General features: G+C 64.4%; 170 protein-coding genes, 1 other RNA gene, 1 pseudogene and 1 riboswitch. Of the genes and pseudogenes, 88 read left to right on the top strand and 84 right to left on the bottom strand.

The genetic code is table 11. From position 1 onward, the window contains the following. Nucleotides 1-115: 115 nt before the first annotated feature. Both ASD80_RS16785 and ASD80_RS16790 read right to left on the bottom strand, forming a co-directional pair. On the bottom strand, nt 116-2,194 hold the full coding sequence (locus ASD80_RS16785) for a vWA domain-containing protein (RefSeq protein ID WP_244489033.1): 2,079 nt from the start codon (nt 2,192-2,194) through the stop codon (nt 116-118). Continuing rightward, on the bottom strand, nt 2,191-2,745 hold the full coding sequence (locus ASD80_RS16790) for an RNA polymerase sigma factor (protein ID WP_056235457.1): 555 nt from the start codon (nt 2,743-2,745) through the stop codon (nt 2,191-2,193). The genes ASD80_RS16785 and ASD80_RS16790 overlap by 4 nt, the downstream gene beginning before the upstream one ends. A gap of 107 nt (nt 2,746-2,852) precedes the next feature. On the opposite strand from ASD80_RS16790, the gene ASD80_RS18860 reads away from it, so the two are divergent. Next, on the top strand, nt 2,853-3,026 hold the full coding sequence (locus ASD80_RS18860; RefSeq protein WP_156460520.1) for a hypothetical protein: 174 nt from the start codon (nt 2,853-2,855) through the stop codon (nt 3,024-3,026). A gap of 64 nt (nt 3,027-3,090) precedes the next feature. Here the strand turns inward: ASD80_RS18860 and mnmA are convergent, their stop codons facing one another. Continuing rightward, nucleotides 3,091-4,242 carry a tRNA 2-thiouridine(34) synthase MnmA gene (mnmA, locus tag ASD80_RS16795; protein ID WP_056235459.1) on the bottom strand — a complete coding sequence of 384 codons (1,152 nt, stop codon included), beginning with the start codon at nt 4,240-4,242 and terminating at the stop codon, nt 3,091-3,093. A 306-nt stretch (nt 4,243-4,548) separates the two neighbouring features. On the opposite strand from mnmA, the gene ASD80_RS16800 reads away from it, so the two are divergent. From ASD80_RS16800 to ASD80_RS16810, 3 genes are all read left to right on the top strand, one after another. Continuing rightward, nucleotides 4,549-6,105: a flagellar hook-length control protein FliK gene (locus ASD80_RS16800; protein ID WP_056235462.1), complete on the top strand. Its 1,557-nt coding sequence runs from the start codon at nt 4,549-4,551 to the stop codon at nt 6,103-6,105. A gap of 12 nt (nt 6,106-6,117) precedes the next feature. Continuing rightward, nucleotides 6,118-6,843, top strand: coding sequence for a flagellar hook assembly protein FlgD (locus tag ASD80_RS16805; RefSeq protein WP_056235465.1), 726 nt, complete (start codon nt 6,118-6,120; stop codon nt 6,841-6,843). 176 nt (nt 6,844-7,019) lie between these two features. Further along, nucleotides 7,020-7,298 (top strand): DUF1153 domain-containing protein, encoded by a 279-nt coding sequence (locus ASD80_RS16810; protein ID WP_035102845.1) that lies wholly within the window; start codon nt 7,020-7,022, stop codon nt 7,296-7,298. Nucleotides 7,299-7,506: 208 nt separating this feature from the next. Here the strand turns inward: ASD80_RS16810 and ASD80_RS16815 are convergent, their stop codons facing one another. Beyond that, nucleotides 7,507-8,124 (bottom strand): glutathione S-transferase family protein, encoded by a 618-nt coding sequence (locus ASD80_RS16815; protein WP_056235468.1) that lies wholly within the window; start codon nt 8,122-8,124, stop codon nt 7,507-7,509. A 157-nt stretch (nt 8,125-8,281) separates the two neighbouring features. On the opposite strand from ASD80_RS16815, the gene fliF reads away from it, so the two are divergent. The 7 genes from fliF (at nt 8,282) to ASD80_RS16850 (ending at nt 16,643) form a co-directional block, all read left to right on the top strand. Then, a complete protein-coding gene (gene fliF, locus ASD80_RS16820) occupies nt 8,282-9,913 on the top strand; it encodes a flagellar basal-body MS-ring/collar protein FliF (RefSeq protein ID WP_056235856.1) in 1,632 nt (543 codons plus the stop codon). Between the two features lie 5 nt (nt 9,914-9,918). Then, nucleotides 9,919-11,007: a flagellar motor switch protein FliG gene (gene fliG / locus ASD80_RS16825; RefSeq protein WP_056235471.1), complete on the top strand. Its 1,089-nt coding sequence runs from the start codon at nt 9,919-9,921 to the stop codon at nt 11,005-11,007. 3 nt (nt 11,008-11,010) lie between these two features. Then, nucleotides 11,011-11,664: a FliH/SctL family protein gene (locus ASD80_RS16830; protein ID WP_056235474.1), complete on the top strand. Its 654-nt coding sequence runs from the start codon at nt 11,011-11,013 to the stop codon at nt 11,662-11,664. A gap of 62 nt (nt 11,665-11,726) precedes the next feature. Further along, nucleotides 11,727-12,017, top strand: a complete 291-nt coding sequence (fliN, locus tag ASD80_RS16835; RefSeq protein ID WP_244489036.1) for a flagellar motor switch protein FliN — start codon at nt 11,727-11,729, stop codon at nt 12,015-12,017. Nucleotides 12,018-12,028: 11 nt separating this feature from the next. Then, on the top strand, nt 12,029-13,396 hold the full coding sequence (locus ASD80_RS16840; protein WP_056235481.1) for a sigma-54-dependent transcriptional regulator: 1,368 nt from the start codon (nt 12,029-12,031) through the stop codon (nt 13,394-13,396). Between the two features lie 165 nt (nt 13,397-13,561). Further along, nucleotides 13,562-15,700, top strand: coding sequence for a flagellar biosynthesis protein FlhA (gene flhA / locus ASD80_RS16845; protein WP_056235484.1), 2,139 nt, complete (start codon nt 13,562-13,564; stop codon nt 15,698-15,700). Between the two features lies 1 nt (nt 15,701). Continuing rightward, nucleotides 15,702-16,643 (top strand): aminoglycoside phosphotransferase family protein, encoded by a 942-nt coding sequence (locus ASD80_RS16850; protein ID WP_056235487.1) that lies wholly within the window; start codon nt 15,702-15,704, stop codon nt 16,641-16,643. A gap of 137 nt (nt 16,644-16,780) precedes the next feature. On the opposite strand, the gene ASD80_RS16855 is transcribed toward ASD80_RS16850, so the two are convergent. Then, a complete protein-coding gene (locus tag ASD80_RS16855; RefSeq protein WP_056235489.1) occupies nt 16,781-17,482 on the bottom strand; it encodes a glutathione S-transferase N-terminal domain-containing protein in 702 nt (233 codons plus the stop codon). Between the two features lie 205 nt (nt 17,483-17,687). Here ASD80_RS16855 and ASD80_RS16860 point away from each other — a divergent pair, with 205 nt between their 5' ends. From ASD80_RS16860 to ASD80_RS16870, 3 genes are all read left to right on the top strand, one after another. Continuing rightward, a complete protein-coding gene (locus ASD80_RS16860) occupies nt 17,688-18,143 on the top strand; it encodes a GNAT family N-acetyltransferase (RefSeq protein ID WP_056235492.1) in 456 nt (151 codons plus the stop codon). Between the two features lie 301 nt (nt 18,144-18,444). Then, on the top strand, nt 18,445-19,140 hold the full coding sequence (locus ASD80_RS16865) for a PRC-barrel domain-containing protein (RefSeq protein WP_056235494.1): 696 nt from the start codon (nt 18,445-18,447) through the stop codon (nt 19,138-19,140). Nucleotides 19,141-19,208: 68 nt separating this feature from the next. Next, the gene (locus tag ASD80_RS16870) at nt 19,209-20,132 is read left to right on the top strand and encodes a PRC-barrel domain-containing protein (RefSeq protein ID WP_056235497.1); all 924 of its coding nucleotides are present in this window, start codon (nt 19,209-19,211) and stop codon (nt 20,130-20,132) included. A gap of 48 nt (nt 20,133-20,180) precedes the next feature. On the opposite strand, the gene fliJ is transcribed toward ASD80_RS16870, so the two are convergent. Both fliJ and fliI read right to left on the bottom strand, forming a co-directional pair. Further along, nucleotides 20,181-20,594, bottom strand: a complete 414-nt coding sequence (fliJ, locus tag ASD80_RS16875; protein ID WP_056235500.1) for a flagellar export protein FliJ — start codon at nt 20,592-20,594, stop codon at nt 20,181-20,183. 52 nt (nt 20,595-20,646) lie between these two features. Beyond that, nucleotides 20,647-21,975, bottom strand: coding sequence for a flagellar protein export ATPase FliI (gene fliI, locus ASD80_RS16880; protein WP_056235502.1), 1,329 nt, complete (start codon nt 21,973-21,975; stop codon nt 20,647-20,649). A 429-nt stretch (nt 21,976-22,404) separates the two neighbouring features. On the opposite strand from fliI, the gene ctrA reads away from it, so the two are divergent. The 3 genes from ctrA (at nt 22,405) to ASD80_RS16895 (ending at nt 25,598) form a co-directional block, all read left to right on the top strand. Continuing rightward, the gene (gene ctrA / locus ASD80_RS16885; protein WP_056235506.1) at nt 22,405-23,112 is read left to right on the top strand and encodes a response regulator transcription factor CtrA; all 708 of its coding nucleotides are present in this window, start codon (nt 22,405-22,407) and stop codon (nt 23,110-23,112) included. A 322-nt stretch (nt 23,113-23,434) separates the two neighbouring features. Continuing rightward, the gene (locus tag ASD80_RS16890) at nt 23,435-24,295 is read left to right on the top strand and encodes an alpha/beta fold hydrolase (protein ID WP_056235509.1); all 861 of its coding nucleotides are present in this window, start codon (nt 23,435-23,437) and stop codon (nt 24,293-24,295) included. A 40-nt stretch (nt 24,296-24,335) separates the two neighbouring features. After that, nucleotides 24,336-25,598 (top strand): RNA polymerase sigma factor, encoded by a 1,263-nt coding sequence (locus ASD80_RS16895; protein ID WP_056235512.1) that lies wholly within the window; start codon nt 24,336-24,338, stop codon nt 25,596-25,598. A gap of 147 nt (nt 25,599-25,745) precedes the next feature. Here the strand turns inward: ASD80_RS16895 and ASD80_RS16900 are convergent, their stop codons facing one another. The 3 genes from ASD80_RS16900 to ASD80_RS16910 form a co-directional block, all read right to left on the bottom strand. After that, nucleotides 25,746-26,117, bottom strand: a complete 372-nt coding sequence (locus ASD80_RS16900; RefSeq protein ID WP_056235515.1) for a response regulator — start codon at nt 26,115-26,117, stop codon at nt 25,746-25,748. Nucleotides 26,118-26,220: 103 nt separating this feature from the next. Next, nucleotides 26,221-26,889 (bottom strand): histidine phosphotransferase ChpT, encoded by a 669-nt coding sequence (gene chpT, locus ASD80_RS16905; RefSeq protein WP_082555391.1) that lies wholly within the window; start codon nt 26,887-26,889, stop codon nt 26,221-26,223. A 76-nt stretch (nt 26,890-26,965) separates the two neighbouring features. After that, nucleotides 26,966-27,433, bottom strand: coding sequence for a YHS domain-containing (seleno)protein (locus ASD80_RS16910; protein ID WP_056235521.1), 468 nt, complete (start codon nt 27,431-27,433; stop codon nt 26,966-26,968). A gap of 150 nt (nt 27,434-27,583) precedes the next feature. Between ASD80_RS16910 and ASD80_RS16915 the strand changes: the two genes are divergently transcribed. Both ASD80_RS16915 and ASD80_RS16920 read left to right on the top strand, forming a co-directional pair. Further along, nucleotides 27,584-28,153 (top strand): DUF1134 domain-containing protein, encoded by a 570-nt coding sequence (locus ASD80_RS16915; protein ID WP_056235524.1) that lies wholly within the window; start codon nt 27,584-27,586, stop codon nt 28,151-28,153. Between the two features lie 363 nt (nt 28,154-28,516). Next, complete coding sequence (locus ASD80_RS16920) at nt 28,517-29,695, top strand: hypothetical protein (RefSeq protein ID WP_056235526.1); 1,179 nt, start codon at nt 28,517-28,519, stop codon at nt 29,693-29,695. 145 nt (nt 29,696-29,840) lie between these two features. On the opposite strand, the gene ASD80_RS16925 is transcribed toward ASD80_RS16920, so the two are convergent. Continuing rightward, nucleotides 29,841-30,182 carry a DUF6476 family protein gene (locus tag ASD80_RS16925; RefSeq protein ID WP_056235529.1) on the bottom strand — a complete coding sequence of 114 codons (342 nt, stop codon included), beginning with the start codon at nt 30,180-30,182 and terminating at the stop codon, nt 29,841-29,843. Between ASD80_RS16925 and ASD80_RS16930 the strand changes: the two genes are divergently transcribed. Then, nucleotides 30,181-31,221 carry an RluA family pseudouridine synthase gene (locus ASD80_RS16930; RefSeq protein WP_082555392.1) on the top strand — a complete coding sequence of 347 codons (1,041 nt, stop codon included), beginning with the start codon at nt 30,181-30,183 and terminating at the stop codon, nt 31,219-31,221. The genes ASD80_RS16925 and ASD80_RS16930 overlap by 2 nt on opposite strands. A 344-nt stretch (nt 31,222-31,565) precedes the next feature. After that, a complete protein-coding gene (rpoH, locus tag ASD80_RS16935) occupies nt 31,566-32,435 on the top strand; it encodes an RNA polymerase sigma factor RpoH (RefSeq protein WP_056235532.1) in 870 nt (289 codons plus the stop codon). 218 nt (nt 32,436-32,653) lie between these two features. On the opposite strand, the gene ASD80_RS16940 is transcribed toward rpoH, so the two are convergent. After that, nucleotides 32,654-33,286: a thiamine diphosphokinase gene (locus ASD80_RS16940; RefSeq protein WP_056235535.1), complete on the bottom strand. Its 633-nt coding sequence runs from the start codon at nt 33,284-33,286 to the stop codon at nt 32,654-32,656. Between the two features lie 83 nt (nt 33,287-33,369). Further along, nucleotides 33,370-33,469: riboswitch (TPP riboswitch) on the top strand. Nucleotides 33,470-33,535: 66 nt separating this feature from the next. Between ASD80_RS16940 and thiB the strand changes: the two genes are divergently transcribed. The 3 genes from thiB to ASD80_RS16955 all read left to right on the top strand — a co-directional run bounded on the left by thiB (nt 33,536) and on the right by ASD80_RS16955 (nt 36,931). Further along, nucleotides 33,536-34,540, top strand: coding sequence for a thiamine ABC transporter substrate binding subunit (gene thiB / locus ASD80_RS16945; RefSeq protein WP_056235538.1), 1,005 nt, complete (start codon nt 33,536-33,538; stop codon nt 34,538-34,540). Between the two features lie 173 nt (nt 34,541-34,713). Continuing rightward, entirely contained in the window at nt 34,714-36,306 is a 1,593-nt protein-coding gene (locus ASD80_RS16950) for a hypothetical protein (RefSeq protein WP_056235540.1), read from the top strand. Further along, a complete protein-coding gene (locus ASD80_RS16955) occupies nt 36,293-36,931 on the top strand; it encodes an ATP-binding cassette domain-containing protein (protein ID WP_056235541.1) in 639 nt (212 codons plus the stop codon). Before ASD80_RS16950 ends, ASD80_RS16955 begins: the two co-directional genes overlap by 14 nt. 205 nt (nt 36,932-37,136) lie before the next feature. Here ASD80_RS16955 and ASD80_RS16960 read toward each other — a convergent pair whose 3' ends face one another. Continuing rightward, nucleotides 37,137-39,101 (bottom strand): hypothetical protein, encoded by a 1,965-nt coding sequence (locus tag ASD80_RS16960; protein ID WP_056235544.1) that lies wholly within the window; start codon nt 39,099-39,101, stop codon nt 37,137-37,139. A 47-nt stretch (nt 39,102-39,148) separates the two neighbouring features. Next, complete coding sequence (locus ASD80_RS16965; protein ID WP_056235547.1) at nt 39,149-40,438, bottom strand: adenylosuccinate synthase; 1,290 nt, start codon at nt 40,436-40,438, stop codon at nt 39,149-39,151. Between the two features lie 162 nt (nt 40,439-40,600). On the opposite strand from ASD80_RS16965, the gene ASD80_RS16970 reads away from it, so the two are divergent. After that, nucleotides 40,601-41,545: a DMT family transporter gene (locus ASD80_RS16970; RefSeq protein WP_056235550.1), complete on the top strand. Its 945-nt coding sequence runs from the start codon at nt 40,601-40,603 to the stop codon at nt 41,543-41,545. A 98-nt stretch (nt 41,546-41,643) separates the two neighbouring features. On the opposite strand, the gene serA is transcribed toward ASD80_RS16970, so the two are convergent. The 13 genes from serA to tolQ form a co-directional block, all read right to left on the bottom strand. Further along, nucleotides 41,644-43,227 (bottom strand): phosphoglycerate dehydrogenase, encoded by a 1,584-nt coding sequence (gene serA / locus ASD80_RS16975; RefSeq protein WP_056235553.1) that lies wholly within the window; start codon nt 43,225-43,227, stop codon nt 41,644-41,646. A gap of 167 nt (nt 43,228-43,394) precedes the next feature. Next, the gene (locus tag ASD80_RS16980) at nt 43,395-44,570 is read right to left on the bottom strand and encodes a phosphoserine transaminase (protein ID WP_056235556.1); all 1,176 of its coding nucleotides are present in this window, start codon (nt 44,568-44,570) and stop codon (nt 43,395-43,397) included. Nucleotides 44,571-44,851: 281 nt separating this feature from the next. Beyond that, nucleotides 44,852-45,835 (bottom strand): D-erythronate dehydrogenase, encoded by a 984-nt coding sequence (gene denD, locus ASD80_RS16985; protein ID WP_056235557.1) that lies wholly within the window; start codon nt 45,833-45,835, stop codon nt 44,852-44,854. A gap of 135 nt (nt 45,836-45,970) precedes the next feature. Next, nucleotides 45,971-46,702 carry a hypothetical protein gene (locus ASD80_RS16990; protein ID WP_056235559.1) on the bottom strand — a complete coding sequence of 244 codons (732 nt, stop codon included), beginning with the start codon at nt 46,700-46,702 and terminating at the stop codon, nt 45,971-45,973. A 144-nt stretch (nt 46,703-46,846) separates the two neighbouring features. Continuing rightward, a complete protein-coding gene (gene glmM / locus ASD80_RS16995) occupies nt 46,847-48,190 on the bottom strand; it encodes a phosphoglucosamine mutase (RefSeq protein WP_056235562.1) in 1,344 nt (447 codons plus the stop codon). A gap of 124 nt (nt 48,191-48,314) precedes the next feature. Then, complete coding sequence (ftsH, locus tag ASD80_RS17000) at nt 48,315-50,243, bottom strand: ATP-dependent zinc metalloprotease FtsH (RefSeq protein WP_056235565.1); 1,929 nt, start codon at nt 50,241-50,243, stop codon at nt 48,315-48,317. 446 nt (nt 50,244-50,689) lie between these two features. After that, nucleotides 50,690-51,952: a tRNA lysidine(34) synthetase TilS gene (gene tilS / locus ASD80_RS17005; protein ID WP_056235567.1), complete on the bottom strand. Its 1,263-nt coding sequence runs from the start codon at nt 51,950-51,952 to the stop codon at nt 50,690-50,692. Then, entirely contained in the window at nt 51,949-52,995 is a 1,047-nt protein-coding gene (locus ASD80_RS17010) for a tetratricopeptide repeat protein (RefSeq protein ID WP_056235570.1), read from the bottom strand. The genes tilS and ASD80_RS17010 overlap by 4 nt, the downstream gene beginning before the upstream one ends. Nucleotides 52,996-53,162: 167 nt before the next feature. Next, complete coding sequence (pal, locus tag ASD80_RS17015) at nt 53,163-53,657, bottom strand: peptidoglycan-associated lipoprotein Pal (protein WP_413813387.1); 495 nt, start codon at nt 53,655-53,657, stop codon at nt 53,163-53,165. 325 nt (nt 53,658-53,982) lie between these two features. Further along, nucleotides 53,983-55,293 carry a Tol-Pal system beta propeller repeat protein TolB gene (gene tolB / locus ASD80_RS17020; protein ID WP_056235575.1) on the bottom strand — a complete coding sequence of 437 codons (1,311 nt, stop codon included), beginning with the start codon at nt 55,291-55,293 and terminating at the stop codon, nt 53,983-53,985. Between the two features lie 61 nt (nt 55,294-55,354). Beyond that, nucleotides 55,355-56,455: a hypothetical protein gene (locus ASD80_RS17025; RefSeq protein WP_056235576.1), complete on the bottom strand. Its 1,101-nt coding sequence runs from the start codon at nt 56,453-56,455 to the stop codon at nt 55,355-55,357. Nucleotides 56,456-56,459: 4 nt separating this feature from the next. Further along, nucleotides 56,460-56,900: a protein TolR gene (gene tolR, locus ASD80_RS17030; RefSeq protein ID WP_413813390.1), complete on the bottom strand. Its 441-nt coding sequence runs from the start codon at nt 56,898-56,900 to the stop codon at nt 56,460-56,462. A 7-nt stretch (nt 56,901-56,907) separates the two neighbouring features. Then, the gene (gene tolQ, locus ASD80_RS17035) at nt 56,908-57,609 is read right to left on the bottom strand and encodes a protein TolQ (RefSeq protein WP_056235862.1); all 702 of its coding nucleotides are present in this window, start codon (nt 57,607-57,609) and stop codon (nt 56,908-56,910) included. A 261-nt stretch (nt 57,610-57,870) separates the two neighbouring features. On the opposite strand from tolQ, the gene ASD80_RS17040 reads away from it, so the two are divergent. Then, the gene (locus ASD80_RS17040; protein WP_056235581.1) at nt 57,871-58,401 is read left to right on the top strand and encodes a dihydrofolate reductase family protein; all 531 of its coding nucleotides are present in this window, start codon (nt 57,871-57,873) and stop codon (nt 58,399-58,401) included. A gap of 154 nt (nt 58,402-58,555) precedes the next feature. Here ASD80_RS17040 and ybgC read toward each other — a convergent pair whose 3' ends face one another. The 6 genes from ybgC to ruvC form a co-directional block, all read right to left on the bottom strand. After that, complete coding sequence (ybgC, locus tag ASD80_RS17045; protein ID WP_056235584.1) at nt 58,556-58,954, bottom strand: tol-pal system-associated acyl-CoA thioesterase; 399 nt, start codon at nt 58,952-58,954, stop codon at nt 58,556-58,558. Continuing rightward, nucleotides 58,951-59,457 (bottom strand): NUDIX hydrolase, encoded by a 507-nt coding sequence (locus ASD80_RS19150; protein WP_056235587.1) that lies wholly within the window; start codon nt 59,455-59,457, stop codon nt 58,951-58,953. The genes ybgC and ASD80_RS19150 overlap by 4 nt, the downstream gene beginning before the upstream one ends. Then, on the bottom strand, nt 59,454-60,494 hold the full coding sequence (gene ruvB / locus ASD80_RS17055) for a Holliday junction branch migration DNA helicase RuvB (protein ID WP_056235590.1): 1,041 nt from the start codon (nt 60,492-60,494) through the stop codon (nt 59,454-59,456). Before ruvB ends, ASD80_RS19150 begins: the two co-directional genes overlap by 4 nt. Continuing rightward, nucleotides 60,491-60,826 (bottom strand): hypothetical protein, encoded by a 336-nt coding sequence (locus ASD80_RS17060; protein ID WP_056235593.1) that lies wholly within the window; start codon nt 60,824-60,826, stop codon nt 60,491-60,493. Before ASD80_RS17060 ends, ruvB begins: the two co-directional genes overlap by 4 nt. A 143-nt stretch (nt 60,827-60,969) precedes the next feature. Then, a complete protein-coding gene (gene ruvA, locus ASD80_RS17065) occupies nt 60,970-61,587 on the bottom strand; it encodes a Holliday junction branch migration protein RuvA (RefSeq protein ID WP_056235596.1) in 618 nt (205 codons plus the stop codon). Then, complete coding sequence (gene ruvC / locus ASD80_RS17070) at nt 61,584-62,090, bottom strand: crossover junction endodeoxyribonuclease RuvC (protein WP_056235865.1); 507 nt, start codon at nt 62,088-62,090, stop codon at nt 61,584-61,586. The genes ruvA and ruvC overlap by 4 nt, the downstream gene beginning before the upstream one ends. A gap of 164 nt (nt 62,091-62,254) precedes the next feature. Between ruvC and ASD80_RS18865 the strand changes: the two genes are divergently transcribed. Next, nucleotides 62,255-63,007, top strand: coding sequence for a GGDEF domain-containing protein (locus ASD80_RS18865; RefSeq protein WP_162247389.1), 753 nt, complete (start codon nt 62,255-62,257; stop codon nt 63,005-63,007). 106 nt (nt 63,008-63,113) lie between these two features. After that, nucleotides 63,114-63,896: a GGDEF domain-containing protein gene (locus ASD80_RS17080; RefSeq protein WP_156460523.1), complete on the top strand. Its 783-nt coding sequence runs from the start codon at nt 63,114-63,116 to the stop codon at nt 63,894-63,896. A 71-nt stretch (nt 63,897-63,967) separates the two neighbouring features. Here the strand turns inward: ASD80_RS17080 and ASD80_RS17085 are convergent, their stop codons facing one another. The 6 genes from ASD80_RS17085 to ASD80_RS17100 all read right to left on the bottom strand — a co-directional run bounded on the left by ASD80_RS17085 (nt 63,968) and on the right by ASD80_RS17100 (nt 66,884). Continuing rightward, nucleotides 63,968-64,714: a YebC/PmpR family DNA-binding transcriptional regulator gene (locus ASD80_RS17085; RefSeq protein WP_056235598.1), complete on the bottom strand. Its 747-nt coding sequence runs from the start codon at nt 64,712-64,714 to the stop codon at nt 63,968-63,970. A gap of 77 nt (nt 64,715-64,791) precedes the next feature. Then, the gene (locus ASD80_RS17090; protein ID WP_056235600.1) at nt 64,792-65,607 is read right to left on the bottom strand and encodes a TIGR00282 family metallophosphoesterase; all 816 of its coding nucleotides are present in this window, start codon (nt 65,605-65,607) and stop codon (nt 64,792-64,794) included. Further along, nucleotides 65,604-66,191: a 5-formyltetrahydrofolate cyclo-ligase gene (locus ASD80_RS17095; protein WP_056235604.1), complete on the bottom strand. Its 588-nt coding sequence runs from the start codon at nt 66,189-66,191 to the stop codon at nt 65,604-65,606. The genes ASD80_RS17090 and ASD80_RS17095 overlap by 4 nt, the downstream gene beginning before the upstream one ends. A 24-nt stretch (nt 66,192-66,215) precedes the next feature. Then, a non-coding RNA gene (gene ssrS, locus ASD80_RS18630) (6S RNA) lies at nt 66,216-66,374 on the bottom strand. Between the two features lie 37 nt (nt 66,375-66,411). Next, on the bottom strand, nt 66,412-66,603 hold the full coding sequence (locus ASD80_RS19315; protein WP_162247390.1) for a type II toxin-antitoxin system RelE/ParE family toxin: 192 nt from the start codon (nt 66,601-66,603) through the stop codon (nt 66,412-66,414). Between the two features lie 23 nt (nt 66,604-66,626). Further along, entirely contained in the window at nt 66,627-66,884 is a 258-nt protein-coding gene (locus ASD80_RS17100; protein WP_156460524.1) for a type II toxin-antitoxin system ParD family antitoxin, read from the bottom strand. 109 nt (nt 66,885-66,993) lie between these two features. On the opposite strand from ASD80_RS17100, the gene ASD80_RS17105 reads away from it, so the two are divergent. The 5 genes from ASD80_RS17105 (at nt 66,994) to ASD80_RS17125 (ending at nt 72,407) form a co-directional block, all read left to right on the top strand. After that, the gene (locus tag ASD80_RS17105) at nt 66,994-68,622 is read left to right on the top strand and encodes a cation:proton antiporter (protein ID WP_056235609.1); all 1,629 of its coding nucleotides are present in this window, start codon (nt 66,994-66,996) and stop codon (nt 68,620-68,622) included. A gap of 92 nt (nt 68,623-68,714) precedes the next feature. After that, complete coding sequence (locus ASD80_RS17110) at nt 68,715-69,632, top strand: ABC transporter substrate-binding protein (protein WP_056235611.1); 918 nt, start codon at nt 68,715-68,717, stop codon at nt 69,630-69,632. A gap of 41 nt (nt 69,633-69,673) precedes the next feature. Then, nucleotides 69,674-70,621, top strand: coding sequence for a FecCD family ABC transporter permease (locus tag ASD80_RS17115; protein ID WP_200950349.1), 948 nt, complete (start codon nt 69,674-69,676; stop codon nt 70,619-70,621). Continuing rightward, the gene (locus ASD80_RS17120; protein ID WP_056235617.1) at nt 70,618-71,640 is read left to right on the top strand and encodes a FecCD family ABC transporter permease; all 1,023 of its coding nucleotides are present in this window, start codon (nt 70,618-70,620) and stop codon (nt 71,638-71,640) included. Before ASD80_RS17115 ends, ASD80_RS17120 begins: the two co-directional genes overlap by 4 nt. Next, nucleotides 71,637-72,407, top strand: a complete 771-nt coding sequence (locus ASD80_RS17125; RefSeq protein WP_056235620.1) for an ABC transporter ATP-binding protein — start codon at nt 71,637-71,639, stop codon at nt 72,405-72,407. The genes ASD80_RS17120 and ASD80_RS17125 overlap by 4 nt, the downstream gene beginning before the upstream one ends. Nucleotides 72,408-72,504: 97 nt before the next feature. On the opposite strand, the gene ASD80_RS19230 is transcribed toward ASD80_RS17125, so the two are convergent. Next, on the bottom strand, nt 72,505-72,879 hold the full coding sequence (locus ASD80_RS19230) for a cell division protein ZapA (RefSeq protein ID WP_056235623.1): 375 nt from the start codon (nt 72,877-72,879) through the stop codon (nt 72,505-72,507). A 4-nt stretch (nt 72,880-72,883) separates the two neighbouring features. Continuing rightward, nucleotides 72,884-73,171, bottom strand: coding sequence for a DUF4164 family protein (locus tag ASD80_RS17135; RefSeq protein WP_056235625.1), 288 nt, complete (start codon nt 73,169-73,171; stop codon nt 72,884-72,886). 206 nt (nt 73,172-73,377) lie between these two features. On the opposite strand from ASD80_RS17135, the gene tkt reads away from it, so the two are divergent. The 18 genes from tkt (at nt 73,378) to ASD80_RS19260 (ending at nt 88,139) form a co-directional block, all read left to right on the top strand. Next, a complete protein-coding gene (gene tkt, locus ASD80_RS17140; RefSeq protein ID WP_056235628.1) occupies nt 73,378-75,351 on the top strand; it encodes a transketolase in 1,974 nt (657 codons plus the stop codon). A gap of 48 nt (nt 75,352-75,399) precedes the next feature. After that, nucleotides 75,400-76,407: a type I glyceraldehyde-3-phosphate dehydrogenase gene (gap, locus tag ASD80_RS17145; protein WP_056235631.1), complete on the top strand. Its 1,008-nt coding sequence runs from the start codon at nt 75,400-75,402 to the stop codon at nt 76,405-76,407. Nucleotides 76,408-76,581: 174 nt separating this feature from the next. After that, the gene (locus ASD80_RS17150) at nt 76,582-77,184 is read left to right on the top strand and encodes a GyrI-like domain-containing protein (RefSeq protein WP_056235633.1); all 603 of its coding nucleotides are present in this window, start codon (nt 76,582-76,584) and stop codon (nt 77,182-77,184) included. Nucleotides 77,185-77,271: 87 nt separating this feature from the next. After that, entirely contained in the window at nt 77,272-77,832 is a 561-nt protein-coding gene (locus tag ASD80_RS17155; protein ID WP_156460525.1) for a hypothetical protein, read from the top strand. Continuing rightward, complete coding sequence (locus tag ASD80_RS17160; protein WP_056235639.1) at nt 77,829-78,365, top strand: putative glycolipid-binding domain-containing protein; 537 nt, start codon at nt 77,829-77,831, stop codon at nt 78,363-78,365. The genes ASD80_RS17155 and ASD80_RS17160 overlap by 4 nt, the downstream gene beginning before the upstream one ends. Before the next feature lie 91 nt (nt 78,366-78,456). Then, a complete protein-coding gene (locus tag ASD80_RS17165; RefSeq protein ID WP_056235644.1) occupies nt 78,457-79,659 on the top strand; it encodes a phosphoglycerate kinase in 1,203 nt (400 codons plus the stop codon). A 61-nt stretch (nt 79,660-79,720) separates the two neighbouring features. Further along, on the top strand, nt 79,721-80,026 hold the full coding sequence (locus ASD80_RS17170; RefSeq protein ID WP_056235647.1) for a type II toxin-antitoxin system RelB/DinJ family antitoxin: 306 nt from the start codon (nt 79,721-79,723) through the stop codon (nt 80,024-80,026). Beyond that, the gene (locus ASD80_RS17175) at nt 80,023-80,301 is read left to right on the top strand and encodes a type II toxin-antitoxin system RelE/ParE family toxin (protein WP_056235650.1); all 279 of its coding nucleotides are present in this window, start codon (nt 80,023-80,025) and stop codon (nt 80,299-80,301) included. The genes ASD80_RS17170 and ASD80_RS17175 overlap by 4 nt, the downstream gene beginning before the upstream one ends. A gap of 94 nt (nt 80,302-80,395) precedes the next feature. Beyond that, complete coding sequence (locus ASD80_RS17180) at nt 80,396-81,424, top strand: class I fructose-bisphosphate aldolase (RefSeq protein WP_056235655.1); 1,029 nt, start codon at nt 80,396-80,398, stop codon at nt 81,422-81,424. Between the two features lie 161 nt (nt 81,425-81,585). After that, nucleotides 81,586-82,188: a thiamine phosphate synthase gene (locus ASD80_RS17185; RefSeq protein WP_056235661.1), complete on the top strand. Its 603-nt coding sequence runs from the start codon at nt 81,586-81,588 to the stop codon at nt 82,186-82,188. Further along, a complete protein-coding gene (locus ASD80_RS17190; protein ID WP_056235665.1) occupies nt 82,185-83,276 on the top strand; it encodes a tetratricopeptide repeat protein in 1,092 nt (363 codons plus the stop codon). The genes ASD80_RS17185 and ASD80_RS17190 overlap by 4 nt, the downstream gene beginning before the upstream one ends. A gap of 117 nt (nt 83,277-83,393) precedes the next feature. Beyond that, nucleotides 83,394-83,960, top strand: a complete 567-nt coding sequence (gene efp / locus ASD80_RS17195; RefSeq protein WP_056235668.1) for an elongation factor P — start codon at nt 83,394-83,396, stop codon at nt 83,958-83,960. 3 nt (nt 83,961-83,963) lie between these two features. Continuing rightward, entirely contained in the window at nt 83,964-84,758 is a 795-nt protein-coding gene (locus ASD80_RS17200) for an inositol monophosphatase family protein (protein ID WP_056235671.1), read from the top strand. A 99-nt stretch (nt 84,759-84,857) separates the two neighbouring features. Then, a complete protein-coding gene (locus ASD80_RS17205) occupies nt 84,858-85,154 on the top strand; it encodes a type II toxin-antitoxin system prevent-host-death family antitoxin (RefSeq protein ID WP_056235673.1) in 297 nt (98 codons plus the stop codon). Nucleotides 85,155-85,157: 3 nt separating this feature from the next. After that, nucleotides 85,158-85,610 carry a plasmid maintenance toxin (PemK-like) gene (locus ASD80_RS18875; RefSeq protein WP_156460526.1) on the top strand — a complete coding sequence of 151 codons (453 nt, stop codon included), beginning with the start codon at nt 85,158-85,160 and terminating at the stop codon, nt 85,608-85,610. 163 nt (nt 85,611-85,773) lie between these two features. Further along, the gene (locus tag ASD80_RS17215; protein ID WP_056235679.1) at nt 85,774-86,760 is read left to right on the top strand and encodes a hypothetical protein; all 987 of its coding nucleotides are present in this window, start codon (nt 85,774-85,776) and stop codon (nt 86,758-86,760) included. Nucleotides 86,761-86,763: 3 nt separating this feature from the next. Continuing rightward, the gene (locus tag ASD80_RS17220) at nt 86,764-87,789 is read left to right on the top strand and encodes a peptidoglycan -binding protein (RefSeq protein WP_056235682.1); all 1,026 of its coding nucleotides are present in this window, start codon (nt 86,764-86,766) and stop codon (nt 87,787-87,789) included. Further along, a complete protein-coding gene (locus ASD80_RS19260) occupies nt 87,786-88,139 on the top strand; it encodes a GIY-YIG nuclease family protein (RefSeq protein WP_320410362.1) in 354 nt (117 codons plus the stop codon). Before ASD80_RS17220 ends, ASD80_RS19260 begins: the two co-directional genes overlap by 4 nt. Nucleotides 88,140-88,259: 120 nt before the next feature. Here ASD80_RS19260 and ASD80_RS17230 read toward each other — a convergent pair whose 3' ends face one another. Next, nucleotides 88,260-90,023, bottom strand: a complete 1,764-nt coding sequence (locus ASD80_RS17230; protein WP_056235875.1) for an ABC transporter transmembrane domain-containing protein — start codon at nt 90,021-90,023, stop codon at nt 88,260-88,262. 269 nt (nt 90,024-90,292) lie between these two features. Here ASD80_RS17230 and rpmE point away from each other — a divergent pair, with 269 nt between their 5' ends. Next, nucleotides 90,293-90,514 carry a 50S ribosomal protein L31 gene (gene rpmE / locus ASD80_RS17235; RefSeq protein WP_056235684.1) on the top strand — a complete coding sequence of 74 codons (222 nt, stop codon included), beginning with the start codon at nt 90,293-90,295 and terminating at the stop codon, nt 90,512-90,514. A gap of 105 nt (nt 90,515-90,619) precedes the next feature. On the opposite strand, the gene ASD80_RS17240 is transcribed toward rpmE, so the two are convergent. Further along, nucleotides 90,620-91,141, bottom strand: coding sequence for a DUF1465 family protein (locus ASD80_RS17240; protein WP_413813388.1), 522 nt, complete (start codon nt 91,139-91,141; stop codon nt 90,620-90,622). Nucleotides 91,142-91,448: 307 nt separating this feature from the next. Continuing rightward, nucleotides 91,449-91,655 (bottom strand): hypothetical protein, encoded by a 207-nt coding sequence (locus ASD80_RS17245; protein ID WP_056235687.1) that lies wholly within the window; start codon nt 91,653-91,655, stop codon nt 91,449-91,451. Nucleotides 91,656-91,841: 186 nt separating this feature from the next. Between ASD80_RS17245 and ASD80_RS17250 the strand changes: the two genes are divergently transcribed. Beyond that, nucleotides 91,842-92,108, top strand: coding sequence for a hypothetical protein (locus tag ASD80_RS17250; RefSeq protein ID WP_156460527.1), 267 nt, complete (start codon nt 91,842-91,844; stop codon nt 92,106-92,108). 3 nt (nt 92,109-92,111) lie between these two features. Here ASD80_RS17250 and ASD80_RS17255 read toward each other — a convergent pair whose 3' ends face one another. After that, nucleotides 92,112-92,294: a DUF1192 domain-containing protein gene (locus ASD80_RS17255; RefSeq protein WP_056235692.1), complete on the bottom strand. Its 183-nt coding sequence runs from the start codon at nt 92,292-92,294 to the stop codon at nt 92,112-92,114. 82 nt (nt 92,295-92,376) lie between these two features. Here ASD80_RS17255 and ASD80_RS17260 point away from each other — a divergent pair, with 82 nt between their 5' ends. The 4 genes from ASD80_RS17260 to ASD80_RS17275 all read left to right on the top strand — a co-directional run bounded on the left by ASD80_RS17260 (nt 92,377) and on the right by ASD80_RS17275 (nt 97,047). Next, complete coding sequence (locus tag ASD80_RS17260) at nt 92,377-93,393, top strand: NAD(P)H-quinone oxidoreductase (protein ID WP_200950350.1); 1,017 nt, start codon at nt 92,377-92,379, stop codon at nt 93,391-93,393. A gap of 134 nt (nt 93,394-93,527) precedes the next feature. Then, nucleotides 93,528-94,256, top strand: a complete 729-nt coding sequence (locus tag ASD80_RS17265) for a DUF1013 domain-containing protein (protein WP_056235696.1) — start codon at nt 93,528-93,530, stop codon at nt 94,254-94,256. Nucleotides 94,257-94,405: 149 nt separating this feature from the next. Further along, a complete protein-coding gene (locus ASD80_RS17270; RefSeq protein WP_056235699.1) occupies nt 94,406-96,256 on the top strand; it encodes a monovalent cation:proton antiporter-2 (CPA2) family protein in 1,851 nt (616 codons plus the stop codon). Between the two features lie 23 nt (nt 96,257-96,279). Next, nucleotides 96,280-97,047, top strand: coding sequence for a sulfite exporter TauE/SafE family protein (locus tag ASD80_RS17275; protein ID WP_056235703.1), 768 nt, complete (start codon nt 96,280-96,282; stop codon nt 97,045-97,047). A 253-nt stretch (nt 97,048-97,300) separates the two neighbouring features. Here the strand turns inward: ASD80_RS17275 and ASD80_RS18635 are convergent, their stop codons facing one another. Continuing rightward, nucleotides 97,301-97,474: a YdcH family protein gene (locus ASD80_RS18635; RefSeq protein ID WP_082531089.1), complete on the bottom strand. Its 174-nt coding sequence runs from the start codon at nt 97,472-97,474 to the stop codon at nt 97,301-97,303. A 155-nt stretch (nt 97,475-97,629) separates the two neighbouring features. Between ASD80_RS18635 and ASD80_RS17280 the strand changes: the two genes are divergently transcribed. From ASD80_RS17280 to ASD80_RS17290, 3 genes are all read left to right on the top strand, one after another. Beyond that, nucleotides 97,630-97,845: a YdcH family protein gene (locus ASD80_RS17280; RefSeq protein ID WP_056235705.1), complete on the top strand. Its 216-nt coding sequence runs from the start codon at nt 97,630-97,632 to the stop codon at nt 97,843-97,845. 72 nt (nt 97,846-97,917) lie between these two features. Further along, nucleotides 97,918-98,412, top strand: a complete 495-nt coding sequence (purE, locus tag ASD80_RS17285; protein WP_056235707.1) for a 5-(carboxyamino)imidazole ribonucleotide mutase — start codon at nt 97,918-97,920, stop codon at nt 98,410-98,412. A 3-nt stretch (nt 98,413-98,415) separates the two neighbouring features. Further along, complete coding sequence (locus ASD80_RS17290; protein WP_200950351.1) at nt 98,416-99,501, top strand: 5-(carboxyamino)imidazole ribonucleotide synthase; 1,086 nt, start codon at nt 98,416-98,418, stop codon at nt 99,499-99,501. Nucleotides 99,502-99,635: 134 nt separating this feature from the next. Here ASD80_RS17290 and ASD80_RS17295 read toward each other — a convergent pair whose 3' ends face one another. Continuing rightward, nucleotides 99,636-100,322, bottom strand: a complete 687-nt coding sequence (locus tag ASD80_RS17295; RefSeq protein ID WP_056235708.1) for an alpha/beta fold hydrolase — start codon at nt 100,320-100,322, stop codon at nt 99,636-99,638. Nucleotides 100,323-100,555: 233 nt separating this feature from the next. Here ASD80_RS17295 and rpsU point away from each other — a divergent pair, with 233 nt between their 5' ends. Beyond that, the gene (rpsU, locus tag ASD80_RS17300) at nt 100,556-100,828 is read left to right on the top strand and encodes a 30S ribosomal protein S21 (RefSeq protein ID WP_056235711.1); all 273 of its coding nucleotides are present in this window, start codon (nt 100,556-100,558) and stop codon (nt 100,826-100,828) included. Between the two features lie 121 nt (nt 100,829-100,949). Here the strand turns inward: rpsU and ASD80_RS17305 are convergent, their stop codons facing one another. The 3 genes from ASD80_RS17305 to ASD80_RS17315 all read right to left on the bottom strand — a co-directional run bounded on the left by ASD80_RS17305 (nt 100,950) and on the right by ASD80_RS17315 (nt 103,193). Then, nucleotides 100,950-101,759, bottom strand: a complete 810-nt coding sequence (locus tag ASD80_RS17305) for an alpha/beta hydrolase (RefSeq protein WP_156460528.1) — start codon at nt 101,757-101,759, stop codon at nt 100,950-100,952. Nucleotides 101,760-101,873: 114 nt separating this feature from the next. Then, nucleotides 101,874-102,512: a DsbA family oxidoreductase gene (locus ASD80_RS17310; RefSeq protein ID WP_056235716.1), complete on the bottom strand. Its 639-nt coding sequence runs from the start codon at nt 102,510-102,512 to the stop codon at nt 101,874-101,876. A gap of 171 nt (nt 102,513-102,683) precedes the next feature. Beyond that, complete coding sequence (locus ASD80_RS17315) at nt 102,684-103,193, bottom strand: tryptophan-rich sensory protein (protein ID WP_056235719.1); 510 nt, start codon at nt 103,191-103,193, stop codon at nt 102,684-102,686. Between the two features lie 166 nt (nt 103,194-103,359). On the opposite strand from ASD80_RS17315, the gene ASD80_RS17320 reads away from it, so the two are divergent. Beyond that, nucleotides 103,360-103,575 (top strand): SlyX family protein, encoded by a 216-nt coding sequence (locus tag ASD80_RS17320; RefSeq protein WP_056235721.1) that lies wholly within the window; start codon nt 103,360-103,362, stop codon nt 103,573-103,575. A gap of 141 nt (nt 103,576-103,716) precedes the next feature. Here the strand turns inward: ASD80_RS17320 and ASD80_RS17325 are convergent, their stop codons facing one another. From ASD80_RS17325 to ASD80_RS17355, 8 genes and pseudogenes are all read right to left on the bottom strand, one after another. Continuing rightward, on the bottom strand, nt 103,717-104,259 hold the full coding sequence (locus ASD80_RS17325; protein WP_156460530.1) for a hypothetical protein: 543 nt from the start codon (nt 104,257-104,259) through the stop codon (nt 103,717-103,719). Between the two features lie 55 nt (nt 104,260-104,314). Further along, complete coding sequence (locus ASD80_RS17330) at nt 104,315-105,721, bottom strand: NAD(P)(+) transhydrogenase (Re/Si-specific) subunit beta (protein WP_413813389.1); 1,407 nt, start codon at nt 105,719-105,721, stop codon at nt 104,315-104,317. 4 nt (nt 105,722-105,725) lie between these two features. Further along, nucleotides 105,726-106,088, bottom strand: coding sequence for a proton-translocating transhydrogenase family protein (locus tag ASD80_RS17335; RefSeq protein ID WP_056235726.1), 363 nt, complete (start codon nt 106,086-106,088; stop codon nt 105,726-105,728). 255 nt (nt 106,089-106,343) lie between these two features. Then, nucleotides 106,344-107,606 (bottom strand): annotated as a pseudogene (locus ASD80_RS17340) (Re/Si-specific NAD(P)(+) transhydrogenase subunit alpha); the annotation flags it as partial. 64 nt (nt 107,607-107,670) lie between these two features. After that, nucleotides 107,671-107,838: an aa3-type cytochrome c oxidase subunit IV gene (locus tag ASD80_RS18640; protein WP_082531207.1), complete on the bottom strand. Its 168-nt coding sequence runs from the start codon at nt 107,836-107,838 to the stop codon at nt 107,671-107,673. Nucleotides 107,839-107,888: 50 nt separating this feature from the next. Then, nucleotides 107,889-109,691 carry a M3 family oligoendopeptidase gene (locus ASD80_RS17345; RefSeq protein WP_056235730.1) on the bottom strand — a complete coding sequence of 601 codons (1,803 nt, stop codon included), beginning with the start codon at nt 109,689-109,691 and terminating at the stop codon, nt 107,889-107,891. A 78-nt stretch (nt 109,692-109,769) separates the two neighbouring features. Beyond that, nucleotides 109,770-110,753 carry an ABC transporter substrate-binding protein gene (locus ASD80_RS17350; protein WP_162247391.1) on the bottom strand — a complete coding sequence of 328 codons (984 nt, stop codon included), beginning with the start codon at nt 110,751-110,753 and terminating at the stop codon, nt 109,770-109,772. Between the two features lie 133 nt (nt 110,754-110,886). After that, nucleotides 110,887-111,069: a hypothetical protein gene (locus ASD80_RS17355; RefSeq protein WP_056235735.1), complete on the bottom strand. Its 183-nt coding sequence runs from the start codon at nt 111,067-111,069 to the stop codon at nt 110,887-110,889. A 168-nt stretch (nt 111,070-111,237) separates the two neighbouring features. On the opposite strand from ASD80_RS17355, the gene ASD80_RS17360 reads away from it, so the two are divergent. From ASD80_RS17360 to dxs, 8 genes are all read left to right on the top strand, one after another. Beyond that, a complete protein-coding gene (locus ASD80_RS17360) occupies nt 111,238-112,722 on the top strand; it encodes a sigma-54-dependent transcriptional regulator (RefSeq protein WP_056235737.1) in 1,485 nt (494 codons plus the stop codon). Between the two features lie 51 nt (nt 112,723-112,773). Continuing rightward, nucleotides 112,774-113,778: an ATP-binding cassette domain-containing protein gene (locus ASD80_RS17365; RefSeq protein WP_056235740.1), complete on the top strand. Its 1,005-nt coding sequence runs from the start codon at nt 112,774-112,776 to the stop codon at nt 113,776-113,778. Next, nucleotides 113,775-114,569 carry an ABC transporter permease gene (locus ASD80_RS17370; protein WP_056235743.1) on the top strand — a complete coding sequence of 265 codons (795 nt, stop codon included), beginning with the start codon at nt 113,775-113,777 and terminating at the stop codon, nt 114,567-114,569. Before ASD80_RS17365 ends, ASD80_RS17370 begins: the two co-directional genes overlap by 4 nt. Before the next feature lie 3 nt (nt 114,570-114,572). Beyond that, complete coding sequence (locus ASD80_RS17375; RefSeq protein ID WP_056235745.1) at nt 114,573-115,373, top strand: ABC transporter permease; 801 nt, start codon at nt 114,573-114,575, stop codon at nt 115,371-115,373. 109 nt (nt 115,374-115,482) lie between these two features. Next, nucleotides 115,483-115,734, top strand: coding sequence for a hypothetical protein (locus ASD80_RS17380; protein WP_056235750.1), 252 nt, complete (start codon nt 115,483-115,485; stop codon nt 115,732-115,734). A 169-nt stretch (nt 115,735-115,903) separates the two neighbouring features. Then, nucleotides 115,904-117,604: a L,D-transpeptidase family protein gene (locus tag ASD80_RS17385; protein WP_056235752.1), complete on the top strand. Its 1,701-nt coding sequence runs from the start codon at nt 115,904-115,906 to the stop codon at nt 117,602-117,604. A 526-nt stretch (nt 117,605-118,130) separates the two neighbouring features. Then, entirely contained in the window at nt 118,131-119,732 is a 1,602-nt protein-coding gene (locus ASD80_RS17390) for a DUF882 domain-containing protein (RefSeq protein ID WP_056235755.1), read from the top strand. A gap of 300 nt (nt 119,733-120,032) precedes the next feature. Then, nucleotides 120,033-121,964 (top strand): 1-deoxy-D-xylulose-5-phosphate synthase, encoded by a 1,932-nt coding sequence (gene dxs, locus ASD80_RS17395; RefSeq protein ID WP_082555399.1) that lies wholly within the window; start codon nt 120,033-120,035, stop codon nt 121,962-121,964. 91 nt (nt 121,965-122,055) lie between these two features. Here dxs and ASD80_RS17400 read toward each other — a convergent pair whose 3' ends face one another. Then, nucleotides 122,056-122,520, bottom strand: a complete 465-nt coding sequence (locus ASD80_RS17400; RefSeq protein ID WP_056235888.1) for an Lrp/AsnC family transcriptional regulator — start codon at nt 122,518-122,520, stop codon at nt 122,056-122,058. Nucleotides 122,521-122,678: 158 nt separating this feature from the next. On the opposite strand from ASD80_RS17400, the gene ASD80_RS17405 reads away from it, so the two are divergent. Beyond that, nucleotides 122,679-123,389, top strand: coding sequence for an aspartate/glutamate racemase family protein (locus ASD80_RS17405; protein ID WP_056235757.1), 711 nt, complete (start codon nt 122,679-122,681; stop codon nt 123,387-123,389). Between the two features lies 1 nt (nt 123,390). Next, complete coding sequence (locus ASD80_RS17410; RefSeq protein WP_056235760.1) at nt 123,391-124,161, top strand: class II glutamine amidotransferase; 771 nt, start codon at nt 123,391-123,393, stop codon at nt 124,159-124,161. A 140-nt stretch (nt 124,162-124,301) separates the two neighbouring features. On the opposite strand, the gene ASD80_RS17415 is transcribed toward ASD80_RS17410, so the two are convergent. Next, entirely contained in the window at nt 124,302-124,565 is a 264-nt protein-coding gene (locus ASD80_RS17415; protein ID WP_056235764.1) for a DUF2312 domain-containing protein, read from the bottom strand. Nucleotides 124,566-124,796: 231 nt separating this feature from the next. Between ASD80_RS17415 and ASD80_RS17420 the strand changes: the two genes are divergently transcribed. The 3 genes from ASD80_RS17420 (at nt 124,797) to ASD80_RS17430 (ending at nt 127,274) form a co-directional block, all read left to right on the top strand. Beyond that, entirely contained in the window at nt 124,797-125,309 is a 513-nt protein-coding gene (locus tag ASD80_RS17420; RefSeq protein WP_082555409.1) for a DUF1036 domain-containing protein, read from the top strand. Next, entirely contained in the window at nt 125,306-126,745 is a 1,440-nt protein-coding gene (gene pyk, locus ASD80_RS17425; protein ID WP_056235766.1) for a pyruvate kinase, read from the top strand. The genes ASD80_RS17420 and pyk overlap by 4 nt, the downstream gene beginning before the upstream one ends. A gap of 121 nt (nt 126,746-126,866) precedes the next feature. Further along, nucleotides 126,867-127,274 (top strand): GFA family protein, encoded by a 408-nt coding sequence (locus ASD80_RS17430; RefSeq protein ID WP_056235770.1) that lies wholly within the window; start codon nt 126,867-126,869, stop codon nt 127,272-127,274. Between the two features lie 16 nt (nt 127,275-127,290). On the opposite strand, the gene ASD80_RS17435 is transcribed toward ASD80_RS17430, so the two are convergent. Beyond that, complete coding sequence (locus ASD80_RS17435) at nt 127,291-127,764, bottom strand: MarR family winged helix-turn-helix transcriptional regulator (RefSeq protein WP_056235892.1); 474 nt, start codon at nt 127,762-127,764, stop codon at nt 127,291-127,293. Between the two features lie 58 nt (nt 127,765-127,822). Between ASD80_RS17435 and ASD80_RS17440 the strand changes: the two genes are divergently transcribed. Continuing rightward, nucleotides 127,823-128,770, top strand: coding sequence for a quinone oxidoreductase family protein (locus ASD80_RS17440; protein ID WP_056235773.1), 948 nt, complete (start codon nt 127,823-127,825; stop codon nt 128,768-128,770). A 101-nt stretch (nt 128,771-128,871) separates the two neighbouring features. On the opposite strand, the gene ASD80_RS17445 is transcribed toward ASD80_RS17440, so the two are convergent. The 3 genes from ASD80_RS17445 to ykgO all read right to left on the bottom strand — a co-directional run bounded on the left by ASD80_RS17445 (nt 128,872) and on the right by ykgO (nt 129,979). After that, nucleotides 128,872-129,273: an SRPBCC family protein gene (locus tag ASD80_RS17445; RefSeq protein ID WP_056235776.1), complete on the bottom strand. Its 402-nt coding sequence runs from the start codon at nt 129,271-129,273 to the stop codon at nt 128,872-128,874. Between the two features lie 85 nt (nt 129,274-129,358). Continuing rightward, nucleotides 129,359-129,766: a hypothetical protein gene (locus tag ASD80_RS17450; protein ID WP_056235778.1), complete on the bottom strand. Its 408-nt coding sequence runs from the start codon at nt 129,764-129,766 to the stop codon at nt 129,359-129,361. Nucleotides 129,767-129,853: 87 nt separating this feature from the next. Further along, entirely contained in the window at nt 129,854-129,979 is a 126-nt protein-coding gene (gene ykgO / locus ASD80_RS17455; protein ID WP_046139985.1) for a type B 50S ribosomal protein L36, read from the bottom strand. 225 nt (nt 129,980-130,204) lie between these two features. Between ykgO and ASD80_RS17460 the strand changes: the two genes are divergently transcribed. Next, nucleotides 130,205-130,699: a response regulator gene (locus ASD80_RS17460; protein ID WP_056235781.1), complete on the top strand. Its 495-nt coding sequence runs from the start codon at nt 130,205-130,207 to the stop codon at nt 130,697-130,699. Nucleotides 130,700-131,003: 304 nt separating this feature from the next. On the opposite strand, the gene ASD80_RS17465 is transcribed toward ASD80_RS17460, so the two are convergent. The 10 genes from ASD80_RS17465 to ASD80_RS17505 all read right to left on the bottom strand — a co-directional run bounded on the left by ASD80_RS17465 (nt 131,004) and on the right by ASD80_RS17505 (nt 143,644). Then, entirely contained in the window at nt 131,004-132,023 is a 1,020-nt protein-coding gene (locus tag ASD80_RS17465) for an ABC transporter ATP-binding protein (protein ID WP_056235784.1), read from the bottom strand. Further along, nucleotides 132,023-133,006: an ABC transporter ATP-binding protein gene (locus ASD80_RS17470; RefSeq protein WP_056235785.1), complete on the bottom strand. Its 984-nt coding sequence runs from the start codon at nt 133,004-133,006 to the stop codon at nt 132,023-132,025. Before ASD80_RS17470 ends, ASD80_RS17465 begins: the two co-directional genes overlap by 1 nt. Before the next feature lies 1 nt (nt 133,007). Further along, nucleotides 133,008-133,928, bottom strand: a complete 921-nt coding sequence (locus ASD80_RS17475; RefSeq protein ID WP_056235788.1) for an ABC transporter permease — start codon at nt 133,926-133,928, stop codon at nt 133,008-133,010. Beyond that, nucleotides 133,928-134,851 (bottom strand): ABC transporter permease subunit, encoded by a 924-nt coding sequence (locus ASD80_RS17480; protein ID WP_056235791.1) that lies wholly within the window; start codon nt 134,849-134,851, stop codon nt 133,928-133,930. The genes ASD80_RS17475 and ASD80_RS17480 overlap by 1 nt, the downstream gene beginning before the upstream one ends. Nucleotides 134,852-134,956: 105 nt before the next feature. Then, nucleotides 134,957-136,573: a peptide ABC transporter substrate-binding protein gene (locus ASD80_RS17485; RefSeq protein ID WP_056235793.1), complete on the bottom strand. Its 1,617-nt coding sequence runs from the start codon at nt 136,571-136,573 to the stop codon at nt 134,957-134,959. A gap of 321 nt (nt 136,574-136,894) precedes the next feature. Further along, nucleotides 136,895-137,368, bottom strand: coding sequence for a hypothetical protein (locus ASD80_RS17490; RefSeq protein ID WP_156460533.1), 474 nt, complete (start codon nt 137,366-137,368; stop codon nt 136,895-136,897). A 56-nt stretch (nt 137,369-137,424) separates the two neighbouring features. After that, the gene (locus tag ASD80_RS18880) at nt 137,425-137,580 is read right to left on the bottom strand and encodes a hypothetical protein (RefSeq protein WP_156460534.1); all 156 of its coding nucleotides are present in this window, start codon (nt 137,578-137,580) and stop codon (nt 137,425-137,427) included. Further along, the gene (locus ASD80_RS17495; protein ID WP_056235799.1) at nt 137,577-138,860 is read right to left on the bottom strand and encodes an acetyl-CoA C-acetyltransferase; all 1,284 of its coding nucleotides are present in this window, start codon (nt 138,858-138,860) and stop codon (nt 137,577-137,579) included. Before ASD80_RS17495 ends, ASD80_RS18880 begins: the two co-directional genes overlap by 4 nt. 162 nt (nt 138,861-139,022) lie before the next feature. Beyond that, nucleotides 139,023-140,984, bottom strand: a complete 1,962-nt coding sequence (locus tag ASD80_RS17500) for a 3-hydroxyacyl-CoA dehydrogenase NAD-binding domain-containing protein (RefSeq protein WP_056235801.1) — start codon at nt 140,982-140,984, stop codon at nt 139,023-139,025. 200 nt (nt 140,985-141,184) lie between these two features. After that, nucleotides 141,185-143,644 (bottom strand): acyl-CoA dehydrogenase, encoded by a 2,460-nt coding sequence (locus tag ASD80_RS17505; RefSeq protein ID WP_056235804.1) that lies wholly within the window; start codon nt 143,642-143,644, stop codon nt 141,185-141,187. 450 nt (nt 143,645-144,094) lie between these two features. Here ASD80_RS17505 and ASD80_RS17510 point away from each other — a divergent pair, with 450 nt between their 5' ends. After that, the gene (locus ASD80_RS17510) at nt 144,095-145,807 is read left to right on the top strand and encodes a long-chain-fatty-acid--CoA ligase (protein ID WP_082555401.1); all 1,713 of its coding nucleotides are present in this window, start codon (nt 144,095-144,097) and stop codon (nt 145,805-145,807) included. Next, nucleotides 145,804-146,196, top strand: coding sequence for a MerR family DNA-binding protein (locus tag ASD80_RS17515; RefSeq protein ID WP_056235807.1), 393 nt, complete (start codon nt 145,804-145,806; stop codon nt 146,194-146,196). The genes ASD80_RS17510 and ASD80_RS17515 overlap by 4 nt, the downstream gene beginning before the upstream one ends. A 143-nt stretch (nt 146,197-146,339) precedes the next feature. Here ASD80_RS17515 and ASD80_RS17520 read toward each other — a convergent pair whose 3' ends face one another. The 3 genes from ASD80_RS17520 to ASD80_RS17530 form a co-directional block, all read right to left on the bottom strand. Continuing rightward, complete coding sequence (locus ASD80_RS17520; protein WP_082555402.1) at nt 146,340-146,624, bottom strand: UvrB/UvrC motif-containing protein; 285 nt, start codon at nt 146,622-146,624, stop codon at nt 146,340-146,342. Nucleotides 146,625-146,810: 186 nt separating this feature from the next. Then, nucleotides 146,811-148,382, bottom strand: a complete 1,572-nt coding sequence (locus ASD80_RS17525) for a cisplatin damage response ATP-dependent DNA ligase (protein WP_056235811.1) — start codon at nt 148,380-148,382, stop codon at nt 146,811-146,813. After that, entirely contained in the window at nt 148,379-149,386 is a 1,008-nt protein-coding gene (locus tag ASD80_RS17530) for a ligase-associated DNA damage response exonuclease (RefSeq protein WP_056235813.1), read from the bottom strand. The genes ASD80_RS17525 and ASD80_RS17530 overlap by 4 nt, the downstream gene beginning before the upstream one ends. 216 nt (nt 149,387-149,602) lie before the next feature. Between ASD80_RS17530 and ASD80_RS17535 the strand changes: the two genes are divergently transcribed. Beyond that, a complete protein-coding gene (locus ASD80_RS17535) occupies nt 149,603-149,902 on the top strand; it encodes a hypothetical protein (RefSeq protein ID WP_156460535.1) in 300 nt (99 codons plus the stop codon). A 73-nt stretch (nt 149,903-149,975) separates the two neighbouring features. Here the strand turns inward: ASD80_RS17535 and ASD80_RS17540 are convergent, their stop codons facing one another. The 7 genes from ASD80_RS17540 to ASD80_RS17570 form a co-directional block, all read right to left on the bottom strand. Then, nucleotides 149,976-150,269, bottom strand: a complete 294-nt coding sequence (locus ASD80_RS17540) for a GIY-YIG nuclease family protein (RefSeq protein WP_056235821.1) — start codon at nt 150,267-150,269, stop codon at nt 149,976-149,978. A gap of 124 nt (nt 150,270-150,393) precedes the next feature. After that, complete coding sequence (locus ASD80_RS17545; RefSeq protein ID WP_156460536.1) at nt 150,394-153,300, bottom strand: insulinase family protein; 2,907 nt, start codon at nt 153,298-153,300, stop codon at nt 150,394-150,396. A 201-nt stretch (nt 153,301-153,501) separates the two neighbouring features. Next, nucleotides 153,502-154,476 (bottom strand): aldo/keto reductase, encoded by a 975-nt coding sequence (locus ASD80_RS17550; protein WP_056235828.1) that lies wholly within the window; start codon nt 154,474-154,476, stop codon nt 153,502-153,504. Further along, nucleotides 154,442-156,163: an ABC transporter ATP-binding protein gene (locus tag ASD80_RS17555; protein WP_082555403.1), complete on the bottom strand. Its 1,722-nt coding sequence runs from the start codon at nt 156,161-156,163 to the stop codon at nt 154,442-154,444. The genes ASD80_RS17550 and ASD80_RS17555 overlap by 35 nt, the downstream gene beginning before the upstream one ends. A gap of 324 nt (nt 156,164-156,487) precedes the next feature. Continuing rightward, on the bottom strand, nt 156,488-157,159 hold the full coding sequence (locus tag ASD80_RS17560; RefSeq protein WP_056235832.1) for a GntR family transcriptional regulator: 672 nt from the start codon (nt 157,157-157,159) through the stop codon (nt 156,488-156,490). Between the two features lie 150 nt (nt 157,160-157,309). Continuing rightward, complete coding sequence (locus ASD80_RS17565; RefSeq protein WP_082555404.1) at nt 157,310-158,620, bottom strand: Gfo/Idh/MocA family protein; 1,311 nt, start codon at nt 158,618-158,620, stop codon at nt 157,310-157,312. A gap of 324 nt (nt 158,621-158,944) precedes the next feature. Beyond that, the gene (locus ASD80_RS17570; RefSeq protein ID WP_162247392.1) at nt 158,945-159,463 is read right to left on the bottom strand and encodes a heme-binding beta-barrel domain-containing protein; all 519 of its coding nucleotides are present in this window, start codon (nt 159,461-159,463) and stop codon (nt 158,945-158,947) included. Between the two features lie 193 nt (nt 159,464-159,656). On the opposite strand from ASD80_RS17570, the gene ASD80_RS17575 reads away from it, so the two are divergent. The 8 genes from ASD80_RS17575 to ASD80_RS17610 all read left to right on the top strand — a co-directional run bounded on the left by ASD80_RS17575 (nt 159,657) and on the right by ASD80_RS17610 (nt 170,678). Further along, a complete protein-coding gene (locus tag ASD80_RS17575; RefSeq protein WP_200950352.1) occupies nt 159,657-160,361 on the top strand; it encodes an ABC transporter ATP-binding protein in 705 nt (234 codons plus the stop codon). Then, nucleotides 160,361-162,907 carry an ABC transporter permease gene (locus tag ASD80_RS17580; RefSeq protein ID WP_156460537.1) on the top strand — a complete coding sequence of 849 codons (2,547 nt, stop codon included), beginning with the start codon at nt 160,361-160,363 and terminating at the stop codon, nt 162,905-162,907. Before ASD80_RS17575 ends, ASD80_RS17580 begins: the two co-directional genes overlap by 1 nt. Nucleotides 162,908-163,341: 434 nt before the next feature. Further along, nucleotides 163,342-164,184: a phytanoyl-CoA dioxygenase family protein gene (locus ASD80_RS17585; protein ID WP_056235840.1), complete on the top strand. Its 843-nt coding sequence runs from the start codon at nt 163,342-163,344 to the stop codon at nt 164,182-164,184. 176 nt (nt 164,185-164,360) lie between these two features. Continuing rightward, nucleotides 164,361-165,662 (top strand): ABC transporter substrate-binding protein, encoded by a 1,302-nt coding sequence (locus ASD80_RS17590; RefSeq protein WP_082555407.1) that lies wholly within the window; start codon nt 164,361-164,363, stop codon nt 165,660-165,662. A gap of 52 nt (nt 165,663-165,714) precedes the next feature. Continuing rightward, entirely contained in the window at nt 165,715-166,608 is an 894-nt protein-coding gene (locus ASD80_RS17595; protein WP_056235845.1) for a carbohydrate ABC transporter permease, read from the top strand. Between the two features lie 161 nt (nt 166,609-166,769). Further along, nucleotides 166,770-167,666 (top strand): carbohydrate ABC transporter permease, encoded by an 897-nt coding sequence (locus tag ASD80_RS17600; protein ID WP_056235848.1) that lies wholly within the window; start codon nt 166,770-166,772, stop codon nt 167,664-167,666. Between the two features lie 128 nt (nt 167,667-167,794). Next, nucleotides 167,795-168,922, top strand: a complete 1,128-nt coding sequence (locus ASD80_RS17605) for an ABC transporter ATP-binding protein (protein WP_056235851.1) — start codon at nt 167,795-167,797, stop codon at nt 168,920-168,922. 121 nt (nt 168,923-169,043) lie between these two features. Continuing rightward, a complete protein-coding gene (locus ASD80_RS17610) occupies nt 169,044-170,678 on the top strand; it encodes an MGH1-like glycoside hydrolase domain-containing protein (RefSeq protein WP_056235854.1) in 1,635 nt (544 codons plus the stop codon). Nucleotides 170,679-170,788 lie beyond the last annotated feature (110 nt).

Consider the following 170,788-nt stretch of genomic DNA (forward strand, 5'->3'; position numbering starts at 1 on the left):
ATAAGGCCTGCCCGAGGACGGTCGATGTCTGCCCGGGAGCGCGGGTGCGACCGCCTCCCGGGACATCTTAATCAGATTTCGTCGATACAAGCCCGAGGGTGACGATCTGTGGGTATTACTCGCACACCGCGCCACTCGCGCTCACATCGCACGGATCGCTATCCGTATCCGGTTTCAACAGGCTGGCTGTCTGCACCAGTTGGATGAATTCGGCGCGATAACCGCTCTCGTCCTCGCCCTTGCCCGAGCGCGCCAGCGCTTCGATCTGGTCCCAGCCCATCGCTGAGCCGTAATTGGACCCTTTGAGCTTCTGGCCGAAGGCCGCCACCGCCGCGGCGAAGCGCATATCGTCGCCGACTTCACCGATATCGCCATAGACCACATCCGGCGTCACCTTCTGCTCGATCAACTGGCTGACATCGCTCTGGGGCAGCTTGTAGCGCATCTTGAGATAAGCGATTTCATCGCCGCTCCCCGTAGCGCTTTCCGGTCCGTAGCGCAGCGGATCGATCATCTCGGCTCCCGAGCCGACCGGGGTGATTTCATAGATCGCCGTCACCGTATGGCCCGCGCCGATATCGCCGGCATCGACCGCGTCATTGTTGAAATCCTCGCGGTTGAGAGCGCGGGTCTCATAGCCGATCAGCCGATATTCGCTGACCACGGCCGGGTTGAACTCGATCTGGATTTTCACGTCCTTGGCGATCATGTCGAGCGTGCCGCCCATCTCCTCGACCAGCACCTTCTGCGCCTCGCGGAAGCTCGAAATATAGCTGGCATTGCCATTGCCGTTCTGCGCCAGCGCCTGCATCGTCGCGTCATCGAGATTGCCGCGGCCGAAGCCCAGCACGGACAGGGTCGTGCCGCTGTCGCGCTTGGCCTTGATGAAGGTCTCGAGATCGTCCGGATCGTCGATGCCGACATTGAAATCGCCATCGGTGGCCAGGATCACCCGGTTGATACCGCCCGCGACCCGGGCCTCTTCCGCCAGCCGATAGGCCAGTTCGATCCCCGCGGCGCCGGCCGTGCTCCCGCCGGCGGCAAGCTGGTCCAGTGCCCCGAGGATTTTCGCCTTCTCGGTCGCCACGGTCGGCTCCAGCACCACGCCGGCCGAGCCGGCATAGACCACGATGGACACTGTATCATTGGCCGAAAGCTGGTCGACCAGCAGGCCGAAGGCGCGCTTGAGCAGCGGCAGCTTGTCCGGCGCGTCCATCGATCCGGAGGTGTCGATCAGGAAGACAAGGTTGCTAGGCTTGTCCTCGCCGGCCGGAGGCACATAGCCCTTGATGCCGATCTGCAGCAGCTGCGTCTTCGGATTCCACGGCGTCGGATAGACCGCCATTGTCGGTTTGAACGGCACGGCGGCACTATCGGCGGCCGGGTAGTCGTAAGGGAAATAGTTGATCAGCTCCTCGATACGCACGGCATCGGGCTCGGGCACATAGCCATCCTCCAACTGGCGCCGCACATAGGAATAGCTGGCGGTATCGACATCGATCGAGAAGGTCGAAACCGGCTCGTCCGCTACCGCCTTGAGCCGCTGCTCGTCGAAGCTGGTGAAGGTGTCGCCGACCGGCTGGGCCGGCAGGACCACCATCGAGGGCATCGGCGCGGGCGACGGCATGTAGAACGCCTCGCTTTCCGCAGTTCCAACGGCCGGGGCGCCCGCCGACATCTGCTGCTTGGGAGCGCTGCGGACAATGCCGCCAAGCTGGAGCGCCACCGCATCGCGCACCACGTCGCTCTCGGCAAGAGTGCCATTCGGCGGCGCCGGCTCCGGCGCGGCGGCAACTGTGCTAGTCGCCGGCGTCTCGGCCCGCTCTTCTGCTACGGCCGTCTCGACCGGCGGCTGTTCGACCTGCACCGGCTGTTGCACGGCGACATCGGCCGGCGTCATCGAGGTCGTCGTATAGAGCTGGTAGCCGAGCGGCAGCACCAGGAGGACGATGGCGGCGGTGCCGATAGGGAGACGCATGTCCATGATCGATTTCCCTTTCGAGGAATGGATGATGGACGTGAGACGCTGGGCCCAGATGTTTCCTTGGGGGCGTGTTTCGATTTTTTTCTGCGCGACCTCGAAGGCCGCCATGCCGGCCGCAAGCGCGCGCTTCTTCGCCTCGGCGCGCGGATCGGGCGCCGCAGCGTCATTCAGCCTGTTCAGTGGATCGTCGTGCATGTCGTCACCGCTCATAGCAGCCCCCTCAGGGTCTTGCGCGCCTCGTGGACATGAAAGGAAACCGTAGCCTCCTTGATGCCCATGATTTCGGCCGCCGCCGCATGGCTCAATTCCTCCGCATAGACCAGCAGCACCGCGTCGCGCTGCTTTTCCGGCAGGGCCCGCACCGCCGCCCAGAGCTGCCGGCTGGTGGCCGCCGCTTCCTGCTCGGCCGGTTGGTCCTCGGGCGAAATTTCGGCATAGGCTTCGGCATATCGCCCGCGCCGCTTGCCGGCCCGCTGCATGTCGCGCACCGCATTGAGCGTGATGCGATAGACCCAGCTCGAAAAGGCGCTGCGGCCATCGAAGCCGGCGATGGCCCCCCCCAGCTTCACGCAGACGTCCTGGGCCACATCCTCGGCATCAGCCCGGTTGCCACACCATTTCCAGGCCGTGCGATGGATCAGATCATAGTGATCCTCTATCAGCGCGGCGAAGGCCTCGGCATCGCCATGCTGCGCGCGCACCACCAGCGCCCGCGTTACCGCCTGCGCTGCCTCGATCGGAGCTGCGGCAGTCAGTCCCATCACCAAGCCATGCACCCATGCCTACCTTTGGCGCTATTGTAATGGTAAGACGGCGCCCGAAACGCGATCCTTGGGTCGTATGCGCAGATTTATTTTGAGGCCTTCCCATGGACGAACCCAAGCTAAGCCCCTTCGCGCTGACCCGCAGCCGCATCGTCCTGCTGGTGCTTGGCGCGCTGCTGGTGCTGATCGCCATCTCGACCGCCATGGGCGGGCTGTCATCCTATCAGGAACTCAAGGAAGCCAGCACCGCAGCGCAGGCAGAGACAGCGGCACAATAGCGCCACGCCCTCGTGGTTCGAGGCGCTGAAGAAGCGCACCTCACCACGAGGGCGTGGGCATAGGCTAAGCCGCAAACACCTGTGGCACCGCCTCGGCGATAAACCCGCCGCCCCACACCTCCGAAGTCGCGGTATCGTCAGCGTAAAATACGCAGGCCTGGCCCGGCGAAATTCCATACTCGCCCGACACCAGCGTCACATACACGCTGTCGCCCTGCATCTGGATCACCGCCGGCTGCGGCCCGCGAGTGGACCGCACCTTGACCTCGACCGGAGCACCATTGCCGGCTGAAAGCTCTGCCAAGGGCGTGGCGCCCAGCCAGTTCACGTCGCGCAACCGCACCGTATGCGTCTTCAGCGCCTCGCGCGGCCCGACGATCACCCGCCCGGTCTTGTGCTCCAGCTTGATCACATAAAGCGGCTCGCCCGCCGCCACGCCCAGCCCCTTGCGCTGACCCACCGTGTAATTGACGATCCCCTCATGCGTACCCAGCACGCGGCCGTCCAAATGCACGATCTCGCCCTGTGCCACGGCCTCCGGGTGCATCTTGCGGATGATATCGGCATATTTGCCCTGCGGCACGAAGCAGATGTCCTGGCTGTCATGCTTGTCGGCGATTTCGAGCCCCATGTCGCGCGCCAGCGCGCGGACCTCGGCCTTGCCCATGCCGCCGAGCGGGAAGCGCAGGAAATCGAGCTGGGCCTGCGTCGTCGCAAACAGGAAATAGGTCTGGTCGCGCTCGGCATCGACCGGGCGGAACAACTGCCGGCGGCCATCGTCACCCAGCTTGCTCTGCACATAATGGCCAGTGGCCAGCACATCGGCGCCCAGGTCGCGCGCCACCTCCATCAGGTCGACGAACTTGACCGACTGGTTGCAGGCAATGCACGGCACCGGCGTCTCGCCCTGCTGATAGGCATTGGCGAAGGGCGCGATCACCGACCGCTTGAAGCGCTCTTCATAGTCCAGCACATAATGGGGAATGCCCAGAGTCGCCGCCACCCGGCGCGCATCGTGGATATCCTGCCCGGCGCAGCAGGCACCCTTGCGATGGGTGGCTTCGCCATGATCGTAGAGCTGGAGGGTGACGCCGACGACGTCATAGCCCTGGCGGGCCAGGAGGCCCGCAACGACCGAGGAATCAACGCCCCCAGACATCGCGACGACGACGCGCGTGTCTTCGGGACGCTTGGCAATATCAAGCGAGTTCAACATCTTTCCAGTATCCGGTTGGGTTCAAGGGCCAGCGGACGAATTTCGTGAGGCTCAATACGCCTTTCGACATTAGCAAGCAACACTGCCAACCCGGCTCAGGCCGGGATCCATCCCGACGAGTGACACCGTGGCTGGGTGAACAGCTCGGCAAGAAATGCCGCCCCAGCACAGTTCTTGCCTCATGGCGTCGCCGCCCAATCCACCCCGACATCATCTAACCCCTTGTCTCCAAAACATCTTCCAAGTTGGCACCGCGCTTGCATCGTCCTGCTCGGATTAGTCTCATTCGTTTACGGGGCCGCTTTCGTGGCATCACACCTGACCGTTACCACCACCACTGCCGGCACCAGCACCAGCAAGGGCCTCAACGCGTCCTCGGGTGCCGAAGCCGAGGCCGGCCCGCTCGACGTTTTCGCTGCGCTGCTCGGCACCGCCACGCCCCCGGCAGCCGGTGATACTGCCAAGTCGTCGACGGCCAGCCTGGACCTCAACCTCGGCAACCTCGTCAACCTGTCGCTCGGCTTCGGTGAAGGCGAGACCCAGGAAAACGACGATCCCGAGGCCATTGCCGCCGCGATCGATGCCATCGTGCCGATCCAGGACACGATGGAAGCCGTTCCGGTCATCACCGACATTGCCGATACGCTGGCCGACCTCAAGGCCAGGCTCGATGCCGGCGAACCGCTCGATCCCGAGACGCTGAAGCATCTCGACGCCGCACTGACCGACCTGGCTGCGGCATTGGACATCGACCTGAGCGCCCTGCCCTCGCTCGATGATCTCACCGCGCTGGTCACCGACATCCAGCCCGACGACACCAGCTTCGCCGCCCGTCTCACGGCGGCCTTCGGTCCCCTGGCCGAGACCCTGTTCAACGGCTCGGCAGCGCCCCAGGCCGATGCCGGCGTGGAACTCTCCACCCTGGTCAAATCGATCGGCGACAAGCTCGCCGCCCTGCTCGCCGCGCTCAACAATGGCGAGGTCGAGCCCGATCAACTGGCCCAGCTCGAACTGGCGGCCCAGGCCGATGCCGATCTCGATGCCGCCCTGGCGCGCCTGCTCAAGCCCACCGTCACCGTCGACGCCAGCGCCGCTGCGCCGGCTTTGGCCAACCCGCAGCTTAAGCTCACCGAGCCGGCTTTGACCGGCAAGGCCAATGCCGAAGCCCCCACCGCTGACGCCGCTAAGCCCAGCGACACACCCGATGCACCGCCGGTACAGGCCGCGGCCGATGCCGGCGACAGTGCCACCGATCGGGGCAGCGACGCTGCGCCCAATGACAAGAAGCCGGTGGAACACCGCCCGGCCCCGCTTGCCGCAGCCATCGACAAGCAGCCCGACCCGCAGAGCCCCGCACAACCCAACCAGGCCGCCCGCGCCGATATCGTGGCCGCCCCGCGCGTCGTGCAGGCCGGCTACCAGACCAGCCAGCAGCAGCTCAACCTGCCCCAGCTCGCCTTCGAAATGGTCCGCCAGGTCAATGACGGCAATACCCGCTTCCAGATCCGCCTCGATCCGCCCGAACTGGGCCGTATCGACGTCAAGCTCGATATCGACAAATCCGGCCAGGTCAACGCCCGGCTGACGGTGGAAAAATCCGAGACGCTGGACCTCATGCAGCGCGACCAGCGCGGGCTGGAACGCGCCCTGCAGCAGGCCGGTCTCGATGGCGCCAAGACCAATCTCGAATTCTCGCTCAAGCAGAATCCGTTCAGCGGCGGGCAGCAGGGCCAGAGCGGCAGTGGTGGACAGGGTCCGCTCTTTGCCGATGACGTCTCCGGCGAGGCCGACGACACGCCGCCCCCCACGGTCAACCTCTACCGCGGCAGCCTCAGCGCCAGCGGTGTCAACATCATTGCGTAAGGAGTAGGTGTCATGGCAGTCGACAGCGTTTCGGGAAATTCGAACACCAGCCAGGTGGCAAATTCGCGGGCAACTATCGCGGACAATTTCGACACGTTCCTCAATATCCTCACCACCCAGCTCAAGAACCAGAATCCGCTGGACCCGCTGGACACCAATCAGTTCACCCAGCAACTGGTGCAGTTCAGCGGCGTCGAGCAGCAGCTCAAGACCAATGAGTTCCTCGAAACGCTGATGCTGTCGAGCCAGAACACCGCCAAGTCCGACGCCGTCTCCTATATCGGCAAGGAAGTGACCTCCTCCGGCAAGACGGGCGAACTGACCAACGACAGTGCCGTCTTCTGGGCCTACAGTGCCAACGCCAACGCCGCCAATGCCACCGTCACCATCAAGGACGCGAACGGACAGGTGGTCTATACCGAGACCGGCCCCCTCCAGGCCGGCCCCGGCACCTTCCGCTGGGACGGCATGGGCAGCGACGGCAATCTGAAGCCCAACGGCATCTATACCGTCGATATCCAGGGCAAGGATGCCAATGGCAAGGACGTCAAGATCAGCACCGCCTCCATCGGCCTCGTCACCGCCGTCGATTTCACCGGCGATGTTCCCGTGTTGACCGTGGGCACCCGCCGCGTCGCCATCACCGACGTAACCGACGTCCGCATTCCCGACGTGACGGCGCCTCCCGCCGATACGGACACCGATACCGACGACGAAACCGATACGGCGGCCGCCTGATTGCCGGCGCACGATGTTGCAACGGGCCGGGCTGCAAAGTCCGGCCCGTTTGCCGTTCAAATCAATGCCTTGAAATCCAAGACCATTCTTAACCTGTTGTAAGTTTCCCCTTAGTCGAATTTTAAGGCCGTTGGCCTACTCTCTTCCTCATATGGTCAGGTTGAGTAGAGAGTAAAATGACCGTACAGATGCGACCTCGCGTTAAGTACGTTATCGGACCGGACGGCAGTCCGCTCACGATTGCAGACCTTCCCCCCGCCAATACGCGGAGGTGGGTCATCCGCCGCAAAGCCGAAGTCGTCGCAGCAGTGCGCGGTGGATTGCTCAGCCTTGAAGAGGCCTGCGACCGCTATACGCTGAGCGTCGACGAATTCCTCAACTGGCAGGCCGCCATCGACAAGCATGGCCTTGCCGGATTGCGGACCACCTGGATCCAGCACTACCGAGAGGGGTGAGGGGGCGGCCCAGTACAATTTCAAAGCCCGCCGGGGAAACTCGGCGGGCTTTGTGTTTTGGCATACACAGGTCGTCACCCTCGGGCTTGACCCGAGGGCGTTGCACTTGCTCAGCGCTCCGAAAGTATAGAGCCCTCGGGTCAAGCCCGAGGGTGACGCGCGGTGGGTGGGATGGGTATGGCAGGTGGCGCTATATCTCAAACATAATTCACGGCGTTTCCGGCCCCATCCACCTTGCGCCGGCTTCCCGGCTCATCAGCCGCTCGTAGTATTCCGCCACCGCCAGAAATTCCTTCTTTTCGGCCGATATCGACATCCAGCGATGCACCGATAGGCCCAGCGCGATATCCGCAATAGAGAAGCCCGCGCCGATATAGCCGGTGCTCGCCCCCGCCAGCGCCGCTTCCAGTATCTCCATCTTGGCCGACCACCGCGCCATCGAATCCGCCACCCGCGCCGGATCGTCATAGCCCGGCGTCTTGCGGATCAGCGCATTGGCGGCATAGCCCCATTGTGGATTGAGCTCGCTCGCCTGCCAGCCCAGCCATTGCAGCGCCAGCGCCCGCAATTCGAGCTGTTCGGGCAGCAACTGCCCCTCGCGCTCGGCCAGGTAGATCAGGATGGCGTTGCTTTCCCACAATACGAACTCGCCCTCGATGACCACGGGCACCTGCGCGTTCGGGTTTAGCGCCAGGAATTCGGGCACTTTCGGATCGCGCAGGGGCAGGCCCCAGTCCTCGCGTTCATAGCCAAGGCCCAACTCGTCCAGTGCCCACAGCACCTTGCGCACATTGATGGACGTGACCCGCCCCAGCACTCTCAACATCGATTCATCCTTCTTTTACCGCGCCCGGCATTTTCTGCCCGAATTCGCAAACTGCAACCGGGAGTTAAGACAATCTTTACCATCCGCTAGGTAATTTTTGCCCAGCGGCCTCCACGCGCGTTGCGTCGGCATGGTCACCCTACAATCGAGTGCCGGCGTGGATAGCTTTACCCAGTTGATCAACCGCATAGGCCTGCCGCGACTGGCCGCGATGGCGGTCGTCGCCATGCTCATGCTCGGCTTCTTCGGCTTCCTCATCATGCGGGCGCAGACCCCGAATCTGTCGCCGCTCTATACCGGTCTCAGCCTCGAAGACTCCTCGGCAATTGTGACCGAACTGCAGACGCTCAACATTCCCTACGAATTGCGCGGCGACGGCGACACCATTCTCATCCCGCGCGACCAGATCACCACCACCCGCATGACCCTGGCCGGCTCCGGCTTGCCGCAGCGCGGCCAGGTCGGCTACGAGATCTTCGACGAGCAGTCGACCCTGGGCGCGACCAGCTTCGTGCAGAACCTCAACAATGTGCGCGCCCTCGAGGGCGAGCTGGCCCGCACCATCGCCTCGCTGACCCGCATCAAGTCGGCGCGTGTCCACCTGGTGCTGCCGGAGCGCGAACTGTTCCGGCGCGAGCGGACCGATCCGTCCGCCTCCATCGTGCTGGCCGTGCGCGGCGAACTGGCCAGCGGCGAAATCCGTGCCATCCAACACCTGGTGGCCTCGGCCATCGAGGGGCTGACACCAACCCGCGTCTCCATTGTCGACGACCAGGGGAACCTGCTGGCTTCCGGCACGGGCGACGACGCCGAAGGCGCCCTTGCCGGCGATGCCGCCGAGCGCACGCTGAGCTTCGAGAACCGCCTGCGCACCCGCGTCGAGGACATGCTGGCCAATGTGGTCGGCGCCGGCCGGGCCCGCGTCGAGGTCAGCGCCGAAATCGACTTCAACCGCTCGACCACCACTCATGAGACCTTCGACCCCGAAAGCCAGGTCGTCCGCTCCAGCCAGATTCGCGAGACCGAGAACCTGTCGGCCGGCGCCAATGGCCAGGTCACGGTGGCCAACGAACTCCCCGGCGCCAGCCAGAACAATGGCGCCGCCGGCCCGACCGAACAGGGCACGTCGAGCGAGGAAGTCACCAACTACGAAATTTCCAAAACCACCCAGACGGCAGTCACCGAAGCCGGCGCCATCAAGCGCCTGTCGGTTGCCGTCGTGGTCGATGGCGTCTATACCGCCGATCCCAACGGCGACCCGGTCTATGCGCCGCGCAGCGCCGACGAGGTCGCCCAGATTCTGACGCTGGTGCGCTCGGCCGTCGGCTATTCCGAGGCCCGCGGCGACAGCGTCGAAGTCGTCAACATGCAGTTCGCCGAGCGCCCCGAACTCGCGGTGCCGGGCACGGACGGCAATGGCGGCCTGCTCGACTTCACCCGCGACGATCTGATGAACGGCGCCGAAATGGCCGTCACCCTGCTCATCGCCCTGGCCCTGGTCTTCTTCGTCATGCGCCCGCTGCTCAAGAAGGTCCTGACCCCCGAAACCCAGGCCCTGGCCCTGCCCTCGGGCGCGGAACTGGGCCATCACGGCGTACTCAGCGCCGATGGCAACGTCATCGCCGACGACATCGAAGAGCCTCGCGACAAGACGCCAGCCTGGGTCGCCAGCGCCAAGTCGATGGGCGAGACCCAGCTTCAAACCCTCAAGACCGTCGGCACCCTCGTCGAAGAAAACCCCAAGCAGGCCGCGCTGATCGTGCGCGACTGGCTGGGTAGCGCAGCGTAACCGCCATGGCCCTCGTTTCCCAATCCGCTGAAAACCCCGACCTGCCGACCCAGGTGGCCGCCGGCAAGCAACTTGTCGTCGGTGATGCCGCCAGCCAGCGCGTGCTCAAGGGCGACGAAAAGGCTGCAGCGCTGCTGCTGGCGCTGGGGCCCGACTATGGCCGGCCGATCTTCGATGAGCTCGACGAACTCGAGGTCAAGCAGCTCAGCCGCGCCATGGTGCGGCTCGGGCCGATCACCCAGGAAATGCTCGACGACCTGATGATCGAATTCGTCACCACCATTTCGTCCAACGGCTCGCTCTCGGGCAATACCGACTCCACCGAGCGCCTGCTGCTCAGCTTCCTGTCGGCGGACAAGGTCGACGCCATCATGGAAGAAATCCGTGGTCCGGCCGGCCGCAACATGTGGGAAAAACTCTCCAACGTGCAGGCCGACGTGCTCGCCGCCTATCTCAAGAACGAATATCCCCAGACCATCGCCGTGGTGCTGTCCAAGATCGCCACCGACCATGCTTCCAAGGTTCTCGCCGTACTGCCCGAGGAACTGGCAATGGACGTGGTGCAGCGCATGCTGGGGCTCGACCCGGTGCAGAAGGAAATCCTCGAAAAGATCGAGACCACCCTGCGCACCGAATTCATGTCGACGCTCAATCACTCCAAGCGCCGCGACAGCCACGAGCAGATGGCCGAAATCTTCAACAGCTTCGACCGTCAGACCGAAGCCCGCTTCATCACCACGCTCGAAGAGCACAGCCGCGACGATGCCGAACGCATCAAGTCGCTCATGTTCACCTTCGAGGATTTGGCCAAGCTCGAGTCCTCGGCCATCCAGACCCTGCTCACCAAGATGGACAAGAAGGAGCTGGCCATGGCGCTCAAGGGCGCCAACGAACAGGTCAAGGAAACCTTCTTCAAGAACATGTCGGGCCGTACCGCCAAACTGCTCAAGGACGACATGGAAGTCATGGGTCCGGTGCGCCTCAAGGATGTCGACGAAGCGCAGGGCCGCATGGTCTCGACCGCCAAGGATCTCGCAGCTAAGGGCGAAATCCTGATCATGAAGTCCAAGGCAGACGACCAGATGGTGGCGTAACCCATGGCACAACCCGCCCGCTTCACCTTCGATCTGGACCTCGGCAAGCGCACCAAGCCTACGGCGCCGCCCGAGCCGACCATGCCCGAGCGGCTGGTCGCCGAACTGCTCGCCCAGGCGCGCGAGCAGGCGTATGCCGAGGGCGTGGCGGCCGGTGAGCGCAATGCCACTTCCGTTGCCGCCCAGACGCTGGCCGCGGCCGCCGGCACGCTCGCCACCCAGAGTGCCGAAATGGCCGCCGCCCTCGATGATGCCACCAGCCAGGCCCAGCGCGAGGCGGTCGAACTGGCCGCCAGCATCGGCCGCAAGCTGGCGCTGCACCTGCTGGCGCGCTACCCGACGGTCGAACTCGATGCACTCATCGCCGAATGTATGCAGAGCCTTGGTGGCGTGCCGCACCTGGTCGTGCGCTGCCATCCCAACATTGCCGACGCCATCCGCGACATCGCCACCGCCCATATGCACACATCAGGCTTCTCCGGCCGGCTGGTGGTGATGGGCGACCCCGATTTGCGGCTGGGCGACGGCCGGCTCGAATGGGTCGATGGCGGGCTGGTGCGCGACATCGGCGCCATTGCCAAGGATATCGACCTCAAGATTTCGGCCTATCTCGCCGCCCGGGGCGCAGAGGCCAAGCAACAGGAGAGCGACCAATGAGCGCTTCCGAACCCGGCGAAGACGACGACATCACCACCCAGGACAGCATCTCCTTCGAGGAAATGCTGGCGCCCGATCGCGACGAGGGGCCCGAGGCCCATATCGAGCGCAACGCCGCCGACCTCGAAGCGGTGTTCGACGTTCCCGTCCGCATCTCGGTCGTGCTCGGCCGCACCAAGATGCCGGTCAGCGAACTGCTCCGCCTCGACACCGGCACCGTGATCGAACTCGACCGCCAGGTCGGTGAAGCCGTCGAGATTTTCATCAATGAACGCCTCGTTGCCCGCGGCGAAATCGTGCTGGTGGAAAGCAAGCTCGGCGTCACCATGACCGAAATCATCAAACCACAGTAAGGGAGGCCAGGATGCGTCTGCTCATCATCGGAGCCCTCGAGGGCCAGCTCAGCGAAGCCACCAAGATGGCCATGAATGGCGGTGCCAAGGTGGCGCATGCCCCCTCGGTCGAAATCGCACTTGCCGCCCTGCGCGCCGGCCGCGGCGCCGACCTGCTGCTGGTCGATGTGGTCATGGACATTGCCGGCCTCATCGCCGGACTCGAAGCCGAGCGTATCGCCATTCCGGTGGTTGCCTGCGGCGTCGAGGCCAATGCCGCCGCCGCCGTCAACGCCATCCGCGCCGGGGCCAAGGAATATATCCCCCTGCCCCCCGATGCCGAGCTGATCGCGGCGGTGATCGCCGCCGTGGCCCGCGACAGCTCCGAATTCCTGTTCCGCGACCCGGCCATGGAGCGCGTCGTCCGCATGGCCGACCAGATCGCCGGCTCCGACGCCTCCATCCTCATCACCGGCGAGAGCGGCACCGGCAAGGAAGTCATCGCCAAATACGTCCACGCCCGCAGCAAGCGCGCCAACAGGCCCTTCATCTCGGTCAATTGCGCCGCCATTCCCGAAGCCCTGCTCGAATCCGAGCTGTTCGGCCATGAAAAGGGTGCCTTCACCGGCGCCATCGCCCGCCGCATCGGCAAGTTCGAGGAAGCCTCGGGCGGCACGCTGCTGCTCGACGAAATCAGCGAAATGGACGTGCGCCTGCAGGCCAAGCTGCTGCGCGCCATCCAGGAGCGCCTGATCGACCGCGTCGGCGGCGGCAAGCCGGTGCCGGTCGATATCCGCATCCTCGCCACCTCCAACCGCAACCTGGGCGACGCCGTGCGCGAAGGCAGCTTCCGCGAGGACCTGCTGTTCCGCCTCAACGTGGTCAATTTGAAGCTCCCCGCCTTGCGCGACCGCCCCGGCGACATCGCCGCTTTGTCCGAACACTTCGTCGCCAAATATGCCAAGGCCAACGGCCTGCCGCCGCGGGAGCTGTCGGCCGATGCCCGCGCCGCCTTGCTCAAGGCCCCCTGGCCCGGCAACGTGCGCGAGCTGGAAAACACCCTGCACCGCGCCGTGCTGCTGTCCTCCGGCGACATTATCGGCCCCGAGGCCATCGTGCTGCCGGACGGCATGGGCCTTACCGAAGCCGCCGCGGCCAATTCGCTCTCGGCCCAGCTCGCCCAGACCGCGCAGACCATGTCCGCCGCCCTGGTCGGCCGCACCGTGGCCGACGTGGAACGCGACCTGATCCTCGACACGCTCGACCACACGCTGGGCAACCGTACCCACGCGGCCAATATCCTGGGCATCTCGATCCGCACCCTGCGCAACAAGCTCAATCAGTATGCCGATGAGGGTACGCATGTGCCCGAGCCTGGCGAACGCCGAAGCGTGGCATGATGGGTTGTCGGGAGGGCACAATCGGAGAGGCTCTTGCCCTCCCCTCCCCCTTGAGGGGAGGGGCCGGGGGTGGGGGTCGCCTTGTGCTCACCCGATCGACCCCCACCCTCATTCCTCCCCTCAAGGGGGAGGGATGCGCATGTCCAACGCCGGTAACCAGACGCCATGACCGATCTCCCCACCGGCTCAGTGCGCCCGGCCTTCAAGGTCCCCTCCGCCGCCTCGGTGGTCGATCTCCTGCGCTCGGGCGATATCGCCCTGGCGGCGGGCGTCATGGGCCTCATCGTCATCCTCATCGTGCCGATGCCGGCTTTGCTGGTGGATGGTCTGCTGGCCATCTCCATCGTCTTCTCGGTGATGATCCTGATGACGGCCCTGTTCATCCAGAAGCCGCTCGAATTCTCGTCCTTCCCCACGGTATTGCTGATCGCCACCATGTTGCGGCTGGGCCTCAACCTGGCCACCACGCGCCTCATCCTCAGTGAAGGCCACACCGGCACATCCGCCGCTGGCCATGTCATCGAAGCCTTCGGCAACTTCGTTACCCGCGGCAATTTCGTCATCGGGCTGGTCATCTTCATCATCCTGGTGATCGTCAACTTCGTCGTCATCACCAAGGGCTCCGGCCGCATCGCCGAAGTCGCCGCCCGCTTCAGCCTCGACGCCATGCCCGGCAAGCAGATGGCCATCGACGCCGACCTCAGCGCCGGCCTGATCGACGAGGACACCGCCAAGCGCCGCAGGGCCGAGCTGGAAGGCGAAAGCGCCTTCTTCGGCAACATGGACGGTGCGTCCAAGTTCGTGCGCGGCGACGCCATTGCCGGCCTCATCATCACCTTCATCAACGTGTCGGCCGGCATGCTGATCGGCATGATGCAGGAAGGCCTCTCCATCCAGGAAGCCGGCAACGTCTACACGCTGCTGACCATCGGCGATGGCCTGGTCTCCCAGATTCCAGCGCTCATCGTCTCGACCGCCGCCGGTATTCTGGTTTCCAAGTCCGGCGTTACCGGCTCGGCCGACAAGGCCCTCTCGGCCCAGTTCACCGGCTATCCGCGCGCCCTGGGCATGTCTTCGGCCGTCATGGGAGCTCTTGCCTTCCTGCCCGGCATGCCCATGCTGCCCTTCCTGGCTTTGGCTGGCGGGGTCGGTTATGTCGCCTGGCGGGCGGCCGGTTCCAAGGACATGCGGACGGCCGATGCCGCAACAAAGACCGCGCTCGATGCCGTCGCTTCCGGCCAGCCCAATGCCGCCGCCATGGCCGAGGCGCCAATCACCGACAGCCTCAAGATCGACGAGCTCAAGCTCGAACTCGGCTATGGCCTGCTGAGCCTGGTCAAGGAAGACGAGAACGGCAGCGACCGCCTCACCGAGCAGATCAAGGCCCTGCGCCGCCAGCTCGCCATCGAGCTCGGCTTCGTCATGCCGCCGGTGCGCATCCTCGACAACATGCAACTCGAGCCCAATGTCTACAAGGTTCGCATCAAGGAGGTCGAAGCCGGCACCGGCGAGATTTACGCCAACCAGCTCATGGTCATGGACCCCTATGGCAGCCAGATCGACCTGCCGGGCACCCACACCACCGAACCCACTTTCGGCCTGCCCGCCACCTGGATCGAGCCCGCCTTGCGCGACGAGGCCGAACTGCGCGGTCTCTCCATCATCGATCCCTCGACCGTCATCTCGACGCACCTGACCGAAGTGCTCAAGGCCAATGTCGCGGACCTCTTGAGCTATTCCAACGTCCAGACGCTGCTCTCGGGCCTGCCCAAGGACCAGCAGAAGCTGGTGGAAGATATCGTTCCCGGCCTTATCTCGGTCTCGGGCGTGCAGCGCGTGCTGCAGACCCTGCTCAACGAGCGCATTTCCATCCGCGACCTGTCGACCATCCTCGAAGGCATCGCCGAAATCGCCGGCCCCGGCCGCTCGGTGCAGACCATTGCCGAACACGTCCGCAGCCGCCTGGCCCGCCAGCTCTGCGCCGCCAATCTGGGTCCCGACGGCAACCTGCCGCTGCTGACCCTCGGGCCCCAATGGGAGCGCGACTTCGCCGAAGCCATGGTTGGCGATGGCGACAACAGGCACCTGGCCATGGCGCCCAGCCGGTTGCAGCAGTTCATCGGCGCCATCCAGTCTGCCTATGAGCGCGCCGCCCAGCAGGGCGAACTGCCTGTTCTCATCACCTCGCCTTCGATCCGCCCGCATGTCCGCTCCATCATCGAGCGTTTCCGCCCGCAGACCGTGGTGATGAGCCAGAACGAGGTCCATCCGCGCATCCGCCTCAAGACCGTCGGCAGCGTGTGACATGGCTGGCAGTGCCCGGTTTCCCGTCCCCGATATCGTCCGCCGCCGGGCCGAGTCCGAAGGCCAGGTGGGCAATGACTGGCTGGCCTCGCTGGACGAGAATCTGTTCGAGCTCGAGCATGATTGGGGCCTGACCATCGGCCAGGCCATTTCGGGAGGCAGCACGGCCTTCGTCGCCGAAGCCACCGACACGGCAGGCAAGAGCTTCGTCATCAAGCTGCCCACGCCGGGCAGCCTCATCGGACGGCAGGAAGTCACCGTCCTCGCCATCGCGCGCGGCAAGGGCTATGTCCGGCTGATCCGCCAGGATACCGCGCGCCACGCCATGCTGCTCGAACATCTCGGCACGAGCCTCGACCAGCACGACATGCCCTACCGGAACAAGATCGACATCCTGTGCTCCACCCTGCTCGATGCCTGGATACCGGTTCCGGCAGGCGGCGCCTTCACCAACGGCGCGGAAAAGGCCAACGGCCTGGCCATGGCCATTCTCGAAAAATGGCAGGAGCTCGGCCGCCCCTGCTCACAGGCGGTTCTCGACACGGCCCTGATGTATTGCCGCGACCGCGCCGCGGCCTGGCGCCCCGAAAATGCCGTGCTCGCCCACGGCGACCCGCATCCGGCCAATATCCTCGAAGTGCCCGAAACCGGGGGACGGCAGTGGAAGTTCATCGATCCCGACGGCCTGGCCATCGAACCCGCTTATGATCTGGGCGTACTGCTGCGCGCCTGGCACGAAGGCATTGCCGGTCGTCACGCCCATGACATTGCCCGCAGCCATGCCCGGCACCTGACCAGCCGCACCCAGGTTCCCGCCGAGGCCATCTGGCAATGGGGCTATATCGAGCGCGTCTCCACCGGCCTGCACCTGATGGAGCTGGGCGAGATGGACAAAGGCCGCCTTTTCCTTGCAGCGGCCGACGCAATCCAGGCTTCGAGCTGAGGCTCGCTTGGCGCATCGCCAGCTCATTCCGCCATCGTCATCACCCGGCTTGTCCGGGTGATCCATTCGTCAGCGCGTACGGAGCCATGGATTGCCCGGACAAGCCAGGCAAGCGGAGGGATCGGCAAGTGGATCGCTTATCCACGCGCCGGAATTTCCAGCCCGCGCTGCACTGCCGGCCGTGCCAGCCCGCGTTCGAGCCAGGCCGGCACGTTGCTGAGGCTGGCATAGTCCACCACTTCGGCCGCGCCGTAGAAACCGATCAGGTTGCGGACCCAGCCCAGCGTGGCGATATCGGCGATGGAATAGTCGTCCATCAGCCAGTCGCGGCCCGCCAGGCGCGTCTCCAGCACGCCGAGCAGGCGCTTGGACTCCGCCGCATAGCGGTCGCGCGGCCGCTTGTCCTCATAGGCCGCGCCGGCGAACTTGTGGAAAAAGCCGAGCTGCCCGAACATCGGCCCGATGGCCGCCATCTGGAACATCACCCATTGGATGGTTTCGTAGCGCGTCGCCGGATCGGCGGAGAGGAACTTGCCGCTCTTTTCCGCCAGATAGATCAGGATGGCACCCGACTCGAACAGCGCCAACGGCTTACCACCCGGCCCGTTGGGATCGATGATCGCAGGAATCTTGCCGTTCGGATTGAGCGCCAGGTATTCCGGCCCCCAGGTCTGGTTCTTGGTGATGTCCACCAGATGCGGCTCATAGGCGAGCCCGGTTTCTTCGAGCATGATGGAAGCCTTCACCCCATTTGGCGTCGGCAGGGAATAGAGCTGAATCACGTCGGGATTGGCCGCCGGCCATAGCTTGGTGATGGGGAAATCCGAGAGGTCGGCCATGGGTCTATCGCTCCGTCAAGGCTGGTTTGGCGCCGAGCAGCACGCAGGCGCCGGCAAGTACGACGCATCCATAGCACGCTGGCGGGCCTGGAGGATCACATGGCGGCGTGTCGCTGCAGTGAACAGTCCGTATGCTGCAACCATCACAAAAGTCGACCGCCGGTGCCGGGATGACACCGCGATCGGGACTGGCTATTTTACGTCCATGCCCATCACCATCCTCATCGTCCCACCCTTTTCCACCCTCTGCAACGCCGCCTTCTCCCTGCGCCGCGAGGTCTTCGTCTGGGAGCAGAAGGTGCCCGAAGACGAGGAAAACGACGCCGACGACCTCACCGCCACCCACTTCGTGGCCATTGCCGAGGGCGAGGTGGTCGGCACGCTCCGGCTCATCGACAGGCCGGACCATGTCAAGATCGGCCGCGTGGCCGTTCGGCAATCCTTCCGCGGCCATGGCATCGCCAAGCAGATGATGCTGGCTTCCATGGAACATGCCCGTTCCCTGGGCCGCGATCGCTTCTACCTCACTGCCCAATCCGACAAGCTGGGCATGTATGAAAAGCTGGGTTTCGCCGCCTTTGGCCCCGAATTCCAGGATGGCGGCATGCCCCATCGCGCCATGCGCAATTACGACCGTGAGACGGCGCAGTTAACCAGTTAGCAGCCTCTTAAGCCTGTTGCCCGTCGATAGGTCCCCTGCCCCGCCAATTGCGCTATTATCGGCGATGTCGGGAGGCCTGCGCACCATGTTGCGCGGCGCCCAGCACAATACCGCCAGGGAGGCGGAGAAGGCCGGCCTCGCTGCGAGAGCCGGCCTTTTCAATTCCACCGCGACAAATCGGCCCGGAACGTCTGCGCTTGTCGCTGCGTTGTCGACACATCATGGGCCGCACGGTGCTCCACCGGCAAAGTTTTGCATCGCACGGCCCGTTCACCTCAACGATGAACCTATGGAGCCTACTATGATCCGCACCCTTCTGGCCACTACGGCCCTCGCTGCGTTGCTCGCCACCGGTGCCATCGCCCAGGACGCCGCGCCCGCCGATCCGGCTGCGCCGCCTGCTACCGAAGCCCCGGCCGATCCGGCAGCGCCCGCCGCTGACGATGCGATGGCCCCGGCCGACGACGCCATGGCCCCGGCTGCACCTGCGGCTGACGCCGCTGCCCCCGCTGCCGGCGCCGATGTCGAATCCGGCGCCATGGAAGACACTGACGTCATGGAACCCTGGGACATGTCGGCCGGCTACACCGTCGCTGATACCGACAATCTGGGTTCGCGCCTGATCGGCCAGCCGGTCTATTCCACGGCTGGTGACGATGCCGAGGAGATCGGCTCGATTTCCGACCTGGTCTTCAATGAAGATGGCCAGATCACGGCCGTCGTCATCGGCGTTGGCGGCTTCCTCGGCATTGGCGAAAAGGCCGTTGCGGTGGACTTCCAGTCGCTCGAATTCACCCTGGCGGCCGACAATACCGAGCGCTGGGTGCTGCCAACGACCGCTGACGCCCTGACCGCCGCTCCGGACTTCGTCTGGGAAGAAGATGAGCCGGTCGACGTGACCAGCGATCCGGCCATGGCGCCCGCTGATCCGGCCGCTCCTGCCGCCGACCCGGCAATGGCCCCGGCCGATCCGGCTGCCGCCCCGGCAACCAACTGATCCCTCGCGGATTATCCCTTGGATGGGCCGGCCTTCGGGCCGGCCCATCTGCGTCACAGGAGATTTCAATGCTGCGCTCGTTCATCACCGCCCCGGCCCTGGCAATGCTGCTGGCCGCTCCGGCCCTTGGCCAGGCACCCGCCCCGACGGCGCCCACCGAACTCGAGCAGAGCGGGCTGACCCCGCCCACCGTGCTTTCCGAAGGCTACGCGACGGGCGGCGAGGACGTGCTGGTCACCAGCCTGCTGGGTGAAACCGTCTATGCCTCGATCGAGGACAATGCCGAGGAAGTCGGCACTATTACCGACATGGTCGTCACGTCCGGATTGGGTATTTCGGCCGTGGTCATCAGCGTAGGCGGCTTCCTGGGTGTGGGCGACAAGGATGTCGCGGTCGATTTCGCCCAGCTCGAATGGGCGGCACGTGACGATGGCTCCCGTCGCTGGGTGCTGGCGACCACCGCCCAGGCCCTGGCTGCCGCCCCGGCCTTCATCTGGGCCGACAGCGAGGAGGCCACCGGCCAACCGGCCCTCACCACCCAGCAGGAAGAAGACCAGTTGGTGGAGGGTGACCCCAACGATATCGGCATCGATCCGGACCTGACCACCGACGCGCCGGAGCGCCAGACCATCACCACGCCCCTCGATCGCAGCGGTTTCTCGCCGTTCGATGAAACCGGCCTCACGGCCGAAGACCTGCGCGGCATCGCCGTCTATGGCATCAATGACGAGCAGATCGGCGCCATCGGCGATATCATCAGCAATCCCGACGGGAGCTTCGATGCCGTCATCGTCGATGTCGGTGGTTTCCTGGGGCTGGGTGCCAAGCCGGTCGCCGTTGGGTTCGACAATCTGGTGTTCTCTGCCGACACTTTCGGCAATCGCTACCTGTTTCTCAACACCACGCGCCAGCAGCTCGAAAACCAGCCGGCCTACGACCCAGCCACCTATGCCGGCGAGCGCGAAAGCCAGCGCATGATCATCGCGCCATAAACAAAAGGCCCGCATCTGCGGGCCTTTTCAAAAATCTCACGCCGAAGGTCAGCGCTGCGAAAACCGCAGCCGGCCAATCTCGTCATATTCGGCCTGCTCCACCTTGAGCTGTTCTGCCGCCTCGCGCTGATGCTCGCGCTGGTCGAGCAGCTCGACCTTCTTGAGATCTTCGAGCGCTTCGGCCAGGGCATCCTGGGCCGCTTCGAGCTTGCTCTTCATGTCATTGGCGGAATTGAGCAGGTTGTCGCGCCGCGTCAGCGCCGCCTTGGCAAAGGTCGAATAGGCGAAGTGCGCCACATCGGAAATGCCGGTCTTGGTGTGCTCGATTTCGATCTGCTGGTCGAGTTCGGACGCCATGCGCTCGAAATCGGCAATCATCATCTCGATCTGCGCAACCTGACGGCGCTTCTCGTCCACCTGGAACTTCTTGAGCCGAATGAGGCTCTCGCTGCGCGATTTCAAGACCTGTACTCCTTACACATCAAGTCAGTTCCGGGACCAATACACGGTCCCATCAGTCTGCCGCACCCGCCTCGGCCACGATCGCTTCGAGCATCTGATAGCCCTCGGCGATATTGGTCGTCTCTTCCCGCTCCTGCCCCAGAAAGGCCTCCAGCGCGGGATAGATGGCGATCGCGCGGTCCACTTTCGGATCTGACCCTTTCCGGTAAGCCCCCAGCCGGATCAGTTCCTCCATGTCCGAATAGATGGACATGAGCTCTCGCGCCTTTTGCAGGACCGGCCGGACATCGGCCGGAACACACCCTGGCATGGTGCGCGAAATGGACCGGAGCACGTTGACGGCGGGGTAGCGTCCCCGCTCGGCAATGCCGCGCTCCATTACGATGTGCCCATCAAGAATGCCGCGCACGGCATCCGCAATAGGCTCATTGTGATCATCACCTTCCACCAAAACGGTAAATAGTCCGGTAATGGAACCGGTCGTCGGTGTTCCAGGCCCGGCGCGTTCCAGCAGGCGCGGCAATTCGGTGAAGACGGTGGGCGGATAGCCCTTGGCGGTCGGCGGCTCGCCGATGGCCAGGCCGATCTCGCGCTGCGCCATGGCAAAACGGGTGAGACTATCCATCATGCACAGCACCCGCATGCCCTGGTCGCGGAAATATTCCGACAGCGCCAGGCTCATATAGGCGGCCTGCCGCCGCATCAGCGCCGCCTCGTCCGATGTGGCCACCACCACCACGGCGCGCTTCAGCCCCTCCTCGCCCAGATATTCCTGGATGAATTCATGCACCTCGCGCCCGCGCTCGCCGATGAGGCCGATGACCGCTACGTCCACATTGGTATTGCGCGCCAGCATGGACATGAGCACCGATTTGCCGACGCCCGATCCGGCAAAGATGCCCAGCCGCTGCCCCTCGCAGACCGTGGTGAAGGTATTGAGGCACCGCACCCCCAGGTCGAGCGGATCGCCCACCCGCACGCGGTCATGCGCCAGCAATGGATTTTGCCGCAGTGGATAAGGCGTCGCCCCACGCGCCAGCGGGCCCTTGCCGTCGATCGGTTCGCCATCGGCATTGATGACGCGGCCCAGCCAGGCTTCGGAGGGAAAGGCCGCCCCGTCATGGCGTTGGAACACCGCCTTGCAGCCCAGCCGCACCCCCGAGAGCTGGCCGAAGGGCAGGCACAGCGCGTGGCCGTCCTTGAAGCCGATGATTTCGGCGGCCAGCAATTCGCCATTGACCGTCTCGATCTGCACGCGCCCGCCGACGCGCAATTCCCGAACCGGCCCGACGATTTCGACGAGCAGCCCCTGCACCGATTTGACGCGGCCGAACACCTCGATGTCGTCGATCGCCTCGATTGCCGAGATCAGCGCTTTCATGCCGCTAGTTATCCCCAGGGCGGAACCGGACTATGGTTTCCGTGTCAGTCGAATCGCGTCTGACCACGAATCACACAGTAACCGATCGTTAAGCAAAAGGCGCTATTTGAGGGGTTGGTCCGGCCTGTCCGCAGCTTTGCGTCGACTCCCCGCCAAACCCCTGACATAGCTCCAATTGCTTGAGTCGAAAGAGTCGGTTGAAATGGCTTCTTAAACCATTTTCTTAAGAAAAATTGATAAGATTAACCCTTAAATTTCAATGAGTTAGACTAAATTCATCCTAACGCCGTTTGCGTATTGCCGAACCGAATTAAACTTTGTTAACTATTTGGGCTTAGGGTTCAGTCATATCCAGTAGGGTTGGAGTGAGAAGGCCGTTCCGGTCGCTCCTCACGGGTTCCAGCAGGAACGAATGACAAGGGGAATATAATGCGGGTACTCCTTATTGAGGACGACAGCGCGACAGCGCAGAGCATCGAGTTGATGCTGAAGTCCGAAAGTTTCAACGTCTACACCACCGATCTGGGTGAGGAAGGCGTCGATCTCGGCAAGCTCTATGACTACGACATCATCCTTCTCGATCTGAACCTGCCCGACATGAGCGGTTATGAGGTGCTCCGCACCCTGCGCGTCGCCAAGGTTCAGACCCCGATCCTCATTCTATCCGGTCTCGCCGGCATCGAGGATAAGGTTCGTGGCCTCGGCTTCGGCGCCGACGACTACATGACCAAGCCTTTCCACAAGGACGAACTCGTGGCCCGCATCCACGCCATCGTCCGCCGCTCCAAGGGCCATGCCCAGTCGGTCATCCAGACCGGCGACCTCACGGTGAACCTGGATACCAAGACCGTCGAAGTGCAGACCCAGCGGGTGCACCTCACCGGCAAGGAATACCAGATGCTCGAGCTGCTCTCCCTCCGCAAGGGGACCACGCTCACCAAGGAAATGTTCCTCAACCACCTCTATGGCGGCATGGACGAACCCGAACTCAAGATCATCGACGTGTTCATCTGCAAGCTCCGCAAGAAGCTCAGCGTGGCCACCGGTGGCAAGAATTACATCGAGACCGTCTGGGGCCGCGGCTACGTGCTGCGCGAGCCCGACGAGAGCGAAGTCTACAACGAAAACGTCGCCTGATCCGTCAGGCTCCACCGTCACAAAACCCCGCGACATCGTCGCGGGGTTTTTGTTTGGCTCATGGGACTTCCGTGGCTCTCGTCACCCCACCCTCAATCCCTCCCCATCAGGGGGAGGGAGGCGCACGACCAACGTCAGTGGTCCAATATTGCATCGTCCGCCGGGCAGGCTTCCCCCCTGTGGGAAGGGAATGAGGGTGGGGGGAAGCCACAAGCGCGAACGCACGAAAAATCCTCCATCGATTTGTCGAAGTCGTCTCGCCTCGTTCGTCGTCAGGTCAGAGGCCCAGTTCGATACTGCGCCCCACCCCGAGGAGACGACGATGATCCGCGCCGCCATCATTGCAGGAGCCATGCTCATGACTACCACTGCTTTCGCCCAGTCCGAACCCGTCGGCCAGACCGTGCCGGTCAACGGAATGGAGCTTTATTATGAAGTCAGCGGCGAGGGCGATCCGCTCGTCGTGCTGCACGGGGCCTATATGAATATCCCGGCCATGGGCGGGATCATTCCGAAGCTGGCCGAGACCCACAAGGTCTATGCCCTTGAGTTTCAGGGCCATGGCCGCACCGGGGACATCGACCGCCCCATCACCTATCCCAACCTTGCCAATGATGTGGCCACCTTCATGGACGCGATCGGCCTCGAGAAGGCCGACGTGCTGGGTTATTCCATGGGAGCGGCGGCGGCACTTCGGCTGGCCATCGACTTTCCCGAAAAGGTGGACCAGCTCGTCGTCGCCTCCGTTTCTTACGACATGGCGGGGTCGCAGCCCGAATTTCTGGCCATGATCCCCACCATGTCCCCCGAAATGTTTATCGGCTCACCCATGGAGGATGCCTGGAAGCAGTTTGCTCCCAACCCTGACGGCTTCCGGCCTTTCGTCGAGCGCATGATCGCCCTGGAGCATGAGCAGCTTGCCTGGGAAGAAGAGGTTCGTACCCTCAAGACCCCGATGCTGATCATTGCCGGCGACGCCGACATGATGACGCTCGAGCATGTGGTGAGCCTGTTCCGCCTGATGGGCGGCGGTGCACCCGGCGACATGGGCAAGCCGCTTGCCGCCTCGCGGCTCGCCATCCTGCCGGCAACATCGCATACCGCCGTAATCGATCAGGTCGATCTGCTCCATGGTTTCATCGAGCCGTTCCTCCGGGGCGAAACGCCAAAGGGCATGTTCTAGGGCTGGAGCGAAGGGCGCGATGTGTCGTAGCTTCGCGCCCATGACCACCGAAACCGAAACCCATCGCGCCATCAATTCCGTCTGGAAAATCGAGCAATCCCGCCTGATCGCGGGATTGACGCGCATGGTCCGCGACATCTCGCTGGCCGAGGAACTGGCCCAGGACGCGCTGGTCATCGCGCTCAGGACCTGGCCGGAATCCGGCGTGCCGCGCAATCCGGGCGCCTGGCTGATGCAGACGGCCAAGCGCCGCGCCATCGACTATTTCCGCCACCGCAAGATGGCCGCCACCAAGCTCGAAGAGGTCGGCCGCACTCTCGAGGACGATGCGCCCGACCATGAAGCCGACATCGTCGAAGCGATGGATGACGAGGTCGGCGACGATCTGCTGCGGCTGATCTTCACCTCCTGCCACCCGATTTTACCTGCAGAATCAAGGGTCGCACTAACCCTGCGCCTGCTGGGCGGCCTGACCACCGAGGAAATCGCCCGCGCTTTCCTCGCCGCTGAACCCACCATCGGCCAGCGCATCGTGCGGGCCAAGAAGACCATCGCCGATGCCGGCATTCCCTTCGAGGTGCCGCGCGGTGAGGAACGCACGGAACGGCTGAGTTCCGTGCTGGGGGTGCTCTACCTCATCTTCAACGAAGGCTATTCGGCAACCGCCGGCGACGACCTGATCCGCCCCCAGCTCTGCGAGGAGGCGATGCGCCTCGGCCGCACCCTGGCCCGGCTATCGCCCGACGATTCCGAGGTCCATGCCCTTGTGGCGCTTATGGAAATCCAGGCCTCGCGCACCGCCGCCCGCACCAACAAGCAGGGCGAGCCGGTGCTGCTGCTCGATCAGGATCGCTCGCGTTGGGACCAGTTGTTGATCCGCCGGGGCCTCGCCGCGCTCGACCGCGCCATCGCGCTGGGCGGAGCGCGTTTGCCCTATGCCCTGCAGGCCGCCATCGCCGCCTGTCACGCCCGCGCGCGCAAGGGCGCCGACACGGATTGGTCAAGGATTTCAGAGCTTTACGCGGTTCTGGCCCAGGTCACGCCATCACCGGTGATCGAGCTTAATCGCGCCGTCGCCGTGTCGATGTCCGACGGACCGGCTGCGGCCCTGGTGCTGATCGACGCGATCAAGGACAATCCGGCGCTCAGGAACTACCACCTGCTCTATGGCGTGCGCGGCGACCTGCTCAGCAAGCTGGGCCGGCAGACCGAGGCCATGCTCGAATTCCGCCGTGCGGCGGAGCTGACCCGCAACGAGCGGGAAAAGGCCTATCTGCTTGGTCGAGCTGAGGAAACCGCCTAGCTCCTTCACCTCTCCCTCGGGGGAGAGGTCGGCGGCGTAGCCGACGGGTGAGGGGGCCTTTTCTGGGTGCGGTGCGTGGGGAAGGCCCCCTCACCCGACCCGAAGACGGGTCGACCTCTCCCCCAGAGGGAGAGGTGAGAAAGCCTTCTATGCGGCGAGCGAGGCGCCGGTGTCGAACTTGGCTTCGAGGATGGTGCGGTCGAACGGCTTCATCATGTAGTCGCTGGCCCCGGCCTTGAGGGCCAGGGCAATGGCGCCGATGTCGTTCTCGACCGTGCAATAGACGATATGCGGCTTGTCGCCGCCGACGTAAGCCCTTAGCAGCTTTAGGAATTCCAACCCGCTCATGATCGGCATGTTCCAATCGAGCAGGATCGCGTCCGGCATTTCCTGGCGGCATTTGTCGAAGGCGTCCTGGCCGTCTTCCGCTTCCTCGACGATGTAGTCCATGTCTTCGAGAATGCGGCGCGCGACTTTGCGCACCACGCTCGAATCATCGACGATCAGGCAGGATTTCATCCCGAAAAGGCTCCGCAGGGGCAAACGCTCGCCCCGATTATGCGGTCGCACTTCCTAGCAATTGGTTAGCAGACTGCTAGCATTGACGCGCTTAAAGTGTGAATCAGGCGGCGGCCAGCCTGGGGGTCGCGGTAAGGAAGAACATGTCGCTCTCGAGCCCGATATCGACGTCCATGTCGGTCATGCGGGCCAGCAGGCCGGTGTAGAAAGGCTGGATGCCCCGCGCATCGACAAACCCCTCCTCGGGCGTGCCGGCAAGCAGCCCGGCCGAACCGGAGGGCACCAGCGTCTTCTGGCGCTTCTCGGGATCGCTTTTCGACGTGAACTCGAACTTTTCACTGCCGGCGTCGCCGGTGATTGAGGCGGTCACCACCCCGCCGCGCGGCACCGACATGGCGGCGATCAGCAGCAGATTCATGAACAGCTTGGCCTTGTGCTTGGGCAGGAGGATCAGCGGCACATTCCATTCGAGGTCGGCCTTTTCGATCTCGAACAGGATGCGGGCCACGCGCTCGCATTCGCGCGTGTCGATATCGGTGCCCGAGGTCGAGGAGGCGCCATAGGCGAGGCGCGCGAACTCGAGCTTGGCGCGGCTCTGCCGGGCGGCGCTGGCGATGAGGTCGCGCGCGCCTTCGGCCATTTCGGCCTGGTTGGGATCGTCCAGGACTTCGAGCCCGTTGCCGATCGCCCCGATGGGATTGATCAGGTCATGGCAGACCCTGGAGCACAGCATGGCCGCCAGGTCCGTTGCCTTGAGCTCGATGATGTCCATCCCTGCAGTCTCCGTAAGAATCAGTTGTGCCGACATTAGATGGTGATCGGCAGAAGTGGACAGATGATTTACGCGGCTAGTTGATCGACAGGCCCTTCGACAGGCCCGGCCAGTTGGCTTCGGCCTCGATGGCTGCTTCATCCGGGGAAAGGATGAACGCCTCCCGGTTGGCGGCGGAATAGAACAGGTAGAGCCGCTGCTTGAAGACGAAATACATGGCCGGGTCGCTGTCGGACACATAACCGCGCGCCACCCCCATGGCCCCATGCCCGCCAAACTGCGGCGCGTAAATCTCGGGCGCAGTTTTGAAGATATCGCGATTGGCTGCGGTGGCGAAATTCCAGGGCACGTTGTTCCAGATGAACTCGAAATCTCCGCGCCCCTGCAGCGGTTCGGGCTCGGTGAAATAGCTCACCGGATCCATGCCGTATATGCCGATGCCGGTCAGCGGATCGGTGACGATCAGCGTCACCACCGACTGCGCCCGCGCTGGCTGGGCGACGAGGCAAACCATGCCCAATAGCGGCAGAACAAAGGCAAGCATGGTTAAGATTTGTTTAGAGGTTTGCTTCATCATTGACCCAATGATCGGCATGCCGGCGACCCGCCAGCCAAAACTACGGTTCAAGCCTTAACGACTCCGTAACCGCCAGCCTGCCTTCGCCCCCAGCCTGCCTCGCCCAGGGAGAATTCGATGTTCAAGCGCCTTGCCCTCCTTGTTGCCCTGCTGTCCGCCCTCATGGCGCCAATACCATCGGCCTTCGCCCAGGGCTCGCTCAGCGACACCTATGAGGGCGAAGACCTGATCGACAGCGGCAAGGCCTTCTTCGGCTCGGCCAGCCAGGGGCTGGCCTCATTGGTCGAGCAGGCGGTCAGCCAGTTCGGCCTGCCCAATGGCTATATCCTGGGCGAGGATGCTGGCGGGGCGCTGTTTGCCGGCGCCCGCTATGGCGAGGGCGTGCTCTATACGCGCAATGCCGGTGAGTACAACGTCTATTGGCAGGGCCCCTCGGTCGGCTTCGACGTGGGCGGCGACGGGTCCAAGGTGATGATGCTGGTCTACAATCTCAACCAGATCCAGGACGTGCTGGGGCGCTTTGTCGGTGTCGACGGTTCGGCCTATATCGTGGGCGGCTTCGGCATGACGGTGATCAAGCGCTCCAATATCGTGATCGTGCCGATCCGCTCGGGCGTGGGCGCAAGGCTCGGCATCAATATCGGCTATCTCAAATTCACCAACCAGCCGACCTGGAACCCGTTCTGAGGCTGAGGGGCCTTCCGGCAAGCCGGCCACGCCCGTTATTGCCCGGCTCGTCCAGGCAATCCATGGCGCCGCATGCGCTGAGAGGTGGATCACCCGGACAAGCCGGGTGATGAGGATAGGGGATGGCGCAGAGGGATTGGCCTTCCAGCACCGCGCGTTTCCGCCAACAGTGGTTCCCGATTGCGCAGGAATGACTCCGAGAGATGCCGGTCCATCAAACCTGCAATCCGTCCCGCCACCGGGCCGTGACGGGCCTCCACAAACCCGTTAGGGTTAATCGCTGGCAAATGTGGCGGCGGCGCTGCCTCTGCCGGATAAGGGATTGCCCGTATTGCGTGCCGATGCGGTTCCGGAGTCTGACCGATGGTCATCGAGAACATCATGTATTTCGCGTTAGGCCTGCTGGCGGCCGGCCTGATCTCGCTGATCATCCTGCCGGCCGTGTGGAAGCGCGCCGTGCGCCTGACCAAGCGCCGCATCGAGGCCGCCACGCCCATCACCATGGCCGAATTCCGCGCCGACAAGGACCAGTTGCGCGCCGAATTCGCCCTGTCGACGCGGCGCCTGGAAATGAATGTCGAGACCCTGCGCAAGCGGCTGGCCGAACAGTTGGGCGACGTCAACCAGAAGCGCAGCGATCTCGGCCTGCTCAAGGCCGAGCGCGACCAGCACCTGCTGGTGGTCAAGGAACTGGAGCAGCGCGAGGAAGAATTGCGCGCCCGCGTCGCCGAACTGGAGCGCGAGGGCACCGACCTGGCGCAGCGCCTGCGCATGCGCGACCGCGAGCTGGAAACGCGCAGCGACGAACTGGGCGCCCTGCGCGACACGGTGCGCGGCGGCCTGCCGCGGGGCACCGATCTGCATGGACGGCCGCTGAGTGGCGACTATGACGAGGACGTGGACCGGCTGACCACCGCACTCGCCATCGAGCGCAAGCGCGCCAGCTTCCTCGAAGACCAGGCCAAGAGCCTGATCACCCGGCTCGAAAGCTCCGACCGCCGCAGCGCCGAGGCTACCGCAGCCATTGCCCAGATGCGCGAGGCCCTGGCTGGCCGCGACGACAGGAAGGCGGCCGATGCCGAAAACCTGGTCGCCGCCGAGGCGCGCATCGCCAGCGCCGAGAACCGCCTCAATGCGCTGCTGGCCGAAACCAGCCAGGTGGTTGAGCAATCCGAAGGCCGGGCCGAACAATTGCTGGCCGACAAGCTCACGCTTGAAGCCGAAGTGGAGGCATTGCGCAAGCAGGTGGGCAATGTCGAATCCACCATTCTCGCCGACTGGGACAGCGAACGCATCGAGGAAGCCTATCTGCGCGAAAAGCTCAACGACATCGCCGCCAGCGTCAGCCGGCTGGTCTATGCCGTGGACAATGAAGCCCCGGTGGCCAGCGGCGCCGAGGAGAGTCTGTTCGACCGCGTGCAGCGCTTTGCCGACGATGGCGAGGGCGTGGACGCCCTGCCGGTCAAGCCGGCCAAGGGCGAGCGCAAGGGCGGCTCGGTGACGGACCGGATGGCGGCGCTGCGGGAGATTCAGGGGCGGTAGGCACTCCCTGCCACGCCCTCGTGGTTCGAGGCGCTGAAGAAGCGCACCTCACCATGAGGGCTACTGGGACACAGAGCTAAAAGTAGCTCTCATGGTGAGGCGGGAGCGTAGCGACCCTCGAACCACGAGGGCGTGGCACCAGCCCTTACTCCCCGATCACCACTTCCCGCGTCATCTCACCCGTCGCCTGATCGAACAGCGCCAGGGTGGTCACACCGCCCACGCCATAGGTCACGTTGATCGCGCCATCGCTGACCAAGGCCGAAACCACCTCGGCCCCGGCGGGCAAAACCACGCTTTCGATCATGGCCGGCGGCGGGGTGTCGCGCATGGCGCGATAGACAAGGGCGAAGCCAATCGCCATAAAGCCCAGCAACAGCACGCCGATCGAAATCGCGAAGGAACGGCGGGCCTTCCCCAATATGGCAAGGGCTTCGGGCGTCAGGGGCGCATCGGCCTTCTGTCCAGTCTGATCAGGATCGCTCATGGTCGAAAATTCCGCTGCAGAGTTCGAGGGCGAGGAAGGCGAAGTCCAGGTCGTGGTCGTCGTCGATGCCGACATGGCCGGCGGGCGGCTCGATGCCACGCTGGCCAGAGTTCACACCGTACTGAGCCGCAGCCGCATCAAGGACCTGATCCTGGGCGGCGCCGCCAGCATTGACGGCAAACCCGTCAGCGAGCCCAAATACCGGCTAATGGCGGGCGAGACAATCACCCTTCTTGCCCCACCTCCAGAAGATGCCGAGCCGCTGCCGCAGGATATCCCGCTCGACATTCTCTATGAGGATGACCAGCTCATCGTGGTCAACAAGCCCGTCGGCATGGTGGTCCACCCTGCCCCCGGTTCGCCCGATGGCACGCTGGTCAATGCCCTGTTGTTCCATTGCGGCGACAGCCTGGTGGGCATCGGCGGGGTCAAGCGCCCCGGCATCGTCCATCGGCTCGACCGCGATACGTCCGGCGTCATGGTCGCCGCCAAGACCGAGACGGCGCACAAGCACCTCTCCGAGCAATTCGCCGACCATGGCCGCACCGGGCCGCTTCATCGCGCCTATATCGCCTTCGTCTGGGGCTCGACCGAAACCGCCAAGGGCACGGTGGACGCGCCGCTGGGCCGCGACCAGAACAACCGGCTGAAACAGGCGGTGCGCAGGGACGGGCGCGAGGCCATCACCCACTATTTCGTCGAGGCGCGCTTCGGCGACGAGGGCTGGGACATGACCCGCGTGCAATGCCACCTCGAAACCGGCCGCACCCACCAGATCCGCGTGCATATGGCCCATATCGGCCATCCGCTGGTGGCCGACGCGGTCTATGCCTCGGGCTATGCTACCAAGATCAACCGGCTGCCGGCCGATGTGGCGGCACCGGTCCAGGCGCTGGGAAGGCAGGCTCTGCATGCGGCGGAACTGGGTTTCGAGCATCCGGTGACCGGCGAGGAAATGCTGTTCGAGGCGCCGCTGCCGGATGATTTGCAGGCGCTCGAGGACGCGCTGGAAGGTTACGACAAGGCCTTTGCGCGGTAGCTTTTCTTGCACGACCTCACCACGTCCACCGCACGGCTCCTCCCCCTTTGACGGGGGAGGCTGGGAGGGGGTGGCGGTTAGCCCCGATATCGGGGCTAAACATCCCCCACCCTTGATCCCTCCCCGCAAGGGGGAGGGAGTCGACTGAGATATTTGCGATAGCACCCCCGAAGGGAGAGGTAAGGACGGAACCTTCCGCAGAATTGCGCATTTGTAATCTTTTGGTGCCCTTACAATCGCCAAATTGCGGCCTATATATCCATCGTAGTCTGCCGATGGGCCGAATGGTCATCGCGGACTCGTCTCCGCCCGCGCCATGTGGGGGAAAAAGAAAGGGGTGCGCCATGGCCCAGACCAATCTTCCTGTCCTCTCCGCCGAAGGGGGCCTCAGCCGTTATCTTCAGGAAATCCGCAAGTTCCCCATGCTGGAACCGGATGAAGAATACATGCTGGCCAAACGCTACAAGGAACATCAGGATCCCGGCTCGGCGCAGAAGCTGATCACCAGCCATCTGCGCCTCGTAGCCAAGATCGCCATGGGCTATCGCGGCTATGGCCTGCCCATTTCCGAAGTGATTTCGGAAGGCAATGTGGGCCTGATGCATGCGGTGAAGCGCTTCGAGCCCGAAAAGGGCTTCCGGCTGGCGACCTATGCCATGTGGTGGATCCGCGCCGCCATCCAGGAATATGTGCTGCGCAGCTGGAGCCTGGTCAAGATCGGCACCACCGCCGCCCAGAAGCGCCTGTTCTTCAACCTGCGCAAGGTGAAGGGCCAGATCGCCGCGCTGGACGATGGCTCGCTGCATCCCGACCAGATCAAGCAGATCGCCACCACCCTCAAGGTGAGCGAAGACGACGTGGTGTCCATGAATGCACGCCTGTCGGGCGATGCTTCGCTCAATTCGCCCATGCGGGCCGATGAAGGCAGCTCCGAATGGCAGGACTGGCTGGTGGACGACACCCCGAGCCAGGAAACGGCCCTCGGCGAAAGCGAGGAATTTTCCGAGCGCATGGGGCTGTTGAACAGTGCCATGGATGTGCTGAACGAACGCGAACGCGCCATCTTCCAGGCCCGCCGCCTGCAGGACAATCCGTCCACGCTCGAGGAACTGGCCCAGCAATATGACGTCAGCCGCGAGCGCATCCGCCAGATCGAGGTTCGCGCCTTCGAGAAGGTGCAGGACGCCGTGAAGGAAGCGGCGCGGGCGCATTGAGACGAGTAGAAAGAATGCGGAAGGCGGGCTTGGGCCCGCCTTTTTTGTTGCGAGCATTAGCTCGGCAGTCGTCTCCCTCCCCCTTGCGGGGAGGGATCGAGGGTGGGGGGTGTTTGGCCCAAATATCGGGGCTCTCGCACCCCCACCCTAGCTCTGCTAAGGCCCGTTGGGCCTAGCGACGCTACCCTCCCCGCAAGGGGGAGGGTGGCCCCCGCACCTTATTGGCTAGCTGCAACCAGATCCCACAGCCGCTCCTTGCCCAGGATGAGCAGCCACGGCGTATCATCTTCCGGCACCACTTCTACCGGCCCGCCGGTGCCCTCGTTGGAGGTACCGATCAGCCCGCCCGGCGCCAGGGTTAGCCCGTCCATGGGATAGAACAGTCCTGTCGAGCGAGTGAAGCTGATCGGCAGCAGTGGGTGAATGGACACCCGCTCGCGCAGACCCGCCGCGAAGGTGATGGACCCCACCACAGCCAGCGCCACATCGACTTCGTCCACCAGCAGCAGTTTTCGCGATGGGGCGTATTGCAGCACGGCACTCAATGCCGCCAGCGTGTGGTCGAGCCTTTTGCCGGTCATGCCCAGGGCCAGCGTCACAGGCGCCTGGGTGGAATAGAGCGCCTTCTGGAAATCGGTGGTGACCTGCTCGGGGATGTGGAGGACGCGGGTGCGCCCCTCCCATGCTGCGCGGTCGCGCAGCGAATCGAGATCGCCGATAATGGCTGATGGGGTGAGGCCGGCATCGCCGATGGCATCGGCGCCGCCATCGGCCCCGACCAGTGCCACGCCGCGGCCGGCCAATTCCACCAGCAGGGCCGGATCGACGGCGCCACCGCCGACAATGGCCATGGGAGTGTCGAATACGACCAAGGGCCTACCGGCCTTCGGCGCCGAAGTGTCTTGCACTGTCACAAAGCTCTCATTAAGTGTTGGGCGTCTCGCTGGGGTGTTCCGGTCAAACCGGAGCTGAGAGTTACCCATTGAACCTGAACCAGGTCATGCTGGCGGAGGAAGTTCGAGATGGCAAGGGCATCTCGACACCCTTCCATTGACACACATCCCTTCACTCATGGCCGCAACCAATGAAGGGAATGACCCATGGTCAAATCCACCCGTCTGGCGCTTGCGGTCCTTGTTGGACTGTTCGCTGCACCGGCATTCGCCGAAGACGTGCCGACCCTGACGATCTACACTTATGACGGCTTTGCCGCCGAGTGGGGCCCCGGCCCCGGCCTCAAGGCAGGCTTCGAGGCCACCTGCGGCTGCGTGGTCGAATGGGTCGCCGCCGACAGCTCCATCGGCACATTGCGCCGCGTACAGCTCGAAGGTGACACGACCGAAGCCGATATCATTGTCGGCCTCGATACGGCCATTGCCGGGGAAGCCCGCGCCACGGGGCTGTTTGCCGATCATGGGCTCGATCTTTCCGGGCTCAAGCTGCCCGAAACATGGACCGACGCGCAATTCGTGCCCTTCGACTATGCCCATTTCGCCTTCGTCTATGACACCGATACGGTGACCACGCCGCCCAAGAGCTTCGAGGAGCTGATCGCCCTGCCCGACGATTTCAAGATCGTGGTGCAAGACCCGCGCTCGGCCACGCCGGGGCTGGGCCTGGTGCTGTGGATCGCCGCCGCCTACGGCGACCGCGCGCCCGAAATCTGGGCCGGCCTCAAGCCGCATATTTTGACGGTGACGCGGGAATGGAGCGAAAGCTACAACCTGTTCCTCGAAGGAGAGGCCGACATGGCGCTGAGCTATTCGACCTCGCCGGCCTATCACATCATCGCCGAGGGCGACGACACGATCCATGCCGCCATGTTCGAGGAAGGCCACCTGGCCCAAACCGAAGTGGCGGGCATCCTCAAGTCGTCGGAGCACCAGGAGCTGGCGCGGCAATTCCTCGCCTATCTGGCTTCAGCGGATGGGCAGAAGGTGATCCCGAGCACCAACTGGATGTTCCCGGTGGTGGATCTCGGCGCCGATATCGACCCGGCTTTCGCCACTTTGCCGCAGCCGGAAAAGACGCTGGTGCTCAGCGATGACGAGCTCGCGGCCAACAGCCAGCGCTGGATCGACGAGATGCTGGCGGCAGTGCAGTAGGGCATTGCGAGCGTGAGAACCCCCACCCTCATTCCCTCCCCACAAGGGGGAGGGAAGCCTGCCCGGTGCAAGAACGCAATTCGGGCCACAATGGTTGGCCTTGCGTCTCCCTCCCCCTTGTGGGGAGGGACCAAGGGTGGGGGTTGTTTGGCCACAGGCCGGTGGGTGGGGCCATGCTGACCCTGCCCCATCGCCCGGCGCGCATTGCCACCGCCATTGCCCTTGCCACCGCCATTGCCTTGCTCATCGCGCTTGTGCTGTGGGCCATCCTCGCCGCTGCGACCGGCGGCGAGGGCAGCGCCTCGCGCATCGATATCCCGCATCTGCTGCGCATGACCTCGATCCAGGCCGGGCTGACCACCGTGCTCTCCATTGCCGTCGGCATGGCGCTGGCGTGGGCGCTCAACCGGCTGCGCTTTCCCGGGCGCGACCTGGTGGTGGGGCTCTTCGCCTCGGCCATCGTGACGCCCGGCATGGTGGTGGCGTTCGGCCTGCTCTCCATCTGGGGCCGCAATGGCTGGATCAATCAGGCGAGCGAAAAGCTGTTCGGCCTGTCCATCGGCAATCCTGCCTTCGGGCTGTCAGGCATTCTCCTGGCCCATGTCGTGCTCGATGGCGCCTTTGCCGCGCGCATCATGCTGGCCAGGCTCGACGCCATTCCATCGACCCGGCTCAAAACCGGGCAGTCGCTGGGGCTCACACCCTGGCGGCGTTTCACCATCATCGACTGGCCCGCCCTGCGCGGCACCGTACCGGGGCTGGCGGCGATCATTTTCCTCCTCGCCTTCACCAGCTTCCCCATCGTGCTGCTGCTGGGCGGCGGGCCGGCCAACCAGACGCTGGAAGTGGCTATCTATGCCGCGGTGCGGCAGGATTTCGACCTGGCCGGCGCGGTGCGGCTGGCGGCGACGCAGATCGCCGTCTGCTCGCTGGTCATCATGGCCGCCTCGGCGCTGGCGCCCATCCCCACCAGTTTCGGCGCTTCCACCGCGCCGCGCTGGCGGGACCGGGGTTTTGCGCGAATGCTGCAAATGCTGGTGCTGGCGCTTTGCACCATCGGCTTCGTGCTGCCGCTGCTTTCGGTGCTGATCGATGGCCTGGGCGCCGGGGTCGGGCGGGTGGTGGCGCAGCCAGCCTTCTGGTGGGCCACGGCAAGCAGCCTCGTCATCGGCACGGCTTCGGCCCTGCTGACGCTGTTGCTGGCACTGGCGCTGGCATTGGGGCGCGGTGCGACCGGCAATGGCGTGCTGCGGACATTGCTGGGCATGCCGGCCTTTGCCTACCTGGCCGTGCCGGCCGTGGTGCTGTCGCTCGGCTTTTTCTTGGCTGTGCGCCAACTCGGCTTTGCCCCAGCCGTCGCGGCGCCCTATGTGGTCATCCTTGCCAATAGCCTGCTCGCTTTGCCCTTTGCCATGGCGACCCTTGGGCCGCCGCTGGAGGCCATTGCCCACTCGCGCGGCAAGCTGATCCGCTCGCTCGGCCTGTCGGGCTGGCGGCAATTCACTTTGGTTGAATATCCCCTGCTCGGCCGGGATATCGGCGTCATGCTGGCTTTGGCCTTCTGTTTCTCGCTCGGCGATCTCGGCGTCATCGCCCTGTTCGGCACGCAGGATTTCCAGACCCTGCCGCTGATGATGTTCCGGGCGCTCGGTTCCTATCGCGGCAATGATGCCGCGGCCATCGCCGCCATCCTGCTCATCGGCACGATCGTCGCCTTTGTCGGCCTGCCCAGACTGTTCGAAAGGATCGCCGATGCTGCGCGTTGAGAACCTGACCTTTGCCCATCCCGGCCAGGCGACGCCCTACCAGTTCTCGCTGGTGGCCCACGGCGGCGAAGTGACGGCCATTTCGGGGGCCAGCGGCTCGGGCAAGTCGACCCTGCTCGACCTGCTCGCCGGGTTTCTGACCCCGACATCCGGCAGCATCGCGCTGGACCACCGGGATCTGCTGCCGCTGCCGCCGGAGCAGCGGCCGATCTCGCTGCTGCTGCAATCAGACAGCCTGTTCGAACATCTGAGCGCGGCGAAAAACGTGGCTTTGGGGCTGCCGGCGGGCACGCCCCAGGCAGAAGTGCAGCGGCAGATCGCCGAAGCGCTGGCCGAGGTGGGGCTGGAGGGCGTCGGAGACCAGCTCGCCAGCACGCTCAGCGGCGGCCAGAAGCAGCGCGCAGCCCTGGCGCGGACCCTGCTGCGGGCGCGGCCGGTATTGCTGCTGGACGAACCCTTCTCGGCGCTGGACGATGAAACGCGGGTGGCGGTGCGCGATCTGGTGCGCGTGCTGACCATCCGCCATGGCTGGCACACGATCTTGGTCAGCCACCATGCCGATGACGTCGAGGCGCTGGCGGCGCGGAAATACGTGCTGGTGCAGGGGCGGCTGGAGGCGGTTTGAGGGTGTCACTTCGGACTTCCGTGGCTCCCGTCACCCCTCCCTCAATCCCTCCCCATCAAGGGGAGGAGGCGCCAGCGCAGCGGTCAGTGTTCATCGTCTCCCTCCCCTTGTGGGGAGGGATCAAGGGTGGGGGTGAGTCACGCACACCGAACCAGGAAGAGTTCGGCGTAATATTACGCCCTTAAGGGGTAGGAGGGGGTACGGCCTACTCCGCCCAGGTGCCGAAGACTTTTTCGAACAGGGCCTGCGCATCCTCGTCCTTTTCCAGGGTGATGATGGCGTTGCGGCCGGTGCCATAGACCACGGCAAGATCCATCCAGCGGCGGTTTTCGAGCAGGTCCGTGTTGGTTGCCGCATCGGCCGGCGTCGCGCTCAGCGCGAACAGGAACGAATTGCCCACCACGCGCGCCGAAGCGCCGACCAAAGCCGTGCCCGGCACCAGTTCCTGATCCTTGAGCAGCACGCCCGGCAGCGTGGAAATGTTGCCGCCGATAAAGGTGTCGCTCACCTTGAAATCGACTTCCATCAAGTGGCTGGCCGGCAGGCTGGGGTCGGAATTCTTGCGGATGGTGATGTCGACGCCCAGGTTGCGCGCCGGAATGCTGGCCGCCCCGACCAGGGTCGGCAGGCCAAGCTCATCTACCCCCTCGGTCCATTCCACCGTGCCCGAGAAAGGCACGGCGCCCGTCGTGCCATCCTGGCTGGCCTCGAGCAGCAGCGACTGGCTGCCGGCAAGCACCGCCGGATCGACAGAGGCAGCAGGATCGTTCGCGGCCATCGCGGTCGGTTCTTCGCCGGACAGGCGCTCCTCGGTCTTGATCTCGCCCCCGTTCACGTCGGGCAGCACGGTCTCGTTGCCGGTCGGCGTTACCGGTTCCGGCGTCGGCTCCAGCCGATCTTCGATCTGCAGGCCGCTGAGTTCGGCGCTGGGCTGATCCACCGTCGCTGCGGGCGCGGTATTGCCCGGCCCGGCCACGGCGTCGTCGCCGGTTTCCACGGCCGGCACCGGATCGAGCGTCGGGGTCGCCGGCGTCGTCTCGGCGGTCTCGGTCACCGGCGCCTGCGCCTGGCCGAACATCTGGTCGAGGTCGACATAGCCTTCGCGCCATGCCCAGAAGCCCGCACCGCCGACACCGGCAAGCAGGATGGCAAAGACCACGAGGAAAATCGTCAGGCCGGCGCCGCCACGCTGCGCCGGCGCATCGGCAAAGCCGGCATCGTCGCTGTCATCGGTCCCGACGGCTGCGGCAGGGGGGGCCTCAGCCGGATCGGGCAGGGTTGGAGCGGCTTCGCCGCGCGCTTCACGGTCGAGCACTTCAATAGCGCGCTCGATAACATCCTGCGCTTCGCTGGCATCGGGCTCGACATCGACTTCGCGCACGCTGGACAGGGCGGTCTCGACCGGCGCCGTCTCGATCACGTCGTCGGGCATCGCCACCTTCTGGCGGGCAACGGCATGGCCGCCCATCGATGGTTCGATCCGGCTGGCGACGCGCACCGGCTCGACCGCGGAATTGGCCGCCAGCGGAATGGCATCGCGGCGCGGCTCGAAGCTCGGTCCCTTGAGCGGGGGATCGAGCGGACGCACATTGGACGGTGACGGAACCGGCGATGTCGGGCCGGTCCGAACCGGCTGCACCCGACCGACAATGGTGGGGATCGGCCGCGCCTCCGGCTTGGCTTCGGGCGCCGGTTCAGGCTTGTCCGCCCCGGCATCGGCCGGCGTCACGGCCGCTCCGGAGACGGCCGAGGCCTGGCTGATGATATCCTCGATCGACATCGGGCCCACCGCGGCAGGCTTGGCCGTGGTCTCGTCGGGCTTGGACGCCTCTTCTACCGCCACCGGACCCGGCTTGGGCTTTTCTGCCTGGGCGGACGGCGGCGGCGCGGCTTCGGGTTTTGCCGGTTCGGCAGCCGCACGCGGTGCCAGCACCTGTTCGCGGCCCAGCGTAATCACCGCCTCGCTGGCTTCCTGTTCGACCTGGCGGATGCAATCTTCGAGCTGCAGGCGGTGCTGGGTGATGTCGCGCGCGGGCAATGGGGGCGTAATGGCGCGAAGCTGTCCGACCAGGGCCGAACGCGCCTTCTCGTAGACGGCCCGCCGGGCCGCCCCATTATTCTCCGGCAGCGCCGTTATGGCGCGGCGCAACAGCTCCTTGTAGTCCGCCATCGGTTAGTTGGTACTCACATTGCAGCGACACGTTGTAACAAAAAATCTCAATCTTGGAATGGGTCATGGACAAGGATGGTATCGACCCGTTCCGGGCTCGTCGACAGCATGGCAACCGGCGCCCCGATCTGTTCCTCGATATAGCGGACATATTTGATCGCCTGCGCCGGCAGATCGGCCCAGCTGCGGGCGCCTGCCGTGGTTTCCGACCAGCCTTCAAGCGTCTCGTAGATCGGCTTAACGCGGGCTTGTGCCCCCATTGAGGCAGGCAAATAATCAATCCGTGATCCGTCCAGCTCATAGCCGACGCAGACCTTGATCTCCTTGAGACCATCGAGCACGTCGAGCTTGGTAAGCGCGATTCCCGAAATGCCCGAGGTCTTGACCGTCTGGCGCACCAGCACGGCGTCGAACCAGCCGCAGCGGCGCGGCCGTCCGGTATTGACGCCGACCTCGCGGCCGACCGTCGCCAGATGGTGACCAACATCGTCATCCAGCTCGCAGGGAAACGGGCCCTCGCCGACGCGGGTCGTATAGGCCTTGGTGATGCCGAGCACATAGCCGATGGCCGTGGGGCCGAGACCCGAACCGGCCGCCGCCTGCCCGGCCACGGTGTTGGACGAGGTGACGAAGGGATAGGTGCCGTGATCATTGTCGAGCAGCGCGCCCTGCGCGCCCTCGAACAGGATGCGCGCGCCCGCCTTGCGCTGGTCATCCAGCACTTTCCAGACCTGATCCATGAAAGGCAGGATTTCGGCGGCAACTTCGGTCAGCTCGTCATAAATCTTCTGCGCTTCGATCTCGATCAGGCCCATGCCGCGGCGCAGCGCATTGTGATGGTTGAGCAGGCGCTCGATCTTGAGCATCAGCGTATCGGGCTCGGAAAGATCGATCAGGCGAATGGCGCGGCGGCCCACCTTGTCTTCATAGGCCGGGCCGATGCCGCGCTTGGTGGTGCCGATCTTGAGGCCGGAATTGGAATCCTCGCGGATGGCGTCGAGTTCGCGATGCAGCGACAGGATCAGCGGCGCATTGTCGGCAATGCGCAGAATTTCCGGGGTGATCTTCACGCCTTGCCCGCGCAGCTTGGCCATTTCCTGCACGAAATGGTGCGGATCGACGACGACGCCATTGCCGATGACACTCAGCTTGCCCTGCACCAGCCCCGAAGGCAGCAGCGCCAGCTTGTAGCTGACCCCGTCGATGACCAGTGTGTGGCCGGCATTGTGACCGCCGTGATAGCGCACCACCACATCGGCGCGCTCGGAAAGCCAGTCGACGATCTTGCCCTTGCCCTCGTCGCCCCACTGCGAGCCAACGACAACCACATTAGCCATTAGATTTACCTTCTCGTCAGGATTGGCACGACACAAGGGTCCGGCCGCCACGGCCGCACCCTTCTCCACTTGGACGTCTGTCCCACCGGCCACCTTTGGTAGAATTTTGCCGATGGCCGAATAGCTGCTAAGTCCGGTTGTCCTTACATCACCCGGGCGACGATGACAAAGCCGCTAGACCACCAAAATCGCGGCATATTTGCCGGACTGCTCGATCAACCCTATCTGCTGCTGATTCTGGCGCCCCTGTTCTGGGGCGGCAATGTGGTGGCCGCCAAGCTGGTGGTCGGCGAGATCGACCCCATCCTGCTGCTGGCCAGTCGCTGCGTGCTGGCGACGGCGGTCATCCTGCCCTTCGCCTGGCGCTATCTTATGGCCGACTGGGCCGTGGTGCGCCAGCACTGGCTGGTGCTGATGGCCTTCGGCGCCATTGGCTACGCGCTGTTCAACGTGTTTCTCTATATGGGCCTCACCACCACCACGGCGGTCAATTCGGCCATCGAGCAGGCCTCCCTGCCCATGCTGATTCTGGGCGCCAATTTCATCGTGTTCCGGGTGCGGGCAAGGTTGATCCAGATCCTGGGCGTCTTGCTGGCCATTTTCGGCGTCATCCTTACGGCCACCCATGGCGACCCGACGCGGCTGCTGCGGCTCGATGTCAATGTCGGCGACGGCTTCGTCATCCTCGCCTGCCTCGCCTACACCACCTATACGCTGGCTTTGCGCTTCCGGCCCAAAATGCACATCATGAGCTTCATGGCCGTGTCCTTCTTCGGGGCGGCAGTCACCGGGGTCATCATGCTGGCTTTTTCCGGCGGCGGGCTGGGCCAGGTGGCGACGCTTGGCCATGCTTCGCCCACCGTCTGGGCCGTCATCGCCTATGTGGCGATCTTCCCATCCATGTTCAGCCAGGTGTCCTATGCCCGCGGCGTGGAACTGGTGGGCGCCAACCGCGCCGCACCCAGCCACAACCTCATTCCGGTTTTCGGCACACTGGGCTCGGTGATCATCCTGGGCGAGCGGCTGGAACTCTATCACTATGTCGCCGCCGCCATCATCATCTGCGGCATCGTTCTGGCCGAATGGTCGGCGCGTCGGCGGGGTTAGGCAACCCCAAGCCATGTTCCCGACAAAGCGCCTCGATATCTGCGATTGTCCAATCCGCCTTCGGATTCAGCCGCATCTATTCGAGGCGCTTCGACTTGTCAGAACCGCAGCGCTTTCGCCTGCTTGACGCCTTCCAGCGCGGCGATTTCGGCGAGTTGCGGTTCGGTCAGGGTGCCGTCGATGGAGACCAGCGCAATGGCGTCGCCCCCGACATCGGCGCGGCCGAGGTTGAAGTTGGCGATATTGATGCCGAGCGTGCCCAGCAGCGTGCCCAGGCGACCGATATGGCCCGGCTTGTCCTCGTTGGTGACATAGAGCATGGACGGCGTCAGTTCGGCCTCCATGTTGATCTCCTTGACCTGGATGATACGCGACTTGCCATTGGCAAACAGCGTGCCGGCGACGCCGCGCGTCTGCCGCTCGGTGGTCACGGTCAGGCGAATATAGCCTTCATAGGCGCCCTGCTGGTCGCGGGTGGTGGTTTCCACCGTGATACCGCGATCCTTGGCGATCTGCGGCGCCGAGACCATGTTCACGTCGCCCAGCGAGGGCTTGAGCACGCCATTCACCGCCGCCGCGATCATCGGCTTGACGTTGAGATTGGCGACATTGCCCTCAAACTCGATCTTGATGCCGGTGATGGCCGTTTCGGTGAGCTGGCCGGCAAACAGGCCAAGATTTTCGGCGAGCTTGACCCACGGGGTCAGGATCGGGGCTTCCTCGGCCGAGATGGAGGGGAAGTTCAGCGCGTTGATGATTTCCCCGTTCATCAGATAGGCCGAGATTTGCTCGGCCACCTGCAAGGCCACGTTTTCCTGGGCTTCGCTGGTCGCCGCCCCCAGATGGGGCGTGCAGATGACATTGGGCAGCTCGAATAGCGGATTGTCCTGCGCCGGCTCGACGAGGAACACGTCGAGCGCCGCGCCGGCGACATGGCCGGACTTGAGGGCTTCATAGAGCGCCGCCTCGTCGATCAGGCCACCGCGGGCGCAATTGACGATCCGCACGCCCTTCTTGGTCTTGGCGAGATTTTCGGCGTTGAGAATGTTACGGGTCGCCTCAAGCAGAGGCGTATGCAGGGTGATGAAATCGGCGCGGGCCAGCAGCTCGTCCAGTGTCACCTTCTCGACGCCCAGCGCCTTGGCGCGTTCCGGCGACAGGAACGGATCGAACGAGATGACCTTCATCCGCAGGCCGATGGCCCGGTCAGCGACGATGGAGCCGATATTGCCGGCGCCGATCAGGCCGAGGGTCTTGTTGGTGACCTCGACGCCCATGAAGCGGTTCTTTTCCCACTTGCTGGCGCGGGTCGAGGCATCGGCTTCGGGAAGCTGGCGGGCCAGGGCCATCATCATGGCAATGGCATGTTCGGCCGTGGTGATCGAGTTGCCGAAGGGCGTGTTCATCACGATGATGCCCTTCTTGGTCGCCGCCGGAATATCGACATTGTCGACGCCGATGCCGGCCCGGCCGATGACCTTGAGATTGGTCGCCGCGGCGATGATCTTCTCGGTGATCTTGGAGGCCGAGCGGATCGCCAGGCCATCATACTGGCCAATGACTTCGAGCAGCTTGTCCTTGTCCTTGCCCAGATCGGGCAGGTAATCCACCTCCACGCCATTATCCTTGAAGATCTGGACGGCGGTGGGGCTGAGCTTGTCGGAAACGAGAACCTTGGGCATTGGGGTAATCCCTGAATGGAGTGTGTGGCCACAGGCCGGTGATAATCGAGAGACCCCCTCCCCGGCCCTCCCCTCAAGGGGGAGGGAGGCCCCAGCCACGAGGCTTCGAGTCGGCCTTCCCTCCCCCTTGAGGGGAGGGATCGAGGGAGGGGGTCGATGTATCTGGTTCAGGCGGCAGCCTTGCCCAGCGCCGCCAGCTCTTCGGCAAAGGCGTAATCCAGCCACGGCACCAGAGCGGCCAGGTCCGACGCTTCCACCGTGGAGCCGGCCCAGATGCGCAGGCCCGAGGGGGCGTCCTTGTAGGCGCCGATATCATAGGCCACGCCGGCCTTGTCGAGACGCGAAACGATGGCCTTGGCAAAGGCGGCCTGCTGATCGGCGGCCAGCGCCGTCACCGCCGGATCGACGATGGAGAAACACACAGAGGTATTGGAGCGGTTGGCCGGGTTCTTCGCCAGGAAATCGACCCACGGGGTTGCGGCAACCCAGTCGGCCAGCACCTTGAAATTGGCGTCGGCGCGGGCCTGCATGGCCTTGAGGCCACCGAGCGATTTACCCCATTCCATAGCGTCGATGGCATCTTCGATGCAGATCATCGAGGGCGTATTGATGGTCGCGGCCTCGAACACTTCCTCGAGCAGCTTGCCGCCCTTGGTGAGACGGAAAATCTTGGGCAGCGGACGATCGGGCTTGAACGTCTCCAGACGCTCGACGGCGCGCGGCGAAAGAATGAGAACGCCATGCGCGGCTTCGCCCCCCAGCGCCTTCTGCCAGGAGAAGGTGACGACATCGAGCTTGGCGAAATCGAGGTTCTGCGCGAAGGCCGCCGAAGTGGCGTCGCAGATGGTGAGGCCCTTGCGGTCGGCGGCGATCCAGTCGCCATTGGCGACGCGCACGCCCGACGTCGTGCCGTTCCAGGTGAAGACCACGTCGCGGTCGAAATCGACCTGATCGAGATCGGGCAGCTCGCCATAGGGGGCCTTGATGATGCGCGCATCATCGAGCTTGAGCTGCTTCTGTACGTCGGTGACCCAGCCTTCGCCGAACGATTCCCAGGCCAGCATGTCGACGCCGCGGGCGCCGAGCATGGACCACAAAGCCATTTCCACGGCGCCGGTATCGGAAGCCGGCACGATGCCGATGCGGTAATCGGCCGGAACTTCGAGCAGTTCGCGCGTCAGGTCGATGGCGCGCTGGATGCGGGCCTTGCCCGGCTTGGAGCGGTGCGAGCGACCCACCAGCGCATTGGCCAGCGCCTCAACCGTCCAGCCAGGACGCTTGGCACAGGGGCCCGACGAAAAATTCGGATTAGCCGGTTTCACCGCCGGCGCGGTCAGGGGCATTGCAGCCATATCAAACGACCCTCCCAGGTCTATGCGTCTCGCGTTAGGGCGAGATGTCCTGAGGCGGGAGATACGCCCGATGGGGCATAGCCGTCAATGGGCTTCTTTGTCGGGTCGCTGCTGCTGTATAGCGCCACGCCCTCGTGGTTCGAGGCGCCGAAGAGGCGCACCTCACCATGAGGGCTACTGGAGCATTGAGCCAGGAGTAGCCGTCATGGTGAGGCGGGAGCGTAGCGACCATCGAACCACGAGGGCGTGGCACTACCCACATTGATGCGCCCCTAGCCGATCCTGCCGCCCAACTCGTCCTCGATATGGATGCGGATGATCTCGTCGAAGCTGGTTTCGCCGGTAAAACCCAGCCTCCTGGCGCGGCTGGCCTCGAAAGCCTTGGGCCAGCCGGCGACGATATCGGCGATGACCGCGTCGGGCACCCGCTGGATCAGCCCCGCGGCTTTCGCACCGGCAACCCGCTCCAGCGCGGCGATTTCCTCGCCCACGGTGGCGGCGAGGCCCGGCATGGTCAGGTTGCGCTGGTTGCCCAGCAGCGCCGTATCCATCGCCGCGGCATGCAGCAGGAAGCCGACGGCGGCACGCGGGCTGGCAAACCAGTGTCGCACGCTGTCGGCCACCGGCAGGACGGCCGGCTGCCCCGCAAGCGGCTCGCGCAGGATGCCGGAGAAGAAGCCGGAGGCCGCCTTGTTGGGCTTACCGGGGCGCACCACGATGGTCGGCAGGCGAATGCCGACGCCGTCGACGAAACCGCGCCGCGAATAGTCGGACAGCAGCAGTTCGCAAATGGCCTTCTGCGTGCCGTAGCTGGTGAGCGGGGTGAGGTGATGGGTATCGCCGATGACTTCGGGCAAGGGTTCGCCGAACACGGCAATGGACGAGGTGAACACCAGGCGCGGCCGGTAGGGCGCGGCCTGGCCGGCATGGCGGATCGCTTCCAGCAGGTGGCGCGTGCCGTCAAGATTGATGCGGTAGCCCTTCTCGAAATCGGCCTCCGCCTCGCCCGACACGATGGCGGCGAGGTGAAAGATCAGGTCGGGCCGGTCGGCCACCAATTGCCCCGCCACCTCGGGAACCGAGAGGTCGACGGCCGCGGTGGTGATCGTGATGGGGGATGGCGGAGCGGTGGGGGCGACGACGTCGGCCAGCGCCAGGTGGCTGATCGCCTGCCCGCCGACCTGCCCTGTCGCGAGCAGCGCCGCCACCAGCTTGCGCCCGACCATGCCTGCCGCGCCGATCACCAGAACCTTCATCACGCCTCCGCCTGTTGGCCCCCATCTGCTATCAAGGCCGGACGCCTGTCCAGCCGGACAAGCAAAACCGACGCCCAGTGGGCGCCGGTCTGAAGCAGGCTAGCAGGCGGGCCGTGGCTGTCCCGCACGCCCCGATCAGTTGAAGCGGTAGCGCACCGTGCCCCGCACTTCATGCGTCCAGGCATTGGCGATGGAATAAGGATTGGCCGGGGTGCTGTTGGCGAGCGAATTGATGTAGAGGGCCCGGTAGCCGATATCGGCAACGACCTGGCCGAAATCATAGCCTGCGCCGATCATGCCCGCCGCCGCGAAGCTGGTATTGCCGCCACGCGTATCGGGCACGCCCGGACCGGTAGTGATCATGCTGTTGAAGGCCACGCCGGCACCCGCGCCGACATAGCCGAACGCACCGCCTGCAGCGCCATAGCCGCCATTGCCGAAGCCGAAGTCGTAATAGGCGTTGGCCAGCAGGACAGTGGAGCGCAGCGACAGCTTGTGGACGCCATTGGCCAGGTTTGCCGAGCCGGCAATGGTGGTCTGCAGGCCTTCATTGACGAGATAGTCGCCGGTCACGTCGAAGCGCAGGCCGGTTCCGGTCTCGAAGCCCGCGCCGGCACCGATGGAATAGCCATAGCCCCAGCCATCGATGGCGAAGACCGTGTCGGGAATGCCCGAAGGATGGGTCACTTCCTTGGCCCAGAGCAGGTTCAGGCCGGCGCTGCCGCGCAGGTAGAACGAACCGGACACGCCGTAATCCACATCGGGGATTTCGATGATGGGCGGATAGTAGGGAAGATCGGCGGCGATCGCCTGCCCACCAATGACAGCGGCTCCCGCCACCATCATCGTAGCGATGAACTTACGCATGTGAAACGTCCTCTGGATTGCCACGACACGAGTCGATTGCAGCCCAATATCGGATAAGTTCCTTAAAGCGCGCTTAACCTAAAAGCTTAACCCTAATGAGAGCACAACAGCACCATCGTAGTTAACCGTAAGTAAAGCCGTGCGTCATGCGACGTCGCGGATTGCCGCTTCGATCTGGGAAACCACGGCCGTCACCAGCGACGCGTCGTCGGCCTCGCCCATGACGCGGATGACCGGCTCGGTGCCCGAGGCGCGCACCACCAGCCGCCCGCCATTGCCCAGCATGGCCTCCGCATCGGCGATGGCCTGGATAACCTGCTTGTGCTCCAGCGGCTTGCCGGACTTGAACTTGACGCTGCGCAGCAGTTGCGGAACCTTGGTGAAACGGGCGCAAATCTCGGAAACGCTGCGCTCCCGCTGCTTGAGCACCGCCAGCAGTTGCAAAGCCGCCACCAGGCCATCGCCCGTGGTGGTGAAATCGGACAGGATGATGTGGCCCGATTGCTCGCCGCCCACATTGAAGCCCTTGCTCCGCATGGCTTCAAGTACGTAGCGGTCGCCGACCTGGGTGCGTTCGAGCGTAAGCCCCAGCGAGGTCAGGTAGCGTTCGAGACCGAGATTGGACATGACGGTAGCGACGATGCCCCCGCCGACGAGCATTTCACGCTCCAGCCAGCTCTGGGCGATCACCGCCATGAACTGGTCGCCATCGACCACATCGCCCTTCTCATCGACGATGATGACGCGGTCGGCATCCCCGTCGAGGGCAATGCCGATATCGGCGCGCACTTCCTTGACCTTGGCCGCCACGGCCTCGGGCGCGGTGGAGCCGACCTTGTCGTTGATGTTGAAGCCATCGGGCCGGTCGCCGATGGTGAAGACTTCGGCGCCCAGTTCCCACAGCGCCACCGGAGCGACCTTGTAGGCCGCGCCATTGGCGCAATCGAGCACGACACGCAGGCCGGCCAGGTCGGTGCCGCGCGGCAGGGTGCGCTTGGCATATTCGATGTAACGGGTGCGCGCTTCCTCGTCGCGATGGGCCCGGCCGATATCGCGGCCATGTGCCAGCAGCGCGGTCATGTCGCTGTCGATCAGCCGTTCGATCTCCAGTTCGACCTGGTCACTGAGCTTATAGCCGTCGGGACGGAACAGCTTGATGCCATTGTCGTCATAGGGATTGTGCGAGGCCGAGATCATCACACCCAGGTCGGCGCGCAGCGAGCGCGTCAGCATGGCGACGGCAGGGGTCGGCATCGGACCGAGGAAGTATACGTCCATCCCCACCGCGGTAAAGCCGGCGCCCAGCGCGCTTTCGATCATGTAGCCGGAGCGGCGCGTATCCTTGCCGATCACCACGCGATTGCGATGGTCGCCGCGAACGAAGGTGTGGCCGGCCGCCATGCCGACGCGCAGCGCGAGCTCAGGCGTCAGCTTGGCGCCATTGGCCAGGCCACGAATTCCGTCGGTACCGAAATATTTGCGTGCCATAGCGTGTGCTCCCCCGAACCGGCAATTCCGGTCGCGTCCAGTAATACCACTTTGGGGCGAAATAGCGGATATTGCCGTCAAGTAAAAGGGCCGCCTTGCAGCGACCCTTAAAAGTGTTATGCCCTTAGCTGTTGGGCTGCGGCTCGAGGCCGGGCTCGGGCGGCGCATCGGGACGCTTCCTGCCCGCCTTGCCGGCCGACGGCACGCCGCTGGCCTTGGTCGTCGGTCCGCTATCGTCCGGACGGATCGGCTGCTGGCCATCCATCAGCGCGCGCAGCTCATCGCCGGTCAGCGTCTCGTATTCGAGCAGCGCCTGGGCGATCGCCTCCCATTGGTCGTGGTAGGTAGTGAGGATATCCTTGGCCGAAGCCTCGCCATCCTCGATCAGCTTGCGCACTTCCTGGTCGATGATCCGGGCCGTGTCATCCGACATATGCTGGCTCTGCGTCACCGAATGGCCAAGGAACACTTCCTGGTCATTGCTCTTGTAGCGCACGCGGCCGAGCTTCTCGCTCATGCCCCATTCCATCACCATCGAGCGGGCAAGGCTGGTGGCCATCTGGATATCGCCCGAGGCGCCCGAGGTGACCTTTTCCGGGCCGAACTTGATGATCTCGGCCTCACGGCCGCCGAACAGCATGGTGAGACGGGCCAGGGCCTTTTCACGGCTGAACGAATAGCTGTCGCTTTCCGGCAGGGTCATCACCATGCCCAGGGCACGGCCGCGCGGAATGATCGTCGCCTTGTGGATGGGGTCGATGCCCGCAACCTTGAGCGCGATGATGGCGTGGCCGGCCTCGTGATAGGCGGTCAGCTTCTTCTCGTCCTCGGACATGGCCATGGTCCGGCGCTCGGCGCCCATCATGATCTTGTCCTTGGCGTCTTCGAATTCGGCATGGGTGACGAAGCGCTTGTTGCGCCGCGCCGCCATCAGCGCCGCCTCGTTGACGAGGTTCATCAGGTCAGCACCGGAGAAACCGGGCGTGCCGCGCGCCAGCACCTTGAGATCCACATCGGGCGCCAGCGGCACCTTGCGGACATGAACCTTGAGCACCTTTTCGCGGCCCGAGACATCGGGGTTCGGCACCACGACCTGGCGGTCGAAGCGGCCGGGACGCAGCAAAGCCGGGTCCAGCACGTCGGGACGGTTGGTGGCGGCGATGAGGATGATGCCCTCATTGGCCTCGAAACCATCCATCTCGACCAGCAGCTGGTTGAGCGTCTGTTCGCGTTCGTCGTTACCACCGCCGAGACCGGCGCCACGCTGGCGGCCGACGGCGTCGATTTCGTCGATGAAGATGATGCAGGGCGCGTTCTTCTTGGCCTGCTCGAACATGTCGCGGACGCGGCTGGCGCCGACACCGACGAACATTTCCACAAAGTCCGAACCGGAGATCGTGAAGAACGGCACATTGGCCTCGCCAGCCACCGAGCGGGCCAGCAACGTCTTACCGGTACCCGGCGGGCCGACCAGCAGCACGCCGCGCGGAATACGGCCGCCCAGGCGCTGGAACTTGCCCGGATCGCGCAGGAATTCAACGATTTCCTCGAGATCCTGCTTGGCTTCGTCCACGCCGGCCACGTCCTCGAACGTCACCTTGCCATGCGTTTCGGTGAGCAGCTTGGCGCGCGACTTGCCGAAGCCCATCGCGCCGCCACGGCCACCGCCCTGCATCTGGCGGATGAAGAAGAACCACACGCCGATAATGACGATGAAGGGCAGCCAGGAGCTGAGCAGGATCGACCAGAACGGGCTCGATTCCGGCGCGCGGGCCGTGATCGAGACGCCCTTGTCTTCCAGGCGATTGATGACATCGGCGCCGGCGGGCAACACGGTTTCGAACCGCGTGCCGTCCCGCAGGGAGCCCGACACGAGATCGTCGGTAATGGTGACGCTGGTGACGCTGCCGGCTTCGACATCGGTGACGAACTGGCTGTAGCTCTTGTCGGAAACCGACGTCGAGCGGGTCGAGGATTGAAAGACCTGGAACAGGCCCATCAGCATAAAGAGTATGACCAGCCAGATGGCGAAGTTGCGGAAGTTTCCGTTCATCAATCCTGTCCCGGAGAAGCCGGCGCGAAGAGGGCGCGGCGCGTGTGCCGAATGTATGTCCGGCATTGGGGCGTTACAAGGGCAAGACCTGCGGTCCTTTGGGTGTCCCGTCCAGTCATAATGTCGCGATTGGGTTAATACGCGGTGGGGATTCGGTTGGTTCCATCAGGACGTACAGAGGTCCGCCTGCAATGCGGCTCGTGCTTGCGGGACGTTTCGAGATGACCCGTGAGGGTTGATCTGGCGCCTCCCTCCCCCTTGAGGGGAGGGATTGAGGGTGGGGGTGTCGAGGGTTCCGCAAGCATCGAGATGGTGGAGACCTCGACACCCCCACCCTGCTCGATTCAACGGACTTAGCTGAAGCTAAGTCCTATCTCGCTTCCCTCCCCTCAAGGGGGAGGGTGGGGCCGGTGGGCGACGCAAATAGTGCAACCACGGCACCAGGATCAATCGATCAGCAGTTGCACGGTGATCCGCTCATCGAACGACCAGCCGCCCAGCGACAGCACACCGCCCTCCGCGTTGCGCACGATCGGCGCCGTGCGGATGGCTTCGGGCGGGGCGGTGACCTTGAAACCGAGGAATTCCTCGAGGCGATGGCGCGGCAGGTAATCGGCGACGCTGGCGGTGAGGCCGGCCTCGGGCGAGGTGTTGATGATGCGGAAGCGCTCGTCCCAGACCAGTTCGCCATGCGGGGCCAGCGGGGCATCTGGCGGCAGCGCCCGGCCGGGCTCGCGCGCCACGACGACGGCATCGTCCTTGAGGCGGATGACGCAGCCAAGGACCGTGGTGGCCTTGGCGAGGCCGGCTGCGGCAATGGTCTGGCGCAGGCGCTCGACCTGGCCCAGGGCGCGCGGCTTCTGGCGGCCGCCCACGATGTTGAGCACGCGGCCGAGAAGGCGCGTGGAAATGGCGGGGCTGAGGCCGACGAACGGCATGAGCTCGATCCGCGCGGCCCCGAACCCGTCCAGCCGCACGATTTCGGTGAAGCAGCCATCCGCCATCTGGACGATTGCTGCGTCGGCTTCGGCCATGCGGGCGGCGAACACGGCCAGCGCGCCGGCGTCGAGGCCCAGGGCTGCCAGTTGAGGCATGGCCTGGCGCCAGCGGACGCGCTCGTAATGCGGATCGGTATTGGAGGGGTCCTGGGCCGGCGTGAGCCCTGCCCCGTCGACCACCGCGCGTAGGGCAGCCGGATCGACAGCAAGCAGCGGGCGATGCACGCGCACGCCTTCGATTTCGGTCATTTCGGTCATGCCCTTGAGGCCCTCGATGCCGCTGCCATGCGCCATGCGCATCAGCACCGTCTCGGCCTGGTCGTGGCGGTGATGAGCGGTGAGCAGCACAGTCGCGCCATCCGCCTGCATGGCGGCACCCATCAGGCGGTAGCGCGCAATGCGGGCGGCCTCCTGCACCCCGGTCGCGGGCTTGGGTCCGGTCCAGGCCAGGCCGCGCGCGGCAAGGCCCAGCCCCTCGGCAACCCGCAGCACCATGGCGACTTCGCCAGCCGCTTCGGGGCGCAATCCGTGATCGACCGAGTAGACGAAAAGCCGGGGCGCAGCGGAAAGGCTCGCGGCCCAGCGCTGCGCCAGCACCATGAGGGCGAGGCTGTCAGCCCCGCCCGAAACGGCAAGGGCGATAGCCGGCTCATTCGCCACCGCAGCGAACAAGGCATCGCGCCCTGCCACGTCCTCGAAAGAAGCCGTCATGCGGGCGGGCATTCGGCCCGTGTCTTCTCCTCGCCCAGCCGCGTGACGAAGGCGGGCGCGAGCGTGGTGTAGCGCTTGTCGATCTCGGCAAAGGTGCGGCACGCGGTTTCCCGCTCGCCGGCGCCCGATAGCGACATGCCCAGCTTGAGCAGCAGGTCGGGCGCGCGCGGGCTGTCCGGGGCCTTCTGGAAGGCGGCGAGCAGCACTTCGGCGGCCTCGTCATAGGCGGCACGCCCGATCAGCACGTCACCGAGGAAATTGGCGGCGTCGGTGGCCTGGGCGCTATCGGGATAGAGCGACAGGAACTGGCTGAACTGATCTTCGGCAAAAGCATAATCGCCCTTGGTGAAGGCGTCGTAGCCGGCGGCGAACTGGGCATCGGCATCGGCATTGCCGGACTTGGCCGCCGCCGGATCAAAGCTCAGATTCATCGGCTGGCCAGTGGTGAGGTCGACGCCACCCGCCGCGCCGGTGCCCACCAGCGGATCGGCGGATTCGCCCAGCGCATCGGCCGGCGCCGCGCTGCCATCGGTAAAGGTTGGGTCGAACTCGGCCTCGCCGGGCAGCGGCTGCACGCCCTGCTCGGGAATATCGGTCAGCGGCACGCCGTCGGCGTCGGCCGGGATGGCATTGGGGTCCTGCGGCAGTGCCTCGGGCTGCGTCACGCCGCCCGCTTGGCCTGCCGCATCAGGTTTTGGGCCGGCACCGCCTTCCAGCGCCTGGAAGCGGAATTCATTGTCTTCCTGCATGCGATTGAGGATTTCCTGCAGCTGGGTGAGCTGGAAGGTCAGGCCCTCGATCTGCCCGTTCTGCAGGCGGAGCTGTTCTTCGAGCTGCTGGATGCGCACCATGAGCTGCGCCGCATCCTGGGTCTGGGCCACATGGATGCGGGCGGGCGCGGCATTGGTCAGGGTCAGCCCCCCCAGCTCGGCCGGCGGCAGGGGCGTCACCTGGGCGGCCATGCCCGGAACGGTGATGCCGAGGGCGAGCGCCAGCGTGCAAAGCGCGGTGCGTCCCCTTTTGAGATAGACCGATAACTTCAAACGACGCCTCCAAACGCGCTGGACCCGAGGCCACCAACATGGTGCCGATGGGGCTGCCGATAAAGAGCAATTTTGGTCAAAAGAAAGCGCCCGGGCCAAATACATGGCTCCGGGCGCTATTGCCTCCAGTTTGCACTGGATTGCCTCGGCCTTGCGGCCGGTATGGCTTACTGGACGACCGTGACCGCGCGGCGGTTCTGGCTCCAGCAGGAAATGTCGTTGCAGATGGCCACCGGCCGTTCCTTGCCGAAGGACTGGCTGGTGATGCGCTGACCGTTGACGCCGCGCGAGACCAGGTAGTTCACGACCACCGAGGCGCGGCGGGCGCCCAGGGCGATATTGTATTCGCGGGTGCCGCGCTCGTCGGCATGGCCTTCGATCATGATGCGGTAATTCTGGTACTGGTTGAGCCAGGCCGCCTGCTTGTCGAGGGTAGCCGAGGCTTCGGCGGTGAGGCTGCTCGAATCGGTCTCGAAGAACACGCGGTCACCGACCGACACGAGGAATTCCTGCTGGCTGCCCGGCGCGCCGCCGCCCGGCCCCAGATTGCCGACACCGGTCGGCATGGTATTGGGCGTCCGCGAACAGGCCGCAATGACCGCTACGAAAAGCAGCATCGCGGCAGCGCGCAATGCGGTGTTGAGTTGTGCGGGAATGACCACGGGAGGCTCCTGAAAGGCAACAATCTTAAGCACGGCATTTACCGCGCTTAATCTTAAGGCCGGGTTTGCCGGAGTGGTTAATCTTGTCCTATTCGGGCGCGAATGTGGCGGGAATCCTGGCTTTTTTGTGATGATGCCGGTTTGCCACAGGGCTGGGAATGATCACGTTAAGGTTAAGTGGGAAGCCTTCGCCTCTCCCTTCGGGGAGAGGTCGACTTGCGAAGCAAGGCGGGTGAGGGGGCCTTCCCCACGCACCGCACCCGGTAAAGGCCCCCTCACCCGGCCTTCGGCCGACCTCTCCCCCAAAGGGCGAGGTGAAGAGGTGCTACCCCCGCAGCCCGGACCACGCCGGATCGGACGCATAGCTCTCGGTGGGGATCGTCAGCAAATTCCGACCCCAGATGTCGACGCTCATCAGTTTGGGGCCGTCATTGCCGCCCGGATCCTGGAAGAACATGATGACGCGGCCATTGGGCGCCCAGGTGGGGCCTTCGGCGTGGAAGCTCGAATAGAGCATGCGCTCGCCGCTTCCGTCCGGGTTCATGATGCCGATATTGAACTGGCCGCCCGACTGGCGGGTGAAGGCGATGAGATCGCCCTTGGGCGCCCAGACCGGGGTGGAGTAGCTGCCCTGGCCGAAGCTGATGCGCTGCGCGTTACCGCCGCCTGAACCCATCATGTAGATCTGCGGCGAGCCGCCACGATCGGATTCAAAGACGATGCGGCTGCCATCGGGCGAATAGGACGGGCCGGTATCGATGGCCGCGCCCGAGGTGAGCTGCTGCGGCGTGCCGCCGCCGGTGCCCACGGCATAGATATTGGTGGCGCCGCCCTGCTCCACCGAAAAGACCACGGTGCCGCCATCGGGCGAGAAGCGCGGCGCAAAGGTCATGGCGCCGACATTGGCCAGCCGCTGCTGGCGGCCGGTCGAAAGCTGCAGCAGGTAGACCTGCGGATTGCCGTCGGCGAAGTTCATATAGGTGACCATGTCGCCATTGGGCGCGAAGCGCGGCGTCAAGGCCATGGTCGACCCATCCGTCAGGTACTGCACGTTGGCGCCGTCCTGATCCATGATGGCCAGGCGCCGCACGCGATTGGCCTTGGGACCGCTTTCGGCGGTGTAGATGACGCGGGTATCGAAATAGCCGGTGCTGCCGGCCAGCGACTCATAGATGGCGTCGGAAATGATATGGCCAACGCGGCGCGCCGAATTGGGATCGGTATTGTAGCTCTTGCCGACCACTTGGGCGGCCTGCTGGGTATCCCAGACGCGCACCGACGACGAGATTTGCCCGCCGCGCTCGACCCCGCCCATCACCAGCGCATCGACATTGGCGGTGCGCCAGGTGGCGAAATCGGGCGTGTTGTTGACGTCGCCCACCTGGATGGGCAGCGAGGCCGGATCGAGCGGCAGGAACAGGCCCGAGCGGCGCAGGTTGTTGCGCACGATATCGGCGATTTCCTTGCCGAAGGTCGGGTCGGACGAGGCGAAATCGGGAATGGCGATCGGCAGGGGCTGGAAATTGGCGCCCTCCACCACGATGCGCAACTGCGCCATCGCCATGGAGGAGCCGGCCAGCAGGGCCCCGCCAGCCAGGCCAAGCTTGAGCGCGTTGCGCCGGGTAATCAGGGTCATGTTCGGTCTCCATTCTCCGCCGTCGGCAGGCATTCTGCCCGCCAGACGTGCCAATTCAAAATCACGGCCGCAGTTCCACGTCGATCTGCCGCCATTCGTCATAGGCCTCCGCCGAGAGGCGGTAGGGTCCGCAATTCATCACCGCCCGCTGCGCCGCCCGCGCAATGGCGCCGCCTGCCTGCGAGGCGTCGGCCGAAATGATGGCCGGCGTGCCGTTGACCGTGCCGTCCGGATTGAGGCTCACCATCAGCCGCACATTGAGGCCGCTGTTGATGTCGCTGGGCAACAGGTTCCAGCATTGCTTGATCTGGCCCACCAGCCCGTCGATCTCCGACTGGCTCAGGCGCGCCGAAGTGCCATCGGTATCGCCAAGCGTCGGCGTGCCGCCCTGCCCGGTGGTGCCGCCGGTGGTGTTGTCGTTGTTGATGATGGCAGAAATATCGTCAGCCAGCGACGCATCGAGCTGCGGCGTCGGCTGCTGCTGCTCGGCCTGCTGCGCGGCGGCCTGGCGCTGGCGTTCTTCTTCCTCGCGCTTCTTGCGCTCGGCCTCGGCAGCGGCGAACTGCTGGCGCTTCTGTTCGAGATTGGCCGGGCGGCTCGCTGGCACCGGCGCCGCCACCTGCGGCGTCGGCGGCTCGGGCTCAGGCACTGGTTCCGGCTCGGGCTCTGGTTCGGGCTCCGGCGTGGGCGTCGGCACAGGAGCCGGTTCCGGCTCGGGCGGCGGCGTGGGCCGCGTCGCAGGCACCGGGGGTACGGCCGGTTCGGGCTCGGGTTCCGGTGCCGGCTCCGGCGCCGGGGCAGGTTCGGGCTCCGGCTCGGGCACCGGTTCCGGCATAGTCTCGGGAGCCGGGGCGGTATTGGTCACCGGAGCCGGCGTTGGAATGTCGGCCGGCGACGGGGTCACCTGGTCTTCTTCGGTATTGCCGGTGGGCTGAGCCAGTTCGGCTTGCCTGTCGTCGGCGACGATGGAGGGCGTTTCGGTCTCAACGATCTGGCTGTCGAGTTGGCCGGCGCGGATATTGGAGAATTCCTCGACCGGCACGAGATCGACCGAGATCGATTCCACGGCAGGCGTCAGCGGTTCGGAAAACCCCAGATTGATGAGGCCGATAGTCAGCACAGCGATGTGGGCGACGATCGAAACCGCTAGGCCGGTGCGCACTGGACTAGCCCGGTTCCCGCTCGGTGATGAGGCCGATCTTGGTGAAGCCCGCAGCGGACAAAATGCCCATGACGCGCATCACCGAGCCATAGTTGGCGCTGGTATCGCCACGCAGGAAAATACGATCCTCGGTGCCATTGGCCGCCTTGGCCGTCACGCTGGCCACAAGGTCGGTCTCGGCAACCACATCCTCGTCGACATAGATCGTGCCTTCCGGCGTCACTGCCACGGTGATCGGCTGGGTCTGGCTCGGCATCTCATTGGCCGCGGTCTGCGGCAGGTCGATGGGCACGCCGGCCGTCATCATCGGCGCGGCCACCATGAAGATGATGAGCAGCACCAGCATGACGTCGACCATCGGCGTCACGTTGATCTCGCTCATGATCGCCCGTTTCTTGCGGCGCCGGCGGCGCCCGCCGCCTCCGCCGCCTGCTGCGGCACCCATGCCCATGTCAGCTTCTCCGTGCTTCGAGCTGGCGGCTGAGGATGGTGGAGAATTCGTCGGCAAAGCCTTCGAGCCGCCCGATCATCTTGCCGGCATCGGAGCTGAGCTTGTTGTAGGCGATAACCGCCGGAATAGCCGCGACCAGGCCAATGGCGGTGGCGAACAATGCCTCGGCGATCGGGCCGGCGACCACGGCCAGATTGGTGCTCGATGAAGCAGCAATGGCGGTAAAGGCATTCATGATGCCCCAGACCGTGCCGAACAGGCCGATAAACGGCCCGGCCGAACCGATGGTGGCGAGGAAACCCAGGCGCTTTTCCAGATGCTCGCTCTCGCGGGCAATGGCCACGTCAAGCACCTTGTCGAGGCGCTGCTGCATGCCCACGAAACTGGCCGCATTCTGCTCGTGGCTGCGCTTCCACTCCTTCATGGCGGCGACGAACACCGCGCCCAGCCCCCCGGACGTCTTTTCGGACTGCTGCTGATAGAGCTCTTCCAGCGACTGGCCCGACCAGAATACGCGCTCGAAGCGGTTCATCTCCGCCTGGGTGCGGCGATAGGTGATGGTCTTGTCGATGATGATGGCCCAGCACCAGATCGAGGCCCCGAGCAGACCCAGCATCACCGCCTTGACGATCCAGTCGGCGGCCCAGAACAGCCCCCAGATGGAGAAATCGGTGTGCGGGGCAACCGCCCCCACAGCGTCCATGGCTTCCATGTCGTGATCCCTTTTGGCCCGGTTCGCTTGACCGACCCTCAAGCATCAGGCGATGGGGTCGAAATCTGTCAAAATTAAGAGAAATGCCCGGAGAACCGGCCCTTTGCCGGACGGCTCCCGGACACGTGTCCGCTTTGCCGCAATTATGGTCAAGAAGAGGTTAAGAAAGAGAGTCGGGGCGCCGAACCGCTTCACTTCCGCGTGACGGCAAGTGCAGCTAACATGAGGCATCCCGGCACGGAGGCTTCTGGCATGGCCAAGCTGTTTTTCGGAATGAACCAGTCGCTGGACGGCTATGTCGACCACGACGCCTTCGCGCCCGACCCCACGCTGTTTCTTCACTTCGTCGAGCAGACGCGCAACCTGTCCGGCAGCATCTATGGACGCCGTCTCTATGAAATCATGCGCTACTGGGACGATGACCAGCCCGGCTGGAATGCGGCGGAGCAGGAATTTGCCATGGCGTGGCGGGGCGTGCCGAAATGGGTCGCCTCGCGCACGCTGACATCGGTCGGACCCAATGCCACGCTTGTCACCGGCGACATCGAGGCCACGATACGCAACCTGAAGGCCGATCTGGCCGGAGAGATCGAAATCGGCGGGCCAGTGCTGGTGGGGAGCCTGACCGATCCAGGCCTGATCGACGAATATCGCATCTACCTGCACCCGGTCGTGCTAGGGCGCGGCAATCCCTTCTTCGCCGGCCCCCGGCCGCGATTGCGCCTCGTGGCGAGTGATGCGATGGGCGGAGACGTGGTGAGGCTGAGATACGCTCCGGCCTAGGAAAGCCGATTGCCCCACCCACCGGCCGTCACCCTCGGGCTCGACCCGAGGGCCCTGCGCTTGCAGGACGATGGGTCGGTGAACCCTCGGGGCGGGTCCGAGGATGACGATCTGAGGGTGGGTGACGCGCGGTGATGGGAGGACGCAGTCGCCACTAGCCCCGCGGCCCAAATCTCTCGAGAATGACCTTGGGCATGCGCGCCGGCCCGCCGCTGGTCCTGATGGCGACGACGACCACGCTCGCCCGCGTCAGCACCGTCTCGCCGCGCAGGATGGTTTGCTTCAGCGTCAACCGCGCGCCGCTGAGGGCGGCGACTTCGGTGGTGACATCAAGCAGGTCATCGATATGGGCCGCACCATCGAAGGCGATTTCCATGGAACGGACGGCAAAGGCGATGCCTTCAGCTGCCAGTTCGGAATGGTGGATGCCCTCCTCGCGCAGGAATTCGGTACGGCCGCGCTCGAAGAACTTGAGATAGGCCGCGTGATAGACATTGCCGGAAAAATCGGTGTCTTCGTAATAGATGCGGACGGGGAAGCTGTGGCGGGTCACTCCACCACTCCGCCTTCGTGGAACACGACATGTTCCGGCACGCCGGAAAGGGTGCGCAGCCGCGCCGGCAGCCAGGGCGGCAACAGGTTCGCCTCTTTCAGCGCCGGTCCTTCCAGCGGCAGCCATGAAAATTGCAGCAAATGACCTTCATCCTCGCGCACGAGGAAGGGCTGCTCGCCGCCCGGCCGCACCTGTTCGGGCAGCGCGATGGCATAGATGAAGCCGAGCTCGTGATAGCGGTCACCCTCGCGGCCGTAAAAGCTCTCCGAGGTGAAGAGCAGCGGCCCGACCGCGACCGGCATGGCCAGTTCCTCGGCCATTTCGCGCACCAGCGCGACATTGCTGGGCTCGCCCATCTCGACGCGACCGCCCGGCAGCATGCAATAGTCGTCATCATCTTCGCGGCAGACCAGCACATGCCCGTCGCGGATGGCGGCGCCGGCCACGCGATAGTTGAAGCAGGTGCCCTCGACCGGGAAGCTGAGAATGATGCGCTCGCTCATTCTCCCTCCGGTTCCTCGAACAGGCTGGCCTGCAGGCCGACGAAACCTTGCGGCACCACCTTGCCCAGATGCTGGAAGGCGGCGCCGGTCAGCATGCGGCCGCGCGGGGTGCGCTGGATGAAGCCCTGCTGGATCAGGTAGGGCTCGACGATTTCTTCGATGGCGTCGCGCGGTTCGCTCAGCGCCGCCGCGATGGTCTCGATACCCACAGGGCCGCCATTGTAGAAATCGGCAATGGTGGTGAGATAGCGCCGGTCGAGCTGGTCGAGTCCGCGCGCATCGACATCGAGCCGCAACAGCGCCTTGTCGGCAATGGCGCGGGTGATCTCGCCCGAGCCATCGACCAGCGCGAAATCGGTGACCCGGCGCAAAAGCCGCCCCGCAATGCGCGGCGTTCCACGGGAGCGGCGCGCGATTTCCATGGCCCCATCGGGCGCCATGGGCATGCCGAGCAGCCTTGCGCCGCGCTGCACGATCTGCACCAGTTCCTCGGGCGTGTAGAAATTGAGCCGCACCGGAATGCCGAAGCGGTCACGCAGGGGGGTGGTGAGCAGGCCGGCGCGGGTGGTAGCACCAACCAGGGTGAACTTGGCAAGATCGATCCGCACCGAGCGGGCGGCCGGGCCTTCGCCGATGATGAGATCGAGCTGGAAATCCTCCATCGCCGGATAGAGTACTTCCTCGATCGCCGGATTGAGCCGGTGGATTTCGTCGATGAACAGCACGTCGCGCTCTTCGAGATTGGTCAGGAGCGCGGCAAGATCCCCCGCCTTGGCGATGACCGGGCCCGACGTGGCCCGGAAACCGACACCCAGTTCCCGCGAAATGATCTGTGCCAGCGTGGTCTTGCCCAGCCCCGGCGGGCCGACGAACAGCACATGGTCAAGCGCCGTGCCGCGCTTCTTGGCCGCCTCGATGAACACTTCCAGATTAGCCCGCGCCGCCGCCTGGCCGACAAATTCGGAAAAGCCGGAGGGACGGAGGGACACGTCAAGCGGATCATCGCGGCCGGCGGCGGGAGAGGTAAGATCGGTCACGCAGCGTCCAATCGAGACAAGATGAGATCGATAGCCATGAGAAGATAGCTATCCCTTTCGCTATCGGTGAACGCGGCGAATCCATCGGTGCTGCCGTCGAACAGTATTTCGTCTCCGGCCGAGGGATAGTCGACTGTGAAACGCGACCATCTCACACGGATATAGCCTGCCGCGTCGTCCCCGCGGAATATCTCGTACTGCTCGGGCGCAGCAGAGCAGGTTCGTTCCATTCTCAGACCGCTGACCGACAGCTTGGCATAGACAGCTTCCGAAGGCATCGGAATGGACCGGGTTGTTCCGAGCATCCCTTGCAATGCTTCAATATCGATCATTCCGGGCCTCCTGCTGCAATTCTGGCCGGGACCTCAGCGGGCAATCCCGGCATCCCAGGATGGATCCCGGCCTTCGCCGGGATGACATCGTGCCTGATGAGGCTAAACGCACTACACCAGCTTGGGTCAACACACCAAACGCGTTACTGGCTCAACTCCCTGAGCCCCAGCCGGATGAGCTTCTCCGTGGCAATCCCATCCCCTTCCCGCGCCACGATCCTGGCCAAAGCCGCCGAGGCCTGCGCGCTGGAATAACCGAGATTGGTGAGTGCCGAGACGGCGTCGGCAATGGCGGAAGGCGCGACGCCCTCGCCCAAAGCGGCTTGCAGGCCCAAAGTACCGGCATCGATGCCGGGGCCGGTCGGGGCCTTGCCCTTGAGTTCGGTAACCAGACGAACGGCGAGCTTGGGGCCGACGCCGTTGGCGCGGCCGATCATCGCCTTGTCCTGCAAGGCCACGGCGCTGGACAATTCGGCCGGCGACAGCACCGAGAGGATGGAAAGCGCCACGCGGGCGCCCACGCCCTGCACCGTCATCAGCAGGTTGAACCAGCCCTTCTCGCCTTCGCTCGAAAAGCCATAGAGGCGGATCATGTCCTCGCGCACGATAGTTTCGATGAACACCACAGCCGCCTCGCCGACGCGTGGCAGCGTTTGCAGCGTGCGGCTGGAACAGAACGCCTCATAGCAGACGCCGCCGCAGTCGATCAGCACGAAGTCGTCGCCAAAGCTGTCCACCAGCCCTTTGAGCTTGCCGATCATGCGATGGCCCTCAGGCGCTGGTTGGAAACCCGGTGATGGGCATGGCAGATGGCGATGGCCAGCGCATCGGCCGCGTCTGCCCCCTTGAAGTCGGCTGCGGGCAGCAACGTCTTGACCATGAGCTGGATCTGTCCCTTGTCGGCATGGCCAGTGCCGACCACCGATTTCTTGACCAGGTTGGCGGCATATTCGGCAACCGGCAGGCCCCGCGCCGCCGGCGTCAGCAGCGCCACGCCGCGTGCCTGGCCCAGGATCAGCGCCGAGCGCGCCCCGGCATTGACGAAGGTTTCTTCCACGGCTGCTTCCTCAGGCGCGAAGCGATCGAGCACCTCGCCCAGCCCTGTGAACAACATGGCGAGCCGTTCCGCCAGCGATCCATCGACCGGCGGCATCACCGTGCCGGCGGCCACGAAGGTCAGCCGGTTGCCCAGCGTCTCGATGACGCCCCAGCCACAACGGCGCAGGCCGGGATCGATTCCGATGATTCGGGTAGCAGCACTCATGCGCTCATCCTTAATGATGCGCTGCCAGCCTACCAAGCCTAGTGTGAACAAAAAGGCAACACAGCCGGTGGAAAACCGGGTGATCGATAAAATCCTATCCAACGTGCAAACACCATCTTCAAGCCACGTCCCTAGTCTCGTTCGCGGGAATGCAGGGGCAAAACATGACGGAACTTGGTCGGAACCTACCGAAGCGGGCGTGGCTGCACATCTATCGCGTCACCGGGGCGATCACGCTCATCTCGGTGGTGCTATCGGTAATCTTCACCAACATGATCATGGAAACCTTTTCGGCCGGCGTGAATATGCAGGGGCTGCTCGTTTCCATCGTCATGCCGCTGGCGCTGGGCGGGCCGATGACCTGGTTCCTGGTGCTGCGGCATGAACAATTGCGTCATGCCAATGAGCAACTCGAACATATGGCAAGCACCGACTGGCTGACCGCCTGCCTCAATCGGGGCGCCTTTACCGGCGCCGTCAGCCGCTATCTCGATCGCCGCGCACCGACCGACAATGGCGGCGCCCTGCTGATCGTCGATGCCGACGATTTCAAGAGCGTCAACGACCGCTTCGGCCATGACGCGGGCGACGAGGCGCTGCGGCTGATCGCCGGCGCCATCCGCCAGGCGGTGCGCGGCACCGATCTGGTCGGGCGGCTGGGCGGCGAGGAATTCGGTATCTTCCTGGCCGAATCCGACGTGGTGGCTGCAGACCACGTCGCCGAGCGCATCCGCCGCTCCGTGTCGGCCATCGCCTTTGCGCCCGGCGATGAGCGCTGTGCGCTTTCGGTCAGCATCGGCGGCGCCACCTATGCCACGCGCGCCCAGTTCGGTGAACTCTACCGCCTGGCCGACCAGCACCTCTACGAAGCCAAGAATACCGGTCGCGACCGCGTCGCCATGATGCAGGCCGCCTGACATGGAGATGCCCGCCGCCTGACCGTCCTGCCGCCACGCCGCCGCCGCCCGCCTGCCCCTTGCAGGACAGGCGGATCTGCCGTTTCAAAGCCGAGAGAACCGCTCGATGATGCCTTCCAAGACTTTGACTGCCCTGCAAAGCTGGTCCAGCGTCGGCCGGTGGACGTTGTTCGGCACATTGGCCTGCGTCGTGATTTCGGTGGGATTCAATGCCATAGTGTTCGGCGACCTCGGCGCCGCGGCGCTGCAGCGCTCCATTGTCAGCGCCATCGTCCTGCCCATCGTCCTGGGCCTGCCGCTGTTCTTCTACATGAGCCTGCGGGTGCGGGGCCTGGCCATAACCAACCGGCGCCTGGGCCTCGTCGCCCGCACCGACAGCCTCACCGCCTGCCTCAATCGCGGCGCCTTTACCGGCCAGGTCGGCACGCTGCTGACCCAGCGCGCCCATAGCAGCAGCGGCGCGCTGCTGATGATCGACGCCGACAATTTCAAGGCGATCAACGACCTGTTCGGCCATGATGCGGGGGACGAGGCGCTGACCATCATCGCCCGCTCCATCCGCACCATATTGCGGGCCGGCGACCTGGTGGGGCGCATGGGTGGCGAGGAATTCGGCGTCTACCTGCCCGATGTCGACCAGCACAGCGCCGAAGCCGTCGCGGAACGCATCCGCCGCTCGGTCAACCTGGCGGTCTTCGCCCCCGACGGCAAGCAGCGTTCGCTATCGGTCAGCATCGGCGGCGTGGCCTTCGAAGGGTCGGCGAGCTTTTCCGAACTGTTCCGCATCGCCGACCAGCGTCTCTACGGCGCCAAACAAACCGGCCGCAACCGCGTCGCCGTGGTGCATGTCGCCGATCATCCGTTCATTGATTTGAAGCGGAGTGCGTGAGCGACACGCACTCGCTTCGCGGTAATGCCGCCGTGAGCAAGGGCGGCAGACGCCCTTGCCGTCCGTGGCGTCTAGGCTTCGAGCTTGGCCGCGTCTTCGTCGCTCATCTCGAAGTTGGAATAGACGTTCTGCACGTCGTCATCTTCTTCGAGCGTGGCGATCAGCTTCATCAGCGTGGCGCCCTTTTCGGCGTCGATCGGCGTATTGGTCTGCGGCTTCCAGATCGCCTTGACCGATTCGGCCTCGCCCAATGCCTTTTCCAGCGCCGCGGCAACCTCCACCATCGCTTCGAACGTGGTGGTGATGTAATGGCCCTCTTCGTCGCTCTCGACGTCGTCCGCGCCCGCCTCGATGGCGGCTTCCATCACCTTGTCTTCCGAGCCGGCCTTGGCCGGGTAGGTGATCTCGCCGACCTTGTCGAACATGAAGCCGACCGAATTGGTTTCTCCCATGGCGCCGCCATTCTTGGAGAAATACGAGCGGACATTGGAGGCGGTGCGGTTGCGATTGTCGGTCAGCGTCTCGACGATGATGGCGACGCCGCCCGGCCCATAGCCCTCGTAACGGATCTCATCATAGTTGTCGCCGTCGGAGCCCATGGCCTTCTTGATGGCGCGGTCGATATTGTCCTTGGGCATGGACTGGGCGCGGGCATTGACCACGGCCAGGCGCAGGCGCGCATTGAAAGCGGGGTCGGGCATGCCCAGCTTGGCCGCGACGGTGATTTCGCGCGCCAGCTTGGAGAAAATCTTGGAGCGCACCGCGTCGGACTTGCCTTTGCGGTGCATGATGTTTTTGGCGTGTGAATGGCCGGCCATCGGTCACCCCCCTCGAAGTAAGAATGCTGGATTGGTGGCGCGTTATAGGCAAGCGCGCGCCGCTTGTGAAGCGGGCGCTAGAACTCCGGCTCCGCCTGGGCCAGTGTTCCGCCGATCCGCACGGGCAGCACCTTGACTGCCAGCCCGGTACGCGGATCGGTTTCGACCGCCACGCCGCACAGCGTCGCCTCGCCCTCCGCGGGTGTGAAGCGGCCATTGGCGATGCCGGTCAGGAAGCGGTTGAGCGGTTCCTCGGGGTCGACGCCGATGATGGAATCGAAATCCCCGCACATGCCGGCATCGGCCATCAGCGCCGTGCCACCCTTGAGGATGCGCTGGTCGGAAGTGGGAATGTGGGTATGGGTGCCGACGACGAGGCTCACTCGCCCGTCCAGAAAAAAGCCCATGCCCTGGATTTCCGAGGTCGCCTCGGTGTGGAAATCGACGATGATGGCGTCGGCCTGTTCACCCAGTGGGCAGGCCGCCACCGCCGCCTCGACGGCGCGGAACGGATCGTCCGCCGGGCCCATGAACACCCGCCCCAGCGCATTGATGACCAGCACCCGATGGCCGTTTCGGCCCTCGACGAACATGGCGCCGCGCCCAGGCGTGCCGGGCGCCATGTTGATGGGCCGCAGCAGGGTGTTTTCGCGCTCGATGTAGGAGAGCGTGTCGCGCTGGTCGAAGGCATGGTCGCCCAGCGTCACGATATCGGCGCCGGCATCGCGCAGGCCCTGGAAATGCGGCTCGGTGAGCCCGCGTCCGTGGCTGGCATTCTCGCCATTGATCACCACGAAATCGAACTTGTAGCGCTCGATGATGCCAGCCAGCCGCTCGGCAACACCATCGCGGCCGGAGCGGCCCACCACATCGCCCAGAAACAGGAACCTCATGCCGAAGCGCCGAAGTGGCGCACACCGGCTTCGGTGACCACGGCATCGAGCGGCACGTCATGCGCCTCGCGCGGAATACGGTCCAGTTCCTGGGCGGCGAAGGCCAGCCCGATCAGCTTGGGCTTCTTGGTCATTGTCGCCAGGGTCCGGTCATAATAGCCGCCGCCATAGCCCAGGCGCGTGCCGCGGCCGTCGAAAGCCAGCAGCGGCATGATGACGATATCGGGTTCGGCCCTGGGCGCCAGCTCGGACGGTGCCAGTGTGCCAAAGCCCGATTCGTAGAGCGAAGCGCCCTGCTCCCAGACGCGCAGGTCGAGCGGCTGTTCGGGACCGAGCACCACCGGCAGCACCACCGTCTGGTTGCTATCCATCAGCTTGACCAGGATGGGCTGGCAATCGAGCTCATCACGGATGCGCCAATAGGCGGCGACCACATCGCCGGCCCCGAGCGGGATGGCATCGAAGAAATGGCGGGCGGCGGCCTTGGCCGCATCGGCACGCTCACCGTGATCGAGCAAGGCCCTGGCCGCTCGCGCCCTGATCCGCAGCGCCGCCTTGGCCTCTTCGATCATCTCGTCAACCATGGCGCACGCAACCTGCTCAGACAATAAGGTGCCGCCCTGGCCGTGGGATATGCGATCCCGGGAACCTACTTTACGCAGGTGGGCGCCGTATGTCTGAGCCCAGGAGCCCAGTCAGGGACAGCTCCCTTAGGATCGATAAGGCCCCGGGGATATTGGTATCCATCACGCACCGGGCAGCAACCAAGATATAGGCGCTTTGGCCGGTGGTGCAAAGGGTGCGTTAGAGGAGATCGACCCAATCTTGGCTTTGGTGAAAAACACGCTGAATGACTACGTCATTGTCGTCCAATTGATAGACGAGCAGGTGGGCGCCGAAAATACCGGACGCGCACCGGAATAGCGCGGTCGGCCCGCTCCGGACCGAACTGGGCCACGCTGGCCTCGTAGAGTGCTTCGGAGTCGATGATGGCACGCTCCGAGAAGCGATACACCATGTCAGGCAGCGCCCGATGTCTTGACCCCGGCCTTCCGGCGAGCATTCGCGAAGATTTCGTCGGGCGTTAGCGGACTGACGCCGTTATCGATGCCCTCCTGCACGAGTCTTTCAAACTCGGCTTTCTTATCGGCGCGCTCCTGGTCACGCCGCACCAGGTCGCGGACATAGTCGCTGGCATTGCCGTAGCGGCCGGTCTTCACCTGATCTTCCACCCATTGTTTCATCGCATCGGGCAGGGAAACATTCATCGTGGCCATTGCTGGTCTCCTTCGCCTCCAGTCTAGGTTTCTTGGCAATCTTTGCCAAGATGACACTTGTTTCCGCCGAAGGCGATTACCAATATCGTGTGGCTTGGGAGACCCACCAATGTTCGCGCATATCCTCATCGTCATCATCGTCGCCATTGCCATCACCGCATTGGCGGAGCGGCGCAATGTGCAGCCGGCGCTGCTGGTTGCCATTGTGGGCCTCATCGCCTCGTTCATTCCCGGCATGCCGCGGCTGGAACTGGAGCCCGAAATCATCCTCGGCCTCGTGTTGCCGCCCATGCTGTTCTCGGCGGCGAGCGACTTTTCCTTTTCCAGCTTTGCCCAGCGCCTGGGTTCGATCGTAAATCTGGGCGTGTTCATGGTATTTGGCACCACGGCGCTGGTCGGCGTCGTGGCCGTGGCGGTGGCGCCTGAACTCGGCCCCGCAGCCGCTATCGTGCTCGGCGCGGTGCTGGCCCCGCCCGATGCCGTCACCGCCATCACCATCGGCCGCAAGGCCGGCCTGCCGGTGGCGCTGATGACCGTGCTCAAGGGGGAAAGCCTGATCAATGACGCGGCGGCGTTGACCCTGTTTGCGGTGGCCGTCGCTGCGGCGGCCGGCACCCAGGCTTTCATCGACAGCACGCCGCTCTATTTCCTCTATGCCGCCGTCGTCGGCATCATCCTCGGCATGCTGATCGGGAACCTGGCGCAACTGGCGCGGCGCAAGCTGGCCAACCCCTCGCTGGCAACCGCGGTATCGGTCATCGTACCCTTCGCAGCCTACCTGCTGGCCGAGGAAGTCCATGCCTCGGGCGTGCTCGCCGTGGTCGCCGCCGGCTTTGCCCTGGGCCATCACTCGGCCGAGTCCGGCTATGAGGAGCGCATCCAGGAGCGCCAGTTCTGGCGCACCATCGATACCCTGCTCGAAACCTTCGTCTTTGCCTATATCGGCCTGCAACTGCGCTTCGTCATCACCGACGCGGTCGAGGCCGGCTATGACCTGCTGCAACTGGCAGGCGGTGCCGCGGCCATCTTCGTGACGACGGTGGCGATCCGCTTCGCCTGGGTCTTCGGCACCGCAGCGATCGCCCGGCGCCGCCGTGCCGCCGCTGCCCGCCGCCCGGCCAGGGTACCACGGCCCGGGCGGCGCGAGCGGCCGCCTTCTCCCCCGCCATTGACCTGGAAGGAAAACATCGTCCTGTCCTGGACCGGCATGCGCGGCGTGGTGACGCTGGCCGCCGCGGCCGGTGTGCCCCTGGTCACGGCGACCGGCCAGGACTTCCAGGGGCGCGAGGCCATTCTGGCGCTGGCCTTCCTCGTCACCATCGCCACGCTGCTGATCCAGGGGCTCACCCTGCCCTGGCTCATCAGGCGGCTCGATCTCAACAATCCGGACGATGCCCGCCATCTCGCCGACCAGCATGCGCGGGCCGTCGGCATCGCCGAGCAGGCCACCAAGGACGCCCTCGCCGAATACCGCAAGACCCATACATCCGCGTCGTCGCGCCGGCTGGCCGACATGATGGCCAAGCGCGTCGCCCAGGAGGCCGCGGCAACGCCAGCCGAACCGATATTCGACCAGACCGAGGCGCTGGTGCTGGGCAACATCCTGCTCGAGGCGCGCCGCAAGCAGCTCATCGCCGCACGCGACGCCCGCCAGCTCGACGACGCCGTGCTGCGCGACATGCTGGAGCAGATGGACCTCGAACAGGCCTTCATGGACAGCCTGGACAAGGGCTCCTGAGCAATAATATGAATTGACAAGTCATATTTGTTGGCGGTAGCAGTGCCCCATGTCGGAGCGAGGGCTGCGGCACCATTTGCCTGGGGTATTCCATGTCCATCAAATCACTTGTCGCCGCCCTTGCCGGCGCGATGCTGCTTGCCGCTCCGGCGCTGGCGGTCGAAATCTCTCATGATCTCGGCACCACCGAGGTTCCCGATGCGCCACAGCGCATCGTCGTCCTCGAATACAGCTTCGTCGATACGCTGGCGGCGGTTGGCGTCTCCCCGGTCGGCATTGCCGACGACGAGAAGCGCGACTCCATCGTGCCGATCTACACCGACATCATCGGCGACGACTGGACCTCGGTCGGTACCCGCAAATCGCCGAGCCTGGAAGTCATCGCCTCGCTGCAGCCGGACCTGATCATCGCCGATACCAGCCGCCACGAGGCCATCTACGAGGCGCTCAGCGAGATTGCGCCCACCATCTCGTTCGACAGCCTGACCGGCACCTATGAAGTTGCCATCGAAGCGGCAAGAACCATCGCTCATGCCATCGGCAAAGATGCCGAGATGGAAGCGCGCCTGGCCGAACACACCGCGACCATGGAGGGCTTCAAGGCTGAGATCGGCGACGTGACGGGCTGGTCGGCCCAGTTCATCGTCGACAATGGCGAAGGCATCTTCCTGCATTCGCCGGTGAGCTATAACGGCTCGCTGCTCGCCTGGTTCGGCTTTACCAGCAACATGCCCAGCCCCGATGGCCACACCTATGAGGAAGCCATCGTCAACACCTCGCTGGAACAGCTCTCCGAGATCGATCCCCAGATCATCATCCGCGGCAAATATGCCGATCCGGGCCTGACCGACTCCTGGGTTGGCCAGCCGCTTTACGACGCCGTCGCCGCGGTCAAGTCCGGCAATGTCTATGACGTCAACGCCCACGAATGGTCGCGTCTGCGAGGTGTGCTCGCCTCCGAAGTCAGCGGCGCCAACCTGGTCGACATCGTCAAGCAGCTGAAGCCGTAATCTTGCCTCTCGCCTTACGATATATGCTCCTGGCGGCAGCGGTGCTCCTTGCGGCACTGCTGTCGCTGGCCATTGGGCAGCGCAGCGATGTCGGCCTGGCCAATGTGCTGCAACTGCTGCTCGTCGATGACGGGAGCCTCGCCCGCTCGGCGGTGGTGGACCTGCGCCTGCCGCGCACGCTGATCGCCGCGCTCATCGGCATCAATCTGGGCCTGGCCGGCCTGGCCCTGCAGGCGATAACGCGCAATCCGCTGGCCTCCGAATCCGTCCTCGGCATCAACCAGGGCGCCGCGCTTGGCGTGGCTGTTGGCCTCGTCGTGCCGTCGCTGCTGGTGGTCAATCTCGATGTCATGGCCATTATCGGCGCGGTCGTGGCCGGCATCGTCACCTTCTCCATCGCCGGCGGGCTGGGCGGACGGCTCGATTCCATGCGGCTGATCCTGGCCGGCGTCACCGTCGGCGCCTTCAGCTTCGCCTTCGTCCGCTTCACCTTCACGCTGGAAGACAACCTCTCGCGGCTGATCCTGAGCTGGACCTCGGCCGATATCTCATCGAGCCGCTTCGACCAGGCGCTGCCGCTGGTATTCTGGGCCTTTGGTGGCCTGGTGGTCAGCATGCTGATGGCGCACAGCTTCAATATCCTCGCCCTCGGCGATGGCGCCAGCCAGGGGCTGGGCGTCGATCCGCGCCGCGCCCGCTTCACCGGCGCCATGCTGGCCGCCGTGCTGACCGGCGCCAGCGTGGCCGCTGCCGGGCCGGTAATGTTCGTCGGCCTCGTGATGCCCCATCTCTGCCGGTTGTGGTTCGGCCCCAATCACCGCGTGCTGGTGCCCGTCGTGGCACTGGGTGGCGCCGGACTGGTGCTGTTCGCCGATGTAATTTCCAAGCTGGTGCGCTTTCCCTATGAAACCCCGCTCGGCGTCGTCTGCGCGCTGATCGGCGCGCCCTATTTCCTCTATGCGACGCTGCGCGCCCGGAACATGGCATGACCGACATCGCCCTGCCCCGCTCCGCCACCAGCCGCGCCATTACCTTGATCGTGGTGCTGGTCGCCCTTGTCGTCGCCGCCGCGCTCTGGGGCATCAGTGTCGGCGCCGTGGCCATCCCGGTCGACGTCATCGTCAATACGCTGTTCAATCTCGATGGCGAGCAGCAGACCTATATCATCATGAAATCGCGCCTGCCGCGCATGGTGCTGGCTTTGCTGGCCGGTGGGGCGCTGGCTTTGTCGGGCGCCATCATCCAGGCGGTGATCCGCAATCCGCTGGCCAGTCCCAACATCATCGGCATCAATTCCGGCGCCGCCCTGTTCGCGCTCGGCATGGTGCTGGTCTTCCCCGCCATTCCGGTGGCCTGGATGCCGCTGGCCGCCTGCATCGGTGGCCTCTTCGCCGCCAGCTTCGTCATGCTGGTGGCCCACTACCGCAGCCTATCGGCGGTGCATCTGGCGCTGATCGGCGTCGCGGTCGGCTTCGTCTTCGAGGCCGGCGTCGACTACCTGCTCATCACCTCCAGCGACAGCGAAAGCTCGGCCCCGATGATCTGGCTGACCGGCTCGCTCTGGGGCCGCACCTGGGGTCATGTCGCCATCAGCTGGATTCCTCTATTGGGCCTGAGCGCCTTGGCTCTGCTGCTCTCCTATCGGCTCGACCTGATCGCCTTGGGCGAAGGCACTGCCACCGGCCTCGGGCTCAACGTGCCACGGCAACGGCTGCTGCTGCTCTTTGTCGCCACCATGCTGGCCAGCGTCGCCGTGGCGGTGGTCGGGGTCATGGGCTTTATCGGCCTGATGGCGCCCCATATCGCCCGCCGGCTGGTCGGTGGCTCGCATCGGCTGATGCTGCCGGTCTCGGCCTTGGTCGGCATGCTGCTGGTGGTGCTGGCCGACAGCATCGGCCGTGCCATCGCCCCGCCAATCGAGATTTCGGCGGGCATCCTCGCCGCGCTGATCGGCGCGCCCTTCTTCATCTACATCATGCTCACCACTGCGTCGGAGATCGAGTCATGAGCATCACGCTTGCCGGCGTCACGGCCGGCTATGGCCGCGACCGCGCCATCGTCAGCAATATCGATCTGGAAATCCGCACCGGCGAGGTGACGATCCTGATCGGCCCCAATGGCTGTGGCAAGTCCACCCTGCTCAAGACCATCGGCCGGCTGCTCAAGCCGCGCACCGGCTCGATCCATATCGATGACCTCAACGTGCTGCGCAACGATCCCAAGCGGGTCGCCCGCACCATCGCCTATCTGCCGCAAAGCCCGGTCGTGCCCACGGCTATCACGGTGGAACAGCTTGTCGGCTATGGCCGGGCGCCACACCAGTCGCTGCTTGGGTTGCGCTCACCCAGGGATATCGAACTGGTCGATTCTGCCATCGCCACCACCGGCCTCGACGACCTGCGCATGCGGCCGGTTGCCGAACTGTCCGGCGGCCAGCGCCAGCGCGCCTTCATCGCCATGGCCCTGGCACAGGACACGCCCTATGTGATGCTGGACGAACCCACCACCTTCCTCGACATCCGCCACCAGGTCGAGACACTCGACCTCATCCGCCAGTTGCACGATGCCGGCCGCACCAGCATCGTCGTGCTGCATGATATCGCCCAGGCGGCCCGCTACGGCGACCGCCTGGTGGTGATGCATGAGGGCAGGATCGTCGCCGAAGGCAAGCCGGGCGACGTGGTAACGCCCGACCTGTTGCGGACGGTTTATGGGCTGGACTGCGCGGTTTATCCCGACCCGGTATCGGGAACACCGGTAGTGACGCCGCGCTGAGACCTTCCTTACCTCTCCCTTTGGGGGAGAGGTCGACCCTCTTGGGTCGGGTGAGGGGGCCTTTTCTTGGTGCAGTGCGAGGGGAAGCCAGAAAGGCCTAGCCGGGCAATATTGCCGCTTCGTCCAGCACCCCCGCCACGCCTTCCAGCGCCTTGGCGGCGTCACTGAGCTTACTGGCGAACCTGCCTTCCAGCGCCTCGATCTCGCTGGCGACTTCCTGGCCGGCGCGGGTCAGCACCACCACTTCGGTTTCCAGCGCCTTGATCCGGCGCTCGGCCTCGGCCAGCTCGTCCACCACGGCGATGCCGGCCATGACCGTCAGGCGATTGTCGCCGATTTCGCCCACGGCGCCCTTGAGCGCCTCGACATGGGTGTTGAACCGCTCGGCCAGCCCGATCAGGTGCTGCTGCTGGCCCTCTTCGCAGGCCATGCGGTATTTGCGGCCGTTGATCTCGACATTGACTTCGGGCATTGCACTACTCCGCCTTGGCCAGCACTTCGCGGACAGTCTCCATCGCCTCCACGAGGCGACGGGACACATCATGCGCGCTATCGTCGAGCCGCTTGGCGCGCGCCGCCGTCTTGTCGAGTTCGGTGGCGAGGCGCGCCCGCTCATGCACCAGCCGCTGCGTATCCACCTCGATGCGGTTCTGCTGGCGCAGCCGCGTGCCCAGGTTGCGCACGGATTGGTCGAGCCGCGCCATGGCGCGATCGAACCGCGCATTGGCCGCGGTCAATCCGTCTTCAAGTTCCGTGTCACTCATTGTTCCTACGGTCCTCTGCCCACGGCGATTCCAGCCGTCCCAGCGTGCCCCAGCCCTCGCCGCAATGCAACCGTTCAGGCACCGAAGCTGGTGGCGCTGTCATTGACACGATAGGCGAACCTGTTATGCCTCGAACCCGCCTTTGGGAGGAGGCTTTCGGCGCCTCTTCTCCCCAGAATTCCAGCCCTGATGAAAGCGCGAGCCCGATGACGAACACCGCCCAGCAGAATGAACTGGCCAATGCGATCCGCTCCCTGTCCATGGATGCGGTCGAGAAAGCCAATTCCGGCCATCCGGGCCTGCCCATGGGCTGCGCCGATATCGCCACGGTGCTGTTCACCAAGGTCATGAAGTTCGACCCCGCCGACAGCAAATGGGCCGACCGCGACCGCTTCGTGCTGTCGGCCGGTCATGGCTCCATGCTGCTCTATTCGGCGCTCTATCTCCTCGGCTACGAGGATATGACGATCGACCAGATCAAGAACTTCCGCCAGCTCAACTCCAAGACCGCCGGCCACCCCGAATACCATTTCGCCCAGGGCATCGAGACCACCACGGGCCCGCTCGGCCAGGGCATCGGCAATGCCGTGGGCATGGCCGTGGCCGAAGCCAAGCTGGCCGCCGAATTCGGTTCCGACCTCGTCGATCACCACACCTGGTGCCTGGCCGGTGACGGGTGCCTGATGGAAGGCATCTCCCAGGAAGCCATCTCGCTGGCGGGCCATCTCAAGCTCAACAAGCTGACCATCATCTGGGACAACAACTCCATCACCATCGACGGCGCCGTCTCCAACGCCGACTCGACCGACCAGATCGCCCGCTTCAAGGCGGTGCAGTGGAACACCATCGAGATCGACGGCCACGACCAGGCCGCCGTCGAAAAGGCCCTGCTGGCCGCCAAGAAGAGCGACAAGCCGACCCTGATCGCCGCCAAGACCACCATCGGCTTCGGCGCGCCCAAGAAGGCCGGCACCGAAAAGGTGCATGGTTCGCCCCTCGGCGCCGAGGAGCTGGCCGGCGCCAAGAAGGCACTCGGCATCACCTACCCCGCCTTCGAGATTCCCGCCGAAATCCTCTCGGCCTGGCGCGCTGCCGGCATCCGCAGCCAGAATATCCGCGGCGAATGGCAGTCGCGCCTGGCCGCCAGTGCCAGCAAGGCGGAATTCGAGCGCCGCATGAATGGCGACCTGCCCAATGGCTTCCTCGAGGCCATGGACGCCTACAAGCGCAAGCTCAGCGAGGACAAGCCCAAGGTCGCGACCCGCAAGTCGGGGCAGATGGCGCTGGAAGTCATCAATGCCGTGGTGCCCGAGACGCAGGGCGGTTCGGCCGACCTCACCGGCTCGAACCTGACCAACACCAAGGAAACCCTGCCCTTCCAGGCCGACAGCTATGATGGCCGCTACATGATGTACGGCATCCGCGAGCATGTCATGGCCGCCGCCATGAACGGCATCGCCCTGCACGGGGGCCTTATCCCCTATGGCGGCACCTTCATGTGCTTCACCGACTATGCCCGCCCCGCCATCCGCCTGTCGGCACTGATGGGCCAGCGCGTCATCTATGTGATGACCCATGACTCGATCGGCCTCGGCGAAGACGGCCCGACCCACCAGCCGGTGGAACACCTGGCCGCTTTGCGCGCCATCCCGAACCTGCTGGTCTTCCGCCCGGCCGATGCGGTGGAAACCGCCGAATGCTGGCAGCTTGCCCTGGAAAGCACCACCGCTCCCTCGATCCTGGCGCTCAGCCGCCAGAACCTGCCGGCGATTCGCACCGAATACACGATGGAAAACAAATCGGCCAAGGGCGCCTATACCCTGGCCGGTGACCGCGACGCCGATGCGGTGATCTTCGCCACCGGCTCGGAAGTCGCCATCGCGCTCGACGGCATGAAGGCCCTGGCGGAAAAGGGCATTTCGGCCCGCGTCGTTTCCGTTCCCTCGATGGAACTGTTCGCCAGGCAGTCCGACGCCTACCGCGCCGAAGTCATCGGCAAGGCCAGGGCCCGCGTCGCCGTGGAAGCCGGCATCGAGATGAGCTGGAACAAGCTGCTGGGTGACAAGGGTCGCTTTGTCGGCATGCACGGCTTCGGCGCCTCGGGCAAGATCGAGGACCTCTATGAATACTTTGGCATTACGCCTAAGGCCATTGTTGAAGCCGTCACCGCACAGTTGTAAGAGGGCGCTGCCCCTCCCTTTCTAACTCCCTCCCTAGGAGCGTCTAATATGGCAATCCGCGTCGCCATCAATGGTTTTGGCCGTATCGGCCGCAATATCCTGCGCGCCATCATCGAATCGGGCCGTACCGACATCGTGGTCGTGGCCATCAACGATCTCGGCCCCGTCGAGACCAACGCCCACCTGCTGCGGTATGACAGCGTGCATGGCCGTTTCCCCCATGTGGTGACGGTCAACGGCGACACCATCGACGCCGGTCGCGGGCCCATCAAGGTAACGGCGATCCGTGATCCTGCCGAGCTGCCGCACGCCGCGCTCAAGGTCGACATCGCGCTGGAATGCACCGGCATCTTTACCTCCAAGGAAAAGGCCAGCGCCCACCTCAAGGCCGGCGCCAAGAAGGTGGTGATTTCCGCGCCTGGCGACGGCGCCGACAAGACCATCGTCTATGGCATCAACCATGCGAGCCTCACCAGGGACGACGTGGTGATCTCCAACGGCTCCTGCACCACCAATTGCCTGGCGCCGATGGCCCTGATCATGAACGAGCTGGTGGGCATCGAAAAGGGAATGATGACGACCATTCATTCCTATACCGGTGACCAGCCCACGCTCGACACCATGCACAAGGATCTCTATCGCGGCCGCGCCGCAGCCCTGAGCCAGATCCCCACCTCGACCGGCGCCGCCAAGGCCATCGGCCTGGTGCTGCCCGAACTCAAGGGCAAGCTGGACGGTATCTCGGTGCGCGTGCCGACTCCCAACGTGTCGCTGGTCGACCTCAAGTTCCTGGCCGGCCGCGAGGTTACGGCCCAGGAAGTCAACGACGCGCTGATCGCCGCTTCGGACGGCAAGCTCAAGGGCGTGATGACCTATACGCACGATCCCCTGGTTTCGAGCGACCTCAACCACGATCCCCATTCCTGCACGATCCTGCTCGACCAGACCAAGGTCATCGGCGGCAATTTCGTGAACATCATGGGCTGGTACGACAACGAGTGGGGCTTCTCCAACCGCATGGCCGACACCACCGCGGCCCTGGGCAAGACGCTCTAAACAGGCTGGAATTTTGAACTGGAAGGGCGCCCGTGGGGCGCCTTTTTTGTTCTCGAGGCACGCCACGTCCGTTCCGCGTCACCACCCGGCTTGTCCGGGTGGTCCATGGCGCGGCAAGATGGATTGCCCGGACAGGCCGGGCAATGACGGCGAGAGCGAATGCGAGGGGATGGCATGGACAAGATCGATTTTCGCCGCACGCTCGGCCACTACAAGGCAACCAGGACGATCGAGGCGATCCTTGTCCCGGAAATGGCTTTCGTCATGGTGGATGGCGCGGGCAATCCCAACTCCGCCCCGGCCTATCAGAGCGCCATCGAATGGCTCTATTCGATCAGCTATGCGCTGAAATTTGCCGCCAAGGCGCTCGGCCATGACTATGTCGTGCCGCCGCTCGAAGGGCTTTGGTGGGCCGATAACCCGGCCGACTTCACCGCGCGCCGCAAGGACAACTGGCGCTGGACCATGATGATCATGGCGCCCGATATCCTCACCCAGGCCATGTTCGCCGAGGCTGTGGCCAAGGTCGGCGCGAAGCTGGGCAAGCGGCCCGATACATTGCGCCTGGAGCGCTACGCCGAGGGCAGGAGCCTGCAGGTGCTGCATGTCGGCAGCTACGATGATGAGGGCCCTGTCCTGGCGCAGCTGCACGATGTCGAAATGCCCGCCCGCGGCCTGACCTTCAACGGCCATCACCACGAGATTTACCTGAGCGACGCCCGCCGCACCGCCCCGGATAAGCTCCGGACCATCCTGCGTCAGCCGGTGCGCCCGTGAACATCATGGGTTGCGGCCCTTTCCAAAGCTGCCTGCGCCTGCCAGATTTATGCTGGCAGCCATTCGGCCAGCATGGAGAACCGCGCCATGACCCCCGCAAGACTTACGGCAGTTATCCTGTTCTCGGTGCTGGCGACGGCGGACGGCTATGCCGCACCCTTCCAGGACCCGCGCAGCGGCATCCGGGTCGATGTGGGCGACGCCTACGCAATCGCCTCCGAGCCGGTCGCGGGGCAGCCTGACGCAAGCATGATCTTCATCAACCCCCGGGACACCAGGCATCCTTTCGTTCCGGACAGCCAGACGCCGATGTGTGTCTTCACCCAATGGCCCGACGCGGACTTTGCCAGCATGACGCAGGCTGAGATCGATGCCGATGCACCCAACTGGCCCGCCGATATCGTTGCCGACATGGCGGGCACCGCCGCGCTTGAAAGTGCCGCGCCATTCGAACACCAGGGCCTGGCGGGCATGGAGGTGGTCACCCGCCTCACCCAATCGGTCACCAATGAAGACTATCTGGTGTTTTTTGCCCTGGCGACGCCGGCGGGACGCGCTAGCCTCGCATGCGCCGCGACAGACGAGACGCTGGCCGACGCCCTTCCGGTCTATCGCCGGGTGCGCGACGGGATCACCCTGCCGCAATGAGCCTCGATCGGACCATCCGCTGGCGCGGGCTCGATCCGGCCACTCTTGAACACTGCCACGTCATCTCGACGCCGCGCGACACCCGCATCCGCGGTACCATCATCACGCCCGACTATGGCCTGTTTTATCGCATCAAGCTCGATGACACCGAACATGTGCGGACGGTGCGGCTAGAACGCACCGACGGCAAGGTGCTGGAGTTGTTTTCCGATGGTGCCGGAGACTGGTCCGACGATCGGGCCGAGCCGCTGCCGGCCCTGCGCCACTGCCTCGACATCGACATCTGGCCGACGCCGCTGACCAATTCCCTGCCCCTCTGGCGTTGCCAATGGGTCATCGGCCAGCCGCAACGCTTTGCCATGGCCTGGATCGATGGCGACGAGATGACCGTACGCCGCGACGAACAGATCTATACCCGCCTCGACGACACCCATTTCCGCTTTCAGAATGCCGACGGCTTCGATCGCCTGCTCGAAGTCGATGCCGACCTTCTGGTGGTCGACTATCCCGGATTCTTCACCCGCCGGGGCTGAGCCGCCTTGCAGATTTTTGCTGGCTGCGCTTCCCCCTTCCGCGCCGCTCTGCTACGCCACGGCGACCACCTAGACCCAGGAGACTGCGGCCATGAGCGCGACCTTCAAGACCCTCGACGAGCTCGACCTCAAGAACAAGCGCGTGCTGCTGCGGGCCGACCTCAATGTGCCGGTCGCCGATGGCAAGGTCACCGACGCCACCCGCATCGAGCGGCTGGTCCCCACCATCCGCGAAATCGTCAAGCATGACGGCAAGGCCATCCTGCTCAGCCATTTCGGCCGCCCCAAGGGCAAGGTCGACCCGCAATTCTCGCTGGAACAGGTTTGCGAGGCCGTGGCCAACGAAACCGGCCATCCCGTCGGCTTCGTCGCCACCGACTGGACCGATGTGTCCAGCGCGCAGGCCGCCATCGAGTCAGCGCCGCCCGGCTCGGTGCTGGTCCTCGAAAATACCCGCTTCCATCCCGGCGAGGAAGCCAACAATCCCGAGCTCGCCCAGCGCATGGCCAGCCTCGGCGACGTCTATGTCAACGACGCCTTCTCGGCAGCCCATCGCGCCCATGCCTCGACTGAAGCCCTGGCCCATCTGCTGCCCGCTGCGGCGGGTCTGGCCATGCAGGCGGAACTGGAAGCCCTCGAGTCCGGGCTCGGCAAGCCGAAGAAGCCGGTCATCGCCATTGTCGGCGGCGCCAAGGTGTCCTCCAAGATCGACCTCTTGGAAAACCTCGTGACCAAGGTCGACGGCCTCGTCATCGGCGGCGGCATGGCCAATACGTTCCTCCACGCACAGGGCTACAGCGTCGGCAAGTCGCTGGCCGAGAAGGACCTGGCCGAAACCGCCCTGCGCATCATGGACAAGGCCGTCGACAGCGGCTGCGCCATCATCCTGCCCATCGATGCCGTGGTCGCCTGGCATTTCAAGGCCGACACGCCCACCCGGCTCTATGGCGTCGACGCCATCGACAATGACGGCATGATCCTCGATATCGGCCCCTCCTCCATCGAGCGTATCACCGGCGCCATCGACGATGCCCATACCGTGGTCTGGAACGGCCCGATGGGTGCCTTCGAGATGAACCCCTTCGATGCCGGCACCGTGGCCCTTGCCAGGCACGTCGCCAAACGCACCCATGACGGCAAGCTGGTCTCGGTGGCCGGCGGCGGCGACACCGTCGCGGCTTTGGCCCATGCCGGCGTCAAGGACGCCTTCACCTACGTCTCCACCGCCGGCGGCGCCTTCCTCGAATGGATGGAAGGCAAGCCCCTGCCGGGCGTGGAAGCGCTGAAGAAGTAGGCATTGATCCTTGCTCGCCGGAGGACCATATTGTCATTCAATTGCATGACAGGAGGTTCGCATGGCGGCCAACGCCCTGATCCAGACCCGTATCGACGCAGACGTCAAGGATCGTGCTACCGAAGTTCTGAACGCCATGGGCCTCACGGTTTCCGATGCCGTCCGAATTCTGCTGACTCGCGTCGCGAATGAGGGGGCGCTACCCTTTAACTTCACGACCGACCCAGACGAGTATGATCGCTGGTTCAGGGCCAAGGTTCAGGAGGCGCTGGATGACCCGCGCCCCAATATCTCCCACGAGGAAGCTCAACGTCGCTTCGCGCTTCGCCGAGACTTGGCACGCAAGGAGGCAGGCATATCGAAATGAGGCTGGAATGGTCGGAGGCCGCGGACGCCGACCGTTGGGATCTTTTCAGCTTTGTGGAACTGGATAGCCCGCGCACAGCCGCTATGCTGGATAATCGGCTCGTTGCCGGCGCATTGCGACTGACCGAATTTCCCTATTCGGGACGGATTGGCCGCGTGGTCGATACGCGTGAGTTGGTGGTGACAGGCACACCTTATATCGCGATCTACATTACTGCGCCCGATGCTGTTGTCATCCTCCGCGTTCTTCACGCAGCCCAGGCCTGGCCACCTTGATCCATCCCCCTTTCGTCGCATAACCACAGGTCTAATCGCGGCGGCGGAAACGAAAGTCTAATGTCCGGGCAATCCCAATTGCCGAGGCCAGTCCATGACGAAATCGCTCAACGCCATCGCCCAGAAGCTCATGGAGCCAGGCAAGGGCATCCTGGCGGCCGATGAGTCCGAAGGCACGATTGCCAAGCGCTTTGCCAAGATCAACCTGCCCAATTCGCTCGATTTGCGCCGCGACTATCGCGAAATGCTGTTCCGCTCGACCGATGCCATGACCAGCTATGTCTCGGGCGTCATCCTCACCGAGGAAACGCTGGAGCAGCACGCTGCCGACGGCACGGCCTTCCGCGCCATCCTCGCGGATGCCGATGTCATCCCCGGCATCAAGGTCGATCGCGGGGCTTTTCCCATGCCCGGCGACAGCGGCGAAAAGATCACCGAAGGCCTTGATGGCCTGCGCCAGCGGCTGGAACGCTATGCGGCGCTCGGCGCCGGCTTTGCCAAGTGGCGCGCCGTCATCACCATCAACGACGTGGCGCCCACCCGCAACAATATCCGCGCCAATGCCCATGCGCTGGCGCGCTACGCCATTCTCTGCCAGGAAGCCGGCATCGTGCCGGTGGTGGAACCCGAAGTGGTCGGCGACGGCGATCCCGGCAATCACTCGATGGAGCGCTGCGCCGCCGTGACCGGCGACGTGCTGGAAAACACCTTCAAGGAACTGCGCCTGGCCGGCGTCGATCTCGGCGGCATGCTGCTCAAGCCCAATATGGTGCTGCCCGGCATCAATTCGCGCGACCGTCCGACGGTCGAGGAAGTTGCCCGCCGCACCGTCGCCGTGCTGCGCGAGCATGTGCCGGCCGCCGTGCCGGGCATTGCCTTCCTCTCGGGCGGCCAGACCGACGAGGAGGCCACCGCCCACCTTTCGGCCATGAACCAGATTTCCGGCAAGCCGTGGCCCATGACCTTCTCCTATGGCCGCGCCCTGCAGAATGTCGCCCTGCGCACCTGGGCCGGCCGCCGCGAGAACTTCCCGCAGGCCCAGGCCGCCTTCACCCATCGCGCCCATATGAATTCGCTGGCTGCCCTTGGCACCTGGAGCGGCGAACTCGACCGGGCTGCCTAGTCGTTACCTGACGTCCCAACGTCACGCCTGATGCGCGTCCTCCTCCCAGGGGACGCGCATTTTCTTTGCGCCGGGCGGGGCCTTCGCCTATTGGAAAGACGTCCTCTTTGTCGCCAAAATGAGCCGACAAGAGAAGGTCTTGCGTCGAGTAACCGGAAGCCATGGCCCCCCAGCTCTATCTGATCACCCCCGCCAATGCCGATCCGGCGCGCTTTCCTGCAGCGCTCATGGCCGTGCTCAATGCCGCCGAGTTCTCGGCGCTGCTGGTCGCACGCGGCACGATGGCCGAAACCGCCTATGCAGAACTGGCCGCGACAGTGGTCAATATCGGCCAGGGCGCCGGCTGTGCCGTGCTGCTTGAGGATGATATCGCGCTGGCCCGGCGCCTCGGCGCCGACGGCGTGCATGTCACCGGCGGACCGGCCGCGCTCAAGGCAGCCATCGCCGCGCTCAAGCCGGCCATGATCGTGGGCGCCGGCAATGTCCCTTCCCGCCACGACGCCATGACGGCCGGCGAGATGGATATCGATTATGTCTTGTTCGGTCCCATCGATGGCCAACCGGATTCCGGGGCCATCGACCTCGCCGAATGGTGGGCCCAGACGTTTGAAGTGCCGGCCGTGCTGAGCCTGCCTGATGCCACGCCGGACAGCGCCGATGCGCGCGGCGCCGAATTCCTGGCACTGTCGCAAAGCCTGTGGTCGGCGGCCTCGCCGGGCCAGGCGATGCAGGCCATTGCCGCTGCGCTTGAGGCATCGGCATGATCGCCCGCGCGCTGTTCGTCGCCTTGCTGGCGCTGGCGCCGCTCGGCGTCTTCGCGCAGGATGCGGCGCCGGCTGGCCCAGCCGATGCCATTTCCGACCAGATTTTCGGGCCGCGCGTGCCGACCGATTTCGCTTTCGGCGCCTTCCAGCGCGGCTATTTCCTCACCGCGCTCGAACTGGCTTTGCCCCGCGCCGAGCAGGGCGACGCCGCCGCCCAGACCCTGATCGCCGAACTCTATGCCAAGGGGCTGGGCGTGGCCCAGAACGACCAGCGCGCCGCCGGCTGGTATCAGCTTGCCGCCGATGGCGGCGACCGGCTCGCCACCTTTGCACTGGCGCTGGCCTATGAGGACGGCATCGGCGTGCCCAAGAACCGCGCCCGCGCCGCCGACCTGTTCGGCAAGGCCGCCGAAGCCGGCTATGTGCCGGCCAAATACAATATGGCGCTGCTGCATGTCGAAGGCGTCTATGCCTCGCCCAGCCTCATCACCGCGGCCACCCTGATGAAGGAAGCGGCCGATGCCGAGCTGCCCGAGGCGCAATACGATTATGGCTCGATGCTGATCGAAGGAGCCGGCGTGGCTCCCGATCCCGCTGAAGGCGCCCGCTATATCGGGTTGGCTGCCGGGCAGAACCTGGTTCCCGCCCAGATCGACTACGCCACCCTGCTCTATCTCGGCCAGGGCGTGGACAAGGATGTCGCATTGGCCGCCACCTGGTATGGCCGCGCCGCCGAAGCCGGCAATGCCGTGGCGCAGAACCGCTATGCGAAGCTCCTCGCCGTGGGGGAAGGCGTGACGCTCAACCTCGAGGACGCCGCCATGTGGCGGGCGCTGGCGCGCCGGCAGGGCCTCAGCGACCCCTCGCTGGACCGTCTGCTCGTCTCCATTCCCGAGGACGAACTGGCCAGCGCCGAGGAGCGGGCCCGCTTCTGGCCTTCGACCCCGCCGCGGATCGAAACCGTGCTGGAAATCCCCACAGTCAGCGTGACGCCGGAGGGCGAAGCCCTGCCCGCCCCCACCGATGCGGACGAAGCGCCCACTGCGGCCCCGTCGACCGGGGCACCGGCAGAGCCGCAAGACCCTTGAACCCAAGGACGTTCTGAGGCAATAAGCCCGCCACGCCCATAAAGCCCCATCAACGTCAGGCCAGCCGCATCCGGCGCGCGTGGTCCAAGCAGACAATCCACGCCCGAAAGCAGCGCAATGGCCAAGATCAACGGCAACGAAATCCGTCCCGGCAATGTCGTCAACCACCAGGACCGCCTGTGGGTCGCGGTCAAGGTCGACCACGTCAAGCCCGGCAAGGGCGGCGCCTATGCCCAGGTCGAACTCAAGGCCATCCTCGGCGGCACCAAGCTCAACGAGCGCTTCCGCTCGGCTGAGACGGTGGAAACCGTCGAACTCGAATTCCGCGATTTCACCTATCTCTACGAACAGGGCGACAACCTGGTCTTCATGGACCAGAATAGCTACGAGCAGGTCGAACTGGCCAAGGATTTCGTAGGTGAGCGCGCGGCATTCCTGCAGGACGGCATGAAGATCACCCTCGAAATGCACGAGGAAACGCCCTTGGGCGTCAAATTCCCGGCCAACGTGGTGCTCGAAGTGACCGAGGTCGATCCGGTGCAGAAGGGCCAGAGCGTATCGAGCCAGTTCAAGCCGGCGATCCTCTCCAACGGCCTCAAGGTCATGGTGCCGCCCTTCATTGCCGTCGGCGAACGCATCGTGGTCGATACGGCGGAAGCCACCTATATGCGCCGGGCGGACTGAACCATGGCACGCTCAGCAATCCTCAACGTCATGGTCAACGCCGCCATCAAGGCCGGCAAGTCTCTGACCAAGGACTTTTCCGAAGTCGAAAACCTGCAGGTTTCCCGCAAGGGTCCTGCCGATTTCGTCTCCAAGGCCGACCTGCGCGCCGAGCAGATCGTCTATGACGAATTGCTCAAGGCCCGCCCCACCTATGCCTTCCTGATGGAAGAGGGCGGCGAAGTGGCCGGCACCGACGGCCAGCATCGCTGGCTGGTCGATCCGCTCGACGGCACCACCAATTTCCTGCATTCCATCCCGCTCTTCGCCTGCGCCATTGCGCTGGAACGCGCCAACGAGATCGTCGCCTCGGTGATCTACAATCCGGTGCTCGACGAACTCTACACCGCCGAAAAGGGCGGCGGCGCCTGGCTCAACGATCGCAAGCGCCTGCGCGTGGCCAGCCGCAAGTCGCTGGCCGACGCCGTGGTCTGCACCGGCATCAAGACGCAGGGCACCGCCAATGACGCGCTGCAACTGCGCCAGCTCGCCCATATCAACCCGGCCGTTGCCGGCATCCGCCGTTCGGGCTCCATCTCCATGGATATGGCCTGGCTCGCCTCGGGCCGCTACGACGCCATCTGGGAAGCCGGCCTCGCCCCCTGGGACGTGGCGCCGGGCCTGCTGATGGTCAAGGAAGCCGGCGGCTTTGTCTCCGACTATGCCGGCAGTCCCGGCTCGGTGTGGAACGGCCAGGTTGTGGCGGGGAACGAAAGCCTGCAGGCCGCCCTCCTGAAGCAGCTCAAGGGCATTCAGTAGCACTCTCGGGACTCGAACGGGCTATCGTTCTTGACAAGAACCCAGAATTATACGCATAATACGGATGTTACGGAATTTCCTTGACTTTGGAAAAACATCATGGTAAGCGTAAAATCTACGGAGATTCAAAAAACCTTCGGCAAGTGGCTGGACAAAACGCACGAGGGGCCCGTTGAGGTCACTAAATACGACCGCCCGGCGGCCTACCTCATATCCGCTCTGCAATACGAAGAACTCATCTCGAATTATCGTAAGGTCATTACGGCCGGACAACTCACAGACCGAGAAGTTTCCTTGCTTAAGTCTGCGAGAGTCACGACCGATCGTCCATTCAATCTGGACGATCTGCCCGATGAGGACGTTCCTTCAGATGAGCGTCATCAAATGAGAGCTTAGCACTTGAAAATACCCAGCGTCCCTCCTGTCGGCCACGTCATCGCCTATGAATATCTATGGGCATCGCAAAGCTCCAACAGAGAGGACGGTGGGAAAACCTATCCATGTGCCGTCGTCATGGCAGTGGACGAGGAAGGGCCTCACCCTCTCGCATACGTGCTTGGCATTTCGCACAGCCCTCCTCAAAAAGGACGGCGCGCCATCGAGATGCCCGCAAAGCTCAAGAAGCATCTCGGGCTCGACCAGGAGCCCTCCTGGATTTACACCAGCGAGCTAAACGTGTTTGCCTGGCCTGGTCCCGACCTTCGTCCCGGCCATTATCTGTCGACCCATCCGGCAGCCGTGGATGATTGCGTGATTGGTCAACTGCCATCCGACTGGTTTGAAATGGTCAAGGCACACGTCCTGGAAAGCCAGCGTCTCGAACAACTCGAACTCACCAAGCGAACGGCCTGAACGAAGGCCGGACAGATCGCGCGCCCGCGGCATGAGGTCGACACATTGGTCGCCCCCCCCGATCACGCCTCCATCATCCATTAACCTTTCTCATTGCCCCACCCGCCCGCGCTGACTAGTCTGGCGCCTTGTGATTTGCGCGTGAGGGGCAAGGTTAAGGCAGATGACGCAAGGCTATGATCCCTACCACCTGGCCAGCCCGACCGTTTACCTCGTCAAGATCGTGATTTTCCTGGTGCTGGTGGCGCTGGTCGCGGCCATCCTGTTCACCAATATCGTCACCTTCTTCTGGGCCAACCCCTTCATCAATTCGCTGATCTTCTTCTCGCTGTTCATCGGCATCTTCCTCAGCTTCCGCCAGGTGATCCGCCTGTTCCCCGAGGTGAAGTGGGTCAATTCCCTGCAGGACGGCACCACCACCAATGTTCGCCCGCCCATCCTGCTGGCGCCCGTGGCCGGCATTCTGCGCGAGCGGATCGGCGAGGCGGTCATCACCCCCTCCTCCATGCGCTCCATTCTCGATTCCGTCGGCAACCGGCTCGACGAAGCCAAGGATACTTCGCGCTACCTCACGGGCCTCTTGGTCTTCCTCGGCCTCATGGGCACCTTTTACGGCCTGCTGGAAACCGTCGGCTCGGTGGCCGGCGTCATCAACGCGCTGGACGTGACCTCGGCCGACAGCGCCGCCCTGTTCGGCAACCTCAAGGAAGGTCTCGCCGCGCCTTTGGGCGGCATGGGCACCGCCTTTTCGTCCAGCCTGTTCGGCCTTGCCGGCTCGCTGGTGCTGGGCTTTCTCGATCTCCAGACCAGCCAGGCGCAGAACGCTTTCTATACCGATCTCGAGGACTGGATGACCTCGATGACCGAGCTCGACCATCCGGTCAGCGCCATGCAGGCCAATGCCGGCGGCCCGGAAATGCAGGCCATGTTCGACAAGCTCGGCGACAGCATGCAGAGCCGGGATTCCAGCCAGAACGCCATCCGCGCCATGGCCGAGCTGGCGCGCGGTATTGACGGGCTGGTCAAGCATATCCGTACCGAGCAGGACGATCTGCGCAAGCACATCACCGAGCAGGGCGAAACCAACCAGAAGCTGCGCGAATTGATCGAGGCGGTGCTGTCGCAAGGCGACAACGAGCGGCGGAACTAGGCCATGGCCTTCGCCCGCGCCCGCCGGCGGCAGGAGGCCAATTACTGGCCCGGCTTCGTCGACGCCCTGTCGAGCCTGCTGCTCGTCATCATCTTCATGCTATCCCTGTTCATGCTCACCCAGTTTTTCCTGGGCCGTGAAATCCAGGGCCGCGACACCGCGCTGGCCCGCCTCAACAGCCAGATTGCCGAACTCACCGACCTGTTGCAGCTCGAACGCGCCAATTCCGACGACCTGACCACCCAGATCGCCACGCTCACCGCCACCCTGGGCAGCGCCCAGGCCGACAATGCCAGCCTCACCAGCCAGCTCGCCGGTATCGGCGCCGGGCTGGGCGACAAGGACAGCACCATTGCCGGCCTCGAAGACGACCTGATGGCGGCCCAGGAACTGTCCGACGAGGCCAATGCCCAGGTGGCTTTGCTCAACCAGCAGCTCGCCGCCCTGCGCACCCAGATCGGCGCATTGGAAGCCGCTCTCGAAGCCTCGGAAACCCGCGACACCGAGTCCCGCACGCAGATCGCCGATCTCGGCCGCCGCCTCAACCTCGCGCTGGCCCAGCGCGTGCAGGACCTCTCGCGCTATCGCTCCGACTTCTTCGGCCGCCTGCGCGAAATCCTCGAAGGCCGCGCCGACGTGCGCGTGGTGGGCGACCGCTTCGTCTTCCAGTCCGAAGTGCTGTTCGCAGCCGGCCAGGCCGATATCTCTCCCGAAGGCACCCCCGATCTCGACGCGCTGGCGGAAGCCATCCTGCAGCTCGAAACCGAGATTCCGCCCGACATCAACTGGGTTTTGCGCATCGACGGCCACACCGATATCAGGCCGATTTCCAATGCCCGCTTCCCGTCGAACTGGGAACTCTCAGCCGCCCGCGCCATTTCGGTCGCGCAATATCTGGTGAGCAAGGGCGTCTCGCCCAACCGCCTGGTCGCCGCTGGCTTCGGCGAATTCACCCCCCTCGATCCGGGCAATACCGAGGAAGCCTATCGGCGGAACCGCAGGATCGAGTTCAAGCTGACGGAGGGGTGATCGGCGACGGCGCAATGCGCCGGCAAATCGCTCCAGTGGAGCGATTTGAGCCGATCACGGGTCGAGCCTTGCGAAAACCCGGGCCAGCGCCCGCCAATATCACGACGTCATTCCCGCGCAGGCGGGAATCCATTCTTCTGGAGGTAAGGTATGAACAAGCAGTTCTTCGTTTACATCCTGGCCAACGGCAAGAACGGCACGATGGCTTCAGCCGTCGCTATGGAGTGCACGATCTGGTCTGGTTCGAGCAGCACGAGTCAGCTGAAACCGCCATCATCCGCGAGAAGCAGCTCAAGAAGTGGAATCGCGCCTGGAAGGTGCGATTGATAGAAGAGACCAATCCCCACTGACTAGATCGCTACGACGAACTGGCCAAGCATTGGGGCTAAGCAAAGAATGGATTCCCGCCTACGCGGGAATGACTCAGTTTTTCTCGACGTCATTCCCGCGGAGGCGGGAATCCATTCTTCCTACCCCGCATCCTCCATCCTGAACTGCAACCGCGCCAACTCGGCGTAGCGCCCGCCCTTGGCGACCAGTTGGTCATGCGTGCCCTGGTCGATGATGCGGCCGCCATCGAGCACCAGTATCTTGTCGGCGTCGCGGATCGTGGCCAGGCGGTGGGCGATGACCAGCGTGGTGCGGCCCTCCATCAGATGCTCCAGCGCCACCTGCACCAGCCGCTCGCTCTGCGCGTCCAGCGCGCTGGTGGCTTCGTCGAGCAGCAGGATGGGCGCATTCTTGAGGATGGCGCGGGCGATGGCGAGGCGCTGCTTTTGCCCGCCCGACAGCATCACGCCGCGCTCGCCGACCATCGTGTTATAGCCCAGCGGCAGATCCAGCACGAAATCATGCACCAAAGCGGCGCGTGACGCCGCCTCGACCTCGGCCTCATCGGCCTCCGGCTTGCCGAAGCGGATATTCTCCGCGATCGTGCCGGCAAAGATCGTCGGCTCCTGCTCGACATAGGCGAAACGCTGCCGCAATTCGCGCAGGCGCGCCTGACGAATATCGACGCCATCGACCCGGATGACGCCACTGCTGACATCGTAGAAGCGCTGCAGCAGCGACAGCGTCGTCGACTTGCCCGAGCCCGAAGCCCCCACCAGCGCCACGGTCTCGCCACGCCCGACGGTGAAATCGAGACCGTTGAGCACCGGCTCGGACCCGTCATATGAGAAGGTCACATGCTCGAAGGCCACCGTGCCCAGCGCCGGCACCGGCAGGGCAACCGGCTGGGCCGGCTCGCGAATGGTCGGCTCGGTATCGAGAATTTCGGTCAGCCGCTCGGTGGCGCCGGCCACCGATTGCAGCGTGCCCAGCACCTCGCTGACATTGGTCAGCGCGCCCGAGGCCATCAGCGCATAGACGAGGAACTGCGCCAGTTGCCCCGCCGTCACCGTGCCCTCGAACACCGAACGGGCGCCCCACCAGACGAGGAATACCAAAGCCGCCGTGCCGAGGAAAATCACCATGCCCACCAGCACCGAGCGGGCCAGCAGCCTCCGTATTTCGGCCTGGTAGCTGGCCTCGCTGCGCTCGTCGTAATTGGCCGCCTGCACGGGCTCCTGGGTGAACGACTTGACAGTGCGGGTAGCGCCCAGCATTTCGGTGGCCATGGCCGAAAGATCGGCCAGCGCGTCCTGGGTCTTGCGCGACATGCCGCGCAGCCGGCGGGCAAAGGTGATGACCGGGAACAGGATGGCCGGCGCCGCCACCACCACGGCCAGGGTCAGGATCGGGCTGGTCAGCAGCATCATCACCAGCGCACCGATAATGGTCACCGTCGAGCGCAAAGCCAGCGAGAAGCTCGACCCCACCGCGCCGCGGATCGTCGCCACGTCGCCATTGAGCCGGCTGGTGAGTTCACCCACCCTGTTGGTATCGAAATAGCGCGCATCGAGCCCCAGCAGGTGCGCGAATACCGCCTGCCGCAGGTCGGCCAGCACGCGCTCGCCGATGACCGAGATGAAATAGAAGCGCGCCCCGCTGGCCACCGCCATGACCGCCGCGACGCCGATGATCAGCCAGCCATAGCGGCCGACATTTTCCAGATTCTGCGCCACGAAGCCCTGGTCGATAGCCCCACCCAGCAGGGCCGGTATGGCCAGCGAGGCAACGGTCGAAATCAGCAGGAACGCGATGGTCAGCCCCAGCCGCACCGGATAGCGCAGCATGAACGGCACCAGCTTGCGCAAAGGTTGCAGCTTCCTGGGGCTCACCTCCGGGGTCATTGCGATCTTTTCGGGGTCAGCCTCTGCCGGAACGGCCTGGTCTGTCATCGCGGGATTACGCCACTTGTCTTGGAGAACGGCCGGATTGGAGCCTGGATATAGGCGCTGCCCGCCGGAGCGGCAACAGCCTCGCCGGTGTGAAATTGCCGCGCCCTTCCGCTTTTCGACAAGCCCTTGCAGATTGGGCGCCCTTTCTGTATGAAGCCGGCAACACCCAGTTTAACTGCTCTCCGGGCGCCGCGGCGCCCGTTTGATTTGAGGCGATTGAGATGAAGGCTGACATCCATCCGGACTACCACACCATCACCGTGGTCATGACCGACGGCACCAAGTACGAGACCCGTTCGACCTACGGCAAGGCCGGCGATACGCTGCAGCTCGACATCGATCCCAAGACCCACCCGGCCTGGACCGGCGGCACGGGCCAGCTGCTCGACCGCGGCGGCCGCGTCTCGCGCTTCAAGGAGCGCTTCAAGGGCCTCGGCATCTAAGCCGACCCGATCTGAATTCAAAAGCCCGGCCTCGTGCCGGGCTTTTTGTTTAGGAAAGCGGCCATTCATCCACAGCCACGATGTCAATTGGGAGATAACAGCGCCTCAGCGCCCGAACGCCGCCTTGAGCCGGGCGAGTTGGTCGGCGATGCCGTTTGCCGTGCCCGGATCGAGCTCCGGCATGCGCCCGCGCTCCAGCGTATCGAACTGCATCACCCGGTCGAACAGACGATCGCCCTTGTCGATGTAGCCGCGCAGCGCTTCGGGGAGCTGGTCATAGCCCGGCCCGCCCCGTTCCGAGGGCGTCGCCGAGAATTTGACCTTCTCCTTTTCGGAGCGGGCATTTTCGCGTGTAATCTCGCCTTCGTTGACGGCGCGCTGCAGCAGCAGCCATGAGGCAAGCTGCATCAGCCGCGTGGTGAGGCGCATCGATTCGGTAGCGTAGAGAAACGAGGCTTCGCGCCCGAGCAGCCGGCTCTCGTTGCGGCCCTCGCCATCGAGATAGGAGGCAACGTCCTCGATCAGGCCCATGCCTTCCCGATAGAGCATGTCAAAACCGCCCGACGCCACGATTCGCGGCCCGATGGCGATTGCCGGCGCTGTCTCGTTCACATCCGTCAAGCGCACGCTCCTCCTGCGCCTGCCATGCTAGGCGCAAACTGCCGAGGCGTCATCCCCTCGGACCAATCAAGCTGAAAAGAGCTTTAAGATCAGGGCCATAACAAGGCCAAACCGACCCCTGAAAAAGAAAAAGAGCGGTAGGAACCGCTCTCGAAGTTAACAGGGAGGCGTCAAACAGAGGGAGAAACCACTCTGCAAAATCCAGAACAATCTGAATAATGTCAGGTTAGCGCGAACATATTAATTGTGCGTTAACAGGAGTCGATTTCTTAACCCTGCCTCTTGCCTCTCCATTGACTGCGTTTGCTGCGGTTCAACCGAGGTTGAATGGTGGCCGCTCCAGCAAGGTCCGGCCGGTCAGCGTGATGAGATGGATGCCGCCAACGGTTTCGAGCCACCCCTTGGCCTCGATCCGGGCCAGTTGCTGGGCCGATGCCGTGGCCGACTGCCCTGCCGCCAGGAGCCGCAACTGTTCGATATCGAGAGGCCGCACGCCCTCCAGCACTGCATCCCGTCCCATCGCCACCTCCCAATGGACAATCCGCCATCGAGGTTAGCCGGTTACCGAACTGCCGCAACGTCAACCCTCCGTTAAGCCTAACGGGGCGGGCCGGTGAATGATGGGTGAATGCGCCGTTCCGACCCGGTGCAGGCGCGATGGTGTTTTCTGGCTCTATTGGCATTCCGCCAATGTGGAGAGACAATCATGACCACTATCTCTGCTGGAGCCGCTGCCGGTTTGCTGGTCGCGCTTGTGGTAATGTCCACCAGCGACGGCCACAGCGCCGAACTGCTGCCCGCCGTCACCCTGGCCAACGGCTTCGTGCATCCGGGCGACATCAGGGGCTTCAACCCCCAGCCCGACCCGCCCTACGAGGCTCGCGGCTTCAATCCGCAGCCCGAACCGCCGACCGCCTTCGGCGACGGCTCGGTCCGCATGGGAGATGGCTCGGTCAAGCCGGCCGGGCACTGACCGCTACAACTTGAACGCGGCGTCCGCAGCCTTGCGCGTGGCGCCGCGCGCTTCGATAGCGGCCTTGAGCCGGGCGATCTCCCCTTCGAGCATGGCGATACGCTCGTTCAGCTCTTCCACCGACATGGTGTCGAGCTGCATGCCCACCTCGTGGCCCTTGGGCTTCCGGATTTCTTCGTCGAACATTGTCAGCCTCCTGCGCCGGGTCGAACCCCCAGTCTAGCGGCAAAGGCTTGCGGAGCAAATCCGCATCGACCAGCATGGTGGCATGACAGAGACAGACATGCAGGCAATAGCCATCGCCCGGCCGGGCGGCCCCGAAGGACTTGAGCTCCAACGCCAGCCCCTGCCGCAATGCGGCGATGACGAGGTGCTGATTCGCGTCGGCGCTGCCGGGGTCAATGGCCCCGACCTGGCCCAGCGCCGCGGGCACTACGATCCCCCACCGGGCGCCTCGCCCCTGCCGGGATTGGAAGTGGCGGGCGAAATCGCCGCGCTCGGCCAGGGCGTCAGCGGCTGGCAGGTCGGCGACCGCGTCATGGCGCTGGCCAATGGCGGCGGCTATGCCGAATATGCCGCGGTACCCGCCGGACAGGTCCTGCCCGTTCCCGCCGGCTGGACACTCGTCGAAGCCGCAGCCCTGCCCGAAACCTGGTTCACCATCACCCAGACGCTGGTGATACGCGCCGGACTGGAGCCGGGCATGACCGTGCTGGTGCATGGTGCGGCCGGCGGCATTGGCGGCGCGGCGATCCAGATCGCCACCATCCTGGGCGCCCGCGCCATCGGCGTGGTGTCGTCCACCGCCAAGGCCGACTATGCCAGCCGCCTCGGCGCCTTCGCCACCATCGACTATACCCATGAAGACATCGCCGCCCGCGCCCTGGCCCTGACCGACGGCCGCGGCGTCGATCGCATCGTCGATATCATCGGCGGCCCCATGACCGAAAAGAACATCGCCGCCTCGGCCCGCGGCGGTCACATCGTCCAGGTCTCGACCCTCGATGGCGCCAATACCAATCTCTCGCTGCGCACCATCATGGCGAGGCAACTGACCCTCTCCGGCTCCACCCTGCGCCCGCAGACGCCGGCGACCAAGGCCGCCATCGCGGCGCGTATCCGCACCGACCTGCTGCCGGCGCTGTCGCAGCCCGGCTTCATCAAACCCGCCATCACGACCTTCCCGCTGGCCCAGGCGGCCGACGCCCATCGCGCCATGGAAGCGCGCAGTCATGTCGGCAAGATCGTGCTGGTGACCGCGTTCGGCTCTTCACCTCTCCCTTAGGGGAGGTAAGCCCCACATCGCCATTGCGGATCAGCCCTTGAACCCATATATTGGAGCATGTTCCCCCTCAGCATGAAGCAAAGAGGCGGAGCGGCCCGGAGGAAAACCGGCCGCGCCTGCAGGAGAGATTTATCATGACCCAGCCACTGTTGATGCCCAAGGCGACCGCTGTCTGGCTCGTCGACAACACTGCGCTGTCATTCGAGCAGATCGCCGCCTTCTGCACGCTGCATCCGCTCGAAGTTCAGGGCATCGCCGATGGCGACGTCGCCGGCGGCATCATGGGCGTCAACCCGATCCAGAACGGGCAGCTGACCCGCGAGGAGATCGAAAAGGCCGAGGGCGATCCCGAATACCGCATGAAGCTGAGCGAACCCAAGGTTCGCGTCGCCGCGGCCAAGCGCAAGGGTCCGCGCTACACCCCGATTTCGCGCCGCAACGAGCGCCCCAACGCCATCAAGTGGCTGGTGCGCAACCATCCCGAGCTCAAGGACGCGCAGATCATGCGCCTGGTCGGCACCACCAAGTCGACCATCGATTCGGTGCGTGAATCGACCCACTGGAATGCCGCCAACCTGGCCGCCATGGACCCGGTGACGCTGGGCCTGTGCAGCCAGATCGACCTCGACCTCGAGGTCAAGCGCGCCTCCAAGGGCGGTCCCGGCGTCGATGAGCCGGCGGAAGGCACCATGCTGATGACGGCCGAGGAAGCCCTGGCCCGCTCCGGCGGCCGAGGCCACGCCGAAGGCGAAGAGAATGAATTCGCCGCCAACGACCATCGCCCCGAGCAGGCCCAGGATGATTTCGACGCCGACTCGGTGTTCGCCAAGCTCAAGTCGCTCAAGAGCGACACCGACAACTAAGCTTTCAAAACGGCGCCACTGGCGCCGTTTTTCTTTCCCCGCCGCGACCCCCGACTATTTGACCATACAATTTCCCGGCTCCCCCGCCTCGACACGAGCGCGCTGTGGCCCCATGATTTGCCGTCGATCCTCCTGAGAGAAACGGTCGTTTGGAAAACAACATCCTGCTGGCCATTTTCGTTCTGCTGGCGGCCAGCGTGGCGTTGGTGCCGCTTGCCAAGGCGCTGGGCCTGGGCACCGTCCTCGGCTATCTCGCCGCCGGCATCCTGATTGGACCCTATGGGCTGGGCCTGGTCTCCGACAGCGAGATGATCCGCCATATCGCCGAATTCGGCATCGTCATGATGCTGTTCCTCATCGGCCTGGATCTGCAGCCCAGCGAAGTCTGGCGCATGCGTCACAAGGTGCTGGGGCTCGGCGTCACCCAGCTCACCGTCACCGCTCTTATCATCGCCCTGGCGCTGCTGGCGGCCGGCTTCTCCCTCAACATCGCCGTCATCGTCGCGCTGGCTTTGTCCATGTCCTCGACGGCCATTGCCATCCAGTCGACCCAGCAGCGCGACATCACCCACACCGATGCCGGCCGGGCAAGCCTGGCGGTTCTGCTGGTGCAGGACGTGTCGGTCATTCCCATTCTCGCCGCCATACCACTGCTGGCCATGCCTGAAGCCGCCCTCGACCAGGAAGTGACGGTCGCTGTCGAAGCCATCGCCAATCCGCTGGACTGGCTCACTCCGCTCATCATCATCGGCGCTTTTGTCGGCGCGGTGCTCGGGGGCCGCTTCCTTGTTCGTCCGGTGCTGCGCTTCGTGGCTCGGACCGGCGTGCGCGAAGCCTTCACCGCCCTGGGGCTCGCCATCGTTTTCGGCGCGGCATTGCTGGCCCAGTTCGAGGGCTTCTCGCCGGCACTGGGGGCCTTTATCGGCGGCGTGCTGCTGGCCGACAGCGAATATCGCCACGAACTCGAGAGCAACCTGGAGCCGTTCAAGGGGCTGCTGCTGGGTCTTTTCTTCATCTCGGTCGGCATGTCCATCGCCTTCGACATCCTGTGGTCCGAGCCCCTGCGGCTGCTGGCGCTGGTCTTCGGCTTTGTCGGCATCAAGATTGCCGTGCTGTTCGTGCTGGCGAGCCTGTTCCGCATGCACCTGGCCGATCGGCTGCTGGTCGCGATCCTGCTGAGCCAGGCCGGCGAATTCGCCTTCGTCATCCTGCAATTCGCCCAGAACAACAATGCCATCCACGCCGACGACCACGCTTTGCTGGCCGTCGCCGTCGCATTGTCCATGGCGACCACGCCCCTGTTGCTGCTGGCCTTCGACCGCCTGATCGCCCCGCGCCTCGATGCCCGGCGCCGGCCCGGGCGCCCCAACGATCCCATCGACGAGCAACGCCGCATCGTCGTCCTGGGCTATGGCCGGTTTGGTCAGATCGTCACGCGCATGCTGCGCAGCCAGGGCTTCGAGATGACGCTGATCGACGACGATCCGGCCCAGATCGACCTGGTGCGCAAGTTCGGCGTCAAGGTATTCTATGGCGACGGCTCGCGGCTCGACCTGCTCCACGCCGCCGGTGTCGGCCAGGCCGACCTGGTGGTGATTGCCGTCGGTGGCCACGACCGTATCCTCACCATTGCCCGCCACCTGCGCAAGCACTTCCCCGCGGTCACCGTCGCCGCCCGCGCCGTCGATCGCGGCCATGCCCACGAATTGATGGCGCTGGGCGTCGAGATTTTCGAACGCGAAACCTTCCTTTCCGCCATCAGCCTCGGCGCCAAGGTGCTGACCCAGCTCGGCGTCGCCCCCAACGACGCCATGCACATGGCCCAGGCTTTCGAGCGCCACGACAACGAATTGCTGCAGGACAGTTACTCGGTACGCCACGACGAAGACGCCTATGTCGGCATGGTGCGCCATTCCATGGGCCTGCTCGACGAAGCCATGCGCGGCGACAGCCCATCTGCCATTCCAGTTGACAAGCCCGCCCCGAAGCGTACCGAGTAGTACGACTTCCCTCGGACCCACCCATGCCCATCTTCGATCCCTATTTCGTCACGGTCGCCGTGATCGCGGTGCTCATTGTCGGTCTCAGCAAGGCCGGGCTGCTCGGCAGCCTGGGCATGGTCGGCGTGCCGCTGCTGGCGCTGGTCATGCCGGCGCGCGATGCCGCGGGCATGATGCTGCCGGTGCTGCTGGCCATGGATGTCATCGCCGTCTGGACCTATCGCAAGGAAGTGGACTGGCGCATCCTGCGCATCATGCTGCCCGGCGCGGCCGTCGGCACGCTGCTGGGCTGGGCACTGTGGTCGGTGGTGTCCGATGACGGCGTGCTGCTCTTCGTCGGCGTGGTGACGCTGCTCTTCATCCTCGATGCCCTGCTGCCTATTCGCAAGAAGCTCGAAGGCCTGCCACCATCCCGGCTCTGGGGCACCTTCTGGGGCGGCTTTGCCGGCTTCACCAGCTTCATCAGCCACACCGGCGGCCCGCCCTTCCAGATCTACGTGCTGCCCCAGCGGCTGACGCCCGCCATCTATTCGGGCACTTCGGCCTTCTTCTTCGCCATCGTCAACTCGGCCAAGCTGATCCCCTATTTCTTCCTCGGCCAGCTCAATACTCACAACCTGCAGCTCTCGGCCGCGCTGATCCCGGTGGGCATAGTGGGCGTGCTGGCCGGCGTCTGGCTGGTCCGCCGTATCTCGATGAAATGGTTCTACCGCATCGCCTACTGGCTGGTCTTCCTGCTCTCGCTCAAGCTGGTCTGGGATGGCGCCCGCGGGGTATTCTGGGGGCTTTGAGCTCTGGCACGGCATCGCGTTTGCGGTGACATCACCCCCACCCTCATTCCCTCCCCACAAGGGGGAGGGAGGCGCCAGATCGACCTTCAAAGGTCATCTCGAATATCTTCACAACCACCGGGCAGGCTTCCCTCCCCCTTGTGGGGGAGGGACTGAGGGTGGGGGTCCTTCGAGCGCACCACAAGACAACAAAAAAGGGCCGCAGCGCATGCTGTGACCCTTCAAACCCAGATAGGCGGCTTGCTTGCCGCTCTTACTGGGAAACCACATTGAATTTGTAGAGCGCGTCCTTCACTTCGAGTTTCTTGCGCTTCAGCGCGCTGACCATCAGATCGTCGTGGCGGGTGCTTTGCAGTTCTGCCTGGATCTGGCGGTCCAACTCCTGGTGGCGCCGTTCGAGCGCCGCGATATGCCCTTCAGTCGTCATGACAACTCCTTGAAAGCCTATGTGGACGAATCGATCGTCACAAATAATTCACGACTTGTCGACTGCCTTCACGAGACCTCTGGAAATCTGATGCAAAACTCCCCGTGATCGGTTAACCAGAGGTAACGGCTGAGGTCGGGAGTACGCGGGAATCCATGCTTTCGCTCACCAAGGAACAGGAAGCCACCCTGGGTCTGGAGCTGGCCACCAAGCGCCAGGAACACAGCGATCTCAACGCTGCGATCGACACGCTGACCGATTCGCATGTCGCCGACCGCATGCTTATCCAGCGCCTCAAGAAGCGGAAGCTGGCGCTCAAGGACCGCATCGTCCAACTCGAGAACATTTTGCTGCCCGATATCATCGCTTGAGCCCCGCCCGGCCTTGAGATGTGGCCGAAATTGGGCTAGTGGCGGGCTTTGTGGAGCTTGAGGGCCGACTCCATGCTGACAAAACCACCCATCGCCATCGTCATGGGCAGCCAGTCCGATTGGCCTACGATGCGCCTCGCCGCCGAAACGCTCGAAGCGCTGGAAGTGGAATATGAGGCGCGCATCGTCTCGGCTCACCGCACCCCGGAACGCCTGGTCGATTTCGCCACCAATGCGCGCGCCGAAGGCTTCAAGGTCATCATTGCCGGCGCTGGCGGGGCCGCCCACCTGCCGGGCATGATCGCCTCGATGACGCCGCTGCCGGTCTTCGGCGTGCCGGTCAGGTCCAAGGCGCTCAACGGTCAGGATAGCCTGCTCTCCATCGTGCAGATGCCCGGCGGCATTCCGGTCGGCACGCTGGCCATCGGCGAACCCGGCGCCATCAATGCCGCGCTGATCGCCGCCGCCGTGCTGGCGCTTTCCGACGAGGACCTGGCCGACCGTCTCGACGCCCACCGCACCCGCCAGACCGCGTCGGTCCCGCTCTTTCCCGCAGATACCGAGTAGCGCGTGACAAACGACCTTACCGCGCTGCCACCGGGCAGCATGATCGGCATTCTCGGCGGCGGCCAGCTCGGCCGCATGCTGGCGCTGGCCGCCGCCAGGCTGGGCATGCGCACCCACATCTTCTGCCCCGACCCACATAGCCCCGCCTTCGAAGTCACCCCGCACAAAACCGTCGCCGCCTATGACGACGAAGCGGCGCTCGCCGCCTTCGCCGACGCCGTCGATGTCGTCACCTACGAATTCGAGAATGTCCCGGCCGCCACGGCCGAGTTCCTCGCCGCCAGAAAACCCCTGCGTCCCGGCGCTAATGCGCTGGCCGTCTCGCAGGATCGCCTCGCCGAAAAAGGCTTCCTCGCATCCAAGAACATCCCCGTCGCGCCCTACCGACCGGTCGAGACCCTGGCCGATCTCGAAGCCGCCATTGACGCACTCGGCCTGCCCGCCGTGCTCAAGACCACCCGGCTCGGCTATGACGGCAAAGGCCAGCGCGTCCTCCGCGAGCGCAGCGACGCCGCCACTGCCTTTGCCGAGCTCAGCCCCAAGCCGCTGGTGCTGGAAGCCTTCGTGCCGTTTGAGAAGGAAATCTCCGTCGTCGTCGCCCGCAACGCCGCGGGCGAAGTCCGCGCCTATGACGCCGCCGAAAACGTGCATCGCCACCACATTCTCTTCACCTCGACCGTGCCGGCCGACATTCCACCCGGCGTTGAAAAGCACGCCGCCATGCTGGCCAAGGTCATCGTCGTGGCGCTCGACTATGTCGGCGTGCTCGGCGTCGAATTCTTCGTCATCCCGGGCGAGCGCCCGACCCTTGTCGTCAACGAAATCGCCCCGCGCGTCCATAATTCCGGTCACTGGACCGAGGCCGTCTGCCTCACCGACCAGTTCGAGCAGCACATCCGCGCCGTTGTGGGCTGGCCGCTGGGCGACCCGGCCCGCATGGCCGACGTGGTGATGGAAAATCTGGTCGGGGACGAAGTGGGCATCGTCCCGTCGGGCCTCGATGGCAACACCCAACCTCACCTCTACGGCAAGACGGAAGTGCGCCCTGGCCGCAAGATGGGCCATGTGAACCGCATCACGCGTAAATAGTGCCACGCCCTCGTGGTTCGAGGCTCGCGAAGGGCTCGCACCTCACCATGAGGGCTACTGAGAACTCGATGTATCATCAGCCCTCATGGTGAGGTGCGCTTCTTCAGCGCCTCGAACCACGAGGGCGTGGCACCCTATCTTCCCAGCCAGCCCTGCATCGCCGCCACCACCGCACCCGGATTTTCCATCGTCGGCAGATGCGCGCTGTCGGCAAACCGCACCAGCTCCGCCCCGGCAATCCCCGCCGCGATCTCCTCTGCCAGCTCGGGCGGCGTCATCTTGTCCAGCTCGCCCACGCCCACCAAAGTCGGCACCGCGATATCCCCCAGCCCCGGTCGCGAATCCACGCGCCCCATGATCGCCACCTGCTGCCGCAGATAGGCTGCCTGCCCCACCCGCTCGGACATGGCCTGCACGTCCCTCGCCACATCCATTCCCATATGCTGCGGCGCGATGAGGCTCCCCAGCAGCCCCCGCGACACGCCGATGAACTTGCCCTGCCCCACCATCTCGATGCCCTTGCGCCGCGTCTCCCTGCGCGCTTCGTCATCGGCCCGCGCCGAGGTGTCGAGCAGCGCCAGATGCGTCACCCGCTCGGGCGCCTGCCGCATGATTTCGAGCGCCACATAGCCGCCCATGGAGAGCCCGGCCAGTGCGAATCGGGCCGGCGCTGCCGCCAGAGTCCGCGCCGCCATCGCCGCGATGGAATCGTCCTGTGTCAGGTCGGCCACCATGGCGCGGGCATCCAGGTCGGCCACCACGTCGCGCCACAGCCGCTCGTCACAGATCAGCCCCGGCAGCAGCAGCAGTTCACTTGTCATGTCAGTCTCCCGGCGGCAAATCATCGGGCCCGACTGTTCCGCCCGGCGCGGCCGAGGGCAAGGCCGCAGAGGCCAAATCCGCGGTTTTTCTCATCGGCACAGTGGACAAGCCCACGGGGCTGGGCTATAGAGCGGCCCACGGTGACTGGCTCTGCTGGTCGGCGACGGGGTTTTTTGGCTCCGGCGCTCTCATCCAAACCCACATGTCTAAGCTTCGAAAGGGCGGTTGACCTTTGCAAGTAGTCGTTCGCGATAATAACGTTGACCAGGCGCTGCGCGCGCTCAAGAAAAAGCTGCAGCGCGAAGGCGTCTTCCGCGAGATGAAGCTGCGCAACTACTATGAGAAGCCCTCCGAGAAGAAGGCTCGCCAGAAGGCCGAGGCCATTCGTCGCGCCCGCAAGCTGGCCCGCAAGCGCGCCCAGCGCGAAGGCGGTCTGCCCGCCCCGACGCCGACCGCACGTCCCGGCCAGCCCGGCCGTCCGGCCGCAGCAACCCCGCGCACCTAAGCGCCTTCTGCCATCAGTTTTGAAAACGCCGTCCTTCGGGGCGGCGTTTTTGTTTGCCTTATAGGCTGGGTGGATTCACGCGAACTGCGCGTCAATGCTAACAGTCCGTTAACCAATTCCGTCAGTCTGCTATCGCCCGCTCGAAGAACGGCTCGGCATGTCTCCAGATGCCCCTCGCCCAAAGGTCGCTATGGCCGGCACCCGGCTCGATCCACAATTCATCCTTGTTGGGCACCAACTGGTAGAGCCGTTCGCCATTGCTGACATCGATGGTCACGTCGCCGGTACCATGCGCCACCAGCACCGGCTCGCTGACATCGGCAATCCATTCATTCACCGGAAACTGGTCCTGCATGACCAGCCCCACCGGCAGGAAGGGATAGCGCTCCCACGCCACCGTGACCGCCGACAGGAACGGCGTTTCGAGCAGCAGCGCCTCGGCATCGCGCACGCTGGCGACATACGTGCTCGGCCCCGAACCCAGCGAGCGCCCCCAGATCACCAGCGGAAAGCCCTTGGCCGCCGCCCAGTCGAACATGGTCGTGGCATCATCGAGGATGCCTTGCTGGCTGATCACCCCCGGCGAGGCGGGAAAGCCGCGATAGTCGAAGGCCACGAAGCCATAGCCATCGGCCACGAACTGCTCGTAGCGCTCGTGCTCCTTGGTGAAACTGCCCGAATTGCCCTTGTAGTAGACGATGACAGGCTTGCCCGCCTGCGGCGCCTGATACCAGCCATGCACCGCGCCATCGCCCGAGGGTACGACGATATCCTCGGCCCCGGCGAGCGCGGTATCGGCCAGCGCAGTGATCTCGCCCTGCGCGTCATACTGCAGCGCGCGTTGGTTGACATACATGTAGGCCACCACGCCCGCATAGGCGACGATGACCAGGATCACGACCACAAGCAGGATGCGGCGCAGAAATTTCACGATGAAGCCCCCATGCGTCATTGCCCGGCTTGTCCGGGGAATCTATTCTTAGCCCGAAAATGGATCACCCGGACAAGCCGGGTGATGACGGACGTGGAGAATTTTGCGCGAGGGCTACAACTCGCTGATCGTCTGCTGCAACGCCCGCTCGAACACCTCGTCCGGCTGCGCACCGGACAGCGCATATTTTTCGCCGAACACGAAGAACGGCACGCCGCGAATACCCTGCGTCGCCGCGTCGGTCGCCAGTTGCTCGGTGATCGCCAGTTCGTTGTCGTCATTCATCGCGTCGATGGCGTCGCCGCGATCGAAGCCATATTCGGCGGCAATATCGGCCAGCACATTGTCGTCGTTGATCTGGCGGTGTTCGAGGAAATAGGCATTGGCGATGGCATTGGCCAGCTCATGCTGGATGCCCAGCGGCTTGGCCAGCCGCGTGATGGTATGCGCCTTCTTGGTCGGAAACATGCGCGGTTGCCGGCTGAGATCGAGATCGACCCCGGCCTTCCTGGCTTCGCCTTCGACCCGCTCCCACATCTCGCTGGGCTCCTTGCCATATTTCTCGCGCAACATGTCGGCCACCACCACGCCCTCGGCGGGCGTATTGGGATCGAGATAGAACGGGTGGTTCTCGACCACGACCTCGATGTCATCGGGCAGCGCCGCGATGGCCTTGTCGAGCCGCGCCGACCCCACCAGGCACCACGGGCACACGACATCGGTGAACACGTCGATCTTGAGCAATTTGGTCATGGTCACATCCTTTGTTGCCCTCACATGGCGCGGAAAGCCGCACACGGCAAGAGCGCACCCGGATGTAACTACGGCATGTCTCCCGAAAGTGGGCACCGGTTTCGGGGCAAAGACATGCGTTAAAACAGAGACCTAAAGCGCCAGAGCGAATCTGAAAGATCGCGACGCGCTTTAGGCACCCGTCTGGCTGTTGGTGACGGCAAAGGGCGGCGACCAGGCGGCCGCAAAACTCAGGCCGACAAAGGCGCTGAACCCCATCCAGGCCATGCCCGGCGCCATCACCATCGCCGCCCTGGGATCCACCGCGCCGGCCCGCGCCATGGCGCCCAGCCCCACCACCAGCAAGGCCAGCGCCACCAGGCTCAGCAACAGGGAATCGAGCGGCGCCACGAGGAACGGAAAGCCGATGACGCCGGCCATCAGCGCCACGATCCACCAGCCGGCGCGCCGCCCGGCATCGCCCCGCCCCGCCACCATCCAGCGCGCCGCGCCAAACAGCGGCAAGACGCCCAGATGCAGCACCGCGCCGACCCAGCCCGGCAGGCCCAGCGGCGAAAAGAACAGCGGCAGCGCGCCATTGATCTCGGCGACACCGTTGGCGATGACGAATACGGCCAATGGCAGCGCCGCGCTCAACACCAGGCCGAGCCCATCGTGCCGATCGGCATCGAGAACTGCCATGAAAGATTTCGAAACTGCCGCGCTGGTCGCCATTTTCGGCCGCCGCCTTTGTCATTGCCTGTCAAAGCAACAACCCGAACGGTAAAAGGGTTCCGTTTACGTCAAGCAGCAGCGCTGGGCTAAACCAGCGTGTTGCGCTAGAACCGGGCCAAACGCGGAGCCCATCATGCCCATACTTCCCGACCTGGCCGGCCGTCTCGAAGCCCTGGAAACGCGCATCGCCTTCCAGGACCAGACCATCGAGGAACTGAACGCCACCATCACCGCACAATGGCGCCAGATCGACCTGCTGACCCGCAAGCTCGACACGGTGGAAGAACAGGTCCGCTCAGGCGTGCATATCGCGGACCCCAGCACCGAGCCCCCACCGCCGCATTACTGAACCGTTCCCCGCCATTGCCCGTCACGGCGTATTCCGCTCCCCTTCCCAACGTCATTCCCGCGCAGGCGGGAATCCATTCTTGCGGGGCTATCCAAAGCGTGGATTCCCGCCTGCGCGGGAATGACACCGTGGGGATTGCGCTCAGTTCTCGATAAGCCTGTGTCCCTCCGGCACACGCAGCAACCCGCCGCTCACCGCGTCGCCGTCATAGCGCAGCCGGACGCCCTCGCAATATCCGATCGCCTCACCCCAGGTGGCATGGTTCGCGTCGGGTAGGCTGGCGACCGCGCCCAGTTCGACGATCAGCCCATGGCTGACGATCAGGCCACGCCCGCCATCCGGCACCTGCGTCGCGATCTCCTGCCAGAGCCTGCCCTGTTCCTCGGCAAACCGCGCGGCGGGCCCTCCCGCGGCGACGGCCTGGGCAATCCGCGCGAACGCGCTTGGCCAGCCCACCCCGGCATGGACGGCATCCGGAAGCTGCCCCAGTTTCTCGATGCACTGGTCGACCTCAAGGCCCATGGCGATAGCCGTTTCCACCGCCCGCGGAATGGTGCTGGTCACCACCAGGTCATAGACCGGCGCATCTTCCGCCACCAGCCGCGCCAGGATGATGCCTTCCCGCGACAGATGCTGGCCCGGCTTGCGCCGCATCGTATGCCGGCGGATATCCAGTGTCCGCATTCTTCGCCTCCCCTCAAGCAAAAGGCCCGCCGAAGCGGGCCTTCCAATTCCGAACCTAGTGGCCCAGCGCCTTGACGATATCCTCGGTCATCTTCTTGGCGTCGCCGAACAGCATCATGGTGTTGTCACGATAGAACAGTTCATTCTGCACGCCGGCATAGCCCGCCGACATGCCGCGCTTGATGAACAGCACCGTGCCCGCATCCTCGACGTTGAGCACCGGCATGCCATAGATCGGCGAAGTCTTGTCGGTCTTGGCCGATGGATTGGTCACGTCATTGGCGCCGATGACGAAGGCAACGTCGGACTGGGCGAATTCGGAATTGATATCCTCCAGCTCGAACACTTCGTCATAGGGCACATTGGCTTCGGCCAGCAGCACGTTCATGTGCCCCGGCATACGGCCGGCCACCGGATGGATGGCGTATTTGACGGTGACGCCTTCCTTCTTGAGCAGGTCGGCCATTTCGCGCAAAGCGTGCTGGGCCTGCGCCACGGCCATGCCATAGCCCGGCACGATGATGACCTTGCCGGCATTCTTCATCAGGAACGCCGCGTCTTCCGCCGCACCCTGCTTGACCGGCCGGTCATCCTCGACCTCGCTGGCGGCGGCGGCGCTGTCGCCGCCGAACCCGCCCAGGATCACCGAAATGAAGCTGCGATTCATCGCCTTGCACATGATGTAGCTCAGGATCGCGCCCGAGCTGCCCACCAATGCGCCGGTGATGATCAGCGCCGTATTGCCCAGCGTGAAGCCGATGCCCGCCGCCGCCCAGCCCGAATAGGAGTTGAGCATGGACACGACCACCGGCATATCGGCGCCGCCGATCGGGATGATCATCAGCCCGCCCAGCACGAGGGCGAGGATGGTGATCGCCCAGAACAGCCAGGGATCGGCCGAAGTGGTGAAGGCCCAGACCAGCAGCACGATGGCCACGCCCATCACGATATGGATGGCATGGCGCGCCGGCAATATGATCGGCTTGCCGCTCATATTGCCGTTGAGCTTGGCGAAGGCGATGACCGAGCCGGTGAAGGTGAAGGCGCCGATGGCCACGCCGATCGACATTTCGACCAGCGCCTGCGCATGGATCGCGCCGGGTACGCCGATGCCGAAGGCTTCGGGTGCATAAAGCGCCGCCGCCGCCACGAACACGGCGGCAAGACCCACCAGCGAGTGGAACGCCGCCACCAGTTGCGGCATGTCGGTCATCTTGACGGTACGGGCCATATAGGCGCCGATGCCGCCACCGATGCCGATGCCGCCCACGATCAGCACCCAGCTGATCCAGTCGCTCGGCGCCGCCACGGCCAAGGTGGTGAGAATGGCGATGCCCATGCCCACCATGCCGAACGTATTGCCCTGGCGCGACGAACTCGGGCTCGACAGCCCGCGCAGCGCCAGGATGAACAGCACGCCGGAGACGAGATAGAGAAGGGCTGCAATATCTGCAGAAATCATCGGATCAACCCTTCTTCTTGTACATGGCCAGCATGCGCTGGGTGACGAGGAATCCGCCGAATATGTTGACGCTCGCAAAGACCAGCGCGATGAAGCCGAACACCTTGCTCACCCAGTTGGCATCGGCCGCGAGCTGCACGCCCACGGCCAGCAGGGCACCCACCACGATCACCGAGGAGATCGCGTTGGTCACGCTCATCAGCGGCGTGTGCAAAGCCGGGGTCACCGACCACACCACGAAATAGCCCACGAAGATCGCCAGCACGAAAATGGCGAGGCGGAAGGTGAAGGGGTCGATGGCGCCACCGATGGCCGCATGGGCCACCGCGCCGATCACATCGGCGGTCTGTTCTGCCGTTGCTTCCATTTACTTGGCTCCCTTGGGTGCTGCCGGTTTTTTGGCGGCGGCGGGTTTCTTGGTGGCTGCCGGCTTGCTCGCTGCCGGCTTCTTGGCGGCAGGCGCCTTGGCCGCAGCGGCCGCATCGATCACGGCAGCCGCCTTCTTGGTGGCGGCACGCTTGGCCGGAGCCGGCGCCTCGGCGGCGGCGGGGACGGATTGCGCCACGCCCGGCGCGGCTTTCTTGGGTGCATCGGCCATGGCCGCCACGACGGGCTTCTTGGCCACTGGCTTTTTGGCGGGCGCGGCCTTGCCACTGGCACCGGTCTTTGCCGGGGCCGCCTTGGCCTCCACAGTCTTGGCCGGCGCCTTGGGTGCTGCCTTGGCCACCGCAGCCGGCTTGGCTTCTGCCGGAGCAGGCGCCGCGAAATTCGGATGCACAACCTTGCCGTCGCGCGTCAGCACGGTCGCCTTGACCAGTTCGTCATCCCAGTTGATGGCGAGCTTCTTTTCCTTGGCGTCGATCAGCGTGGTGAGGAAGGCGAGCAGGTTGCGCGCATAAAGCTGGCTGGCCGTGGTCGGAATGCGACCCTGCACATTGGTATAGCCGATGATCTTGACGCCGTTATGCTCGATGACCTTGCCCGGCACCGTCAATTCGACATTGCCGCCGCGCTCGGCGGCCAGGTCGACGATGACCGAACCGGGCGCCATCGACTCCACCATCGCCTTGGTGATCAGCCGCGGCGCCGGACGCCCCGGGATCAGCGCGGTGGTGATGACGATATCCTGCTTGGCGATATGGGTCGCGGTCAGCTCTGCCTGCTTGGCCTGATATGCCGCGCTCATCTGCTTGGCATAGCCACCGGCGGTTTCCGCCTGCTTGAACTCGTCGTCTTCGACGGCAATGAACTTGCCGCCCAGCGACTCGACCTGTTCCTTGGCCGCCGGCCGCACGTCGGTTGCCGACACCACCGCGCCGAGGCGCTTGGCGGTGGCGATGGCCTGCAAACCCGCCACGCCCGCGCCCATCACGAACGCCCTGGCCGGACGCACCGTACCGGCCGCCGTCATCATCATCGGCAGCGCCCGGTCGAATTCGGCCGCCGCTTCCACGACGCCCTGATAACCGGCCAGGTTCGCCTGGCTGGAGAGAATGTCCATCACCTGTGCGCGGGTGATGCGCGGCATGAATTCCATGGAAACGGCGGTGACGCCGGCCTTGGCCAGTGCCGCCACATCCTTGTCATTGCCATAGGGGTCGAGCGCGCCGATCACCAGCGCGCCCTTGGCGACGCCACCCAGCGAGGCCGCCGTGGGGCGGCGCACCGTGAGCACCACCTCGGCGCCCTTGAGTGCCGCGTCGGCACCAGCCGCAATGGTCGCGCCGGCTGCCTGGTATTCCTTGTCGAGAATGCGCGAGCCCAGGCCCGCGCCCTTTTCCACCGCAACGCTGGCACCCAGCGCAATCAGCTTGCCCACCGTTTCGGGAGTCGCCGCAACGCGGTTCTCTCCTTCGAAACGCTCGCGGACGATCGCAATTTTCATGAAAGTCTCCTGCCCGCCTGCCCGACGGACAGGCTCGATTCAAGTGCCTGAATGCGTGTCTGCGTCAGGGTTTGACGAGGAAATAGAGGATGATGGCGGTCACCGCCAAGCCAATGATCGACCATTTGATAGCGGTGAGGAAGCCATTGTAGGTGGCTTCATGCTGGGCGTAGTCCATCGGCGATTCCAACTGCAGCTCGGCGTGGTGTTCGGGGCGGTGCTTAGTGGCCATATCGTCCTCTTCAGTCCAGTTATCTCAAAGTCTTATCGCCGAAAGTCGACCTAAGGCGAAGTCGCTTCCAGCTCGTCGATCAGCCCTTCGATCATCGACAGGCCCAGCGACCAGAATTGCGGGTCCTTGGCGTCCAGCCCGAACGGCGCCAACAGTTCGGAATGGTGCTTGCTTCCCCCGGCCTTGAGCAGCTCGAAATAGCGCTCCGCAAAGCCTTCGCTCGCCTTCTCATACTGCGCGTAGAGCGAGTTCACAAGGCAATCGCCGAAGGCATAGGCGTAGACATAGAAAGGCGAGTGGATGAAGTGGGGAATGTAGGCCCAGAAGATGTCGTAGCCCTCGTTGGAGATGATGGCATCGCCGAGGGATTCCTTCTGCACATCGAGCCAGATCTGGTTGATTTCCTCGGTCTTGAGCTCCCCCTGCCGCCGCGCCGTATGGACCCGCCGCTCGAACGTGTAGAAGGCGATCTGCCGCACCACCGTATTGAGCATGTCTTCCACCTTGGAGGACAGCAGCGCGAAGCGCTGCTTGGGGTCGGTCGTGTTGTTGAGCAGATGCCGGAAGGTCAGCATTTCGCCGAACACGCTCGCCGTCTCGGCCAGCGTCAACGGCGTATTGGCGAGAATCGACCCCTGATCCGCCGCCAGCCGTTGATGCACGCCATGCCCCAGTTCATGGGCCAGCGTCATGATATCGCGCGAGCGCCCGAGATAGTTGAGCATGAGATAAGGATGGGCGCTGGGCACGGTGGGATGCGCAAAGGCACCCGACAGCTTGCCGTCGCCGGTTGGCGCATCGATCCAGCCCGAATTGAAGAATGGTGCCGCCACGTCCGCCAGCTTGGGCGAAAACTTGCCGTAGGCCTCCAGGACCGTCGAAACCGCCGTTTCCCAATCCCAGGTCCGTTCGTCGCTGGTCGGTAGCGGCGCATTGCGATCCCAGGCATTGAGCCTATCCTTGCCGAACCACCTGGCCTTCATCTTGTAGTAGCGATGGCTGAGCCGTGGATAGGCCTCCTGCACCGCCGCCTGCAGCGCATCGACCACCTCGCGCTCCACCGAATTGGCCATGTGCCTGGAATCGGCAATATCCTCATAGCCGCGCCAGCGGTCTGAGATTTCCTTGTCCTTGGCCAGGACATTGGTGATGTGGGTGAAGAGCCGGCTATTGGCCGCCAGCGTCTTGCCCAGCGCCTTGAAGGCGCTTTCGCGCTTCTTCTCGTCCTTTTCGCTGAGCAGATGCAGCGTCGCTTCCATGTTGAGCGTCTCGCCATCCACCTCGAATTCGAGGCTCGACAGCGTCTCGTCGAACAGCCGGTTCCACGCCGAATAGGCGGTCACCGACTTGTCGTGGAACAGCTCCTCCAGCTTGTCGTCGAGCTGGTAGGGCTTGGCCTTGCGCAATTCGGCGAACCAGGTGCGATAGCGCGCCAGCTCGGCATCCCCGGCAAAGGCGGCCTCGAGGTCCGCATCTTCGATCCGGTTCAGTTCCAGTTCGAAGAACAGCACCTTGGTCGACAGGTTGGTCAGCGCCTCATTGGTGTCGCCCATGAACTTGGCGCGATCCGGATCGGTCGATTTCTGCGCATATTGCAGGAATGCGAACGAACCGATGCGGCCGCTGAGATCGCCCAGCTTTTCGCTGTCCTTGATCGCCTTGACCAGTTGGCCGGCCCTGGTCAGCGCCACCAGCTTGCCCTTGTAGTCGGCCTCGAACTGGCTCGCCAGCGCCCTGGCCTCGTCCAGCCCCGCCTTGAATTCGGGACTGTCCTTGCCGGGATAGAGGTCCGAAAGATCCCATACCGGGAGCGCCCCGAATTCGTTGTGGCCCTTCTGTGCGGCGGCGGTCATGGCATGTCTCCGGCTGGTCAAGTGCGGCGGACCTTAGCCAGACAGGATCGCCCTGTGAAGGACGATCCTCGCATTTCGTCAGTCCAGCAGGCCCGCTGCGGCCGAGGTCTCAACCACGGTCGAATTATCGCCATCCACCGCCACTTCGATCAGCGGCACCAGCCGGTCGAGCATATAGTTGAGGCTCAGTGGGGTAGCGAAGGAGAACGCGCCAGAAAGCAGGAAGTCGGCCACCACTTCCCGGCCTTGCTCGACGGCAGCCAGATGCTCGCGCATCGGCATGGCGGCGATCCTGGCCGGATCGCCCGCGCCAACGATCCACACCACCAGATCGGTATCGATCAGCGCCATCTGTTCCTCCGAGAGCGGCACCCAGAAGGCCCCTTCATCGCCTGCCGCATCGATCGCGGCCGGCGTCTTGAAGCCGAGCTGGCCGAGAATCTGCGCCCGCGTGTCGATCGAACGATAGACGCCGAATTCGGTGACATTGAATGCCACCGCCGCTTCCAGCTCCGCCCAGTCGGGGTGGCTGGCCGCGACATCGGCAAAGCGCTGTTCCAGCGCGGAAACGATGGCGTCGGCCTTGTCCGCCTCGCCGACAATGCGGCCGACGGTGCGCGCCCGCACAGACCAGGGCGTGCTGTAGTCGGTATACTGCGCTTCCGCCGCTATGGTCGGCGCGATCTTGGACAGTTCGACATACTGCTCCTCGGTCATCCCCGAGCCGATGCCTTCGATGACGTCGGGCTCCAGCGCCGCGATCTGTTCGTAGCTGATGTCCTTGAACAGCACCGGCTGGCCATCGCCCAGCGCCTCCTGGGCCCACGGCCAGGCGGCATTGGGGAAATTGCCATACCAGTCGCGCGTTCCGACCGGCGTCACGCCCACGGCGAGATAATGATCCTGCCCGCTGAATGTGAGGGTCACGACCCGCTCGGGCCGGGCCTCCAGCGTGGTCGTGCCATAGCGGTGCTCGAAGACCTGCGGGAACTCCTGGGCAAGAACGTTACCCATGCCCCCCAGCATGGCGATCAGCACGGTCACACAGCGAAGCAACGACATCGAATTCTCCATCAACAACGGCGCTGCCCTCCAGCCCGCTGTCGATGCCGATACATAATATGATACAGACTATCAAGTTATATTGCTGGGAGGCCGCGCTGTCCGGCGCGGTCCTCCCCAATCTGTCGCTGGCTTATTGCGTCGCCGGCGCTTCCACTGCCGGCGCCTGCTCGGCTGCTGGCGCGCTGTCTGCCAGCCGCCCGTTGCCGATCATCACCAGCCCGCCGACGAGCAGCGCCCCGATGATCCACAATGCCCCCGCCAGCAGCGAAAAGCCCTCCATGAATTCCAGTCCAGTATAGGCGCGATGCTCCATAGGCAGGGTCCTCCTTTGCCCTGAAAATCCGGACTCCTCCGTCCGGGCTCCCCATCCTAACGCGTCTTGCGGATTTCCCTATGATTAATCCCCCCTTAACACCCCCCGCGCATCCTGCTCCCAAAACGGCACACGATTCGATGCCGCATCAAGAAGACTGGAGCTGGGATGACGCGCGTTCTCGTTGTGGATGATGATCCGGTTCAGTTGCGCCTCACCGCCGAGGTGGCCAACCGCGCCGGCTTCAAGCCGCTGACCGCCACCGGCGGCGAACAGGCACTCACCATCCTGCGCGAGGATCGCAATATCGGCGCCATGATCCTCGATCTGGTCATGCCCGATCTGGACGGCATGGGCGTGATGGATGCCATGCGTCGTGAGGGCATCACCACCCCGGTCATCATCCAGACCGCCAATGCGTCGCTCGAAACCGTCATCTCGGCCATGCGCAACGGCGCCGCCGACTATTTCGTCAAGCCCGTCGCCCCCGAGCGCCTCATCATCTCGCTGCGCAACGCCATGAAGCTCGATGCGCTGGAAGCCGCCATCCGCTCTGAACGCGCCCGCAAGGCCGGCACCTTCACCGTCGGCGACATGATCGCCAAAGCGCCCGCCATGGCTCGCGTGCTGAGCCTGTGCGGCAAGGCCGGCAAATCGACCATTCCAGTGCTGATCGAAGGCGAGACCGGCGTCGGCAAGGAGCTGATCGCCCGCATCATCCAGGGCGCCGGCGACCGCGCCGGCAAGCCTTTCATCACGGTCAACTGCGGCGCCATCCCGCCCAATCTCGTCGAATCCGTGCTTTTCGGCCACAAGAAGGGTGCCTTTACCGGCGCCATCGCCGACCAGCCGGGCAAGTTTGCCGAGGCCCATAACGGCACCCTGTTCCTCGACGAGGTCGGCGAACTGCCGCTCGAAACCCAGGTCAAGCTGCTGCGCGCCCTGCAGGAAGGCGAGATCGAGCCGGTCGGCGCCAGCAAGCCCGAGCGCGTCAATGTCCGTGTCATCTCGGCCACCAACCGGCGCCTGCTCAACCTGGCCAAGTCGGGCGAGTTCCGCGAAGATCTCTACTACCGCCTCAACGTCTTCCCCATCTACGTGCCCCCCCTGCGCGAGCGCATGGAAGACGCGGCCGAGCTGGTCGCCATGTTCATCGCCCGTTTCTCGGCCGAAGCCGGCAAGCGCGTGCTCGGCATTTCGCCCGCGGCCCTCGACCTTCTCATGGCCTATGACTGGCCCGGCAATGTCCGCCAGCTCGAAAACGCCGTCTACCGCGCCATCGTCCTTACCGATGCCGCCTTCCTCGAACCCGTCGATTTCCCGCAGATCGTCGCCCAGTCTTCCGGCCGCGACAGCGCCATCCGGGCCATCGAGCAGGTTCCGGTCCCCGCCGCTCCGACCCATATCGACACCGCCCCGGCCCGCCAGCGCGCTGCCATGGAGCAACCGTCGGCGCCGGATCGCTTCCTCGACACCGCCGGGGAAGTCGCCGCCCTCGCCGAGATCGAGCGCGCTGCCATCGTCTTCGCCATCGCCCATCATGGCGGCCGCATGTCGCGCGTCGCCCGGGCGCTGAAAATCGGGCGCTCCACGCTCTACCGCAAGCTGCACGAATATGGCCTGGCCGAAGAGCTGCTGAACGACGCCGCCTGATCGGCTTTGCCGGCGAATCGGCTACTGTCTCGCTCGGGGCAGGAGCCAGTCATGACAGCGTTGATCGAGGCACGGGGCGTTTCCAAGCGCTTCCGGCAACATAAGAGGTTTCCGGGTCTGCTGGGTGCCTTCAAGACGCTGGTGACCGCCGAATATACCGAAGTCACCGCCGTTTCCGATATCGGCTTCGACATCGCGGCCGGCGAAGCCGTCGGCTATCTCGGCCCCAACGGCGCTGGCAAATCCACCATGATCAAGATGATGACCGGCATCCTGGTGCCGAGCGCCGGCACGCTTTCGGTGCTCGGCCGCACGCCGCATCAGCAGCGCATGGCCAATGCCCATGAGATCGGCGTCGTCTTCGGCCAGCGCAGCCAGCTCTGGTGGGACCTGCCGGTCATCGACAGCTTCACCCTGCACCAGCGCATCTATGACATCCCCCAGGCCCGCTACGCCGAGAACCTCAAGCGCTTCAGCACCCTGCTCGATCTGACGCCCTTCCTCGACCGCGCCGTGCGCCAGCTCAGCCTGGGCCAGCGCATGCGCGCCGAGATCGTCATGTCGCTGCTGCACGATCCCAAGATCCTGTTCCTCGACGAGCCCACCATCGGCCTCGATGTCGTTGCCAAGGACGCGGTGCGCAAATTCCTCGCCGAGATCAACCGCGAGCGCGGCGTCACCATCATCCTCACCACCCATGACCTGCAGGATATCGAGACCATCTGCCCGCGCCTCATCATGGTCGATCAAGCAAAACTGATCTTCGATGGCGAACTGCATCGCCTGCGCGCCGCCCTCGGTTCGGCCCGCCGCCTGACCCTCGAATTTGTCACCGACCCGGGCCCGCTCGCCCTCACCACGGCCACGCTGACCGCCGATGAAGGCCTGCGCAAGCACTACCTGCTCGAACGGGAAGATGTGTCGCTGGTGCAGATTCTCGGCGAAGTCGGCAGCGATCGCGGCCTCAAGGACGTTGCCTTGCACGAGCCCGATATCGAGGAAGTCATCCGCACCTTCTACCAGCGCCGCAACGCCGCCGCGACGGTCGCGCCATGACGGCCTATGCCGCCTTCGCCCGCAGCGGCTTTCTCACCAGCCTGGCCTATCGCAACGAGGTCTGGGCCAACATCTTCGGCAAGCTGGTGCAGGTCTTCGCCCGCGTCGCCATCTGGCTGGCCGTCTATGCCGGCACGATGTCGGTCGACGGCATCGGCATCAAGGACATGATCACCTATGCCCTGCTCGGCGGCGTGGTCATGGGCGCCACCCGCCACGACCGCATCGTTCGCCAGGTAGGCACCGCCCTCAAGACCGGCGATGTCGCAGTCTGGCTGCTCAAGCCGGTGCATTATCCGCTCTATATGCTCGCCGTCGAGGCCGGCATGTCGGCCTATACTTTTCTGCTGGCCGTGGTGCCCACCATCATCATCGTGGCCCTGGTCTACGGCATGCTGCCGCCCGCCAGCCCGTTTCACGCTGCCATGTTCGTCGCCTTTTGCGGATTGAGCTTCATCATCCACTTTCTTGTCGCCGCCATTTTCGGCGTCCTGGCCTTCTGGCTCATGACCATCTTCTCGCTGGACTGGCTTCTGGGAAGCCTGGTCACCCTGCTCTCCGGGCTGCTGGTGCCCTTCTGGTTCTTTCCCGAGCCCTTTGGCGCTATCGCCAGCCACCAGCCACTCGCCTGGCTGGTCTATTATCCATCCGCCGTCTGGCTGGGGCAGCTCGATATCGGCATGACCCTGCTCTATTTCGGCATCGGTCTGGCCTGGGCCGCCCTGCTCGCTTTGGCGCTGACCCTGCTCTGGCGGCGGGCGTCCTCCCGCATCACCGTGCAGGGAGGCTGAGCCATGCTGCATCGTCTCGGCGTTCTGGCGCTGCTGGTCCGGATGTTTGTCAAGTCGCAGATGGAATATCGCGGTGCCTTCTGGCTCGACCGCGTGGCCCAGATTCTCTCCTATGGCGCCGTGCTTCTCACCATCTGGATCCTGCTGAACAAATTCCAGTTGCTCGGCGGCTGGAACTGGCCCGAACTGGCTCTGCTGTTTTCCTTCCAGCTCCTCGCCTATTCGCTGGGCGCCTCGATGAGCTTCACCCAATTGAACACGCTCGAGGATCTGGTGCGGATGGGCACACTCGATGCCCTGCTGACCAAGCCGATCAATACCTGGGCCTATCTGATCTTTTCCGGCCTCAATATCGGCTATGCCGGCCACATCATCCTGGCCATCCCCGTCCTCGTCTGGGCGCTCATGGCCGCAGAGGTGCAATGGTCGGTCGGCTCCACGCTCTTTTTCGTGGGCAGCCTGTTGAGCGCCACCATGGTCACCGGCGCCATCATCACCATGATCGGCGGCACCGCTTTGATCTGGGTGCGCTCCAATCACCTGTTCGCCATCTTCTTCGGCTTCTGGGAACTGACGCGTTACCCGCTCAACATCTTCCCCACCGGGCTTCAGGTAGTGATGCTCACCATCGTTCCGCTGGCCTATATCAGCACCGTGCCGGTCGCCGTGCTGCTCGGCAAGCCGGTACCGCTGCTCGGAGATTTCGCCGCCTCCGTTACCCTGCTCGCCGGTCCGGTCCTCGTTCTCGTCGCCATCGCCCACTGGCGCTACGCGCTGAGCCGCTATCAGGGCGCCGGCGGCTGATGGAACATGGCCTGACCGCGCCGCAGCCGTAGCGGCACGCATGGGACTTGTCCCAATTGTGGCCGCCGACGGCCTGACTCATCTTGCGCCCCATTCCGTGGGGGGCTCCATGAAATCCAGCTATCAGTTCAAGCTCGACCAGGAGCTGCATAAGCTGGTCGAGCTTGAACACGAGCACGATATGCTTGTCGTGCGCATCGCCTATCGTGTCGGCAATTCGGTCAGGCGCGACGAAACCCGCATCGCCGTTGTCGGCGAGCCCCGCTCCGAGCCCGGCGCACAGGGCGTGACCGTCATCTATCGCGTGCGGCCATTCTCCATCGTCCCCTGGCTGACCATAACGCGCTCGCGCTTCTTCTGACGGCGCAGGGGCCGTTGCACCGGCACCACAAAATACGCTCACAACTTTGCGAGCGATTGCCCCCGTTAAGGTTTGCAGAGTATTGAATCTTCGTGCGGAGCGGCCCGCCGAGTCTGATGCAGGACCAAGGTGGAATGGCCGTCACAGCGTTGCCGTGCATGGAGCTCAGATGAACAAGATCCTGGTCTGCCTGGTCGCCGCCCTCGCCGGTATCGGGGGTGCATGGCCCGCAGCGGCGCAGGACATTGCGTCCCTTGCGGTCGGTCCGGTCATCATCGCCCCGCCCCAGACGCCGCTGGCCCAGACCATCAAGTCCGGCCTGAGCACGGTCTATTACAGCGCCGCGAGGGACAGCGCGGCCTATATCGAGGCCCAGAAGCTCTATTTCTTCTATGGCAGCCGCCATTTCGAACCCATCTGGCTCGATGAGGCCGCCAATGGCGAAGTGGTCTTCTCCGCGCCCGCCCGCAAGATTCTGAAGCTCTTCGAAAGCGCCGCCAGCGAAGGCCTGCGCCCGTCCGACTACCTGACACCGGATCTCGACCCGGCCGGCGCCCAGGGCGATCCCCTGAAGATGGCGGCGCTCGAAACCGCCTTCTCCACCGCCGCCCTGCGCTATGCCAGCCATATCTACAATGGCCGTATCCGGCCGCAATCGGTCAGCGAAAACCTCGATATCGCGCCCAAGCCGCTCGATACCGCCTCGCTGCTGGTCGAACTGGCCTCCAGCCCCGATCCGGTCGCAGTGCTGGCGGCGCTGGAGCCTGTTCATCCCGAATTTCTCGCCCTCAAGGCCGCCCTCGCCAGTTTTGACGAAACCAGTCTCGATCGTCCCACGCCCATCGCCGAGGGCCCGACGCTGCGCCCCGGCATGAGCGATCCGCGCGTCCCGCTGCTGCGCACCCGCCTCGGCGTGCCTGCCGCCGACGGGCTCGTCTATGACGATGTGCTGGTCGATGCGATGAAGGCGTTCCAGGGCACGCTCGATCTCGACGTCGATGGCGTCATGGGCCCGGCCACTCTTGCCGCCCTCAATGGCGGCGTGCCCATCACCCGCGCCGATATCCTCGCCAATATGGAGCGTTGGCGCTGGATGCCGCGCGAACTGGGCGCGTTCAACGTCCTCGTCAACATCCCCGAGTTCCGGCTGGCGATCAATCGCGACGGCGTCGAGCAATACACCACTCGCGTCGTCGTCGGCACCACCAGGAACCAGACGCCGATCTTCTCGGACAATATCCGCCACATCGTGGTGAACCCCTATTGGAACGTGCCGAGCTCCATCATCAAGGGCGAGGTCGCGCCCGCGGTCCTGCGCAATCCGGGCTATATCGAAAACCAGAACATGGACCTGCTGTATAACGGCAGCCCGGTCAGCCCCTGGCAGGTCGATTGGAGCCAGGTCTCGACCACAAATTTCCCCTTCCGCGTGCGCCAGCGCCCCGGTCCGGGCAATGCCCTGGGGCAGATCAAGTTCCTCTTCCCCAACAAGCACGACGTCTATCTCCACGATACGCCGTCCAAGTCGCTGTTCGCCCGTTCCTTCCGCGCCTATAGCCATGGCTGCGTGCGCGTGCAGAACCCGATGGAATTTGCCGATGCGCTGATGGCCAACGAGCCCAACATCTCGCGCGCCTCCCTCGAAGCCATGTTCGGCCCCTCCGAGCGCTGGGTGAATCCGGAACACCAGATTCCGGTCCACATCACCTATTTCACCATTCGCGTCGAAGCCGACGGCTCGCTACGCTCTTTCGGCGATGTCTACGGCCACAACGCCAACCTGATCGCCGCCATGGGCCTCGACCAACCCGACCTCGCCCCCGAAATCGTCGCCGACGCCGAACCCGTCGTGGACGAGCTGTCGCCCTGAGTGTTCACGTCGGACGCAGGCGGCAGTTGCGCTACGCTATCGGCTCCTGCCCACCCTCCCCCTTGAGGGGAGGGTAGCGGCGCCTGGCCCGCAGGGCCTTGGCAGAGCTGGGGAGGGGGTAGTCCTGTAGGCCACTGAAGGACCCCCTCCCCAGCTACGCTAGGGCCTGCCGGCCCAGCTTCGCTGCCCTCCCCTCAAGGGGGAGGGTGAGCAGGAGCCGACAGAACGGTGCAGCCACCAGCGCCCCGAGTGAACACTCCCCACGAGGGAAAGGGAGACGGCTGCAACATCTCCCCCTTAACCCCGCGTTTACAATTTCGCCTTGGTTGCGCCCGCTTTTGCCCGTATTACTGGCCCCATGAGGGGTCCGGCTCTGTGTGGTTGTGATCTCGTTAGCGTTAATCAATTCGACGATTTTTCGCGCTAACGTCCGACGACAACTGGCAATTACCGGGCAGAGTTTGGCGTGACGGGGACTTACCTTTTGATACGGCACCATATCGTGCGGCTTTTGGCGGCCGCCCTTATGAGCATTATCGTCATCCTGCCGCAGGCCATCGTGCCGGCCGCGGCCGCCAGCGAACGCGCGCTCTACCTCTATTATACCCACACCAAGGAGACGGCCCGCATCGTCTTCAAGCGCAATGGACAATATGTCCAGTCGGGTCTCAACCAGCTCAATCAATTCCTGCGCGACTGGCGCCGCAACGAACCCACCAAGATGGACCCGCGCCTGTTCGACCTGGTCTGGGAAGTCTATCAGGAGGTCGGCGCCACCCAGCCGATCAACGTTGTCTCCGCCTACCGTTCCCCCGCCACCAACGCCATGCTGGCCGCCACGTCGTCGGGCGTGGCCGACAATTCCCAGCATATGCGCGGCACCGCGATGGATTTCTTCATCCCCGGTATTTCGCTCAGCAAGCTGCGCGCCACCGCCATGCGCAAGCAGGTCGGCGGCGTCGGCTATTACCCCACTTCGGGCAGCCCCTTCGTCCACCTCGATGTCGGCTCCGTCCGGGCCTGGCCGCGCATGACCAAGGCCCAGCTCCAGGAAATCTTCCCCGACGGCAAGACCATGCACCTGCCCACCGACGGCAAGCCGCTGTCGCAGGCCGGCTATCAGGTCGCCCTGGCCGAATGGAAGAAATGCCACGCCTATCCCTGCAATGGCTCATCGGGCGGCACCCAGGTCGCCGAAAGCGGCGGCAGCGGCCGCTCGCTGATGGACCTGTTCTTCGGCGGCGACAATGGCCAGCCGGCCGCCGCGGCAGCCGCCCCCATCCAGGTCGCCGCGGTTGCGCCGCAACCCGCCACCCCGCAGGCCGCGCCCATTCCGGCCTTGCGCCCGGCTTCCCTGGGTGGCGCTGCGGTCGAAGTCGCCGCCGCGCCCGGCGCCATTCCGTTCTCGACCACGGGCAGCGCGCCCCTCGATCCGTCCGAATTGACCACCGCCATGATCGCTCCTGTGCCGGCGATGAAGTCGCAGACCCTGCAATTGGCCACCGCCGCGGCCCTGCCGGCTGCCGATGCCGTCACCGCTCTTGCGGCCCTGACCGCTCCGGTGCCGCAGCCCCGCCTCATCATGACCAACCAGCCCGCGACCATGACCGCCTACCTGCCGGCCACCCCGCAGGATCCCGAGGCCCAGCGCGCGCTCGAAATGATCATCCAGCGCGAGACCACGGCCACCGTGCCGCCATCGCCAACCACGCGCCTGCCCATCCTGCCGCCGCTGACATCAGCCACCGGCCTGCGCACCGCCTCGCTCGGCGGCCAGCCGGTCAACGCGCTGGCGGGCCTGTTCAGCGGCACCTTCGGCGCAGCCCAGCAGGATGAACCCGTCGCCGCCGCTCTGGCCGAACACATCGCCAAGCGCCCGGTCCCCGGCGCCATGCGCGAGCCCGACCTCATCGCGCCCGATCTCGAGCACATTGCCGAGGTCTTCATCACCCCCGCGGTCATGACCTCGTCCCACTTCGCTGTCATCTGGGACCACGACGAAGCCGACTTCGACCCCACCGCCGAAATGGGCCGCTACGCCACCGTCATGGGCGTCGGCGATTTCCCCACCGGCCTGTCCCATACCCGCTTCGTCACCGCCGCCCCCGTGGCGTTGGCCTCGAACTAGGCCAATCTGGCGCCTCCACCTCAATGCGCTATCCGCGGCTCCTGCCCACCCTCCCCCCTTGAGGGGAGGGTAGCGCCGCCTGGCCCATCGGGCCTTGGCAGAGCTGGGGGAGGGGGTGAGGGTGGGTGGAGTCCCTCGCACCGATCCGAGCAGCAAGCACCAGACACCCCGCCTCAATTCAGTCCTCTTGCGCCCCTAGCACTCCCCTGCCGCAGTTTGGCGCAGGTGGCATTGTTGCAAACCACCCGCCCCCGGCCTAAAGAATTGAACGAATGCCCGTTTTGGCAAAGGACCGCCCGCTTGGCCGACAAGCCCTCCACGCCTCTGCTCGACACTGTCCAGTCGCCGGCCGACCTGCGCGCAATGCCGCGCGAAAACCTGCGGCAACTGGCTGACGAGCTGCGCGCGGAGATGATCGACGCCGTCTCGGTCACCGGCGGGCATCTGGGCGCCGGCCTTGGCGTGGTGGAACTCACCGTGGCGCTCCACGCCGTCTTCGACACTCCCCATGACCGCATCATCTGGGATGTCGGCCACCAGGCCTATCCCCACAAGATCCTGACCGGCCGCCGCGACCGCATCCGCACCCTGCGCCAGAAGGACGGCCTTTCCGGTTTCACCCGCCGCGCCGAAAGTGAATACGACCCCTTCGGCGCCGGCCACTCCTCCACCTCGATTTCCGCCGGCCTCGGCATTGCCGTGGCCAGCCAGTTGCAGGACAAGCCCCGCAATGTCGTCGCCGTCATCGGCGATGGCGCCATGTCGGCCGGCATGGCCTATGAAGCCATGAACAATGCCGGCGCCATGGATGCCCGCCTCATCGTCGTGCTCAACGACAATGACATGTCCATCGCCCCGCCCACCGGCGCGCTACGCACCTATCTGGCGCGTCTCGTCTCCGGTCCCGTCTATCGCGGCACGCGCGAAGCCGCCAAGACTGTCGTGAGCAAGCTGCCCTCATTCCTGCATGAACCGGCAAGAAAAACCGAGGAATTCGCCCGCTCCTTCTTCACCGGTGGCACCCTGTTCGAGGAACTGGGCTTCTACTATGTCGGCCCGGTCGACGGGCATGACCTGGAAAACCTGGTCCCCATTCTCGAAAACGTCCGCGACGCCGCCGAGGGTCCGATCCTGGTCCATCTGGTCACCCAGAAAGGCAAGGGCTATGCCCCCGCCGAGCACTCGGCTGACAAATATCATGGCGTGTCCAAGTTCAACGTCATCACCGGCGCCCAGGCCAAGGCACCGTCTAATGCGCCGTCCTACACCTCGGTCTTCGCCTCCTCGCTGATCCAGGAAGCCACTGACGATCCGCGCATCGTCGCGGTGACGGCCGCTATGCCCTCGGGCACCGGCCTCGACAAATTCGCCGAAATTCACCCCAGCCGCATCTTCGATGTCGGCATTGCCGAACAGCATGCCGTGACCTTCGCCGCCGGCCTTGCCAGCGAGGGCATGCGCCCGTTCTGCGCCATCTATTCCACCTTCCTGCAGCGCGCCTATGACCAGGTCGTGCACGACGTAGCCATCCAGCACCTGCCGGTGCGCTTCGCCATCGATCGCGCCGGCTATGTCGGCGCCGACGGCCCCACCCATGCCGGCAATTACGACGCCGCCTATCTCGGCGCCATTCCCGGCATCGTGCAGATGGCGGCCGCCGACGAGGCCGAACTGCGCCACATGGTGGCCACCGCCGCCGCTTACGACAATGGTCCCATCGCCTTCCGCTACCCGCGCGGCGACGGCATGGGCGTCGACATGCCCGCCCGCGGCGAACAGCTCGCCATCGGCAAGGGCCGTATTGTCCGCCAGGGCGCCACCATCGCCATCCTCTCCTATGGCACCCGCCTGGGCGAAGTCCTCGCCGCCGCGGACAAGCTGGCGGCCTTGGGCCTCAACCCCACCGTAGCCGATGCCCGCTTCCTCAAGCCCCTCGACGAAGAGCTGATCGCCCGGCTGGCCAGCACCCATGACGTGCTGCTGACCACCGAGGAAAGCTCCATCGGCGGCTTCGGCAGCCATGTCGCCACCTTCCTCGCCAGCAATGGAATGCTGGACGGCAAGCTGCGCTTCCGCCCCCTGATGATCCCCGATCGTTTCGTCGAACATGCCAGCCAGGCCGACATGTATGCCGAAGCCGGTCTCGACCGCGCCGGCATCGTCGCCACCGCCCTGACCACCCTCGGCTATGATGAAGCCGCCATGGCCAAGGCCCTGAGCGCCATCAGCTAGCGCCCGGCAGGCCTTCGTTTCCCGACCCCCACCCCGACGTCATTGCCCGGCTTGTCCGGGCAATCCACGGCGCCGCACTCGCCAGAAAATCCTACTCGACGTAATGCGTCGGCACGCCCGTCGCCAGCTTCACCGTCTCCATCGAGATATAGGCCGACATGTCGAACAGCTCGACCCGGCCCACCAGCTGGCGATAGATCACGTCGTAATGCTCCACATTGGGAAGCACGAGCTTGATGATATAGTCGAAGTTCCCGGTCAGCCGATGCACCTCGACAATCTCGGGAATCGTGCTCACCGCCGCATGGAAATCCTCAAGCCACCCCGCCTCGTGCTTGCCCGTCCGCACGATGACGAAGACCGTCGTCGGCAGCCCCACTTTCCGCCGGTCCAGCACCGCCACGCTGCGGGCGATATAGCCTTCCTCGCGCAACCGCGCGATGCGCCGCGAACAGGCCGAAGCCGACAGCGCCACCGCATCGGCGATGTCGTTCACCGCCAGTTCGGCATTGGCCTGCATCAGGTCGAGGATTTTGCGGTCGCGCTCGTCAAGCATAATCCATTTCTGCATGATTTTTGATGCATGCGCAATCTCGCTGCGTCTTTGCAGCAAATAACGCCTCAGAACTGCATCCTGATTCTCCTCCAAACCCAACTTCGCATGCCGCCTGCGCGCGTCCGGCGGCACACTGCTTCCAGCAGAGGAGCATATCCATGAAGACCATCGGCCTTATCGGCGGCATGAGCTGGGAATCCACCGCCACCTATTATCGCCTCATCAACGAGGCGGTCCGCCGCCAGCGCGGCGGCCTCCACTCCGCCGAAATCGCCATGCGCTCGCTCGATTTTGTCAGTGTTGTCGAACTGCAGAAGGCCGGCCGCTGGGACGAAGCCGGCCGCCTCCTCGGCGAAGCCGGTGCCGGCCTGGCCCGTTCCGGCGCCGCCTGCGTGCTCATCTGCACCAATACCATGCACCTGGTCGCCGACCCCGTCGCCGCCATGAGCGGCGTGCCGCTCATCGACATCATCGACGAAACCGCCAGGGCCCTGCGCGCCGATGGCCGCCGCAAGCCCCTGCTGCTCGCCACCCGCTACACCATGGAACACGGCTTCTACACCGAGCGCATGGCCCGTCACGGGCTGGACGTCGTCACCCCCGACTGCGACGATCGCGGCGTGGTGCATGACGTCATCTTCAACGAGCTCTGCCAGGGCCAGGTCCGCGACGCCTCGCGCGCCCGCTATCTCGCCATCATCGAAGCCGCCCGCAGCCAGGGCATCGATTCCGTCATCCTGGGCTGCACCGAAATCTCGCTGCTGGTCGATCCGGCAGCCTTGCCCCTGCCCGGCTACGATTCCACCGCCATCCACGCCGACGCGGCGGTGCGCTTCGCTCTGGCCGACGAAATGGAGCGGGCTGCCTGATATGTGCCGCTTCCTGGCTTACACCGGGGAGCCCGTCTTCCTCGATACATTGCTGATCGAGCCGGCTTCGTCGCTGGTCAGCCAGTCCCTCGCCGCCCGCGAGGCCAAGACCCAGGTCAATGGCGACGGCTGCGGCGTAGGCTGGTATGGCGCCCGCCCCGAGCCCGGCATCTATCGCGGCACCCTGCCCGCCTGGTCCGACACCAACCTCGCCTCGCTCTGCCACCAGCTCGAGGCGCCCATGTTCCTCGCCCATGTGCGCTCGGCCACCTCGGGCGAGGTCTCGATGGCCAATTGCCATCCCTTCGTCGCCGGCCGGCACCTGTTCATGCACAACGGCCAGATCGGCGGCTATGACCGCATTCGCCGCTCCGTCGAAGCCATGATCCCCGACGATCTCTATGCCCGCCGCCGCGGCAATGGCGACAGCGAAGCCATCTTCCTCGCCGCCCTCGGCCATGGTCTCGACGCCGATCCGGTCACGGCCCTCGCCCGCACCCTCGCCGTCTGCACCCGCATGATGCACGCCAATGCGATTCCCCTGCCCTTGCGCTTCACCGCCATCCTGGCCGATGGCGAGCGCCTCATCGCCATTCGCTGGGCCAGCGACGAGCACCCGCCCTCGCTCTATTGGCGCCAGCTCGACACCGGCATCGCCATCGCCTCCGAACCCTTCGGCGACCCCGGCGACACCTGGCATCCCGTCCCGCCGGGCAGCGTCATGACCGCCGCCCGCGGCGCGGTAGCATTCAACGATTTCGCAGTCGCTTAGGATGTGCCGAGCTTCAGGTCAGGTCGAGCCGAAAGGGGCAGCTTTCGAGAACCGGAGCGGAGCGTACTCCAGTACGTGAGCACCGGAAGCGCGGAAAGCTGGTCCTTGCAGGCCGGCATCACCTGAAGATCAGCGCATCCTCAATCTTCGGGCGGAGCCGCCACCATGCCCAGCGCGCTCATATAAAGCTCCAGCAGCGCTTCCTGCTCCATGCGCTCATTGGCATCCTGCTTGCGGATGCCGACGATCTTGCGCAGGATTTTGGTGTCGAAGCCGTTGCCCTTGGCCTCGGCGTAGATTTCCTTGATGTCGGCGGCGATGGCGGCCTTTTCTTCTTCCATGCGCTCGATGCGCTCGATGAACGCCCTGAGCTGATCCTGGGCAACGCTGTCTTCGACGGCCATGGCATAGTCCTTTAAGTTTGCTGGCCCCGTTCAATCGTACCCGGGGGCATGGTTCAACCCCTTTGTCTGCCAATCCACATGGCTACGCCGCCGCATCGCCGCAATTCCGTCAAATCGCCCCTTTTGCCATTGACCAATGCGTCACCATGGGCTCAAAGAAGGCACGTTTTCTCGATGATTTCCGGCACGCTTTTGCACACCACCCGTCTCGGCATGACCCTGATCGGCGCGATGCTCGCAAGTCTCGCGTTTTTCGCCACGCCCGCTCATGCCGACCTGCGCATCTGCAACGAAACCAGCAACCTGGTCTCGGTGTCCCTCGGCTATCGCGCCGAGCGGGGCTGGATGAGCGAAGGCTGGTGGCGGACCCCGCCGGGCGATTGCCGCGTGCTCTATCAGGGCGACCTCGAAAAGCGCTTCTATTACATCTTCGCGGTGGACGATATCGGCGGCGGCGCCTGGGACGGTTCGGTCTTCATGTGCACGCGTGACGAAACCTTCACTATATTCGGGGTTGAGGATTGCCTCGCCCGCGGTTATGAGCGCACCGGCTTCTTTGAAATCGATACACAGAACCGCACCGACTGGACCCTGCAGCTCACCGAGAGCGCCGATGGCCCCGCTGTTGTCGGCCCTGATGCCAGCGAAGATCTCGAAGACCCCACATTCCTTGTCGACCCCGACGACGTCACCATCGACGTCCCGCAGGACGACATAAATACGCAAGAAACGGACACGCAATGAGACGCATGCGACGCGCGAAGATCATCGCCACCCTCGGGCCCGCCAGCCACGAAGAAAAGATGATCGAGGAACTGGCCAAGGCCGGCGCGGACGTGTTCCGCATCAATATGAGCCATGCCAGCCACGACCTGCTCAAGCAGACCGTCGAGCGCATCCGCAACGTCGAAAAGCGCCTCAACCATCCCCTCGGCGTGCTGGTCGACCTGCAGGGCCCCAAGCTGCGCGTCTGGAAGTTCGCCGATGGCGCCATCAATCTGGTGGCCGGTCAGAAGTTCACCCTCGACAGCAATGCCGACGTGCCGGGCACGGCCGATCGCGTTTACCTGCCCCATCCCGAAATCATCGAAAGCGTCTCGGTCGGCGACCGCCTGCTGCTCGACGACGGCAAGCTGGCCCTCAAGGCCACCCGCGTCGGCAATGGCGCCATCGAGACCGAGGTCATCTATGGCGGCAAGCTGAGCGACAAGAAGGGCGTCAGCCTGCCCGATACGCTGCTGCCCACCGGCGCGCTGACCGAAAAGGACCATGCCGACCTGCTCGCGGGCCTCGCCGCCGATGCCGACTGGATCGCCCTCTCCTTCGTCCAGCGCCCCGAGGACATCATCGATGTCCGCAAGATCGTGCAGGGCCGCGCTGGCGTCATGGCCAAGATCGAAAAGCCCCAGGCCATCGATCGGCTCGAAGAGATCATCAAGCTGTGCGACGCCATCATGGTCGCCCGCGGCGATCTCGGCGTCGAACTCCCGCTCGAAACCGTGCCTGGCCTGCAGAAGCGCATGATCCGCATGTCGCGCCGCTACGGCAAGCCGGTGGTCGTCGCCACCCAGATGCTGGAATCGATGATCTCCGCGCCGGTCCCCACCCGCGCCGAAGTCTCCGACGTCTCCATTGCGGTGTTCGAAGGCGCCGACGCCATCATGCTGTCGGCCGAATCCGCCTCCGGCCAGTATCCGGTCGAAGCCGTCTCCACCATGAACAAGGTGGCCGTGGCCGTCGAGGGCGACGCCAATTATCTGCGGATCATCCGCGCCGCCCAGACCGAGCCTGAAGCCACCGCCGCCGACGCCATTTCGGCCGCGACGCGCCAGGTTGCCGAAACGCTCGATCTGGCCGCCATCGTCACCTACACCGCTTCCGGCTCCACCGGCATCCGCGCCGCCCGCGAGCGGCCGAGCAAGCCCATCATCGTGCTGTCGCCCAATCAACGCACCATCCGCCGCATGTCGGTGGTCTGGGGCGTCCATTGCGTGCAGACCGAGGATGCCGTCAGCCTCGAAGACATGGTCGATCGCGCCTGCGTCATCGCCTATCAGGAAGGCTTTGCCCGCCCCGGCGACCGCATCGCCATCACCGCCGGCATTCCCCTGGGCACCCCCGGCGCCACCAATATGCTGCGCATCGCCTTCGTCCGCCAGGACGGCGCCGGCTCGAGCTGAGCCGGACGACATCGCTGAAAAAGACGGGGCCCGCGCAAGCGGGCCTTCGTTTATGCGCGAGCGTTTGCATCACGCATGACAGGGCCTATTGTGCTGGCCTCACAGCAATAGGGAGCGAGCCATGCGGGTCCAGGGTGCGTGCCATTGCGGCACCATTGCCTTCGAGGCGGATATCGATCCCGAGCGGGTCCGCATCTGCCATTGCAGCGATTGCCAGCAGCTCTCGGGCACTGTCTTCCGTGTCGTCGTGCCGTGCCCGGAAGAGCAGTTTCATCTGACCCGGGGCGAACCGAAAATCTACGTCAAGACCGCCGAAAGCGGTCGCCGGCGCCAACAGGCCTTCTGCGGCAATTGTGGCTCACCCCTTTATGCCACCGCCGACGAGCCGGCCGGCAGCCGCAAGCTCGGCCTCCGCGTCGGCGTCCTGGCACAGAGACGCGAGCTGATCCCGAAGCGACAGTTCTGGTTCGCCTCGGCGCTGTCATGGTTGCCCACCCTCCCCGGCACGACTGCTGCCGGCGATTCCTGACGCCGGGCGCAAACCGTCACGGCCCGGCAATGGCGTCGGCGAATTTGCGCAACAGCCGCACCAGATCGTCGAGATCCTGTTCCGCCCAGGTTTGGAAAATGGCGCCGCCAATGCGCTCGCGCGCCGTATCGAGCGCCTCCAGCATCTGCTTGCCCTCAGCGGTGACCACAGCCTCGCGCACCCGCCGGTCGGCCGGGCTTTCCTGGCGCTGTATCAACCCCAGCGTCTCCAGCTTGCCGACCTGGCGGCTGACGGTGGTGTAGTCCCGCCCCACGCGGTCCGCCAGGTCCACCACGCCGATCGGCCCCAGCCGGCCGATCCCCACCAGCAGCGGAAACAGCGCCCGATCTAGCCGGATTCCGGCAGTCTGAATAAGCGCCTCGTCGCGCTGCGGCCGGTTCATGACACTGACAATGTCCAGCAAGGCCCCATGCAATTGCCGCAGCTGCCCGGCAATATGTGTATTTTGCACGTTTTTACTTGACGCCACGGCTATCTCCAATTTATGTGCATTATACACATAAAGCTCTCACTGGAAAGGTCATATCATGAAAGCCGCAATCGTGCTGGGCGCCGGCCAAACCCCGGTCTATGGCGATATCGCGCAACCCGAGCCCGCACCGGGCGAAGTCCGCATCACCGTCAGCGCTGCCGCACTCAGCCCCGTCGTACGCGGCCGCGCCGCCGGATCGCATTACAGCGCCTCGGGTCAGCAATTTCCTTTTGTCGCCGGCATCGATGGCGTCGGGCAGCTCGACGACGGGCGTCGGGTCTTCTTCTTCGGCTCCCGGCCGCCCTATGGCAGCATGGCCGAACAGGCCGTGGTTGCAGTAACCCAATGCGTCGCCCTGCCCGACGGTATCGACGACACCTTTGCCGCCGCGATCGCCAATCCGGGGACCTCGTCCTGGGCCGCCTACACCTTGCGCGCCAGGCTCAAAGCCGGGGAAACCGTGCTGGTCAATGGCGCCACCGGCGCATCCGGCCGTCTCGCCGTACAGATCGCCAGGCACCTTGGCGCCGGCAAGATCATCGCCACCGGCCGCAACGCCGAAGTGCTGCAATCCCTCGGCGCCGACGAGACCGTCCTGCTGACCCAGGACCAGCCTGCGCTGCAGCACCATTTCGAGGCGATCTTTGCCAATGGCGTGGACGTCGTCGTCGACTATCTGTGGGGGCCCACCGCCGAACAACTGCTGATTGCCGGCGCGCGGGCCGGCGCCGATGGCGTGCCGATCCGCTTCGTGCAGATCGGCTCGGTTGGAGGCGCCGACATCACCCTGCCCAGCGCCGTACTGCGCTCTTCTGCCATCGAGTTGACGGGCAGCGGCCTCGGCGGCATTCCGTTCGATCGCCTGATAGCATGCGTGGACGGGCTCTTGCAGGCGGCCGGCCCGGCTGGCCTCACCATCGCCACCAAAACCCTGCCCCTGTCGCAGGTCCAACAGGCCTGGAATGAGCCAGACAATGGCCAGCGCACGGTATTCACCATGTGAAACCTACAGCATGTCTCCCGAAAGGGAGAACCCGGTTTCGGGAGACATGCAAAAACAAGGCGCTAAGCGCATGGAGCGAATCTGAAAGATCGCGACGCGCTTTAGCGCCGCTCCATCAGCGTCTTGAGTACCAGCAGGTCCGACAGCATCCATTCCTCCTCCGAGGCGAACATGTCGTCCGACACCAGAGGCTGCTGCACCGACGTATGGGTGAGGGCCGCCCCCGCGCCATTGCGGATCACCCGCACATGGGCCGCGTGGATCATCTGCGGCCCCACCTGCATGCGATAGTCGAGCACGTAATAGGGATTGGCCGGGGTGAAATGTACGATCACCGTGCCGCGCGGGCCGTCATAGGCCCAGCTATTCGGCCCCGCCGCCGGATGCGGCCGGCCGTTCTTCACCAGCGTCCAGCTGGCCAGATTGGCCGGATCGACCAGGAAATTGTAGATATCTTCGGCCGGACGGGCGATCTCCACCGTCAGCGTACGCGCCTGGAGCACAGATGCACCTCTTACTCAGCGGCGGCACATTTGCGCAATCATCCTGTGATATCAAGACCTTCCACCCTTCATACCGGCGCCGTGCTTAACGCCGCAGCGCTTCCAGCAAGCTCTTGAGCGTCAGGAAGTCGGTGGTGATCCATTCGATGGCCGAGGCGAACTCTTCCTCGCCCATGCCGGGCCGCTGGTAGAAGGTGAAGGTCAGTTCCGTCCCCTCCTCGTTGGGCGTGACGCGCATCGGTGTCCATAGCAGCTTTTCGCCCGGCACGAAGATGGCGTGGTCGAGCACGCCGAAGGCGTTGACGGGCGTGAACCGGAAATGTCTGATTCCACCGAAATTGGTCATCGCCTCCCAGTCACCATTGTCGAGCGGGCGGTAGCTGGCCCTGTCCACAGCGGCCCATTCGCCATAGTTCAGCGGATTGGCGAGGAAGCGATAGGCGGTATCGTAGGGATAGTCGATATACAGCGAGATCGTGTGCGAACGCCGCATCTGGTCCTGTCTTCCCGCAACGGCCTGACTGGAAAAACAAAAGCCCGCTTGCGCGGGCTTGAGTCAACAATCTCGATGTTAAACGGCTCAGCCCTGGCGGGCCTTGAAGCGCTTGTCCACCTTGTTGATGATGTAGACCCGGCCGCGACGGCGGACGAGCTTGTTCGCGCGGTGGCGAGTCATCAGCGCCTTCAGCGAGTTACGGACTTTCATCTGTCTATCCTCAGTCAAACAAAATGGGCGCCTGCGCGCCCGGAAACTTGGGGGCATACATATGGAAATTGCCTCGGCCTGTCAACGCGCAACGGCAGGTGAAATTACCTCCGCGCTGCGCTTTCCCCCAGCCGCATGCCGGCCCGCCGGTTAACACCCCGTATCGAAAGCTAAGCTATTGTCTACACTGTCGATCCGAGCGTTTCGCGCATAACGGGAACTGCCATGGCCAACGAGGAAATCACCAAGCGCGGTGTGCTGATTGCCGATCACAGCCAGAACATGGCTTCGCTCGTCGCCGTGATGCTGCGCAATCTGGGCCGCAAGGATATCCGCGAGGCCTATGACGCCAACAGGGCCATGAGCGAGCTTAAGCGCCGCGTCTTCGACGTCCTCATCATCAACGATGACCTCGACGGCATGGATGGCGTGGCCTTCACCCGCAAGCTCCGCACCGCCGCCGACTGCCAGAACCGCTACGTGCCCATCATCATGATGAGCGCCGCCCCCGATGCCAGGCGCATTGCCGAAGCCCGCGATGCCGGCGTCACCGAATTCCTGCGCAAGCCCTTCGCCGCCAACCACCTGCAGGCCCGCCTCACCAGCATCGAGGCCCATCCCCGCGGCTTCATCGAGGCCGCCGAGTATAACGGCCCCGACCGACGCCGCCGCAAGGTGGATGTCGGGGACGGCCGGCGGGAGACGGATAAGGCGAGCTAGGGCACGCCTCCCGGCCTCCCCATGAGAGGGGCGTGTTTACCGTGGACCTGCTGGAAGCCATCGGTTCGATCGCCTCCCTCCCCCTTGAGGGGAGGGATCGAGGGTGGGGGTGTCGATACCTCCACGATCCCGATGCCGGATGAAGCCTCGACACCCCACCCCCCAGCTTTGCCAAGGCCCTGCGGGCCAGGCTACGCTACCCCTCCCCTCAGGGAGGAGGGTGGCGATGAACACCGGCATCGCTGCATTCGGCGCCATTCTCAAACGGCAAGGCCCGCCAAAGCGGGCCTTTCCATTTCCTGGGCTACTCCCCCAGCACCGCCTCGTCCGGCACATCGATTTCCCGCCAGCGGTGGCAGGCCACCAGCCGGCCATTCTCGATCATTTCCAGCGGCGGCCGCGTTTCGGCGCAGAATGGCTTGGCAAACCGGCACCTTGTGCGGAAGGTGCAGCCCGAGGGCGGATTGATCGGCGAGGGAATCTCCCCCTTGAGCGCATCGATATTGCGCTGTCGCGCCAGTTTCGGGTCGGGAATCGGCACCGCCGTCAGCAGCGCCCGCGTATAGGGATGCTTGGGATCGTCATAGATCTCGTCGCCCGTCGCCAGCTCGACGATGCGCCCCAGATAGAGCACCAGGATGCGGTCCGACACATGCCGCACCACGCTCAGGTTGTGCGAGATGAAAATCAGCGTCAGCCCGAATTCATCCTTGAGCTCGGCCAGCAGGTTCAGGATTTGCGCCTGGATCGACACGTCGAGCGCCGAGACCGGCTCGTCGCAGACGATCAGCTTGGGCTCGGTGATCAGCGCCCGGGCAATGCCGATGCGCTGCGCCTGCCCACCCGAAAATTCGTGCGGATAGCGGTTGATCATTTCGGGCAGCAGCCCCACCGCTTCCATGATCTTGAGCACGCGGGCGCGCCGCTCTTCCTTGTTCATTTCCGGCCGCAGGGTGCGCAGCGGGTCGGCGATGATCTCGCCCACCGTCATGCGTGGATTGAGCGAGGCCAGTGGGTCCTGGAAAATGATCTGCAGATCCGCCCGGCGCTGGCGCATTTCCTCTGCCGGCAGCCGCGTCAAATCCTGACCCAGCCACAGCACCTGTCCCTCGTCGGGCGAGAGCAGTTGCAGGATGCAGCGGCCCAAAGTGGACTTGCCGCAGCCGCTTTCGCCCACAATGCCCAGCGTCTCGCCCTGGCGGATATTGAAGTTGATGTTCTCCAGCGCCGTCAGCGTCAGCCGCCGGCTGAACAGGCCACCCGAAAGCGAAAAGGTCTTCTTGAGATCCTTGATTTCGAGCAGGTTGATCGGGGTCTGGTCCATCAGGCGACCTTTCCATAGGCCATCGGGCCTTCATAGAAACAGGCCTTTTCGCGGCCATTGCCGGTCTCGGTCAACGGCGGCCTTTCGGCCAGGCACCGATCGAAGGCGAAGGCGCAGCGCGGGTTGAACGAGCAGCCCCTGGGCAGGTGTTCGAGACTCGGCGGCAGCCCCTGGATGGGGTCGAGCCGGGCGGTGCGATGGGCGATATGCGGCGTCGAATGCAGGAGGCCCAGCGTATAGGGATGGCGCGGATCGTAGAACAGGTCGTCGACTCCCCCCTTCTCCACCGCGCGTCCGCCATACATCACCATCATGCGGTCGGCGACACCAGCCACCACGCCCAGATCGTGGGTAATCAGCACCAGCGAGGTGCCAAAATCCTCGGTCAGCGTCTTGAACAGGTCGAGCATCTGCGCCTGCACGGTCACGTCCAGCGCCGTCGTCGGTTCGTCCGCGATCAGTATCTTGGGCTGGCACAGCAAGGCCATGGCGATCATCACGCGCTGCCGCATGCCGCCCGACAATTCATGCGGATAGGCATTGGCGCGCTTGACCGGTTCGGGAATACCGACCCGCTCCAGCATTTCCACCGCTGCCATCGTCGCCTTCTGCTTGTCGAAGCCGCGATGCTTGACCAGCACTTCGGCCAGCTGCGTACGCACCTTCAGCGTCGGATTGAGGCTGGTCATCGGGTCCTGGAAAATCATCGCGATATCCTTGCCGCGATGCAGATCCAGGCGCCTCGGCTCCATGCCGATCAGGTTGATGTCGCCCATCATGGCCCGGCCGCCAGCCCGCCCATTCTTGGCCAATAGGCCCATGATGGCCAGGAACGCCTGGCTCTTGCCCGAGCCCGATTCACCCACCACGGCCAGCGTCTCGCCCTCGGCGAGCGAGAAGTTCATGTCGCGCACGGCATGCACTTCGCTCTGGTGCAGTTCGAACGTGACCGACATGTCTTCGACTTTGAGGACTTCTTTCATCTTAGCGATCCTTGGGGTCGAGAGCGTCGCGCAACCCGTCGCCGATATAGGTGAGGCACAGCAGCAGGCTCACCAGCACCACGGCGGGTCCGATCAGCATCCAGGGCAGCGTCTCGGCCACGGGCGAACCGAAGCTGATCAGCGTGCCGAGCGACGTCTGCGGCTCCTGTACGCCCAGGCCCAGATAGGAGAGGAAGCTCTCGGTCAGAATGATTTCCGGAATGGTCAGCGTGGCGTAGATCACCACGGGTCCCGTGAGATTGGGCACGATGTGCCGGAAGATGATGGTCCACGGCTTGGCGCCGCCGGCCTTGGCCGCCTCGACGAATTCGCGCTCCTTGATGGACAGCGTCTGCCCGCGCACGATACGCGCCATGGTCAGCCATTCCAGGCACCCGATACCCACGAAGAGCAGCACCGGATTGCGCCCGAAGATCACCACCAGGATGATCACGAACAGGATATAGGGCAGCGCATACATGATATCGACGAAGCGCATCATCACCGCATCGACCTTGCCGCCGAAATAGCCGGCAATGGCGCCGTAGCACACCCCGATGAACACCGAGACCAGCGTCGCCACGCCGGCCACGATCAGGCTCATCTGGGTGCCCTGCATGATGCGGGCCAGCATGTCGCGCCCATTCTGGTCGGTGCCCACGAAGTGCCCGGCCTCGAAATTGGGCGGCTTGCGGATATTGCTCCAGTCGATCTTGTCATAGGTCCAGGGCAGCAGATACGGCCCCGCAAACGCAAACAGCACGATGAAGATCACGACGCCGATGGACACCACGGCCGCCTTGTTGCGCACCAGGCGCCGCATGGCGTCTTGGCTCAGCGAGCGGCCCTTGGGCGCATCGAGGGTTTCGAGCCTGCGCGCATACTCGGTGAGCACCGCGTCCTTGCCAGTAATGCCGGCCATCAGCGGTACCTCACCTTCGGGTCGAGCCAGGCATAGAGGATGTCGACCAGCAGGTTCACCGCCAGGATGATGAACATGTACAAAATGGTCGTCCCCAGCACGAGGCCATAGTCACGGTTGAGCGCGGCGCCGATGAAATACTTGCCGATCCCCGGCAGCGCGAACACCTGCTCCACCACCAGCGAGCCGGTCAGCAGATAGCTCAGCCCCGGCCCGAGATAGCTCACCACCGGCAGCAGGGCCGGCTTGATGGCATGCCGCGCCAGGATCAGTCGCTGGCCGAGCCCCTTGGACTTGGCCGTGCGCACATAATTGGTGCCCAGCACTTCGATCATCGAGCCGCGCATCAGCCGCGCCGTGCGCCCGGCATGGGGCAGCACCAGCACCGTGACCGGTAGCACCAGATGGGCAATCGATCCGTTCCGCCAGCCGCCGGCCGGGAACCAGTCGAGATAGACGCCGAACACCAGCTGCATCAGCGCAGCCATCAGGAAATTGGGCACCACCAGGCCGATCATCACCAGGAAGACCAGCATATAATCCGGCCACTTGTTCTGGTTGACGGCCGACAAGGCGCCGGCCACGAGGCCGACAACCGTCCCGATGATGAAGGCGGAAAAACCCAGCATCAGCGTAAAGGGCAGGCCGATCCAGATCATCTCGGCCACGGTGAAGTCGTTATAGACCATCGAGGGGCCGAAATCGCCCTGCAGCAGCCGTCCGACATAGATGAAATATTGCTGGATCAGCGGCAGGTCGAGATTGTAGTGCGCCCGCAGGTTGGCCAGCGTCACGGGAGGCAGCGCGCGTTCCCCGTCGAAGGGACCGCCAGGCGCCAGCCGCAGAATGAAGAAACAGGCAGTAACGGCAATCAGCGCTATCGGAATCGCCGACAGCACACGCCGCGTCACATATCCAAACATGGATTCGGACCTTTCACATCCACGCCATCGGCCGCTCGCGCGCCGTCAGGTGGATAAAATACGGCGCCGCCCCTCCCAAGGGGCGACGCCGCCGGTTCTAGGCGATTACTCGGACTTGGACAGCCAGCGCGTACGGTGAATATCCGACGCATTGCTGACGAAGCCAGTAACCTTCGGGCTAACCACGTTCTGGGCGATGTACCAGTAGATCGGGAAAGCGGCGGTTTCATCCATCGCGATCGTCTCGGCCTGGCCGAGCAGCTTGGCGCGGGCGGCCAGGTCCTGCTCGGTGGTGGCCTGGTCCATCAGCGCGTCGAACTCTTCGTTCGAGTAGCGGCCATAGTTGTTGCCCCAGTTCATCGCGCCGTCCTGCATGATGCCGGTGCGCAGCAGGTCGAGCGTGTTGGACGGGTCCGAATAGTCCAGCAGCCAGCCGGCACGACCGATATCGAAGTCACCGGCGCGCAGGGCGTCGTAGTGAACGGCGGTTTCGGAGTTGAACAGCTCGGTCTTCACACCGATCTGCTCCCACATGGACGCGATCGCCACGGCGATGCGCTGGTGGTTGTCATTGGTGTTGTACTTGAGCTGCACGGCCAGCGGAGAAGCCGAGGTATAGCCCAGGCCTTCCATGATGCCCTTGGCTTCCGCCACGCGCTCTTCATAGGAGAGGTCGATCCATTCGGGCTGGTAGGGCTCGACGCCTTCATAGTTGGCGGTACCTTCCGGCACCCAGCCATAGGCCGGCAGTTCGCCGGTGCCCAGAACGTCCGGACCGATCACGTCGCGATTGATGGCCATGGACAGGGCCTTGCGCACGTCGGCATTGTCGAACGGCGCCTTCTCCTGGTTGATCACGTAGTAGTAGATGCCCAGGAACGGGGCGAAATAGTCCTGGCCCGGCAGGTTTTCCTTGATCCAGTCAGCCTGGTCCGACGGAATGTCGGTCAGGATGTCGTATTCACCGGCGCGGTAGCGCGACAGGGCGGCGGCCAGGTCGTCCTGCACGAAGTAGTTCACTTCGTCGATCTGGACATTGGCGGCATCCCAGTAGGTCTCGGACTTGACCGACTTGATGTAGCTGCCCGGCACCCACTCGGTGGGGGTGTAGGGGCCGTTCGAAACGATATTCTCGACCTTGGTCCAGTCCGAACCGACCTTGTCGATCACGTGCTTGGGCACGGGATAGGCGGTATAGTGGGTCAGGGCCTGCAGGAAGAACGGGGTCGGGCCTTCAAGCGTGATTTCGACGGTCTTGTCGTCGAGCGCCTTGACGCCGAGCTGGCTGAAGTCGGTCACGGTGCCTTCGGCGATTTCCGAACCGTTGACGATCGGAAACTGCAGATAGGCATAGTCCGAAGCGGTCTTGGGATCGAACAGGCGCTGGAAGGCGAACACGAAGTCATTGGCGGTCACCGGAACGCCGTCCGACCACTGGATGCCGTCACGCAGCTTGAACGTATAGACCAGGCCGTCATCGGAAATGGTGTAGCTCTCGGCCTGGCCGGGAACGGCCTCGGCGTTGGCGTCTTCCGTCATCAGCCCTTCGATATAGTCGCCGATGATGCGGTTTTCCCAGTCGCCCGACGCCTGATGCGGGTCGATCGAACCGGGCTCCGAGCCGTTCATCATGTTGAGCGTTACGGCCGATGCGGTGCTGCTCATGAGCAGCGCCATGACGCCGGCGGTCGCTACCGCGGTCAGGGTTTGCGTGATTTTCATTCTCGTCCCATCTCCTTGTGGAATTCCCGAAATCGTTTTGTCCCGCAGTCGTAGCGCTGCGGAGTTCAAAGCACTTGCGGCCGGAGGTTTTACCCCCCGGTCAAGATTGCTGGACGGTATTACGCAATTTCGTCCACTGACAAGCAAAACATTGACCTAAGCGTCAAGGCTGGCCAAATTATTAACACACTGTGCACACCGAAAAACCCGCAATGGCTTTCCACCGTTCACGATGCCGGGAACAATTCGCTTTCGCCTGCGCCCTGGCGCATGGAATGGCGATCCATAGGCGCTATGGCCTGGCCGAGCTGTGGCGCACGATCACGCCCGGTTTGTGAACTGGTCCAGGTCGCCGATCGCCAGCACTTCGAGGGTCGGGTTGGCCTGGCCGGCCTTCTCCCGTGCTTTGCACAGCTTGTGTAGTTGCAGCACGACATTGAAGTCGGCTGGAACGATGCAACCATCGCTGCCCCGCTTGCCCCTGCCATGGATGGCCATGCCGGCGCGGCCATGCATGTTGGTGCCAGGCGCAGGAACGAGGCGGATCCAGTTCTGGCGACTTTCATGGGTGCGCAGGCTGTAAAAACCCAGTGGCAAAGCCCCGCCCGGCGTAGCGGAACTGAGCTTGACCCCGGTCCCGAACGGATTGTTGGCCAGCGTCGTATTGACAGCGCCCGGCGTCTTGGATCCGGCCCGTCCTCCCGATCCCGCTCTGGCGTCGATGAAGGTGCCGTCGATTGAACCGGTAAGATGTCCCTCGACAATATTGTAGACCAAGTCGGCTAACGCAGTCATGGCGAGCCTCAATGTCGAACAATTTGCCCAAGCCTAGCAACGGCCGCTGGTCTTGTCTATTGCGGCATCACCTGCTGCGCCCCATAGATTGCAACAGCCACCAGGACGAGGCCCAACCACGGCACCCAGCCCGGCAGCGGGCCGCGCGGCTTCTTCACCGGCGGCTCCGGTTTCTTTTCCGGACGGCGGAACTTGACGACATTCTCGGTCATGCGGCGCTTTCGACAATGGCCGCGACACCCATGCCGCCAGCCGTACAGACGCTCAGCAAAGCGCGTTTTCCCGGGTTAGTCGAGAGCATCTTGGCGGTCAGCCCCAGGATGCGAGCGCCGGTCGCGGCGAAGGGATGCCCATAGGCCAGGCTCGATCCCTTGACGTTGATCTTTGCCGGATCGACCGGACCCAGCACACTGTCGCGCCCCAGCACGGTCCGGCAGTAGTCCGGGTCTTCCCAGGCCTTGAGCGTACACAGAACCTGCGCCGCAAACGCCTCATGCAGCTCGAAAAAGTCGATATCGGCAAAGCTCAGCTTGTGCCGCGCCAGCAGTTCGCTGACCGCGATGGTGGGCGCCATCAGCAGCCCCTCGCCATGGGCAAAGTCATTGCCCGCCACCCGGCCGGTCGTGAGATACGCCAGCACCGGCAGGCCGCGCGCCTTGGCCCATTCCTCGCTCGCCAGCAGCACCGAGGAGGCCCCGTCGGTCAGCGGCGTCGAATTGCCCGCCGTCAACGTGCCATGGCCCGAATTCTTGTCGAAAGCCGGCTTGAGAGTCGCCATTTTCTCGATATTGGCATCGGCCCGCACATTGTTGTCCCGCACCAGCCCTGCGCATTGCACGAGCAGGTCGTCGTGGAAGCCCTCATCATAGGCCTTGGCCGCATTGCGATGGCTGGCCACCGCAAGCGCGTCCTGCGCCTCCCGTGTAATGCCCCATTCGCGCGCCATCAGTTCGCAATGCTGGCCCATCGACATGCCGGTGCGCGGCTCGTTGACCGAAGGCGCTACCGGTGTCAGCTCGCCAAACGAAAATCCCTTGAACGCCTTGAACTTCTCCCCGCCGCTGCGCGCCTTGTTCACGTCGAGCAGCCGATGCTGGAATTTGTTGCCGAAAACGATCGGGCTGTCGCTCACCGTATCGGAGCCGGCGGCAATGCCGCTGTCGATCTCGCCCGCGGCGATCTTGGCCGCCAGCACCAGCGCCGCCTGCAGGCTCGTGCCACAGGCGATCTGCATCGTCGTCCCCGGCGTGCGCGGCGACAGGCCGGCATCCAGCGTCGCCTCGCGGGCGATATTGAAGTCGCGCGAGTGGTTGATGACAGCCCCGGCTATCACCTCATCCACCTTCTCGCCCTTGAGCCCGTATTTGTCGGCCAGCCCCGCCAGCACCGTACCCAGCATCGAGAGATTGGTTTCCGCCACATAGGCGGTATTGCCCCGCGCAAACGGAATGCGCGCCGATCCGACAATGGCGACTTTCCGAAGTTCAGTCATTCTTTCCGTCTCCCGTCAGCACTCGGTTCTTCGGCCCTATCGCCTCCCTCCCCCTTGAGGGGAGGGATTGAGGGAGGGGGTCCTTCAGTGGTCCGCTACACCACCCCCTCCCCGGCCATCCCCTCAAGGGGGAGGCGGCGCTAACTTCGAGCACAACCGCCATCACGCTTTCCCATCCTTGCGCGCCTTCATCGGCCCGCCCAGGAACGGCGCAAAGCCCGTCCCCATGATCACCCCGATATCGGCCAGCCCGTCATTGGCGACGACGCCTTCGGCCACCACCACTTCGGTCATGTCGACCAGCGGCTTGACCAGTTCACGCCCCAGCCCGGCCAGGTCGCCATGAACAGGCACCGGGCCCTTCTGCGCCTTGCCGTCGACCCACTTGTAGAAGCCCTCGCCGGTCTTGCGGCCCAGCTTGCCTGCCTTGACCAGCGTGTCGAACCTCGAACCATCGGGAACGGCATGGCCCAGCTCGGTCGCCACCGACTTGCCGACATCGAGTCCCACCGTGTCCATCAGTTCGATCGGCCCCATCGGCATGCCGAAGGCCACCGCGGCTGCGTCGAGCAATTCCTTGCTCTCCCCGGCCTCCACCCGCTGCACAGCGCCCAGCATGTAGGGCATCAGCACCCGGTTGACGAGGAAGCCCGGCGCCGACTTGACCACCACCGGCGACTTGCCGATGGCCAGCGCGAAAGCCGCGCCCTTGCCGATTTCCGCGTCGGTATTGAAGGTCGAGCGGATCACCTCCACCAGCGGCAATTGCGCCACCGGGTTGAAGAAATGCAGCCCGATCAGCCGCTCCGGCGCCTTCAGCTTTTCGGCAATCCGCTCCAGCTCGATGGACGATGTGTTGGTGGCCAGGATCGCGCCGGCCTTGAGCCTGTCTTCCAGCCCGCCGAAGATGGCCTGCTTGACCTCCAGCTTTTCCACCACCGCCTCGATGATCACATCGGCCCGGCTCACGCCCTTCCCCGTCGGATCGGCTTCCAGCCGCAGCACCGCGGCATCGACCTCGTGCTTTTTCTTCAGCCGCTTCCTGAACAGCTTCTTGCCGCGATCCAGCGCCGGCTGGATGCGGTCCATGTCGAGATCCTGCAGCGTCACGCTCATGCCGCGCAAGGCACACCAGGCCGCGATATCCCCGCCCATCACCCCGGCCCCAATCACATGCACCCGCGCGAATTTAGCGCCCTTGGTGCCCTGCTTCTTCAGCGCCTCGGAGGCGAAGAACACCCGCCGCAGGTTGGTCGCCGTATCGCTGCCCATCAGCGGCACGAAGGCGTCGATCTCGCCACGGATCATCGCCTGCCAGTCATTGCCGTGCTTTTCGAACAGGTCGATCAGCGCGAAGGGCGCCGGATAGTGCTCGGGCCTCGCCTTCTTGCCCGCCTGGTCGCGCATCTTGCCGACCACATAGCTGCGCAGCGGTCCCATCGCCATGACGCGCTTGGCAAAGCCCGCTTCGCTCGATGTCCGCTTGCCCAGCACCGCCTTGCGCGCTTCCCAGCGCAGCATGTCGCGATGGCGCACCAGCTTGTCGACCAGGTTCATCCCCCGCGCCGCGCCCGCCTTGAGCATGCGGCCCGTCAGCATGATCCCCATCGCATCGACCGGCCCTGCCTGGCGGATCGAGCGGCCCGTGCCGCCAAACCCGGGGAAGATGCCCAGGTTCACTTCGGGAAAGCCGATACGGGTCTTGTCGTCATTGACCGCCACGCGATAGTGGCAGGCCAGCGCCAGTTCCAGTCCACCGCCGAGGCAAAAGCCGTGAATGCCGGCCACGACCGGTATTTTCAGCGCCTCGATCCGCGCGAACAGCGCATGCGTGCGCCTGAGCGCCTCCGGCAGCACCGAAAAATCGCTCATCGCATCGAATTCGGACACATCGGCCCCGGCGATGAAGCCGCTATCCTTGCCGCTCAGCAGGATCACGCCCACCAGTTCCTCGGTCTGCGCCAGCTCCTCGAACCGCTCCACCAGCTGTTCGAGCTCCATGATGGCTTCGCGGCTCAGCGTATTGACCGGCGCACCAGGCGTATCGATGGTGAGCCAGCCCAGATTCTCCACATCGCGGTGGAAACGCCAATTCCTGGTCTCGGGCATCTGCGGCTGGATCATTGCAACTCCTCGAAATCTCGGGCTCTTGTCCTCCCCTCCCCCTTGAGGGGAGGGGCCGGGGGTGGGGTCCATCAGTGGTTCCACTGCACCACCCCCTCCCTCAATCCCTCCCCTCAGAGGGGGAGGGAGGCGCAGGCTGGGCCTGCCGCATTCAAAAGTAGACCTCATGGTGCGCTTGTCGACCACGAGGGCGTGGCGGACTATTCCGCCGCCTGCTTATGCTCCGCCAGCTCGTCCATCGCGAAATCGTCCACCTTCACCACCCGGTTGGTGGCCTCATCCGCCGCCCGCATGATGCCGGCCTCGTTGCCATTCAGCACCCCAGCCGCCACCGCATCGTCGATCGCATCCCGATCCAGCCGCCGTTCGATCACACCCTTGCGCGCCGCCTTGACGAATTTGGCCTCGACATCCTCGGCCTCGGTCACCTTGAGGAACGCATCTTCCAGCACGCCCGTCACGTCATTGGGATCGAATGAGACATAGGTGCCCGTGGTCAGCCGGTCGCGGAAGGCGCCCGGCCGCAGCACCGCCCGCACGAAGCGATAGTTGATGCGGTCGCTGGCCGGCCTGGCATGCCGTCCCAGCGGAAAGCACAGCAGCCGCATGGCCCAAGCAAACAGCGGATTGGGGAAATTAGCGAACACCTCGCCGAAGGTCCGCTCCATCGAAGCCACTCGGTCGGCCATGATGGCGTCGACCAGTTCGCGATCCTCGGCAATACGGCCTTCATCCTCGAAGCGGCGCAGGGTCGCCGACATCATGTAGAGGTCGCCCAGGATATCGGCCATGCGGCCGGAAATTTTCTGCTTGCGCTTGAGCGCACCGCCCAGGAACACCGTGGTCCAGTCGGCCACCAGCGCAAAATCCTGGCTGTAGCGATGCAGCCGCCGATACCAGCGGGCCATCGGCCCCTGGCTCGGCGTCGAGGCAAAGGCGCCATTGCTGAGCCCATGCAGCAGGCTCGCCACGATATTGCGCAGCATGAATTTGGTATGTCCGCCGAAGGCGCTGTCGAACTGGTCGAGCCCCTGCTTCCTGTCCTTGTTCTGCGCGGCCTGCACTTCGCGCAGCAGGTATGGATGCGCCCGCAGCACGCCCTGTGCGAAGGTCATCAGCGTGCGGGTGAGGATATTGGCGCCCTCCACCGTGATGGCCACCGGCATGCTCATATAGGCGCCGAACAGGTAGTTGCCCGGCCCGTCCTGGATGGCGCGGCCGCCATGAATGTCGAAGGCATCGTCCATGCTGTCGCGCATGGCTTCGGTGGCGGTATATTTCAGCAGGCCCGCAATCACCGCCGGGCGCTGGCCCTCGTCGACCATCGACGCGGTCAGCCGCCGCGCCGCCTCGAACGTATAGGCGCGCTTGACCATTTCGCCGAGCGGTTCGGCCACGCCCTCCATGATGCCGACCGGAATACCGAACTGCCGCCGCACCCGCGCATAGGCCGAGGTAGCGCGCAGGGTCTGCTTGATCGAGATCGAACCGATCGCCGGCAGCGAAATGGCGCGTCCGGTGGACAGGCACTCCATCAGCATGCGCCAGCCCTGCCCGGCATATTCGGTGCCCCCGATCAGGAAATCCATCGGAATGAACACGTCCTTGCCGCGCACCGGGCCATTCATGAACGCCTGACGCGCCGGGAAATGCCGGCGGCCGATATCCATGCCGGGATGGTCATGCGGCACCAGCGCCAGCGTGATGCCGATCTCGGGTCCACGGCCCAACAGGTTATCCGGATCCTTGAGGATGAAGGCGAGCCCCACCAGCGTCGCAATCGGCGCCAGCGTGATATAGCGCTTGTCGAAGCTCAGCCGGACGCCCAGCGTTTCCTTGCCCTGCCACGTCCCCTTGGTGACGACGCCGATATCGCGCATGCCCCCGGCATCCGACCCCGAATGCACGCCCGTCAGGGCGAAGCAGGGCACTTCGAGCCCCTTGGCCAGCCGGCCGAGATACTTTTCCTTCTGTTCGTGCGTGCCGTATTTTTCCAGCAACTCGCCCGGCCCAAGCGAATTGGGCACCATCACCGTGATCCCCGCCGCCACCGAGCGGCTGGCGATCTTGGAAACGATCATCGACTGCGCCTGCGCGGAAAAGCCCCGCCCGCCATGTTCCTTGGCGATCAGCATGCCGAGGAACCCTTCGTCCTTGAGATACTGCCAGAGCTCGGGCGACAGGTCCGCGCGATTGTTGCGGATGTCCCAGTCGTCGATCATCTTGCAGGCGGTTTCGGTCTGGTTGTCGAGAAAGGCCTGCTCGTCTTCAGTCAGCGTCAGCGGCCTTATGCCATTGAGCTTGCTCCAGTCCGGACGGCCCGAAAACAGTTCGGCGTCCCAGCCGACGGTGCCGGCATCGAGCGCTTCCTGCTCGGTGCGGCTCACCTTGGGCAGGATGGATTTGACCGCGCCATAGATCGGCGTGATCAGCAGCGGCTTGCGGATGGCCGCGACGCTCAGCAGCAGGAACACCGCGCCGATGGCCAGCAGCACCCAGCTTCCTGCGCCCAGCCCATAGCTGATCCCGCCTGCCGGAAAATCGAGGCCCGCCAGCAGGCCGATGGCCACCAGGCCCACCCCCCATTGCCAGAGCGGGCTTTCCCGCACGGCCAGAACTGCGAAGACGACGAGGCTGATGGCGATAAGCGCAAAGGTCACGGCATGCCCTCCATGGCGTCGCTCGCACCACCAAGGGGCAAGCAACTCGATCCCCAGAACGTCAGGCCAGCCGCCGAATCGTTCGGCTGTCATTGGGTCTGCCGCGCCGGGATCATAGCGCGATGGCCCACTATTGTTGAGGCAGTCTAGCAAGGTTTACGTATACGTCAACCTAATGCCCATTACGTCGGCATTCCTTCCCCTCTCTCTTCGGGGGAGAGGTCGACCCGTCTTAGGGTCGGGTGAGGGGGCCTTCCCCACGCACCTAACCCAGTAAAGGCCCCTCACCCGCCGGCTTCGCCGCCGACCGAAGACCCTGCCCCGCACGTCAACGCAGCACCCCTCCACAAGTTCGGGCACCTGTTTGACGCTAACGTAAAGCCATGAAATATTCGTCACCCTAATCGGGCACCAGGCCCGCAAGCCGAAATCGGCACTCCGGAGGAAACCATGGCCACGACGACAGACACCGCCGCCCCGCCCCGCCCCTGGATCGCCAGCTATCCCGAAGGCATCGCCTGGGACGCGCCCATCGATATCCGCCCGGTGCATGAGCAGGTGCTGGCCGCCTGCGCCAAGAACCCTTCCGCCGTCGCCCTCGATTTCCTTGGGCACACCACCACCTTCGGCGACCTCGCCAAAAAGATCATCGCCTTTGCCGGCGCCCTGCAGCGCCAGTTCGGTGTCACCAAGGGCTCCCGCGTCGCGCTGATGCTGCCCAACACGCCCTTCTACCCCATCGCCTACTACGGCGTGCTGCGCGCCGGCGGCATCGTGGTCAATTGCAACCCGCTCTATACGGTGGCCGAACTCAGCCACATCACCTCCAATGCCGGCGCCGACGTCATGGTGACGCTCGACCTGCAGCAGATTTACGAAAAGGCCGAAAAGCTGGTCGAGGCCGGCCACATCAAGTCGCTGGTGGTCTGCCATTTCCCCGATGCACTGCCGCTGGTGAAGAAAATCCTGTTCTCCGTCGCCAAGCGCAAGGATCTGGCAAAACTCGGCGGCGCCCCCATTGCCGACCGCATCGCCCGCTTCCACGACATGATCGCGCGCAATGAAACGCCCGACGCCGTGGTCATCGATCCGGAAAAGGATATCGCCATCCAGCAATATACCGGCGGCACCACCGGCATTCCCAAGGGCGCCCTGCTGACCCATGCCAATATCGCGGCCAATATGAGCCAGATCGACAAGTGGGGCTGCGGCCTGTTCTACCCGCCCAGCAAGGTTATCGCCGTCCTGCCCTTCTTCCACATCTTCGCCATGACGGTCTGCATGAACGTGCCGCTCTGCAACGGCGCCCAGGTCGTCATGCTGCCGCGCTTCGAGCTCAAGGCCTTGCTCGACATCTTCGCCCGCACGCGCGCCAATGTGCTGCCCGCCGTGCCCACTCTGCTCAATGCCATTGCCCGCGCCGACAGCGTCACGCCCGAACAGCTGGCGAGCCTTGAAGTCGCCATTTCCGGCGGCGCCGCCCTGCCCGACGAAGTCCGCGCCGCTTTCGGCAAGAAGTCCAAGGCGATCCTGGCCGAAGGCTATGGCCTCACCGAAGCCTCCCCCGTCGTCTGCTGCGCCGCCCTGCGCGTCGCCAGCAAGCCCATGTCCATCGGCCTGCCCCTTCCCGGCACAGATATCCGCTTTGTCGATATCGACAGCGGCAAAGCCGTCGGCATTGGCGAAGACGGTGAATTGCAGGTCAAGGGGCCGCAGGTCATGGCCGGCTATTTCGGCAATGAGGAGGCCAGCCGCGACGCCTTCATGGACGGCTGGCTGCGCACCGGCGATGTCGGCCACATGGACGAGGACGGCTATGTCTTTCTCGTCGACCGCATCAAGGATCTCATCATCTGCTCGGGTTTCAACGTCTATCCGCGCACCATCGAGGAAGCGCTGATGACCCATGAGGCGGTCGAGGAAACCAACGTCATCGGCGTCCCCGACGAATATCGCGGCGAGGCCCCCGTCGCCTATGTCAAGCTCAAGCCCGGCCAGGCCGTCACCGAGGATGCGCTCCGGAAATTTCTGGCCACCCGCCTCAACAAGATCGAAATGCCCAAGGAAATTATCTTCAAGGACGCCCTCCCCAAGACCCTCATCGGCAAGCTCTCCAAGAAAGAGCTGCGCGAGGAATATGCCCAGACAAGAGCCAAGCAGTGAACCGTTCCGCCTCCGAAAGCCGCGACCTCTTCGCCATTGCCGATCTCGCCCGCGAGTTCGACATCTCGACCCGCGCCATCCGCTTCTACGAAGCCAAGGGCCTGCTGTCGCCCGAACGTGTCGGCGCCACCCGCATCTTTCGCCGCCGCGACCGTGCCCGGCTGATCCTCATCCTGCGCGGCAAGCGCCTCGGCTTCTCGCTGCGCGACATTTCCGACTATCTGAGCCTCTACGACGCCAACCGCAGCCAGCAGGTCCACCTGCTCACCGCCAAGGTCGACGAGAGACTGGCCTCCCTCGAAGCCCAGCTCCAGGATTTGCAGACGACGATCAGCGAACTGAAGGAAATCCGCAAACTGGCCGACGAGCGCCTGGACAAGGCGGGGTAGCATCCCGCCACGCCCTCGTGGTTCGAGGCGCTGAAGAAGCGCACCTCACCATGAGGGCTGATGATGCATCGAGTTCCCCAGTAGCCCTCATGGTGAGGTGCGAGCCCCTTGCGAGCCTCGAACCACGAGGGCGTGGCAGGATGCTATTTCCGCCCCTTCCCACCCGTCATGAAATCCGGCTTCTTCGGCTTCACCCACCCCTTGGGCGGCTGCCGCACCGGCACCTGCGTCCCCAGCCCCATCGCCCCCGGCGGCGGCTGGCTGACCGTCACCGTATCGGGATCGCCAGGTTGCACCGGCGCCTCCCCCTTGAGCCGCGCCATCTCGTTGCGCAGAGCCGTAGCCTTCTCGAAGTCCATCGCCTCCGCCGCCGCCTGCATCTGCTTGTTCAGTTCGACAAGCCGAAGATTTATCGATCGCGATGACATTGCACTCTCTCCCACCACCGGGCTCACCCTCCCCCTTGCGGGGAGGGCAGCGACGCTAGGCCCGAATGGGCCGTAGCAAAGCTGGGTGGGGGTGCGAGAGCTCCGATATCCGGGCCAAACACCCCCCACCCTTGATCCCTCCCCGCAAGGGGGAGGGTGTCGACTTCATCTTCTGCGCCGCACGCACTACCCGATAAACACCATCATATCCTCCAGCGTCGCCGCCTCGCTCGCCGGCTTGTCCCACCTTATCCGGCTGATCCGCGGAAACCGCAGCGCCACCCCGGACTTGTGCCGCGTACTCTCCTGCGCCGAGTCGAACGCCACCTCGAACACCAGTTCCTTCCTCACCTCGCGCACCGGCCCGAAGGACTGCACCGTATTGGCCCTGATCCACTTGTCGAGCAGCTTCAATTCCTCATCGGTAAAGCCGAAATACGCCTTTCCAACCGGCACGATCTCGTTCCCCCTCCACACGCCAAACGTGTAGTCCGAATAGAACGAACTCCGCTTGCCATGCCCGCGCTGCGCATACATCAGCACCGCATCCACCACATTGGGATCGCGTTTCCATTTGAACCAGTAGCCCTTGGGCCGCCCCGGCACATAAGGCGATGATCGCAGCTTGATCATCACCCCCTCGTGCCCATGCTCATCCGCCCCCTGCCGCCTTTGCCGCGCCAGGTCGTCCCAATCCGCAAACGGCAGCACCGCCGACAGATCGAGGCGCGATTGCGGATTACCCGCAAACCAGGCCTCCAGCCGCGCCCTTCGTTCGGTCCAACCCAGCGCCCGGATATCCTCCCGCCCATCGAACAGCATGTCATAGACCCGGATAAAGGCAGGGCTTTCCTTGAGATGCTTGGCGCTTGCCACCTTCTTGTTCAGCCGCTGCTGCAGGTCGTTGAAGCTACCCGCCTCGAAATCCCTTCCCACCAGCAATTCGCCATCCAGCACGCCAAGCCCATGCACATTCTCGACAATATCGGGAAACGCCGCCGCGATATCGTCGCCCGTGCGGGAAAACAGCGACACCGTGCCCCCACCCAGCACCAGTTGCACCCGTATGCCGTCCCACTTCCACTCCGCCGAAAAATCCTTCGGCGCGAACCGGCCGAGGTCCTTCTCCTCGTCGATCGGGTTCGACAGCATCAGCGGATGAAACCGCGCCGACTGGTCGACATCCGGCCGCCCCGCCTTCCCATCCAGCCAGGCAAACAGATCGAGATAGGGCACGCGCAAGCCGTGCCACACCTCCTCGATCTCCTGCACATCCACCCCGCTCATCTCCGCCAAAGCCGTCTTGGCCAGCCGCGCCGAAACCCCGATCCGCAACGCCCCCGTCGCCAGCTTCACCAGCGCCCAGCGCTCATTGATCCCCGCCTGCGTCAGTAGGCCCGCGATCAGCTTCGGCAGCTCGCTCTTGCTGGTCGTATTGAACAGCTCGATCAATTCCGTCAGCGACGGCAGGTCGTCACCACCACCATGATGCGGCCAGATCAGCGCAATCGTCTCACCCAGATCCCCGACATAGTCATAACTCATGGCGAACAGCGTCGGATCGACTTCGGCCAGCACCGTCTCCTTGAGCAAAGCTGGCTTCACATTGCGAAAGCTCAGCGCCCCCGTGAGAACCGCCAGCGCATAGCCACGGTCCGGGTCCGGCACCTCACGGAAATACTGCGTCAGCGCGTTGAGTTTGCGCGTCCGCGACGGCGTCAGCGCCAGCAGTTCCAGCAATTGGGCAAAGCGCTTCATTCGCTCTCCCCCTCCCCGCCATCATCCTCGAATCCCTGGATGTTGAGCGGCTCGGCCTGCAATCCCTGCGTCCGGCACCAATAGACCAGCGCATCCTCCCGCCCATGCGTCACCCACACGGTCTCGGCGCGCGTATCATGGATGGTCTGCTGCAATTCGCCCCAGTCGCAATGGTCCGAAATCACCAGCGGCAATTCCACCAACGCCTGTCGCGCGCGTTGCTTGACGCTCATCCAGCCCGACGCCTGGCAGGTCACCGGATCGGGAAAGCGCCGGCTCCAGCGGTCGCGGATCGCCGAAGGCGGCGCAATCACGATCTGTCCCGCTAGTTCCGCCTTGGGCACATCCAGCGCCGGCCGCAAATCCCCCAGCGGAACACCCAGTTCCTCATACAGCGCACACAGCCGCAGCATCGCCCCATGCAGGTAAATCGGCGCATCCCATCCCGCATCGCGCAACAGTGCGATCACCCTTTGCGCCTTGCCCAGCGCATAGCACCCGACCAGATGGCTCCGCTCCTTCTGGTCCGCCACCGATTTCAGCAGCCGCCCGATTTCCACGCTGGGATGCGGATGCTGAAACACCGGCAGGCCAAACGTCGCCTCCGTCACCAGCAGGTCGCATTCCACCAGCTCATAGGGCTGAGCCGTGCGGTCGGCGAGCCGCTTATAGTCGCCCGTCACGACCACCCTCTGCCCGCCTTGCTCCACCAGCACCTGCGCCGACCCCAGAATATGCCCGGCCGGGTAAAACGTGATGGTCACATCCTCGATCCGATACGGCACCCCGAAATCCAGCGCCTCGAAACTGCCGGCGCAATCCTCGCCATAGCGCACCTTCATGATGGCAATCGTATCCGGCGTCGCCAGCACCGCCCCATGCCCACTCCGCGCGTGGTCCGCATGCCCATGCGTAACAATCGCCCGCTCCCGCGGCACCGAGGGGTCGATATAGGCGTCGATCGCCCTGATATGCAGGTTCCGGTCAAGGATAGGACTGGCCATGGCACTTCCTAACGCAAATTGCTCGGTACGGGTTCACACCGAAGCTACAGTCGTCACCCCATGCTTCGATCTGACAGGTCGGCAATTCCGAACCGGCACAATCTGCCTGCTGGCACTGCCAGCCCTTGTCAGCAGCGGCCAAACCTAGCAATTCCGCCACCCCGACAATGGCATAAAACTTGAATGACTTCCGGCACCTATCCTGCCGAGGCAACCATGTCCTTTTCCGTTTCCGCCAATATGCGGTCCTTCCCGCTGAGCAACCTGCTCGGCACCAAGGATAGTGCCCCGCTCCAGCCCAAAACCGCCGAGGAAGAATTCCTCGAAATCGCCCAGAAGTCCCCGCTGGAACGCCTGCGCGACAAGATCCTCGAAGACATGAAAATGAGCGAAGCGGACGTCGCCGGCATGACCCCTGAAGACCGCCAGGTCGTCGAAGACGAAATCAAGCGCCGCATGATGGAAGCCCTGCAGGCGTCGGCCGATACCGGCAAGGTGGTGGACAAGGCGGCTTAGTCGCCGAACACGCACCATCATTATCTGGTGCGCCCTCTCCCCCCGTCATCACCCGGCTTGTCCGGGTGATCCATCACTGCGCCCCAAGCAGCCACGAACTGATGTCGTTCCACTCCGGATTGACGGCCTCGATCAGGTTGATCTTCCACTGGCGGGGATATTTCTTGATTGCCTTCTCACGCCGAATGGCATCCACAACCAGATCATGCTCTTCCAGCCATACCAGCGTCTTGACGCCATAACGCGACGTGAAGCCCGGCGTCATTTCATGCTGGTGCTCGAACCAGCGACGGGAAGGGTCCGACGTGACGCCCGTGTAGAGCGTCCCATTCTTCTTCGAGGCGAGGATGTAGACATAACCCTTCATGCCTCGAGCATGCCGCAAGATGGATCACCGGGACAAGCCCGGTGATGACGGTGGTTGGGGTATCACGCTAAATTCTCCACCCCGTCATTGCCCGGCTGGTCCGGGCAATCCATCCTTCAGCCGCTCACATAACCTTGCTCACCTCAAGCAGCCCCGGCCGCTTCTCGTTCGCCGCCGTGATCGCCGCTTCCCCACCCAGCACCACGACATGCCCATGCCGCGCCACGGCATCCACCGCCTCGGCCATGCGCCGGAAATCCGCAACACTGGTGCCTAGTATCTCATCCCGCCGCTGCTGCCGGATCGCATCGGTCGTCCCGGTCAACTGCCGCCACATCGAAGAATAGCCCTTGGCATCGGAGAATTCATACCCATCCACATCCCCGATCACCCCGATGATCGAGCGCGTCAGGTCATTCTCGCCAATCCCGGCCTTGAGCGCCTTGCTCGCCCCGTCATAGGCGTCCAGCGTCTTCAGCAGGTTCGGATCGCGATAGCTCAGGAACGAAAAGTTCCCCGATGTCAGGTCGAACCGGCTCGACCCGCCATAGGCCCCGCCCTGCACCCGCACCTTGTCCCAGAGATAGGTCGTGTTAAGGAACTTCAGCACGACCGCCGACGCGCCGGTCATTTCGAAGCCGAGCGCCCGCAGATTGGCCCCCTTGCCCACATAATTGACCTGCGCCGGAATGATCAGCCCCTCCGACTTCGGCGTATAGTCGATGGCCCAGTCAGCAAAGGCAAAATCCCCACTGGGCAGCCGCCCGAGGAAGCTCTCGATCTCGCCTTTGGCCCGGCTCCATAGTGCCCCGTCGGCCGTCACATTGACCACCATGCGACCGCGATTGAACAGCGTGTCGCGAATGCGTACCAGCGCCGCTTCGACACTGCCCCAATCGCTGTCGATTCGTTTCACCAGCTCGCGCAGGAAATTGAGATAGCTCACCCCGCCCAGTTGCTCGGCAATCCAGCTCGCCTCGGTCAGCCCGGCATTGAGCCGCGTATTGACGATGGCATTGCCGGCAGGCACCAGCCGCGCCTCGAAGCCGGCTTTTTCCTCCAGCGCCATCTGCTTGAACCGCGCCTTGTTATCCAGCCGCGCATCGAGCAGCACATCGCCCATGATGGCGAGCATTTCTTCATGCTTGTCCGGCACCGCCTTGCCCGACAGGAAAAACCACGCCGCGCTGCCATCGCTGCCCTGCCGCGACGACAGGCCCCGATGCTGCGCAATGCCGCCGGTCGAGCGTCCGATGCGCTGCGTCAGCGACACGAAATCTTCCTTGCTCGTGCCCGTCTGCAGCAGCGCCCGCCCGAATAGCGGCAGATAGGGCAAAAGCGCCTTGTCCAGCACATGCAGGTCAAAGCCCAGGTCGAGATAGACGATTCCCAGCGTCGGCAGGTCGTGATAAAACAGCCGCGCCTCGCCCAGATGCCCTGTCTCGATCGGCACCGTGCGCGATTCCCGCGGCAAATCCTCCAAACCAAGCGTCGGAATCTTCGCCAGCAGCGCCGGATCGTCCACCTCTTCCTGCAACGCCCTGAGCCGCTCCGTCTCGGCGACAGTGGCTTGCAGCGCCGTCTCATCCAGCCGGGCCCGCACCCCAGCCAGAATCTCGGCCTCCTTCGCCGCCTCCCGCGCGCCCTGCTCCGGGTCGGCGCTCAGCGTCACCGTGGTCCTGTGCATATTGTCGAGAAACAGCCGGCGGATTTCGCCGGCGAAATGCCCCTTGCCAGCCTTGTCCTTCAGCGCCGCCAGCGCGTCCTCGAACTTGAGCTGCCCCAGCGGATCGCCCTCATGCAGCCACGTCCCCAGCGCGTTGAACATATAGACCATGCCGCGCGGATAGGAGCCGGTATTGTTCTCGCGCAGCGAAAACTCGAATGTATTGGCCGCCGCCTCAAGCTGCTCGGCCGCAAAGCCCTTTTGCGCGATCTCCTCCAGCGTCGACAGGATCAGCGCCTCGATCCTTGCACCATCAGCGGGGTCGATCCCCTTCATGCCAAAGCTCGCCATCGGCTGCCGCAATCCGGCGCCGATGCCACCCCCCGTCATGCCCTCGCCCAGCCCGCTCTCGGTCAGCGCCTTGCGCAAAGGCGCCGCCGGATTGCCCGCCAGCAGATAGCTCAGCATGCCATGGCTCAGCGCCTCGGTGCGGTCCTCGGGCGGGTCGATCATCCAGTTGACCGATACCATCCCGTCCCGCGCCTTGCCCCCATCCTTGGTCCCGGCATAAGTCGCCACCACCGACCGCGGCGCATTGAAGCGCGGCTGCAGCTTCACCTCGGCATCGACAGGTGCCCGCTCGAACTGCGAAAAATATTCATCCAGGATCGCCAGGCGCTGCCCCGCATCGTCATCGCCGGAGAAGAACGCCCGCGTATTGGACGGATGATAGAAGGTCTGGTGAAAGCGCTTGAACTGCGCGTAGCTCAGCTCGGGAATGGCCTTGGGATCGCCCCCCGAACTCTTGCCATAGGTCACATCGGGATAAAGCGAGCGCTGCGAAATATCGCGCATCACCGCATCGGGCGATGAAAACACGCCCTTCATCTCATTGAACACCACGCCCTTGTAGACCAGCGGACTCGCGCTATCCTCCAGTTCGTAATGCCACCCCTCCTGCCGGAACGTGTCCTCCGAAATCAGCGGAAAGAACACCGCGTCCAGATACACATCGACGAGGTTATAAAAGTCCTTGAGGTTCTGGCTGGCCACCGGATAGGCCGTCTTGTCCGGGAAGGTCATGGCATTGAGGAATGTATTCAGGCTCCCCTTGATCAGCTCCACGAACGGCTTCTTGACCGGATATTTCCGGCTTCCGCACAGCACAGAATGCTCAAGAATATGTGCAACCCCGGTCGAATCCTCGGGCGGCGTCTTGAAGGTGATGCCGAACACCTTGTTCTCGTCGTCATTGACCAGGCTCAGCACCTCCGCCCCGGTCTTGATATGCCGAAAGAGCAGCGCCTGGCTGTTCACCTCCGCGATATGCTCGTCGCGGACCAGTTCGAATGCGGGGTGGGACATGGAAATTCTCGGAAGGGTTCTTGTTGTTGGGCAACAACGTAGGGACGTGAAGCACGATCCGCTAGGGGCGTCACGACCTCGTGGTTCGAGGCGCCGAAAAGGCGCACCTCACCATGAGGGCTACTGCGACCGCCGCGTGTTTTGAGACCTCATGGTGAGGTGCGAGCCCTTCGCGAGCCTCGAACCACGAGGGCGGGCTCGCTAAACCCCGCCCCTGATCTCCGGCTTCACCTCGCGTTCATACCATTCCCCCAGCTGCCCCATCAGCGCCGGGAACAGGCTCTTCTGTTCGCTCGCCGCGACATTGTCCGCCAGTTGGCCGGGCTTGCTCACCCCCGCGATGACCGTGCTCACCTGCGGATGATCGAGAATCCACCGCAGCGCAAACTGGCTCATCGGCAGGGCCTCGGGCGCCAGCCCGCGCAATTCGGCGACCAGCTCCACCCCGCGCTCGAAGCGGATGCCCGAAAACGTCTCGCCCACCGAAAAAGCCTCGCCATCGGCATTGTAATTGCGGTGGTCGCTGGCATCGAACCGCGTCGTCTTGTCGAATTTGCCGCTCAGCAATCCGCTGGCCAGCGGCAGCCGCACGATGATGCCGACATTGCGCTCCGCCGCTTTCGGCAGCAATTCCCTGGCCGCATCCTGCCGGAACAGGTTGAAGATGATCTGCAGCGTGGCACACCCCTCCTGCTCCAGGCAGATCAGACCTTCCTCGATTGTCTCGACGCTGGCGCCCCAGTGCCGCACCAGCCCCTCGGCCTTCAGCTGATCCATCCAGCCGAAAATCCGCCCCTCGCGCAGAACCTCGGTCGGCACGCAATGTAGTTGCGCCAGATCGAGGCTGGCCACGCCCAGCCGCTCCGCCGATCCCTTGAGGCTCGCCCGAATGCCCTCCAGCGAATAATTGTCGGGAAACAGCCCGCCGCCGCGCCCCAGCTTGGTCGCCACATGCACGCCGGGCCCCTTGCCATGCCCGCCGATGCGGCTTTCGCTCAGCCCGCCGCCATAGACGTCGGCGGTGTCCCAGAACGTCACGCCCGCGTCGTTCGCCGCATCGAGAATGGCCCCGGCCGTCTCGTCGCCCACCGGCCCGAAATCGCCACCAAGCTGCCAGCAGCCCAGCCCGATTTCGCTGACCTCATAGCCCGTCTTGCCCAGCGTCCGTGTCTTCATTGCCTTTGTCCTCGCTTGTCGACGCCGAGCCCCCGGCCAGCGCCACCACATTGTCGCCTGCCCCGATGACGCTGCGCCTATGGGTAATGGCCAGGATCGTCACCCGATCCACCAGCCGGCGCAGCTCACCCATGATTTCGCCTTCGGTCCGCTCATCGAGCGCCGAACTGGCTTCGTCGAAGAACAACACCTTGGGCCGTCCGTAAAGGGCCCGTGCGATGGAAATGCGCTGCCTTTCCCCGCCCGAAAGCTTGAGCCCCCGCTCGCCCACCGTGGTCGCGAAGCCGTCCGGCAGGGCCTCGATGAAGTCCAGGATCGAGGCCTGCGCCGCCGCCTCGCGCAGCCGCACCGGGTCATGTATCCGCCCCAGCACGATATTGGCCTCGATGCTGTCATTGAGCAGCATCACGTCCTGCGGCACCACGCCGACCTGGCTGTACCAGCTCTCCCGGTCGAGCCCCGCCAGGTCCACCCCATCCACCGTGATCCGCCCTTCGGTCGGCTCCAGCGATTTCAGCGCCAGCTTGAACAGTGTCGATTTGCCCGAGCCGGTATTGCCGGTGATAAAGGTGATGACCCCCGGCGCCGCGGCAAAACTGACATCGCGCAAAGTCTGCCGCTCGCCGAAGCGAAAGCCCACTCCCTCGAATACCAGCCGCCCCTCGCCGTCGGCCAGCGCGGCGCCGCCCTGCGCCGCCCGGTCGTCCGGCACATTCCACATCCTGGCGAAAGGGGTGAACCGCACCACCGAACGCATCACGTCGTCGATGGCAATGCCGATCATCTCGAAGGGCTGGTTGAGCTGGATCAGCATCAGGTTGATGAGCACGATGTCGCCCACGCTGAGCTGTCCCGCCTCGAACCGCGGCAGCAGCAGCACGAAGGTCACCGCCAGCTGGGTGCCCAGGGCCGCCCCGAACACGCCCGCCAGCAGGATGCGCCGCCTGGCCCAGCCATGCCAGGAGCGCCGCGACAGGTCGGCCTTTTCGGCGAAGCGCCGGCTGATCCAGCGGTCACCGTTGAAATAGCGCAGGGTCTCCATGGCGTTGACGGCATTGCCCACGAAGCGCGCATTGTCCTGGTTGGCCTCGATCGCCCGGTCAAGCAATTGCCGGGTCCAGCGATTGGCAATGTAAGTGAGCGTGACAAAGACCACGCCATAGATTCCCACGATGGCGACAATCTCGAGATTGATCACCGCACCCAGTAGCGCAATGGCCAGCGCGATCTGGGTGGCGCCGGGAATGAAGACGATGATCGCCAGTTGCAGGATGATGGCGACGGCCGTCTGCCCCTCGCCGCGCGCCGACTGGATTTCCACCGGATTGTGCTCGATGAAGAAGCTGCCCGGCTTGCGCAGCAGCGCCGCGAAAAAGCTCGTCGCCGCGACAAAATTGAGATTCTCCGCCGCCATGGTGGAGAGGAAATTCACCGAATAGCCCAGCACCTGCCCCAGCCCGCGCATCACCGCATAGCCCACGAACATCCAGGCAAGGCCCGTCGGCAGGTCGCTCACCCCCAGCACATCGACCAGGCGCGAAAAGACATAGGGCGTCGCTATGCCGACAACCGAGGAACCCAGCACCACCACCGCGATGCCCGCCAGCATCCACCTGGCCTCGGCCAGGAACCGGCCAAAGATCGACTTGAGCGCCGGCAAGGCACTCGTCCAGTCCGGCTTGCTCATTGGGCATCCTGGGGGGGCGACGGGCGGACAAACTGACCGCACAGGCCGACATGGTCAACCCTGGATAGCCCGCCCAGTGGCGTGGAAGCGCACCAGAATGCCGGGCTTTCCCACCCTCCCCCTTGAGGGGAGGGTAGCGCAGCTCGGGCTGCAAGCCCGTAGCGAAGCTAGGGAGGGGGTGTCGAAGTATCCGCAAGCGTTGCGTCCATGGCAGCCTCAACACCCCTCGATCCCCCTCAAGGGGGAGGGAGGCGAAAGAACCGAGACCTCCGATGCCTGTCAGTGAACACTTTCACAAAGTCAGGCAGCATATCGGCCGGCGCGCTACTCGAAATAATCCGGGTGATCGCTGATCGTCTGCGTCAGCAGCAGCTCGGCCCGCGCCAGATGCGCCCGCATCGCCGCCTCGGCCCCGGTGACATCGCCTGCGCCCACCGCCGCGGCAATCGCCTTGTGCTCGCCAATGGCCACCTGCGACGATGACACGCCCAGTGTCAGGTAGCGCACCCGGTCGAGCTGCATCTTGTGGTCGTCGATCAGCTGCCACGCATATTCCACCCCCGCAAGCCGCGCCAGCGTGCGGTGAAACAGCTCATCCAGCGTGTGGAAGCGCCGGCTGTCATCGGCGCTCGAGGCGGCCTCCTGCTCGGCAATCAGCTCGCCCAGCACCGCCTTGGCCTCGCCCGGATGGCTGGCGACGCGGCGGATAATCTCCACCTCGATGCTCTCGCGGATGAAGCGGCTCTGCCGCACCCCCTCGGGCGAGATTTTCTTGACCACCGTGGCCCGCTTGGGCCGGATCAGCAGCAGCCCCTGCTGCGCCAGCCGGATGAAAGCCTCGCGCACCGGCTGGCGCGATACGCCATAGCGGCCGGCAATATCGCTCTCGGAAATCACGTCGCCGGGTTTCAGCGCCATGGTCACGATATCGTCGCGCAGCGCGCCGACGACGCGCAGCGCCATGGTTTCCTCACTCGCCTCGAGCACGCTGGCCACTTCCCTGATTCCTCTCCCCGACCAGAGCCGGATATCGCCCACAACGCTCCCCCCAATAGCAGGCTTCCACAGGATTCTCTTTACCTCTCCCTTCGGGGTCGGCGCACAGCGCCGGGTGAGGGGGCCTTCCCTTTCGACCACCCAGCCTCCCTACAGGTCTATCCCCGCCTCCTTCAGCATCGCATCCACAAACACCCGCTCCCCATTCCGCGCGATCGACTGGTTCGCCGCGATCCCTGTCAAAATCGACCATGCCCCCGACACCTGGTCCGAAGCGCGGCCATATTTGTCCGCCTCCATCCCCTCGGGATCGAACAGATAGCCCAGCATGATCGGGTCGGCGCCGCCATGGCTGCCCTTGCCCTGCCACACATCGAGCTTCTGCGGCAGCCCGCCCGCCAGGTGCAGTTCGGTGGTCACCGCCTCCACTTCCTCGGCGCCGCCGCGTTCGCGATGGCCGCCGGCAAACACGCCATGCACCTCGATATGGCGATGCGTCAGCTCGCCCTTGGTGCCGTGGAATTTCACCTCCAGCCCTTCCCAGGGCGAATAGGCCACCAGCGTATAGTTCAGCGACGTCCCCGACGCATATTGCGCCTGCACCTGCATCGTATCCTCGATGGTGATGTCGGCCGCGAACACGCATTTGTCGCGCCAGTAGCCGTCATCCTCCTCGGCATCGAGGTAGAGTTCCTTCAGCGGCTCGTCCGCTTCCAGGTCCATGTAGAAATCGCATTTGCTGGCCACCGGGCAGGTGTGGCAGCGCTCCGAATGGCCTTCCAGCCCCAGCTTCACCGCCATGTCCGGCGTGTAGAAATCCCGCTTGCCGGTAGCACTCACGCTTTTCGGCGTCGAGGCGGCCCACCAGTTGAGCAGGTCGAAATGGTGCGTCGATTTATGCACCAGCAGCCCGCCCGATTTATCCTTGTAGCGGTGCCAGCGGCGGAAATAGTCGGCCCCATGCACCCGGTCGAGATACCAGCGGAAATCGATCGCGGTAATGTCCCCGATCGTCCCGTTCATCAGGATTTCCTTGAGCTGCGTCCGCGCCGGCGAATAGCGGTAGTTGAAGGTCACCGTCACCTTCTTGCCGGTTTCGCGCTGCGCATCCATGATGCGCTTGAGCTTGTTGACGTCGATCGTCATCGGCTTTTCGGTCATGACATTGCGGCCGGCCCGCAGCGCCCGCACGATATACTCGTCATGCAGATAATCCGGCGTGGTGACGATCACCGTGTCCGGATCCTGCTCAGCCAGCATCTTGTCGAAATCTTCAGCCAGATAGGTGGCAATGCCGTTGCCGCCTTTGTCGGGCACCTTGTTGGCGCTGAGCGCCAGCCGGCTCTGGTTCACGTCGCACAGCCCCACCAGTTCAGCGCTTTCGGCATGGGTGATGGCGACCGCGTCGCGGAACATCTGGTGACGCCCGCCGGTCCCGACAATGGCGAATTTCTTGGTCATGATAGGATGGGGTCTTGCTGCTGAAAGAGGGCCGAACCGGCCGGTTACATCTTCCATACAAGATTGATCATATCACAGCAGGTGTCAATCGCCTCTTCATCGCCGGCTCTCCCCCGCGTGTTCATTTCGAACGTCACGCTATCGGCTCCTGCCCACCCTCCCCTCTGAGGGGAGGGTAGCGACGCCTGGCCTGCAGGGCCTTGGCAAAGCTGGGGAGGGGGTGGTTCTGTGGATCTCCGACGGACCCCCTCCCTCATTCCCTCCCCTCAAGGGGGAGGGAGGCGATGAACACAGCCATCACAATCTGCACTGCGGTCAGGGGACCTACTGCTGGAACGGCACCGAAGCGGTCAGCACATCGCCCGAATTGTTGAACTCCACCTCGAAATCCACGGTGATGTTGCCGTTGACCAGCAAAATCCGCGAGCCTATGCGCACATCGCTGCCGCCACGATCCTTCTGCTGCTCGCGCAGGTCGAAGCTGATCTGCCCACCCCGCTCCTGCCCGACGGCGAGCCCGGTGAAGCCGGCATTGGAGCTCATCGCCGCCTCATAGCGCCTGGCGGCTTCATTATAGGCGATGGTGCCGCTGATCGAGAGCGTGGCATTCACCAGCGCGCAGCGCCCGGTATAGTTCACCTTGGCCTGGTTGCCCTTGGCGATGGTCAGCCGGCAGCGGAACGGCTCGGGCCTGTCGCCGCCCACCAGCGCGCCCTCGCCTTGCCAACTGCCGATATAGGATTCGAGCAAGGCCACTTCGCCCGCCGCCCGTGCCGGCGCCAGGCCCACAAGCGGCATTGCCAGCAAAACGACACCAATCCCCCACCACGTCTTCATCGCCAAAGCACCCTCCTGCTGCTCCGTGACATCTGATTCTGTTTATGTCTGCCAGTGCAGAGATATCGGAGTCAGTAGAAATCTGACACATCTGACGCAGTTGTTACGATTTCGCTACTGACGGGGCGCTACAAATCACGGCCAATGGGCCGCCGGGCTACATCGACGCTCAGGCGGACCACAAGGGGGAACGGTTCAGGTGACTACCGACGCGCCGATCATCGATATCAGGGACGTGACCTACAGCCTGGAGGTCGCAGGCCGCCCGCTCCACATTCTCAAGGGCGTCTCCCTGCGCGTCGCGCCAGCCGAAGTCGTCGCCATTGTCGGCCCCTCCGGCAGCGGCAAGACCTCGCTGCTCATGCTGCTGGCCGGCCTCGAACGCGCCACCACCGGCCTTGTCACCGTCAACAACGCCGATCTGGGCGCCCTCAACGAGGACGATCTGGCCCGCTTCCGCCGCCGCACTTTGGGCATCGTCTTTCAGAGCTTCCACCTCATCCCTTCGCTGACCGCGCATGACAATGTGGGCCTCGCCCTCGAAATCGCCACGCCCGAACTCACCCTGAAGCAGATCCGCGACAAGGCCGCCGCCGCCCTCGCCGCCGTGGGTCTTGAAACCCGCCTCGATCACCGCCCTTCCGCTTTGTCCGGCGGCGAGCAGCAGCGCGTCGGCCTCGCCCGCGCCATGGTCGCCAATCCCCCGCTTCTCCTCGCCGACGAACCGACCGGCAATCTCGACCAGAAGACCGGCGCCCTCGTGGTCGAGCTGATGTTCGATCTGGCCCGCAAGCAGGGCACCGCCGTCCTGCTCATCACCCACGATCCGGCCCTCGCCGCCCGCGCCGACCGCGTATTCACCATGACGGCGGGTGAATTGACCGAAACCACGGGGCAGCAATGATGGGCGCCTTCTGGGGCGCCGTCCGCATCGGGCTGCTCGACATGCGCGGCGACCTGCGCCGTTTCCTGCTGCTGGTCGTGTGCCTGGCCGTCGGCACCGCGCTGATCTCGGGCGTCAATTCCGTCGGCGCCAGCATTACCCGCGCCATCGACGATGGCGCCGCCGAACTGATGGGCGGCGATGTGGAACTCTCCCGCGCCGATCGCCTCGCCAATGCCGGCGAACTGGCCACCATGGCCGGCTTCGGTACGGTCTCGACCACTATCGATACCAACCTGCGTGCCGAATCCGCCGCGGGCGACGCCTTTGTCGACCTTTCCGCCATCGGCCCCACCTATCCCCTGCTCGGCCAGGTGCTGAGCCCGCAACTGCCCCCCGGCCAGTCGCTTTACGATCTGCTCGCCCCCAGCGCCGAGGCCCACGGTGCCCTGCTCGATCCCATCCTGCTCGACCAGCTCGGCCTTGCCGTCGGCGACACCTTCTCGCTGGGCGGCACCAGCTTCGAGGCGCGCGGCACCCTGACCAAGCTGCCCGACGGTCCGGTACGCGGCTTCCGCCTCGGCCTCACCGCCCTCGTCACCGATCAGGGCTTCGCCGCCGTCTCCGACCGCACCTCGCCGCTGCCGGGCCTCGGCACCTGGTATCGCTACAAACTCCTGCTCAATGACCGCGATGCCGAAGCCGGCAAGGCGGCCCTCGAAACCGCCCTCGCCGATAGCGGCTGGACCGTCCGTTCCGCCCGCGACGGGCTGGGCGACATGGTGCGCCACTACGATCTCTTCATGCGCTTCCTGGTTATTGTCGGCCTCGGCTCGCTGCTCATCGGCGGCGTTTCCGTCTGGACCGGCATGCAGGCCTATATCGCCGAGCGCGCCGGCGTCATCGCCATCCTGCGGTCCATGGGCGCCACCCGCGCCCGCATCTTCGTTCACTTCTTCGCCCAGGTGGCGGCCCTTGCCGCCGTGGGCGTCGGTATCGGCCTCATCATCGGCGGCGGCGGCGCCTTTGCCGCGCTGCCCGTCATCGGCCGCGCCGTGGGCATCGACCTTGCCGCCACCATCCACATCCAGGCCCTCGCCGTGGCCGCTGCCGCCGGCCTGGTCACCGCCTTCGCCTTCGCCTATCTGCCGTTGCAGCAGGCCCAGACCATTCGTCCGGTGCTGCTGTTCCGCTCCAGGGGCCTGTCGGCACCACCGATCGATTGGGCCGCTTTGCTGCTCTCCTGGCAGGTCATCCCGCTCATTGCCGCCGCCCTGGCCTTCTTCCTCCTCGCCTGGCTGATGACCGGCGATGCCGTGCTGGTCGCCGCCTTCGGCCTCGCCGCCGCTGCCGCCGCCGTGGTGTTCCAGCTCTTCATCCGCGCCATCCAGCGCGCTCTGGCCCGCCTGCCCGAGCCCCGCGCCCGCATTCCGCGCCACGCCCTGCGCGCCATTTCCGGCTCCGGGCAGAATGCCGCCTCGGTCGTGGTCTCGGCCGGCATGGCGCTCGCCATGCTCGTCGTCGTCCTGGTGCTGCAGGCCAATCTGCGCCAGGAATTCCTCGGCGCCTCGGCCTTCGACGTACCCACCCTGGTCGCCTCCGACCTCTTCCCCGACGAGGTGGACGCCCTCGCCGCCATTGCCGGGGAGGGCACCGACATTCCCCGCTTCGTCGCCACCCCCATGCTGCGCGGCGCCCTGACCGGGATTGCCGGCCAGCCCGCCGAAACGGTCCGCACCAACGGCCCCGAAGCCACGTTCCTCCTCGCCGGCGAAGTGCCCCTCACCTTCCGCACCCTCTTGCCCGCCTCCTCGCGCATCACCGCCGGCGAATGGTGGCCCGCCGATTACACCGGCCCCGGCCTCGTTTCCCTCCACCAAAGCCTGCGCTCCGGCCTCGGCGTCGATCTCGGCGACACCTTGACCTTCACCATTTTCGGCGAACAGATCACCGCCACCATCGCCTCCTTCCGCGACTATTCCTGGCAGGGCGGCATCGATTTCCTCGCCACTTTCTCGCCCGGCGTCCTCGAGAGCTATCCCACCACGCTCTTTGCCGCCGTCACCGCCGCACCAGGCCGCGAAGAGGCCGTCGAGCGCCAGCTCGCCGCCGACTTCCCCGACCTGCGCTTCATCGCCATCGGCGATACCCTCAAGCAGATCACCGACGCCCTGAGCCAGCTTTCCTTCGCCGCCGTCCTGGTCGGCGGCCTCGCCGTCGGCAATGGCCTGCTCGTCCTCATCGGGAGCCTGGCCACCGGCCGCCGCCAGCGCGAGGCGGACGCCGTCATCACCAAGGTTCTCGGCGCCACCCGCCTCGAACTGATGGCCACCGCCTTCGCCCAATACCTGATCCTCGCCATCCTCGCCGCCCTGCCAGCCATCCTCATCGGCCTCGGCCTCGGCTGGCTGGTCAGCATGGTCATGCTCAACGTCGATTTCACCCTCAACCTCGACGCCCTCCTCGTCGTCCTCCTGATCGCCATCGCCATCACGGCCTGCCTGGGCGCCATGACAATCCTGCGCGCGGCGTCAGCCCGGCCGGCGAGGCTGCTCCGGGATTTGTAGGGAGGCCCTTCCCCACCCACCGAACGTCACCCTCGAGTGTGAAACCAAAACCCCAGCAAATTCCGTCTTGTATGGAAGAACACTCGCCCTAAACACTTGTATGACAACGATTATTTCCGCATCCCAAATTTTATGATTGACGCCGGCCCACGCGCTTGCCAATCTCGCCCCATCTGAGCGGGAACAATCCCCCAGGATCGGCCGGAGACACGTCATGGACCCCAGGGGTCCAGCCAGGGTATGTGGTCAAGCGTGAGCTACGCGGTATGTCTTCGGCCTGACCGTTCAACCAACGGGCCGATGTTCGTATCGACCTTCTGAGAGACCCCGCAGACGATCTCAACCGTGCGGTCGCGGTTGGCGGGACGGTCCTCACCTTCATCCCAGCCTCCCCCGCACAAATGACCCGGAAACCGGGCGGCGGGAGGCGGAGCATGAACGACCGGCAGCCATGCACCGACATGGAGCGCTACCTGTTCGATCTGAATGGGTACCTCGTCATTCCCAATGCCCTCGACGCCTCCGAACTTGCCGCCTGCAACGCTACGCTCGATGAGGCGCAGGGCTTCGTCGGCAGTGAATTCCGCGGCAATGTCTATCTGCACAACGACCCCGCCCGCCAGGAAGGCGTCATGCTGCAGCAGATGTACGAGGCCGGCCCGGTCTGGGAGCGGATGATCGACCACCCCTCATGGTTCGCCAAGGCCGTCCATTTCATCGGCGCCGACGATCCGGAGAATTTCGACGGCCATCACGGTCCCGCCTTCATCGATGAATGCTTCGCCACCATCCGCGGCCCCGGCCAGGCCTTGCGCCTCCATTCGGGCGGCCATATGGGCACCATTCGCACCCAATACCGCTTCCATGCCGGAAAATTCCATTGCGGCCAGGTCAATGTGCTCATCGCGCTCAACGATATCGGCCCCGGCGATGGCGCCACCATGGTCATTCCGGGCAGCCACAAATCCAACCTGCGCCATCCCCAGACCGTCGCCATCGACAAGCGCGACGAACAGACCTCGGTCGATGGCGTCACCGGCGCGGTGGAGGTCCATCTCAAGGCCGGCGATGCGCTGATCTTCGTCGATGCCATCATGCACGGCGCCGCCCGCCGCGTGAACCAGGGCCAGCGCCGCATGACCGTCTATCGCTACGGCCCGAGCTGGGGCTATTTCCGCCACCGCTTCGTGCCCAGCCCCGCTTTGCTCGCGCGGTTGACGCCGCAGCGGCGCAAGATCGTCATGCCGCACCAGCCGCCTCTGGTGGCCAATGCCTAGCCTATAGCCTGTCACTCCACAGGCTGCCGCGCCGGGCAGTCTACAAGTATCTCTCCCGGGTCCGGCGCGGCCATCTACCCCAGCTTTCGGGAACGCACGAGGTACGTAAGTCGGCAGCGCGAGGAGGAGGGAACCGCCCCGCTGCCATCCAGCATCGCTCAACAGGGAGGACAACCATGAGCAGACTGAACCGCAGGACTTTCATGACCAAAGCCGGCGCCGCCGCCGGCTCCGTTGCCGTGCTTTCGGCCCTCGGCCCCCAGGCCTTCGGCCAGGACAAGCAGGTCCGCCATTTCTGGTGGGGCAATCCGGAGCGCGACAAGCGCACCTTCGCCGTCATCGACCTCTACAATTCCAAGACCCCCGGCACCGTGGTAACCGGCGAAACCCTCGGCTTTGCCGACTATTTCACCAAGCTGACCACCCAGATCGCCGGCGGCAACATGCCGGACGTGATCCAGCAGGGCTATGGCGTGCTGTTCGAATATATCGCCAACGGCGCCGTCGTCCCGCTCGACGACTATGTCGGCAAGAGCCTCGACATCTCCAAGATCGACCAGTCGGCCATCGATGCCGGCACCGTGGACGGCAAGTTCTACGCCCTCTCCATCGGCGCCAATTCCCACATGGCCATCTACAATACCCGCCTGTTCGAGGAAGCCGGCATCGTCGCCGGCACCGATTTCGACCCCTACGGCTACACCTATGACGACCTCGCCCGCATCGGCGCGGCGATCAAGGAGGCCACCGGCGTTGCCGGCACCGACGACAACACTGCCGACTACCAGAACTTCTCCGACTTCACCGCCCAGAAGGGCGTCAAGATGTTCAACCCCGACGGCAGCTATGGCGTCACCCAGGAAATCGTCGAGGAATACTGGAGCACCTGGCAGATGATCCGCGATGCCGGCGCCACCCCTCCGGGACCGGAATCGGCAGGTCTGGCCGGCGTATCCGATCTCAGCCAGCTCGGCGTCGTCACCGGCAAGTCGGCCATGTCCTATGTCTGGAGCAACCAGCTCGTGGGCGCCCAGGGCCTGGTGCAGGATACGCTCGGCGCGGCCATGTATCCCAATACCCCGGCCATGATCCCCGGCTCGATCGTCCAGCCGAGCCAGTTCGTCTGCCTCACGCGTGACAGCGTCGATCCCGAAGCCGCCACCGCCTATATGAGCGCCTTCGTCAACGACCTCGACATGACAGCCATTCTCGGCCTCGAACGCGGCATTCCCAGCCAATCCGAAGTGCGCGAGGCTCTGCAGCCCAACCTGTCCGCTGCCGAAGCCCTCTCGGTCGAGTTTTTCGCCGGCATCCAGGGCAAGACTGCGCCGCTCGATCCGCCGCCCCCCTCGGGCAGCAACGAAATCGAACAGACCTTCGAACGCGTTGCCGTCTCGGTCCTCCTCGGCGATAAGTCGATCACCGACGTCGCCACCGACTTCCTGGCCCAGGCCAAGGCCATTTTGGCCAGGGCCTGAAACCTTCTTCACCTCTCCCTTGGGGGAGAGGTAAGAAAACAGGATCACGCCCATGGAAAAATTCTTCCGACGCAATTTCGCCGGCTATGCTTTCCTGGCGCCCTGGCTCATCGGCTTCTTCCTGCTCGCCATCGGCCCAATCCTGGCCTCGCTCTACCTGAGCTTCACCAAATACAACATCGTCCGCCCGCCCCAGTGGATCGGGCTCGACAACTATTTTTACATGTTCGAGTTCGATGACCGCTTCAAGAAGGCCCTCCAGGTCACCTTCACCTTCGTCACCATCTCGGTGCCGGCAAAGCTCATCTTCGCCCTCGGCGTCGCCATGGCGCTCGACAAGGGCATTCGCGCCATCGGCTGGTATCGGGCCCTGTTCTACCTGCCCTCCATCCTGGGCGGCTCCATCGCCGTCGCCATCCTCTGGCGCCAGCTCTTCAATTACGACGGCGTGGTCAATTCGGCCCTGCGCCTTGTCGGCCTCGATGGCCCCTATTGGCTGGCCGATCCCAAATATTCGCTCTGGACCCTCATCGTCCTCGCCGTCTGGCAGTTCGGCTCGCCCATGCTGATCTTCCTCGCCGGTCTGCGCGCCATTCCCCAGGAACTTTACGAAGCCGCCGAGATCGACGCCGCCGGCCCGGTGCGCAAATTCTTCGCCATCACCGTGCCCCTGCTCGCTCCCGTCATCTTCTTCAATCTGGTCCTGCAGATGATCGAGGCCTTCAAGAGCTTCTCCGGCGCCTTCATCATTTCCGGCGGCTCGGGCGCGCCACTCGATAGCCTCCTCTTCTTCACCGTCTATCTCTACGACGAAGCCTTCTCCTATCTGCGCATGGGCTACGCCTCCGCCCTCGCCTGGGTGCTGTTGCTCATCATCGCCGCCTTCACCGCCATCGCCTTCTGGACCTCCAAATACTGGGTCCACTACGAAAACGAGCGGGGGTGAAGGATGATGATCACCAGCGTCTCAGTCGTCTCCCTCCCCCTTGCGGGGAGGGATCAAGGGTGGGGGGATGAGAGCCCGGATATCGTGGCTTCCAACACCCCCTCCCAACCTCCCCCGTCAAGGGGGAGGAGTCACATCGTGCTCGCCGGAGGATCGCGTTCATGACGACCACTCTCAGCATCAGCACCACCGCCCTCACCGCGAAACAATACCGCGAAGCCCGCGCCCGCCGTGCCAAACGCGCCGGCCTGCTCAAGCACGTCTTCCTGATCGCGACCTCGCTCATCATGATCTATCCGCTGATCTGGATGATCTCCGCCTCCTTCAAGCCCGACAACCAGATTTTCGGCAGCCTCTCGCTCTGGCCCGCCACCTTCGACTGGGACAATTACAGCCAGGGCTGGAACGCCCTCTCGGTCAGCTTCACCCGCTTCTTCTGGAACTCGACCTTCGTGACCGTCCTCTCGGTCATCGGCAATGTCATTTCCTGCTCCTTTGCAGCCTATGCCTTTGCCCGCCTCGAATTTACCGGCAAGAACATGTGGTTCGCCCTGATGATGATGACGCTGATGGTGCCCTATCACGTCGTCCTCATCCCCCAATACCTGCTGTTTCTCAACCTGGGCTGGGTCAACACCTACCTGCCCCTCATCGTGCCCAAATTCCTCGCCGGCGAGGCCTTCTTCATCTTCCTGATGATCCAGTTCTTCCGCCAGCTCCCCCGCGAGCTCGATGAAGCCGCCATGATCGACGGCTGCTCGCCCTTCAAGATTTACTGGGCCATCATCATGCCGCTGAGCCTGCCGGCCATGGCCACCGCCGCCATCTTCAGCTTCATCTGGACCTGGGAGGATTTCCTGGGCCCACTGGTCTACCTCAACAAGATCGAGGACTACACCGTCCCGCTGGCCCTGCGCATGTTCCTCAGCCAGGACGGCGCCAGCCAGTATGGCCCCATGTTCGCCATGTCGATCCTCTCCATCCTGCCCATCTTCCTCTTCTTCATCATCTTCCAGCGCCTCATCATCCGCGGCATAGCCATGAGCGGGCTGAAATGAGTTTGCTCGCCGGACTATCGGCTCCATTCCTCCCCTCCCCCTTGAGGGGAGGGGCCGGGGGTGGGGGTCCATCGGTGATCAAGCGAAAGAGCCCCAGCATCTCGACTTCGAATAGCAAGGACTAACCCATGGCCTCAGTCACCCTCAGCGAAGTCCGCAAGGCCTATTCCGGCTTCGAGGTCATCCACGGCATCGACCTCGATGTCCGCTCCGGCGAATTCCTCGTCCTTGTCGGCCCCTCCGGCTGCGGCAAGTCCACTTTGCTCCGCATGATCGCCGGGCTGGAAGAAATCACCGATGGCACCATTTCCATTGGCGATCGCGTGGTCAACGACCTGCCCGCCTCCCAGCGCAACCTCTCCATGGTGTTCCAGTCCTACGCGCTCTATCCGCATATGTCCGTACGGAAAAATCTCGCTTTTGGCCTGGGCAACCTGCGCATGCCCAAGGATGAGATCGCCCGCCGGGTCGCCGACGCCGCGCGCATCCTCCAGATCGAGGAACTGCTCGAGCGCAAGCCGCGCCAGCTCTCCGGCGGCCAGAAACAGCGTGTCGCCATCGGCCGCGCCATCGTGCGCGAACCCCAGTTGTTCCTCTTCGACGAACCACTCTCCAATCTCGACGCCGAACTCCGCGTCCAGATGCGCGTCGAGCTCGCCGGCCTCTACCAGCGCCTCGGCACCACCATGATCTACGTTACCCACGACCAGATCGAGGCCATGACCATGGCCACCCGCATCGTCGTGCTCAACAAGGGCAATGTCGAGCAGGTCGGCACCCCATACGAACTCTACAATTTCCCCCGCAACCTCTTCGTCGCCAGCTTCATCGGTTCACCCAAGATGAACCTGCTCGCCGCCAATGCCGCCTCTGGCCGCGCCGACATTCCCGGCCTCGGCAGCATCGCTTTGCCTCCCGGCATCACCGCTGACGGCCCCATCACCATCGGCCTGCGCCCCGAACAGCTCACCATATCTTCGGCTGATCGCCCCCTCCCCCTTGAGGGGAGGGCTGCGGAGGGGGTCGAGCCGTCGGCCTCCGGTCCCCTCACCGTCACAGGTATCATCACCCTGGTCGAATATCTCGGCTCGGAAGTGTTCATTTACCTCCGCCTCGAAACCGGCCAGACAATCCTGGTCAAGGCGCCGGGCAAGTCCAGCCACCACAACGGCGAAAACCTCACCGTCTCGCTCCACCCCGACGACGCGCATTACTTCGATGCCACCGGCCAGCGCCTCGCCAAGGCCGGTGAATAATGCTTTCGTCTCCTGATCGGTCTGCGCTGCCGCAGTCGACTCCCTCCCCCTTGCGGGGAGGGATCAAGGGTGGGGGACGTTTGGCCCGCATACGACGGTTCTTGATGAAGTAGTACCAGCCATGATGAGCCACTCCGACCTCCTCACCCGCCTCCGCGCCACCAACATCACCACCCGCCTCAACCGCGACCACCCCGCGCTCACCGAATGGCTAACCGCCGACATCGCCTTCGCCACCTCCTCCCCGCGCCTCGAAGCCCGCTACTCTCAGGCCGTCTCCGAACTCCTCGACTGCATCAAGCCCACCGAAGTCACGGCCGAAATCCTCCATGAAGGCGGCGTCTATCACGGCTGCTGGCTCGAAAGCACCGGCACCATCAACACCGAGCTGATGGCCCGCTTCCTGCCCTCGGTCGCCGCCGAAACCTATGCCGCCTTCGCCACCCACCAGCGCGAAGACGGCCTCATCCCCTACAAGATCACCCAGACCGGCCCCGCCTTCGCCCAGATCCAACTGGTCACCCCGCTGGCCCGCTCCGTCTGGAACCACTACGCCCTCAACCACGACCGCGCCTTCCTCGCCCGCATGTATGCCGCCATGTCCCGCTACGACGCCTGGCTCGCTACCTATCGCGACACGCGCAACACCGGCGCCGTCGAAGCCTTCTGCACCTACGACACCGGCCACGACCTCTCCGCCCGCTTCTGGCACGTCCCCGACAGCCCCTTCGCCAACGACCCGGCGCGCTGCGATCCCGACAGTCCCGTCCTGCCCTTCATCGCGCCCGACCTGACCGCCAATGTCATCTGCCAGCGGCTCTACCTCGCCCGCATCGCTGCCGAACTGGGCGAAGACCCCCAGCCCTGGCGCGACAAGGCCGACCGGAGCCTCAAGGCCCTCTTCACCCACTGCTACGACCCGGACGACCATTTCTTCTACGACCGCGACCGCAACGGCAATCACGTCCGCGTCCAGTCCGATGTCCTGCTCCGCGTCCTCGCCTGCGAGGTGGGCGACGACGCCTTCTTCGCCGAAGCCCTCAGCCGCTACCTGCTGAACACCTCAAAATTCTTCGCCAAATATCCCTTCACCTCCATCGCGCTGGACGATCCCCGCTTCGACCCCAATTTCGGCCAGAACTCCTGGTCCGGCCCATCCAATTTCCTCTCCATCATCCGCGCCGCTCACGCCTTCGAGCATCATGGCCGCCATGTCGAGCTCACCTGGGCCCAACAGCCCATCCTCGCCGCCCTCTTCGCTATGGACTCGTTCCCGCAAACCCTGAGCCCCTTCACCGGCGCCGCCGGCTACACCGAAAAATACTCACCTGCGATCCTATGCCTCCTAGACCTGGTCGAACGCCTCTGCGGCATCCTCCCCCGCCCCGACGGCACGCTGTGGTTCACCGGCCTCGTCCCCCGCGAAGCCACCCACCGCCACATCGACCACCAGACCGCCTACCGCCGCAAGGTCGATGGCCACACCTTCGAACTGCTCAATGACGGCACCACAGCCACCCTCTGCCGCGACGGCGAAAAGCGCTTCACCTTCCCCCACGGCACCCGCCTCGTCACCGATCGAACCGGCAAGCTGCTCTCCGTCACCGGCATGGTCGCCCGGTCAGTGACCGGCACGATCGAAACGCAAAACGGCCCGATCCCGATCAGCATCGGCCCCAACGAAGTCCAGACATTGCAGGATGGCATTCTGGTTTCCACTCGCGCACCCGACCTCGTGCCGCCCTCGTACGCCTGAATTTTCGTCATCCACCGGCCGTCACCCTCGGGCTTGTATCGACGAAATCTGATTAAGATGTCCCGGGAGGCGGTCGCATCCGCGCTCCCGGGCAGACATCGACCGTCCTC

The sequence above is a fragment of the Devosia sp. Root635 genome, from assembly GCF_001427605.1.
Taxonomy (GTDB): domain Bacteria; phylum Pseudomonadota; class Alphaproteobacteria; order Rhizobiales; family Devosiaceae; genus Devosia.

Bases quoted from the DNA above. Each gene is read 5' to 3' on its own strand.
- ASD80_RS16790 (WP_056235457.1), bottom strand. From the start codon at position 2,745: ATGGGACTGACTGCCGCAGCTCCGATCGAGGCAGCGCAGGCGGTAACG.
- ruvA (WP_056235596.1), bottom strand. From the start codon at position 61,587: ATGATCGGCAAGCTCAAAGGGCTGGTGGACAGCTTTGGCGACGACTTC.
- ASD80_RS17400 (WP_056235888.1), bottom strand. From the start codon at position 122,520: ATGCTTGACGAGCGCGACCGCAAAATCCTCGACCTGATGCAGGCCAAT.
- ASD80_RS17060 (WP_056235593.1), bottom strand. From the start codon at position 60,826: ATGATCGATATTGAAGCATTGCAAGGGATGCTCGGAACAACCCGGTCC.
- ASD80_RS16900 (WP_056235515.1), bottom strand. From the start codon at position 26,117: ATGAAATCCTGCCTGATCGTCGATGATTCGAGCGTGGTGCGCAAAGTC.
- ASD80_RS17155 (WP_156460525.1), top strand. From the start codon at position 77,272: ATGACCCCCGCAAGACTTACGGCAGTTATCCTGTTCTCGGTGCTGGCG.
- ASD80_RS17405 (WP_056235757.1), top strand. From the start codon at position 122,679: ATGAAGACCATCGGCCTTATCGGCGGCATGAGCTGGGAATCCACCGCC.
- ASD80_RS17535 (WP_156460535.1), top strand. From the start codon at position 149,603: ATGTCCTTTTCCGTTTCCGCCAATATGCGGTCCTTCCCGCTGAGCAAC.
- ASD80_RS17200 (WP_056235671.1), top strand. From the start codon at position 83,964: ATGGCACGCTCAGCAATCCTCAACGTCATGGTCAACGCCGCCATCAAG.
- ASD80_RS17205 (WP_056235673.1), top strand. From the start codon at position 84,858: ATGGTAAGCGTAAAATCTACGGAGATTCAAAAAACCTTCGGCAAGTGG.
- ASD80_RS16920 (WP_056235526.1), top strand. From the start codon at position 28,517: ATGGTCATCGAGAACATCATGTATTTCGCGTTAGGCCTGCTGGCGGCC.
- ASD80_RS17545 (WP_156460536.1), bottom strand. From the start codon at position 153,300: ATGTCCCACCCCGCATTCGAACTGGTCCGCGACGAGCATATCGCGGAG.
- ASD80_RS17430 (WP_056235770.1), top strand. From the start codon at position 126,867: ATGCGGGTCCAGGGTGCGTGCCATTGCGGCACCATTGCCTTCGAGGCG.
- ASD80_RS17580 (WP_156460537.1), top strand. From the start codon at position 160,361: ATGGGCGCCTTCTGGGGCGCCGTCCGCATCGGGCTGCTCGACATGCGC.
- ASD80_RS17180 (WP_056235655.1), top strand. From the start codon at position 80,396: ATGACGAAATCGCTCAACGCCATCGCCCAGAAGCTCATGGAGCCAGGC.
- ASD80_RS18865 (WP_162247389.1), top strand. From the start codon at position 62,255: ATGACGGAACTTGGTCGGAACCTACCGAAGCGGGCGTGGCTGCACATC.
- ASD80_RS16930 (WP_082555392.1), top strand. From the start codon at position 30,181: ATGGTCGAAAATTCCGCTGCAGAGTTCGAGGGCGAGGAAGGCGAAGTC.
- rpoH (WP_056235532.1), top strand. From the start codon at position 31,566: ATGGCCCAGACCAATCTTCCTGTCCTCTCCGCCGAAGGGGGCCTCAGC.
- ASD80_RS17420 (WP_082555409.1), top strand. From the start codon at position 124,797: ATGCTCGCAAGTCTCGCGTTTTTCGCCACGCCCGCTCATGCCGACCTG.
- ASD80_RS16970 (WP_056235550.1), top strand. From the start codon at position 40,601: ATGACAAAGCCGCTAGACCACCAAAATCGCGGCATATTTGCCGGACTG.
- tolB (WP_056235575.1), bottom strand. From the start codon at position 55,293: ATGACCCTGATTACCCGGCGCAACGCGCTCAAGCTTGGCCTGGCTGGC.
- ASD80_RS17165 (WP_056235644.1), top strand. From the start codon at position 78,457: ATGAGCGCGACCTTCAAGACCCTCGACGAGCTCGACCTCAAGAACAAG.
- ASD80_RS17120 (WP_056235617.1), top strand. From the start codon at position 70,618: ATGACCGACATCGCCCTGCCCCGCTCCGCCACCAGCCGCGCCATTACC.
- ASD80_RS16860 (WP_056235492.1), top strand. From the start codon at position 17,688: ATGCCCATCACCATCCTCATCGTCCCACCCTTTTCCACCCTCTGCAAC.
- ASD80_RS17125 (WP_056235620.1), top strand. From the start codon at position 71,637: ATGAGCATCACGCTTGCCGGCGTCACGGCCGGCTATGGCCGCGACCGC.
- ASD80_RS17315 (WP_056235719.1), bottom strand. From the start codon at position 103,193: ATGGCAGTTCTCGATGCCGATCGGCACGATGGGCTCGGCCTGGTGTTG.
- ASD80_RS17245 (WP_056235687.1), bottom strand. From the start codon at position 91,655: ATGGGACGGGATGCAGTGCTGGAGGGCGTGCGGCCTCTCGATATCGAA.
- ASD80_RS17185 (WP_056235661.1), top strand. From the start codon at position 81,586: ATGGCCCCCCAGCTCTATCTGATCACCCCCGCCAATGCCGATCCGGCG.
- ASD80_RS16840 (WP_056235481.1), top strand. From the start codon at position 12,029: ATGCGTCTGCTCATCATCGGAGCCCTCGAGGGCCAGCTCAGCGAAGCC.
- ASD80_RS17350 (WP_162247391.1), bottom strand. From the start codon at position 110,753: ATGTCGTTGCTTCGCTGTGTGACCGTGCTGATCGCCATGCTGGGGGGC.
- ASD80_RS17450 (WP_056235778.1), bottom strand. From the start codon at position 129,766: ATGCGGCGTTCGCACACGATCTCGCTGTATATCGACTATCCCTACGAT.
- ASD80_RS17440 (WP_056235773.1), top strand. From the start codon at position 127,823: ATGAAAGCCGCAATCGTGCTGGGCGCCGGCCAAACCCCGGTCTATGGC.
- ASD80_RS16910 (WP_056235521.1), bottom strand. From the start codon at position 27,433: ATGCTTGCCTTTGTTCTGCCGCTATTGGGCATGGTTTGCCTCGTCGCC.
- ASD80_RS17335 (WP_056235726.1), bottom strand. From the start codon at position 106,088: ATGGAAGCAACGGCAGAACAGACCGCCGATGTGATCGGCGCGGTGGCC.
- ASD80_RS16895 (WP_056235512.1), top strand. From the start codon at position 24,336: ATGACCACCGAAACCGAAACCCATCGCGCCATCAATTCCGTCTGGAAA.
- tkt (WP_056235628.1), top strand. From the start codon at position 73,378: ATGACGAACACCGCCCAGCAGAATGAACTGGCCAATGCGATCCGCTCC.
- ASD80_RS17480 (WP_056235791.1), bottom strand. From the start codon at position 134,851: ATGTTTGGATATGTGACGCGGCGTGTGCTGTCGGCGATTCCGATAGCG.
- tolQ (WP_056235862.1), bottom strand. From the start codon at position 57,609: ATGGACGCTGTGGGGGCGGTTGCCCCGCACACCGATTTCTCCATCTGG.
- gap (WP_056235631.1), top strand. From the start codon at position 75,400: ATGGCAATCCGCGTCGCCATCAATGGTTTTGGCCGTATCGGCCGCAAT.
- ASD80_RS17090 (WP_056235600.1), bottom strand. From the start codon at position 65,607: ATGAGGTTCCTGTTTCTGGGCGATGTGGTGGGCCGCTCCGGCCGCGAT.
- ASD80_RS17385 (WP_056235752.1), top strand. From the start codon at position 115,904: ATGAACAAGATCCTGGTCTGCCTGGTCGCCGCCCTCGCCGGTATCGGG.
- ruvC (WP_056235865.1), bottom strand. From the start codon at position 62,090: ATGAGTGCTGCTACCCGAATCATCGGAATCGATCCCGGCCTGCGCCGT.
- ASD80_RS17355 (WP_056235735.1), bottom strand. From the start codon at position 111,069: ATGGAGCATCGCGCCTATACTGGACTGGAATTCATGGAGGGCTTTTCG.
- ASD80_RS17600 (WP_056235848.1), top strand. From the start codon at position 166,770: ATGACGACCACTCTCAGCATCAGCACCACCGCCCTCACCGCGAAACAA.
- ASD80_RS16850 (WP_056235487.1), top strand. From the start codon at position 15,702: ATGGCTGGCAGTGCCCGGTTTCCCGTCCCCGATATCGTCCGCCGCCGG.
- ASD80_RS17220 (WP_056235682.1), top strand. From the start codon at position 86,764: ATGGCCTTCGCCCGCGCCCGCCGGCGGCAGGAGGCCAATTACTGGCCC.
- ASD80_RS18640 (WP_082531207.1), bottom strand. From the start codon at position 107,838: ATGGCCACTAAGCACCGCCCCGAACACCACGCCGAGCTGCAGTTGGAA.
- ASD80_RS17525 (WP_056235811.1), bottom strand. From the start codon at position 148,382: ATGAAGCGCTTTGCCCAATTGCTGGAACTGCTGGCGCTGACGCCGTCG.
- ASD80_RS17590 (WP_082555407.1), top strand. From the start codon at position 164,361: ATGAGCAGACTGAACCGCAGGACTTTCATGACCAAAGCCGGCGCCGCC.
- ASD80_RS17215 (WP_056235679.1), top strand. From the start codon at position 85,774: ATGACGCAAGGCTATGATCCCTACCACCTGGCCAGCCCGACCGTTTAC.
- ASD80_RS17370 (WP_056235743.1), top strand. From the start codon at position 113,775: ATGACGGCCTATGCCGCCTTCGCCCGCAGCGGCTTTCTCACCAGCCTG.
- ASD80_RS16950 (WP_056235540.1), top strand. From the start codon at position 34,714: ATGCTGACCCTGCCCCATCGCCCGGCGCGCATTGCCACCGCCATTGCC.
- flhA (WP_056235484.1), top strand. From the start codon at position 13,562: ATGACCGATCTCCCCACCGGCTCAGTGCGCCCGGCCTTCAAGGTCCCC.
- ASD80_RS18860 (WP_156460520.1), top strand. From the start codon at position 2,853: ATGGACGAACCCAAGCTAAGCCCCTTCGCGCTGACCCGCAGCCGCATC.
- fliG (WP_056235471.1), top strand. From the start codon at position 9,919: ATGGCCCTCGTTTCCCAATCCGCTGAAAACCCCGACCTGCCGACCCAG.
- ykgO (WP_046139985.1), bottom strand. From the start codon at position 129,979: ATGAAAGTCCGTAACTCGCTGAAGGCGCTGATGACTCGCCACCGCGCG.
- ASD80_RS17375 (WP_056235745.1), top strand. From the start codon at position 114,573: ATGCTGCATCGTCTCGGCGTTCTGGCGCTGCTGGTCCGGATGTTTGTC.
- ASD80_RS17475 (WP_056235788.1), bottom strand. From the start codon at position 133,928: ATGGCCGGCATTACTGGCAAGGACGCGGTGCTCACCGAGTATGCGCGC.
- ASD80_RS17310 (WP_056235716.1), bottom strand. From the start codon at position 102,512: ATGACCAAATTGCTCAAGATCGACGTGTTCACCGATGTCGTGTGCCCG.
- ASD80_RS17485 (WP_056235793.1), bottom strand. From the start codon at position 136,573: ATGAAAATCACGCAAACCCTGACCGCGGTAGCGACCGCCGGCGTCATG.
- ASD80_RS16870 (WP_056235497.1), top strand. From the start codon at position 19,209: ATGCTGCGCTCGTTCATCACCGCCCCGGCCCTGGCAATGCTGCTGGCC.
- ASD80_RS17110 (WP_056235611.1), top strand. From the start codon at position 68,715: ATGTCCATCAAATCACTTGTCGCCGCCCTTGCCGGCGCGATGCTGCTT.
- ASD80_RS17380 (WP_056235750.1), top strand. From the start codon at position 115,483: ATGAAATCCAGCTATCAGTTCAAGCTCGACCAGGAGCTGCATAAGCTG.
- ASD80_RS16855 (WP_056235489.1), bottom strand. From the start codon at position 17,482: ATGGCCGACCTCTCGGATTTCCCCATCACCAAGCTATGGCCGGCGGCC.
- efp (WP_056235668.1), top strand. From the start codon at position 83,394: ATGGCCAAGATCAACGGCAACGAAATCCGTCCCGGCAATGTCGTCAAC.
- ASD80_RS17255 (WP_056235692.1), bottom strand. From the start codon at position 92,294: ATGTTCGACGAAGAAATCCGGAAGCCCAAGGGCCACGAGGTGGGCATG.
- ASD80_RS18635 (WP_082531089.1), bottom strand. From the start codon at position 97,474: ATGACGACTGAAGGGCATATCGCGGCGCTCGAACGGCGCCACCAGGAG.
- ASD80_RS17460 (WP_056235781.1), top strand. From the start codon at position 130,205: ATGGCCAACGAGGAAATCACCAAGCGCGGTGTGCTGATTGCCGATCAC.
- ASD80_RS17470 (WP_056235785.1), bottom strand. From the start codon at position 133,006: ATGAAAGAAGTCCTCAAAGTCGAAGACATGTCGGTCACGTTCGAACTG.
- ASD80_RS16940 (WP_056235535.1), bottom strand. From the start codon at position 33,286: ATGGCCATTGTCGGCGGTGGCGCCGTCGATCCGGCCCTGCTGGTGGAA.
- ASD80_RS17540 (WP_056235821.1), bottom strand. From the start codon at position 150,269: ATGAAGGGTTATGTCTACATCCTCGCCTCGAAGAAGAATGGGACGCTC.
- rpmE (WP_056235684.1), top strand. From the start codon at position 90,293: ATGAAGGCTGACATCCATCCGGACTACCACACCATCACCGTGGTCATG.
- ASD80_RS17160 (WP_056235639.1), top strand. From the start codon at position 77,829: ATGAGCCTCGATCGGACCATCCGCTGGCGCGGGCTCGATCCGGCCACT.
- ASD80_RS17510 (WP_082555401.1), top strand. From the start codon at position 144,095: ATGGCCACGACGACAGACACCGCCGCCCCGCCCCGCCCCTGGATCGCC.
- ASD80_RS16955 (WP_056235541.1), top strand. From the start codon at position 36,293: ATGCTGCGCGTTGAGAACCTGACCTTTGCCCATCCCGGCCAGGCGACG.
- ASD80_RS17495 (WP_056235799.1), bottom strand. From the start codon at position 138,860: ATGACTGAACTTCGGAAAGTCGCCATTGTCGGATCGGCGCGCATTCCG.
- ASD80_RS16925 (WP_056235529.1), bottom strand. From the start codon at position 30,182: ATGAGCGATCCTGATCAGACTGGACAGAAGGCCGATGCGCCCCTGACG.
- ASD80_RS17325 (WP_156460530.1), bottom strand. From the start codon at position 104,259: ATGCGGACACTGGATATCCGCCGGCATACGATGCGGCGCAAGCCGGGC.
- ASD80_RS17095 (WP_056235604.1), bottom strand. From the start codon at position 66,191: ATGGTTGACGAGATGATCGAAGAGGCCAAGGCGGCGCTGCGGATCAGG.
- ctrA (WP_056235506.1), top strand. From the start codon at position 22,405: ATGCGGGTACTCCTTATTGAGGACGACAGCGCGACAGCGCAGAGCATC.
- ASD80_RS17170 (WP_056235647.1), top strand. From the start codon at position 79,721: ATGGCGGCCAACGCCCTGATCCAGACCCGTATCGACGCAGACGTCAAG.
- purE (WP_056235707.1), top strand. From the start codon at position 97,918: ATGCTGACAAAACCACCCATCGCCATCGTCATGGGCAGCCAGTCCGAT.
- ASD80_RS16810 (WP_035102845.1), top strand. From the start codon at position 7,020: ATGACCGTACAGATGCGACCTCGCGTTAAGTACGTTATCGGACCGGAC.
- serA (WP_056235553.1), bottom strand. From the start codon at position 43,227: ATGCCCAAGGTTCTCGTTTCCGACAAGCTCAGCCCCACCGCCGTCCAG.
- thiB (WP_056235538.1), top strand. From the start codon at position 33,536: ATGGTCAAATCCACCCGTCTGGCGCTTGCGGTCCTTGTTGGACTGTTC.
- ASD80_RS17265 (WP_056235696.1), top strand. From the start codon at position 93,528: ATGACCCAGCCACTGTTGATGCCCAAGGCGACCGCTGTCTGGCTCGTC.
- ASD80_RS17190 (WP_056235665.1), top strand. From the start codon at position 82,185: ATGATCGCCCGCGCGCTGTTCGTCGCCTTGCTGGCGCTGGCGCCGCTC.
- ASD80_RS17610 (WP_056235854.1), top strand. From the start codon at position 169,044: ATGATGAGCCACTCCGACCTCCTCACCCGCCTCCGCGCCACCAACATC.
- ASD80_RS17565 (WP_082555404.1), bottom strand. From the start codon at position 158,620: ATGACCAAGAAATTCGCCATTGTCGGGACCGGCGGGCGTCACCAGATG.
- ASD80_RS19230 (WP_056235623.1), bottom strand. From the start codon at position 72,879: ATGCCCGAAGTCAATGTCGAGATCAACGGCCGCAAATACCGCATGGCC.
- mnmA (WP_056235459.1), bottom strand. From the start codon at position 4,242: ATGTTGAACTCGCTTGATATTGCCAAGCGTCCCGAAGACACGCGCGTC.
- ASD80_RS16785 (WP_244489033.1), bottom strand. From the start codon at position 2,194: ATGAGCGGTGACGACATGCACGACGATCCACTGAACAGGCTGAATGAC.
- ASD80_RS16815 (WP_056235468.1), bottom strand. From the start codon at position 8,124: ATGTTGAGAGTGCTGGGGCGGGTCACGTCCATCAATGTGCGCAAGGTG.
- ASD80_RS17530 (WP_056235813.1), bottom strand. From the start codon at position 149,386: ATGGCCAGTCCTATCCTTGACCGGAACCTGCATATCAGGGCGATCGAC.
- tolR (WP_413813390.1), bottom strand. From the start codon at position 56,900: ATGGGTGCCGCAGCAGGCGGCGGAGGCGGCGGGCGCCGCCGGCGCCGC.
- ASD80_RS16980 (WP_056235556.1), bottom strand. From the start codon at position 44,570: ATGCCCCTGACCGCGCCGGCGGTGAAACCGGCTAATCCGAATTTTTCG.
- ASD80_RS17500 (WP_056235801.1), bottom strand. From the start codon at position 140,984: ATGATCCAGCCGCAGATGCCCGAGACCAGGAATTGGCGTTTCCACCGC.
- ASD80_RS17595 (WP_056235845.1), top strand. From the start codon at position 165,715: ATGGAAAAATTCTTCCGACGCAATTTCGCCGGCTATGCTTTCCTGGCG.
- ASD80_RS17280 (WP_056235705.1), top strand. From the start codon at position 97,630: ATGCTTTCGCTCACCAAGGAACAGGAAGCCACCCTGGGTCTGGAGCTG.
- ASD80_RS16965 (WP_056235547.1), bottom strand. From the start codon at position 40,438: ATGGCTAATGTGGTTGTCGTTGGCTCGCAGTGGGGCGACGAGGGCAAG.
- ASD80_RS16915 (WP_056235524.1), top strand. From the start codon at position 27,584: ATGTTCAAGCGCCTTGCCCTCCTTGTTGCCCTGCTGTCCGCCCTCATG.
- ASD80_RS17100 (WP_156460524.1), bottom strand. From the start codon at position 66,884: ATGGCCACGATGAATGTTTCCCTGCCCGATGCGATGAAACAATGGGTG.
- ASD80_RS17295 (WP_056235708.1), bottom strand. From the start codon at position 100,322: ATGACAAGTGAACTGCTGCTGCTGCCGGGGCTGATCTGTGACGAGCGG.
- ASD80_RS17605 (WP_056235851.1), top strand. From the start codon at position 167,795: ATGGCCTCAGTCACCCTCAGCGAAGTCCGCAAGGCCTATTCCGGCTTC.
- ASD80_RS17275 (WP_056235703.1), top strand. From the start codon at position 96,280: ATGCCCATCTTCGATCCCTATTTCGTCACGGTCGCCGTGATCGCGGTG.
- ASD80_RS17105 (WP_056235609.1), top strand. From the start codon at position 66,994: ATGTTCGCGCATATCCTCATCGTCATCATCGTCGCCATTGCCATCACC.
- ASD80_RS17585 (WP_056235840.1), top strand. From the start codon at position 163,342: ATGAACGACCGGCAGCCATGCACCGACATGGAGCGCTACCTGTTCGAT.
- ASD80_RS16830 (WP_056235474.1), top strand. From the start codon at position 11,011: ATGGCACAACCCGCCCGCTTCACCTTCGATCTGGACCTCGGCAAGCGC.
- ASD80_RS17490 (WP_156460533.1), bottom strand. From the start codon at position 137,368: ATGACTGCGTTAGCCGACTTGGTCTACAATATTGTCGAGGGACATCTT.
- ASD80_RS16990 (WP_056235559.1), bottom strand. From the start codon at position 46,702: ATGCGTAAGTTCATCGCTACGATGATGGTGGCGGGAGCCGCTGTCATT.
- ASD80_RS17345 (WP_056235730.1), bottom strand. From the start codon at position 109,691: ATGACCGCCGCCGCACAGAAGGGCCACAACGAATTCGGGGCGCTCCCG.
- ASD80_RS17330 (WP_413813389.1), bottom strand. From the start codon at position 105,721: ATGATTTCTGCAGATATTGCAGCCCTTCTCTATCTCGTCTCCGGCGTG.
- ASD80_RS17080 (WP_156460523.1), top strand. From the start codon at position 63,114: ATGATGCCTTCCAAGACTTTGACTGCCCTGCAAAGCTGGTCCAGCGTC.
- ASD80_RS17085 (WP_056235598.1), bottom strand. From the start codon at position 64,714: ATGGCCGGCCATTCACACGCCAAAAACATCATGCACCGCAAAGGCAAG.
- ASD80_RS17260 (WP_200950350.1), top strand. From the start codon at position 92,377: ATGACAGAGACAGACATGCAGGCAATAGCCATCGCCCGGCCGGGCGGC.
- ASD80_RS18880 (WP_156460534.1), bottom strand. From the start codon at position 137,580: ATGACCGAGAATGTCGTCAAGTTCCGCCGTCCGGAAAAGAAACCGGAG.
- ASD80_RS17520 (WP_082555402.1), bottom strand. From the start codon at position 146,624: ATGTCATCGCGATCGATAAATCTTCGGCTTGTCGAACTGAACAAGCAG.
- ASD80_RS17360 (WP_056235737.1), top strand. From the start codon at position 111,238: ATGACGCGCGTTCTCGTTGTGGATGATGATCCGGTTCAGTTGCGCCTC.
- ASD80_RS17150 (WP_056235633.1), top strand. From the start codon at position 76,582: ATGGACAAGATCGATTTTCGCCGCACGCTCGGCCACTACAAGGCAACC.
- ASD80_RS17365 (WP_056235740.1), top strand. From the start codon at position 112,774: ATGACAGCGTTGATCGAGGCACGGGGCGTTTCCAAGCGCTTCCGGCAA.
- denD (WP_056235557.1), bottom strand. From the start codon at position 45,835: ATGAAGGTTCTGGTGATCGGCGCGGCAGGCATGGTCGGGCGCAAGCTG.
- fliN (WP_244489036.1), top strand. From the start codon at position 11,727: ATGCTGGCGCCCGATCGCGACGAGGGGCCCGAGGCCCATATCGAGCGC.
- ftsH (WP_056235565.1), bottom strand. From the start codon at position 50,243: ATGAACGGAAACTTCCGCAACTTCGCCATCTGGCTGGTCATACTCTTT.
- ASD80_RS17175 (WP_056235650.1), top strand. From the start codon at position 80,023: ATGAGGCTGGAATGGTCGGAGGCCGCGGACGCCGACCGTTGGGATCTT.
- ASD80_RS16805 (WP_056235465.1), top strand. From the start codon at position 6,118: ATGGCAGTCGACAGCGTTTCGGGAAATTCGAACACCAGCCAGGTGGCA.
- chpT (WP_082555391.1), bottom strand. From the start codon at position 26,889: ATGGACATCATCGAGCTCAAGGCAACGGACCTGGCGGCCATGCTGTGC.
- ASD80_RS17410 (WP_056235760.1), top strand. From the start codon at position 123,391: ATGTGCCGCTTCCTGGCTTACACCGGGGAGCCCGTCTTCCTCGATACA.
- ASD80_RS17135 (WP_056235625.1), bottom strand. From the start codon at position 73,171: ATGAGTGACACGGAACTTGAAGACGGATTGACCGCGGCCAATGCGCGG.
- ASD80_RS17465 (WP_056235784.1), bottom strand. From the start codon at position 132,023: ATGGACCAGACCCCGATCAACCTGCTCGAAATCAAGGATCTCAAGAAG.
- ASD80_RS19150 (WP_056235587.1), bottom strand. From the start codon at position 59,457: ATGAGCGAGCGCATCATTCTCAGCTTCCCGGTCGAGGGCACCTGCTTC.
- ASD80_RS16960 (WP_056235544.1), bottom strand. From the start codon at position 39,101: ATGGCGGACTACAAGGAGCTGTTGCGCCGCGCCATAACGGCGCTGCCG.
- ASD80_RS17320 (WP_056235721.1), top strand. From the start codon at position 103,360: ATGCCCATACTTCCCGACCTGGCCGGCCGTCTCGAAGCCCTGGAAACG.
- ASD80_RS17390 (WP_056235755.1), top strand. From the start codon at position 118,131: ATGAGCATTATCGTCATCCTGCCGCAGGCCATCGTGCCGGCCGCGGCC.
- ASD80_RS17415 (WP_056235764.1), bottom strand. From the start codon at position 124,565: ATGGCCGTCGAAGACAGCGTTGCCCAGGATCAGCTCAGGGCGTTCATC.
- pyk (WP_056235766.1), top strand. From the start codon at position 125,306: ATGAGACGCATGCGACGCGCGAAGATCATCGCCACCCTCGGGCCCGCC.
- ASD80_RS17250 (WP_156460527.1), top strand. From the start codon at position 91,842: ATGACCACTATCTCTGCTGGAGCCGCTGCCGGTTTGCTGGTCGCGCTT.
- glmM (WP_056235562.1), bottom strand. From the start codon at position 48,190: ATGGCACGCAAATATTTCGGTACCGACGGAATTCGTGGCCTGGCCAAT.
- tilS (WP_056235567.1), bottom strand. From the start codon at position 51,952: ATGACGGCTTCTTTCGAGGACGTGGCAGGGCGCGATGCCTTGTTCGCT.
- ASD80_RS16890 (WP_056235509.1), top strand. From the start codon at position 23,435: ATGATCCGCGCCGCCATCATTGCAGGAGCCATGCTCATGACTACCACT.
- ASD80_RS17230 (WP_056235875.1), bottom strand. From the start codon at position 90,023: ATGACCCCGGAGGTGAGCCCCAGGAAGCTGCAACCTTTGCGCAAGCTG.
- ASD80_RS16865 (WP_056235494.1), top strand. From the start codon at position 18,445: ATGATCCGCACCCTTCTGGCCACTACGGCCCTCGCTGCGTTGCTCGCC.
- fliI (WP_056235502.1), bottom strand. From the start codon at position 21,975: ATGAAAGCGCTGATCTCGGCAATCGAGGCGATCGACGACATCGAGGTG.
- ASD80_RS17040 (WP_056235581.1), top strand. From the start codon at position 57,871: ATGGCCAAGCTGTTTTTCGGAATGAACCAGTCGCTGGACGGCTATGTC.
- ASD80_RS17555 (WP_082555403.1), bottom strand. From the start codon at position 156,163: ATGAGCAAGCCGGACTGGACGAGTGCCTTGCCGGCGCTCAAGTCGATC.
- ASD80_RS17550 (WP_056235828.1), bottom strand. From the start codon at position 154,476: ATGAAGACACGGACGCTGGGCAAGACGGGCTATGAGGTCAGCGAAATC.